Here is a 230,686-nt window from a genome sequence, read left to right as displayed (position 1 = left end):
CCGTACGTCACCGCGCGGTCGATGCTCGACGGCTATGTGCCGCCCCGAGCGCTGGCCGCGCTCTTCGAACTGCTGGCGGAGGAGCCCGGAGCGGTTGTCGTCTCGGATGACGTGGTGGACGCGGCCGGCCGGCACGGGGTGGCGATTCGGATGCCTGGTGTGATCGGCGCTCACTACGACCTCATCTTCGACCGGGACACCCACGCCTACCTCGGTACCCGGTTGTCGCACCTGCCTGACGGCAAGGAGTCGCTGCACTCCGCGTCGGCGCTGCTCCGGGTCGCGATCGTCGACCGGCCGGGCCAACTGCCCTGACCGACCTCGACCACGGCGTGGCCGGGGACCTTCCCGAGCGGGAGGGGCCCCGGCCAGGTCAGTGGCGGCGCCAGGTCAGCAAGGGGCCGGAGGCGACCGGAGTCAGCCGGTCTCGACGATCATGCCGGCGCCGACCGTACGGTTCGTCGACTCGTCGATCACGATGAAGCCGCCGGTGGTCCGGTTTCGCCGGTACTCGTCGGCGAGCAGCGGCACCGTCGTCCGCAGCCGTACCCGGCCGATCTCGTTGAGTTTCAGCTCGGCGGCGGACTCGTCCCGGTGCAGCGAGTTGACGTCGAGCCGGTACTGCAGGCCGCGCACCACCGCCCGAGCGGACCGGGTGGTGTGCTTGATGGCGTACTTGCCGCCGACCCGCAACGGCTTCGTCTCGTCCATCCAGCAGAGCATCGCCTCGATGTCCTGGGCGACCGCCGGGGCGTTGTGCGGCCGGCAGATCAGGTCGCCCCGGGAGATGTCGATCTCGTCGGTGAGGCGTACCGTCACCGACATCGGCGGGAACGCCTGCTCGACCGGTCCGTCGGCGGTCTCGATCGCGGCGATCCGGCTGGTGAACCCGGACGGCAGCACCATCACCTCGTCGCCCGGCTTCAGCACCCCCGAGGCGACCTGCCCGGCATAGCCCCGGTAGTCGGTGACCGTCGTCGACTGTGGACGGACCACGTACTGCACCGGGAACCGTACGTCGACCAGGTTGCGGTCGCTGGCGATGTGCACGTGCTCCAGGTGATGCAGCAGGGACGGGCCCTCGTACCAGGGCGAGTTGTCGGAGCGGCTGACGATGTTGTCGCCGTGCAGGGCCGAGATCGGCACCACGGTCAGGTCCGGCACGTCGAGCTTGGCCGCGAACGCGGTGAACTCGTCCGCGATCCGCTCGAAGACCTCCTGGGACCAGTCGACCAGGTCCATCTTGTTGACGCAGAACACGAGGTGCGGCACCCGGAGCAGCGAGCAGAGGAAGGCGTGCCGGCGGGACTGCTCGACCAGCCCCTTCCGGGCGTCGACCAGGATCAGCGCCAGGTCGGCGGTGGACGCCCCGGTCACCATGTTCCGGGTGTACTGGATGTGCCCGGGGGTGTCGGCGATGATGAACTTCCGCCGGGGGGTGGCGAAGTACCGGTACGCCACGTCGATGGTGATGCCCTGCTCCCGCTCGGCCCGCAGCCCGTCGGTGAGCAACGCCAGGTTGGTGTACTCGTCGCCCCGCGCCGCGCTCACCGCCTCGACCGCTTCGAGCTGGTCGGTGAAGAGCGACTTGGTGTCGTAGAGCAGCCGGCCGATCAGGGTCGACTTGCCGTCGTCGACGCTGCCGGCGGTGGCGAACCGGAGCAGGTCCATCGCGCGGGCCTCGGCCGGTGGGACCACGGTCGCGGTCATCTCAGAAGTACCCTTCCCGCTTGCGATCTTCCATCGCCGCCTCGCTGACCCGGTCGTCGCCCCGGGTGGCACCGCGTTCGGTGATCCGGGTCGCCGCCACCTCGTCGATCACCAACTCGACGGTGTCCGCCACCGAGCGGACCGCCGCCGTGCACGACGCGTCGCCGACGGTGCGGTAGCGCACCTGCTCGACGAAGGGCGTTTCGCCGGCCCGGGGCCGGATGAACTCGTTCACCGCGTAGAGCATGCCGTCCCGCTCGACGACCTCCCGCTCGTGCGCGAAGTAGATCGACGGCAGGGCGAGCCCCTCCCGGGCGATGTAGTGCCAGATGTCCAGCTCGGTCCAGTTCGACAGCGGGAAGACCCGGATCGACTCGCCGGGGTGGTGCCGACCGTTGTAGAGCGACCAGAGTTCGGGGCGCTGGTTCTTCGGGTCCCACTGGCCGAAGTCGTCGCGGAAGCTGAACACCCGCTCCTTGGCCCGGGCCTTCTCCTCGTCCCGTCGGGCGCCGCCGAAGAGCGCGTCGAAACGGTACTTCTCCACGGCGTCGAGCAGCACCGGCGTCTGGATCCGGTTGCGCATCCCGTCGGCCGGCTCCTGCACCAGCCCGGACTCCAACGCCTCCGGCACGCTGGCCACCACCAGTTGCAGCCCCAGCTCGGCCACCCGGCGGTCGCGGTATTCGAGCACCTCGGGGAAGTTGTGCCCGGTGTCGACGTGCATCACCGGGAACGGGATCCGGGCCGGCGCGAACGCCTTCTCGGCCAGCCGGAGCATGACGATCGAGTCCTTGCCGCCGGAGAAGAGCAGCACCGGCCGCTCCAGCTCGGCGACCACCTCGCGGATGACGAAGACGCTCTCGGATTCCAGCGCGTCGAGATGCGAGACCCGGTAGGCAGCGGGTGACGTCATGCCGTCACCCCGCCCGTTCCGGCGCATGCCGACCCTCGCCCGTGCTGCTCGCCCATGGGAATTCCAGATCCTCCCGGTCGGTTAAGTCGCCATCGCCCGGCCTAGGCTACCCGGAGGTGCTGCTGCAACGCTGCGAGCAACCGGGGAGCGAGATCCTTGCGGCACACCACGAGATCCGGCAATCGGGGATCGGGCTGGTTGTATTTCAGCGCGGATCCGTCGATACGGGAAGCGAAAAGCCCGGTGGCCGTCGCCACAGCGACCGGCGCCGCCGAATCCCACTCGTACTGGCCGCCCGCGTGCACGTACCCGTCGACCTCGCCGCTGATCACGGCGGCGATCTTCGCGCCGGCCGAGCCCATCGGCACCAGCTCGGCGCCGATCTCGGCGGCCAGGTCGGTGAGGAAGACCGGCGGCCGGCTCCGGCTCGCCGCCAGCCTGACCCGCCGGCCGGCGCCGTCCGACTCGGTCGACCCGGTCTGCCCGGCCGCCGTCGGCAGCGTCATCGGCGGGTACGCCGGTGGCTGGTCGGTGGCGACCACCCGGTGCTGGGCGGGCAGCCCGACCGCACCGGCGACCAGCCCGTGCGCGGTCCCGGCCCGGCGGGACCAGAGCGCCACGTGCACCGCCCAGTCCGCCCGGCCCTCCTCGGAGAACTCCCGGGTGCCGTCCAGCGGGTCGATGATCCAGACCCGGTCGGCGCCGAGTCGGGGCGCCACCTCCGGCTCGGCCCCCGCGGCCCAGGCCAGCCGGGCCCCCTCGTCCTCCTCGGAGAGCACCGCGTCGGCCGGCCGCCACCGGGCCAGCTCGGTGCGGAGAAGCTCGTGCGAGACCTTGTCGCCGGCCGCCTTCAACGCCCCGGGATCGGCGAAGCCGAGCTCGTCCCGCAGTTCCAGCAGCGCCTGGCCGGCCCGGCCGGCCAGCCAACGGGCGAACTCACCGTCGATCACGGGCGGCGCGGTCATCGGCACACCTCCGGAAAGCCGTCGTGGCCGGCCACCTGACACGGGATCATTGTTAGCCTCCTCACCCCGCGGCACAGACTACCGGTCCCGCCGCGCACCACCGGCGACCGGCGCCCGGAGGTGAACGTCAGCCGCCGTGGTAGGCGTTCTGCGCCCACTCCAGGCCCCGGCTCACGACCGTCTCCGCCGCGTCGGCCGCCCGGTCCACCAGGAACTCCAGCTCCTTGCGCTCCACGGTGGAGAAATCCGAGAGTACGAAGTCGGCCGGGTCCTGCCGCCCCGGCGGCCGCCCGATCCCGAACCGCACCCGCAGGTAGTCCTTGGTCCCCAGCGACTTCGACATCGAGCGCAGCCCGTTGTGCCCGCCCTCGCCACCGCCCTGCTTCAACCGGATCTGCCCGTACGGGATGTCCAGCTCGTCGTGCACGGCGACGATTTGATCCACCGGCACCTTGTAGAACTGTGCGAGCGCGGTCACCGGCCCGCCGGAGAGGTTCATGTAGGTCGTCGGCTTCGCCAGCACCAGCTTCGGCCCGCCGAACCCGAGCCGCCCCTCGGCCACCTCGGCGACCGCCCGCCGATGCCGGCCGAACCTGGCACCGATCCGCTCGGCGAGCAGGTCGGCCACCATGAAGCCGACGTTGTGCCGGTGCCGCGCGTACTCCTTGCCGGGGTTGCCGAGACCGACCAGCAACCACGGTCCAAGCTCCTCCGCCACGCCGCTCTCCCCCAGTTCTCACTTCCCGGCCCCTTCGGCGACGCGGATGCGGGCGGCCGGTGGGCGGTCCTCGTAAGGCGAACAGGCGCCCCCGAACGTCCGGGGGCGCCTGTCAGACGGTCGTGGCTCAGGCCTGGGCGGCGGCCTGCTCGGGCGCACCCTCGTTGTCGCCCTCGGCCTCGGCGGCCTCGGCACCGGGGCCCTCGGCACCGGCCTCCTCCTCGGCCTCCTCGGTCGGCTCCTCGCCGGCCTCGGCGGCCATCTGCTCGGCCGTCGGCGCCTGGGTGACGAGCGCGAGGATCTGCTCCGGGTCGGCGGCCAACTCCACACCCTGCGGCAGCCGCACGTCGGCCGCGGTCACCTGGGAGCCGACCTCGAGGCCCTCGATCGAGACCTCGAAGCCCTCCGGCAGCCGGGTCGCGTCGGCGGTCACCGACAGGGTGTCCCGCTCGTGCACGACCAGGGTGTCCCGGGCCGCCTCGCCGGTCAGCTGCACCGGCACGTCGACGGTGACCTTCTCGCCCCGCCGGACCAGCAGCAGGTCGATGTGCTCGAGCGTGTCCTTGATCGGGTCACGCTGGATGGCCTTCGGCAGCGCGAGCGCCTGGGTGCCGTCACTGATCTCGATCGCGAACAACTGGTTGGCGCCACCGTGCCGGATGGCGGCGGCGAACTCACGCGCGGGCAGCGCGATGTGCTTGGGCTTTTCGCCGTGGCCGTACAGCACGGCGGGCACCTTACCGGCCCGGCGGGTACGACGGGCACCACCCTTGCCGAACTCGGTACGGGGCTCGGCGCTGATCTTTACCTCGGACACGGGAAGACTCCTGATACTGTCACTGCGGCGCTACGTCGGCTGGCGGTTGGCGGTGCTAGGGCGAGGGGCTCGCTGGGGGCTTGCGCGTGTGGCCACTGCCCGGAGCACCGCGTCGATGACGGTGTCTCCGTGCGGCGCTTGCTTTCAGCGGCCCGCAGAGCACCCTCGCCGTGGCAACCGCACCAGTCTACCCGAGCCCGGATGCGGGTCTGCGGCGGTACCCGCCCAGTCAGCCCGGCAGCTTCGCGATCCGCCAATTCCCCCTACCGCCCCGCCCGCCCGCACCCGGCGCCGTGGCACCCAGCGGGCGGGTCAGCCGCGCGCACCGGGCACGGCAGCGCCGACGGTCCGGCCGCACGCACCCGGCCCGGCAGCGCCGGTGCTCAGCTCAGGCCGCCGAAGAGGGTGGTCACCGAGCCGTCGTCGAAGACCTCGCGGATCGCCCGGGCCAGCAGCGGGGCGATGGAGAGCACGGTGAGCTTGTCGAGCTGCTTCTCCGGCGGCAGCGGCAGGGTGTTGGTCACCACCACCTCGCTGATCCGGCTGTTCTTCAGCCGCTCGGTCGCCGGGTCGGAGAGCAGCGCGTGGGTGGAGGCCACCAGCACGTCGGCGGCCTTCGCCTCGTGCAGGATCTCGGCCGCCTTGCAGATGGTGCCGCCGGTGTCGATCATGTCGTCGACGATCAGGCAGACCCGGCCCTCGACGTCCCCGACGACCCGGTTCGCCACCACCTGGTTCGGCTTGGAGGGATCGCGGGTCTTGTGGATGAAGGCCAGCGGGCAGCCGCCGAGCCGGTCGGTCCAGCGCTCGGCCACACGTACCCGGCCGGAGTCGGGGGCGACCACAGTCATCGGGCGGCCGGCGTACTTGCGCTGCACGTACTCGGCCAGGATGTCCATCGCGAACAGGTGGTCCACCGGCCCGTCGAAGAAGCCCTGGATCTGCGCGGTGTGCAGGTCGACGGTGAGGATCCGGTTGGCCCCGGCCGTCTTGAGCAGGTCCGCCACCAGCCGGGCCGAGATCGGCTCCCGGCCACGGTGCTTCTTGTCCTGCCGGGAGTAGGGATAGAACGGCAGCACGACGGTGATCCGCTTGGCCGAACCGCGCTTCAGCGCGTCGACCATGATCAAAGTCTCCATCACCCACTTGTTCACGCCGTGCGTGACGGACTGCACCACGAAGGCGTCCGAACCACGCACCGACTCCTTGAACCGCACGAAGATCTCACCGTTGGCGAACTCGTACGCGTCGGCCGGTGTCGGCGCCACCCCGAGCACCTCACCGATCTCCGTTGCCAACTCCGGGAAACCCCGCCCGGAGAAGAGCATCAGACTCTTGCGATTTTCGGCGACGATGCTGCCCATCGGCTCGTCTGCTCCCGTTTGTCGGTGGGTCACCCTGTGTTGGGCGGAGAGACTATTCGGTTGCAGTATCTCCCGAGGCCGGGCGAGCTTCATCCGCTCCGGAGCCCTCGTGCGTTGGCTCACCTTCGCTTGCGCCGGGCGGCACCTGTCCGGCACGCTCCGCCGCCGCAGCCGACCTGGTGCCGGGCCGGCGACGCAGCACCCAGCCGTCGACGTTGCGCTGCTGTGCCCGGGTCACCGCGAGCGCGCCGGGCGGTACGTCGGAGGTCACCGCGCTGCCGGCCGCCACGTACGCCCCGGCGCCCACCTCGACCGGGGCGACCAGACTCGTGTCACAGCCGACGAAGGCCGCCTCCCCGACCACCGTGTGGTGCTTGTTCACCCCGTCGTAGTTCACGAAGAGCGTCCCGGCACCGATGTTGGCCCGGGGCCCGATCGTCGCGTCGCCGACGTAGCTCAGGTGGGGCACCTTGGCCCCCTCGCCGATCTCGGACTTCTTCACCTCGACGAAGGTGCCCACCTTCGCCTTCTCCCGCAGCGTCGCCTCCGGCCGCAGGTACGCGTACGGGCCGACGCTGGCCCCCGGGCCGACCGCCGCGCCGGTGGCGTGCGCCCGGACCACCGTGGCCCCGGCCCCGACGGTGGTGTCGACAAGCGTGGTGTCCGGGCCGATGGCGGCCTCCGGACCGACGGTGGTCGCGCCGCAGAGCTGGGTGTTCTGGTCGACGACGGCGTCCCGGCCGAGCGTGACGGTGACGTCGATCCAGGTCGTCGCCGGGTCGAGCAGGGTCACCCCGCTGCGCATCCAGCCCTCGTTGACCCGGTCGCGCAGCAACCGGCGCAGCGCCGCCAGCTCGACCCGGTCGTTGCAGCCGAGCGTCTCGGTGGCGTCCGCCGCCACGTGCACCGCCACCGACTCGCCGGTCGCGGCGAACTGGCCGAAGACGTCGGTGAGGTACTCCTCGCCCTGGTCGTTGTCGGTGGAGAGCTTGCCCAGCGCGTCGCGCAGCAGGGCGCCGTCGAAGGCGTAGATCCCGGCGTTGATCTCCCGGATCGCCCGCTGCGCCGGGCTGGCGTCCCGCTCCTCGACGATCCGTTCCAGCCCGCCGTCCGCGCCCCGGACGATCCGGCCCAGGCCGGTCGGGTCGGCCACCTCGGCCGCGAGCACGGTCGCCGCCGCTCCGGCCGCCTCGTGCGCGGCGACCAGTTCGGTGACGGTCTCCGGGCGCAGCAGCGGCACGTCGCCGTTGAGCACCACGACGGTGCCGCTGGTCTCGGGTGCGCTCTCCAGGGCGATCCGGACCGCGTGCCCGGTGCCGTTCTGCTCGGCCTGGAGCACCGGCTCGGCGTGCGGGGCGACGTCGCGCAGGTGCGCGCTGACCTGGTCGGCGCCGTGCCCGACCACCACAAGCGTGCGGTCCGGCGACACCGGGGCGGCCGCGGCCAGCACGTGGCCGAGCAGGGTGCGGCCGAGGATCGGATGGAGCACCTTGGGTAGCGCCGACTTCATCCGCTTGCCCTCACCGGCGGCGAGGACGACGACGGTGCGGAGGCGGGGCTGGGACACGAGAATGCTCCCGTCAGGACGGCCGGCAGTATGCGGCCCCATGCTAACCAGACAATAGCCACCATGCTCTTGGGCCCAGGGATGGAGCAGGCAAATAAGTGATGTCCGATTTATGCTGGGGTGTCTGGATTCGAACCAGAAGCTCAAGGCTCCAAAGGCCTGCGGGTTGCCGTTACCCCACACCCCATCGGGGTAACAGCCTAGCGGCTCATCGATCATCCGCCGGCACCGCACTCACCGCAGCGAACGGCGCGTTGATCGTGCCTTCGATGCGCCAGTAGAGCTCGCGGCTGCGTGGGACGTTGATTATCAAACAGCCATGGCAGTCAACGCCCGTGTTGTAGCGGACGGTCTTCGGCCGATGGCGCTTGAGCGTGGGTCGACGGAACCGCTCAGCCGGCAGGTCGAGCGTCTCCTGCCACCACTGGGCGGCAACCTCGGCATCGACCGACTCGTGGATGCTCAGGCGATAGGTCGGAACGCCTCGATCGACTCCACAGCACTCCAGGAAGCGGAGAAAGAGCGCCAACAGTCGGACATCACTGTTGATGATGACAACGCGATCGTCACGGCGCCACGGCTTCGACTTGGCCCCCCTCGCACCAGTAGATCGCCGCCCCGAGGACGAGAAGATCGCGTTCATCGATCTGCCCGAGCCGCTCGGCCGCTCGGGTGTGTTCCGCCGCCTCGGCCGCGTCACGGGCCACTCGGTGAGAGTCCCACCTCGCGTCGGTCATCCGGCGGGAGTGTGCGCGGCGGCGGTCCGCCTCGGCCTCCGGGTCGCGGTCCAGCGGGAGGTGCCGGACCCAGCGGTACGCCGTCGACTTCGCCACCCCCAGCTCGACGGCGATCTCCGGCACCGAGCGTCCGCTCCCGCGCAGCTCGACGGCCCGGGCCCGCAACCCGTCCTTGGCGTTCGGCCGTTTCGTCCACTCCGGTGGGGGAACATCTGCCAGCAACGCCGACAACCGGTCCTTGCCGATGCCCAGGCGCCGCCGGATCTCCCGCGCGGAGAGCATCTCGACGGTGCGCAACCGGCGCGCCTCGGCGGCCAACGGATCGACCATGACCAGCACGCTAGAACAGACGTACGACAGGATCCGTCGATGGCTGCCAGCGGATTTTCAGGTTCGCGTCCATGGCAGACTACGAGAGCGTAGGTTACGGTGACGTAGGCGTAAGTTAGCGCTCTCCCCCTACGCTCAGCGAGGTGCCATGTCCTCCGTCCTGCTCGACCCACCGGCCGCCGGGGCCAAGAAGGGTCCCAAGCCACTCACCGACGGCGTCCAGTCCAAGGGCATCCTCTTCGCCCTGTGGTCCTTCGTCACCGTTCCCTTCCTCGCCCTGCTCGCAGCCGTGCCGGTGGCCTGGGGCGGCTGGCTGAGCTGGACCGACATCGCCATCGCCGGCGTCTGGTACGTGGTCGCCGGGCTGGGCATCACGGTGGGCTTCCACCGGTACTTCACGCACGGGTCGTTCAAGGCCAAGCGCTGGCTGCGGGTCACGCTGGCGGTCGCCGGCTCGTTCGCCGTACAGGGCGACATCACCCAGTGGGTCGCCGACCACCGCCGGCACCACGCCTTCTCGGACGTCGAGGGCGACCCGCACTCGCCGTGGCGGTTCGGCGCCAGCGTCCGGGGACTGACCAAGGGTCTGTTCCACGCGCACGTCGGCTGGCTGTTCAAGCGGGAGCTCTCCAACCGCGAGCGGTTCGCCCCCGACCTGATCGCCGACAAGGACATCAGCCGGGTCGACCGGCTCTTCCCGCTGCTGGTGGCCCTCTCACTGCTCACCCCGGCACTGCTCGGCGGCCTGATCACCTGGTCCTGGCAGGGCGCACTGACCGCCTTCTTCTGGGCGGGTCTGGTCCGGATCTCCCTGCTGCACCACATCACCTGGTCGATCAACTCGGTCTGCCACGTCTACGGCGAGCGCCCGTTCGAGGTGCGCCAGGGCGACCGGGCGACGAACTTCTGGCCGCTGGCGATCCTCTCCTTCGGGGAGAGCTGGCACAACCTGCACCACGCTGACCCGACCTGCGCCCGGCACGGCGTACTCCGTGGTCAGGTGGACATCTCCGCCCGGGCGATCTGGCTGTTCGAGAAGGTCGGCGCCGCGTACGACGTGCGGTGGCCGAAGCCCGACCGGATTGCTGCCAAACTGCTCAAATCAGCACCGTCGCGGTGATCCGTGACGCGCCCGGGCGCCCGGCCACGAGCGTATGCCTGGCAGGATGGCCAGGTGACCGAGCGCAACGAAGGCGCCACCAGGAACGACAAGGACCAGCCCAGCATCGCGGGACGACAACAGCAGCGGGACGACGAGGTGACGGACGGTCCGGGTGACAGTCGCGGGGCCGGGCGCCGGCAGGCCCCGGCCCCGACACCGCCGCCCCCACCGCCGCCGCCCGCCAAGCCCGTCTCCCGGGTACGCATGTCCGCGGCGCAGCGCCGGGAGCAGCTCATCGCGATCGGCCGGCAGGCCTTCGCCGAGCGCGGCTTCGACGCCACCTCGATCGAGGAGGTCGCCGCCCGGGCCAAGGTCTCCAAGCCGGTGGTCTACGAGCACTTCGGCGGCAAGGAGGGTCTCTACGCGGTCGTCGTCGACCGGGAGGTACGCGCCCTGCTCTACCGGGTCACCACGGCGCTGACCGCCGGACACCCGCGGGAGCTGCTGGAGCAGGCGGCGCTGGCCCTGCTCGACTACATCGAGGAGGAGACCGACGGCTTCCGGGTGCTCGTCCGGGAGTCGCCGCTGCTCTCCGCGACCGGCAACTTCAGCAGCGTGATGAACGACGTGGCGCACCAGGTGGAGCACATCCTGGGCGCCGAGTTCAAGAGCCGGGGGTACGACCCGAAGCTCGCCGAGCTCTACTCGCAGTCCCTGGTCGGCATGGTGGCGCTCAGTGGCCGCTGGTGGCTGGAGGTACGCAAGCCGCGCAAGGAGACCGTGGCGGCGCACCTGGTGAACCTGGCCTGGAACGGCCTGTCCCACCTGGAGGCGAAGCCGGCCCTGCTCACCCGACGTACCCGCTGAGAGCCGGACGCCGCCCGCCGCTTGCCGCCCGCCGCTTGCCGGCGTCAGCGGCCGGGGTGGGCGCCGGAGTTGTCCCGCACCTCGGGTTCCGGCTCGGCGCCCTCCGGCGGCCCGACCTTGTCGTAGAGGCCGGTGGCGAGCAGCACCAGGCCGAAGAGCATCGACACGATGACTGTCGACATCGAGAAGTTGAGGAAGTTCGCGTCGGTCTGCAACACGGTCAACATCGCGATGCCGACGACCAGGAAGACCACCCCGATGGTCAGGTTCAGCAGATGCCCGAGGTTTCCCCGGTGTGCCGCGCCGAAGAGGACCACCAGGCCGAAGACCACCGAGGCCAGCGCGAACGCCAGGTTGGTGCGCAGCCCGAGCACCCAGTGGCTGCCCCGGCTGAAGAGGTCGTCCCCGGCGGTCTCGACGATCCCGAAGACGCCGAAGACCACGATGTAGAGGCCGATCAGCCCGGCGAGTACCCGGTAGACCGGCCGGGCCGGATGGTTGACCGGAATGTGCGCCACGGCCCCTCCTCGTCGCACCGGGTGACTTTCCTACCGGATTGTCACCCGGGCCGACGGGGCTCGCCCGGCGAACGCCCCGATCAGAGCACCAGGCGGGCGTCCTGCCAGGCCTTGGCTTCCTCCTCGGAGCCGACCTTGCCGTACATGCCGCACATCAGCAGGACGAGGCCGAGGACCATGGTCACGATGCTGGTGGCCAGGCTGAAGTTGAGGTAGTTGGCGTCGGTACGCAGCACGCAGAGTGCGGCCAGGCCGAGCGCCATCAGGCCGTACCCGAGGAACGTGTCGACAGCCGTGTCGACGTTGCGGCCGAACAGGGTGGCGAGCAGGATCACCAGGCCGAGTGCCGTGGCGAGCGCCGAGTAGCCGAGGTTGGTTCCCTGCCCCAGCACGAGGGTGTCGTCCTGGGCGAAGAACTCGCCGCCACCGATCTGGACGAAGCCGAGCACACCGAAGGCCACCAGGTAGAGGCCGATCAGCCCGCCGATCGCCCGGAAGACCGGCCGCGCGGGGTGGTTGATGGGGTTGTGCATGATCAGCAGTCTCCATCGCCGTTGCCAGTGAGGGTCGGGTGCAGATTCTTCCGCATGGCATCCGGGTGACGCCGGACACCCCCGTCGGGCAGGATCGGGCGCCCGCCGCCGCTGTCGGGGCGCTGGCGGCGGTCAGCCCTCGGGTACCTGCTCGGCCAGGGCGAGCCAGGCCTCCTCGACCTGTTCCCGCTCGGCCCGTACCGCCCGGAGCTGGCCGTCCAGCTCGCTGATCCGGCCGTAGTCGGTGGCGTGCTCGGCCATCTGGCCGTGCAGCGTCGCCTCCCGCTGTTCCAGCTTGCCGATTTGCCGTTCCAGCCGGTTCAGCTCCTTGCGGGCCGCCCGCAACTCGCCACCGGAGAGCCCCGCACCGTTCCGCTCGGCCGGCGCCACCGCACCGTTGTCCCGCCCGGCCGGGCCGGTCGGGGTGGCCGGGGTACCGGTCGTGCCGGCCCGGGCCAGATACTCGTCGACGCCGCCGGGCAGGTGCACCAGCCGGCCGTCGCCGAACATCCCGTACACCACGTCGGTGACCCGTTCGACCAGGTAGCGGTCGTGACTGGCCACGATCAGGGTGCCCGGCCAGGAGTCGAGCAGGTCCTCCAGCGCGGCCAGGGTGTCGGTGTCCAGGTCGTTCGTCGGCTCGTCCAGCAGCAGCACGTTCGGCTCGGTGGCGAGCAGCCGCAGCAGTTGCAGCCGGCGCCGCTCACCGCCGGAGAGGTCGGTGACCGGGGTCCAGAGCCGGCGGTCGTCGAAGCCGAAGATCTCGGCGAGCTGGGACGCGTTGACCTCCCGGTCGCCGAGTACGACCCGCCGGGCCACCTCCTCGACCGCCTCCAGCACCCGCAGTTGCCCCGGCAGCTCGGCGAGTTCCTGGGAGAGGAACGCCGGCCGGACGGTGGAGCCGGTCCGCAGCTGCCCGCCGTCCGGGCCGCGTACCCCGGCCAGCAGCCGGAGCAGGGTGGTCTTACCGGCACCGTTCGCGCCGACGATCGCGATCCGGTCCCCCGGCCCGACCTGCCAGGTCAGGTCCTCGAGGATCAGCTTCTCCCCGGCGTGCAGGGTGACGTCGGCGAGGTCGTACACCTGCTTGCCGAGCCGGGCGGTGGCCAGCCGTTGCAGCGACACGGTGTCCCGCGGCGGCGGTACGTCCGCGATCAGCGCGTTCGCCGCGTCGATCCGGAACTGCGGCTTGGAGGTCCGGGCCGGCGGGCCGCGCCGCAGCCAGGCGATCTCCTTGCGCAGCAGGTTCTGCCGGCGTGCCTCGGTGGCCGCGGCCACCCGTTCCCGTTCGGCCCTGGCCAGCGTCCAGGCGGCGTAGCCGCCCTCGTAGGCGCGTACCGTCCGGTCGGCGACCTCCCAGGTGTCGGTGCAGACCGCGTCCAGGAACCACCGGTCGTGGGTGACCACCACCAGCGCGCCGCGCTTGCCGACCAGGTGCCGGGCCAGCCAGTCCACCCCGGCCACGTCCAGGTGGTTGGTCGGCTCGTCCAGGATCAGCAGGTCGGCGGTGCGGACCAGCAGGGCGGCCAGGGCGACCCGCCGCCGCTCGCCGCCGGACATCGGCCCGACCGGCTGGTCCAACCCGAGGTACGGCATGCCGAGCCCGTCCAGGATCGCCCGTACGCCCGCGTCACCGGCCCACTCGTGCTCGGCGCCGAACCCCTCGTCGAGCCAGGCGGTGCCGAGCACCACGTCCCGGACCCGGGCCTCGGGGTCGAGGACGAGATTCTGCGGCAGCCAGGCCACCCGCAGGTCCCGGCGGTGTGTCACCCGGCCGCTGTCCGGCTCCTCGGTCTTGGTCAGCAGCCGCAGCAGGGTGGACTTGCCGGTGCCGTTCAGCCCGACGACGCCGATCCGGTCCGAGTCCTCCAGGCCCAGGGAGACGTCGGTGAGCAACTGCCCCGCCGCGCCGTACCCCTTGGAGACCCGGTCCAGATTGACGATGTTGGCCATGTGCTCAGACGGTAGTCGCCCCGGTCAGCCGACCCGTGCGCCGGGGACCGGCCCGTACGCCGTGCGGACCTCCCGGCACAGTTCGGAGGCGGCCAACTCGGCGGCGATCCGCTCGGCGTGCCCGCCGTCGGTGGCCAGGAAGACACAGGTCGGGCCGGAGCCGGAGACGATCCCGGCGAGCGCCCCGGCCGCCTCGCCGGCCTTCAGCGTCTCGGCCAGCGCCGGGCGCAGCGAGAGCGAGGCGGCCTGGAGGTCGTTGCCGAGTGCCCGGCCGAGCCGGGCCGGATCCCGGCCGCGCAGGGCGGCGAGCAGTGCGTCGGCGTTGCGCAGCGGCGGCGGGGCGGCCTGCTCGGCGCGCAGCCGGTCGAGTTCGGCGTAGGCGGCCGGGGTGGAGAGGCCGCTGTCGGCGATCGCCACCACCCAGTGCCAGGTGACCGGGCGGGCCAGGATCGGGCTGACCGTCTCGCCGTGGCCGGTCCCGAGCGCGGTGCCGCCGTACACCAGGAACGGGACGTCGGAGCCGAGCCCGGCGGCGATCCCGGCGAGGTCGTCGCGGCTCAGGTCGGTGCCCCAGAGCGCGTCGCAGGCGACAAGTGCGGCGGCGGCGTCGGCGCTGCCGCCGGCCAGGCCACCGGCGAGCGGGATCTGCTTGCGCAGGTGCAGCCGGGCGTGTGCCGGCACCCCGGCGTGCGCGGCCAGCGCCCTGGCCGCCCGGATCACCAGGTTGGACTCGTCCAGGGCCAGCTCGCCGGCGCCCTCGCCCTCCATGGTGAGGGTGAGGGTGTCACCGCGCCGGGCGGTCAGCTCGTCGTGGATCGAGATCGCCTGGTAGACGGTGTTCAGCTCGTGGTAGCCGTCCGGGCGCAGCGGCCCGACCCCGAGATGAAGGTTGATCTTCGCTGGTACCCGTACCCGGACCGGGCCGGCCATCCTCCGGCGCGGACGCTCGTCGTCCTCGTCCGGCCGCCACGCCTCGGTCATGCAGCGATGTCCCGGACCCGTAGCCGGGCCTCGAACGGCTTGGCCAGCGCCAGCTCGTCGGCCGACTCGGCCACCAGCTCGTACCGGTCGCCGACCAGGTCGTACGCGTACACGTGCACCGGGTCCTGCTCCACCCGCCAGTAGTGCGGGATGCCGGCGGCGGCGTAGTCGGCCGGCTTCTCCAGCCGGTCCCGACGCCGCGTCCCCGGCGAGACCACCTCGACCACGAGTACGACGTCCTCGGCCGGGGCGTAGTGACTGCCGTAGCGCAGCGTCTCGGCCCGGAGCAGCAGCACGTCCGGTTCGAGGGTCTGCTTCGACCCGACCAGAACGCCGGTGGCGGCGCTCGGCTCGAACTCGCGCGGTGCGTGGTCCTCGAACCAGCGCCACAACCGGTGACTGATTTTCTGGTGCCCGAAGGTGGGGGACGGAACCACGATGATCACTCCATCGCGCAGCTCGACGCGGGGGGCGTCGTCGGGGAGGGCCAGGATGTCCTCGACGGTGTGGTTCGCCAGCCGCTGCCGGACCGGGTCGGGTGACCAGGGCCGCCGGGACGCGGGATCGACGGGCTCGGCCGTCACGCCGACCACCTCCTACCAGACACGCCGTCAGCCTACTCGGCGGCCGGGGTGGTCACCGGGGCCGACGCGGCGATCGCGGCGAACTGCGCGACGGTCAGCGCCTCGCCCCGGGCGCCGGGATCGACCCCGGCCGCGACCAGCACCGCCGCCGCCCCGTCCGGGCCGCCGGCCCAGCCGGCCAGCGCGGCCCGCAGGGTCTTGCGGCGCTGCGCGAACGCCGCGTCGACCACCGCGAAGACCTGTCGGCGGGGTACGTCGGGTCGGGGCGGTTCGCGTCGGGTGAAGGCGACCAGCCCGGAGTCGACGTTCGGCACCGGCCAGAAGACGTTCGGCGGCACCCGGCCGGCGGGGCGGGCGTCGGCGTACCAGGCGAGTTTCACCGACGGCACGCCGTAGGTGCGCGACCCCGGGCCGGCGACCAGTCGGTCGGCCACCTCCTTCTGCACCATCACCAGGCCGTGCCGCAGGCCGGGCAGTTCGGCGAGCAGGTGCAGCACCACCGGCACGGCGACGTTGTAGGGCAGGTTCGCCACCAGCGCGGTCGGTGCCGGATCGAGGTCGGCGGCGGTGGTCCGCAGCGCGTCGGCGTGCTGCACGGTCAGCCGGGCCGCGCCGTCCGGGCCGGCGTGCCGGGCGACCGTCTCCGGCAGTGCCCCGGCCAGCACCTGGTCGAGTTCGACCGCGTGCACGTGCCCGGCCGCCGACAGCAGTCCCAGGGTGAGCGAGCCGAGTCCCGGCCCGACCTCCAGCGCCACGTCGTCCGGGGTCAGCCCGGCGGCGGCGACGATCCGGCGCACCGTGTTCGGGTCGTGCACGAAGTTCTGGCCGAGCCTCTTGGTCGGCGTCACCCCGAGCCGGGCGGCGAGTTCCCGGATCTCCGCCGGTCCGAGCAGGTCTGCGGCCATGCTGCGACAGCCTACGGCGCCCCCGCCCACCACCCCGCACACCCCACCCGCCGCCACTACCGAGCCCGCCGCCACCCCACCCGCCGCCACCGCGCCGGGCGGGCCGCTCGACCTGGACACCCGGCGCGCAGGCGGTCGCCGGGCTGGACGCGATCGGCGCCAACCTGGGCGGGTTGCTGAGGCTCGGCGGGACGATCGACTTCGACCGGGTCTTCTGCCTCACCGCCGGTGACCTCGCGTTGCTGAGCATCGCGTTCCGGATCACCGGGGCCAGCGGGCCGGACGGGGTGCCCACCGACCTGACGGGCACCACCTGCGAGCTGGTACGCCGTCAGCCGGACGGCGCCTGGAAGTACGTCATCGACCATCCGTTCGCCGGCCCGGCCCGCACCTGAGGCACCCGTGCGGTACGCGCGCCGGTGACCGGAGGGAACGAACTCGGACCCGCCGCCTCCGGCGGTGCTACCGGGTACCGGCGAAGTGGCAGGCGGCGACCCGTTCGCCGGCCGGGCCTGCGGTGTCGCCGGCCGGGACGAGCAGTGCCGGTGTCTGCTGGGCGCAGACGTCCTGGGCGATCGGGCAGCGGGTGTGGAAGCGGCAGCCGGACGGCGGGTCGACCGGGCTGGGCGGGTCGCCGGCCAGCGCGATCCGCTCGCGACCCCGTTCGCGCGGGTGGCGTACCGGCACCGAGCCGAGCAGGGCCCGGGTGTACGGGTGGGCCGGGTCCTGGTAGACGGTGCCGGACGGGCCGAGTTCGGCGAGCCGGCCGAGGTACATCACCGCGACCCGGTGCGAGACGTGCCGGACCACCCCGAGGTCGTGCGCGATGAAGACCAGGGCGATGCCGAGCCGCTGCTGCAACTCGGCGAGCAGGTTCACCACCTGGGCCTGCACCGAGACGTCGAGGGCGGAGACCGGCTCGTCGCAGACCACCACCCGAGGCTCGGTGGCCAGCGCCCGGGCGATGCCGATCCGCTGCCGCTGCCCGCCGGAGAACTCGTGCGGGAACCGGCGCATCATGTCCGGGGCCAGCCCGACCATCTCGAGCAGTTCGGCGACCCGGTCCCGGCGGGCCGCCGCGCCCCGGGCGAGTCTGTGCACGTCGAGCGGTTCGGCGACGACGTCCAGGATCGGCATCCTCGGGTTGAGCGAGGTGACCGGATCCTGGAAGACCATCTGCACCGCCCGGCGCAGTTCGCGGCGGCGGCTGCCCCGGGCGGAGCCGACGTCGAGTCCGGCGTAGCGGACCCGGCCGGCGTCCGGGCGTTCCAGCCCGACCAGCAGCCGGGCCAGGGTGGACTTGCCGCAGCCCGACTCGCCGACGACTCCGAGGGTCTCGCCGGCCGCCACGCTCAGGTCAACCCCGTCCACGGCGTGCACCCGGGCGCCGCCGCCGAGGCCGCGTCCGGCCCGGTAGCTCTTGCGGACCCCGGTGGCGACCAGCAGCGGCTCGCGGCCGGCAGCCGGCATGCCGGCGGTGGCCGGGCCGGCTGCGGTCAACGGGCTGGCGGTGTCCGGGCCGGCCGCGGTCAGCGGACCGGCGGTGTCCGGGCCGGCGGAGGCGGAGAGGACGGTCGGCATCCCGGCGCCGGGGCTGGACCCGGCCGGGCCGGAGGAGGCTTGGCCGGGCCCGGCCGGGTGGTCAGACGGGGGCATCGACGGCCTCCTCGGCGTGGTGGCAGGCGGCGGTCCTGCCGGGTACGGCGAGCGGCCGCCGCCGTGGGCGGGTCACCGTGCACTCGTCGGTGGCCCGGTCGCAGCGCGGGTGGAAGGCGCAGCCGCTCGGCAGTGCCAGCAGGTTCGGCGGGCTGCCCGGGATCGGCCGCAGCCGGTCGCCGGGCTGGGCCAGGTCGGGTACGGAGCGCAGCAGCGCCGCCGTGTACGGGTGGGCCGGCCCGTCGAGTACCTCGGCCACGGTGCCGGTCTCGACGATCCGGCCGGCGTACATCACGGCGACCCGGTCGGCGATCTCGGCGGCGACCCCGAGGTCGTGGGTGATCAGCAGGACGCCCATCCCGAGTTCGGTGCGCAGCCGGTCGACCAGTTGCAGGATCTGTGCCTGCACCGTCACGTCCAGCGCGGTGGTCGGCTCGTCGGCGATCAGCAGTCGGGGGCCGAGCGCGACCGCCATGGCGATCAGGATCCGTTGCCGCATCCCGCCGGAGAACTGGTGCGGATAGTCGCGTACCCGGCGGTCCGGGGCCGGGATGCCGACCAGCCGGAGCAGTTCGGCGGCCTCGGCCCGGGCGGCCCGGCGGGAGAGTCCGCGGTGGATCCGGAACACCTCGCCGAGCTGGTCGCCGATCGACAGCACCGGGTTGAGCGCGGAGAGCGCGTCCTGGAAGACCAGCGCCATTGTCGCGCCGCGCAGTTTCCGGACCTGTTCGGGGTGGGCGCCGGTCAGGTCGTGCCCGGCGACCGCGGTCTGCGCGGAGCGCACCGTCACCCCGCCGGTGTCGAACAGTCCCATCACGGCGCGGGCGGTGACGGACTTGCCGGAGCCGGACTCGCCGAGCAGCACCAGCACCTCGCCGGCGGCGATGTCGAGGTCGACCCCGCGGACCGCCGGGACGGTGCCGCGCCGGCCGGTGAAGGTGACGTCGAGGTCCCGGACCCGCAGTGCGGCCGGCAGGTCGGCATCGGCTGACCGCTCTGTGCCTGTTACCCCGCTGGTCACTACACCTCCCGAATTTCCGTGTTGTTTCCCGCCGTAACGATTTCTGTCACCCAGCCCGTGATCTGCGCCGGAGTTGGCCAACATGTTGACACGTTGCGCCTGATCCTGGCAATCTCTGCTCCCACATCGCCGACATTCCACACCCACATCAGGTCACGGCGCCGAATTTCACCACGCGCCGCCGACCGTGGGACCCGACCCGAAGGAGGGAGCGGCGTGCTCGACCCGGCCCCGCGCTACACCGGTTACACGTCCTACAGCTACCTGGAGGCAGGCACCGACTACCGGGAGTTCAAGCTGGCCCCGGAGATCGGCCGGGTGCCGGCGTACTCGGGCCGCTCGCTGACCGACGCGCAGCGAGACCGGGTCCGCCGGCTGCTCGCCGACAACGTCGTGATCTCGCTGCACGACCACCCGTCGGTCTTCCCGGCCGAGATCGGCCAGACCGTCGACTACAACCGGACCGCGCGGCACCACACCGGGTACGCCGGACTGGCCCGCTCCGGCATGACCGCCGTCTTCGACAACATGATGGACGGCACCTGCTGCGTGACCAGCCAGATGGGCTGGAAGTGGACCGACGTCGTCGCCGACCTCGGGATGCGGCTGTCCGACCTGGCCCACCAGGACTACCTGATCCGGGTGGAGAGGCTCGCCGACATCCACGACGCGCACGAGACCGGCCGGATGGGGCTGGTACTCGCCACCGAGGCGGCCACGATGATCGAGAACGAGCTGGACCGGATCGACATGCTCTACGGCTTCGGGGTCCGGCAGATGGGCATCGCCTACAGCGAGGCGAACACCCTGGGCAGCGGGCTCAAGGAGCGCAACGACGGCGGCCTGACCTACTTCGGCGAGAAGGCCGTACGCCGGATGAACAAGCTCGGCATCGCCATCGACGTGTCGCACTCCGGGGACCGTACCTCGCTCGACGTGATCGCGGCCTCCACCAAACCGATCTTCATCACGCACGCCGGATCGCGTACCGTCTGGCCGACCAACCGGATGAAGCCGGACGAGGTGATCCGGGCCTGCGCGGAGCGCGGTGGGGTGCTCGGCCTGGAGGCCGCACCGCACACCACGCTCTCGCCGGCCCACCCCGAGCACAGCATCGAGTCGGTGATGGACCACTTCGTGCACTGCGTCGACCTGGTCGGCATCGACCACGTCGCGTTCGGCCCGGACACCCTCTTCGGCGACCACGTCGGCCTGCACGACACCTTCGCCGCACACCTGAGCATCGCCGAGGCACACGGCCACGTCGAGCACCCCCGGGTGCCCTACGTGGACGGGCTGGAAAACCCGGCCGAGTGCTACTGGAACATCGTCTCCTGGCTGGTCGACCACGACTACTCGGACGACGAGATCGGCAAGGTCCTGGGGGGCAACATCATGCGCGTCCTTGAGGAGGTCTGGTGATGCGTACATTCCGGCGCGCCCTCGCCGTGGCGGCGGGCACGCTCTCGATAGGGCTGGCGGCTGCGGCCTGCTCGCCCAGCAACCCGGACAGCCAGGCCGGCGGCGGCAACGGCGGCCCGGCGGACCGGATCACGATCGGCACCACCGCCGACGTGCTCAATTACAACCCGCTGGTCGGCAACAGCCGCACCGACACCTGGGTGACCAACCTGATGTACCCCCGGATGATGAGCATGGGGATGGACGGGGTGCGCTCGCCGTACCTGGCCAGCAAGTGGGAGTACCTCGACGGCGGGCGGAAGGCGAAGTTCACCCTCCGGGACGACTTCACCTGGAGCGACGGGGAGAAGGTGACCGCCGAGGACGTGGCGTTCACCATCGACGCCGTCGCCAAGGAGAAGATCGGCGTGGTGGCCGGGCTGATCTCGTCGTACCAGAAGTCCACGGTGATCTCGCCGACGGAGATCGAGTTCCAGCTCTCCCAGCCGGACGGGACGTTCCTGGAGAACGTCGGTTTCTGGATGCCGGTCGTTCCGGAGCACGTGTTCGGCAAGGTCGGCAGCGTGCAGAAGTTCGCGAACGACTCCGACTGGGTCTCGGCCGGGCCGTACAAGCTGACCACAGTGGAGCGTGGCCAGCGGTACGTGCTGGAGCGGATGGAGAACTTCCCGCTGGTCGAGGGCGGCCCGAAGACGAAGGAAGTCGTGTTCCGGGTCTTCCCGGACGTCAACACCGAGGCGCTGGCGCTGCGCAACGGCGACGTCGACCTGATCGCCAACGCGCTGCCGCCGCCGCTGGCCAAGACCCTCGAAGGCGACAGCAAGCTGAAGCTGGTCAAGGTGCCGTCGCTGGGCTGGGCGCACATGCAGTACAACACCACCCGCAAGCCGCTGGACAGGCTGGAGGTACGCCAGGCGCTCGCCGCCGCCGTCGACTACGAGGCGATCCGCCGGGTGGCGTTGCAGGGCAAGGCGGTCTCGTCGAACTCCTCGGTGCTGACCCCGACGCTGAAGCAGTGGCAGGACCCGACCGCCAAGGAGTACGCGCACGACCCGGCGAAGGCGAAGTCGCTGCTCACCGGGGCGGGCTTCAAAGACGGCAACGGTGACGGGCTCTTCGACGGGCTCAGCCTGCGGATGATCTACGACCAGGCCGACCCGAACATCTCCAAGTGGGCCCAGCTGGTCCGGGACTCCGGCAAGGAGGCCGGGATCGAGATCAAGCTGGAGGGCCTGGAGCGGAACACGTACGTGGAGAAGTACACCGCCCGGGACTACGACATCTACGCCGGCTCCTGGGCGATCATGGAGAACCCGCCGGCCAACCTGGCGCTGGCGTTCAAGTGCAAGGGCTTCATCAACTACGCCAACGCCTGCGACCCGGAGCTGGACGCCCTGATCGACCAGGCCCGGACCCAGCTGGACCAGGCCGGCCAGAAGGGCCCGATCCAGCAGGCCGCGAAGATCATCACCGACAAGGTGTACGACAACGTGCTCTACGTCGAGGAGTTCACGATCGCGCACTCGGCACAGTGGTCCAACTTCCTGGTCCAGCCGAGCGAGCTGCTCTCCATCGTCAACCCCGTCTCGATCGCCCAAGCAACAAAGAGCTAACCAAGTGCAAGGAAGGGCCCCCGCTACAGCAGAAAGCGATAACGGGGGGCCCTTCCTTACACCTCAGCTTGAGGAGGAGACGTGGCTGCTGGTGCGCGGTTCGTCACCCGCCGCCTGCTGCGCGGCGTACTGACCATGTGGTTCGCGGTGACCGTGACGTTCTTCCTGTTGCGGCTGCTGCCCGGCGACCCGGCCCTGGCGGTGGCGGACCCGGGGATGACCGAGGAACTGCGGGCCGAACTGCTCCGCGACTACGGCCTGGACCGGCCGCTGGCGGTGCAGTACTGGGAGTACCTGACCCAGCTGCTGCACGGCAACCTCGGGGTGTCGTTCCGGCAGAACCAGCCGGTGCGGGACATCCTGCTGGAACGGCTGCCCTGGACCCTGCTGCTGGCCGGTTCCGCGCTGCTGGTGACGGTGGCCCTGGGCATCCCGCTCGGGGTGCTCGCCGCCACCCGGGCCCGGGGCACCCTGGACCGGCTGATCCAGGTCGGCGGCATCACCGGACAGTCGCTGTTCATCCCGAGCATCGGGGTCTTCCTGCTCTACGTCTTCGGGGTGGTCTTCGGGATCCTGCCGATCGGCGGGGCGATGGACGACGACGTCTACGGGCTGGCCGCGTACGGCAGCATCGCACTGCACCTGGTGCTGCCCTGCCTGTCGCTGGTGCTGGTGCAGCTCGGCTCGTACGTGCTGACCCTGCGCAGCACCCTGATCGACGCGCTCGGCGAGGACTACTGCACGCTGGCCCGGGCCAAGGGGCTGCCGAACCGGAAGGTGGTCTGGCGGCACGCGCTGCGCAACGCGCTGCTGCCGACCACCACACTTGTCGGGCTGCAACTGGGCTTCCTGGTCGGCGGGGCGGTGCTCACCGAGTCGATCTACGCGTACCCGGGGGTCGGCCGGGCCATCTTCGAGGCGGTCGGGCAGCTCGACTTCCCGGTGTTGCAGGGCGCGTTCCTGATGCTCGCCTTCGCGGTGATCGCCGCCAACCTCCTCACCGACCTGGCCTACGGGCTGCTCGACCCGAGGGTGCGTACCGCATGACCGCCGAACTCGTGATGCCGTCGCCGGGCGACACCCCGCCGCCGGCCGCCACCGCCGGCACTCCGGCCACCGGCAGTCCGTCGGCCGGCGGGCTGCCGCCGTCGGAGTCGGTGGCCCGGCAGACCTGGCAGTCGTTCCGGCGCAACCCGCTCGGCCTGGTAAGCGCCGGCATCCTGCTGCTGCTCGGCCTGGTCGCGCTGGCCGCGCCGCTGATCGCCGACTATCCCAGCGGGTACGGCGAGCAGGTGCTGGCCGGCCCCGGTGCCGGGCACTGGTTCGGCACCGACGACCTGGGGCGGGACGTCTTCGCCCAGGTGGTCTGGGGCACCCGGGTCAGCATCGTGGTCGGCCTGGCGGCCAGCCTGCTGGCGATCGTGATCGGGGTACTGGTCGGGGTGCTGGCCGCCTACTTCCGGCCGGCCGACCTGGTCCTCGGGGTGATCGTCGACGTCTCGCTGTCGCTGCCGGTGTTACCGCTGATGATCCTGGTCGCCGCGCTGGCCGGGCCGAGCGTGCCGACCCTGGTGGTGGTGATCGCGGTCTTCAGCTGGCCGGAGGTGGCCCGGGTGGTCCGCTCGCAGGGACTGGCCGTGGTGCCGATGCCGTACGTCTCGGCGGCGCACGTGATCGGCGGCTCGCACCTGTGGGTGATCCGCAAGCACGTACTGCCCGGCGTCGCGCCGGTGGTCGCGGTCTCGGTGGTGCTGACCACCTCCCGGGCGGTGCTGTCCGAGGCCGGGCTCTCCTTCCTCGGCCTCGGCGACCCGAACAGCTGGTCGTGGGGGACGATCCTGCACCAGGCGCAGCGCTCCGGATCGCTCGCCACCGCCTGGTGGACCACGCTCTTCCCGTCGCTGGCCATCCTGCTGCTGGTGGTGGCGACCACCCTGCTCGCCGTGGCGTACAACGACGCCCGCAATCCGAGGACGAGGTGACGAGCCGGTGCGACTGGCCGCTTCCTTCTACGCCACCCTGCACGAGCGGGTCCGGACCGAACTGGACCGGGCCGGGCTGGACGCGCTGCTGCTGGACGATCCGCTCGACATGGCGTACCTGACGGGTTTCGCGCACTTCCCCAACGAGCGCCCGGTCGCCGCCTACCTGGCCCGGGACGGCGCGGTGCTGCTGCTCGTCCCGGACCTGGAGCGGGAGTACGCCGCCGACCAGCGGGCCGCCGCCACCCTGGTGGTCTATCCGGAGTTCCCCGGCGAGCGGAGCCCGTGGGGGGTGCTCCGGGACGCGGTGCCGGTGCCGCCGGTCCGGGCCGGCTACGCCCCGTCCACGGCGGTCGCCCGGGTCGGCGCGCTCGGCGCCGCCTTCCCGGGGACCACCTGGACGTCGACCGACCTGGTCGGGACGCTGCGGCTGCGCAAGACGCCGGAGGAGGTCGCCCTGCACACCGAGGCGGCCCGGATCGCCGACGCGATGCTGGCCGAGGGGGTCCGGCTGGTCGCCGAGGCGGCGGCCGGCGGTGGCGAGCTGCCCACCGAGACCGAGTTGGCCGGGCACGTCACCAGGTACGGCGCCGCGAAGATGTACGCCGAGCACGACGACGTGGTGGTGGTGCCGATGCTCACCGGCGGACTCGTCTACGGCGGCCCGAACTCGGCGCAGCCGCACCGGCTGCCCGGCGCGGACCGGCTGCGACGCGGCGAGCCGTTCATGCTCTCCCTCGGCTGTGCGGTCGGCGGCCGGTTCGTGGAGAGCGAGCGGACCTTCCTGCTCGGCGCGCCGACCGTCGAGCAGCGCCGCTACTACCAGGTGGTCCGGGACGCGCAGCAGGTCGGCACCGAGGCGCTGCGGCCGGGGGTGCGGTGCGTGGACGCGAACCGGGCCTGCCTGGAGGTGGTCCGCCGGGCCGGACTCGGCGAATACCTGCGGCACCGGCAGGGGCACGGGATCGGGCTCGGCTTCCACGAGCCGCCCTGGGTGGCCGACGGCGACGACACGGTGCTGGCGCCCGGCATGGTGCTCTCCAGCGAACCGGGGGTGTACGTCCCCGGCCACGCCGGCTACCGCATCTCGGACACCGTACTGGTGACCGACGACGGGCCGTGCCGGCTCACCAGCTATCCCCGGGACCTCGACGAGATCGTGATCGGAGCGTGAAGATGAGCGGCGGACCGACGAGCGGCGGACCGACGACGGTGGAGATCAACGGCAACCGGCTGAACGTGCTGGTGCTGGGGGACGACGCGCCGGGCAAGCCGGTGATGGTCGTGCACCACGGCGCGCCGGGGCTGGGCTCGATGGCCGAGCCGAGGGTGTCGTTCGCGCCCTTCGCCGACGAGTACCGGGTGGTGGTCTTCGACGCCCGGGGTTCCGGGGCGAGCGAGGGGAACGAGCCGTTCACGCACGAGCAGTGGGCGGCCGACGTGGACGGGCTGCGACAGTGGGCCGGTGCCGAGCGGATCGTGATGGCCGGCGGCTCGTACGGCGGCTTCGTCGCGATGGAGTACGCGATCCGCTATCCGGAGCGGGTGGCCGCGCTGGTGCTCCGGGACACCGCCGCCGACAACGCCAACCAGGAGCTGGCGTTGCGCAACGCGCTCGCCTCGGCCCGGGTGACGATCGACCGGGCGAAGCTGGACCGGATCATGTCGGGGACGGTCCGGGACGAGGCCGACCTGCGGGACTGCTGGGCGGAGATCCTGCCGCTCTACGACCACGACCTGGACTGGGCGCGGGTGCGGGAGCGGGTCGAGCAGACGCCGTACCGGTACGCCACGCACAACTTCGCATTCGCTGTAAACCAGCCTAATTACGACATCAAGGCATTGCTCCCGGGGATCTCCTGCCCGACCCTGGTCACCGTGGGTCGACACGACTGGATCACGCCGGTGGAATGCAGCGAAACCATCGCCGGGCTGATCCCGGATGCGAAACTTGTGGTCTTCGAGCACTCCGGACACTCCCCGCAGTTGGAGGAGGCGGAGCGGTTCCAGCAGGTCGTCCGGGAGTTCCTGGCCGGCGTACCGGCGTACCCGGCATGATCCCGAGCGACAACTACGACCTCGATCCGACCGACCGGCGCATCGTCGCCGCGCTCCAGGTCAACGGCCGGGCGAGCTGGACCGAGATCGCCCAGCTCACCGGCACCTCGGTCACCACCGTGGCCCGCCGGGCGCAGCAGCTCTTCGCCGACGGGCTGGTGAAGGTCGCCGCCGCCCCGCAGCCCGGCGGCGGCCCGGCCGACCTGCTGATCGTGCGGATCCGCTGCGCGGCCGGCAGCCAGCTCGCCGCCGCGCAGGCGCTGGCCGCGATGCCCGAGATCCGCTTCGTCGCCCTGGTCACCGGGGTCTACGACCTGGTCGCCGAGGTACTCGTGCCGAAGGGGACCAGCCTGCACAGCGTGCTGCTCAACGGGTTGCAGAAGATCCCCGGGATCCAGGGCAGCGTCGCCGACCTGGAACTGCACACCTACAAGTCGACCCACGAGTGGTCCCGGCACCTGCTCGGCACCGGAAGCCAGCTCGTCGCCCCGCCACCGGTGCACGACTGCCCGCCGGCACACCTCGACGAGCTGGACGAACGGATCATCGCGGCGCTCCGCGAGGACGGCCGGAACAGCTTCCAGGCGGTGGCCGGCGGGCTCGGGGTCAGCGAGAGCACCGTCCGGCGGCGCTTCGAGTCGCTCTACAACACCGGCTGCGTACAGGTGATCACGCTGGTCCCGGCGGCGGCGCTCGGCTTCGAGGCGGAGATCCTGTTCTGGCTCTCGGTGGCGCCGTCCCGGCTCGACGGGGTGGCCCGGGAGCTGGCCGCGCTGCGCGGCGTCCGGTACGTCGCCGCGACGCTCGGCCAGGAGTCGCTGATGTGCGAGGTGATCCTGCCGACCCACGCCGACGTCTTCGAGTTCACCACCAAGACCCTCGGCGGGATCGACGGCATCCAGGCGTGGACCGCCGGGGTGCAGCTGCTGACCGTCAAGCGCGGCTTCGTGATCACCCCCTGGGCGGCCCGCCGACTCGCCGCCGAGGGCCGTCTGGACGGCGATGACGCGGACGGCGACGGCGCGGGCAGGGCGAGCGGCGAAGGCATCGGCGGGCTCGGTCCGGCCGGCGACGGCTCGGCCGGCGAGCTGGTGCCGGCACAGCCAGGCGCCGGCACCCCGTCGCCCGGCAACGGCCGCCCCACCCGCGCCAGCCGCCGCACACCGGCCTGACCGTGGCCTACCAGGGGCCGAAGACCCGGTCGCCGGTGGCCGAGATCGCCGCGCAGAGTTCGTCGAGGTCGGCGCCGGTCGTCTCGGCCAGCGACCGGACGGTCAGCGGGATCAGGTACGCCGAGTTCGGCCGACCCCGGTGCGGCATCGGCGTCAGGTAGGGGGCGTCGGTCTCCACCAGGATCTGCTCCACCGGAGTGACCCTGGCCGCCTCGCGCAGCGCCGTCGCGTTGCCGAAGGTGACCGTGCCGGCGAAACTGAGCAGGTAGCCGCGCCGGACACACTCGGCGGCGAACTCGGCGTCGGCGGAGAAGCAGTGCAGCACCACCGTCTCCGGTGCGCCCTCGGAGTCCAGCACCCGCAGCACGTCGGCGTGCGCGTCCCGGTCGTGGATCACCAGCGGCTTGGCGTACCGCTTGGCGATCGCGATGTGTGCCCGGAAACTCGTCTCCTGGGCGGCCCGGCCCTCGGCACCGGTACGGAAGAAGTCCATCCCGGTCTCGCCGATGCCGCGGACCCGCTCCTCGGCGGCGAGTGACTCGATCTCCCGCAGCGCCTCGTCCAGGTCGGCGAGCCGGGGCGCCTCGTTCGGGTGCAGCGCCACCGTGGCGACCACCGCCGGCTGCCGCGCCGCCACCTCGGCACCCCACCGGGACGAGACCACGTCCACGCCGACCTGCACCAACCGGTCCACCCCGACCTCGGTGGCCAGCTCGACCGCCGCCGCCACCGGATCGTCCGACCGGCCGTGCCACGGCGGCGTACCCGCCTCGGGAAGGGTGATGTCCAGGTGGGTGTGGCTGTCGAGCACCGGCACCGGCAGGGGCTCGGGCACCGGTGGGTACTCTCCCGCCCGGCGGGCGGCCCGCTGGCGGCGGCTCTCGGTCGGCTGCTGACTCATCGCCGCCAGCATCACACACCGGTCGGGGGCCGCGTACGCGGGCGTACCAGGTGGGGCCTTCCGGCAGGGCGGCGGCTGCCGGACCGGAGCGGTGAATCGATCGGCGGGCGGCGGGGGCCGGACCGGAGCGGTGGGTCGATCGGCGGGCGGCGGGTGTCGGACCGGCGCCGGGCGGCCAGCCGAACCGGCAGATCCGGCCGGCTCCGGCCCTGGCTACCCCGGTCGGTAACCCGACGTTCACTCGGCCGGTGCCGACCGGTCTTAGCGTCGGCGCGGTGAGCGTGTCCCCGCCGGCCAGTGCGGTGCCCGAGACGCCGACCGGGCTCCGGGTCCGGTACGGCGGCGGCGTGCACCCGGCTGCGGAGCTGGCCCGGGGTGCCGCATACGAGCTGTTCAGCGCGGAGCCGGCGGCCGGGTTCGACCGGGACCGCCGCCCCGACGCCCGCTACCCCTACCACCGGTACGCCCACGCCAGCGAGGTCGGCCGGCTGCCCGACCCGCACCGGGGCGGTACCGGACCCGGTGCCGAGCGGGCGAACGGCCTCGGGGTGCCGGACAGTCCGCTGACCGCACCACTCAACCGGGTCCTCGGCTGGACGGACATCCACGGCCTGAGCCAGAGCCCGGCCGCCGCCGAGGACCCGGTGCTGGTCTCGGTACGCGAGTCGGCGACCGTGCGCCGGGGCAGCCAGATGGTCAAGGCGCTCTCCGCCCAGCAGTTCGCCGGATTCCTGTTGCGCGGCTGGCTGCCGTACGGCTTCTGCTACCGCGAGTACGACGTGGCGCACCTGCGCACCCCGGCCGACCAGATGCTGCTGCGTACCGACTCGGAGGCGGGGCGGGCGGTGCCGGAGGTGGCGTACCTGCTGCGCTGGCGGGCCACCGACCCGGTCGACTACGTCGCGCCGCTGGCCGGCACCCACCGGGGCCTGACGACGATGCCGCCACACGACCGGGTCGGCCCGCCGGTACTCGGCACCGGGTTCACCCCGAGCGGGCGGCACCTGATCCCGGAGTTCGTCACCCGGGACTTCGCCGACCTGCCGTTGCCGGCGAACGCCGCCCTGCTGGCGCACACCCCGGACGGGGACGAGGTGGTGCTCTACACGTACCAGCCGGAACAGCGCGGCTGGCTGCGGATGGCCGGGCCGCGCTGGCGGCACCTGCTGGCCGCGGTGCCCGGGGTCGCACCCGACCAGGAGTACGTCTCGACCGGCGACGCGATCCGCTCCACCCTGCTGATCGGCGGCTACCGGGGGCAGGAGCACGAGGCGGTCGCCGACCCGCCCGGCGAGTTCCGGGTGCTGGCGATGACCCGGGCGGCCCGTTACCCGGTGCAGACGCTCACCCGCCGGGCCCGGTACGTCGACTGGCGGGACACCCGCTGCCTGGTGCTCCGCGAGGAGGGCGGCTGGCTGCGACTACGGCTGTGCCGACCAGACCCGGACAACGTGGCGCCGCTCGGCGCGCAGTGCTACGAACGCGGGGTCTACGAGTCCTGGGCACCGGCGGCCGAGGTCACCGACGACCAGCTCGTCGACATCCCGTACGAGCTCTGAGCGGTCCGGCGCGGTCGGCGGTGCACTCGACCAGCGCCGACAGGTCCTCGCCGGACACCCCGCCGGCTATCTGCTGGAGCTGCGACAGGAACTGGCGCCCTCCGACACCGTCGCGCGGATCAGGTCCGCCCTCCGGCGCGCGACCCCCGACCGGCGACGCCGCAGTCGGTAATCAAGACCGCCGGGGCGGCGGCGGAGTGTTCGACGGTGAAGATCTGGCGGATCGAGAGTGGACTGAGCCGGGTCCGTACCCCCGACGTCAGAGCCCTCTGCGACGCCTACCAGGCGTCGCCGGAGCTGACCGAGACGCTGGTCAGCCTCGCCCGGCAGACCGCCGACGGCTGGTGGCAGGCGTACGGCGACACCGTCCCGGACTGGTTCGAGCTCTGCGTCAGCATGGAGGAACACGCCGACCACATCCGGCACTACGACGGCAAGCTGGTGCCTGGGCTGTTGCAGACCCGCCGCTACATGGAGGAGGTGATGCGGATCGGCCGGCCGGGCTGGAGCGACGAGGACTGCGAGCGGCGGGTCGAGCTGCGGCTCGAGCGGCAGCGGTTGCTGACCCGGCGACGCCCGGCCGCGTTTCCGTCCCAGCTGATGCTTGACGTGGTGGCCTAGATAGTTAGGTCGACCCTGCGGGGGCAGTAGATGTCGATGCTAGGGGCTCGTGGGCGTGCATGGGCGCGGTGGACGGGCGAGGGATGCGGGGTCATCCGTAGGCGTACTCGTCGATGTCGAGTTCCGCGTGGGTGCGTCGCAGGAAGTCCAAGGCTCTGGCGTCGAGGTGCCAACCGAGGAGCTGGTGTTGCCCGGGTAGCTTTTCCAGTCCCTCGACCGGGCTGGTGAGGTCTTCGTCCTCGCCATCGGGGTGTTCGAGGACCCGTACGACTTGCAGAACGCTTGAGCCGGGGCTGCCTTCGATTTGGTCGAGTTCGGCGGCCAGGTCACCGATTCGGTCAGCATGGGCGTGCAAGCGATCAAGAATCTGGTTGATCTGCTCGTGTACCGTTAAGCCGGGCTTCCGGCAGACGATCCGCCAGGTGTGCGAAGCGGGTATGGGCGGCTGGATCCGGCGACTGCCGCGGATCTTTACCTCGTCGGGCTCAATACCCAGGCGGGCGGTGATGTCGGCAGCCGGAACCTGGCGGGAGGCCAGCGCGAAGTAGACGTACTGGTGCACGCGCATGGCGGGACTCTACCGAGGATGACGGCCGAGTGGCGCTGTCTTTTAGCGCCGACGAGGAGATCGACCCGACCCGGCATCACGTTTGAGGGCTCTTCGAACTTAAGCGGGGTTGAGGTGTCCGCGGTGGCGGCGGGTGGTCGCGGTGCGGGTGCGTAGCCGCTGGTTTTCGGGGTTGCGGAAGCCGTAGGCGTCACGGGCGACGGTCTTGATGACGCGGTTGGTGCCTTCGGAGCCAGCGTTGGTGATGCCGGTGTGCAGGAAGCCGAGGATCTCGGGCCACCACGTCTCGACCGTGGCCGCGAGCCGGTACAGTTCGAGCAGGGCCGGAGTCGGCGCAACGGGCGTAGATGCGGTGCAGTAGCCGGACGACGGCCTCCCGGTCCGGCCGGGTGCGGGCGGTCGCGAGTAGGTCGAGCAGGTCTTCCTTGGCGTTTCAGGCGGTCAGGATCGGCTGGCCGATCATGGCGGGCAGGTTGCTGAGCGTATCGGTGAGCCGGTCGACGTGCTCGGCGCGCATCCGGGCAGCTGAGCGGGTCAGCCGGTTGCGTTGCTGCCATTCCGGGTCGGTGGCCCGGCCGCGGCGGCCTCGGTGGGTGACGGTCATGCGGCGGCGGACCTCGGTGACGGCCCGGTTGGCCAGCTGGACGACGTGGAAGTGGTCCACGACCAGCATCGCGTGGGGGCCGAACCCATGGCCTTCCCTGGCAACCGTGGCATCTGTCCATTCTCGGTCGGCCGCGTTGGAGTCCGGTGAGCGCACCGTCCGGTCCACGTCTGACACGCCCGACCGGAGAATGCGGGACCGTGCTGTTCGGTGACCGGGTCAGCCGCGGGCAGGGGTCGGTTGGTACTCGCCGAGCAGGTCCTGGCCGATAATCCCCTCGTCCACGGCCCGCTGGCCGGCGTAGCAGGTCCAGTGCATGCCGGCCCTGTCGGTGCCGACACATCCACCGGCGATTCTCCGCTGCCCGTCGGCGAAGCTCTCCTTGCGGCCCTTGAAGTCGGCGACCCTCGGCTGGGTCGGGCGCTTCGCTTCGGGGATCTTGGAGAGATCGGTCCGCACGTCGTCCTGCGGCGCCCGGCTGAGCTCGCAGGTGAAGACGACGCTGTCCTCGGTCGTACATGTCGGGTCGGTGCCCTCGAAGATCACCGCCGAGCCCGGCATGCCCCTGGCGACGGTGTCCGGCGTCAGCAGTGCGACGGCGGCGGCAGCGGCACCGCCCCCGACGGCCAGCGCACCGACGGTGACCGCCGCGAGGAACGCCGTCCGGGACCCGAACAGTCGTCGTCGGTACTCCCGGCGGGGTGCGCTCGCGGCGATCTCCCGGCTCACGGCATGCTCCAGTTCGTTGCCGAGCCGGACCAGGTCCGGGTGCAGGTCGTTGGTCATCAGGATGCCCTCCTCGTCTGGGTCGGCCGGGTCGGCCTTAGTCGTCCGCGTAGCGCCGTGAGTCCTCGGGAGACCCGGATCCGGGCCGCGCCGGGTGAGCAGTCGAGCGCGTCGCCGATGTCCTCGTAACTGCGGTCGTGCAGCACCCGCAGCCCCACCGCGCTGCGCTGCGCCGCTGGTAGGGACGCGAGCGCGGATTCCAGGTCCGCGTCCAGCTCGTTGAGCCAGCTCTCGTCGGGAGTGACGACGGCCCGCTCGACCCGCATGCCGAGCCGGGCGGTGGCCTCGGCGAGTACCCGCCGGTTCCGTACCGCCCGCAGCAGCAGGTTGCGGGCGATACCGAAGAGCCACGGTCCCAGCGATCCGGCGTGTCGGTCGACGAAGCGGTGCCGCGCCTGCCATACCTGGGCGAAGGTCTCGGCCGTCAGGTCCAGCGCCGTCTCGTGCTCACCGGTACGTCGCCGGAAGAACCCGTGGATGACCTTTGCGTACCGGTCGTACAGCTCGCGGAAGGCATGCGCGTCGTGGTCGGAGGCCACGAGTAGTTCGATGTCAGTCCGCACCGGCGCTCCGTCCGGCCGGCCTTCGGACATGCGTCTTCGCCAAGGTGCCCCTCCCGGGTCGTAGTGCTCTCACACCTTGGCTATGCCGGACGCCCGGTCCGTTCTTTCAGGGCTTGCGGAACAGATTCAGAGCTTGCGGAACACCACACCGCACTCCATCGACCGCTGGTTCTCCAACGGCGACTCCAGGTACGGCCGCAGCGGCTCGTCGACGTGGGCCAGCGTGGGCTGGTCGGGGTCGGGACGCCACTCGACGACCTGGACCAGACCCGGCTCGATCGTCTCCGCCGGCTCCAACCCGCGCAGCAGCTCGGTCACGTCCTCCACCGTGCGGTTGCGCCAGGACAGCCCGAGCCGTTTGGTCATCTCGTTGCCCTCCTCGACCGTCGCCCGGTCGATCCCGCAGACCTGGGAGAACCCGAGGTAGCTGCCGGGTGCCAGCGCCGCCCAGACCGTCTCCAACATGCTGCGCAGCTTCTGGTCGTCGACGATCGAGTGGCCGATCGAGAGGAACAGCGCGGCCGCCGGCTCGGAGAAGTCGATCAGCTTCCGCGTCTCCGGGTCGCCGAGGATCCGCTCCGGTTCGGTCATGTCGGCCGCGATCACGGTGGTGGTCCGGTCGTCGGCGAGCAGTGCCCGGCCGTGGGACAGCACGATCGGGTCGTTGTCGACGTAGACCACCCGGGCGTCCGGCTGGAACCGCTGGGCCACCTGGTGCACGTTCGCCTGGGTCGGCAACCCGCTGCCCATGTCCAGGAACTGCCGGATGCCGGCGTCCCGGGCCAGGAAGCGGACCAGCCGGTAGAGGAAGAGCCGGTTGTTCCGGGCCTCGTGCACCCCCTCCGGGAACTGCTTGTGCACGGCCAGCACCGCTGCCCGGTCGACCGGGAAGTTGTCCTTGCCGCCGAGGCAGTAGTCGTACATCCGGGCCGGGGTGGGCACGTCATGCCGAATCTGGGGCTTGCTTCCGTCACTGGGCGCGGTCACGACCCGCATCGTACCGGGCGGCCCTAATCAGTCGCCGAGTCGGGCGAGCTCCTCGTCCACGATGGACGGGTCGAGCTTGCGGAACACCGGCTTCGGCGCGGCCAGTGCCCGCCCCGCCTCGACCGGTACCGACGCCCACTTCGCCCCGACCGTGTAGTCCCCGGTCAACACCGGGTACGACGGCCCGCCGTCGAGGTCCTCGACCTCCACGATCGACGGCATCGGCGCGTGCACCCCGGTGCCGCCGAGCAGCTCGTGCACCCGCTGCGCCGAGTGCGGCAGGAAGGGGGTGAGCAGCGTGTTGGCGTCGCTGACCACCTGGAGGGCGACGTGCAGGACGGTGCCCATCCGGGGCTTGTCGGCCTCGCCCTTGAGCTTCCACGGTGCCTGCTCCGACAGGTATCTGTTGGCCTCGGCGACCACCCGCATCGCCTCGCCGATCGCCTGCTTCTGCCGGTGCTTCGCGATCAGGTCGCCGACCGTGGCGAAGCCGGCTCGGGCGGTGGCCAGCAGTGCCTCGTCGGCCTCGGTCAGCCCGGCCGGATCGACCGGCGGGATCGCACCGAAGTTCTTCGCCGCCATCGAGATCGAACGGTTGACCAGGTTGCCCCAGCCGGCGACGAGTTCGTCGTTGTTGCGGCGCAGGAACTCGGCCCAGGTGAAGTCGGTGTCCTGGCTCTCCGGGCCGGCGACGGCGATGAAGTAGCGCAGCGCGTCGGCGTCGTACCGGGCCAGGAAGTCGCGTACGTAGATCACGACCTGCCGGGACGAGGAGAACTTCTTCCCCTCCATGGTCAGGAACTCGCTGGAGACCACCTCGGTCGGCAGGTTGAGCCGGCCCAGGCCGCCGGGCTCGCCACCCCGGTCGCCCTCGCCGTCGTAGCCGAGCAGCAGCGCCGGCCAGATCACCGAGTGGAAGACGATGTTGTCCTTGCCCATGAAGTAGTAGCCCCGGGCGTCCCCGCCCGGACCGTCCGCCGACCACCAGCGCCGCCACGCCTCCGGGTCGCCGGAGCGGCGCGCCCACTCGATCGACGCCGACAGGTAGCCGATCACCGCGTCGAACCAGACGTAGATCCGCTTGTCACTGCGGTCGCGCCAGCCGTCCAGCGGGATGGGTACGCCCCATTCCAGGTCCCGGGTGATCGCCCGGGGCTGGAGGTCGTCCAGCAGGTTCCGGGAGAAGCGGAGCACGTTGGGTCGCCAGCCCTCCCGGCTGTCCAGCCACTTCGCCAGCGCCTGCGCGAAGGCGGGCAGGTCGAGGAAGAAGTGCTCGGTCTCGACGAACTGTGGCGTCTCGCCGTTGATCTTCGAGCGGGGGTTGACCAGGTCGATCGGGTCGAGCTGGTTGCCGCAGTTGTCGCACTGGTCGCCCCGGGCGTGCGGGTAGCCGCAGATCGGGCAGGTGCCCTCGATGTAGCGGTCCGGCAGGGTGCGCCCGGTCGACGGCGAGATCGCCCCCATGGTCACCTTGGGCACGATGTACCCGTTGCGGTGCAGCGCCTCGAACAGCTCCTGCACCACGGCGTAGTGGTTGCGGGTGGTGGTCCGGGTGAAGAGGTCGTAGGAGAGGCCCAGCCCGTGCAGGTCCTCCACGATCACCCGGTTGTACCGGTCGGCCAGCTCGCGCGGGGTCACCCCCTCCTTGTCCGCCTGCACCTGGATCGGTGTCCCGTGCTCGTCCGTCCCACTGATCATGAGTACGTCGTGCCCGGCCATTCGCATGTACCGGCTGAACACGTCGGAGGGGACCCCGAAGCCGGAGACGTGGCCGATGTGGCGCGGGCCGTTGGCGTACGGCCAGGCAACCGCCGCGAGAACGTGACTCATGAAAACAAGCGTAGTGACCACCCGGACCAGCTCGGCGGCCGGCCGGCGACAGGGCGTCAGCAGGGAGCCGGCAGGGCGTTGACAGAAAGATCCCTCAACCTGCCAATATTCAGACTGATATCCGACTTTTTTCCTCTTCGACACGCGCCCGGAGCTGCCCGACCGGGCCGGGCCAGCGTTGTCCAATGGACGGGTGACGGGCCACGAGGGTGGGCAGCAAGCAGCGGAAACGTGCCCTTCCGAGGTCGAGCCGTGCCCTTCCGAGGCTGATCAGCCGTCCCGTCCCGAAGCCGTCCCGGACTCGGCTCCGGCGTACGAGCCCGCGCCCGCCGGGCCGTTCCGCGGCGCCACGCCCGCCCTCGGCTCCGCCTGGCTCGGTGCGCCCGGCACCTCCGCCGGGCCGTCCGGCATCGAACCGACCACGGGTGCGCCGCTCGCGATACTGCCCCAGCGGGCACCTCGGGCCACCGCGCCGGCCTGGAACAGGCCCACCGGGCACCTCCCCACCACCCCGCCCGGCGTCGACCCGGAGTCGGCCGAGGAGTCCGACGACGACTTCTGGCTGCCGATCGAGGAGGTGCACTGGGACGGCACCCCCGTGCAGCCGACCCCCCGGACCTGGTACGGCCGCCGGAAGGAGCCGGCGGCGACCCCGGCCCGGCAGCGGGGACCCCGGCCGCCGAAGCCGCAGCGGAACCCGGCGCTCGGCCTCGCCGGCGTGATCCTCTGCTCCCTGGTCGCCGCCTTCTTCGCCTGGGTCAGCGCCGAACCGTTCTGGCTCGCCGTCGGGCGTGGTGAGCTGGGTACGGCGACGGTGGAGAGCTGCGTCGGCAGGGGGCTGGCACAGCACTGCCGGGGCGACTTCAGCGCCGACAGTGGCCGGCTGCGGGTGCACGACGTCCGGCTGGTCGGGGTCGACGGGGCGCACCGGGAGTTCGGCAGCCGGCTGACGGCCCGGACGACCGGGGTGGAGAGCGGGAAGGCATACGTCGGGGCGGGTACCGGCCTGCTGCACCTGCGCTGGGTACTCGGCTTGGGGATGGTGCTGCTCTGCTGCGCGGGAGCCGGTTGGGCCACCGGGGCGCGCCGACTGCCCGAGCGGCGCAGCCGGCACACCGCCACCCTGGCGAGCGTCGCCGGCCCGCTGCTGCTCACCGCCGGCTTCCTGGCCGCGGCTTACTGAACTTCCGCCGCTACCGAGCTCAGTCGGCGGCCGGGGCGTGCACGGCGGCGTAGACGTCCCGGCGGCGCAGCCCGTACCCGGTGGCGACGGCGGTGATGGCGTCGCGTCGGGACGTACCCTCGGCTTCCAGGTCGGCGACCGCGGCCCGCAGGTCGGCGACGGCCGGGACGGGTGCGACGACCGCCGGGGCGCCCGCGACCACCAGGGTGATCTCGCCGCGCGGCTCGCCGTCGGCGGCCCAGGTCGCCAGCTCGCCCAGCGGCCGGCGCAGCACCTCCTCGTAGGTCTTGGTCAGCTCGCGGCAGAGCGCGGCCGGCCGTTCCGGACCGAACGCGGCGGCCAGGTCGGCGAGCGAGCCGGCCACCCGGTGCGGGGCCTCGAAGAAGACCAGGGTGCGCTCCTCGGCGGCCAGCGCCCGGAGCCGGGCCCGGCGCGGGCCGCCGGTGCGGGGGAGGAAACCCTCGAAGCAGAACCGGTCGGTGGCCAGGCCGGAGAGGGCGAGCGCGGTGGTGACGGCGCTCGGGCCGGGCGCCACGGAGACCGGCACGCCGGCCTCGACGGCGGCCCGGACCAGCCGGTAGCCGGGGTCGGAGACGCTCGGCATCCCGGCGTCGGTCACCAGCGCCACCAGCGCGCCGTCGCGGGCGGCGTCGACGAGTTCCGGGGTACGGCGTTCCTCGTTGCCCTCGAAGTAGGACACGATCCTGCCGGTGACGGTGACGCCCAGGTCCCGGGCCAGCCGGGTGAGCCGGCGGGTGTCCTCGGCGGCGACGACGTCCGCCTCGCCGAGGGTGTCCCGCAGCCGTGCCGAGGCGTCGCCGGGGTTGCCGAGCGGCGCACCAAGCAGGATCAAACGGCCGTTACCGGACGATTTTGTCACCAAATATCCCCTTCATCGATAGCTGTCATCGCACATAGCGAGCGTCGTACCCCGTTTCACACCTTGGCAGCCTACGATCACGGGGTGACTCTGGCGTCGACAGCGCAGACCGATGGCCCGGGCGCCGCAGGGCCGCCGGCAGCCCCCGTGGTCGAGGTGAGCTCGGCCACCCCGGACGGGACAGCCCCCAGCGAGCGCCGCGACCGCTTCGGCGGGGGCGTACCGGCGATCATCAGACGCCGGCTGGCCCCGTTCGACGCCCGGCTCGAACCCTGGTCCTGGCTGGCCACCGCCGTGGTGGTGCTGATCGCCGGCATCCTCCGCTTCGTCGGGCTGAGCAGCCCCAAGGGCAAGATCTTCGACGAGATCTACTACGCCACCGACGCGCACAACCTGCTGCTGCGCGGCATCGAGTGGGACGAGAAGAACAATACCGCCGCGTACGTGGTCCATCCGCCGCTCGGCAAGTGGATGATCGCGATCGGCGAGCAGATCTGGGGCTACAACGAGCTGGGCTGGCGCTTCTCGGCGGCGGCGATCGGCACCCTCTCGGTCCTGCTGCTCGTCCGGATCGCCCGCCGGATGTTCCACTCGACAGTGCTCGGCTGCACCGCCGGGCTGCTGATGGCGCTGGACGGTTTCCACCTGGTGCTCTCCCGCACCGCGCTGCTCGACATCTTCCTGATGTTCTTCGTGCTGGCCGCATTCGGCGCCCTGGTGGTGGACCGGGACGTCCGGCGGAAGCGCTGGCTGCGGGCGATCGAGGGCGGGCTCGACCCGAGCCAGCCGGGGCGACGCAGCCGGCCGCCGTTCCGGTGGTCCGACGGGGTGCCGTGGTGGCGCCTGCTCGCCGCCGTGCTGCTCGGCTGCGCGTTCGGGGTGAAGTGGAGCGCACTCTACTTCATACCGGTCTTCGCGCTGCTCGTCGTCCTCTGGGAGGTCGGCACCCGCCGCTCCGTCGGAGTACGCCGGCCGTGGCGGGACACCGTCGTCGACGAGGGGCTCTGGCTCGTCGGCGCCGGGGTGCTGATCGTCCTGGTCTACCTCGCCACCTGGTCCGGCTGGTTCGCCAGCGACAACGGCTACTTCCGGAACTGGCGGGCCGACACCGACCAGTTCAGTCCACCGGTCCTCGGCAGCCTGCTCAACCTGTGGCACTACCACGAAGAGGCGCTCAGGTTCCATTCCGGCCTCAGCGACAAGCACGTCTACCAGTCCTGGCCGTGGCAGTGGCTGCTGCTCGGCCGGCCGGTCGCGTTCCACTGGTCCGACCAGGGCACCTGCGGAGCCCCGAGCTGCGCCTCCGAGATCCTGCTGCTGGGTACCCCGATCCTGTGGTGGTCGTTCCTTCCGGCGCTGGCCGCCGTCGCCTGGCTGGGCCTGGCCCGGCGGGACTGGCGGCCACTGGCCATCCTGCTGCCGGTCGCCGCCGGCCTGCTGCCGTGGTTCTGGTTCGCCCTGGACGGCCGGACGATGTTCTTCTTCTACGTCGCGCCGGTGGTGCCGTTCATGATCCTGGCGGTGACCTACGTGCTTGGGGTGATCACCGGTCCGCCCCGGGCACCGGTGGCCGCCTCGACCGCCGCTGTCGATCCCGCCACCCTGGCCGACGCCCGACCACCGGAGGCAGCCGAGGCAGCGGACGCGGCCGGTGCCGGGGCGGCCGGTGCCGGCGACCCGGACGGCCGGACCAGCGACCGCCGCATGATCGGCGCGATCATCGCCGGCACGTACGTGCTGCTGGTGGCGATCTGCTTCGCGTACTTCTATCCGATCTTCGTCGGGCAGCTCCTGCCGTACGCCGAGTGGTCCACCCGGATGTGGCTCGGCAACCGCTGGATCTGATTGCCCCGTAACCCCGGACCCGGCGTCCGGAGCCGTCTGCCGACCGCGAGGTGCGGCGGGCGGCTCCACGGTGGACGGCCGGGGTGGGTGGGCGTCGGATGGTCTCGGGTGTGCGTCGGCCTCTGCCGGCACGCGGTGGCGGCGCGGTGATCTCGCCGGAAGGGCTGGCTCGGGAGGCGACACGGCCACGGACAAGACACGGACCACAGCCAAAAGGTGCGCGCCCCGATCGCCTGCCACGGGGGAAGCGGGCGATTGGGGCGCGCACCAAGGAGCTTAACCACCCTGGATCAGCGGCACAACGGGTGATGTTAAGTCAGATTTCCGACCGACGCACCGCCGACCACAACGGGCGTATGGTGCAGGCCGCCTAGAACGACATCAGCTACCCGTCCAGGCCGCTCCGACAACCCCGCCGACGTGGGCCAACGCGCTTCCACGCCCCGAACGGGAGTCAACGTCGGCCGGCTGCCCGCCGGGATCCTCCGTTCACCGGATGCCGGCTCCGCCGATCATGGTCCGGAGCCCACCGGAACGAGCCGACATCGATCGGACCGAATGGTGACCCTGTCGGTGCCTGCCCCCGGTAGGCACACTGTTGCGGTGACCGGACGACCGCGTTCAGGATCCGCCCCGGCCGCGACCAGGATCGTCGCGCTCGGACTGGTGGCCGTGCTCGGCCTCACCTCCTGCGAGTCGGGCGACGCCGCGCCCGAGAGTGGCCCGAGCTGGTCGGGCAGTGCCAGCCCCACTCCGGAGGGCGGCGGCAGCGGCGCCGCACCTGTCGCCTTCACCGGCTGGTCGGATCCGGCCCGCGTCGGCAAGCCGTACGGCGACACGGTCTCCGGCCTGCTCACCTTCCGGGGCAACCCCACCCGGACGTACTACGGCACCGGCCCGATGCCCCGGACCACTCCGGCCCGGCAGTGGCGGTTCCCGGCCAGCGGCGGACTGTGCGGGAAGTCCACCGACGAGAAGGGCACCCGCACCTGGTGCGGTACGGGCTGGACCGGCCAACCCGCCGTCTTCGAGCGGGACGGGCGGACCTGGGTGGTCTTCGGGGCGTACGACCACCGGATTCACTTCCTGGATGCCGAGAGCGGCGAGCGGATCCTGCCCGACTTCCCGACCGGGGACATCATCAAGGGCTCGGTGACCGTCGACCCGGACGGCTACCCGCTGGTCTACTCCGGATCGCGGGACAACTACTACCGGGTGATCGCGATCGACCGGGGCCGGCCGACCGAGCTGTGGAAGCTCTCCGCCCGGGCGGTCTCGCCGACGTTGTGGAACGACGACTTCGACGGCGCCGGCCTGATCCTCGACGACTACCTCTTCCTCGGCGGCGAGAACAGCCAGTTCCACATCGTCAAGCTCAACCGCAGGTACGGCCGCGACGGCAAGGTGACGGTCAGGCCGAAGCTGGTGTTCAACGCGCCCGGCTGGGACGCGCGGCTGCTCCGCGACGTGGACGACCGGATGGTCTCGATCGAGAACTCGGTGGCCGTCTCGGGCAACACCGTCTACTTCGCCAACTCGGGCGGGCTGGTGCAGGGCTGGGACATCAGCGGCCTGAAGCAGGGGCGCAAGCCGAAGCGGGTGTTCCGGTACTGGACCGGTGACGACACGGACGCCTCGATCGCGGTCGACGAGACCGGCGCGCTCTACGTCGGCTCCGAGTACGAGCGCGGCACGGCGAGGTCGAAGCAGGTCGGACAGATGATGAAGCTCGACCCGAAGCGTGCGGGCGACCCGAGCGTGTGGCACGTGGACGACCACGCCCGCCGGCCGGCCGGCATCTGGGGCAGCCCGGCGCTGCACCGGGACATCGCGATCTTCGACACCCAGGGCGGCGAGGTGCTCGGCGTCGACCGGGCGACCGGGGCCGTACGGTGGCGTTTCGAGCTGCCCGGCCCGACCTGGCAGTCCCCGGTGGTGGTCGACGACGTACTCGTGATCGGGGACTGTGCCGGCGTGCTGCACGGCTACGACGTCGCCGACACCACTGCCGCGCCGAAGCCGTTGTGGAAGGTGAAGCTGGGCGGCTGCATCGAGTCGACCCCGGCGGTGTGGCGGGGCCGGATCTACGTCGGCACCCGGGCCGGCGCCTTCCACGCCATCGCGGCCCGCTGACGTACGCCGTAACCGGGGGTGAACGGAAGGAAAGAAACCTGCACGGCTACTTCCGCAGGGCGTAGGAAGCCGCCAACCTGACATCTACAGATGCCTATGTCAGGAGGCCAACCTTGTCGCTGCCTCGTCGCCTGGTCCCCCTGCTAGCCGCCCTCACCGTCACCCTCGTCACCGCCCTCGCCGTCGGCCTGGCCGCCCCGCCCGGATACGCGGCGGCCACCACCTACACCGCACTCGGCGACTCGTACGCCTCCGGCACCGGCACCCGGGAGTACTACTCGGACAGCGGCTCCTGCCAGCGCTCCCGGCACTCCTACCCGGTGCTCGACGCCGCCCGGCTCGGCGCCACGCTCAGCTTCCCCGCCTGCGCCGGAGCCACCACCTCCAGCGTGCTCAACGGCCAGCTCGGCAGCCTCAACCCGGCCACCAACTACGTCACCGTGCAGGCCGGCGGCAACGACATCGGCTGGTCGTCGGTGATCGTGCAGTGCGCGCTGCCCTGGCCCACCACCTGCTGGTCCCAGATCGACGGCGCGGAGAACACCATCCGGAACACCCTGCCCGGCCGGCTCGACCAGCTCTACTCCCGGATCCGCGGCCTGGCCCCGAACGCCCGGATCGCGGTGGTCGGCTACCCCCGGCTGTTCAACGGCGAGGAGTGCAACATCATCGCCCGGATCTCCCCCGGTGAGCAGGCCGAACTCAATGCCGCGGCGGACCTGCTCGCCAGCACCGTCGCCGCCCGGGCCGCCGCACACGGGTTCGCCTTCGTCGACGCCCGGGGACCGTTCACCGGGCACGCGGTCTGCGACGACGTCGAGTGGCTGAACGGTACGTCCAACCCGATCGGCGAGTCCTACCACCCGAACCGGGCCGGACACGCCGGGTACGCCGGCATCGTGGAGAACGCTCTGCGGAGCTGAGCTATCCCCCACCGGCCCGGAGGACCTCACCGAGGCGCCAGCGACGGCGCAACGCGAACTCGATGCGCAGTACCGAGACGGCCGCCACCACCAGCGCGGCGACGAGCAGGCCGAGCTGCCACCACGGCAGCGCCAGGGCCGGGTCGGCGGCCTGCCCGGTCAGCCGACGCAGCGCGAGCGGACCGGGCAGCTGGCTCGCGAGCAGTACCCCGAGCAGCGGCCCGCCCACCGCGGCGACGGCGACCGGCGGCAGCAGCTCCCCCGCGGCGACCCAGCGGGCGTCCACCGGGCGCAGCCCGAGCGTGCGCAGCCGGGTCAGCGTCTGCCACCGTTCCGGCGCGCTCGCCGCCGCACCGAGCGCGAGCCCGAGCAGCCCCATCGCCAGCAGCATCGCCGCCGAAACCCAGCCCAGCCGCAGCAGACCCAGCGAGAGCGGTGCGTTCCGGCGCTCCGCCAGCACCTCCGCGCGGACGGCGGTGTCGCCCACGGCGGCGTTGTCGGTGACCGCCCGAGCCGCGCCGGGGCCGGCCGCCCACACCGTGTTCGGCACGACCGGGACACCGGCGGCGGCAACGGCGGCGGCGTCGACGACGACCACGTCGTCGACGTCGCCGACGGTCGGCGCGGTGCCGACCGCCGCGAGCGGTACGGCCGGGCCGTCCCGGTGGCGCAGTTCCAACCGCATGCCGGGCCGCAGTCGGCCGTCGGCGGAACTCACCAGCGCTGGCACGGGACCGGAGCCGGGCGCGGCGAGCCGGTCGAGTTCCGGCCCGTCCGGCAGCGGCGTCGTGGCCAGCAGCCGCCGGAACGCGGCGGCGTCGACGATGATCAGACGCGGCGTGACAACCGCCGAATCGGCGGTGATCCGGTCCCCGTCGGTCACCTCCGCGACAACCACCTGCCGGACCCCGGGCGCGGCGGCGATCCGCTGCGCGGCCCCTGCGGTGGCGGCGGCGTCCGCCGAGACGACGTCGAGTCGGGCGTCGGCGCCGACCGTACGCCACGCGCCGGCCGTCAGCCCCCGGACGACCGTGGCCTGGAGCGTGACCGTGAACGCCGCCAGCGCGACGGCGGTCACTAGGAGCAGCAGCGGAAGCACCCGGGCCGAGGTCGCGGCCGCCCGCGCGGCACCGAACACCACGAGCGGGCGGCCGGACCGCAGGGAGCGCCGCAGCGCGAGGCGGGTGCCGACCGGCAGCAGCCGGAGCAGGACGAGCGCACCGGCGAGCGCACCGAGTGCCGGCGCACTCGCCGGCAGCGCCAGGCCGTCGTCCTGACCGGCGTCCGGACCGATCGGCGCGCCGGCCGGCACCGCCGGCAGGATTCCGCGCTGGTGCAGTGCGACGAACGCGGCCACCGCGGCGGCCACCAGCCCGGCCTCCAGGGTGGCCCGGCGGATTTCGCCGGTGCGGCGGACCCAACGGCGGGCCGCCCGGTTGGCCAGGACGCGCCGCCCCCGGATGGCCCGGGCGGCGGCGAGCGTGCCGAGCACCGGACTGGCGGCGACGGCGGCGAGGACCACCGGGGCCGCCCAGCCCAACGAGACATCCGGGGCCACGGCAGCGGCCAGCCCGAGCCCGACCGCGGCGGCCCCCAGCGCCAGTAAGGTGGACTCGACAAGCAGTTCCGTGCCGAGATCCGGCAGGGCGACCCCGCGCTGCCGGGCGGCGGCCAGCGCCGGGGCGCGGCGCCGGACCAGCAGGTCGGCGGCGAGCAGCAGCACCAGTACCGCGACGGTCAGCACCCCGATGAGCAGTACCGACGCCTGCGCGGTGGCGGCGGCGATCCGGGTCCGGACATCACGTAGCACGTTGTCGAGCCGGGTCTCCCAGCGCAGCGTGCCGCCATAGGCGGCGTACGAACCGGAGGTGCTCTTCAGGGCGACCACGGTCGCGGCGACCCGCGCGGCGGAATCCTGGCCGAGCGCCTCGGGGTCCGGACCGAACCAGACGACCCGGTCCAGCTCGTCGTCCTCGAAGGCGAGCCGGGCGTCCGGCAGCGAGTCGGCGGAGAGCAGCCCGGCGAGCCGGGTGCTGCCCACCCCGTCCACCCCGGGCACGGGCCGCAACAGCCACGGCGCGAGCTGCCAGGCCGGATCGTCCGGATCGGTCGCCTCGAAGATGCCGCTGACCTGGACGTGTTTTTCGTTCCGCTGCTGGTCTTCGAGGGGGATGCGGTCACCGGGGCCGACGCCGAGCGCTTCGGCGTCCGTCTTCGACAGGCCGACCTGCACCGGCCAGGGCGGCCCACCGTACGGGACCTCGATCCGGTTCTGCCACTCCGGGACGACCGCCCGGGGCGCCCCGCCCGCGATCCAGGTGACGCCCGGACCGCCGCCGGTCGAGGCGGCACCGCCGCCGAGATAGCTGAGCTGGAAGGTGCGTTGCACGCTTCCGTCGGTGATCTTCAAGGTGCCGCTGGTGACGGTGGTGACGGGTGGCCGCAGCATCGCCGCCAGCTCGGGCCCGAGTTCGTCCTCGGCCATCCCGCCCAGGTCGTCGACGGTCTCGGCGAGGTACGGGTCCCGGACCCGCCCGCCGTTCGGCCCGGCGTCCGGCTCCCAACCCGCGTGTACCCGGACCACCGCATCGTCGCCGGCCTGACGTACCGCGTCCTGCACGGCACTGTCGGCGGTGGCCCGGATCAGCGGCGGCACGGCGCCGGCGAACCCTACGACGGAGGCGACGACGACCGCGGTCAGCAGCAGCGGCCCGGCGTCGAACCGGGGCCGGCCGCGCACCGTCGGCCAGTGCGGTGCGGGCAGCCAGCGCCGGATCACGAACCGACCCGGCGCGGGCAGCCACCGCCGGATCACGAGCCCACCCGGAGGTACCCGGCCCCGGCGCGGCGGGTCCGGACGGCGACCACCAGCGCCACCGCGAGCAGGCAACCGGTCAGCAGCAGGGCGAACAGGGCCGACTCGGCCGCCCACGGCCACTGCGGCGCGACGGGCGGGACAGGTGCGGCACCGGCGTCGGAGCGGATCAGCGGCGGCGCGACGGCGACGGTGCCGAGGGCACCGACGGCCGTACCCGCGATCAGCAGCGGCAGCAGCAGGCCGGCGTACTGGCCGAACAGCACCGCCCGGACCTCCCGCCGGGTCAGCCCCAACGCCCGCAGCCGGGCCACCTGGCCGGCCCGGGCCCGAAGGTCGACGAGAACGTGCAGGACGACACCGGCCAGCAGTAGCAGGGCGGCGGCTGGCACGAGCAACCGGAGCGCGGCCGGCAGTCCGGCGCGCAACGGTCCGGCACTGAGCCGGTCGGTCTCGGCCGCCCGACTGCGCACCGTGCCGACGTGCAGGGCCGCGGCGCGCTCGGCCGCGTCCGCCCGGGCTGGTTGGCCGACCCAGTAGCCGTCCACCGGATACTCCGGGTTGCCGGCGACCGTCAGGGCACGGGCGAGCAGGTCGATGTCGGCCAGGATGGCAACCGCACCGGGCGCGGCCGGCACCTCGGGCACCACCTCGGTGACGGCGACGGCCACGGGGGTGGTGCCGGCCGCGACGCTCAGCACGGCGCCGCGGCGCACCCCGAGTTCGTCGACGAGCCGGGCCGAGACGGCCACGGGCACCGGTCCGGGCGCCGGAAAGGCGGTCACCACGAGATCGCGGGCGGCGTCCTGCGGGCCGCTGAGCTGGACGGTCGTCGTCATCCTCAGCTCGGTGCCCGAGGCGGTGCCGGCTAGCGCGACCGCCGAGTGGGTGAGCATCTCGGGCGCGGGCGGGGCCGAGGTGGCGCTCCACGGCGCCGCACCGGTGGTGGCCCGCGCACCGGGCGCCGCCAGCGTCACGGCGACCTGGCTGTTGCCGCCGTCGGGTACCCCGGCGGACGGGTCGGGCGCGATCGGCAACGAGAGTCCGACCAGCTCCAGACCGTCGGCGGGCACGCACTCGGGTAACCGGTGCACCGTGCCGTCGAGCGGGACGGGTCCCCCGGTGCAGGTCGTCCGCAGGCCCGTACCGTCCTGCAACAGCAGTCGCGGGGTCACCACGAGCGGGGTGGCACCGGTCGCCGTGCCGCTCAGGGTCAGTGCGGCCCCGGGCGGCACGCCGACTCCGACGGCGCGGGTCGGCGGCGCCAGCGCGGCCCCCACCTCCGCCCAGTCACGGTCGCCGTCCAGTCGCCCCCGGAGCAGTGCGCCGGCCCGGCCGGTGTCCACCGCGACCAGCTGGGGTGCGTCGCCGGCACTGCCCAGCCACTGGCCGATGGCGACCCCACGGGTGGTGGCCGGGCTGACCGCTCCCCCGGTCGCGGCGCTGACGCCCACGCCCTGCCCGGCGACCGGCGGGGCCGCCAACGCGATCGCCAGGTCGGTGCCGACCGACAGGTCTGCCTGGTCGCGCTGCGACCGCTCCCAGGTGGCGCCGAAGCCGACCCCGAACGTGCCGGCCGCACAGGTGAGGCCGACCAGCAGGCCCGCGGCGACCGCCTGTGGCCGGCGGGCCGCCTCGAACACGGCCAGCGGAAGCGCCAGCCCCCGGGTCCGCCGGGCCACCCGCTCGACACCGCGCAGCGCGGGCGGCACCAGGCGAAGCGCCAGTACCGCGCCGGCGGCCAGCAGCAGCGCCGGTGCGACCACCCGGACGGCGTCGATCCGGGTGTCGGCGCCGGTCGACTGGGCGTGCAGCTGCCACAGGCCGACGGCACCGAACGCCACGAGCAGCACGTCGGCACCGGACCGGGCGAGCGGCCCAGCCGACTGTCGCCGGTCGCCGGCCGTGGCGACCGGCCGTGCTGCGCGGGCCACCAGCACCGCCGCGAGCACCAGTACGCCGCCGAGCACCACCAGCACCTGCGGGGCGGTCACCTGCGGCGGGCCGGCGAGGCCGGCGCCGGCAAGTGGTGGCAGCCGGGTCAGGGCGGCATGCAGCAGGGACGAGGCGGGAACGGCGATCACGGCGGCCAGCAGCGCCAACCCGGCGCCCTCGGCAGCCGCCGTACCGGCGAGCCGACCACCGCCGAAGCCCAACGTCGACAGCAGGCTGGTCTCGTCGGCGCGTACCCCGGCGGTAAGCTGACCGGCCAGGGCCAGAGCGGCGGCGGTCAGCAGCCCGCCGAGCAGGGCGATGGCGAGCACCGCACCGGCGGTGACCCGCTGCTGTGCACGCGCGGCCGACAACGTCTGGGGCAGCCGCGAGGCGACGTTCTCGATCCGCACCCGGTCGCCGAGGATTCCCGCCAACCGCCGGTCGGCACCGCGGGCCGCGGCGGCGACGGTTTCCAGGTCGTGACCGGTCGCGTCGGAGAGGTCCGGCTGGGCGGTGATCTCCATCCGGGTCACCGTGTGCGCGCCGGAGAGCAGGTCGGGCAGCGCGACGACCACCGGCCCGTAGGCGTGCACCGGTTGCAGGAAGCGCCCGTCGCCGAAGGCGGGATCGTAGCCGGCCCCGCCGAGCGGGTCGCGCTCCCAACCGGTGCCGGGCAGCGGGCGTACCACGCCGACGACGACCACCTCGACCGGCGGCGCAGGCTCCCGGTCCAGCTCCGCGCCGAGCCGGACCCGACTGCCGAGGGCGAGGCCGAGCCGCCGGGCCATCGGTTCGAGCAGGACGGCCTCCACCGGGACGGCCCCGCCGGCGGCCCGTGGCCACCGCCCGTCGACCAGCTCGGTCCGGGCCGGCAGGTCGTCCATCGCCGACAGGTACGTCTCGTGCAGGACGCCGCTCTGGTCGACCAGGCTCTCCGGCAGCAGCCGGAACTCGGACGACGCCCGGGTCGCCGTCGTCGCGGAGAACGGGGCGAGGGTCGAGGTCAGCAGTTCGCGGGTGTCGGTGGCCACCGAGCCGGTGTCGGCTCTCCGCACGTCGACGGTGTAGGCGGTGACGCCGACCTCTGCCGGGGCGGCCCGGCCGGCGGCGACCTCGAAGGCCCGATCGGCGGTCCGGGTGACCAGCAGCGCGCAGGTGCCGAGCAGCGTCGCGCCGAGTGTGACCACCGCCAGCAGGGCCGCGAGCATCGGCCACTGCGCACGGGCACGAAGCCCGAGCAACCTCAGCACCCGTTGCTCCGGCCCGCCGTGCCTCCGGTGCCGGCCGCGCCCGGCTGGTCGCCGGGTCCGCACCGGCCGGGCTGGTCGCCGGGTCCGCGCCCGCCGGGCTCGGCGTCGGGCGGGGTGTCGTCGAGTCGGCCGTCCCGGATCTGGACCACCCGATCCGCCAACGCCATCATCACCGGGTCGTGGGTGGAGACCAGCGCCGTGACACCCTCGGACTCCACCACCCCGCGCAGCAGCGACATCACCGACAGGCCCGTCTCGGCGTCCAACTGCCCGGTCGGCTCGTCGGCGATCAGCAACCGGGGTGAGGCGGCCAGCGCCCGGGCGATCGCCACCCGCTGCTGCTGGCCGCCGGAGAGTTCGCCGGGACGCTGCTCGGCGTGGTCGGCCAGGCCCACCAGCTCCAGCAACAGCTCGACCCGACGCTCCCGCTCCCGGGTCGGGGTACGGGCCAGGCGCAGCGGGGCGCCGACGTTCTCCGCCGCCGACAGCACCGGGATCAGTCCGAACGTCTGGAAGACGTAGCTGACCGTTCCGCGCCGGAGCCGGGACAGCCCGTCCTCGTCGAGGGCGGTCACCTCGGTACCGTCGACGACGACCGTGCCGGAGTCCGGCCGGTCCAGCCCGCCGACGATGTTGAGCAGGGTGGTCTTGCCGGAGCCGGAGCGGCCGACCAGGGCGACCATGGTGCCGGGTTCGACGTCGAACGACACGTCCCGCAACGCGTGCACGGCCGTCGGCCCGGAACCGAAGCTCCGGCGGACGCCCCGGACGGCGAGCAGCGCGTCGGTGGTCATGAACGGTCGTCGGGGTCGGGCGGGCCTGCGGCACGGTCGCCGCCGTCCGGGCGGATCTCGACGTGGTCCGCCTCCAGGGCGAGCCGCACCCGCCTGGTCAGCGCCAGCGCCTCGCGGTACTCGCGGGGCACCTGGACCCGGCCGGCACGGTCCATCACGGCGTACTCCTCGGCGACCATCCGCACGTCGCCGTCGGCACCGGTCGCCGAACGGCGCAGCACCTCGCTGCTGGTACGCCCGTCGCGGATCGCCACGGTCCGCTCGACCCTGCCGCTGACCTCGGGATCGTGGGTCACCACGACGACGGTGACGCCGAGTTGCCGGTTGACGTCCCGCAGCGCGTCGAAGACCTCGGCCGAGGTGACGCTGTCCAACTCACCGGTCGGCTCGTCGGCCAGCAGCACTCGGGGCTGGTTGGCGAGGGCGACCGCGACGGCGACCCGCATCTGCTGCCCGCCCGACATCTGCCCCGGACGCCGGTCGGCGCAGTCGGCGACCCCGAGGGCGTCCAGCAGGTCGGCGGCCCGGGACCGGCGGGTACGGGCCGGCGTGCGGGCCGCGGTCATCGGCAGGTCGACCATCTGCCGCGCGGTCAGGTACGGCACGAGATTGCTCGTGCTCTGCTGCCGGACGAAGCCGACGGTGTGCCGCCGGTAGCGGACCCGGTCCGCCCGGGACATCGCCAGCAGGTCCCAGCGGTCGACCCGGGCCCGCCCGGCGGTGGGTGCGTCGATTCCGGCGAGGATGGAGAGCAGTGTCGACTTGCCCGACCCGGACGCCCCGACGACGGCGATCATCTCGCCGCCCTGCACGACGAGGTCCAGCCCCTGCAACGCCTGCACCTCGATCGACCCGGTCTGGTAGATCCGGACCAGGCTCTCGCAGACGATCAGGGCGTCCCGGCCGAACTCCGGCGCCCGCCCGGCGGGCTGGGGCAGCGTCAGCGATGTGATGGTGAAACCTCTCGTCGGCCGTGTCGGGCAGACTTTAGCCAGGGTCGATCTAGACCGTCAACGGTCGCCGCCCTGCTCCGGCCGGACGGAGCAGGGCAGCGATCCGGTACCTGCCGTCGTCGGTCAGCCCGCCGGACGAGGCGCCGCTCTCGTCGTCGCGGACGGTGACGTACATCCCCGGGGCGGGTTCGCCGGTCGCCGTGCGGAGCTGTCCGGTGACGGTGCCGGTGCTGAACAGCACGTCGTCGGCCGTGGTGGTGGCACCAGCCGTGACGGTGACCGGGTCGGCGTCCCAGAACTCCGACTTCTGCCGGTAGTACTGCTGGGGACCGTTGCCGTGGTCCGGCGCGAACTGGAGCCGGTACGCACCGGCGGCGACGCCCTCGAAGGTGTACCGGCCGTCGTCCCCGGTGGTGGCACCGTCGACGAATCTGATGTCCTCGGCCTCGTAGAGGCCGATCCAGGTGTTCGCGGCACCAGCGCCGGCACTCGTGGTCAGTCGACCGCTGATGGTGCCGGTCGCGGCGCTGCCGGCCGGTGCGGCGGACGCCGGTGGTGACTGGCCACACCGGACAGTGTGATGCGGCGCAGGAACGATATGCGCATCGGGATCCCGAATCTGGAGGCGGGGCGTCGAGAAGCGGGCCCCGCCCGCACCGGTCCCGCCCCGTCCGGTGGCCGGCATCCGGAGGATAGGCGATGGCCGATCGTTCTCACCTCGTATTTTCAGCCGTGATCCCGGCGACCGTGGAAGACCTCCGCCGCACCCGTGGGCTATTCGCAGGTCCAGCGGACGGCGGCGGTGGCGGCGTCCGCCGGGGCGACCGAGACGAGCCCGCCGACCACCCGGCCGTCGTCGCTGACGCTCACCGCCGACGGTCCCTCCGTTCCGGGTACGGCCCCGGCCGGCGACGGGAGCACGAGTGGCCGCTTCCCGGCCAGTACCGCCGGGGTTTCGACACCTGCCGCGTCCCGGACGAACCCAGCCACCCAGCCGTGCCGGTTGACCGCCGCCACCCAGGCCAGCCCGGTCAGCGGGGCCGCCTTCCCAGTACGCAGGTCCCACCGGGTCGGAACGACTTTCTGCTCCCCGCCGGGCGGCGCGACCGACCAGCCGAGCACCCAGCCGCCCCGGATCGACAGATTGCTGGTGGTGGCCGCATGCCGGGGCGGGGGTGGCAGGTCCCTCGTCGTGCCGTCCGGCGCCCAGACCGTCGTCCGGGCCGGCAGGTCGGTCCCGGGTCCGCCGATGCCGCCGACCACCGTCCCGTCGTCGTCGATCCCGGTGGCGTACGGCGTTCCCGTGCCGTCCCCGGCGAGCCGGGTCGGGTTCCGCTCCGCACCCGCCGGCCAGACCACCGGGTTGCTCCCCGGCACGTCGGGGTGGCCTTCGGTACGCCCGCCGCCCGGCGACGCCGACGACCCGCCCGGGGTACCGGCTCCGCCCTCCGGGGGCTGCGGTGGGCCACCCTTGGTACCGGCCGGCTCGCCCTGGTAGCCGAAGGTGCGCACCCCGCCGAGGACGTCGCCCCGCTCGTTGAGATCCATCACGTCACCGAGATGGCTGCCGTCCGACCCGGTCAGGTCGAGGTACCGGCCGTCCCGGTAGACCCAGGAGACCGGTACCGCCTTCCCGGCCCGCACCGCGACGCCGTCGCCGGCGACCACTCCCCGCGAGTTGACGAGCAACCGGCCAGGGTCGGCGGCCGGCGGTTCGAGCACTGTCAGCACGCCCCGGTCCCAGCGCAGCACCCAGGTACGCGCCGTGCGGGAGTTCCGGGCCACCCCGACGAGATAGCGTCCGCTCGGGTCGCCGTCGAGCACCTGGCTCTCGGTGGCACCGGGCGGCAGTGGGAGCCGGTGCGGCGTACACCTGGTCGGGGCCGGTGGTGGCTTCGGGGCCGCGCCGGGCCGGTCGGCCGAGGTCGGGGAGCCCGGGGCCGGACCGGGCTGGGCGACCGACCCGGGGTCCCGGCCGGGGACGGCGGGCTCGCCGTCGCGTACCGCCGCGAAGGTGACCGGGACCGCGACCAGGACCATGGCGGTGCTGGCGGCCAGGCCGCCCCCGGCCAGCAGCCGGCGGCGCCGGACCCGGCGCCGGCCGGCGCGGAGCAGGCCCTCGATCTCCACGGTGGAGGGGCGGCGCGGCTCCCCGTCCAGCGGGCGCAGCAGGTCACGGGCTGCGGCGTCGTCGAACTCGTCCATCTCAGCTCCTGTCCGTCGGACGGGGAAAAGGGTCGGCGCCGGCCCGGGCGACACCGGTGGAGGTCGCCGGCCGGGGGCGGCTCTCCGAGCGCAGCTGGCTTCGCGCGGTCGGTGCGGACGGTCCGGCCCGGACGGTCGGCCCCGAAGGCTCGTCAACAGCTCCGGCCGCTGGGGCGGGTGACGGCGCCGTCAGGGTTGTCGAGCCGGGCTGCTCGGCGAGCAGCCGTCGGAGCGTGGCCAGCCCGTGGAAACTCTGACTCTTCACCGTTCCCGGGGCGCAGCCCAGCGTCTCGGCCACCTCGGTCACCGACATGTCGCAGAGGAAGCGCAGCACCAGTACGGCCCGCTGTTTGCGGGGCAGCCGGTCGAGCGCGGCCCGCAGCACCGTCCGCTCCTCGACGTCCGGGCCGTACCGGGGCAGCGGCTCGGGTGGCGTGTCGGTGAGGCGCACCCGTCTCGACCACGGTCGCCGTTTCTCGCCCTGGAAGAACCACACCAGGGTGGCCCGGACGTACCCGTCGAGGTGGCTGACGTTCCGCACCCGGGGCCAGTGCACGTAGAGCGTGGTGAAGGTCTGCTGGACGATGTCGTCCGCCCGGTGCGCGTCGCCACAGAGCAGGTACGCCAGCCGTCGCAACCTCGGCATCGCGGTGGTGACGAACTCGACGTACTCGTACTCCCAGTGCGGTTGCATCCGGTCGGCCCTCCCGAAAACGGTTCCGGCACTGGGATGCTCGCCGAGGCACGGGGGGTTGTGTCCGGGCGGAGATTTCCGGCCCGCGGCCCACGGGCTGCCGGCTGCCGGCTGCCGGCTGCCGGCTGCCGGCTGCCGGCGGGACGTTACTCGGTCATGCCGACCGGGTCGGAGCGGACGAAGACCATCGTCGGGCAGCCGTCGACCTCCCGCCCGGGACGCAGCTCGTAGAGGTGGTCGACGCCGGGCGGGCCGGGCGGCCCGTCCGGGCCACTGCTCAGGATCCAGCGCCGGGGTGGCCCGCCGCCGGGCGAGGCCGGCAGGTCCCGGGCGGTACCGTCGGCCGGCCCACCCGCGAAGCGTACGGTGACCCACTCCACGCCCTCATGGTATGAGCGCGACCGCCCGGGATGCCCCGAAACGACGCTGGACGCCGCAAACGACCGACCGGCCGCCGCCGGGTCGGTCAGCCCGGGGTGGGCGGACCGGCGCCGCCGGGTCGGTGTCAGCCCGGGGTGGGTGAACCGGAGCGGACCTGCTGGCCGGCGGCCCGCAGGTCGCGGAGGATGTCCAGGAAGAGCTGGTCCCGCTTGCCCTTGCTGGTGTAGTGGGTGGTCAGGGTCTGACCGTTGCGCGGCCGGACCTGGGTCTGGGCGAGCCAGTCGTGCGACTGCCAGTCGCAGGGCGACAGGATCACCGGCAGGATCTTCGTGCCCTGCCGGCTCCGGGCCGCCAGGAACGAGGCGATCTCCACCTTCTGGCAGTAGTCGGAGTTGAGGAATGCCGCGCTGACCAGTGTCAGCACGACGTCTGTCTGGCCGATCGCCCGGCGGATCCGGTCGTCCCACAGGTCGCCGGTGGCGATGTCCCGGTCGGAAGAACTCGAAGCCTTCCGACCGCAGCCCGGCCAGGGAGCCGAGCAGGGAGTCCTGGTCCAGGTAGCGGGCGTCCTGGTGGCTGTAGGTGACGAACACCCGGATCGGTCGCTGCCGGGGGTCCGCGGTCACCGGCTGGCGGAGCGGGCTCAGCGCCACCTTGGAGAACTCGGCCAGCACCTCGGACTGGTTGATCTGGGTGAATAGCCGGCCACCGGCCTCGACCGGCCAGCGGTTCTCGGTGAGGTAGGCGTCGAACGGGGAGCCTGGTGGCAGCACCGAGGCGCAGTCGAACATCAGCCGGGCACCGGCGGGCCAATCCGGTTGCGCGGCGCCGTACAGTCGGCGGGGCTCGGTGAGATCCTCGTCGGTGAGCAGGCAGGACACGATCGTCACCCCGGCCGCCTTCAGCCGGTCGGCGATCTTCCGCACCGCCGCGGCGGGTTCGTCGGTCGGCTCTCCGTCGGAGACGACGAACAGTACCGGCGGGCGGGTGTAGCTGCCGCTGGCCAGCTCGACCCGGAACCGCTGCTCGGCCTCGCGGAAGGCCAGCGCCATGGGGGTGTCCCCGAACATGCTCGGCACCAGTCCGGAGATGTGGTCACGATAGGTCGTCCAGTTCCGGGCGAGTTGGTCGATACCGACCGCCGACGGGTGACCGTTGTCGAGGTCGAGCAGGTCCCGCACCTTCGCCCCGCCGTCGCCGAGCAGGAACGCCAGCGGGTTGCCGAAGCCGAAGCCGTACGCGAACAGCCGCAACCGGGGGCTGACCCGGCCGCCGACGCCCTCCACGCAGTGTTTCGCGGCGCTGGCGATCAGGTCGTCCAGAGCCGTGCGCAGGCTGTCCAGCCGGCTGCCGCCCGCTCCGGACCGGTTCTGGATCGACGTCATCATCGACGCCGACACGTCGGCGAGCAGTCCCACCAGCATCGGTCGGTCGGCGGTCGGGCCGGAGTTCGGCGGCAGGGTCATCCGGGTCGTCCTTCCTGACGCACGGTCGTCAGCGATGTCCTTCCTGACGCCGGTGGGCAACTGTCGAGTCGGCGACAGATCACCGTCGATCGAAGCGTTCAGATATACCGGCCGGGCCGGCTGCGCGCTGTCCACTATGCGTCGGCGCGGCGATCGGGTGTTCAACCGTCGTGACAGTCCTGGATGGACGATCGGACCGGCGGTGCCCTGTGGCCCACCGTGGAGGAAGATGATGGCCGAGCAGAGCGCGCTGGTCGGGCTGGCGGTCGACGTGTCGGACTCGATGCGGTCGAGCATCCGGAACGACACCGGTGACCCGGCCAGCCGGTTCGACGCCGTACGGGCCGCCTTCGACACCCTGGCCGACCGGGCCGCGCCGCTGCTCGGACACCACCAGAGCGCGGCGGGCCGGCAGGGGTTGCGGGTCGACGTCTTCGGCTACGCGTTCGGACTGCGCGACAGTTCCGTGCCGGTGGCCGACCTGCTGTCACTGCTCCGGCTGGGCGCGGAAACCGAGGCGCCGGCCGCCGCGGACCCGGTCGCGGAGTTGGCGGCGATCGCCGCCCAGCACGGCCGGGCGGGCTGGGGCGAGTGGATCAGGACCCAGTTGGCGGCCGACGAGGCGGCCACCATCGTCGCGAACCTGCGCCGGAGCCCGGGACTGGTCGCCGCGATCGCCAACCGGCTGCCCGGACTCTCCGCCGACGAGATCCGGCACGCGACCATGCTGACCCAGACGCCGGAGGTCGGCTCCGCCGATGCGGGCGACGACAGGTCCCGGAAGGGGCTGTTCCGCCGTGCCAGCGACGGGCTCCGGTTCGGCCGGTCGATCCGTAACGACGACGTGTCGCCGTTACGGGTGTCGTTGCAGGTGGCCCGGTCCGGCGGCCTGGAGAGAATGCGTCGCAGGATCGGCGAGGCCGAGGAGCTGATCCGGAAGCTGGGGGCCCGGGAGTACAGCATGGCGGACCTGATCGCCCTCTTTCCGGACGAGGCGACCGAGCAGCTGGGCGCTGCGCTCGACCGGGCCGGCGACACCACCATGCGGGTGGAGGAGGTGGCCGCGCTGTTCGGCAGCCGAGCCGCGACGGCCGGCAGCATGGAAGCCTTCGTCTACGGCAGTACGCCGATGTGCGCGGCGATGTCGGCGGTGCAGCAACGGTTCGAGCGGGAACTGGCGAACCGGAGCGATTCCGTCGACCCGACCCTGGTGATCGTCTCCGACGGCCAGCCGACGGACGGCGATCCCCGGCCGACGGTCGAGTCGATGAGGGCGTCGGGGATCACCGTGGTCTCCTGTTACGTGACAGACCACGACGTGCAGGAACCGCGTACCCTGCCGGCGAAGCCGGGCCGGAGATGGGATCCCGGCGCCCGGTTGATGTTCGAGTGCGCCAGCCCGGTCACGGCCGGTTCCGCCCCGGCGGCCTACCTGCGGTCCCGTGGGTGGAAGATCCCACGCCGGGCGAGGCTGTTCACCCAGGCCAACCACTCGACGGTGGTCGCCGAGTTCATCCGGGCGGCAATGGCCCGATAGCCGTCTCGCCCCGACCCGGCCGACAACCCGGTCGACGGCGGCTGGAGCTAACCGCCTGTCCCGTTGTGCCGCGCGACCAGGCTGGGAAGCTCGTCCAGCGAGTCGATCCGGAACAGGCACCGCTCGGCGACGGTCGGCATGTCGAGGATGTGCCCCCACGGTCCGCGCCGGATCAGGCAGGTCCGCATGCCGGCGTCGCCGGCCGGGCGTACGTCGTTGTCGGGCCGGTCGCCGACGTACAGGATCGCGGACGCGTCGCCACCGCCTTCGCGTACGACCCGTTCGAAGAAGGCCGGTGCCGGTTTCTGCACGCCCCAGGCGTGTGACGTGCCGATCACGTCCACGGGCAGGCCGAGGGCGCGGAGGGTCGTCTCGGCGTGCGCCGGCTGGTTGCCGGCCAGGCCCACGAACAGGCCCTGGTCCTTCAGGGCGCTCAGGCAGGCTCGCGCGTCGGGATAGAGGTCCTCCTCGCCGAACGACTCCGGCTCGCCGGCTGCCCGGCGCTCGAGTTCGGCCGGCAGGTCGAAGCCGGGCCGGAAGACCTCGAACGTCTCCCGATAGTCCAGCCCTCGGGCGATCACCGCGCCGAAGACCGCCGAGAACGTGTGCCGTGGCACGCCGAGCCAGTCCGCCCAGGTCTCGAACTCGCGGGACTCGTCGAGAATCGTCCCGCCGACGTCGAAAAAGACCGCCTTGATCACGCGCGTTCCTCCGTCACCGTCAGAGGCTCGGCTCAGCCGATGCGGCCGACGCCGCCGAACAGGTAGACCTCCGGCTCGTCGGACTCCGGGTCGGGGCGCCAGCGCGAGCAGGTGACGACGCCGGGCTCCAGCAGATCCAGCCCGTCGAAGAAGCGTTCGAGTTCCGTCTTCGTCCTGGCGCGGATCGGCGTGCCGCCGCGCTCGGTGGTCTCCCGCATCACCCGCAGCATCGGCTCGCCGTGGATCTCCGCGGTGGAGTGGGTGAGCACCAGGTAGCTACCGGCGGGCATCGCCTGCACCAGCCGCGCGACGGAGCCGTACGCCGCTTCGTCGTCCATGACGTGGTTGACGACGCCGAGGAGCATGAGCCCGATCGGCTGGGCGAAGTCGAGCGTCTCCCGCGCCGAGGTGAGTATGGTGTCCGGCTGCCGCAGATCGGCTTCGACGTAGTCGCAGATGCCTTCGGGCGCGCTGTTCAGGAGTGCACGCGCATGCACCATGACGAGCGGGTCGTTGTCGACGTAGACCACCCGGCAGCGCGGGTCGAGGGACTGCGCGACCTCGTGGGTGTTGTCCGCCGAGGGGAGCCCGGTGCCGACGTCGAGGAACTGCCGGATGCCGGCATCCTCGACGAGGAACCTGATCACGCGTTTGAGGAACGCGCGCTCGGACTTCGCCCCGATGGGAATGTCCGGTATGTGCGCGATCACCTCGTCCCCGACGGCCCGGTCGACCGCGAAGTGGTCCTTGCCGCCCAGCCAGTAGTTCCAGATCCGCGCCGAGTGCGGAACCGCAGTGTCCAGTTTGGAGCCCTGGGGGGACAGCCGGTCGTCGGTCATGTGGGCATTCTTCCGCACCACCCGCGGCCGGCTCTACGGGGTCGGTGGCGGAGCCCGCAAGCGAGCTGCTGCGCCGCACTGAGCCTGCGGGGCACACTGAGCCTGCCGGGGCGCAGTGAGCCCAGCCGGGACGCACTGACCCGGCCGGGGGGCACACTTGGCCCGTGGAACGTCACGAGTTCGGCGCCGTGGTGCGCCAGTTGCGGGAGAGTACGGCGCCTGCGGCTGTCGGGCTACCGGTCGGTCGGCGGCGGGTGCAGGGGTTGCGGCGAGAGGAGCTCGGCGAGCTCGCGGGGATGTCTGCGGACTACGTACGCCGGTTGGAGCAGGGGCGTAGCCATCCGTCGGCCGGGGTGGTGAACGCCATCGCCCGTGCGCTACGGATCGGGCGGGCGGAGTACGAGCGGCTCTGCGCGCTGGCCGGATACGCCGCCGCGGACGGGCAGGTGCCGAACCAGGTCGGTCCGGGCGCGATGCGACTGCTGGAGCGGTTCACGGACACTCCGATGTTCGTCTCCGACGCGGCGATGAATCTGGTCGCCGTGAACAGTGCGTTCATGGCCCTGGGGCACTGGGATCTCACCGGGGAGCCGTGGGAGTGGAACATCGCCTGGCGTAGCTTCTGCGATCCGTTCAGTCGTTTCCAGCAGTCCGCGGCCGACGCGACCGATCATCAGGCAGTCCTCGTCGCCTGCCTCAAGAGCGCACTGTTGCGCTACCCCGCCGACGCGTCGCTTGCCTCGCTGGTGGACGAGATGCGGAGCCGAAGCCGCCTGTTCGACACCCTGTGGCGCACGCCGCGACCGGTGTCGGCCTTCGAGAGCAGTGCCACTTTCATCCATCCGGACGGCGGCGCCGTCACGCTCGTCGGCAGCCTGCTCGCCATCCCGGGCGACGATCTGGCGGCGCTGATGCTCACCGCGGCACCGCGTTCGGCCGATGCGGCGCGTCTGGCTGAGATCGTCGGCGGCGCCGGGGAGCCGACCATCATCAAGGTGGGCCAGCCCGGCCCAAGCTAACCGCGCCGGATCCTGCCAGATTGGGTGACGTCTCCCGCAGGGGATCACCTCCGGGTCGAACCTGCTCAGGTTCGAGGCACATCGACGGCGCTCACGAAAGAAGGTTCGGCAGTGAAGGCAGTGCGTTTCCACGAGTTCGGCGGTCCCGAGGTCCTGCGCTACGAGGACGTCGAGCGGCCCACCCCCGGCGCCGGGCAGGTCCGGATCCGCGTCGCCGCGACCTCGTTCAACGGCGTCGACGGCAATATCCGCGCCGGCTACATGCAGGGCCCGATCCCGGTCGAGCTACCCCACACTCCCGGCGTCGACGTCGCCGGCACGGTCGACGCCCTCGGTGACGGCGTGGACGACGTCGCGGTCGGCGACCGGGTCGTCGGCCTCCTGTCGATGACGGGTGCCGGTGCGGCCGCGGAGTTCGTGGTAGCGCCGGCGGAGAGCTTGACGGGGGCTCCCAAGAACATCCCGCTGGCTGACTCGGCGGCGTTTCCGCTGGTGGGCCTGACCGCGTGGCAGGCGCTGTTCGACCACGGCAACCTGACCGCCGGTCAGCGGGTGCTGATCAACGGCGCAGGCGGAGCGGTGGGCGGATACGCCGTGCAGCTGGCGAGGAAGGCCGGGGCCCGGGTGATCGCCACGGCCAGCCCACGCAGCGCCGACCGTGTCGAAGCCGCGGGCGCCGAAAAGGTGATCGACCACACGACCACCGACCTGGCCGCAGCGGTGACCGAGCCGGTCGATCTCGTCCTCAACCTTGCGCCCGTCACCCCGGAACAGCTCGCCGCGCTGGTCACGCTGATCCGGGACGGCGGCACCCTGATCAACACCACCGTCTGGATGCCCGCCCCCTCGGACGAGGAGCGCGGCGTACGCGGCATCGACCTGTTCGTCCGCAGCGACGCCGACCAACTCGCCGACCTGGCCGCTCGGATCAGCACCGGCGAGTTGCGCGTCGACGTCGCCCAGCGGGTGGCCCTGGCCGACCTGCCCGCACTGCACGCCCAAGCCGGCGCGGGCGAGCTGCCGGGCAAGACGGTCGTCCTCGCGCCCACGGCCTGACACGCGCGAAGGGAGAAGGCGCGGGAGAAAGGCCCGTCTTGCGCGGCGCCGCGAGCAACGCCGCCCACGCCTGCTCGGCCCGGTCGGCGGGGCTGAGAACGGCACCTGCGGGGCGTAGTCGGGCACCCACCCCACTCCGGCCGAGGTCACGATCGCCGACCACGCCGCCGGCCGTGCACGCCAACTCGGGCCGTGGGCACGCTGCCCGATGGCAAGGTGGTCATGACCGTCGCCTAAGCCTGATGACCAGATCACCGACCATAAGGAGACGAACCACAGTGATTCCCGACGACGACCCGTCTCGCTCATTGGCCGTGGCAAATCCCGACGACCCCGCACGACATACATCTCCCTGGTGGGCAACACCTACGGCATGCTGATCACCGGCGAGCAGACCAACGGCCGGTACTGCCTGATCGACATGCGCGTCCCGGACGGCGGCGGGCCGCCGCCGCACCGGCACGACTTCGAGGAGATGTTCACGATCCTCGAGGGCGAGACCGAGTTCACCTTCCGGGGCGAGAAGCACGTCGTACGGGCCGGGTCCACCATCAATATCCCGGCCAACGCGCCGCACAACTTCCGCAACACCTCGGGCGCACCGGCCCGCATGCTGTGCGTGTGTACGCCGGCCGGGCAGGACGAGTACTTCATGCGCATCGGCGACGTCGTGGCGGGCATGGACGCGCCGCCGCCGCAACTGTCGCCAGACAAGCTCGCGGAACGCCGGCGCCGCGCTGTCGAGCTGGCTCCGACCTATCGCAGCGAATTTCTGTGACCACCGCGACGAGCGACCCACTCCCTCCGACAGTTGCCCCGGGCCGTACGACGGCGGTGACCGCACCTACGCGTGCGGTCACCGGCGACTGGGTGGCCACCGAGGCGAGCCCGTGACAATCACCGATCAGGCCGATACCGCCGATCATCAACCCGAGCGCGACGAATCGTCCCGTCGTGGTCACCGGATAGTGGTCGCCGTAGCCGACTGTGGTGATGGTGACCGTCGCCCACCAGAGGGCCTCGTCGAACGACGTGATGTTCGCCTCGGGCCCCGACCGCTCGGCGTCCAGTGCCGCCAGCGCGGAGACCAGCACGAGCAGCGCGGTGGTGGTGGCGCCGTAGACAGCGAGCCGGCCCCGCGCCCAGACCTCCGTGCGCCGGCTGATCGTCAGCACCACCATGATCAGTCGTACGGCCCGCAACGGTCGAAGCACCGGAAGTACCAGGACGGCAAGGTCGAACAGGTGACCTCGCAGGAACCGGCGCCGGTCGGTGGCCAGTTTGAGACGCACCAGCATGTCGACCCAGAAGAGCAGCCAGATCACGACAGACGCCACAGCACAAACGTTGCGCCACACGGGCGCCAAGCCAGGACGCAGGATCGGCGCCGCGTACGCAGCCAGGAAGACCACCGACATCACCGTCAACGGCACCGCGGTGAAGCGCTCCCAGCGCGCCGACCGGTCCGCTCGCTGGACTGTTCCCGCCCTCATCCCTGACTCCACCCCGAAGTCTCCGACCCACTGCGCTGCGGCAGTGGTCGCCACCCGGCTTCGGCGAGGGTAGGCGGAGCAGGTCCTGGCGGCAAAACTGCTGATCGGCGGCGAACGGCCACGGCACCGAGCCATGACTGATGTGGCTTCCCACCCCGAGGTGTACGAGTTGGAGCCGGTCACCGGGCGTGGGCCGCCGTTCCTGGATCGGTGGCTACCGACTCGGTAGTGATCAGGGCAGCCTGCGGGTCCGCTGCCGCCGCTTCTCCCGCTCCGCCTCGGCCTTGTCTGGTGGTAGGCACATCTCGCGGATCATGTCGCGGGTGTAGTGGCTGACCTCGGCGATCTTTCCTTGCTGCACGCCGGCCGCGTTTGCGGCCTGGATCTCGGGCAATATCTCCTGGCGCAGCTTTTCGAGCTGGTCGAGGAGCTGCTTACGCTTGCGGCCGAGCATCATGAGTCGGGCGATGCTGTGTACCACCCGCCGGTGATTTCACGATCGTCAGGCATGACGCCAGGCAGTACAGATGGTGCAAGTTCGACGTCAACGTCGGCGAAAGCCCCAAGCGCTGGCAGCCTCACTTGCAAAGCGCCGCGCCGCGGAGGTACCGGCGGGGTCAGAGCTGAACGGTGTCTGGATCCGGTGCGCCGGTATCGTGGGTGAGATCTATCAAGGTGACGTGGAGCGTCGAGAATCACCATCACCCGGATAGCCTCACACGCTTCCTCCACTTCCAGGCAACCCCCTCACCCCGGAAAGACCCGCTCAACGACCTCGACCCGAACGCGCACTAGCGTGGACCCCCGGCCTCCGCTACCGGAGCCGGGTACTTGTCGGACTCCCTCGCTACGTCGTTGGCGCTTTTTGCTCGGCCACCAATCGCCGAGTGCGGCTGCCGCCGGCGTCGTCGTCGAGTACCCCGCACGGACGACGTCGAACGACGCCTGCCCTGGGCCGAGCCGAGGAAGGGGCAGGGCGGGGGCTACGCGCCTACGTCGCAGGCAACGGTCGCACGACCGAGTTTGACGAAGACGCGGCCAACGGCGAACCCGGCTCACCGCCGCCAGCGTCCCGGCCCAGGTCGGGTTCGCCACGAGACCGGCCCTGGCTCGACAGATGAGACTGCCACCAAGGAGAACCCACAGTTCAAAGGGGCTCACGACTAAACCAGCATAACCGACGAGCACGCATATCAGACGTCCTCTCAGGAGGTCCCCTGACATGCCTTTCCTGACCCTCGCTGCCCCCGGACCGGTTACTCACTGCAATTTGCCGGGGGCGGGGTAGTCGCCGAGGAGGCCGTCGCCGAAGGGGACGGGCAGGGTGGTGTTGTTGGCGCGGCGGATGTAGAAGGTGTTTGTGGTGGGTCGGTAGACGGCGATGTTGGTGTGGGGGCCGCCTTCGTAGTAGGCGGGTGCGGGGATGTCGCCGGGGTTTCCCCAGGGGATGCGGATGGTGGGGCCGCCGTTGGCGGGGCGGATGTAGAAGGAGGCGTCGGAGCGGCGGTAGATGGCGAGGTTGTCGTAGGCGCTGTTTTCGTAGCGGCCGATTGCGGGGACGTCGCCGTTTTGGCCGAAGGGGATGCGGGTGGGTGTGCCGCCGTCGCGCGATAAATCCCCACTCGCCGGCCGGAACTGGACTGCCGCCGCTGATAGCCCGGGCAGGGGATACGACCACAGACCGGGCTTGTAGAGAGATCTGTGTAACGGATTGAGGGGAATATCCGTTATGGCCGGTAGGAGCCGGTCGGCACAGACAGGACAAGTGTGATGACTATGTCGATGATCAACCCGCGGAGTGAGGGCCTGGCGGTGGACGCCGAGGAGCTGGGGGGGGTGCGGGAACGGATCGCCGCTGACGGGCCGAGGCTGCCCCTGGCCGGCCCGGTACTCGATGAGGAAGCCGCGAAGCGGGCCGCGCGGAAGGCGGTCGCGGATCTGGTCGACGATCAGGCGATGGACGCGGTGTTGGCGCAGGTCAAGGGTGACGGACTGCGGCTGACCGGGCCGGGTGGGTTCCTGTCGGAGTTGGTCAAGGCCGTTCTCGAACGCGGGTTGCGGGCCGAGTTGACCGAGCATCTCGGCTACGGCAAGCATGATCCGGTCGGTAAGGGCTCCGGGAACTCGCGGAACGGGCACACGCCGAAGACGGTGCAGACCGAGGTCGGGCCGGTCGAGGTGCGGGTGCCGAGGGACCGGGCGGGCACGTTCACCCCGGTGCTGTTGCCGAAGAACACCCGCCGTCTGGGTGGCCTCTCGGATGTGGTCATCAGCTTGTACGCGGGTGGGATGACGGTGCGGGACATCTCGCATCATCTGCACCGGGTGTACGGCACCGAGGTCGGTCCGGACACCATCTCCACCATCACCGACGAAGTCCTGGAAGAGGTGAAGGCGTGGCAGACCCGGCCCCTCGATGAGGTGTACCCGATCGTCTACGTCGACGCGCTGATGGTGAAGGTCCGCGACGGCGGCACGGTGCGGAACAAGGCCTGCTACCTCGTGGTCGGCGTGGGTGTGGACGGGGTCAAGCACGTCCTCGGGATCTGGGTCCAGCAGGCCGAGGGGGCCAAATTTTGGATGCAGGTCTGCACCGAACTGCGTAACCGTGGCGTACGGGACGTGCTCATCGCCTGCTGTGACGGGCTGACCGGCCTACCCGAGGCGATCGAGGCCGTGTGGCCGCACACCACCGTGCAAACCTGCGTGGTACACCTGATCAGGGCGGCGATGAAATTCGTGTCCTACAAGGACAGGCGGGCGATGGTCACCGCGCTCAAGGAGATCTACACCGCGCCGACGGTCGAAGCCGCGGAGACGGCCCTGCTCGGCTTCGCCGACAGCCCGCTCGGCAAGCGGTACCCCGCCGCCGTCGCCGTCTGGGAACGCGCCTGGGACCGCTTCACCCCGTTCCTGGCCTTCCCACCCGAGGTGAGGCGGATCATCTACACCACCAACGCGATCGAGTCGTTCAACTACCAGATCCGCAAGGTGATCAAGAACCGGGGACACTTCCCCACCGACGACGCCGTGGTCAAGCTGATCTGGCTGGCCATCGCCGACATCGAGGACAAACGAGCCCGGCAACGCGCTGCCGAGGCCGGCAAACCCCGCACCCAGGCCCGACAGGCACCGCCCCGTCTCGTCGAAGGCGCCGGCGTCCACGGCTGGAAGCAGGCCCTCAACTCGCTGGACATCTTCTTCCCAGACCGTATCCCCATCAATGTCCGATAGTTAGACAGGATAGGAAGTTACACAGACAATCGGACAGGCTCCACAGACCAGCCAGCGAAAACCACAGCCAGCACCACGAGGATTCGCCTTATCATGCGGACAACCAAGCAGACGCCGTCTTCATCCCGGCTTTAGGCACTCGCGGTGCCGGTCAACAGTCAGGCACTCAGCCTGTGGACGGGACGCCACCTGGTCTTCGCCACCGACACACCCCACGCTGGTGGCTCGATCCAGTACCGAGCTCGGGCTGGTCAGCAACCTGACGCTGCACGAGCTTGACCGAGCCGGTCCGATCCAGTTTGCCGTAGGTGAACAAATTGTCTCGGACCACGGCTCACATTCACATGCCGACCCAAACCCACAATGGACGAATGCTACCGAACCACCCTCTTACACCCTGGGATCCGGCCCACTTGGTCAGGGCGGTCACCAGCCCGCGTGCATCGTCTGCGATCGGCCACTCGGTCCCATCGGTAGCTGCTGGCGGCCAATCAACGTGGCGTACCGTCCACCCCATGCGCACAGTTCGTCGTGTGTTCCGTACTCGGAGATCCGGCCGTCTGCCATGAACGCGATGCGGTCGGCGCTTCGGATCGTGCTGAGCCGGTGCGCAATGATGATCACCGTGCAGCCGAGGGTGCGCAGGTTCGCCAAGATCGACAGCTCGGTGTCGGCGTCGACCGAACTTGTCGCCTCGTCGAGGATGAGCAGGCGTGGCTGGCCGACCAGGGCCCGGGCCAGCGCGAGACGCTGGCGCTGACCGCCGGACAGGCCCGCGCCGCGTTCGGACAGGTGGGTGTGGTAGCCCATTGGCATCGCGGCGATGTCCCGGTCCAGCTCGGCCAGGCGTGCGGCATGGCGGATCTCATGCTCGCTGGCGTCCGAGCGCGCGATGACGATGTTATCGAGGATCGTGCCGCTGAACACCGCGGGTTCCTGCGCCACCGCCCCGCAGTGCCGTGCGATCTCTTCCCTGGACATGGCGGTCGTATCGCGACCGCCGATCAGGACGGTACCCGCGTCCGGGCGGTACAACCCGAGCAGGAGCCGGGCGAGCGTGCTCTTTCCTGATCCGCTCGCGCCGGCGATCGCCACGAACGAACCGGCCGGAACCCGCAGCGACACGTCATGGAGGGCGGGCTTGCCGAAGCCACCGTACGAGAAGCTGACTCCGCGCAGTTCGACCTCGGTGTACCACAGTCGCGTCGTCCGGCCCACCGGGGCGGTCTCGGGCGGCTCCTCCAGCACGTCGCGAAGTCGGGCGAGGTGCACCGTGACGACCTGGAGCGACCGGGCCTGCTTGGTCAGGTTGGACAGCGGGGCGAGCAGGCCGGCCGCGATGTAGGCGCTGGTCAGCATGGCACCAAGCGCCGTTTCACCCGCGATCACGGCATGCGCGCCGATCAGGACAAATCCCGCAGTCACGGCCAGTTGCACGACGTCGGTGAGATCGTCGAGCCTGCTCTCGAGCAGTTGCCGACGCGTGGACGCATGAAGCTCCGCAGAGAACATCCGCCGCCACCGGGCCAGGATCGGCGCCTCGAGGGCGGACATCTTGACCGACTCGATTCCGGTCAGGGACTCGAGCACCAGGCTCTGCTGCTGGACCCCGAACTCGATCTCGCGCCGGGCCATAGCCAGCAACGGACGGGCCGTGGCCAGGAGCAACGTGACTTGGCCAAGGGCAATCAGCACGATGATCGCGGCGAGGCCGGGAGAGACCACCACCAGCAGCAGGAGGTAGATCAGCGCGGTCATCAGGTCGAGGAAGACGACCAGGGCCTGGGTGGTGAGCACCTGACGGATGACGGCGTTGCTCCGCACCCGGTTGAGCAGGTCACCGTTGGTGCGCCCGTCGTAGAACCGCATGGGCAACCGGAAGAGATGGTGGACCAGCCGGTCCGTCAGTTGCTCGTCCACGCCCACCTGGAGCCGCACGAGCACACTCGCGCGGACAAAGCCGATCAGGAGCCGACCCAGGATGACCAGCCCGAACGCAAGCCCCGCCACCAGCAGCAGGCTCGTTGAGCCGCGAGGGAGGATGTGATCGATCGTGAATCCCGTAACGAACGCCGGAAGCATGCTCGCCAACGTGATGAGCAGCGACGTCGCGGCGATCAGCGCGAGCGCACCTGGGCGGCGTGGCGCCTGGTCGAGGAGAAACCGCAGCAGCCCGGGCTGCGGCGTGCGGCGGGGCCGCGCCACGCCGCTGAAGGTCAACACGACCCCGCCGAACTCCTCATCGAACTCGCTGAGCGGCACCTTGCTGCGGCCGTACGCCGGGTCGATGATCAGAGCGCTGCGCCGGTTGACCCGCTCCACCACCACGAAATGGCTGTGGCGCAGGTAGGCGATTCCGGGCAGGGCGACGCGGGACAGGTCTGAACTGGAAAATCGCCGACCCTCCGCGGTCAGCCCGGCCTCGCGGGCAGCTCGGACGAGGTCGAGCGCGGAGGTGCCGTCCCGGCCCACGCGCAGCCGCTCGCGCATCTCGCGGACGCTCACCTGGTGTCCGAGGTACGTCAAGACCATGGCCAGGCAGGCCGCGCCACACTCGGCCATGGAGGCTTGTGGCTGGTAGCGAATTCTGGCCACCGTCCTCCTCCTAACTGATAGCTCGGCCCACGTCGAACGTAAGGACATCGGGCAGGTGGTCGGGGTGTGCCGCCGCCAGCAGGGCGAAGGCTGTACCGCAGACACCGGTGACAAAGCCGACGTGGAACGCGCCGCCCGGCGCGCTGCCTGGCCAGTCCGCGGTGAGCCCGTGCTCCAGCGCCACCGCCAAGGCCCGGCGCACCCGCCGGGCCAAGCCTTCGTCCCGGTCGTACGCGGCGATCTGCCGCAGCACCTCGAGCCTGCCCAACAGGCCGGTGTGCAGCGAGAGGTCGGAGACATCGACCGCGTCGGACTCGAACCCGGCGCGCTCCATGGTCTCCCGCACCCGGTCGAGGTCTTCCCGGCACCTGGTGGCCACCGGTGCGGGCAGCCGACAGTGGACCAGCGCCAGCCGCGCCGCGGCTACACCGACCCCGCCGGCGCCCCACCCACCCGCCTCGGCCGGGGGCAGCCGGTCGGCGTCCGGCTGGCACAGCCTCGACACTGCCTCCTCCACGGCTGCCGGGGCATCGGCCAGACCGCTGTCCAGGAGGCGGCCGAGCGCTAGGAGATGGCCGCTAGACCCACGGAAAAGCGACGCGTCGGGTGGCGCCGGCGCCACCGGCTGGGGGGTTGTCAGTGCCCGTAGCAGCGCCTGTTCCGCTGCGCCCAGATGGGCGCGGGCCAGCGAGTCCGGAACCGCCGGCCGCCCGGCCAGCGCCGCGAGCAGCGAACCGGCCGCGCCGCCGATGAGATCGGCGGGCACCGGATCGCCCAGGGCGCGCGTGGTACGGGAGCACAGGTCTTCAAGGGCTGGTAGCCACCGGTCGTCGCCGGCCAGATCGGTCAGCGCAGTGAGGAAATAACCGATGCCAGCGGTGCCCCAGCCGAGGCCTACGTCCTGTTCCGGCCCGTCGGCCATCGCCCTGGCTTGGCGCGCTAGGCGATCCGCGATGCGCTCGGCCATCCGGGTGGCTTCCGGGATCCGCTCAAGATGACCCGCGTGGGCAAGGAGGAATCCGATCCCGGACAGGCCGGCGTGGAACCCGGGTTGAGCTAGGTGCTGCACCCAGATCCGGTCGTCGACGAGGTCCAAGGTGAGCCAACTCGGCTCCTCACCGATCGGTGCGACTGCCTGTAGCACCTCGTGGACCAAGCCGTGCACCGCGTCCCGCAACTGCTGGCGGGTCGGCTCTGCCGCTGTGACGCGGCGCGGGACCGGAATCCGGGCGGTGGCTGGCCGGACTGTCGCGATCGCCTGTCGCAGCGTCTCGACCTGCCGGCGGATGTCCGGTTCAGCCAGGCCGGCCAAGCGGTGCCGGACCCGATTCAGCGGGCTGACCGGCCAGTGGTCGGCGATCGAAGAGCCGTCCGGGAGGATGAGCGATCGGTCTTCGGCCGGGACCGAGAAGTCGGGCACGCAGCCCTGGTGCAGCGCCTCTATCTCGGCCGAGACAATCGCCGGATGCCCTCCGCCGCTGCTGGGGGTGCGCCACAACCGTTCGAACAGCACGCTCCGATCACGGCCGTCGCGCAGCAGGTTGGGATGCAGGCTCGCCGCCAGCAGCTTCAGATGCACCCGGACCGGGCGTGGGATGTAGCGGGTCCGCGCTCGCGACAGCTGCCGCAGGGGCCCGGCCCGGAAGCCTTCCTTGTCCGCTGCAACGACCCGCAACGCGGTCTCGAATCCGGTGACGAAGGCGTCCTCGTGCGCCACCAGCGGGACTCGCTGCCCGTGCAGGACGGGCATATTGAGGTACGCGGGCATGACCGGGCGGACGGTGACCAGGCTTGGGCACCCGTGCTCGTCACGCGCCGGAACCATGTTGCGGACCGCCGCCGGTCGCCCGGCCGCGTCGCTGAACCCGGAATAGTCGAACGGCTGAAGGACACCGTCCTCGTCCCGGTAGAGCGCGACCGACGGCACGAGACCGGTGGCGAGGACCGACGACATGCCCGCCTCCAGCTCCTCGGCCGAGCCACCGTCGGCCGGGGGCTGTGGCGTCAGGAGCGTCTCGAGGTCGATCAGGACCGGATGCTCGCCGGCGGCCACCACATTGCCGGCATGGACGTCGAGACCGCGCAGCAGGTGCACCAGCGCGGTGAGGACACCGGCTCGCCAATAGAACGCGTCGACCTGCTCCCGATCGCGGCACGGGGCGGACGAGATGTACTCCATCCACCCGTGGTCACCAAGGTCCAGTACGCGGGGAACCCGAAGCTGATGGATGGGTCCGGCCTCGTTGAACCAGTCGAGGACGGCGGAGAAGCCGTGATCGGGGGTCACCGATCGCGGCTTGTACACCAGCCGTGATCGTTTGAAGTGGAGGATGCGAACGATGCCGACAGAGCGAGACATGTCGTCTGCGACCGTGACGTCCACGAGCTCGCCGGGGTCGGGACCGACCAGACCGCTACCCCGGATGGCGGGCCAGTCGGCAAGAAGCCGGTCGACGAAGCTCGCGCACCGGTCCGCCCAACCGGCGTACGTCTCGATGACGTACCGGACCAGAACCGGATACTCCCGCCAGAGTGCGCACCGGGCCTGCCGCCCAGCCAACCGGGTGGAGAACTCCCGCCAGCTCTCCTGGCACTCTGGTGCTGGCAGGTTGCCCCGCTGCTGCGCGACGTGGAACTCCAGCATCGCGGTCTGGATTGCTGGCCGGAGGACGCGGTGTACGGGCCACCTGCGGGCGGCCAGCTCGGGTAGCCGGGAAAGCTCACGGGGCAGGCCGGTGCCGTCGCACCGTTTCGCCAGTCGGTCCCGCAGCCGCTGTTGGGCACCGTCCAGGAACGGGTCAAGCCACCCCACGACGTCCCGCCAGCCGGCGGTGTCAACCGGCTGGCCGGTGCGCGCACAGTCATCGGTGAACCACCGGTGCCAACCGGGCACCGCGAGCGCGCCGGCGAGCTCGTCCGGGTCTGCGTCGAGCAGCGCGCGCAGTTCATCCGGGGCGAGCCCGAGCTGACCGAGCCGGGCGTGCACCACGCGACTGTCCGACGTCCACGGCAGGCTCTGCCAGAACCGCCACCGGGAACTGTCCCCGCTACCGGCTGCCGGCACGCCGACCCGCTCGGCCAGCGTCGTCGCTCGCCACCACGGCAGCGTGGCATCCGGTGAGGTCGTCACCGCGCCGCCTCCGGTGAGGTCAGCGTCAGCAGTGGGTCGCACGGACGGGGGCTAGCCATCGCGAGCAGAGCGGCGCCTATACCCGCCAGGCCGGTGAACAGTCCCGGGGTCTCCACCGCCGCCGGCGTGCCGCACTTCCAGCGCTGTTTGCCGGCGAGCTGCCCGATCGTGGCAGCGTGCGGCCGGTCCTCGCCGCCAAGCAGCGAAAGCGCCATGAGCTCGCCGCAGGCGCCGTCGGCGAACCCGTGGTGCACCGGCGGTGCCGAGCCGTGCCAGCGGTCGGTGAGCGCGCGGTGCGCCACCCGCACGACCTCCTCGGCCTGCGCCAGATCGCCGGTGGGAAGTGCGGCGTCACGGACGATCGCGCGGGCGGCAAGGCCGATGCCGGCGAGGCCGTCGTGCCAGCCCCACCCGCCCCATTCGGCGTTGCCGGGGTCGGTGGCCCGAGCCATACTGGCGAGCGCTTCTCGGGCGACGGCGAGGTAGCGCGGTTGCTGGCGATAGGTGGCCAGCCGGCTCATCGCCAATGCGACCCCGGCCGCGCCATGACCGAGCCCGCCGCCGGCCGGGCGTCCGTTGGGGCCTTGCTGGGCACCGGCGAGCCACTGCTCCACGAGCCGGTCGCCGACTGGCTCGGCCCGGGTTGCGGCCCAGTGCCACCCGAACACCGGACCGGTGCTGAGCGTTCCCAACAGCGCACCGGCGGTGCCGTCGGCGACAGCGACCGACCGCGTATCGGCACAGAGCTTGGCCGTGTGCGCGGTCAGCTCGTCGATCACCGGGTGCCAACGGCGGTCCCCGGTCCAGTCGGCGAGGGAGGTGAGGAACGCCACCGTCCCCATGAGCGAAGCGAACAGGCCGGTGTCGTTCGGCTCCGGCTCGGAGGTCGGCCGACCGGCCAGTTGGTCCGCGAGCTGACGCGGAGCGCGCAGCGCGAGGTTGTCTGCGATCTCCATGGCCACGCCCAGTGCGTCCTCTCGGGCAGTCGCCATGCCGAGCCGAGCCAGGAAGAGTCCGATGCCGGCGAGGCCGTCGTCGAGCCGCAGACCGGCCGCCTCGACGGTCCAGACGTCCGCGGCGTAGCGCCGCAGCCCGATCCAGCCGGACGTGCCATCGCCGCGTATCCGGACCTCGAGCAGCCGGTCGGCGACCAGCGAGGCGGCGTCCACCAGGCGCGCCGGGTCTGCGGCCGGCTCGGCCCGCCCCGCACCGTGCCCGACCGGGTAAGGCGCTGTCTCGGTCGGTGCCGGGTTGGCGGGGCGCTCCGCGAGGGTAGCCATCGTCAGCTCGAGGACACGCTCTTGCAGAATCCTGTCGTCGTCGCAGAGGCCGTACAGATGGTCGACGACGTCGTCGTACGGGCGGCGGGGGAAGTATCCCGGAATGAGTGACCCGTCGCCGGCGGCCAGGTCGACCGAGGACGGCCGGAACTCGAAGATCGGGATGTCACCGGCAAGGAGCTGGTCGATCTCCGACTGGATCAGGGTTTGGGTCAGCCGGTCGCCCGGGATGTTCCACAGCCGGTCGAGGAGCACCTCCCGGTCCCTACCATCGCGCAGAAAGTCCGGATGCTGGCTCTGACCCCGCAGGCGGGAGTAGAGCCGGGTGGCCCGGACGATCTTCCGCACCCGCACCCGCTGGAAGCTGGCCAGGACACCGCCCGACGCCAGCAACTCCGGCCGGGCCGCCACGATGGCTTGGTACCCGGCACGGAACCCGGCGCGGATCTCGTCGCCGTACCGGTCCGGCCCGCGTTGCTCGCCCGCCAGGACAGGCCGGTTGGGGTAACTGCCCGTGACCGGACGCTGGCCCACCAATCGGAGCTGGTCAGTGCCGGCGCCGACCATCGCCAGAGCGCGGCTGGGAACGGCTTGACCCGCGACGGCGCCGATGGCGCTGATGTCGAAGCTACGCAGGTGGCCGGTTTCGTCGCGGAAGACAAGCTGTTCGGGCACCAGGTAGGTGCGCAGGATTGAGGCGGCCAAGGCTTCTTGGGCCGGATTGTCAGTTATCGGATCGGGTGGGTCGAACAACGTCTCGAAGTCGACGATGACCGGCTGGGGTCCCGCCGCAATGACGTTCTCGACGTGCATGTCGGTACCCCGCAGAGCGTGGAACACCGCCAGTAGGCTCCCGAGCCGGCGGTAGAAGTCGGCGACTTCCTGCTCCGTAGCGCACTCCGCCGCCGCAACGAACTCACACCACCCGTACTCGCCCCGATCCAGGGTCGCCGGCATGCGGTGGTCCATCGGCAGCCCGTGCGCGGTAAGCACGCCCATCACCCGTTGGAATGCGAGATCGACCGCGAGTGACCGGGGCTTGTACACCAAGGTGGCACCAGCAAAGTGCAGTGTCGCCACCGTCTGACCCCCGCGATGGGTGTCTCCCCTCCCGAATTCGACCCGGCGCAACTCACCGGCGTCGGCCGGCAACAGGCCGCACTCCCGCAGCCGGTCGCGGTCCTCCACGAACCTGGCCGCCAGCTCGGTGGCGTTGGCGAGCCAGGCGCGGCCGGTCTCGGCGAGCACGCGCAGCAGCACCGGGTATTCGGCCCAGAGCTGGCGGCGGAAATCGCTGGTCGCGGTGAGATCGAGGAAGGCGGCGAACCGCTCGGCCGGATCGTCGCCATGCAGCAGCCCGCGGACCCTTGCCACGTTCAGCTCGAGCACCAGGACGCGCTCGGTCGCCGCCACGAACTCCTCAGTGGGCGCGGTGGCCTGGAAAGTGGCCGTCAGCTCCGCGCGCTCCTGCGCCGTTAGATGATTCAGTACCGGTTGGAGCGCGGTACGCAAGCGCTTCTGGTAATAGTCCACCAAGGGGGCGATCAGGTCCGTGAGCGTTCGCTCCCCAACGGTGGGCGGGCCAGGCCTCAACAGGACATCGAGTTCATCGGAGCGCAGCCAGGACGGGGCGGCAACGCGACCGGTGCGCGCGACAAAACCGTCGTGCTCCTCATCGAGTAGGGCACGAAAGGTGTCTACGTCAATCCCTAACGCGGCGGCCCGGTCCGCGATCCGCTCCGGATCGGTCTTCGCCCACCGATGGGTACACCAGAACGCGTAGCGTTGGTCCGGTCCGGACGCACCAGGCGGTGGCGTGCCAAACGACAACCGCTCCCGCAACGTCGCCGCGCGCCAGCCGTCCACCGGCATCTCCATGCTTGCCTCCAATCCGCCCACGCCAGCAGAGGGATGTCCGGCCCGCCACTGCGACAAGGCCGGACATCCCTCACATAGGCTGTCGATCCTGAGCTGATGCGTCGTCAGCCGGGACGACGGTCAGCAGTACCGGGGGCCGTCCCAGCTCGACTCGCCGGACCCGCCACCACCACCGGAATCCGCCTTGTGCGCGCCGCCGATCACGTCGTCCAGCTCCTCGTCGAGGAGCACCTCGCCGACCGGGTTCTCCGCCATTTCGGAGCCGGTACGCATTCGGTAGAATGGATCCTTCCAACTGCGGACTACGTCCACCATTCCAACCTCCCTATCTCGGATGTACGCGGGTCTCACGTGCGTCGGCTAGTAGAACAGTTGCCGGTTTCAGAACGACTTCTCGGCGCTTCGGGCGGCGCGGCCCCCGCTGGATGCCAACGGATCGCTTGTCGGTTATCCGGCTCAGTGACTAGCATCGCCCGGCGTGACAGACAGTCAGACCGACATCACGACCGCCGCCGCCGCGATCGTTGCCGACATCGCCGGTCGGCTTCGTGATCCGACCGCCGTCGCAGCCCGGATGGCCGCGGCCGACAGTGCCCGCACGCAGCGCGATGGTGCGTCCCGGCCGGCTTGGTACGGGCCATCTCTGGCCACGGGATATCCCGGCCTGGCGCTGCTCTTCGCGGAGCTGCGACACACCGACGATGCTTACGACCGGGCAGCCCTCGCCTGTCTGGCCCCGATCGCCGAGACGATGGCGGCCGGTCCCGCACCACCGCCCGGGCTGCATGTCGGGCCGATCGCGTTCGCGTTTGCCACGTCCAGCCTCGTGGACGTGCACGACGACTTCCGGCCAGCGCTCCAGAGCATCGATCGGCGGGTCGCAGCCCGGATCCCCGTCCGGCTACGGCCTGAGCTGGCCCGGATCCGGTCCGCGACCCCAGGCACCACCTTCGACGCGTACGACGTCGTCGCCGGCGCTACCGGCATCGGTCGTTACCTGCTGCGCCGAGGCGTCGAGCCGCTGCCCGCCCTGACCGCCATACTCAGTTATCTCACCGCCTTGGCCCAGCCGCCGACCGGTGGCGATCCGCGGTTGCCGGGTTGGTGGGTCGGCCACGGACGCTACCTGGCCATGCTCACCGACGACGAAGGCGACGAGGGGCACGCGAACCTGGGGCTCGCGCACGGCATCTGCGGGCCCCTAGCGCTGCTGTCCCTGGCCTGGCGCGCCGGCGTGCGGGTACCGGGCCAGGATGAGGCGATCGCCCGGATTGTGGATTGGCTCCTGGTATGGCGCGAGCCCGACGTCGCCGGGCGGTACTGGCCTGCCGTGCTTTCACTGGCGAATCTCCAGCGCCGACCAGCATCGCTGCCCCGGGCACGATCGGCATGGTGCTACGGCGCGCCCGGCGTGGCCAGGGCGATCCAGCTGGCCGGCCTGGCTCTCGGACGCGCGGACTGGACGGCGGTCGCCGAGGAGTCGACCCGGAGCCTGCTGGCGAACCTCGACGCCGACCACGGGGTGATCGACGCGGGTCTGTGTCACGGCTGGGCCGGCCTGCTCCACCTGACCCGACTTATCGGTATCGACGCCGGGGATCGGTCGATAGTAGAGGGTGCATCCCAGGTCGTCGCCAGGATCGTCGACAACTACGACCCGCAGGCGCCGTTCGCCTTTAGAGCGGCTCGTCCGGGCGCCGAGCCAGTCGACACACCGGGCTACCTCGACGGCGCAGCCGGAATCGCCTTGGCCCTGCACTCCTACCTCTCCGGCACCAAGCCGGTCACCGGGTGGGACGCCGCTCTGCTCGTCGCCTGACGGCACCGGTTGGTGCGGCCGGCGCCACACGTCCACCTCCGAGCGGACCATCACCTGGGTTCCAATGTTGTGGCCGCCGGTGTCTGAAGCTCATCGAGCATCCGCTCCTCGGCATTTCGGTACCTGGATTAGGTCTTGCGCTCGCCGGCGCGGCCGACCTGGGCCAGACCGTGGTCGCGGTCGGTCTGCCGATGTCGGGCCCGCTCGGCATTCGGGGCCGCCGCGGCCAGGTAGGGCAGGCTCGGTGCCGACCGGTGTCCTCGCCCTCGTGGTGCGGCGATCCCCTGATCCGAGCCCGGCCGCCCACCGCGAAGATCCAGGCAAACGGTGCACAATAGCCGGTGATCGAGAACCAGCCACAGCTCGATCGCTTGCACATACCTGTGAGGGCGGTCGGAGAGGTATGTCTGTTTCTGTGTGGGGGTGAACAAGCCCCGGTTGGGCTTCGGTCAGGATCTGGCGGTTGACCAGGCGTTTCAGCTCGGCGCGGATGTCTTCGGTGTCCGCGGCGACCCACGTACGTCGAGCGTGCTGGAGAGGGTGGGTGCATCGCGTCTTGGCCCAGGACCGTAGCGGCAAGGCGCGGGAGGCCCGCCAACGGATTCGATTGAACGAATGCGTTGGCGCTGCCACCGTCATCTCCACTGTGTACGGATTAGTTGCACCCCGAGCAAGAGACGCGTCACGTCACTCAGCGTTGCTGATCGCTGCCGCCGGGGTCGCCGGAGCTTCTTCTGGCGAGGCGTCGGCGACCGGGGCACCACCGGTTGGCGGCACATGCCGCAGGGTCGTGACGGCTAGGATCGCCAGCAGCACGGCGACGAGCGCACTGCCGAACGCGGCATAGTGCATTGCCGTGGTGAACGCTGCCTGCGCGGTCTCGATAAGCTGGCCGCGAAGCGGCTCGCCGAGCTGAGGACTGACCGACAACGCGCCGGCGACGCTCTCTCGCGCCGAGTTCGCGGCGGAGGCCGGCAGGTCGGCCGGGAGCCGATCGGCAACCTGATCCTGATAGACAGTCGTGCCCACCACGCCGATCAGTGCGACCCCCATCGCGATGCCGAAGTCGCCGGCGACCTGATTCGTGCTCGCAGCCGAGCCGGCCTTGTCCATCGGTACGGAGCCGAGCGCGAGGCCGGCGCCCAGCGCACCCATCGGCCCGATGCCGACGCCCGAGATGACGAGCCCGGTTATCAGGACGGCCAAGCCGCTGGGGCCGTCACCAGCCTGGGCCAGCACCAAATACCCGATCGTCACGACGATCAGCCCGGCGGCGATGACGTACGCCGGCCGGATCCGCTGCCCAAGCCGCGGCGCGATATTCAACCCGACGATGATGGTGATCGACGACGGCAGCAGCCACAGCGCTGCGGGCAACGGTTCCAGGCCTTGCACCGTCTGCAGGTACTGGTACACAAAGAAGTTCGTGCCGGCCATGACTCCGCCGAAGACCACCATGGTGATGGCCGACCTGAAGGTGCGGTTGCCGAACAGACTCAGTTCGAGCATCGGCACGGCCAGCACCCGCTGCCGGCGCACAAACAGCACACCGACGGATACGCCAATCGTGAGCGCGAGGAACTGCACCGGGCCGGCGCCGTGCTGCACCAACTCCTTGAGCCCGTAGATGATCGGCAGGACGGTGGCCAAAGAGAAGAGGGCGCTGACCACGTCGAGCGGCCCAGCGTCAGGGTTCCGGTACTCCGGCAGCAGCCGCGGGCCGAACAGCAGCAGCACCGCCATCACCGGGACACCGAGCAGGAACACCGAGCCCCACCAGAAATACTGCAGGAGCACGCCGCCGATGACCGGGCCAAAGGCGATGCCGCCCATGAAGCAAGCCATCCATACGCCGATCGCTTTCATATACTGGGCCGGGTCGGTGAACATGCTGCGCAGCAGTGTCATGGTCGACGGCATCAGCGTCGCACCGGCGACGCCGAGCCCCGCCCTGGCCGCGATGAGCATCTCTGGGCTGGACGACAAGGCTGCCACGATTGACATCACCGCGAACAACGCAGCGCCGATCAGCAGCAGCCGTCTGCGGCCGATCCGGTCACCCAGCGAGCCCATCATGATGAGAAAGCCGGAGACCACGAACCCGTAGATGTCCGTGATCCACAACTGCTGAAGGGCCGACGCGCCCAGGTCCTCGGTCAGATGCGGTACGGCGAGGTACAGCACGCTCATATCGAGCGCGATCAGTACCGTGGGCAGGCCTAGCACGGCCAAACCGAGGTACTCCCGTCGTCCCGCTCTACCGCCGGACCGCCCGGCGATTCCTGTTGCCACGGTTGGTTCCTTCCTGTTTCGAAGCGTGCGTCGACCTCCGCGGCGCGTCAGCGGTAGCGCCCTGACGGGTCTCTGACGGGCGTCCTCGGAACGCCGGCGGCGGTGGAACATCCCTCCAGGAGTTCGCGGGATGTACCCAGATATCACCGAGACGCCTTCCAGGTTCCGAGACGCACCCGTGCTACGGAGCCGGACGCGTGGTCAAGTCGAGGTTGTCACCGCAGCCGTGGCAGGGACATCCGTGGCCGCCACCTATGCGCTACGGGCCCTGCACGGATCCCGTGCCTAACTAAAGGATGTCTCGCAACTCGGTGATGGCGTTGCCCGCAACGGTGCTGGTGTCACCACGCCAGGATGACGTTGTGGAGGTGGGCAGTGCCGGAAGCGATGTCGGGCAATGTGCGGGCGGCGCGGCGGTAGTCGCCGAGGATCTTGAAGCACTTCATCCTGGCCAGGGCGTGTTTGACCTGCGCTCGGACGGTGCGGTGCTGCCTGTTCAGGTCCGTCTTCCAGTCGGGTAGCTCGCTGCCGTCGGCGGGCTTGCGCTACGGGATCATCACCTCAGGGTTGCCGCGGTAGGCGCCATCGGTCATGACCGGCCGTCCGGCCAACTTCTGGTCGATGCCACTGGTCCGGTAGACGATCGTGTCGTTGCGGTTGCCGGGTTGCGGGGCGCCGAGGGCCACGACGAGGCGGGTGTGGGCGTCGATGGCGACCTGCAGGTTCGTGGAGTGCCGGAGTACTGTCTGGCCACCCCGGGGGAGCCCTTGCCGTCCTTCGGGAAGCCGGTGTCATCGACCGCCCACGCCGCCGGCCCGACCATCTCGACCGCCCGGGCCGCGAGCCGCATCCGCACCGCCGGGTATCCGACGTGGAGGTCGTCACGAACTGTTGCAGCCCCTGATGATCCTGACCTGGGCGGCCATACCGGAATCGGGATCGAGCTACGCGATCGTGTTGTCGGAGACCTGCCAACCCTGCTCGCGCAGCTCGATCCCGATACGCGGGCTGCCACAGGTGCCGCCCGACTCGTCGAAGACCTTCCCGACCGCGGCCGCCAGCCGGGCACGTCGGTCGCCGCGGCGGGCCGGCGGACGGTCACGCCACTTGTAGAACCATGACTCGGACACCCCCAACGCACGGCAGGCCACCGCGCTCATCGGCCCGTCGCTTCCTTGACCCACAGGACCACGGGGATCGCTTGAGGACATCACGCTCCATCGCCAGCTCGGCCTTCTCCCGCCGCAGTCGGGCCAACTCCGCCCGCTCATCCTCGGCCAGTTGAACAGCGGCCTCACTGCCTTCTCGTCCCAGCCATGAACCTCTATCCCTCAGGTTCTGGCCTCCACGCTACGAGGGAAAGGGCAGTCGGCTCCGTTGCACAGGACGGACGCAAACCTTCCACATCGAGTGAGCCCAGCATGCGGCAACAGTCGAGGTCGAGTGGCAGCCCGACGGTGTGGAAGCGAGTCGACGGCATGCCTCGGAAACGCCTTCAGTCGATGAAGCTGGCGAAATAGCCTGCAGCCATGTCCTTACCGCCGTGCCCCTGTGCGGATGCGCGCACGAACCTGGCCCGTCCGGCGCCGACCAGGTCCATCCGTACGCCCGCGCGCTCGGCGGCGGCGAGCACCAGCCGGGCGTCCTTCTCGGCGTTGTCCACGGTGAAGGTGGGGGTGAAATCCCCAGCAAGGATGACCTTGGACTTCAGCTGGAAGTAGCCGTTGTCCATCGGGCCGCCGGTGACAACGTCGACGAAGTGGGCCGGGTCGACGTCCAGCGCCCTAGCCAGCGCGAGCGCCTCGCCTACCCCGTGCGTCAACGCGAGCACCCAGGTGTTGAGCACCAGCTTGAGCCTGCTCGCGGCGCCGGACGCGCCGTCGTCGCCGACCCAGAGGGTGCGCTTGCCGATGGCGTCGAACAGCGGTTGCACCCGCGGCCGCACGGCCTCCGGGCCCGCCGCCATCACCACGAGCTCGGCATTCTCCGCGGGTTGGCGGGTGCCCTGCACGGGTGCGTCGACGAACACCAAGCCTCGCTCCGCGGCGAACGCGGCGAGGCTGTCGACGTCCTCGCCCACGGTGCTCATCTGCACCCAGACGACGCCGTCGCCCATGCGCGGCTCGGCCACCTTGATGATGTCCGACACGACGGGGCCGTCCCTAAGGAGGGTCACCACGACGTCTGCGCCCTCAACCGCGTCGGCCGGCGTGTCGGCCACTCGGACGCCGTGCTCCGCCAACGCCTCGGCTTTGCCTCGCGTGCGATTCCAGGCTCGAACGGTGAACCCCTTGACCGCGAGATTCCGGGCCACCGGGAAACCGATCACCCCAGTACCCAGGACGGTGACCACAGGTGCGCCGAACGTGCTCATAGAGTTCTCCTAACCAGAAACGTTGATGGTTTTGTGTCGTGCTCTTGAACAGATTCCCGCGGTACCCGTCCTACGCACGTCCTCGAGGCGCTGCGCCGGAAGGCCCTTCCTCCCAGATGCCCTTCGGCCGTGTGAGTTCCAGACCAGGCAACGCCGCAGCGCCGTGTCGCGGGCGGTCTCGGCCATCCTGTCTGAGCGTCCGGGTCGACACTGTAGCGGTCAGTGAACTGAAGGAGAGGTATGACACTCTCCCGTGCGTACGAATGCGGCAGCAGGATGAATGGCCGACGGATCATCGGCACCGGTCACCACCGTCCGCCGAGCAGGTCACGGGTGCCACGGATGCCGCCGGCGGCGGTGTGCAGCAGCCAGTCCGGGAAGTACGAACCCTGGCGTAGCTTCGGGATCGCCAGCTCCATCGTCCCGGCCCGGTGTCCCACTCCCGGCTCCGGTAGCCGTTGCGGGAGTTGACGCGTTCATCGCTGCGCTGCCCGTACGGGGCGCCGCAGATCGCGTCCGCCTCGGCGGACATCAACGCCTCCGCGAACGTCTTCACCGAGCCCTTTTCATCGTGATGGGCCTGGTCACGGTGGATATGGCGGGGAGTCGGTGTCGACATAGGACGAGGCTCCCGGTAAGACAGCAGTCGACCAAGATCCGATGCCCCAACCGGGAGCCTCGCTGTGCTGTCTTACCCGTCTACGATCGCCCTGTCCAGCCGCACCCTGAGCCACCTGGCCAACCTGATCCGCGCCGAACGCACTCGACGCCGGGGCCGGTGGTGGCGCCTCGACGCCGGACGGCAGGCCCTGCTCGCCCTGGCCCATCTTCGCAACGGTGACACCATCATCCGTCTGACTTCCGGCTTCGCGGTCAGCGTCACCACGGCCTGGCGGTACGTCCGGGAAGCCATCGACCTGCTCGCGGCGCACGCCGAGGACCTGAACACGGCCGTACGCCGCATCGGCCAGCTCGCGTACGCGATTTCTGGAAAGTCCTGACCAAGCTCCGCTGCTGCCCTCGACGCGCCACCGCGATCGTCCAGGCCATCCTCGTCCTACATCACGTCCAGACCAGCCGAGACTCACGATGAGAAGGGCTCACCATGTCTCGTAGCAGGTCCGGTGACCCGGACGCGAGGTGCTCACGGAGGAAGCCGGCGGGGTCGGTAGGCTCGGGTGCGGCCATCGTGGTGCTCTCCTTTGATCTTGACTTAGCCGTCTCAAGGGATCCTCACGATGGCCGTCTTCTACTCCACGACACGCCCGCTACCAGGCATGTCGTACACCACTCCCGTGGACGCAACCTGCTCGGGCCGCTCTTGGGCCACGCCGCGCCGCTCGGACATGGGCGGAGTCGATCAAGGCGCGGGACCAGTCGAGCTTGCCATCTGCCGCCAGCTCCGCCAGCAACAGCTCGTGCAACCGCTGCCACACCCCCAGCCCGGCTCCACTCCTCCAGGTGATTCCAGCACGTCATCCCGGGTCCCCGAAGCCAAGCTGTTGGGGACAACTCCCACTGGATACCGGTACGCAACACGAAGAGGATTTCGCTCAGCACCGGCCGGTCCTGGATCCGCCGACGCCGCCCCGGGTGTCGTGGGCTCCCGCTGAGCTTCGGTCGGCGTCGATCCAGATGCGGAAGAGCTCCTCCTGGATCGGCTGGTCTATGGCGTTGCATCGCGGCATCGAGACGACTCGCAAACCCGACGTCAGTCCGGCGCAGCTCCAGCCCTGGCCTTCGATGGGTGCTCAATAGGCAATGGATAGGGGGCGACCACGGATGTCCGTCGTCGCCGCGGCCCCGAAGCTGATCGGGACGCGGTCGACGAGGGCGCCATCGCTCCAACTCGACCTTCACGTGGCACGCCGGCAGAGGGCCGGCCGTCGTCCCAACCGGAGGCAACGGCATGGGTAAGGTCATCATTCACAACTCGGTCAGCGCCAACAGCGCCTTTGAAGCGCCTACACCCGAGAATTGGCTCGAGCTCGACGCTGACAGCGGCGGCGCCGGCCTCGAGCAGCTGATCCTGGCCGACGCGCTGCTACTCGGCCGCAAGACCTACGAAGGTCTGGCTGCCGTCTGGCCGCACCTCGGCGAGGACCCCACGATGGGCTACTACGCGGAGCGGATCAACGGCATGCCGAAGTACGTCGCTTCGCGGACGGTCGAGGGACCGCTGGCATGGAATGCCACGCTGATAGAGGATGAGGTCACAAAAGCCGTCGCCAGGCTGAAGAAAGAGCACACCGGCAACCTGATCATCACTGGTTGCGGAGAGCTGGCGCACACCCTCGCGCGGCACGGCTTGGTTGACGAATTCTGGTTCTGGGTGAGTCCGAACGTCTGGCCGGACGGGCCGCGGATCCTCGAAGGTGTCGGGCCAATCCGTCTGCAACTGATCGCGACGACATCTTATCGATCCGGAGTGGTCTGGCTGCGCTATCGCTCGGCCGAGGTCTAAGGGAACGATCATGTGCAGTGGCTGCCGGTTGTCCCATCCATCACAGGCGGACTGGCGGCAACCACTGACAGGCTTTCCCGACGCTGCATCGGTGGCCGGCCCATTCCCATGGCCGGCCACCGGTCTGCGTGGCGGGTCATTTGTGGTTTAGGACCGGCCACCTCCTTGCAGCGGTGAGCCCTCCAGACAAACAGAACGGTACTTATGGCCGACCTGGTGGTCACCGATGCGGTCCGCATGTCAGGCCGTCCGACCTGAAACTCCGGAACCCTATCCACCGTGGTTGCCGATCCGCCCGGCGGCCTGGATCATGGACCGGTGGCTACGGAATCGGTTACCGAGCGGGAGGCGGAGGTCCTGGCGCTGCTCGCCGACCGGTTGTCGAACGTGCAGATCGCCCGCGAGCTCCATATCTCAGTACGAACCGTAGAGCATCATGTCTCGGCGCTCCTGCGCAAATACGGTGCCGCCGACCGGCGGGCCCTGGCCGAATTCGCGAGCCGTGGCTCGCTCGAAGTCTCGCAACGCCTACCCGGACTGCCGCGACCGCACACCAGCTTGATCGGCCGGGCGGCGGAGCGGGATCTCGTGCGCGCGAAGCTCGCGAAGGAACCGATCGTCACCCTCTTAGGCCCGGGCGGGGTGGGTAAGACGAGGCTGGCTATCGCGGTCGCCGAGACGGTGGCACCCGGGCTCGCCAACCGGGGTGGATTCATCGACCTGGTTTCGGTCCGCGACGGATTCGTCGAATCCGCCGTGGGCGCCGGATTGCGGGTATCACAAGCACCACAACAGCCACTCCTGGCCACGATCACGGAGCACCTCGGTGATCATCCGGCGCTGCTCGTCTTCGACAATTGCGAGCACCTGCTCGAACCCGTGGCCGTACTGGTCGCGAGGATCCTCGCGGCCTGCCCGGCCGTGGCGGTTCTCGTCACGAGTCGCGAGCGACTGCGGCTGCCGGGCGAGCACACCGTGCGTGTCGATCCGCTGCTTCACCGGGATGACGCTGTGGCGCTGTTTCGGGACCGTGCCACCGCGGTAGATCCGCGATTCGAAGCCGATACGGACACGGTGGCACGAATCTGTGACCGCGTCGATGGCATGCCGCTGGCGATCGAGCTCGCCGCGGCGCGGGCTCCCGCACTCGGTGCTCAAGGTCTGATGACCGCGCTCAACGACGTTATGCGCGTCCTCGCCGGCGGCCGCAACCTCGACCATCGCCACCGATCACTTCGTGCCATGATCGACTGGAGCTACCAGCTCATGGAGGAACCGGAACGGGTGCTCTTCCGCCGGCTCGCGATCTTCGCCGGAGCATTCGACCTGCGTGCCGGCGTTGCGATCGCTGACTTGGGCGACGCAACCGTCGTCGCCGACCTGTTGGGTCGCTTGGTCGACAAAAGCCTTGTGGTCAACGTCATTGGGACAAACCGGTGGCGGCTGCTGGACACGGTGCGTGCCTATGCGAGCGAGCAGTTGACCGCGTCAGGTGATCGCGAGTCGATCAAACAGTTGCATCTGCGCTGGGCGCAGCAGGCGGCCGCCGCGCTGGAGAGCCGGCTCGGCACGCGCTGGCAGGACGAGTTCGACGCCATCGTTGACGACCTCCTGGCCGGTCTCCACGACCTGCCACCCGGCCCAGAACCCACCGCGCATCGGCTCGGTCGGAGTCTCGGACGCCTCAGCTACGCCCGGCACCTCTGGCAGCAATCCGTTGACAGATACCGGGAAGCGGCACGGCATGCTCCTACGCCGGCCGACGCAGCCGCCGACTTGGCCGCTGCATCGGACTGTGCCGCCGTATACCGTGCGGACCTCGCATTCGAGTTGATACTCGAGGCAGCCGAGGAGGCAGGTCGAGCGGGCGCAAACCGCACCAAGGCCGTGGCACTAGCCCGGGCAGTCGAGCTTGGCAGCCGCTTCCGCGCCAATTTCAAGGCCGTGGTACCGCGCGATCGGCTGAGGGAACTGCACTGCGAGGCGGTCGCGCTCGGGGATCCGGACGACCCGGCGCTCACGGCCGCGAACAGCATCGGCGCCTCATGGACAACGGACCCCGCGCGGCTGGACATCGAGCTGGCCGAAAGCGCCCTTGCCGCTGCGAAGAGCACCGGCGATCCGGTGCTCACCTGGTCCGCGATCGACACCGTCGCGTCGGTGTATGACGAGCACGGGCACCTACGGCGGGCGTACGAGCTGGTCCGTACCGCATTGCCGTTCCTGGACGAGCTGGACCGCGACGATCCGCGGGCCGGCAGGACCATCCGCTCCATTCACCAGCTGAACGCCACGTTCGCGACCACAACCGGCCAGTTCCTGGAGGCGATCGAGCTGGCCCGGTCGGCCATACACGACCCAGTCGTCGGTGAACCGCTCTCGTTGGCCAGGATGGTGATTCCGCCGCTGGTACTCACCGGCGAGTTCGACGAGGCACTGTTGCACGGTGACGCTATGTGGCGCGCATGGGAGTCGGCCGGCCGTCCCACCGCGGGTTGGCTCTGGTTTCCCGCGGCCACTGCCGCCCTGGCCTCGGGGCTCACCGACGATCTCGACGGTTACCGACGCTGGCGGAATCGGATGGCCGACCTCGCCGGACCGCAGAATGCTTACCGCCTCCGCACCGCTTCGTCCGCCCACTTCGTCGATGCCCGGATGGCGATCCACACTGGGGACACCGACAACGCGGCCGACATCGTCAGGTCCACGTTCAACCGATCGGTCCCTGGTACCCGCTTTCAAATCTTCGCCGAAGCCTCAGCGGCGGAACTAGCGGTTGTGGCGCGGTTGCCCGACGCAGCCAAGTACCTCGCCGCGGCCGAGAACCTCGCCGACGAGAACGCTTGGTGCGCTGCCACCCTGACGCGGGCCCTTGGCCGGTACCACGGGGACGCCGGCGCGCTACGCGAGTCCGTGGCCGGATGGGAACGCGTCGGCGCGCGCTTCGAACGTGACTACACACGTCTGCTTCTCCATGACGCCTGACCACCGTGTCAATCCCCTGGGATCGTGGAGGGCTTCGTTATGCGGCCTGGGCCTCCAGGGCGCGGGTCTTTAATCGTTCGTACTCGATGGGCGAGCTCCAGTTGCAGACGGAGTGCTGGCGGCGCCGGTGGTAGAAATCGGTTATCCAGGTGGCGACCTTCAGTCGGGCTATCGGGCTCTGCGGGGATTCGGCGCCCGCTGGACCCGGATCCTCTGGCGCTGCTGGATCGACCCCACACCCACAACCCCGTCCGGCACCACCCCGAGGACACCCCGTCATCGTCTGAACGACAGACTCCTTCACCCGCCGGTCCCACCGCGCGGGCCCGCACCATGCCCGCCCACGGACACCGACATCCGCCGAAAACCGGGCTCCAACCGACAGAGTTGACAGCGGGAGTCTGCATCCTCCAACCGCTGGACCATGCGCTGGAAACCCGCCCTCAACGCCTTCGAGATGACCTTCGTTCGTTTGACAGAGCCCCTTGGCGGATGCCTGGCCGTTGCTGGTTCAGCCTTGTTGGGTGAGTTCGGTGTCGTGGCGGCGGAGTTTGGCGTGTACCCGTTCGGCGTCGGGTTCACGGAGTTGTTCCAGTAGGTCGAGTGCGTCCCGCCATGCGCGTCTGGCCGCTTCGGTGTCGCCGAGCGTCTGGTAGGTGTCGCCGAGGTGGTCGAGGGTGTTTGCGATGCCGTACCGGTGTCCGACCTCGCGGCGTAGCCGCAGCGCGGTCTGGTAAGCCTTGATGGCTTTCGGGTATTCGCCGAGGTGGTGGTGGGCGTAACCGATGCTGTCCCAGGTGGCTGCCTCGGCGACCCGGTCGCCGGTGTCGGCGAGCAGTTCGAGTGCCTCCTGGTTGACGTGCAGCGACTGTCGGTGGTCGCCGAGTTGGCCGTGGCACCAGCCGACGGTACCGAGCGCGCGGGCGCGGTGTGCCCGGTTGCCGTCCGGCGGGAAGAGGTCCAGGGCGCGTTGGGCGTGCCACAGCGCGGCGCGTGGATCGCCGCGCCGTTCCAGGACATACGACAGGCCGTGGTGCGTGCGTCCTTGTCCGAGCGGGTCGTCGAGTTGGGTGTACAGGGCGAGGGCGTGCCGCAGGTGCAGTTGGGCGTCGTCGTTGCGGTGCAACCGGGTGTACGCGTACCCGAGCCCACGGTGGGCGCGGGCCTGTTCCGCGCGGTGGTCCAGTCGGCGGGTGGCCTCCAGCGCGGCCTGCAGGCTGGCGGCACGGTCGTGCCAGAGGCCTCGCCATTGCTGGAAGTCGGCGAGTGTCCACACGAGCTGCCAGGTGTGGGTGTCGAACGTCGCCCGACCGGCCCGTTCGATCGCGGCGAGCAGTCCGGTGTACTCGGCGCCGAACCAGGCCAGCGCCTCCTCGCGCCCGGCCGGTGGTCGGATCCACACGGCGGGGTCGGCCGGTGCTAGGGGGACCGGCTCGCGCAGCGGCTCGATGAGCAGCGCGGCGGCGTGCCCGGTGTGCACATAGTGGTCGAGTAGGCGACGCAGCGCGGTATCGCGGTCGGTCGCGGTGTCGTTGGCGTGCGCAAGTTCGATGGCGTACGCCCGGAGCAGGTCGTGCAGCGTCCACCGGCCGTCGACATGTTCGGTCACCAGGTGTGCCGTGGTCAGCTCGGCGAGCAGGGGGCGCAGCTCGGCCGGGGGCAGGCCGGCGAGGCTGGTCAGCGCGTCCACGGCGATGTCCGGGCCGGGGTGCAGGCCGAGCAGCCGGAAGAGTCGCATGGCGGGCTCGCTCAGCGTCTGGTACGAGTAGCAGAAGATTGCGCGTACATCGGTGGCCGTGTCCGGCGAGGCGAACTCGTCCAGGCGGTCCCGGGCGGCGCGCAACTGTCCCGCGAGCGCGGCCAGCGGCAGCGCCGGGCGCTGGGTGGCGCGCGCGGCGACGAGCGCGAGGGCGAGTGGCAGCCCAGCGCACCGTTCGACGATCTCGCGTGCCGCCGTCGGGGCGGCCTGCACACGCTCGGCGCCGAGGCGGCGGGTCAGCAGCTCGTGCCCCTCCGCGCCGGTGAAGAGGCCCAGCTCGACCGGGTGCGCGCCCTCGACGGCGACCAAGCCGGTGAGCATGTTGCGGGTGGTCACGATCGCCGCGCTGCCGGGGCCGCCGGGCAGCAGCGGTCGGACCTGGTCGGCGGCGCTGGCGTTGTCTATCACGACCAGCACGCGACGCCCGTCCATCAGGGATCGGTACAGCCCGGCCTGGCTCTCCAGATCCGACGGGATCGCCTCACCGGGTACGCCGAGCGCGCGCAGGAAGAGCGTGAGCGCCTGGCCGGGCGTCATGGCCGGGCGGTGGTCGTACCCGCGCAGGTTGACCCAGAGCTGGCCGTCGGGGAACCGGTCGGCGGCGCGGCGGGCCCAGTGCAGCGCGAGGGAGGTCTTGCCGACCCCTGCGGTGCCGCTGATGACGATGATCGTCGCGGGTGGGCCAGAGCCGCACAACAGCGCGTCGAGGCGGTCGATCTCGCGGTCCCGGCCGGTGAACCCGGACACCTCGGGCGGCAATTGCCGTGGCACCGCCGGCAACAGCATCGTGCCGGTGGCCGGCGATCGGAAGCCGCCCAGGATGGCCGCGTGGACCTGCCGCATCTCCTCGCCCGGATCGATGCCGAGTTCCTCGGCCAGGTGCCGCCGCCCATCGTGGTAGGCAGTGAGGGCGTCGCCCCGCCGGCCGCTGCGGTGCAGGGCGGTCATCAACTGCACCCAGAACCGTTCGCGCAGCGGGTGCTCGACCGTCGCCTGCACCAGATCCTCCACGACCCGTTCGTGTCGGCCGAGTCGCAGGTCCACGTCGAATCGGCGTTCCAGCGCGTACAGCCGCTGCTCGCGCAGGCGGGGCAGGATCCGCTGCTGAAGGATGTCGGAGGGTACATCGATGAGCGGATTGCCGCGCCACTGGGACAGGGCCGCGTGCAGGGCGGCCGCCTCGGCTACCGGGTCGGACCGCTCGGCGGCCCGGTCGGCGTCGGCCAGGCCGCGGCGGAACCGCTCGACGTCGATCCGCTCCGGCGGGACGTCGATGAGATAGCCGTCCGCATCGGTGACGATCGCACCGGAACAGCCGGCCTCGTCCAGCAGCGCCCGCAGCCGCGTCACCGCGAGTTGGACAGCACGGCGCGGGCTCTCCGGCTGGCGGGCGTCCCACATCGCCTCGACCAGCTCGCCGACCGGTACGACCCGTCCGGTCCGCAGCACCAGGGTGGCGAGCAGGATGCGGTGCTTCGGGGAGCGGACCGGCACCGCCTGGTCCGCCACCCGCATCTCGAACGGACCGAGCAGCCCGAACGCTAGTGCCACGGGTACGGGCGGGTGACGGGGGCGAGCCGGCCTTCGACGGCATCGCCCGGCTCGGCCAACTGGTCTGGCGTCTCCGCCGAAGCGACCGGCTCGGCGGTGCCTGGGATGAGGCAGGTCGCCACGACCAGCGTCACGAGCGACACCGGGCACGCCAAGCGGATCCTTGACACCTGCCTACTCCAAATCATCGGTTGTGCCGTTCGGCACCATCCCGGATGGGCAACGCCGGGAGTGTGCCAGAGAGCTGTTTCATCTCGTATTCATCGCCGGTCGTGGGCCTGCCGGCTCGTCGCTGGGCCTTGCGGCGTAGTCGATCAGGCCGCTGGCGAGCAACGCGAACGCCTCCCGGGCAGCGCCGGACGCCCGCACCGCGACCTGTTGGTCGGAGACGCCCGCGTGCAGCGCACGGCGGATCGTGCCGATCGACTCCCGGTGCACCTCGATAATCGCCTCGGCGGCCAGGCGCGGACGGATGTCGTCCGGCGCTGCCGCCTGCTCGGTCGCGATCACGTCGGCGAGCGCGGCGGCGTACCGGGCGTGGATCTTGCGCTCACGGGCTCGCAGCGCCGACCCGTCCGGCCAGCACCGCAGCCCGACGCCGTCGATCCGTGAACAAGGCCCACGCCCGCATCCGGGTCTGCGGCGAACGCGCCGGCGCCATCCTCAAGACCTGGAAAGTCCGCGGTCGGGCGTCGGCGGACAGGGAGATCACGGAGATCATGGAGTCGTACGACGCGTACGTGACCAGGACGGACGAGGTTTTCGGCACTCGCAGTTCAGGATGGGCGCGAGCCGAGCCCTCACCCTGCACCGGTTCCGCTGTGGATCGGCCCATCAAGCAGCCTGGGTACGTAGTCAAGCAGTTGGGTGCCCTTGTCGAAAGTCTGCGCCTCGGTCAGGTCGAGGCCGACGTCGGGCCATCCATCGTAGATGCGCTCCCTGCCTGTCGCCCCGGTGACGACGGGAAACACGACCACGCGGTAGCGGTCCACGAGGCCGGCGGCGAGCAGCGATCTGCAGAGGGAGAGGCTTCCCAGGGTGGACAGCGGGCGGTCACTCTCCTCTTTCAGGGTCCGCACTGCCTCGACAGCGTCCCCGCGAATCAGGCGGGTGTTCGCCCATTCCAGCGGCTCGTCGAGGGTCGACGAGAAGACGATCTTCGGCGCCGCACCCAGCGGGTCGGGATCGTCCGGCCGCGACGCGGCGGCCCCGTGCATGAGCCGGTAGGTAGCGGACCCCATGAGCAGTGTGCGCTCGATCTTCGAGTCCTCCTCGAGCCAGCCGAGGTACTCTGGGCCCTCGAGCCCCCAGAACGCGGGCCACCCCTTGGCTGCGCCGTACCCGTCGAGCGAGGTGATGAAATCGACCATCAGTTCTTGTGACACGATGTTTCTCCTCTTGTTGAACGCTCGTGTTTGGGCCGATGCAGGATCGTCCCTGCCATGACCTCCTCCTTCATGCCCCGGCCGGCCCGTAGCGCAGCCAGACGACGCCCGATCGGAAGGACGTGGCCGCGATCAGCTGCAGACGGATTGGCCCCACGCCGTCGAGTATCCGCGGCCCGTCCGGCCACACATGCGGATTCACGAAGAACCAGAACTCGTCGACCAGACCCTGCTGAGCGAGGGTGTACGCCAGCTCCCCGCATCCGGAGACGATCAGGTTGCCTGTGTGCCGCTCCTTGAGCGCGGGAACGGCTTGGACGACGTCGCCCTCGATGAGGATGGCGTTCCAGTCCAGAGGTCCGATGAGCGTGCGCGAGGCGACGTACTTCGGCATGCGGTTGATCCGTCCGGCATATGCGCCCATCGACGGGTGCTCGCCGAGGTGCGGCCAGACGGCGGCGAGCCCTTCGTAGGTCTTACGGCCCAGCAGCATCGCGTCCGCCAGGCTCATCTGCTGAAGGCTCGTGTCGCCGCTGTCGGCGTCGAGCTCCAGCCAGTCCTCGGGCGAAGGCGCTTCGAAGGCGCCGTTGACGGTGACCTGGTTCTTGACTATGACCTTGCCCATATTAACCATTTACCCCCTACCGACTAGCTGAATAGGCCAGCACCACCGAGCCGTTGCCGATCTCGGTCACACCCATCAGGCTCATGGCGGTCGTCGCAGCCAACCGTCCCGATGATCGGCTCGTCTTGTATCAAACCGAATCTCACCGGCCGCGAGGTGCTGCTTGAGGGGGCTGAGGTAGAGACAGCGCAGTCAGACCAGCGATCAAAACGCCAGGAACGAGGTGAGGGACCTCAACTCGCCTGGGGTGTGGCCGGTCGCCCAGCGCATCGCCCGGGTGAGCTGCGGTTGATCGTAGTAACCGCCGATGCCGATCGCATCGGCGATCGATCCCCCGGCTACAAGGAGCAGTGCGGCGTGCCGTGCCTGCTCGATGCTGATGAGCTTGCGGTGCGAGATCCCGACGGCCTGGCGGAACCGGATTTGCGCCGTCCGCTCCGACATAGCTCGTGGCCGCACGCCGTGACGGATCTCCTCGACGAGTGGGTCGAAGACCAACAGACCTGCTCGCAGGAGCCTGTCGACGAAGACGTCGACGTTCTGCTCGGTGGGCATCTCCCACTCTCGGTTGTCCAGCAGGATCCGATCTACCGACGGGGTCGGCAGCGAAGCATCGTTCAGGTTAACCAGACCCGAAGGCGGGAACAAGGGCAGATAGGCACCGGGCTGCAGATCGACACCGAAGAACTCCCAACCCTCCGGACAGGCCAACTGTGTTGCCCTGGTCTCCGGTCCATGCAGGTGCACCGTCACCTCGTGCCGATAGCGCGCGAACGAGATCAGGGTGGAACGTTTGACCGCCGAGGTGAACCTGGTCGCGGCGTCGCAGCGCGCCGACCACACCCGCTGCACCAGCGGGAGTTCACCGGGAACAGCCTCGAAGATCAGCCCCATCATCGTCCTCCCGCAGGAGCTGTCGCTAATGAGATCCTGCCGCTCACCGAACGCTTGAGGGCAAGATCCGCCGACAGGAACACTCCCCAGGCCAGAAACAGCGGATCCCAGAGCAGAGCATACCCACTCATCGCGTCGCGGTCGTAGCCGTCGGCGGGCCGGATCGCACCGTCAGCACGAGTGCCGCGACCACGGTGTTCACGCCCCGGCAAACCGTCAACCCGACCGCGCCGATCCAGCTCACCCCGCTCACCCACTGACCCACTGACCCACCCGCGCGGCCTGTGGCCGTATCGGTTGGTCACCCCGGGCACCCTGCCGATCTGGCATCGCCGGCTTGTCCGTCGATGATGATTCTACCCAACCACGGTCGCAGCCCGCCGGTGCGCGGTGACATTCGGGACCTGGTGGTCCGCCTGGCCGAGGTCAGACCCACGCTGGGGCTATGCCAGGTCCAGGGCGAACTGGGCCGGCTGGGACATCGGGTCGGGGTCGGCACCGTCCGCCGGTCGGCCCGCCGCCCGGGGGTGTAGACGACCTGGCGAGCCTTCGTGAGCCTAGTATTCCGCGCCAGAAATTCGCCTACAACTCGGGCGAGTGAATCGAGGATCTCCTCGGCGGTCTGGTCCAGATGAACGGGGGGTGGGTTGCTGTTCCAGGCGGCGATCCATGCCCAGATGTCGGCTTCGAGGGGTTCGGACACTCTTGTGGGCACCGCGGCGAATCTTCTGCTCGACGGGATAGCCAAACCAGCGTTCGACCTGGTTGATGCAGGAGGAACCGGGCTCCCAGCGTCAGACTCTGTAACGGCCTCCAGGCACCAGGATTGAACCTACGTCAGCGAGCGACCACCCGGATTTCAGCCCAGCACGGGCGTCCTGCCGGACATCAGGGACTCCGGAGCATCAGATCTGTAGCCACTCCTCCGAGCGCACCTGGGATCGTAGGATGATCGTCTCCTGCGGCGCTCCGGACACGCAACGACGTCGCGCAACCATTCTCTTGGGGGACCTTGTGACAACTGCCACCGATGACGCCCACCGATGCGCGCGTGCTCTCGTCGCGAGCCTGGATGAACAGCAGTGCCGCCTGGTCCGCGGCGACCTCGCCGACTCCAGCCTGCGGCAGTGGAGCTACCTTCCCGGGGATCGGCCCGGCCTGTCGATGGAGCACCTCACTGACGCCCAGCACGCACTCGCGATCGATCTGCTCCGGTCGGCCCACTCTCCCGACGGCGGCGATCTCGCGGTCGGCGCCATCGAGATCGAGCGGATCAGGCGGGAACTGGCGACCGGCTCACCGCCCGGAGGTGACCGCTACTGGCTACGGATGCTCGGCGACCCGGACGGCGACAAGCCATGGGGTTGGCGGATCAATGGCCACCATCTGGCCGTGCACGTCGTCGTGACGCCGGCCGGCACCACGTTCACCCCGCATTTCGTCGGGTCCGAGCCAGCCGTCGTACCATCCGGGCCGCACGCCGGCCGCCGGATCCTCGGGCCCGAGGAAGACCTGGCCCGCCAGCTAGTGACTGGGCTCGATCCCGACCAACGTGCGCTCGGCATCAGCGCCGACATCGCTCCCGACGACATCCTCACCCGAGCCGACCCGGTGGCCGACCCGGAACTGCTGCCCGAAGGTATCGGCCGTGACCTGCTGCGTCCGGCGCAACAGGAAGTCCTCGACCAGTTGGTCCGTCGCTACCTTCACCGCGCACCGACACCGTACGCCCAGGCCTGTTGGCGCGACGTCCAGGCAGCGGGCCTGCACCGGATCCGGTTCGCCTGGGCGGGGCCAACCACACCCGGCGCGGGCCACTACTACTGCATACAAGCACCGCAGTTCCTCATCGAGTACGACAACACCCAGGATGACGCCAACCACGCCCACTCGGTATGGCGGCATCTACGCGACGACTGGGGCAGAGACCTGCTCCGCGATCACTACGCACGGCTCCACACCGCGACATCCCCCCCGCCTCCACCCAGGGCATTGCGTAGTTGATCCGCGCTGTCGTGAGCTGCGGATTGGTGCGGCTGGGGCTGGCCCGGTGGCTACGCGCCCGGCTGCGACCCCGACCACCGGCACAATGCCGGCAGCGGCGCATCGTGATCGCCATGGACGGCGAGACGCTGCGCGGCGCTCCGACGTAGCGACGGGACGCAGGTGCACCTGCTGTCGGCGTTTGGACGCCCCAGGACGAGTACGATCTGCTAATCGAAGATAGTTGCAAAGAGGGAGATTCGGCGTGATGCACGGCGCGGTCGTGCGTTGGGACCCGGAGAATCCACACGAGAAGGAGATGCGCGACAAGCTTGCAGGACAACACGAACGTGGCGGTGGCGAGGGCCTAGTGCGTCTTGTCTCCCAGCTACCCGACAGGATTCGTGGTGGGAAGACTCCGCTGTGGACGAATTGGCGGTCGTGGGTCCGACCCGCGGGAAGGCCGGCCTGATGGCCGACGACCCCGTCGCCGAGCGGGCGCGGCTGACGTCCGAGAGCTTCCGGCTGCTCACGCAGAAGTCACCGGACCCGAACCGAGTCAGGGAGGTCAACCGCCAGTATCGTGCGCTGTTGCCCGAGCTAACCGTCGCGCGTTGCCCGGACAACGGCGAGTTGGTGCGGTGGCCGATCGATGTGTACGGCCTCGACGGCCGCTTCTGGAACTACGTGAGCTCCATCCGCCGCCCGCCGTCGCCTCTGCCGCGCAGCTGGCTTGCCATGACCGGAGCGATGCGGCTGGCCAATCCGGTGGAGCATCCGCCGTTCGCCGTGGTCCCGGGCCCGGATGTGCCGTTCGTCGTGCCCCGGATCCTCAACAGCCGAGGTGTGCGAGCTGTTATCGCCGAAGTTACGGTGGGTGCGCACACCGGCTGGACAATCAGCTACTTCGGACCCAGGCCCGAAGGCGTCACGCTTGTGAATCTGTGGGGCCAGAACACGTATCCGGTGTACCGGGACGGCGTTAACCGCGGCTGGGACTGGGACCCTCCGCGGGTCTCACAGTACGACTTCGAGCTCACCGACTGGCTGCGGTTCGGCAAGTTGTTGTGGCTCGAACCCGGCGACGACTCGGCCACGTTGCGGGAGGGGCCGGACGGCTGCCCGTTTGTGGACCTGCCCGGTCGACGCCGGATTACGGTCATCTCGAACGGCCTGGTCCAGCAGGTGGCGGCGTTCGCCGGCCATGGGGCAGGGTAGACCTCATTGGCAAGCTGCTATGACTGTCAGGTGCTGGTGGCTGCGTAGGTGCCATTCAGGGTCCGGAGAGTTGCCGGCTGATGTAGCACTTGAGGCTGCGCATGATCTCGCGTTTGGTGCGTCCGCCTATGTGGACCGGCGCGACGGTGTAGAGCGCTCGGTCGAGGCGTCGGTCGCCGCTGCGGTTGAGCCGGTAGCGGGTGGTGTTGCCTGATGAGGCTGAGCCCGAAGCCAGCGGCGAGGAGGGTCATGTCCTCAACCTTGCGGAACCAGACGAGCACCATCGGGCCCGGTAACAGCAGGTCAAGGCTCGAGTGCCACAGCCGGTACCGCAGGCGCGGCGCGTGCGTACAACAGCCGCGAGGTGCTGCAGGAGGTCCCTTGGGACGTCGACGATGGCACGATGTGCAATCACGGGGGTCCTCACCGCGTGGGTGATCTTGTGTTGAGAATTGCCTACCCAGGGGTCCCACCCCCGTCCGGTCCCGCCACATTCATCCGTGTCGCACCAATCAACACAATCGCGTCGCTCGGGTCAATTTGGTGGCACACGGTGAAGACTGACGAAGTGCGATTCATAGCGACCCGGGGAGTGGATGGGCCGGGTGGAGAAATCCGGATGACATCGACGACGACCGTGTCGACACTGGTCGTATGCAACATATCCAGTACCTGAAGATCGCCACGACGAGCGCCGACGACGTCGCAGGGCCGTGGATCGCCACCGAGAAGATCCACGGAGCACAGCTCGTCGTTGCGGCGGATGGCCGCACCATGCGCGTCGGCAAGCGGAAAGCATGGCTATCCGACGACGAACCCTTCTTTGGGTGGCAACTGCTGCGCGACCGGCTGGCAGCGGCGGCCGAGGCCGCGTGGGCGGGGCCGGGCACCACCGTACGCCTGTACGGTGAACTGTATGGAGGCTCCTACCCGCATCCCGACGTTCCCCCGGCGCCAGGGGTCACCGCCGTGCAGACCGGAATCTGGTACACTCCCGACCTACGTTTCGCGCTCTTCGACGTACTCGTGCAGACAACCAGCGACGACGAGGGTGTGTACCTGCCGTACGCGCAGGTCCGCGACATCGCAGGCGCTGCCGGGCTCGACGTCGTGCCACTGCTGCGACGCGGCCGACTATCCGACCTCGACACGGTGCCGACAAGATTCATCACCAGCATCCCTGCGGCGCTCGGGCTACCACCCCTGCCGGACAACCTCGCCGAGGGCATCGTCATGCGCGCCGACCAGTCGCTGCCGCCCACCAAACGATCGATCGTAAAACGCAAGATCGCCGAGTTCGACGAGCAACGCTTCGACCAGAGTCGGCCCTTCAACGCGGACGCCTCGCTCACACCAACAGACCTGCTCGCAATCGCCGAGCACATGGTCAACCCAACCCGCCTCGCCTCCGCGCGTTCCAAAGTGGGCGAAGACCAAGCCGCCATCACCGACGAGACCATCCTGGACATCCTCATCGACCTCACCAACGCCTTTCCTGCCGCAATGGCGCAACTCGACCCCACGGCCGACACCGCCCTGCAGGAGCACATACGGCAAACCGTCCAACGGGAGTTAACTGCTTGGGGGCGGTCTCGCTAACGGCCCCCACCCGCCGCTGCACGTCGCCACGACGCCTGGGCCTCCGCCACACGTCGAAGACCGTCGAGCGACCAGCCAAGAGTTCGCTCAGCCGGTAACAGAGAATCAGGTTGTCGTCCTCGCTTTCGCCGCCGTGACGGAGCAGGCCGACCAGCGGGACGAGGTCAGGATCGAGGGAGATGAGCTTCCGCTCCACCCGTGCCATCCAGTCCGCCGTAGGCGGGGGACCGCCACGGTCCAGTGGCACGGCCAACCTCCACGGCTGGTTCGTAGACTCGGTCGGAGTGTCCAGCGAGTACGGATCGGCATCAGCGATCACGAACACCTCGGCCGGGAAGTCGACGCCGTAGCACTCGAGGAGGACCTCGCGGGCGCCAAGCCCGGTTTCGTACAAAGCACGGGCCAAGCGGGCCCGTAACTACCGCCACCCGCATCATCGCAACCTGGACCGGCTGGCGTGCTGCCGCTCGAGCTGAACTACGGTACCTCAGGAACGCCGCACTCGCCGCTGAATCGCGGGACCGTCGAAGGTCAGGTTGGGATCGGCGGCCATGAGCTGGACCAGCTCCACGACGTGGACGAAGATCTTCTTCTCGCGAGCCTGCTGCTCTGGATTCCTGAGCTAAGGACTTTGCCGAGGCCCTGGGGAACCACCTTCGCCAAGCCGGGGACTGCGGGCGAGGCGCCGTGTTCGCCCGCCAGGCCCGACCGGGCGTCTGTCCCTTGGTCGATTGGTGATCCGCAAGCGCGGTCGTGAGGTACACCGCGTCTTCGTCGATGGCGGACTCAGCGTTGCCCCAGCCGTCCCAAATGCACACGTAGCAGTCATCGGCGGTGGCGGTGTGGGCGGCCAGGAACTCGAAGGAAGCCGGCCGGGCCGAAGAACACGAGCTGCTGCCACGGCAGCCAACCCTGCGTGAGCCAGTCAGCTGCGCGGACATGCCGCGAAGCGCTCGTCACCTAACGTGACGTCAGAGCCGGTCGCTGACATCCAGACTTGTCGGTGTGCGGGCGATCAACGGATCGTGGCTCAACGAAGTTGATGGGGGCCGGCTGATGTCCGGGGGCTGTTCAGGGTGGACCCTGGTGTGAGGGCGCCCGTGGCCTCTGGTTGATCATCTTGTTGTCGAAGCAAGGTTGTTCACGACAGAAAAGCCACGGGCATGGTTGAGGATACGACCCGGCTGCTGGGCCTTGCCGGGCTGGCCGTCGTCGGGGTCGCGGACGGGCCGGAGGGTCTTGTGGTGGACCTGGTCACCGCGGATGAGCGGGCACGGCGGTGTCCGAAGTGCGGAACACCGGCGCGCAGGTCGAAGGGCCGGCGGGTGACTCGGCCACGTGACCTGCCGATCGGTGGGCGGCGGCCGGCGCTGCGGTGGCGCAAGCGGCGCTGGCGTTGTGATGAGCCAGCCTGCGTGCGAGGCTCGTTCACCGAGGCGGTGGAGGTCGTGCCGGCGCGTAAGCGGTTGACCGCACGGTTGCGGGCGGCGGCTGGTGCGGCGGTCGCCGATGGTGGACGCACGGTGGTGCAGTCAGCGCGGGATCACGACGTGTCCTGGCCGGTGGTCGGCGCCGCGTTCGCCGCGCATGCGGCAGCGGTGCTGCCCGAACAGCCGCAACCCGTCGAGGTATTGGGCATCGATGAGGTTCGCCGGGGCCGACCGATATTTGTGTTCGATGAGGCCGCCGGGACGTGGGAGAGCACCGTCGACCGCTGGCACGTCGGATTCTGTGATCTGTCGGACGGGCAGGGGCTGCTCGGTCAGGTCGAGGGCCGCTCCGCCCAGGTCGTGGCCGACTGGCTCCTGGCCCGCCCACCGGCCTGGCGTGACCGGGTGCGCTATGTCGCGATCGACATGTGCACGGTCTTCAAGTCCGCCGTGCGGCGGGTGCTGCCGCACGTCCAGCTCGTCGTTGATCACTTCCACCTCGTGCAGTTGGCCAACGCCACCGTCACCGAGGTCCGCCGCCGGGTCACCGTGCAGCAACGGGGCCGACGCGGACGCAAAGGCAACCGCGAGTGGGAACTACGTAACCGGCTGACCCGCAACGCCGCCCGGATGCGCGCCGAGTACGTCGATGACCTGCAAGACGAACTGGCCGCGCTGCCCGCCAGGATCGGCGTGCCGATCCTGGCGGCGTGGAACGCCAAGGAGGACCTGCTCGATCTGCTCGCGCTGGCCCGTACCGACCCGGACCGAGAACGCGTCGCCGTGCTGTTGGACCGCTTCTACCGCCGTTGCGCCACCACCGACCTGCCCGAACTTCACCGCCTCGCCACCACGATCGAGACCTGGTGGCCACAGATCCTCGCGTTCATCCGCACCGGAATCACCAATGCCGCTCCGAAGGCACCAACCGAGTGATCAAGACCGCCGCCCGCGACGCCTACGGCTTCCGCAATCCCGTCAACCAGCGACTACGCACCCGCTGCGCCACCACCCGACGAACCCGAGGCCACCTCGACCCTCGCTAACGTCGTTGAGCCCGGATCGTGCCAGGCGAAGCGCGGCGACCGATTTCCGCCAGCGCATCCGGGCAATTTGGGGCAGGCTAAGGGTCATGACTACGCCTTCGACAACGAGCGCCCTGTCCGTGCTACAGGGGATGTACGCCGCCGAAGCCGATTACCTCGCCGCAGGCGGACCAGGAACCGCGGACTTCACGCCGCTCGCACCGTTCTTCTCTCCAGACGTCGTGCTGCACCAGGCAGAGACCCTGCCGTATGGGGGCACCTGGCGGGGCCATGAGGGCCTGGAACGCTTCTTCCTTGCCATGAGCCGGACGTGGGAGACCCTCGAAATGCTGGAGCAGCATTTCCTGGCCACCACCAGTCCGCTCGTCGTGCTGACCCAGGTACACGCGCGAGCCCGAACGACCGGACGTGAACTCGATTTCCCGATCTTGCAGACGGTCACGGTGGAGAACGGACGGATCAGCGAAATCCGCCCCTTCTATTGGGATACCGCCGCGATCGCGACCGCCTGTGGATCACAGTAATCGCCCGGGTCGACAGGCCGTGACCGCGACTGGGCACGGAGTGCGCCCGTTGGCGTCTCCGCCGGACCGGCCACGCAAGCGCCGCCTGGCCAACAGCGGTGAAGCCAACATGAAGGCGGCGACGGCTACCGTCACATGACTTCCCCGAGGGAGGAACTGTGCGGCAAAGCGTGCGGCGTGTCTGGTGCATGCGTACCGTCGCGGCCGGTCTGGTCGTCGCGTTGGGAGTAGGGCTGGCACCACCAGCAGGCGCCACGGCGGTCGAGGCCCCGCGGCCCGGGCAGGTTACCTGGGACGATGCCGGCGTGCCCGGGACGCAGACCGGCGCTCCGTTGGGCCTGGACCGGCTCGACCAGCGTGATTTCGGGCGGTCCGGCACGTTCTCCTGGCTGACGACAGGGCGCAACGTGCACGCGTACGTGCTGGGCGACACCGTCGCGACGACCCATGCCACCTTCGGCGGCCGGGCCAGCATGGGCACTGACTTCACTGGCGGAACCCAGTGTCCGGACGGGCCGTGGGACAACTTCGGGACCGGGTTGGCCAGTGCGGTCGGCGGCACGAGGCACGGGGTGGCGAAGGAGGTGCGGATCGTGGGGGTACGGATCGCGTCCTGTTCCGCACGTACCACCTCCGAACGCCTGGTCCAGGGCCTAGACTGGGTGACGGCCAACGCGGTCAAGCCCGCCGTGGCGGTACTCAACATCACGCACCCGGCTGATTCCAGAGTGGACGCCGCTGCGCTACATCTCGTCCGGAGTGGTGTCACGCTCGTCACGACCTCCGGGCAGGTCGATTCGGCCACCCAGGACCGCGACTCACGGAACGTCTCGCCGGCCCGGGTCCGCGAGGTCATCACGGTCGCCCAGACCTGGGCCAACATCGTCCAGTTCGCTATCACCCGCCTGGGGCCGAACGTCGACCTGTTCGCGCCCTTCTCCCACATGGCGATCGGGACCGGCGTCGGCGAGTACGACACGACGATGAACGAACCTGGCCTCGTGGCCGGCGCCGCAGCACTCGTGCTGGCTGTCCACCCAGACTGGACCCCAGCGCAGGTTAGCCAGGCCCTCACCGACCACGCGACACCGAACCTGATCAACCAGGATCTGCAGGACACACCAAACCTGATGCTCTACACCGGCCCGTGACCGGCCTCCGGGCCAGGCTCCGCTGTCCAGGTCCGCGCCCGTACGCCCTCGGGCCATGGCTGGTCTGGCCAGCGACCGTGGTGTGCCGGGGCTGGGTACGCTCCTGCCCCGGCACACCCACGATGAGGCGGCCGGAGCCGTGGACCACACCCGACTTCGTCCAGGCAGGTGCAGGGCTCGGACGGGTCGGTCCCTCCTCCCCCGGGGCGACCGACCCCTTCGTGACCAGTCGAAGATCATTCCGACGCCGGCCGACGCTCTAGCCCGAGCAGCCGGCAATTGCGCCCCGTCAACCACATCTGCGAGTGGTCCGATGGGGTGCCTGTGGTGTGCCGCCGCTGGATCCCCCCAATCCCCTATCCCGCGGCGGCACACCACCCCTACCGAGCAGCTACAGCCGACCACTCACGATGGGCGACACCGTGACCCGACCCACCCACCACACACACCGTCAGCCCGTCCGGGGCTCGATCCCGGGCCCCGACCGCGCAGGTACCGCTGACCGTGCTGACACCGCCGCTCAGTTCGCCCGCCTTGCCGCTGCCTGCCTCACTGCGGCCCCCTGCGTGGGCCGAGGCGCGTCGGCCGTTGACGCGCTGCTTGACGGAGCCGCTTATCTCGACGGGGCGCACCATCTTCTGACGGACTGGATAGACGAGGGCGAGCGGGTGGGCGCCGAAGCCTCCCCCGAGCGGGGGACCGATCTCGTCGGCACCGCCCGACGCTTTGCCTGGGGCGCGCTGCTCCTCACCGAGCACCTGTTCATCGATTCACCTGACCGGGACAGTGCCGGATGGGAGGCCACGAGCCGGAGCCGTACGGCGACGGCTCGCGTCCTTTGCACGCTGGCCGCTGAACGGCTCCACCACGCGCTCACCCAGCTTGCCACGGATCGGCCCGCTGGGGAGCATGGTCGCGGGCGTGACCACCCTTGGCAGGTCAGGACGGGTCGGCACACCTGAGGTATCCTCCTCGGCCACATGGTGCACGAGTGCTCGCGTCGTGACGCGCGCGGCCGGGCCAGGGGGTCAGTTCTGGTGGTATCGCAACGACTAGGAGATGGCGGGACGATGTCTGAGCCGTGGGCCACACAGGCCCGGCAGCACCAGTACAACGAGTTGCTGCAGCAGATCGGTGCGGCGTTGGTCGGTGCGGTACCACAGGGATGGCGCCGGCTCGACCTGACCGCGAGGATCGCGGAAGGAGTGCAGGACTTCGGTCTCACCGTGATCATGTCCGACTTCTCCTCTGCGACGGTCGACCCGCCGGCGCAGGCGGCCTGGGCGTTGGCGGAGTTACGCAAGCTGATGTACCACCCGGAGCGCGGCGCGTGGTTGTCGGCGAGGTACCTGATGAACCCGCCGGGCGAGTTCCGCATTTTCTACAACTACGATCACGACCCGCTCTGGGATCCGCCGATCCCGCCCGCCGCGTTCCACCGCGACCTTGCGGCGTATCCCCGGCCGGCGGAACGGGTTCCCGGCTGGCTCCTGCGCGTCATCGAGCCGGCGGGTGCGAGTCCGGGAGGCCCCACGCCAACCGGAGCCACGCTCACCGCGCCTGATGGGCGGGACCCTCGCCCGAGGCACCCAACCCCGCTCGGTTTGGAGGACCAGCGCAACCTACAGCGGCAGATCGCCGACCTGCTGGTGATTCGCGCTCCGGCCGATCGTGACCAGATCCGGGTGATGTACCGCGCCGCGGGCAACCACGAGGAGATGGTCGGACACATCCTCGGCATCGACGGCCAGCTCCGTGAGTGGGAGCCACCGCGTGAACTGCCGGAGTATTACCGGCAACTGCGTGCCGGGATGCACAAGCACGGCGTCGGCGCCTGGTCGGGGGCGAGCACCGTGGTCGAGTACCCGATCAAGACCTCGATCAATTATCTGTTCGACGAAGATCCGCGCTGGCGGCAGCCACCGCCCCGGACGGCCGTGCTCGACGAGTTGGAGATGTTCCCCCGGAAGCCTGAGCACGTCCCGAGCTGGATGAAGACCGTGCTGCCGAACGCCGAGCGGGTGGCCGAGGTGGCCGACCGTTTCCGGCGCGGGCGCATTTTCGACCACCGGGACGCCGGCGGCCGACCGGTGGTCGACCGGCCGCCCGTACCGGAAGCCGACGTGCAACGGGTACTGGAATATCTGAACACCGCCCACGTGATCATGGGCGGTCGCGGCTTCGATCCCGACGTGTACGACCCGAACAGCGCCCGGGACGTGCCGTCCGCCTTCCACACCGACGGTACGTGGATCTGGCCGGCATCCGTGCCGCACTACCTGGCCAAGCACGGCGTTCCCCCGGAACCGGACCTGGTCGCGCATATTCGGGCCAACGGGTTCGCCCCGCCCCAGCTCGACCAGGCGACAAAGAACGCCGCCTACATTGCGCTCACCGGCGAGGTTCCGGCGGCACCGCCGCGGCAGGCCCCCGTCGCGACGCCGGCAGAGGTGGCTGGTGCCCAGCGGCAGGCTCCCGCCACGGCGCCGACACAGGTGGCTGCCCAGCCAGGGCAGGCTTCCAGCGCGGCATCGACGGATCTGTCCGACCGAGAACGCCGAACTCTCGCCGTCATCGATCAGCGGGTCAGTGAGATGGGCGCGGTTCCCGCGGCCTACCGGCTGCTCGACTCGGCGGAAGGCGCGACGTGCCTGGAGCGCGTCGGCGACGAATGGCAGGTTGCCGACTACGAGCGCGGCAGGCCACGCAACCCGCGCCGGTTCACGCAGTTGTGGGAGGCGGGGGCGTACCTGCTCGGCACCTTGACCATCCATCCGTCGAGGCTGCGGGCCGGTGGCAGGGAGCGGAACACCCCACAGACACTCAACGACTGGCCCATCCAGCCGCTGCCAGGAGAACCACCACTCACCCTGCTCGCCCAGAAGCGCATCGCCGTACTGATGCCAGGACGGGAGATCGTCCGATACGGCCCGCCGACGGGCAACCTCACCTTCGCGGCCGGAACCCCGTTCAGCGCCATGTCGTTACGGTCGGAAAGAGAGCAGCAGGGGCCAAGCCGCTACCGCGTGCTCCGGGAACTGCGCACACTCTCCGGCGAGGCCGTGCCGTGGCACGGCCAGCCCGGCGGTGGGACGGCGTACCTGCTGACCGGGTCCGTCGAACAACACCTGGCGAATGGCAGCCTCGCCGAACTTACCGGCGAGGCCCCACAAGCCGTTGAGGAATGAATCGCTGGTACTACTGGAACTGCTGGGTGGAGGTGCCCGACGAAGTCGGGTGGTGGTCAGGTGTCAGGTCGTCTTGCTAGGGCAGCGTGAGTTCCGGGCGCAGGGGTTGTCACTACGAGACCCGGGTGCCAGGAAATCCGTGCTGGGACGATGCGACTTCGTATCCCGCACGTAGGTCGCGGGTGGGGCGAGTGTGGCGAGCAGGGACACGCCCATCCCGGCGACCTACAGGACTCCGCGGAATGGCTCACTGAGCTGGCAAAATCCCTTCCGCGCCCGTCGTCGCCTCGATCGTCAGCTACATGTTTTTGACATCGGTCAGGTAGCGAACGTCGCCGCGGTCTGAGCGGGTGACATGGCGCGGACAGCCCCGGCCGGTTCCACATAGGTTTCGCTGGCCGCGCCGCGGCGACGGCGCGGGGGTTACTGTGCGTATGGCGGACAACTCCACTGGAGGTCTTCGTGTCCTGGCCCATGACCGTGCTGTGTGGCGCTTCCGGTACCGGCCGGAGCCGGTTAGCCCATGCGTTCGCCGACAGCTTGAACGGGCACGTCATCGACACCAGCGACGTGCTGGAGGCGGTGCGGACCATGACAGGTCCCGAGCAGTATCCCGAGCTGTTCTACCAGGATGCCGAGGACTGGCGGAAGTTCGTCCCAGGAGACTGCCCTGGACGCTGGTCGAAGGAGCCGTTGATGGGGACGGCTGAGGAGTTGGCCGCCGCGCGACTGCGGGCCGCCGACGTCCTGGCTCCCGCTGTGCAGGCCGTAATGAGGAAACAGCCCCGGCTGCTGGACGAGAACTACAGGGGCCGGCACACGGTCGTCACCGGGCGCCATGCTCTGCCCACCCTCGCCTGGGACTTCGTCGTGATCCTCACGGAGGACGAGGACCAGATTCGCGCCAACCTCGCGACCCGCTATAGCGCTGACTCCGTCGACCTGCGGGCACGGGCCTCCATGGTGGTCCAGAAGGAGCTCCTTCGCAGAGGCAGTGAGCATCGCACGTCCTCCCACTGTGAGGTCATCTCCGCTACCGCGCGGCCCTGGACGGACGCCGTCGACCGGGTTTACACGATGTATGGCGACCTTTGGGACCTTCGGAACGCTCTAGGCTAGTACTGAGCTGATTTCAGCCTGAGTAGCGCTGCTCCTCGACGAGTTGCAGCACGAGGATCGCGGCGAGTAGGGCGGTGGCCCGTCGTGGGCAGCGGTGCAGCTTGGTCAGTAGTTTCCAGCTCTTGATGGTGGCGATGACGCATTCGCCGATGGCACGGACACGGGCGTGATCGCGGTTGACCGCCTTCTGCCGGTGCGATGGTCGGGGCCGCAGCCGGTGGCGCTTGAACGGGGTACGCACCGACCCGCTCGCGCCCTGGTAGCCGCAGTCGGCGAAGGTCATCACGTGCGCGGCGCTCAGCGCGGTGATGATGCCGTGCTCGCGGGCGGCGCTCAGGTCGTGTGTCGAGCCGGGCAGGGCGGGTGAGACCCACTTGAGGCGGCCCGCCGGGTCTCTGATGGCCCGGGCGTTGACGCCGTGGCGGCGGTGTTTGCCGGCGTCGTGCCGCCGGGCCCGAGGACCGGAGAGTCGATTGGTACGGATCAGGGTGCCGTCCAGGATGGCGTAGGCCAGCCGGGCGATACCGACCATAGCCTGCTCCAGCGTGGGGGCAATCGCGGCGAGCAGGTCGACGGCCTCGCGGATGTAGCGCCACGCGGCGGTAGTGCTGACGGCGAAGGCACTCGGCCCGCTCGGCGGCGACGTCACGATGGGCGGTGCTCGATGCTCCAGTGCCCGCGGATGAGGGTGGCAACGTACGCGGGGCGGGCCTGATGTACGCGGAGGTCGGTGATGGCGTAGATGGTTTCGGTGGTAAAGCGTTTCGGCTGGTCGAGCCTGCGTCGGCGGCGTCGGACCTGGATGGCCTGTGCCGCGTGTGGGAAGTCGGTGCCGGTCGAGATGGTCAGGGCTTTCAAGCTGCGGATCTCCCGGCGGCTGTGGCCCCGGCTGGCGTCGCAGTGTACCTCGGGTACGGCCTTCCAGGGCAGGCCGGTCAGTGGGTATGCAGGGCGGGCTGGTTGCCCTTGACGGTAAGGATCCACTGCGCCACGTTCGGCCAGGTAAGCGACATGCTCACGTTGGCAGTGCAGACGTCGGCGGTGATCACCACATCGCGGAGGTCGCCGATCTGGTCGAGCAGCGAGGCGAAGCGGGTGATCTCGTTCGTCTTGCCGTGCACGTCCGTGCTGGCCAGCATGATCCCGGTGGCCTGGTCGGAGGCTGCGAGGACATGCCGGGCGGTCGTGTCGGCCGTGCGGGATCCGCGCAGTGTCTCGCCATCCACCGCGATCACGTGTGGCGGTGCCCCCGGGCGGCCAGCCAGGCGCCCGTGACCGCGGCCAGGCGGTCAGCGTCGATGGCCTGCAACAGCCGGCGGATCATCGACTCTGACGGCCGGCGGCCGGCGGCCGGCGTCGATACCCAGCCCGACGACGGTGGTCTCGGGTACCTCGGCCACCCACTCACCGATCGCCGCGTACGAGCGGCATCCCGTCAGCACCGCGCACATCGCTACTGCGACCACTGCCGTCAGACGGTGACGCACACCTCGCCGTGCTCGCGGGTCCGGCAGCATCGCCAAGGCGCCGAGCAGCCCCGATGGTGGACTCTCGGCCGAGAGCGCCCTCCGACTGCTCCGGGCCGGCGCCAGAAACGCCTTGCTCTTTGCCGGGGTTCCGTGGGCCAGCGGTCATGAGCCCAACGATGGCGGGCTGCAAGGTGCCCGTCGGCCGAACCACCACCGCCTGCCCGGGAGCGTGCCTCCGGGCACCGGCCTTCGATTTGCCTCTGCCGTCGCGGTACGTCGCGTAGGCTCTGGATAGATTCACGGAAAGGACCGGTCCTGTGACTTACGGCGTTATCATGTTCGAGTTGCCTGCGGAAGATATGAGCCGGGCGCAGACATTCTACCGTGCGGTGTTCGGGTGGGAGTCACAGGCCGTGGTTGGGCTTGACACCGTTCCAGAACCGCAGGAACAGGGTGGGCAGGTTCAGCGGCCCATCATCGAGCTCATCACCGCCCCCCTTGATGACGATGGGCTGCCGATGGAGCGGGGCGTAGTCACCGGTGCAGTGATTCAGCGTCGGCCTGAGATAACCGGGCCAGTGATATTTATTCAGGTAGATGATGTGAACGAGGCGCTGCAGCGCGTTGAGGAAAATGGTGGCTCGACCGTCGTCGGCTGTCTACGGGTGGGGGAGGTGGGGCGGGCAGCCTACGCGACCGATACCGAGGGCAACGTCATCGGCCTGTGGCAGGAGGCGGTGCCTGGGATCCGGATCGGACTGGCAAGGAGGCGGTGAGGCGACTCATCGAGCGACCCGAGCCGCACCCCGGGTCACCGGGCAGCCGGGCGCCAGGTGCGCCGAGTCACGAAACGGCCGAAGGCATCTGTCCGCCCCCACCGACCGGGAATGTCAAGCAAGCTGATCCGCTCGATCCCGCTCGGCAGTTCCGGATCCACGACTAGGTGGTCCTTGATTGGTTCAAGGCCAAGCATTGTCCGCAGGAGCAACAGTACGGTTCCCGTGGACCAGGCTTGTGGACTACACGCGGTAGGATACTGCACCGGGTGGTGTGTCACCTTGCGTTCATAGCCCGCGAACGCCTCCGGCAGGCGCCCTCCGAAGTACTGCGCGGCATCGAGGATTCCCTTGGCGAGCTGTGCCGCCTCCTTTTTGAAGCCGTACCGCCGCAGCCCCCATGCGATGAACGAGTTGTCGAAGGGCCACACCGTGCCCACGTGGTAGCCGACGGGGTTGAACCGTCGCTCGCTATCGGCCAGGGTCCGCACGCCCCAACCCGAGTGCAGCCGCGGTCCGAGCAGGTGCTCGACCACCATCCGGGCCTTGTCGTCGTCGACAATCCCGCTCCACAACAGGTGGCCGATGTTCGATGAGAGTGCGTCCACCTTGGCGCCGTCCGCGTCGAGCGCGAGGGCGTAGAAGTTCTCGCCATCGATCCAGAAATCGCGGTTGAAGCGCATCTTCAGGTCGGCCGCCTCGCGCTCCAATCGATCGGCGTAACCCGGATCGTTCCAGCACAGTCGGGCGAGGCGAGCAGCACGCACCTTCGCGTCGTACGCGTAGCCTTGCAGCTCGCAGGTGGCCCGCGGAAATCCCGGGAGCCGGCCATTGCGATAGCATATGGCGTCCCAGGAGTCCTTCCAGCACTGATTCTCCAACCCGTTCCTGTGGTTGCGGCGGCGATAGGAGACATAGCCGTTGCCGATCAGATCAGCGAAGTCGTCGATCCAGCCGATTGCCGCGCGCGCCTCGGCCTCGAGTTCGTGGACGAGTTCGGAGTCGCCCGTCCAGCGCTCGTACTCGTCTAGGAGCACGACCCATAGCGGAGTGGCGTCCGCCGAGCCGAAGTACGGGGAGTGCGGCTGTTCGAGGAAGGCGGCGGTCTCGCCGAACCGCAACTCATGCAGAATTCGGCCCGGGTCTTCCTCACGAAGGTCGTTGATCTGGGTCCCCTGCAGCATGCCAAGCAGCCGCAGGGTCGTTCTGGCGAGTTGCGGCACAAACGGCAGCGCCTGGAGGCACGTGAAAATGCTGTCGCGTCCGAACAAAGTCATGAACCATGGGAGGCCGGCTGCGGGCACGGTCTCCCCGACTGGGCCGAACAATGAAAATCGCAGAGCTGCGAGGTCTAAGAGGCTGCGCTGGTAGGTCATGTTCAAAGATTCCCAGTCGCACTCGACCCGTGGCGCCTGGGCGAGCCACAGCTCAAGATCGTTGCGCAAGGAGCGTCTGTTGCCGGCGTACTTCCATCCCGATCGGATGTCTTTACCCGTCCCGTCGAGCGTCAGCATTTCGATCATCAATTCGGCCGTCCACTCGCTGAGTGGCTCAATGCGGACAGCATAGGTCAGACCTTGTGCGTCGCACTCCGCCGGCACGTCGGTTGTAATCGACGTTTCCCGACGAAACGTCTCCCGTTGGTAGCCGAGACGGATCCGGCGGGGCTCGACGTGTTCGTAGTAGTGCCCCTTCTTGGCGAGTTCGTCCTTCACCTCAAAAAGGTCCGCAAAGTCGGATCCTACATCCACCCGAACGGTCAACTCCGCTGCGGCTTCGCCATAATTGAAGATCGTAATTCTCTCGCGGAATCCCTCGCCCAGCCGACGATGCCGGAAAACCGAGAGCTTCGCGTCGATGTACTGTGTTGCCGGCCCTGGGACGAGGAAGAAGCGGGCCTCGTAGTATTGCACGTCATCGACGGTAAGTGGGATCAGGCGCTGCTGGTCGACGGTCAACACCCAGCGTGAGAGAAAACGTGTGTCCAATGCGAAGAGGCCGGTGGGAGATGCCCCCGGCGCCTCGTCGACGTCGCCGCGCTCGTCGCTGACCATGAACGTGCTGCCGTCCAGGATGCGGACGGTCGTCTCGCTCACCGGGAAGGACTTTCATCGTCTGGCGCGACTCCTGACGGCGCACCGCGGCCAGAGAACAGACGGCCCGCCAGGAAGAAGACCTCCAGGTCTCCCTCCGCCGTCAGGACCCCCCGCAGCAGCGGAGCGATCAGAGTCTCATCGCCGGCGACGACTCGACCGAGGATCGACCGGTCGGTCCTGACTATGCAATCGGCCGCACCACGATCCCAGGTGACAACGACGCTCCCGTCCCGCATCTTCACGGTCCGGTGATCTGTCCGCTCCGCGGACACCAGATCAAAGCGCACCATCGCGTCGACCTTGCGCAAGAGCGGATGTCGTTGCCGGCCCAGGGTCTCGAAAAACTCGTCCACCCGATCCACCAAGTACATGCCTCTCACGCGATGACTCTCCATTGCCCGATGGTCTGCTGCCAGCCCCGGTCCGCCGCAAGTTCCTGCCGAAAACTTCCACCACCAGAATAATTGAACTGGGTGGACGGGGTGGGGACTGTCAAGAAGGTCGGGCAACTCGTTAGGAACCTACGAGGGGCATTTCGCGGCCAGGACGGAAGTCACGACCACCCGCACCCGGCACGACGGCCGCGTACACGCCGATCATGCCCGCGAGACCAACCAACTGGCGGGCCTGTCCAAGACCGGAAAGCGTACCGGCCAGCAGCGTCCGGTGATGGCCACGGCACCGACCGCCGCGCTGGTCCCTACCGCGTAGAGGTTACACCGCCACCGGCCCTGAGGAGTCTGGATGACAACAGTGCAACCCCCCAGCATTCAATCCCGTGGCCAGATTCCCGTCGTACCACGTGTGGACAGCCGATCAGCCTCACCTGGGAAGTCCTGTGCGGTTGCCCTTCCCCTCGTAGCGCGGACGCCAGAATTTGAAAGATAGAGGTTCATGGCTGGGACGAGAAGGCAGTCCGTCCCGGAGTTCCGGGCGGGCGCGGTGCGGATCGTGCGGGAGACGGGTGAGTCGATCGCTCAGGTCGCCCATGGCCTGGGGATGAACAGCGGGACTCTGGCCAACTGGTTGAAAGAAGGACCGCGAGAGTCGCGGTGAGGCCGCTGCCGGGCAACTGGCCGAGGATGAGCGGGCGGAGTTGGCCCGACTGCGGCGGGAGAAGGCCGAGCTGGCGATGGAGCGTGATGTCCTCAAGCGATCCCCGTGGTCCTGTGGGTCAAGGAAGCGACGGGCCGATGAGCGCGGTGGCCTGCCGTGCGTTGGGGGTGTCCGGGTCATGGTTCTACAAGTGGCGTGACCGTCCGCCGGCCCGCCGCGGCGACCGACGTGCCCGGCTGGCGGCCGCGGTCGGGAAGGTCTTCGACGAGTCGGGCGGCACCTGTGGCAGCCCGCGTATCGGGATCGAGCTGCGCGAGCAGGGTTGGCAGGTCTCCGACAACACGATCGCGTAGCTCGATCCCGATTCCGGTATGGCCGCCCAGGTCAGGCGTCGCCGCCGGGGCCTGACTCGCCAGGGCACGCGTCCGGCCGCGCCGGATCTGGTCAAGCGGGCGTTCACCGCGCCGGCGCCGGACATCGCCTGGTGCGGGGACATGACCGAGATCCGCACCGACGAGGGCAAGCTCTACCTCGCGACGGTCATCGACCTGTACTCACGTCGGATTCTCGGCTACGCGATGGACCACCGGCACGACGCCGGGCTGGTCGTCGCCGAGGCCACCTTCTCCACCACCAAGGTCGAGTACGTCCACCGCCGTCACTTCCGCACCCGCGCCGAAGCAAGACTGAAGATCGCCACCTGGATCACGGCGCCGCCGGCACTCCGTCTGCGACCGGCGCTCCTCCATCGACTACGAACGACCAGAGACCGCGCCGTGGAGGCCCAGGCCGGTTGACGGAGCCCTCCACGATTCCAGGGGATTGACACTGCGGCGACCCGCGGGGTGTGTTGATCCTCGACGACACCGGCTTCCTGAACAAGGGCATCCGCTCCGCCAGGGTCGCCCGGCCGTACTCCGGCATCGCCGGACGGATCGAGAACTGCCAGGCAGGGGTCTTCCTGGCCTACCCCGATCCACCAAGGGGACACGCCTGATCGACCGGCAGCTGTACCTGCCGGCGTCGTAACGACAACCGCGATCGGTGCCGATCGGCCGGTAGCCCGACTCGGCGGGGTTCACGAACGCGGCGCCTGCGGTGGCACGGAGCCGCGAGGGGTGGTTCTGGAACGGCCGGCGGAGTCAGCGGAATGTGCCCTGCGACACTGATCCCTCCAGTCTCCGTTGGAAGATCATGTAGACGACGAGTACGGGAATCACGGTCATCACGACCGCGGCAAACAAGGCGCCGAAGTCGACCGCGTAACCTGCCTTCGACGCGAACACCGCCATGCCCTGTGTCAGCAGGTAGTTGTCCCGGTCGCTGTTGAGGACGACCGGTAGCAGGAACTGGTTCCATAGGCCGAGGAAGTTGAAGATGGCCACCGAGGCCAGGCCGGGCTGTGCCATGGGAAGCATCACCCGGATAAACGTGCGCCACTCCCCCGCGCCGTCGATCTGCGCCGCCTCGTAAATCTCGTCTGGCAACGCCTTGAAGAACGAGTACAGGAAGAACACTGTGAACGGCAGGGCGAGCGCGGCGTACGTCAGGATCAGGCCCGGCAGCGTGTGGAGCAGGCCGATGTTCTGCAGGATGAAGAAGAGCGGCACGATCGCCAGGAACAGCGGGAAGGCCATCGAGGCGAGGATTACGTTGTAGATGAGCCGGTTGCCCGGAAAGCGGAACCGGGCCAGCACGTAGGAGCACATCGCGCCGAGCGTCATGACGACCACGAGCGCGGCACCCACCACGACGACGGTGTTCAGGAAATAGCGCCCGATGCCGGCGTCGGTCCAGGCCGCCACGTAGTTGTCGAAGCGCCACTCGCTCGGCAGTGAGAAGGGCGATTCGAGAATCTCGCGCGAGGACTTGAAGGACGACATGACCGTCCACAAAAATGGGACGATGACCAGTACGGACCAGATGCCCAGAAGCGCGTGCGAGGTCGCGGCGACGCCGCCTATCCGCCGCCGGCGTGGGGCTGGCGCAGCGACCCGGAGCGGCTCGTGGTGGATAAGCGTGGTCATGCCGGCTCGCCGTCGTCGCGCGTCCTGGTCAGGCGATCGACCAGAAACACGATACCGGCGAAGACCAGGGTGACCGCCGCGAGCACGACGCCCATCGCGGTCGCGTATCCGAACTGGCCCTTCCGGAAGGCGGTGATGTAGATCTCCTGGCTCATCGTCAACGTGGAGTAGTCGGGCCCACCGGTCGGATTCAGCGCCTGCATGTAGACGAACGCGTCGAGGGCGATGATGCCGATGTAGATGTACGCGGTCCGCACGTTGTCCCGGATTTGCGGAACGGTGATCGACAGCACGGTCCGGAACCGGCCGGCGCCGTCCAGGCGGGCGGCCTCGTACGTCTCCGCCGGGACACCCTTGATAGCCGCCACAAAAAGCACGGTGTAGAAGCCGACAAAGCTCCAGATGATGACGAACATCGAGGCGGGCATGGCGGCGGCGGCATTGCCAAGCCATGGAAAGTCCTCGAAGCTGTCGAGGCCGATCCTGGCGAGGAAGCCGTTAAGCAGGCCCCGGGACGGATCGTAGACCTGAGCCCAGATCAGTCCGACAGCGATGGCTGGCACCGTGTATGGGAAGAACGAGACGACCCGGTAGAACCCGGACCCACGAAGGCCGCGGACACTGCCCGTGCTCGACCCGCCGACCGTCACCACGCTCGCGATTGCCAGCGCGAGCGTGATCGTCACGGCCGGCACCACGATGGCGAGCAGCACGTTGTTCAGCACTGAGCGCAGGAAGGCATCGTCGTCGAGGAGCTTAGTGAAGTTCGCCAAGCCGATGAACCGCATGTCCGGCGAGAAGCCGGCCCAGTCCGTCATAGCGAAGTACAGCGCCTGGGCGAAGGGTGACAGGACGAAGATCACGAAAAGGGTCAGCGGAAACACCAGGAACACCACCATGAAACTCAACCTGTCGAAGGTGAGTGTGCGGCGGCGCCTGGCGTTCGGGCGGCCGCTGAGTATCGTCGTACTCATGGCAATCAGCTGATCTTGATCTTCTCGACGGAAGAGTTGTTCGCGATCTTGTCGCTGATGGCCTGGAGGCCCTTGACCATTTCCGCGACGTTCAGCCCGCCGGAGAGGAACGAATTCCACAGGACTATCTGGTCCGGTCCCAACCCGTAGTAACTTTCCGAGACGAAGCTGAACATGTTCTCGCCGGCCTGCTCGAGCATCGTGGCCTGGGAAACCAGAGCGCTCGACCCGTAGCCGTCGGCCGGGACAGTCCCCTTGACGACCGTCGGCGCCAGCCGGGTCTTGGCGAAGTTGGCGGCGGCCTCCTTCGAGAGCATCGCGCGCAAGATCTCCTTGCCGCCGGCCACGCTCTTGCCCCTGTTCGGCACGATGAACGGTTCGCCCGCGGCGGCGCGGATCGTCTCGAACGGAAGTGCGGGGCTGGTCGTCAGCGTCGGCACCGGCACCCCCGTCATACGGAAGCCCTGTTTGGTGGCCTTCTTCATTTCGTTCTCGATCCAGCCTCCCGAGCTGTACATCAGCGCCTGCTGGTCGTTGCTCCACCTCGCCTGCGCGGCGGTGAACTGGGTACCGGCGCCGCCGGGAACAATGTAACCGGCCCGCACGATGTCGTAGATTTCCGTGAGGACGCCCCGGAGCGCCGGATGCGACCAGGCGTTCGGCTCCAGGTTCTCCAAGGCCAGGCGTACCTCGTGCCCGCTCTCCTTGATCGCAGAGTCGATCGCCGTCCACTGGTAGTAGTTCGACGCCTCCTTACCGAAGACGAACAGGTACTTCCCCTTCGCCTTGGCCTTCGCGCCGAGTTCCTTCGCCTCGGCCCAGGTCTTCGGCGGGGTCCAGCCGTTCTCCTCGAAGAGCGAGGCCGAGTACCACAGCGAGAAGACCGTCATCACGTAGTTCAGGGCGAGGAACTTGCCGTTGAAGGTGCCCGGCAGCTTGACACCCGGGTAGAGGCTGTCCGCTATTTTCGCGCCGTCGTAGCCAGTCGCCTCCAGGACGTCGTCGAGGGTCGCAAGCTGGTCGATGACCGTGGTCATGGCGATGTTGCCCGCCCCGCCGTTGTTGATCAGATCAGGCGGGTTACCGCCCACGAACCTGGGCTGAAGCTCCTGGGCGATCTCCGTCGACGGGAGCACCTTGACCTTGAGACCCTCGTGTTTCGCCTGGGCCAGGCCGCCCGCGAACGTCACGTAGTCATAACCGTAGCCGCCGTTGAAGACGACCGCCTCGATCTGCGCGTTCGCGGCGAGCCCGAAGGGGTTCTCGGCACTCTTGGCGCCGGTGTTCGACGTGTCCGTGGAGTCCCCGCCCGGCGAGGCGCACGAGGCCGCCGCACCGGCGATGGGAATCAGCGACGTGGCCAGCGCACCCCGCAGGAACAGGCGGCGGTTGATTGGGTTCCGTGCGGAAGACATGGATAGCTACCTCTCTATTCGGCTTGTCTGCCGGCCTGGGTCTGAGTTGTTTGCGGTCGTGTGGCCGTGACGGCCCAGCCCGCGGACGGACCTCGCGGCCGCTGGCTGAGGAGCCCCTGTCGGCTTGATACGGGCTCCGTAGCGCCGCTCCAAGGCGTCGTTGTGCTCGTCACCGCCCGGGATGTTGGCCGAGATGTACAACGGCGGCAGGTGACCGGCGGCCCGGATGCGCTCGGCCGCACCGATCGTCAGCAACTGCGCGATGTAGGCCGCGGTGATCGACGACACCGGCCCGGCCCCGAGCCCGTCACCGAGGTCGAGGGTGGCGTCTCCGTACGGGGCACGATTGTCGAGGACGACGTCCGCGACCTCGGAAAGTCGTTTACCGCTAGGGTGCTTGGGCTGGACCGCGTTGCTGTGTTCGAGGCTGGTCACGGCGATCACCGGATGCCCCTCGGTCTTGGCCCGTAAGGCAAGCCCGACGACCGAGCCGTTCACACCCGAGTTCGAGGCGATGAGAAACGCGTCGGCCGGATGTATCTCGTACAGGTCGTAGAGCTCGTCCACGATGCTCTCGTCGCGCTCCAGCTGGGCACCGACGAGGATGGAGGCATCCCCGCGCCCGCCGAGCAGGACCAGGTCCCGCAGCGCGATGGCATGGCTCGGAATGAATCCACCGGCCCGGCCCGCGATCTCCATCGCAAATGCCTCGGAGTGACCGGTGCCGAAGGCGTGCAGCACGCCGTCGCCTTCGATCGCATCGGCTATCACCTCGATCGCCCTGGCCAGTCCGCCCGAGCGGGCATCCTCGTCGATCGCGCGGAGCCGGCTGGAGACCTGCATGCCGAAGTCGGAAAAAAGCGTTGTCATCAGAGAGGGGTTCCGTCCGTCGGGGAAGCGGTCGTGCCGCGTGTGACGCGCGGTGGCCTGGGTTGCGTGTCGCAATGGTTGGCGACGGCTGCGGTGGTCTGCGCGAGAGTGCTCGTGGTGCGCTCGTAGTTCTGCTGCGCGACCATCAGGTAGAGAAGGTCGAACACGAACAGCTGGGCGTGCTGCGCCGCGAAGGCCCCCGGTTGGAGGTACTCGCCGGGCGCGTAGCTCTGGATGTGCACATCGGCGGCCACGGCAAGGGGCGAACTGGGGTTGCTCGTCATGGCCACGGTGAACGCGCCCCGCGCGCCCGCGAGCGCCAGCATCTCCACCGTCTCGCTGGTGCGACCGGTGTTGGAGACGCCGATCGCCACGGCGCCCTCCCCGAGCAACGCCGCACTGGTGAGGCCGACGTGCACCTCGGTCCACGCATGCGCGTTGATTCCGATCTGGTACAGGCGTGCGTGCATACCGGCGGCGACGAGCCCGCTGCCGCCGATGCCGTAGATGTCCACGTGCCGGCTGGACGCGAGGGTGGCAGCGACCCGATGGAGGAGGGCGAGGTCGACCAGATCGGCGGTGGCCTGCAACGCGCCGACGTGCACGTTGAGCAGCGTCCGCAATACCTCGGCGGGGCTCTGTGCCGGTCCGAAGGTGTACCCGATCACCTGATCCCAGGCATCGAGCGCGCTCGACCGCCCGAGGTCGGCAGCCGCGCCAACCCGCAGTGGAGGATAGCCGCCGTAGCCGATCAGCCGGCAGAAGCGGGTCACCGTCGCGGCCGAGGTGCCCGCTCGCTCCGCGAGCTCGGTGATCGACAGCTGGAGCGGCAGTTCAGGGTTGTCCAAGAGGAGTTGACCGATCTTGGCCATGGACTGTGACATGTGTGCCAACTGCGCCCGGATGCGGCTGCCGAGGCCGAACCCGGCGGCCGTGTGGGTTGGGGTTGCATCCACCGAAGGCATGATTATGAAAAGACCTACCAGGTTTGGAGTAAGTGCATGAAAACTAGTTGCATGACCGTGCCCGGGCAATGTCGCTCAGCATCACGAGTCGGTAACAATGCCTGAGCTGCTCGCCGTCGACGCCGGAGGCACCTCGACCCGTAGCGTCGTCGTCACGACGGAGGGACACTGCATCGGTTACGCCCGTGCCGGCAGCGGGAACCCGACCGCCGCCGGACCTGACCACGCGGCCGCGTCGGTGGCGGCGAGCGCCACCGCCGCAATCGCGGCCGCCGGGGTGCCAGCCGAGAAAATCGCTGGGGCCGTGCTCGCCGTGGCCGGCGTGAGCCCGCAGATCGGCGTCAGGGCGTTCAGCGCTGCACTGAAGGCACGGGGCATCATCGCGACTCCCGTCTTCGAATCGGACCTGCTGGCCACCTTCTTTTCCGGCACGTACCGGGATGCCGGCTACGCGCTCGTCGCCGGCACAGGCGCGGCAGCCGTCCGGGTCGAGCGCGGCAGCATAGTCGCTACCGCCGACGGGCTCGGCTGGCTGCTCGGTGACAGCGGCTCTGGCTTCTACATCGGACATCGCGTGGCCCGGGCGGCAATGGCGGACCTGGACAACCGCGGTCCGGCCACCGATCTCACCCGGATGCTGCTGGCAGAGTTCGGCCAGGAGGGCGGCCGCGACCGGGGCCCGGACGGCCGGCCGACGGCCGTCTCGCACGCGCTCGATGCCCTGTACGCGATCCGTCCGGTACAACTCGCGAGGTTCGCACGCCTGGCCTTCGAGGCACCGGGTGACGAAGTCGCCGAATCGATCATCCGCGATGCGGCCAACGCACTGGTGCACACCCTCAACACGGTCGTCACCTCGGGCATGAGGGGCCCGATCGTGCTCGGCGGCGGCACGCTCATCCGGCATCGCACGCTGGTCGACCGGATCGCCGCCGGGTACGCGCAGGACGGCGTCTCGTCGGCGGTCCGCACCGTCGCCGACGGAGTTGTCGGCGCGGCCGTGCTCGCTCTCCGGGAGGCAGGAGTGACCGCCGACAAGGTGGTCTTCGACCGACTCACCGCGTCACTCGCGACCGTGCGCTGACCCGACGCAACCTCCTCGCGATTCGCAAACCTGCGGAGAAACGGCTATTCGCCTGACCACGTACCCCGGGCCGGGACGGCCGACGTGCGGTCGTGAAGCCGGCGCGAAGGCGCATCGTGAAATGCTGGGCGAGCGCGATCTTGGTGGATGTCCAATGAACCTTTCTCAACCTGAACCGCACGGGGCCCACGCAGCCTCGCGGTCTGCCGCACCGCAAGGAGGTTGAAGAGGTCCGATGATGGGAGGTAGCAATGAGATCGAAGATCGGGAGATTCTTAGCCGTTGTGGCGATGGCGCTGCCCGCCGCGATTGCCGTGCCCGGGGTAGCCGGCGCGGCCGCGGACCGGAGCGGGTTCACCGCGCAGGCACGGGCGGCGGGGCTGTCAGTCAGCCAGGCAGCGGGGCTGCAGGCCGAGGTTGACGCCTATCTGGCCAATCTGGCTGGGCGCGGGAGGCAGGTGTCACCCAACCAGATCGACATGAACGGGGCGATGCTGACCGTCACCGTACCGGGGGAAATGCATCCACGGCAGTTCGAATCGTCCGTGCCGGTGCCGTGCGATACACGGTCGGGCGTGGACTACGGATACTTCTGCGCGTACCAGAAAGAGTGGGGGGCCGGCGCGCAGATCGCCATGTACAACTGCGCGAACTACCCCATCCCCTGGCAGACCGTCGGCTCGTGGATAAACAACCAGACCACAGGCACCAGGCCCGTCCTTTACTTCTCGACCACACCGCCCCGCCCCCCGTGGACAATGCCCCCGGCCTACGCGGTTCAGCTCACCGGTGTGGACTGGACGCCCGTGGGCTCCATCACCAACTGCTGACAGCGCCGTGGCGGCAGAATGACAGCCCGGGCAACAGCACTCGCCCGGGCTGTCATTGCTTCCACCCGCGCTCCACACCGTTCGGCCCGTGGTGCCCACGTCTGGAAGAAGCAACGTCGTGCGACCGCCAACGCCGTGCGGCGGTCCACACGCCACCTCACGACGGCTCGGCCATCGACCGTGGCCACGGCCCACGCCGACGTCCAAGCCGGCATCGCCAGCGTGCACGCCACCGGCGATGTCGTCCAACGGTAGCGACCCGTGCGCTCGCCGCGGGTCGCTACTGGAGATTGACGAAGAGGCCACCGTCGACAAGCAGGCTGGCGCCGGTCACGTAGCGGGCGGCGTCGGATGCGAGAAAGACCGCCGGCCCGGCGATGTCGTCGGGCTCGCCGAAGCGGCCCAGCGGGATCCGCTGATCCAGGTATGCGCGCTTGTCGGGGTCGCTCCAATCGTCGCGGTTGATGTCGGTTGCGATGGCCCCGGGCATGATTGAGTTGCACGTGATGCCGTGGGGGCCCAGCGCGATCGCCATCGATTGCATGAGCGAGTGCATGCCGGCCTTGGTGGGCGTGTAGTGCGCCTGTTGGCCACCGCCCACCAACGCGCTGATTGAGCTGATACCGATGATCCGGCCTCCGCGTCCGGCCGCGGCCATTGCTCGCGCAGCCGCCTGGGAGCAGAGGAAAGCGCCCTTGAGGTTGACCTCGTGCACCCGGTCCCACAGAGCTTCCGGCATCGTCAGAAAGTCGTGGAACGGACAGATCCCGGCACTGTTGACCAGGATGTCCAGCCGGCCGAACTCAGTCACCACCTGGTCGACCATGCGCTGCACGGCGACGCCGTCGGAAACGTCGGCCTCGATAGCCAGAGCTCGCCGGCCGAGCGCGGCGATCTCATCGGTGACTGCCGTGGCGTCGCCGGCGTTGTCGCGCCCGAACTCCGGCCTGGCCGGAACATGATAGTTGACGGCGACATCCGCCCCTGCTGCGGCCAGGCCGAGCGCGATGCCTCGTCCGATGCCGCGCGACGCCCCGGTCACCAATGCCGACCTGCCGTGGAGAACACCAGTCATCTCATACCTTCTCGAGCGTGTGGCACCCGTGTCAACTGCAGCTTTGTCCTCTTCGTCATGAGGGGTGTTCGTAAGGCCGTATCAGTGGCAGCTGCCGATTGAGGCGCACGCCGAATCCCGGTCGGTCTGGCACCTTCAACCGGCCCTGGTGCGGCACCGGCTCGTCTTCGAGCAAGGGGTGGAGCATGGGAACGACCTCGGTACCCGCCGGATGCATCATGAGGAACTCCGTGAACGGGCTGTTGGTGCGGCTGATCACGAAATGATACGAGTAGACGCTCGATCCGTGCGGCACCACGGCCTTGCCGTGGCTGTCGGCCAGCGCGGCGATCCGCAGCAGCTCGGTGATGCCACCGCACCAGCCGACGTCAGGCTGAACGATGTCGACCCGGCCAATCTCCAGAAGCAGCCGGAACCCCCACCTGGTCGCCTCGTGCTCCCCCGCGGTGAGCAGTACCCGGTCGGGCATCCGTCGGCGCAGCTCGCCATGGCCCCAGTAGTCGTCCGGTAGCAGGGGCTCCTCGATCCAGCGCAGTCCGATCTCGTCCGCGCGGTGAGCCAACCGAACCGCGTAGTCCAGGTCGAGCGACATCCAGCAGTCCCACATCAGCCAGAAGTCGTCGCTCACCCGCTGCCGCATGCATGCCAAGAGGTCCAGGTTGGACCGAATGCCTTCCTCGCCTTCCGCCGGCCCGTGCCGCAGCGGCAGCTTGCCACCGATAAAGCCCATCTGTTGCGCCAGATCGGGCCGGGGGCCCGTGGCATAGCAGATCAGCTCGTCGCGGACCGCGCCGCCGAGCAGGTGGTACACCGGCTCCTGCCGGAGTTGACCGAGCAGGTCCCACAGAGCGAGGTCGACCCCGCTGATCGTGTTGAGCACCACGCCCTTGCGCCCGTAGTGGACGGTCGAGAGGTACATCTGGTCCCAGATCTTTTCGATGTCCGTGACCCGCTGTCCTTCGACCAGCCGGGCGAGGTGTCGCTCCACGATCCAGGCGCCGACATCGCCGCCTGTGGTGACCCCGAATCCGATGGTGCCGTCGTCCGCTTCCACCTCCACGACCAGCGTGCCGAGCACGTTGATGCCGTACGACTGCCGGCTGCCCCGGTATTCCGGATACCGGGCCATCGGTGTTGCGATGTGGTCGTCGATCCAGTGACCCCTGTCCTGGTCGTGGTAGTCCGCACCCCGGCCGCGCAGGGTGTACGCCCGCACCTGCCGGATCCGCCTGACGTGCGTGGTCATGCCGGCTTACCACCGGTGGCGCAGAGCACGAGCACCTTGCTGGCATCCAGATCGCCGGTGGCAAGCTCGGCGAAGGCCCGCGGCGCCTCGGCCAGACTGACCCGCCGCTCAATCAGATGTACCAGGCCAGCCGGCCCGGCGGCGACCCACTCCGCAGTCTCGCGGAACTCCGCGGCGGTGTAGCAGAAGCTGCCAATCACGGTACGCTCGTAGGTGCTGAGCGCATACCCACTCACCGACAACTGCGGGGCGTTCATCCCGACCAGGACGATCCGGGCACCGAGCGAGGACGCGGCGAACGCCGCCTCAATGCTGGCGGTGGTACCGACGGCGTCGAGCACCACGGTGGCAGGACCACCGAGCAGCACTATGGCCCGTTCCGACGGGTCACCGACGGTCGTATCGACCGCGGCGAAGCCCAGCCGGCCAACCAGCCGACGCCGGCTCGGGTTGAAGTCGGTCACGACGACGCAGTGCGCGCCGAGTCTGCGGGCGGCAAGCGCGCACGCCTGTCCAATCGGGCCACCGCCGATCACCAGAACGCGGTCGGCCGGGGTCACCTCCCCGCGTACGGCGGCGTGGTATCCGACCGCGAGCGGCTCGACCAAGGCACCGAACTCCTCTGGGAGGCTGTCGGGCAGCGACACGACGTTGCCGGCCGGCGCGACCATCAGCTCGGCGAACGCCGACGGCAGCACCGGGTCGACGCCGATGACCTGCCGACGCGCACACCGCTGATGGGTGCCGGCGACGCACTCTGCACAGCTGCCGCATCCGATGACCGGATTCACCGTGGCGACCACACCGGGCACCAATCCCAGGTCCGCCGGCACGCTGGAACCCAGCGCGACGACTCGGCCTACCGTTTCGTGTCCCATGACCTGCCCCGGGTGGCGACGTCCGTTCTCACCGGTGTAGCCGTGCAGATCCGAGCCGCAGATGCCGGTCGCGGTGATCCGCAGCAACACATCGTGTGGGCCGGGCACGGGATCGGACCGCTCCTGCACCCGGATGTCGCCTGGACCGTGGAAAACGAGGGCGTGCATGTGTCTCCTCGTCAGCTCGAACGCGGCCCACCGGTTCTCCTTCGCGGGGGCACGCGTGACCAGGACACGGCGGGTGAAGGTACCGTCGCCGAGGTTTGCGCCGAGGAATCGGACAGGGCCGGGGCGATGACACCGCCGGGGTACCGATCGAAGACCTTGGGGTCGTAGAGCGGAACGACGTGGTCGGCAACCCTCTGGGTCCGTTCGTAGCACTCGATTGCTTCGTACATGTTCTCGTTGATGCCGAGAACGATGTTGTCCTCGACGTTCTCGTAGTAGAAGAACGCGTCCGAGGCGACGACTGTACCGACGGTGGAGTCGATCTCGACAGCGATGGAGGCGCGGTGGTGGGTGCCGGCCCACCAGGTACGCAGCCCGGGCAGGACCTCGTCCTCGTCGTCCAGCAGCCGTACGCGATCCCAGGCGTCGGTCACCAGGTGGACGAGCACCTCGCGGGAGATCGACGTCCACCGGTTGTCGTGTGGGTGCTGATGGGTGGTGTGGAAGTGGATCCAGCCCTTTTTCGACAGGCACAGCTGCGCGTTGGTGAACAGCGGGATTCCCGCGGTGGTGTAGAGCTGGAAGGGCGTGGCGATCACGTGGGTGACCTCGTCAGGACGCACGCCGACCGCGGCCAGCTGCCTTTCGAGCGTCTCGGACTCGTCGCGCATGTACCGGGAACGCTCGCCCAGGATCGACGTCCAGATTTCGTTGAGCGGTGCCAGGTCGTCCGGCGCGCCCGTGTTGACGAGTGCGATGACCCCCTCGGCCTGCACCAGTAGGACGTTGAACGACAGCGGGAACCACCGATCCCAGGCGCTCATCCAGAACAGCTCGGGACCCGGGATCTCCGTACGGCCGCACGACAGTGCCCGCACCGCGAACTCCACGCAGATCTCCCTCTTCGCTCGCCCTAACACAGTTCCGACAGATGAACAGCTTTGGTCAACTGCTGGACAGTGTCAAGGTCGTGAACTAGAGTTCACATATGTGACTAGACGGTGTGTCGCGGCATCGAGACACCATCCCCCGAACCTGGAGGTGACGGTGACGGCTGCGAACCCCTCGCGTTCAGAGGCCGACATGGTGAAGTCGGCCCACCGTGGGCTGGAGATCCTCGACCTGTTGACCCAGCGCGAAATACCGCTGACCTTCACCGAGATCGCTGACGCGCTCGCCTATCCCCGGTCGAGCCTGCACGGCCTGCTACGCACCCTGGTCCAGTCTGGTTGGGCTGAGCTCGATCCGGTCACCCGCCGGTACAGCCTGGGCATCCGTGCCTGGCAGGCCGGCAACGCGTATCTTCGGGCCGTCGACCTCGCCGACCGCGCCCGGCCGTACATGGAACGAGTACGCGACGCGCTCGACGAGACCGTCCAACTTGCCGTGCTCGACGGCCGGCACAACGTCTACCTCTGCAAGGTGGACGGCACCCAGATGCTGGTGCTGGCGTCCGCGATCGGACGGCGCTTGGCTTCACACGCCACCGGGGTGGGCAAGGTGCTGCTGGCCGGCCTGTCCCCGGCGGAGCGCCTCATGTTACTCAAGGCGCAACCGTTGGAGCGGTTCACCACGCGAACCATTACCGATCTCGACGCGCTGGAGGCCGAGCTCGCCGAGGTACGGCGCCGCGGATACGCCATCGACAGCGAGGAATACACCATCGGCGTACGATGTGTCGCGGTTCCCGTGCGCGATCACACCGGAGGGGTCACGGCCGGCATGAGCGTTCCGGTCCCCACCATTCGCTTCGATGGAGACCGCGCGGAGCGTGCCCGCGCGGTGCTTACCACCGCGGCAGCCGATCTGTCTGCCGCGCTCGGCTTCGCCACGCACAGCTCAGCGCCTGCGGCCGGCTAGTGCCTCGTCTTTGAATGTTGATCGTGTAATCCGTCGGTTCTGAGGACGTGTCGGGCAGGCTGTCTCCCAACGGTTCGTGTGGAGGTGGTGCCGGTGGGCAGGCGTCCGGAGGTGTTCGTCCGGCAGGTGTCGATGGCCGAGGGTCAGCGGTTGCAACGGATCACGCGGACCGCGAAGGACCCGGTGAAGCTTCGGCGGGCGATCGTGGTGCTGATGTCCGCCCAGGGGCGGCCCCGGACATCGCCCACCTGCCGAGGGTGACCGAGGACTACATACGGGACGTGATCCACGCGTTCAACGAGCGGGGGTTCGACGTGCTGAACTCAAATGGAGCGGGGGCGCACCGAGACGGATCGATGAGCAGACCCGTGACGGGATCTGCATCATCGCCCGGAGCGACCCCCGCTTCCTCGGCAAACCCTTCTCCAGCTGGTCACTGGCCAAGCTGCGCGACCAGGCCAAACGTCTCACACAGCGTGGAGTCGATGTCCACCGTCACCGACTCGGTCAACCCCGGTGACGCCCCGGCGGCGACAGCCCGGGCCAGCAACCGGCGGGCGACCACATCGAGCTGCCGGGCGTTAAACCCGAACGCCCCGCAGAAACGACCCGACCGTCGAGGGCGCCGCCACCCGGTGACCCAGAACCATCTGGGTCGACCCGCCCCGCAACGCGGCAACATCATCGATACAGTCCCCACCCGCCAGCAGCGAATGGATCATCGTCAGATACTTGTCGTCTGGATGCGCACCCAGACACCACTCCGAGTACCGGTAGATTCAGGCTGAGCGGCCTGACCCGCTTTCGTTACCGCCGACCACTGGCGGGGCAGACCCGTCCGCGGCCTGGCGGTCGATCTGCTGACCCGGACGTTGGACGCGCACCCGCGCAGTAATCTTCGGCGGATTATCATGAACGACCGACCGCAGATCGTGACAGCGGGGGACGAAAACGTTCGGAGTTGAACGCCTTCGCTTCCGCCATCGATCTCCAGCAACACTGGTGCGATCCGGCGCGGCCGTCGGATTCGAGGCGGCAGAACAGGAGGGCCGAGATGGCCGATCCACCCGCAGGCGAGCAGCCCACCGGATCCGCCCCCGTCGCCGTGCGAGCGCAGATCCTGTCCACCGAGCACTGGAGCCTACTGGCCACCCGGAACCTGGCATGGAGCGAGAGCTTCAGCCGCGCCAGCTGGTTCGTGACCGTGGTGTCGGCGACCGTCGTCGCGCTCGCGCTGGTGGCGGACAGCACCGACTTCGGCGCCGGCTTCCGCCTCTTCGCGTTACTGCTCATCCCGTTGCTGGTCGTCATCGGGGTGGCCACCGTCGTCCGCCTGGTGCAGCTCAACAGCGAGGACGTCGAGCTGGTGATCGGAATGAACCGGTTGCGTCGGGGCTACCTCGATCTGGCGCCCGAGCTGGAGCGCTACTTCGTCACCGGGCACGGCGAGGATGTCGCCGGGATCATGCGGACCTACGGTGCCAGCCGCACCCGCATCCCCGCCACCCAGTACCTGTCGAGCATCCCGCTGCTGGTCAGCGTCATCGTCGCCGTCCTCATCGGCGCATTGGCCGGCCTGATCGGCGATTCGTTCGCCGTCAGGATCGAGGCGGCCGTCGTCATCGGCATCACGGCCGGCCTCGCCGCCCTGGCGACCCTGGTCCTCGTCGTCGTGCGGCACGTCAACCGCACCTGGGACCGACGCGTGCCACGATCCTCAGCGACGATGCCGGATGATCATGCGGTGGCCGAGTGAGCAGCCCGAGCAGCGTCCCTGGCGACCGCACCTGACCGGGTCTGCGGCCCGGCCGTCACGGCATACGACCTGCACGCCCGGATGCTCGCGCAGCCACGCTTCCAGCGTGTCGGCGGTGCGGTCGGGAAGCACGTCGATCCGCTCATGCGTCTCGGCATCGATTACCAGGGTGGCGTAGCGGTGCCGCCGGCGCAGAACGATATTGTCAACGCCGATCGCAGGAGGCGCCCGCCCGGTAGGCAACGGGATGCGCAGCAGGGCGCGCAGGGCCGTATGGCGAGACAGACCTACCGCGAGCACCGCCTCAATGAGCTTGAACGCCATGGCCAAGCCGGCAATCTTCGAGCCCGGCCCCTTGGCGACCTCAGAACCGGCGTGACAATGCGAACCTCAGCCTCTCAACCTTTTCAGCCGACTTGTTCAGGGGACGCGTCGTACCGGAAGTCGTCCCGCCGTTCTTCGATGAGATCGCGTAGCGTGCACGCCGGGCGTCCGAGGAGCCGCGGCAAGATCGGCAGGACGCCATCGGGATCGCGCAGGGTGCCGTTCCTGGTTCGCTCGAAGACGTTGCGGACACAGGCCGCGTAAACGGGATCCCCGCCGGCCGCGACCATGTTCCGGTAGAACTCGTCCGGCTCACCCGACCGGTACCGCCACGGCTGACCGGTGATCTCGGCGAGCAAACCGGCCAGTTCGGGGTACGAGGCAGCCTCCGCTGCGAGGTGGTACCCGACCCCGCCATGCGCCTTCGGGTCCCGAAGTACCACCGCCGCGGCGGCCGCGATGTCACGGGCGTCGACCCAGTTGGTGCGCGCGTCACCGACGTAGCTGGTGAGGACGCCCGGCGCTGCGGGATTGATGTTGAGCGGCAGGTTCTGCATGAAGGCCGCGGGCCAGAGGTGCGTGTAGCCCATTCCGGACCGTTCGATGTAGGCCTCGATCAACTGATGCCAGGCGAAGTGCACGACGGTGGTGTCAGGCTCGGCACTGACACCGACATGGACGATATGCGCCACGCCGGCTGCCTTGGCCGCGTCGATCACGGCCTTGGACTGTGCCAGCATCTGGACGTGATAGCCGGTGATCAGGACCACGAGAGTAACTCCTCGTACGACATCAAGCACCGGCGCCAACCCGTGCAGCTCGGCGTCGTTCAGGTCGAGGTGGCGCGCCTCGACGCCGCTGCTGGACAATGACCGCAGTACGTCCGCGCGCCGCGCAGAGCCGACCACCCGCAGCCGGCCGTCATGGTGGTCAGGCAGCAACTCCCGGACCAGCGCCGAGCCGATGCTGCCGCCGGCGCCCAGTACGAGCACAGTTGGCGCGGACATGAAACCTCCAAGGTGTTCCGGCCGTGAGTCGGACGTTGCGGCGTTGATCGCCGGCCGCCGAAGCACGCTACGTGCCTGCGGCTTCAGAGCGACTTCACCGACCGCGGTTGACGGCGAGATCGACGTTGGCGTCGGCCCCTGGACGCTCGAAGCCGATGTCGCCTAGACCCGGCCGGCAGCGGCCAAGAACGCGAAGGTCGCCCTCGGGCAGATGATGCTCCCCGGGTTTGGTGGAGTCGGTTTGGTTGACTTTCGTGCGTTTCGCTCGTTGAGGAGTGACGTGCCGAGGAGTTACCCACCCGAGTTCCGCCGCAAGGTCCTTGATCTACTGAAGGCCGGCCGCGCCCAGGCGTTCTCGGGGGTGAATTCAAATCGCATAGACAAACTTAAGGCCCTGACCAACGTTATCCCTGGTCAGGGCCTCATGAAGTGGAGCTGAGGGGATTTGAACCCCTGACCCCCTCGATGCGAACGAGGTGCGCTACCGGTCTGCGCCACAGCCCCAGAACCGACCCACCTGACCGGCGGGCCGGCGGGCCGGCGACAAGGCTAACAGGTCGGCCACCCGGCGCGCGAACCAACCCCCTGCCGAACCGGCAGCGGCCGGTCACCGCCCGCCGGCCTCGTAGGGCCGCCCCCGCAGGCCACCGGCCCGCCGGTAGGAGACCGAACCCGCCGCCCGGCCACCGCCCCCGCTGGCCGCCGGCGGCAGGTCGGCCGTCCGGTTCATCCCCAGCGCCGCCCGGCGTACCGCTTCACGCTGGGCCGCCAGCCGGCGCTGCGCCTCCCGGCGGGCCTGCGCCCGGCGGGCCTGCGCACGCCGCACCTCCGCCTGCCGGGCAGCCAGCCACGCCGCCTCCCGGGCCTGGGCGCGCCGCCGCCGACGGTCGGCGACCGCCCGGCTCCGCAGGTGTACGAGGTACGCGCCCAGCAGCGTCCCGGTGGCCGCGAACCCGATCCAGAAGCCGGGGCTGACCAGGATCACCCCGACCAGCTCGACGAGGTTGAGCAGCAGCAGGGCGGCGAAGACCCGGCGTCGCCGGTAGACGGCCGGGGTGTGCCGGGCGGGCGGTGGCCGGCGCCGGGCCGGTCCCGGGCTCCGGGGCACCGAACGCAGTCGGCGGCTCCGCCGACCGTTCCCCGGTGGGCCGGAGACGGGCGGTCCGGAAACCGGCGTGCCGGGGCCGCCGGCCGGCGAGACGGGCTCGGCGGCCAGGGCGTCGGCAGACGGAATCCCGGAACGCAACGTGACGATCCGGGTGCGGGGCGGGTTGACGGGCTGCTGTCCGGGGACACTCCTACGCCGCCGACGGCGCTGGAGCACCCGCGCCGTCGACTGCGCCCGCTCCGCCGCCAGTCGCTCCGTGGCGTCGTACCGGCGGACCAGTGCCGGCGCCAGGGCGAGCAGACCGGCTGCGGCGAGGACGGCGAGGAGCACCGAGGCCGGCACCCTCATCCCTCCCGTCACCCACCTGGGGGCAACCGACCGGACGAGCATCTCCCGCGCCGGGCGGAGGCGTCCACGGCTGGCGCGGGCCGGCTCCCGGAACCGGTGCGGGTCCGTCCGACGTTGCCGCACGTCCCGATTACTTCAGGTTATGGGGAGCACACCAGGAAAATCGTACGCCGCGCCGGGCGACCAGCCATTTAGAAGATCAACAGACGGTCGGGGGCTCAGGAGGCGGCGGCGCGCAGCCGGTGCCAGCGGGCCAGCAGGCCGCCCTCCCGGGCCACCTCCTCGCTGGTCATGGCATATCCGATGTGGTCGCGCCAGGCGCCGTCGATGTGCATGTAACGGGGGTGGTACGCCTCCTCGCGGAAGCCCAGTTTCTCCACCACCCGCCGGGACGGGCCGTTCTCCGGCCGGATGTTGACCTCGACGCGGTGCAGTCCGCCCGGCCCGAACGCGTGGTCGACGGCGAGCGCCAGCGCGGTCGGGATCACGCCGCGCCCGGCCACCCGACCGTCCACCCAGTAGCCGACGTACCCGGAGCAGAACGCCCGGCGCACGATGTTGCCCAGGTTGAGATGCCCGACCAGCCGTTCCCGGCCCTGCTCGAGCAGACAGACCGCGAACGGCATGCTCTCGCCGCGACGCGCCTGCTTGCGCTGGTCACGATGGACCCAGCGGAACGCGGCCGGCGCGTTCAACTCGTCCCACCGGCCCGGCGGCGACGACTCCCAGGGTGCCAGCCAGGCCTGGTTGGCGCGCCGCACCTCCGACCAGGTCACCGCGTCCGACCGCCGGTACGGCCGCAACAGCACCGCCCCGTCCTGGAGGACGGCCGGCCAGCCCGGAGTCGCGGCGAAGTTCACGCCCGCTGCCCCGCCGTCACCGTCGCCGATCCAGCAGCAGCCCGCGGTCCCACCGTCACCGTCGCCGATCCAGCAGCAGCCCGCGGTCCCACCGTCATCGTCGCCGGTCCAGCAGCAGCACGTCCACCGTGGAGCCGGCCGCCGCGCTGGTCACCCGCTCGCCGAGCACCATCAGGCCGTTCGCCTCGGCCAGCCCGGAGAGGGTGTACGGCCCACCGCGCAGCGGCTGCACCGTGTAGCCGCCGCCGCGCCGCTCGGCGACGTGCGCCGGCCGGAACTCGCGCAGCCCGGACGGCGACGAGACCGTCTCCAGCAGGTGTGCCCGGACGCTGGGCCGGAACACCGGCTCGGCACCCGCGAGAAGCTGGATCGCCGGCCGGGCGAGCACCTCGAAGCCGATAAGTGCCGCGCCGGGCTCACCGGGAAGACAGACCACCGGTACCTCCTCGGCTCCGACCGTACCGAATCCGAGGGCGCTTCCGGGATAGAGGGCGACCTCGGAGAAGGTCACCGGGCTGGCCCGGCCACCGTCCCGGCGGGACAGTACCCGGCGGATCATGTCGCCCGGCCCGGCACCGGTGCCGCCCGTCGTGATGATCAGGTCGGCCCGCAGCGTCTGGTCCTCCAGCAGCCCGCGCAGCCCCTCCGGGTCGTCGTCGCAGATCCCGACCCGGTACGCCAACGCGCCCACCTCGGCCGCCGCCGCCGTCAGCGCGTGCGAGTTGATGTCCACCACCTGCCCCGGCTGACTGGCCCGGCCGACGTCGACGAGTTCGTCGCCGGTCGCCACGACCACCACCCGGGGACTCGGCCGGACCACGACGTGCCCGATGCCGGTGGCCGCGAAGACCGCGACCAGCGCCGGTGAGATGTATGAGCCGGACCGGGCCAGCAGGGTACCGGCGGGCAACTCCTCGCCGGCCCGGCGCAGCCCGTAGCCGCGCTTCGGGACCCGGAAGATCTCCACCGCCGCCATGCCCTGGTCGGTCCAGTCGACCGGTACCACCACGTCGGCGGCGATCGGCAGCGGCGAGCCGGCCGCCACCGAGAAGCAGGCACCCGGGGTCAGCCGGACCGGCCGCCAGCTGGCCGCGCCGAGGTCGCCGACGACGTTCAGGCGTACCGGGCGGGGGTCGCCGTAGCCGGCGCGCCCCCCGCCCGAGATGTCCTCCCAGCGGGCCGCGTACCCGTCGACGGCCGCCTGGTCGAACGCCGGATAGGCGTGCGGTGCCACGACGTCCTCGGCGAGCACGTTGCCGTACGCCTGGGTGAGGTCGAGGTCGAGCGGGGGAAGCGCCCGCAACCTGCGCAGCACGCTGCCCAGGTAGTCTGCGAGCGGCGTCAGCTCGTTGGCGGCCGCCTCGGCATCGGCCGTCGCTGTCACACCGTCACCTCACGGGGGGCCGTCATGTGCGGCGGCCGGCGTCGGAGGCGACGAACTCGCCAAGCCACTGCCGGAACTCCGCACCCAGATCCTCGCGCTCGCAGGCCAGTTGCACCACCGTCTGGAGATAGCCCAGCGGCATGCCGGTGTCGTAGCGGGTGCCGCGGTAGACGATCGCGTGCACCGGCATGCCCTCCTTCAACAGCAGACCCATCGCGTCGGTGAGCTGGATCTCCCCGCCACTGCCCTTACCGGTACGCCCGATCGCCTCGAAGATCGCGCTGGGCAGCACGTACCGGCCGAGCACCGCCAGGTTGCTCGGCGCGTCCTCCGGCTTCGGCTTCTCCACCAGCCCGGTCACCTCGACCACCTCGCCGAGGTCGGTCAGGCTCGGGTCGGCCGGCGCCACCGAGGCGATGCCGTACCGCTTGGTCTCCTCCGGCGGCACCTCGAAGAAGGCGAGCACGATGCCCCCGGTCCGGGCCTGGAGGTCCAGCATGGCCGGCAGCAGCGGCTCGGAGAGATTCACGAACTCGTCGCCGAGGAGTACGGCGAAGGGCTGGTCACCGACGTGCGTCTCCGCGTACCCGACGGCGTGGCCCAGGCCGAGCTGCTCCGGCTGCCGGCAGGTGTAGATCTGCGCCAACTCGCCCGGCCGGCGGACCGCCTCCAGCAGCTTCGGGTCGCCCTTGTCCTCCAGCCGCGCCTCCAGGTCGGGCCGGCGGTCGAAGTGGTCGACCATCGCCGTCTTGCCCCGACCGGTGATCAGCAGCACGTCGCCGATTCCGGCCTGGGCCGCCTCCTCGACGATGTACTGCAACACCGGACGGTCGACAACCGGCAGTAGTTCCTTCGGCACCACCTTGGTGGCGGGCAGGAACCGGGTCGCCAGGCCGGCGGCGGGGATTACCGCCTTCACCGCCCGCCGTCCGGCCGTCGACGTCGAGGAGTTGGCTGGGGTAGCTGCGTTCTCCGGCATGTCGCGAGACTATCGGCCACGACCCTGGCGCGGCGGTTGTGGCCCGGATAACGCGCCGTCCGGGCCGCTGTCCGCGATGACCGGTCCCCCCGCACCCGGCCGCCCCGACCGGTCGCGGGTCGGCCGGCCGCCGGCCCAGGGCAGCCCGTCGTCCGGCGGTGCCGCGCCGGTCCGTACCGGAATCTCCACCACCGTCGGGCGGCCGGCGTTGGCCATCTGGTACGTGTCCCGCCCGGCCGCCTTCGCCGCGTAGAGTGCCTCGTCGGCCGCCACCAGCAACTGCGGCCCGGTGACGGCGTGGTCCGGATAGACGGCTACCCCGATGGACACGGTGACCGAGACCAGGGCCCGGACCGGGGCGGCCGCGCCGGACCGGGTACGGATCGCCATCGGTGTCTCCCGGACGGCGGCACCCAGCCGCTCCGCCACCGTCGCCGCGCCCCGGGCGTCCGTCTCCGGCAGCAGCACCACGAACTCCTCGCCGCCCTGCCGGAAGGCGAGGTCCACCTCCCGCGTCGCGCCCCGGATCCGCTGCGCGAACTCGGCCAGCACCGCGTCCCCGGCCGCGTGCCCGTAGGTGTCGTTGACCTCCTTGAACCGGTCGAGGTCGAGGGCGAGCACCCCGAGCATCCGGCCGAACCGGCTGGCTCGTTCGATCTCCCGCCGGATCGAGTCCTTGAGATAGCGGTAGTTCCAGAGCCCGGTGAGCGGATCGGTGAGCGACAGCCGCTGCGCCTCCTCGTGCATCCGGACGTTCTCCATCGCCACGGCCGCGTGGTCGGCGAAGGTGCCCAGGGTGGAGAGGTCGACGTCGTCGAACTCGTCCGCCCCGAGCCGGTCGTAGAGCGCCAGTACGCCGACCGCGCCGCGCCGGCCGACGGGCAGCGGTCCCGTCCCGGACCCCGCCCCGATACGCCCGACGACCGCACGGCCGGACGAACCGGTACCGGCAGACGTGCCCGTACCGGCAGACGCGCCCGGCCAGCCGGTGTCCGCCGCCCGGCGCAGTGGCAGTGCACTCGTCACCGGCTCCGACCCGGGGTACGACGGCGTTCCCGATCCCGGGTACGACGCCGAGCCGGCGGGTCCGGGATACGACGCCGAGCCGGCCGGCACGGACGACGGCAGCGGCACGGCCACGTAGGTCCGGCAGCGCGGCTCGCGGCCGTAGAGGCGCGGCCCGTCCCGGTCCAGCCGACCCCGGCGCGGCTCGCCGGTGGCCACCACCGTGCCGAGCAGTCCCTTGCCGAGTGGTACCCGCAGCGCCGAGGTATGCCGGACAGCACCGTCGCCCGCCGGAGCGCCCAGGTCACCGGCCTCTGCGACGAGGTCGATCCGCGACCCGGCCGGGTACCGGTCCCGAGTGGAGCCGGCGCTCGGCGCGGTGCCCGCCGGCCGGCCGGCCCCGGCGCTCCCCGGATCGCCGTTTCCGCCAACTCCCGGATCGCCGGTCCCGGCGGCCTGCGGAGTACCCGTCCCGGCAGTCCCCCAGTTCTCGGCGGTGCCGCCGTTCCTGGCGACGCCGCCGGGGCCGCCGGGGCCGCCGGTCGATATCGGCCGTCCCGGGCCGACGCCGGCCCGGTCGAGGCCCTCGGCACACTGGCCGACCAGCACTCCGGTCCTCGGATCGAGCAGCAGTACCACCCCGGCCCGGGCGCCGGTGGCGGCCATCGCGGCCCGGAGCAGCAGCTGGAGGATCCGGTGCAGGTCGTGCGAGCTGGCCAGGGTGTCGCCGAGCACGCTTAGCTGCTCCCGCAACTGGTGCCGACTGAGCACCAGTGCCCGGAAGTAGGACTCGGCCTCCCGGGTCATCCGGTTGAAGCTGTCGGCGAGCCGGCCGACCTCGTCCGGGGACCGGACCGGGACCCGGGTCGCCAGGTCACCCTCGGCCACCCGGTCGGCGGCCCGGGCCAGTTCGGCCAGCGGCCGGGTGGTGGACCGGGCGAGCCGGCCGGCGGCCAGTACCGCGAACACCCCGGCGAGCAGTACGACGACCGCGAGCGGGCCGTACCGGGTCACCGGCGGGTCGCGGGGTACCGACAGCACCAGCGGCAGCGGTTGCCCGTGCACCGGACCGACCCGGCGGACGTACCGGCCGCCGTTCGCCTGTACGACCTTGTCCCCGGAGATCCGGCGGGCTGCCGCGAGCACGGCCGCCCTCGACCCGGTCGACTCGGTACTCGGCGACTCCCCGCCCTGGGGTCCGGCATCCGAAGCCCCACCGTCAACCGGCCCGGACCCGACCGACGAACCGGCACCCGGCGTGCCTGCCCCGCCCGACGAACCCGTACCCGGCGAGACCGCACCGCCACCCGACGAGACCGTACCCGTACCCGGCGGGACCGTGCCGGTGTCCGGGGAGAGGGCACCGGGCGGACCGCTGCCGGCGGACCCGGGGGCGGCGGCTGCGGAGCTGGGGACCGGGGCGGGGTCCGCCGGCAGCGGCGGGCTGGCGGAGGTCGCGGCCGGCCCGGGTACTTCACGCAGCAGGGTCACCGCGGTTCCGCTGGCGGCGGCGAGCCGGCGGACGAACGCCGCGTCGAGAGCCTGCGCGCACCAGACCTCGCCGATCACCGCCCCGGCACGGTCCCGCAGTTCGACCCGGGCAGCCAGGGCACGCGACGCCGGCCCGACGCCGACCGGGCCAGGGCCGACCGGGCCAGGGCCGACCGGGCCAGGGCCGACCGGGCCAGGGCCGACCGGGCCAGGGCCGACCGGGCCAGGGCAGGACGTCCAGGGCCGGGGCGGTGCCGTCGGAGTGACGAAGTCGACCGCGCCCGCCGGGCCGGTGATCAGCACCGCGTCAGCCAGCGCCCGGTTCACCACCTCGGTGGCGGCGCCGGTCCGGCTGGCCTGGTCGGCGAGTACGGCCAGCGCACCGGCCGTGGCGTGCAACTGTTGACAGAGCGCACCGATCGACGTACGCACGGCGTCGGCGGCGAGGTTGAGCCGGTGCTCGGCCTGGTGGCGGCTCGACGTGGCGACCGTACCGGCGATCGAGAGCGCGCCGAGCAGCACCGGCCCGAGCACGACGACGAGGAAAGCCATGGTCAACCGTCCGCGCAGCGTCACTCATCCCCCCGGAAGCTCGGCATCCGATGCTGCGATGCTGACCCGACCGCATTGGTTAACCGGCCTACCCCCAGGAGTGTTACGTGCCGGATTTTTCGGATGAAGGGGTTGCCCGGGGCAAGAGCGCACTCCGGATCACGATGCTGGCCCGCCGCCGGGCGCTGCCGGCCCCGGCCCGGCTGGCCGCCGCCGAGCGCCTCCGCGCCGAGCTACGCGCCCTCGTCCTGCGGGTACGACCACAGGTGATCACCGGCTACGTGCCGGTCGGCAGCGAGCCGGGTGGGGTCGAACTGCCGGAGACGCTGGCCGCTGCGCTCGGACGGGACGGGCAGCTCCTGCTTCCGGTACTCCGCCCGGACCTCGATCTTGACTGGGCCCCGTACGCCGGGTCGGGTTGCCTGGTCGCGGCCGGTCGAGGGCTGCGGGAGCCCGGCACCGGACGGCTCGGTCCCGAGGCGATCGGCGTTGCCGAGCTGGTCGTCGTACCGGCGGTGGCGGTGGACCGGCACGGCGTCCGGCTCGGCCGGGGCGGCGGCTCGTACGACCGCGCCCTGGCCCGGGTGGCTCCCGACGCCCTCACGCTGGCGCTGTTGCACGACGGCGAGTTGATCGACTCGATCCCGGCGACGGATCACGACCGTCCGGTACGTGCCGTGCTCACCCCTACCGGCGGCCTCCAGTACCTCGGCTCCGATCGAGGGCCGGATCGAGACCGGGATCAAGGTTCGGGTCGAGGCCCGGATTGAGACTGGGATCGGGGCTCGGGGTGTGGCCCAGGCGTCGGCCCGGACACTTCGGCTGGACGAAAACACCTCCGATGCCGCACCATTGGCACTCGGATATGTCGAGTGCCAACAGGCTTGCAAGATCCGGAGGGGAACGTGCCCACCTACCAGTACGCCTGCACCGAGTGCGGCCACCAGCTCGAGGCGGTGCAGTCCTTCACCGACGAGCCGCTGACCGAGTGCCCGGCGTGCGAGGGTCGCCTGCGCAAGCTCTTCAACTCCGTCGGCATCGTGTTCAAGGGCTCCGGCTTCTACCGGACCGACTCCCGCAACGGCTCGGAGGGGGGCGCCGCGGCGGCCAAGTCCGACTCGTCGAAGAGCGACTCCGCGAAGACCGGCTCCGGCGGCGACTCCGGCTCGACCAACGGCAGCACCTCCGGCTCGTCCAGCGCGTCCGGCAGCGGCTCGTCCGCCGGCTCGACCAACGGCACGTCGAGCAGCTCCGGCAGCAAGCCGAAGGCGAGCTCCTCCTCGTCATCCTCCTCGACCAGCACGACCTGACCGGAAAGTTATCCACAGCCCGGTTACTTATCCACAGGGCGTGGATTGTCCGCCACATCCTCGGCGCGAGCTGACCTAACCTGCTGCGCACCGGACGACGCCGACCCGCCGCGTCGCCGGGCCGAGGGAGGTTCGTTCGCCGTGGCACCCGACCGTAAGTCCACCCGTCGCGATGCCACGCTGAGCCCGGCCCGCTGGTCACCTCCCGGCATCGGCTCGGTCCTCCGTTGGCTGCTGGTCGGCACCCTGTCGGCGCTCGCGTTCGGGTTTCTCCTGTTGCGCGCTCCGGCGTCGTCCTGCCCCGCCCCGCAGTCCGGTGCCGCCGCCGACCGGGCGACAGCCACCCCGGACCCGGCCGGGGCGGCCGATGACCAGCCTGCTGCGACCGGGGAGGCCGCCGGGCCGACGCCGTCCGGCGGACCGGCCGGGGGCACGACCTCGGCAAGCCCGCCCGGGGCGGGTCCGTCGCCGGGAGGCGGGCCGGCCGGACGTCCCGGCGCAGCACCGGGCGGCCCGGGACTACCGACCGGCTCGGCGGTGCCGGTGCCGGCGGGGACGGTCGGGGTGCCTATCCGGCTCGCCGAACCGGCCGCGTTGACCGTGGCCCGGCCGGGAGCCCGGGTGGATCTCCTCGCCGCACCCGGCGGGGATCCGGCGGGCCGGGTGCCCAAGCCCACCGTCCTGGCGACCCGGGTGCTCGTGCTCGACGTGTTGGGTCCGGGCCAGACCGACGGCGCCGCCAGTGCGATCTACCTGGCACTACGTCCCGAACAGGCGCACCGGGCGGTCGGGATGCCGGAGTCCACCCGCTTCGCCATCGTCGTTCGCTCGTAGCCGCCGCGCCCGGTCCCCGGTCAACCCACCGACCCGGCACGGCGGGTCGGTCACAGTTTCGGGCGGGACAGCCCTAGTGCGGCCGGGCAGCCCCACTGCGGGCCGAGCACCCCCACTGCCGGCCGAGCCTTCCGCAGGTGGTGTCAGCGGCGTCGGAGCCCCACTGCCGGCCGAGCAGCCCCAGTGCGGGCCGAGCGGCCAACCACCCGGCATGGCGGCTCGGGGCAGTTCGGGCGGGGCTGCCAAGTCCCGCTGCGGCGGTCAGTCCTGCTGAGGCGGTCAGTCCCAGTGCGGCGGGCGCTCGGCCAGCAGCCGCTCGTCGTTGGAGTCCGGGCGCTCGCCCCAGCCCCGGTCGGTGTCGTCCACCGACTGCTCCGGCAGCACCCGCCGGTCGTCGGTCAGCTCCACCGGCTGGCCGCTGTTCCGGCCCGCACCCGGGCTGCGCTGCTCCTCGGTCCCCGACATCGGGCAAGCGTACCCGGCCAGCGCAGGACAGCGTCTGTAGGTGACCGCCGGAGACGGGTCGCGATCGGCTCGGGTTGATAGCGTCGGACAGCGTGACGCAGCAGAGCGGGAACCCCACCGATGACGCCTTCTGGCGTCGGCCCACCGGACCACCCGCCGACACCCCGGGGTCCACCACAGGGTCCACAGCGCCACCACCGGCACGACCGGAGATCCACTACCCCGGCCCGCCGCCCAGCACCACTCCGCCCCCGGGTTGGCGTCCGCCACTGCACGTCCAGCCGGCGCCGCCCCGGCCGCTGCCCGCCCAGGACCACGTCGCGCTGGACGCCGAAGAGGGCAGTGCCCGGACGCTCACCTACGGCATCGGCATGCTCGGCGGCGCGGTGGTGCTGATACTTCTGTGCCTACTCTGCTCCCGAGCGCTCTTCTGAGCCGTCGCGGGCGGCGATGCGGGCGCGGCCGGCCCTCGTGAACCCGGCGAGCGCGTCGGCGACGATCCGGCAGCCGTCCAGCATCGCGTCGCCGCCGGGCGGGCAGGACCACAGGCGCCGGGCGGGCAGGACTACAGGACCCCCTGCCAGACCGCCTGGGCGCCGGTGTCGCCGGTGAGGTAGACGTACCAGACGTTGATCGCGGCGAGCACCACCACGACGACGGCGAGCAGCGGTCCGAGCCAGCCCGGCAGGGTGCGGGCGCGGGGTCGGGTCAGGGCAACCAGCACGAGCGTGACCACGCCGAGGGCGAGGCTCCACCACAGGGTCAGCTCGCCGTAGCCCTGGTGCTCCACCACCTTCTCCAGGATCTCCGGGCCGTAACCTTTGGCGATCAACACCTCCTGGAACTCCTCGCCGGACTGCACCGCGAGGAAGGCCGCGACCGGGGCCGCCACGGCCAGCAGCGCCGCCGCCCAGTCGAGCCGGCTGCGGAACCTGGCCAGTACGGCGTACCCGGTGGAGACCAGTGCGAGCAGCGGCACGAAGACGACGGCCGCGTGCACCAGCAACGCGTGTGCGGGGAGACCCATGACTTCCCTGAACACCGACGCCTCCTTGCTGCCGCTCCCGACGGGAGAACCTGGCGGTACGTAGATTCGATCACGTGACCCGCGACCTATACCGGTACACGAGGATCGAGCCGCCCCGGTTCATTCCGGTTCCCACTCCGGCCCGACAGGTGCCGGTGACCGGTGGGCACGAGGGCGTATCCGGGGCGCCGGAGAGCTGTGGCCGGCACCACGCTGGGCCCGCATCCGCCTTGTTGGTGTTCCATCGACGTGCTGTGATAGTGAAATGACTGGCGAGGAGTTGCTCCGGTCGAGGGGCCTTCGGGTCACCCGGCCGCGCCTCGCCGTCCTCGAGGTGCTGGCCGGCGGCGGGCACCTGGAGGTCGAGGAGATCACCCAGCGGGTCCGGGAACGCCTCGACTCGGTCTCCACCCAGGCGATCTACGACGTGCTCGGTGCACTGTCCCGGGCCGGGCTCTCCCGCCGGATCGAGCCGGCCGGATCGCCCGCCCGCTACGAGGCGCGGGTCGGCGACAACCACCACCACGTCGTCTGCCGAGGCTGCGGCGAGATCGCGGATGTGGACTGCGCGGTCGGCTCGGCGCCCTGCCTCGACCCGGTGGCCGCGTACGGCTTCGAGGTCGACGAGGCCGAGGTCACCTACTGGGGACTCTGCCCGAACTGCCAGCGGCGCCGGGCCTCGGACCACTGACCCGGCACGACGTCGGACCCTTCCCCCGGGCACAGCCGGACCGTTCCCCCGGGCACGGCCTCAGGCGACCGGCGGTCCGCCGTTGTCCGGGGTGGCCGGGGCGAGTGCTCGTTCCACCGCCGACCAGGGCTCCCGCTCCGGGACGTCCGCGCCGGCCGGGCAGCTGCGCCGGTAGTCGCACCAGCCGCACCTCGGTCCGGGCAGGACCGGGAACGCCTCGTCCGGGTCGGTTCCGTCGGCGACCGCCCGCTCGGCGGCGATGATGTCCCGCGCCGTGTCCTCGGCCCGGGAAAGTTGCCGGGCGAGCGACTCCGCCGTGTGATCGTGCCCGGCGACCGTCCGGGTCGGCAGGTGGTGCAGCTCCACCCGCCGGCAGGGCTTCCGGAAGACCCGCTCGGCGGCGTACGCGTAGAGCGCGAGTGCCTGCGAGCCCCGAGCGTCGTCGGAGTCCAGTCCGGTACGTCCGGTCTTGTAGTCGACGATCACCAGCTCGGGACCGTCCGGCCCGGTACGCGAGTCGATCCGGTCGGTGCGCCCGTTGAACGCGAGCACGGCGGTCTTGACCGCCACCACCCGCTCCACCCCCACCGGCTCGTCGGCGGGGTCGAGCGACTCCACGTAGGACTCCAGCCACTCCAGCGCCCGGCGGAACACCGCCCGTTCCTGCTCCTCGTCGCGGTAGCCCTCCCGGACCCAGGTGCCCTTGAGCAGGGTCGGCAGCGCTTCCGGGCGGCGGCGGTCGGGGGCCAACGCGTACCAGTTTCGCAGGGCGGTGTGCACGCTCGCGCCGAGCGAGTTGTGCGCCCAGGGCGGCCCCTTGGGCGGCGCCGGCCGGTCGACATAGGAGTAGCGGTATCGGCGCGGACAGTCCACGTATGCGCCCAGTTTGCTCGGCGTGCAGACGAAGAGACGCTCGGGCATCCCCTCGAATCCCAACTGCTCCGGCTGGGCGCCGCCACGCGGTCGAGGGGTCCGATTGCCGCCGGACGATGGCCTTCGCACGGACCGATCCTGCCATGCCGGTCCGACACCTCCGCCGGCACGGACCGTGCTCAGGAACCGGAGATGTGGCTGGAGACGAAGGCGCTGACGGAGTCGGCGATCAACTGCACCGCGATGGCCGCGAGCAGCAGGCCGGCGATCCGGGTCAGCACCTCGATCCCGGCCGGCCGGAGCACCCGGACGACCAGCCCGGAGAAGCGCAGGATCAGCCAGACCGCGACCATCACCGCGACGATGCCGACCGCGATCGCCAGGTAGTCCGCCGTGCCCTCGGCCCGCTGTACGAAGAGCATGGTGGCGACGATCGCACCGGGACCGGCCAGCAGGGGCGTACCGAGGGGCACCAGCGCGATGTTCGAGGTGTTCTGCTGGCCGGGGTCGTCCGCCTTGCCGGTGAGCAGTTCCAGCGCGACGAGCAACAGCAGCAGCCCACCGGCGCCCTGCAACGCCGGCAGTTCGATGTGCAGGTAGTCCAGCAGGGTCTGCCCGGCGACGGCGAAGACGACGATCACTCCGAGGCCGAGCGCCACCGCCTGCCCGGCGGCGCGTACCCGCTCCCGGGCCGGCATCTGGCCGGTCAGGGCGAGGAAGATCGGCACCATGCCCGGCGGGTCGGTGATCACGAACAGGGTCACCAGGACCTCGCCGAGCAGCTTCATGTTCACGCGATCACGTTAGCCGTACGCCGGGCGGTGTCCGCCGAGGTCAGGCCGGGTCCGTGAGGACACCCACCCCACTGCTCGCCGCGACGATCCGCTGGTACGCCTCGACCCCGGTGGTGTACGCGCCGAGCCGGACGGTCTTGTGCGCACCGTGGAAGTCGGACGAGCCGGTGACCAGCAGTCCCAGCTCGCCGGCGAGGGTCCGGACGTGCTCCCGTTCGGCCGGTGAGTGGTCCTCGTGGTCCGCCTCCAGCCCGGCCAGTCCGGCGGCGGCCAGCTCGACGATCAACGAGTCGGGCACGATCCGCCCCCGCCGGCTCGCCCGGGGATGGGCCATCACCGGCACCCCGCCGGCCTGCCGGACCAGCCGGACCGCCCGGAAGACGTCGATGTCGTCCTTGGACAGCCGGTAGCGCTCGCCGAGCCATCGTGGCGTGAACGCCTCGGCGGTGGTCGCCACCAGGCCGGCCCGGATCAGCGCCTGGGCGATGTGCGGCCGGCCCACCGTCCCGCCCGCGGCGGCGGTTCGGATCTCGGCCCAGTCGACGTCGACGCCGTCGGCCCGGAGCAGCTCGACGATGCGTTCGCCGCGTACCTCCCGGGCGGCACGTACCCGGGTCAGCTCGGCGACCAGCTCCGGCGAGGACGGGTCGAAGAGGTAGCCGAGCAGGTGCAGCGGGATCGACGGCTCGGTGCCGTACCAGCGGCAGGAGAGTTCGGCGCCCCGGACCAGGGTGAGTCCCGGCGGCCGGGCGGCGGCGGCCCGCTCCCAGCCCCCGGTGGTGTCGTGGTCGGTGATGGCCAGGACGTCGAGCCCGGTCTCCCGGGCCGACCGGACCAGCTGTTCGGGCGAGTAGGTGCCGTCGCTGGCGGTCGAGTGGGTGTGCAGGTCGATCCGGATTCCGCCACCGCGCGCAGCCGGCCCGCTCTGTCGGGACGTCACCGGCCGAGGTTACCGCCGGGCAACGCGGTCACCGGCCCGCGGGCGCCGCGGTCAGCCTCGGCACGAGTTCCCAGTCCTCCGTGACGCCGTCGGGCAGCGGCACGGTCTCCCTGGTGCCGTCGGTGCGGCAGCGTACGACCTGCCCGCCGTCACCGGTCGCCACCGTCCGGTCGTCGACCCAGACCGGCGGCACGGCACCGGCGGCCGGGCAGGAGAGCACGGCGTTCCGGCCGTCGAGTACGCCGTCGACGTCGATCAGCACGACCTCGGCACCGCGTCGTTCGGCGAGCCAGCGGCCGTCCGGGGTGAGCCCGCCGCCGGAGTTCTCGGCCCGCAGTCCCAGCCCGCAGCCGCCGCTGCGCACCGGTCGCGGCTTGCCGCCGGTGGTGGCGAGGCTCGCCAGGCAGAGCCGGGTGCCACGTTCCTGGCGGACCAGCCCGGCCAGGCCGTCGTCGCGTACCCCGTAGACCGCCAGCACGTCCGGGTTGGGGGTCGGCCGCCGGTCCGGGGCGGCCAGGTCGAGGTAGCCGTAGCCACGGTCGGAGTCGGAGAGCACCACCCGCTCGCCGGCGAAGGCCACCGGCCAGGTGCCGGTGGGTACCTCGACGTGGTCCGTCAGGGCGAGTCCGGTCGGGCCGACCCGGGCGACGTACAGGGTCGTGTCGAGCTGGAAGGCGAGCCGGTTGCCGTCGGTGCTCAGCGCCCACCGGTCGTCCTCGCCGCTGAGCGCCACCGAGGTGCCGTCGGGCCGGAGGAACCTGACCTGCCTGGCCCCGGCGTACACCCAGCCGCCCGGCACCCGGTAGGTCCGGGTGACCTCGCCGACGCCGTCCAGCCGGAGCCGCCGCCCGTCGCTGGTCCAGAGCTGGTCGCCGCTGCGGAGGTCGAGGCCGATCCCGGTGTCCCGGCCGGGGGTCGGCGGCTGCGCCGGGCCGACCGTGACCTCGGCCAGCGAGTCCACGTCGAAGCCGGCGGCCGGGCCGGCGGAGGGCCGTCCGGGCAGCCAGCCGGCGCCGAGCGAGGCGGCTCCGGCGGTGACCAGGACCAGCGCGGCGGCGACCGCCGCCAGTGAGCTGACGGCGCGACGCCGACGACTCACCCGGCCGCGCATGATCACCCGGCCGGCCGGGTCGTCGGCCACCGGTGATGTGTCGACCCGGGCGGCGAACATGTCGCGCAGTTCGTCTTCCAACATGGCCGTCACGCTTCCGCTCCGACCGCCGGGACGGCCTGGGCCGGCACCGTCAGCGCGGCCGGCCGCCGGGCCACGGCCGGGCGCGGCCGGGGCAGCTCGGGCGGGGTGACCGGGAGCTGGCCGTCGGCCGGGCGGGCGGACCGACGGTGGTCGGCCTCCCGCACGGGTACCCGGGTCAGCGCCTCCTCGCCCTGCGGCATCCGGCTGTCGGCCTCGGCACCGAGCCGGCGGCGCAGCGTGGCGAGGGCCCGGGAGGTCTGGCTCTTCACCGTGCCCGGTGAGATGTCGAGCAGTGCGGCGGTCTGCGCCTCGGAGAGATCCTCGTAGAACCGGAGTACGAGTACGGCCCGCTGCCGGACCGGCAGGGTGCGGACGTGCCGCCACAGCCGGTCGCGTTCGAGCTGTTCCTCGATCTGGTCCGGGGCGGGACGCTCGGGCAGCACCTCGGTGGGGCGCTCACCGTGCCAGCGTCGCCGCCACCAGCTGGTCGCCGTGTTGATCAGGACCCGCCGGGCGTACGGCTCGACCGCCTCGATCTCGCCGAGCCGCTTCCAGGCGAGGTACGTCTTGGTCAACGCCGTCTGCAACAGGTCCTCGGCGGTGGCCCAGTCCCCGGCGAGCAGGTACGCCGTACGCAGCAGGGCTGCCGAGCGGGCCGCGACGAACTCGCGGAACTCCTCGTCGACCGAGTGCTTCGGCGCCACTCCGCCTCCCCCCGCCGCCGCTGCCAATTCGACAGGCTGCCACACGGGCACCCGCAGGTCTACGGCCCAAAGGCGCGATTGACCTCGATGTTCGGACAGGTGCCCGTGGCTTTTGCGGCGTTTGGTGCGGGGCGTCGGCTCGTCAGGCGCCGTCGTCGGCCTTGGCCTCCTCGGCCTCCTTGCCCAGCCGCGCCTCCACTGCCTGCGGCTCGTACATCTCCTCGACCACGCGCAGGTAGAGCTCGTTGGGGTTGGGCAGGTACTTGACCTCGCGGAGGGCCTGCTCCTGGCCGGCGGACTCCAGCACGAAGGTGCCGTAGTTGAGCGCCCGGCCGAGCGGCGACTGCTCGTATTTCATGTCGGTGACCCGCAGCAGCGGCATCATCGCCACCTGCCGGGTGATGATCCCGTTGACCACCATCACCCGCTTGTTGGTGAGGATGAAGCGGTCGAAATACCAGTCGGCCACCTTCCAGGCGACCCAGCCCATGATGCCGAGCCAGATCAGCACGGCGACCGTGGTCAGCGCGCCGACCTCCTGGCCGGCGAGGAAACCGGAGAGGTAGCCGAGCACGAAGGTGGCGAGCAGGCCGATCAGCAGCGGGGTGGCGAGGGAGATCTTGTGCCGCTTCCACTCGCCCCGGTAGCGCTCGGTCGGGAAGAGGTAGCGGGCCACCAGCGAGGTCGGCTCGTCCTCCAGCGGCAGCACCCGGCGCGGGCCGAGCGGCATCCCGGAGGCGTCGACCCGGAGCCCGGCCAGCTCCTCCTCGGAGATCTCCGGGCCCTGGTCCGGATCCCGGACCCAGCCTCGGGTGCCGGCCCGGCGCTCGCCGTAGCCGATGTCGTCGGAGTAGGCAGGACCGTCGGAGTAGGCGGGCCCGTCCGAATAGGAGGGGCCGGTGCCGAAGTGTGGCCCCTCGTCGGGCTGGACCCGTGGGATCGGCTCGGTGTCCCGTTCGCGCCGTCGACGTTCGTCGTCGTCCTCGGGCTCAGGGGGTTCACCCGACGGATTACCCATCGACGGTTAGGCCACGAGGTCGGTGAAGAAGTCGCCGAAGCCCTGCGCGACGTCCAGGAGGCTGCCACCCAACGACTTGAAGACGTCGGCGGCCGAGGACGGCTGGTAGGCGATGAAGAAGACCAGGAAGGCGATACCGCCCCAGGTGAGGACCTTTTTAACCATGGCGGGCCATCCCTCCGTGCGGCACCGGGTTGCTAACCGCGGCAAAACCCAGGGTAGCAGTCTGCTGTCCTGCGGGAAACAATCCGCAATCGCGCTCCGACCCAGCCTGACCGGCCATATCAGACCCTCCCGTGCAGGTAGGGGGACGGAGCACCGTACACGAGCTCGGGGGGTGTCCACTCGGTCAGGTCGTGGAGTTCCACGTCGTCCGCGAGGAGGTAACCCGCGCTCGCCGGCCAGGCTATCGCATAGAGCCAGATCCCCCGAGCTTCACCGACGTAGGCACTCCGGTCTGTCGGAGATTTGACTGACCACAGTGGAGTCGGATGGCCGGCGACCCGGACCTTGGCGTGCGCGATCCGCTCCGCGGACCCCGGGCCGGGATCGGTGAGTGCCTCGGTGAGCTGCGGCCCCGGGTCGAGCCCGGTGGTGCCGGCCAGCCGGGTGCCCAGGCCGACGCCGGGCTCCTCGGCGACCAGCACGAGGTCGGCCGGGCCGCCGCCGAGCGGGTCCGGCCCGGTGCAGGCCACGGCGGTCGCGCGTACGCCGCCACGGTCGTCACCGGCCCAGCCGACCCCGGTCATCGTCCAGCCCTGCGGCAGCGGCCAGAAGCACCAGAGCGGGATCGGGAAGTCCGGTCCGTTGCCGGCGGCCCCGGTCTCCCGGTCGGCGGGGTCGCGCTGCCCGACGATCCGCTCGACGGCGCTGGCCAGGATCTCCGGCCCGATGTGTTCCGCCACGTGCAGCGGCGGAACGGGACCGCAGCCGGGACACCGCCAGGCGGTGTGCATCAGGTCCGGCGCCCGGACCGGACCGGCGCAGCGCGGACAGCTCAGCACGACACCCACGACATCTACAGTCCCCGCACCACTACCCCCGAGTCAAGGCGAACCGGCCTTTTCAGGTTGTTTCACGTACGTCCTGGACGTCGGCGGGACGGTACGGGTCAGCCCTCGTCGGGCGGTCGACCCCCGTAGCCGCGGATCCAGGCGTGCATGGCGATGCCGCTGGCCACCCCGGCGTTGATCGACCGGGTCGAGCCGTACTGGGCGATGGAGAAGACCGCCGAGCAGGCGAGCCGGGCCGGCTCGGAGAGCCCCGGACCCTCCTGCCCGAACAGCAGTACGCAGCGGCGCGGCAGTACGGCGCTCTCCAGCGGACGCGAACCGGGGAGGTTGTCGATGCCGATCAACGGCAGGTCGGCGGCGCCGCACCAGGCCAGGAACGCCTCGATCGACAGGTGGTGCCGGACGTGCTGGTACCGGTCGGTCACCATGGCACCCCGCCGGTTCCACCGCCGCCGCCCCACCACGTGCACCTCGGCGGCGAGGAAGGCGTTCGCGTTGCGGACCACGGTGCCGATGTTGAAGTCGTGCTGCCAGTTCTCGATCGCCACGTGGAAGTCGTGCCGGCGCAGGTCCAGGTCCGCGACGATCGCCTCCCGCCGCCAGTACCGGTACCGGTCGACGACGTTGCGCCGGTCGCCGAGGCGCAGCAGCTCGGGGTCGTAGCGGGGATCGGTCGGCGGCTCGCCCACCCACGGCCCGACCCCGACCTCGACCTCGACCTCCGCACCGTCCACGGTTGCCGAGGGTACGCACCCGGCGGGTACTGGCACGGCCCCGGCCACCGCCTGCCGTGGCCCGGCACGGCCGGACAGGATCCGCCATAGCTTGACGCGGCCGGACAGGATCCGCCATGGTTTGGCGCGGCCGGACGGGGTCCGGGCGGTTCAGCCGGCCGGGCGTAGTCCCAGCGCCTCGCCGAGCTGATCGAGCACCCGGCGCTGTTCCGGATCGACCGGGTCGCCGAACGGGCGGGGCCGGCCGTCGGAACCGGCCGCCCGGCAGACCCGGGCCGCGACGGACTGCACCCACTGCCGGTAGGCGGCCGAGTCGGCCGGGTCGGCGTGCCGGGCCAACGTCTCGACCGCCGCCCGGCAGGACCGGAGCAGTTCGGCGAGTCCGTCCTCGCGCCCGCCGTCGGGGTGTGTGCCGGCGGGGTGTGTGCCTGCCTCGTGCCCGCCGCCGGCGAGCCCGCCGTCGGCCGTTCCGGCACGGACCGGTCCCGAGCGCCCGTCGTCGGACTCGGCGTAGATGGCGGCGACCACCGCCCGGACCAGTTCGCTGTCGAACGACCGGCCGGCGGCGATGCCGTCCAGGCCGGCCAGCCCCTCGGTGACCGTCCGGACCGGATTGTCCGGCCGGGCCGACGAGGCCGCGACGATCACCCGACCGGGCAGCCGGACGAGCAGTCGCCAGTCGTCGGGCGGGTAGCCGGTGATGGTGGCCCGCCAGGCACCATGCGTGGCACCTGGCGAGTCCGGAGATCCGGTCTGACTCATGGCGCCTCCCGGATCAGCATAAGCCGGCGATAGGAGGAAGGCCCGATTCAGCCCGAAAAGTGGTAGGCCGGCGCGTCTCTCGGCACTACGGCGCGAGGCGGGGGTGCGGCGCGTCGGACCGGCCGGACTTGCGGGGTCTCCAACGCTGAATTAGAGAGGCGCCGGGTGATGCAAACCGACCCCGGACGCAATGAGCGGCGGGGCCCTCCCCGGCACCCGCCGCCCACGCTCTGATGGGAAAGATTCTGCCCGATCCGACCCGGCCGACAGAAGACTTCGCCACGAGATCGGAGTCACAGTTACCTTTTTGTAATGTTACTGAACGTGAGTGGCCGTACTCGCCCAGGCATCCGTTATGTCACCTGTTTCCGCTTGCCAACCGGCAAGTATTCGGATCACACCCCGACTGGCCAGCGAAAGCTCTGGAAACGCTCCCATGACCGACAGTAACCGAACTGTGTCGCCAATGGTTCACTTCCAGTACGCCTGAATCACCGACCCACATCGATGCCGTTGCCGACGTGAGCCCGCACACGGTGACCGTTTCAACCCGCCGCGCCGGGGAATTCTCAGCAGGCCGGGTGGGTTTCAGCAGTCGTAAGGCCAATTGGGTGATCGGAGTGATCAATGGCGACCGTTGAGCTGACCGCAGCCAACTTCGACGAGGTGACCGAGCAGCCGGGCATCGTGCTGGTGGACTTCTGGGCGGACTGGTGTGGCCCGTGTAAGCGGTTCGCGCCGGTCTACGAGCGGTCCTCGGTCAAGCACGAGGACATCGTGTTCGGCAAGGTCGACACCGAGGCGCAGCAGGAGATCGCCGCGAAGTTCGACATCCGCTCCATCCCCACGATCATGGCGATCCGGGACGGGGTGATCGTCTTCGCCCAGCCGGGCGCCCTGCCCGAGTCCGCCCTGGAGTCGCTGATCGAGCAGGTGCAGGCGCTGGACATGGACGACGTACGCAAGCAGCTCGCCGAGCACAGTCACTGAGTTCCGGACCAGAGGGTTCACCGGGACCACGAAGCTCCGCGCCGCGGCCGGACACCCGCACGGGTGTCCGGCCGCTGGCGTCCGGGGCCGGTCGAGGAGTACCGGCGGATCTTGCGCGTACCGCGTAAGGTCTCGAACCGATGGACGCGTTGCCGAGGCGGGGCCGGAGGATCCGGGTGGGCCTCACCCTGCTGGCCGGTGCCGTACTGCTCGCCGGCACCCTCTGGGGGCAGGACGACCACTTCCCGTTCGGCCCGTTCCGGATGTACGCCGGCTCCAACCCGCCGGACGACCCCGCCCCGGACACCCGGGTCGAGGGGGTCGACACCACCGGCGCGGTGGTCGGGCTCGGCGAGGACACCACCGGCATCCGCCGGGCCGAGATCGAGGGCCAGCAGGGCCGGTACGAGGAAGACCCGACCCTGCTGCGCCAGGTCGCCGACGCGTACGCCGAACGGCACCCGGACGCGCCGCCAATCGTCGAGGTACGCATCGTGATCCGCTGGTACGGCATCACGGACGGCCGGCCGACCGGCAACTCGGTCGACGAGACGGTGGTCCGGTGGCAGGCGTCGTGAGCGCGTCCCGACGGGTCGGCGCCGCCGTGTCCGGCTGGCTGACCGAGCCGGTGCCCCGGGGCCGGGTGGCCGCCTTCCGTACCCTGGTCTACCTCTTCGTCGTCGCGGACCTGCTGTTCTTCACCCCCTGGGTACGCGACAAGGCCAACATCCCCGGCGAGCTGTACCAGCCGCTCTTCGTCGGCCGTCTGCTCCCGCTGCCCACCCCCACCCCGCTGCTGGTCACCGTCCTGTTCTGGGCGCTGCTGCTGCTCTCGCTCGCCGCCGCGACCGGGCGGGCACCCCGGTTGCTCGGCTGGGCCGTCTTCGCGCTCTATTTCGAGTGGATGGTCGTGGCGATGAGCTACGGGAAGGTGGACCACGACCGGTTCGGCTTCCTGGTGGCCCTGGCGGTGCTGCCCACGGTGGGCCGGGCCCGGCACGGCGACCCCACCCGCTCCGAGGCGGCCGGCTGGGCGCTGCGGGTCACCCAGATCGCCGTGGTCTGCACCTACTTCCTGGCCGCCTGGGCCAAGCTCCGGTTCGGCGGGCCGGAGTGGATGACCGGGTCGGTACTGGCCCGCGCGATCATCCGGCGCGGTACCGAACTGGCCGACCTGATCGCCCAGGTGCCGTACCTGCTGATCGCGGCGCAGATCGGCATCGTCGCGTTCGAGCTGCTCAGTCCGCTGGTCTTCGTGGTGCCAGCGCGTTGGCGGAGCGCCGTGGTGGCGTTCTTCTACTCGTTCCACCTGGTCACCATCGCCACCATCACGATCTCGTTCGCCCCGCACCTGGTGGCGATGACCAGCTTCCTGCCGCTGGAGCGGCTACGTCCGCTGGCCCGGCTCCGCCGGCTGACCCGGCAAGCCGGCGGCACCGGCGGCGGTGTTCAGGAGGCCGCCGGGCCGGTTCCGACAGAGCCGTCCGGCGCGCCGTCGCCGGCCGTGCCGTAGAGCCGGTCCCGGGTCGCCTGCGGCAGCGAGCAGGCGGCCGTACCGCCCGGCAGCCGGTGCCGGTTGCGGGCCACCCAGCGGTACGCCGGCCAGGCCAGGGCGCGCACCGGGGGCAGCCGCAGGGCGGCGCCGAGCAGCCGCCAGCCGGGGCGGCTCGCGCCGAGCAGCCGGGCGATCGCGTCCGGGCCGGCGGCACGTACGCCGTCGGTGCCGATCCACCAGACCGCCTCCTCGCACTCCGCGACGGTCAGCCCGAGCGCGTCGAGGTCGGCGAACTGCCAGGGCAGCACCTTCGCCCCGGTCGGGACGCGCCGGTCGACGAACCCGGCGCAGGTGGTGCAGAAGGCACAGTCGCCGTCGTACACGAAGGTGGGCTGGTCCATGTCACCAGTTTCCCCGGCGCCCGGCGGCGTCGACTAATCCACGTGGCCGAGATAACCGGCGAGGGTGCGCTCCAGGACCTCTGGGCCCGGCCGGGCCCAGAGTTCGGCGTTGAAGACCTCGACCTCGACCGGTCCCCGGTAGCCGGCGGCGTCCACCGCCTCCCGGAACCGGCGCAGCTGCACGCAGCCGTCCCCGGGCAGCGCCCGGCCCAGCAGCACCCCCTCGGGCAGCGGGGTGGCCCAGTCGGCGACCTGGAAGCAGGCGATCCGCTCCTCCCGGCCGGCCCGGTCGAGCTGCGCCCAGACCTGGTCGTCCCACCAGAGGTGGTAGGTGTCCACCACCACGCCGACCGTCTCGACGGGATGCGGCGCGGCCAGGTCCAGCGCCTGGCCGAGGGTGGCGACCACACAGCGGTCGGAGCAGTACATCGGGTGCAGCGGCTCGATCGCCAGCCGTACCCCGGCGTCCCGGGCGTGCGGCACCAGCTCGCCGATCGCCTCGCCGACGTGCGCGCGGGCCGCGTCCACGTCCCGGCTGCCGTCCGGCAGTCCGCCGGAGACCAGCACGAGTACCGGCGCCCCGAGGGTGGCGGCCTCGTCGATCGCCCGGCGGTTCTCGTCGTACCAGTCGGGGGTCTGGAAGAAACCGCCCCGGCACAGCGAGGTGACCGCGAGCCCGGAGTCGCGGACCAGCGTGGCGGTCCTGTCCAGGCCGTGCGCGAGGGTCTCCTCCCGCCAGAGCCCGACCTGGGTCACGCCGGCCGCCAGGCAGCCGGCGACCAGGTCGGGGATCGGCCAGTACTTCGCGGTGGCCTGGTTGAACGAGAACCGGGCCGGGACGGTGCTCACCGGTGACCCGGCTCGTCGTCGAGGGCCGGGATCTCGATCCGCCGGCCGTCCCGGGCCGAGGCGAGCCCGAGTTCGGCGAGCTGCACGCCCCGGGCACCCGCCCACAGGTCCCAGTTGTACGGCTCGTCTACGACGACGTGCCGCAGGAACAGCTCCCACTGCGCCTTGAAGCCGTTGTCGAACTCCTCGTTGTCCGGCACGACCTGCCACTGTGACCGGAAGTCCTCGGTCGCCGGCAGGTCCGGGTTCCACACCGGCTTGGGCGTGGCCGCCCGGTGCTGGATCCGGCAGTTGCGCAACCCGGCCACCGCGCTGCCCTCGGTGCCGTCGACCTGGAACTCGACCAGCTCGTCCCGGTAGACCCGGACCGACCAGGAGGAGTTGATCTGGGCCACGATCCGGCCCGACTGGCCCGGCCGCTCGACCTCGAAGATGCCGTACGCGGCGTCGTCGGCGGTGGCGTCGTAGCGCTCGCCGGCCTCGTCCCAGCGCTGCGGGATGTGCGTGGTGACGTGCGCGGTCACCGCCGCGACCCGGCCGAAGAGCTGCTCCAGCACGTAGTGCCAGTGCGGGAACATGTCGACGGTGATGCCGCCGCCGTCGGCCGCCCGGTAGTTCCAGGACGGGCGCTGGGCGGCCTGCCAGTCGCCCTCGAAGACCCAGTAACCGAACTCGCCGCGTACCGAGAGGATGCGGCCGAAGAAGCCGCCCCTGACCAGCCGGTCGAGCTTGCGCAGGCCGGGTAGGAAGAGTTTGTCCTGCACCACGCCGTGCTTGATGCCGGCGGCGTCGGCGAGCCGGGCCAGCTCGATCGCGCCGGAGAGGTCCTCGGCGGTCGGCTTCTCGGTGTAGATGTGCTTGCCGGCCTCGATCGCCAGCTTCAGTGCCTTCTCCCGCTGCGCGGTCACCTGCGCGTCGAAGTAGATCCGCACGTCCGGGCGGGCCAGTACGGCGGGCAGGTCGGTGCTCCACTCGGTCAGCCCGTGCCGCTCGGCGATCTCCCGGAGTTTCGCCTCGCTGCGGCCGACCAGGATCGGTTCGGGCCAGAGCCGGCGGCCGTCCGGCAGCGCCAGCCCGCCCTGTTCCCGGATGGCCAGCAGGGACCGGACCAGGTGCTGCCGGTAGCCCATCCGGCCGGTCACGCCGTTGAGCACGATGCCGATCGTGGTGCGGCTCATGTACGTCGCCTCCTCAGGCTGGCTGATCCGCGGGTGCCACTCGTCGAGCGCGCGGGGTACGTGATCGTGGTGGGGTCGTCCTGGCGCCCGAAGGGTCGCGGTAGAGCACGCCCTACGTCGGTAAGCGCTTTCCCGAGTACGCTACCGACTCGATTCCGATTCGGGCAAGAGCCTCCCGCCGTCATGGTGATCTTGGAACGGCGGTGCCGACCAGCGCGCGACGGCCGTGAATGGGCCCGGGCGGCCCACGATATCCTCGGCTGCAACCGGCCACCGGGCGGTCGGGGAAGGACGCAGTCGATGGCCACTCTGGCGGATGTCGCGCGGCGGGCCGGCGTGTCACCCGCCACCGCTTCGCGGATCATCAACGGCAGCCCCAAGCCGGTCACCGACGCGCTCCGCGAGCGGGTGCTGGCGGCGGTCGAGGAGTTGCAGTACGTCCCGAACGCGCACGCCCAGCAGCTGGCCCGCAACCACCGCAGCGCGGTCGGGGTGATCGTGCACGACGTCTCCGACCCGTACTTCTCGGAGATCACCCGGGGACTGCAACGGGTGGCCACCGAGCACGGCCGGCTGGTCATCATCTGCAACACCTACCGCGACCCGGACAAGGAACTGGAGTACGTCGAGCTGCTCCGGGCCAACCAGGCCGCCGCGATCATCCTGGCCGGTTCCGGCTACCACGACGAGCAGTTCACCAACACCCTGGACGCGAAGCTGCGGGTCTACCAGGCCACCGGCGGGCACGTGGCGGTGATCGGCCGGCACGAGCACAGCGGACACGCGGTCATCCCGGCCAACGAGGCCGGCGGGCACCTGATCGGCGCCGAGCTCTACGGTCTCGGCCACACCCGGATCGGGGTCGTCGCCGGACCACGACACCTGACCACCACCACCGACCGGCTCGCCGGGCTGCGCCGGGCCGCCCGGGAGCACGGCCAGAAGCTCGGCACCCGGCAGATCGTCTACGCCGACTTCGACCGCTCCGGCGGGGTCGCCGCCACCGCCACACTGCTGGAGAGCTGCCCCGGGGTCACCGCCATCGTCGCGCTGAACGACTCGATGGCGATCGGCGCCCTCTCCCTGCTGCGGTCCCGGGGCATCGAGGTGCCCGGCCGGATCAGCGTGGTCGGCTTCGACGACATGCCGATCGCCCGTGACGTGACGCCCGCCCTCACCACCATCCGGCTGCCGCTGGCCGACATGGGAGCCCGGGCGATGACCCTGGCGCTGCAACCGCCCGAGCCGCTGAACACCCCGCAGGTCGAACACGTCGCCGCCGAACTGGTCCGCCGGGCGAGCAGCGGGCCGCCGGCCGACGCCGGATAACCCCTTCCGGGTACGCCGACCGGCCGGTCGCGGTCCGCCGCGTGGCGAGTTGCGCGGGCTCTCGTACGTGTGTTCGAATGTTGGGCATGCGCTGGGAAAACCTGACGTCGGCTCCCCCCGACCGCGGGACCCCTCCGGGGGCGGCGCCAGCGGCTCCACCCCTGCCGCTGGCGCTGCCCGGCGCGACCGTCCGCACCTTCGACACCCCCGGATTCGCCGGCATGACGTTCTACGAGGTGCGGGCCAAGTCGATTGTCAACCGGGTGCCCGGGGAGTCCCGGGTGCCGTTCCGGTGGACGATCAACCCCTACCGGGGGTGCAGCCACGCCTGCGCCTACTGTCTGGCCGGGGACACCGCGATCCTGCTCGCCGACGGGCGCACCCGAGCACTGGCCGAGCTGCGGATCGGCGACCAGATCTACGGCACCGTCGCACAGGGCAACCACCGGCGCTACGTCCGGACCGAGGTTCTGGCGCACTGGTCGACGGTGAAGCCGGCCTACCGGATCGTGCTGGCCGACGGCACCGAGCTGACCGCCAGCGGCGACCACCGGTTCCTCACCCCGCGCGGCTGGAAGCACGTCGTCGCCGCGCCGCCCGGCGAGCCGCCCCGGCCCTACCTGGCGATCACCGACAGCCTGGTCGGCACCGGCCGGGCCACCCCCGGCCCCGCCGACCTGCCGGCCGGCGGGCTCGACGGGACGATCCTCGGCGGCCGGGCGGTGCTGCGGATCCGCGGGATCGAGCCGGTCGAGCGGGAACTCCAGCTCTACGACATCACCACCGGCACCGGCGACTTCGTCGCCAACGGGGTGGTCAGCCACAACTGCTTCGCCCGGGGCACGCACACCTACCTCGACCTCGACCCCGGCCGCGATTTCGACAGCAAAGTGGTGGTCAAGGTCAACGCGGGCGAGCTGGTCCGCCGCGAGCTGGCCGCGCCGAGGTGGTCGGGCGAGCACATCGCGATGGGCACGAACGTCGACTGCTACCAGCGGGCCGAGGGGCGCTACCAGCTGATGCCGCCGATCCTGACGGCACTGCGCGACTTCGCCAACCCGTTCTCCGTCCTGACCAAGGGCACCCTGATCCTGCGCGACCTGCCGCTGCTCCAGCAGGCGGCCACGGTCACCTCGGTCGGCATCTCGATGTCGATCGGCTTCGTCGACGAGCGGATGTGGCGCTCGGTCGAGTCGGGCACGCCCAGCCCGCGCCGCCGGCTCGACGCCGTCCGCCGGCTGACCGACGCCGGTTTCGCGGTCGGCGTACTGATGGCCCCGATCCTGCCCGGCCTGACCGACAGCGACGACTCGATCGAGGAGACGGTGGCCGCGATCGCAGCGGCCGGCGCGGTGAGCGTCACCCCGTTGCCGCTGCACCTGCGTCCCGGCGCCCGCGAGTGGTACGCGGGCTGGCTCGCCAGGGAGTTCCCACACCTTGTGCCCCGCTACCGGACCCTCTTCGGCCGGGGCTCCTACCTGCCGCAGGCATACCAGCGGGAGCTGACCGCCCGGGTCCGGCTGGCGGCCCGCCGGCACGGCCTGCACCGCCCCGAGCCGGGCGACGCCCGCCAGGTGCCGGCACCAGCGCCGGCACCCGCCGTCGAGCAGCTCACCCTGCTCTGACCGACTGCGGCCAGCCGGGTCGGCGGCTCCGACCGGGTGCGGTTCGACCGGGCCGGCGGCTCTGACCGGGTGCGGCCGGCCGGGTCGGCGGCCGAGCTACAGTCGCGAGGTGCGTAGCGCTCAGCAGATCCTGGCCGAGGCCGGCGTGATCGCCGTCGTCGGCGCCTCCCGGAACCCCGCCAAGCCGGCGCACAGCGTGCCGGCGCAGATGCAGCGGTACGGCTGGCGGATCATTCCGGTCAACCCGGAGGCGGACGAACTCTTCGGGGAGCGGGTCTACCGCTCGCTCGCCGAGATCCCGCACCCGGTGGACCTGGTCGACGTGTTCCGGCCGGCCGAGCATGCGGTGGAGGTGGTCCGCGAGGCGGTCGCGATCGGCGCCCCGGCGGTCTGGCTGCAACTCGGCATCGTCTCGGCCGAGGCCCGGCGGATCGCCGAGGAGGCCGGCATCGACTACGTCGAGGACCGCTGCCTGGTGGTGGAACGCGCCGCCGGCCTGTCCCGGCGAGCCTGACCAGTCCCGACCGAAGCCGACCGGCTCTGCGCCGCCTCTCCTCCCCCCGGCGGGAGCACCTCTCCCCACCTCTCCGCCACCTGGCGGGTGCACCTCTCCGCCATCTGGCGGGTGCATCATCGCCGACCTCGGCCCGCGAACCGGTGCCGGCCGGTAGCGTCCCGGGTGAGGAGGGCAACGCCATGAGCAACCCCTGGCCGGGTGAGCCGCAGGACCCGCAGGGGTCCCCGGGGCAGCCCCCGCCCGCCCCCGGCGACCGTCCCGGCCAGTACGACCAGCCCGGCTCCCACGGCCAGTACGGCCAACCGGGTCAGTACGGCCAACCGGGTCAGTACGGCCAACCGGGCGAGTACGGGCAGCCGGGGCAGCCGGGCGGGTCGTCCGGGTACAACCTGCTGGCGATCCTCTCCCTGGTCTTCGCCTTCGTCTTCGCGCCGGCCGGCATCGTGCTCGGGCACCTCGCCCGGCGGCAGATCAGCCGCACCGGCGAACAGGGCGGCCAGCTGGCCACCTGGGGGCTGATCCTCAGCTACGTCTTCACCGCGCTCTATCTGATCGCCTGCTGCGGCTGGCTCGCCCTGCTCGGCTGGGCCGGCTCGGAGGGTGACGGCGGCGCCTACTGAGGCGACTGTCGTTACCGGTACTCCGCCTCCCGCACACTGTTGCCGCCGTCCACCACCAGCATCTGCCCGGTGATGTACGAGGCGGCCGGCGAGCAGAGGAAGGCGATCGCGGCGGCGACCTCGTCCGGGGTGCCGGGACGGCCGACCGGGGTGCCGAGCCCCTGCTTCAGCTCGGCCATCGTGGACGCCGCCGTGTAGATGGTGCCCGGCGCGACCGCGTTGACGGTCACCCCGTCGGCGATCATCTCCATCGCGAGTGCCCTGGTCAGCCCGACCACGCCCGCCTTCGCCGCCGCGTACGCCGCCTCGGTGGGCAGGGCGTTCACCGGGCCGGCGGTGGCGGCGAGGTTGACGATCCGCCCCCAACCCCGTTCGGCCATCCCGCCGATGAACGCCCGACTGCACAGGAAGGCGGTGTTCAGGTTGCGTTCGATCTCGCGGTGCCACTCGTCGTAGCTGAGCTGGGCCACCGGCCGGAGCACCTCGGGGCTTGCCCGGCTCGCCAGTCCGGCGTTGTTGACCAGCACCTCAACGTCGCCGAGCTGCTCGACGATGGCGTCGGCCAGCGCGCCGACCTCGGCCTCGTCGGTCAGGTCGGCGACGAACCCCGTCACGCCCAGCTCACTGGCCCGGTCGTGGATCCGCCGGGTGGTCGAGACGATCGCCACCCGGGCACCGAGGGCGGTGAGTCGGCGGGCGGTCGCGTACCCGATCCCGTCCGCGCTGCCGGCACCGGTGACCAGAGCCACCCGGCCGTCCAGCCGCATCGTCACCGGTTCGGTGTCGGCCTCCGGCGCTTCCGACCGGTCGTTGCTCTGTGTAACGGTGCCCTGCGAGCCGTTACGGGGCCGGCGGGCCAGCGCGGGGCGCGTGGCGTCCCGACGAGGCCGATTTCCGGATCTGTCCCCGGCACGCGCGTCGAATACCATGCCGCGATCCTGCCCGGTCAAGTCGCTACGGGCAACGCCGCACCGCCGTGGCACGGCCAGCGCACCACCGGGGGCACGGGCCGGGCGGGCGTGGCCTCGATATGGGGGCGCCGATCTGGCGGGCGCCGACTACCCTGACGACGCATCCGTCCGGACGAACTGAGAGACCTCGAATGACCGACCCCCAGCAGAGCGGCTACTCCGGCGATCCGTCCTGGCAGGCGCAGCCACCGGCGCAACCCACGGGCCCGCAGGATCAGGGCTACCAGCCCATGTACCAGGACCCGACGGTGCAGGCCGCCACCTCCGCCCAGCCGTACCAGCCCGGATACCCGGCGGCCGACCCCGGCTACCCGAACCAGGCCTACCCCGCGGCCACCGATCCGATCAGCGGCCAGCCGGTGATGGCTCCCGGCTATCCGCCGCCCGGGTACCCGGTCGCCACCCCGGGGCCGTCGACGAACGGCCTGTCGATCGCCGCGATGGTGGTCGCCATCGTGGGCGCGCTCGGGCTCTGCGGTTACGGGCTGGGCGGCTACCTCGGTGCCGTCGGCGCGATCATGGGGCACGTCGCCAGCAAGCAGATCCGCGAGCGCGGCGAGAGCGGCGAGGGCTTCGCCAAGGCCGGCATCATCGTCGGCTGGATCTCCACCGCCATCGCGGTACTCGCCACCATCGCCATCGTGATCTTCTTCGTCTGGCTGGCCAACCAACCGTCGTCGTCGTACGACAGCGGCTACTGAGCATCGGACCGATGAGGAGACGCCGTGACTTCAGGCAGTACCGGCAACCCGTCCGAACACACCGCCGCCCCGGTTGAGCAGGCGGGTGAGCCGGCCGCACTCACCGGCGACCCGACCGTCCACACGCCCACCCCGGGTGCCGCCGGGCAGCCCGGTTGGGCCCCGGGACACGCCGGGTGGGCGCCGGGCCACCCCGGCTACCCGTACGTGGTGCGCCGGCCGACGAACGGGATGGCGATCGCCGCCCTGGTCACCGGGATCGTCGCCCTGTTCAGCTGCCAGCTCGTCGGCGGGGTCGCGATCTACCTGGCGAAGAAGGCACGCACCGAGATCCAGGCGACCGGCGAGGAGGGCAGCGGCTTCGCCACCGCCGGTCTGGTGCTCGGCTGGGTCTCCCTCGGACTGGTCGCCCTGGGCCTGCTCTTCTTCCTCGCCTACCTGGGTTTCATGGGCGTGCTCTTCGCCACCACCGCGAGCACCTCGGGCTGAGCTACGGCCGGCCAGGCCCCCGCCCCGCCGGCGGGGTGCCCGCCTCCGGCGGGGCGGGCAGCGGTGTTCTTCCTGCCCCGGGGCGCCGGGCGGCGGTCCGGGCCTCGCCGTGCAGCACGACGGCGACCCCGGCGAGCAGCAGGAGCAGTCCCGGCAGGGCGGCCGCCCGGGGCACCTGGCCCAGCCACGCCCAGGCCAGCAGTGCGGCACCGGGCGCCTCGAGCAGGAAGAGCACGCTGATCGTGGTCGCCGAGATCCGGCGCAGCGCGTAGTTGAACATGGTGTGCCCGAGCAGTTGGGCCCCGACCACCAGCCCGAGTACGGCGAGCCAGGTGCCGGGGTCGTAGCCGCCGAGGCGTACTCCGCCGGCCAGGCAGACCACCAGCAGCGCCGCCGCGCAGACCCCGTAGCAGACGGTGGTGTAGCCGACCGTGCTGATGGTGCTCCGGACCCGTTCTCCGAGGGCGGTGTAGACCGCCGCCGCCATGCCACCGGCGATCGCGAGCAGGTCACCGGCGACGGCCCGACCGGAGACCCCGAAGTCGGCGCCGACCGCCCAGATCGCCCCGGCCACCGCCAGGCCGATGCCGAGCCAGGCGAGCATGGAGAGCCGCCGGCCCTGGCCGAGCGCGATCAGGCCCTGCCAGACCGGCTGGGTGACCACCAGGGCCGTGGCGGCGGCCACCGACGTCAACTGGACGCTCGGCATCCAGGCGGCGAAGTGCACCGCCAGGGCGAGACCGGCGAGTACGCAGTAGCCGGCGGTCCGGCGCCCCGCACCGGTGGTCAGCGCCCGCAGCTCGGCCCGACGGCGGTAGAGCGCGATCGGCCCCAGTACCACGAGCGCGAGGAAGTTGCGCCAGAAGGCGATGGCCAGCGCGGGAGCGGCGGCGAACGCGATGAGTGGCGCCGACGACGCGACCGCCGCGATGGCGACCGCGACCGCGCCGATGCTCAGCGGATCGATCGGGGCACGCGGCGGCGCTACGGCGGAAGGCACGGAAAAATCCTCACATGTCACGGCGGGCCACCATCTGATCGACAAGTCGTTACGATCGTCCGATCGCGCCCCGCTCCACCCGGTTCCGGAGGCCTGCTCCCCCATGCCCGCATACCGGTTCTCCTCCCCGACAGACCCCCGCTCCGCCCTCGAAGTCCAACCCCGACCGGCCACCCCGACCGACCGGGGCGACGGGGTGGTGGACCGGGACGACGGGCGACGCGCGCCCGCGTACCGGGCGGTGCTCTTCGATTTTTTCGGCACCCTCACCTGCGCCAGCCGGCGGGGCCGGCAACACGCGCTGGTCGCCGCGCTGCTCGGCTGTGCCGTGGAGGCGCTGGTCGAGGTGCTCGACCGGTCGTTCTACCTGCGGGCCAGCGGGGCGCTCGGCGACGCCACCGAGACCATGCGCTGGGTCTGCGCCCAGGCCGGCGCCCGACCCTCCGCCGCCGACCTGCGCGCCGCCGTCGAGGCCCGGGTGCGGGCGGTACGCGCCGACACCCGGCTCCGCCCGGAGGCGGTGACGGTGCTGCGCGCGGTACGCCGCCGTGGTGCCCGGACCGCCCTGGTCAGCGACTGTACCCACGAGCTTCCCGCGTTCCTGCCGCAGCTGCCGGTCGCGCCGCTGCTCGACGCCTGGGTCCTCTCGGTGCAGGTCGGCCGCTGCAAACCCGATCCGGCGATCTACCTCGCCGCCTGTCACCGGCTCGGCGTCGCCCCGGGCGACTGCCTCTACGTCGGTGACGGGGGCAGCCAGGAGCTCACCGGCGCCACCCTGGCCGGGATGACCGCCGTCCGGCTGGCCGCCGCCGACCTCGACAACCACCTCGTCTTCGACCGGGACCGTGGCTGGACCGGTCCGGCGCTCGCCTCGCTGACCGAGGTACCCGGGCTGCTCGACGTACCCGTGCCCGGGTCCGGGTCCGACCGGCCCGGTTCGGAGCCGGCGGGTTCCGTGCCGGTCCCGGGTGGGGCAGGATGCGGGATGTGACGCAGGAGCAGGAGGCGACGGTCCCGCCGCTGGTGGCGGAGGCGGTGAAGAAGGCCGCGGTGGCCTGGGTGGCGGTCGGCGACCGGTCGCCGGTCGCGCTCTGGTGCGTCCCCCTCGACGGCGTCCTCTACCTGGTGAGCGGTCCGGGCGAGCAGTCCGCACCGGGACTGGCCGAGGCGGCGACCGCGCTCGTGACCCTGCGCGGCGACCACGGCGGGCGGATCGTCACCTGGCCGGCCGAGGTGACCCGGATCGCACCGGACGGCGAGCAGTGGGCGAGCGTGGCCCTCCAGGTGGCGGCCAAGCGGCTCAACGCCTCCGGCAGCCCGGCCGAGCTGGCCCAGCGGTGGACCGCCGACTGTGTGCTCAGCCGGCTCGCCCCGGCCGGGCCGCCGCTGGCCGCCGGGCAGACCCTGCCGGACGACTCGCTCGCCGCCCCGCCTCGGGGGGCCGCCCCGGTCCGGCAGACCCGCCGGCCGTTCCGGCTGCACCGGGTCCGCCGCCGCTGACCCGGCGCCTACTGAAGGCCGCCGCCGCTGACCCGGCGCCCGGTGGGGCTCGATCACCGACGGGACCGCCTGCCCTCTTGGCACCTCGACCGCCGGAGCGCGGGGCCGCGGCATCGCGGGGCCCCCAGATTGCGCGGTACCGCGGGTTCGTAACCGGCGCGGCGTGAACCCGGCACGAAAACGCCGCGCGCCTCAAGGGGCTAGGCGCGCGGCGTACTTCAACGATCGTCGCACCACGACGGGTACGGCGTCTACCGCCAAATCGCCAATTTCCCCACTCGTGACGCAACGACCGGCTTTGGCCACCCCGTCCTGCCCGGTCGACCTGCGGCTTCGCTCCCGTCTGTCCCGGTGCGGCCGATCGGCCGGACCGGCCGGCGACGTAGCATTGCGAACATGTCTGCTCCAGCCGTACCCGGCCAGGAGGCTGCCGCCTCCGGCACCGACTCCGCCGCCCGGCCCACCAGCCCCATCGAGGAGGCGGTGCACGCCGCGCTCGCCAGCGTCGACGACCCGGAGATCCGCCGCCCGATCACCGACCTCGGCATGGTGCGCTCCGCGGTGGTCGCCGCCGACGGCACGGTACGGGTGGAGCTGCTGCTCACGGTCGCCGGCTGCCCGTTGCGGGACAAGCTGCGTACCGACATCACCGCCGCGGTCGGCGCGGTGCCCGGGGTGACCGGGGTGAGCATCGACTTCGGCGTGATGAGCCCGGAGCAGCGGCAGCAGCTCCAGTCCCGGCTGCGCGGCGGCGGGCAGAGCCAGGAGCCGGTGATCCCGTTCGCCCAGCCCGGCTCGCGTACCCGGGTCTACGCGGTGGCCAGCGGAAAGGGCGGGGTCGGCAAGTCGAGTGTCACTGTCAACCTGGCCGCCTCGCTCGCCGCCAAGGGCCTCTCGGTGGGTGTCGTCGACGCCGACATCTACGGCCACTCGGTGCCCCGGATGCTCGGTGTCGAGGGCCGGCCGACCCGGGTCGAGGACATGATCATGCCGCCCCAGGCGCACGGGGTGAAGGTGATCTCGATCGGCATGTTCACCGACGGCAACGCGGCGGTGGTCTGGCGCGGCCCGATGCTGCACCGCGCGTTGCAGCAGTTCCTCGCCGACGTCTACTGGGGCGACCTCGACGTACTCCTGCTGGACCTGCCGCCGGGCACCGGGGACGTGGCGATCTCGCTCGCCCAGCTGCTGCCGAACGCGGAGATCCTGGTGGTCACCACGCCGCAGACGGCGGCGGCCGAGGTGGCCGAGCGGGCCGGCGGGATCGCCCTGCAGACCCACCAGCGGCTGGTCGGTGTGGTAGAGAACATGTCGTGGCTGGACCTGCCGGACGGCTCCCGGATGGAGGTCTTCGGCTCCGGCGGCGGCGCAACGGTCGCCGCGTCGCTGACCAGGGTCATCGGCGCACAGGTGCCGCTGCTGGGCCAGATCCCGCTGGACACCCGGGTACGCGAGGCCGGCGACGCCGGTGACCCGGTCGTCCTCGCCGAGCCGGAGGCGCCGGCCGCCAGGGCGCTGAGCGCGGTGGCGGACCGGCTCGCGGTCCGCCGGGAGTCGCTGCTCGGCAAGCCCCTCGGGCTGCGCCCCGCCGGCCGCTGACCGGCCGCTGCCCCCCGGCCCCGGCGCGACCTCCGGGCTCAGGTGGCGTCCCCGACCTCCGGGCTCAGGTGGCGTCCGCGACCTCCGGGGTCAGGTGGCGTCGATGTCGTAGCCGCGGCGCTGGGCCGGGGTCACCTCGCTGCCGGTGCCCGGGGTCGAGGCGGTGGCGCCGCCCGCCGTACCGGCCGGGCGGCGGATGTCCGCCGCGGAGGCGACGTCGTCGACCTCCCGGCGTACGTCGGTCAGGTCGGAGCGGAGCTTCTCGAACGTCCCCTCCAGCGGCTTCCGGATCGCCTGCTCGTCTTCCTCACTCAGCAGGTGCTTGCGGATGAACGCCTTCGGGTGCAGGTCCTCGAGCTGGATGTCGGTGCCCAGCTCCCGGCTCAGGTCACCGGTGGCGTTGCGGGCCATGTTGCGCAGGTTTCGCAGCATCCGGAGACCGTCGCTGATCACGTTCGGCAGCCGGTCGCCGAAGATCAGCAGCGCCACCAGCAGGAGCGCACCGATCTCCCACCAGTTCAGGTTCTCGAACACGGCTGCCTCCTCATCCCCCGCCCCCGGCAAGAGTACGCACGTCGTGGCGGGCGGGGGGAGGGGGAGCGGGCGGCTACTTCGCGTCCGCGGCCAGGGTCACCGAGGCGGCCTGCCGATCCGATCCGCGCCGGTACTCGATGTTCACCACCGAGCCGGGCGCGTACTTGCGGACCAGCGCGATCAGGTCGCTCGGATCCTCCAGCGGCTTGCCGTCGAGTTTGAGCACCACGTCACCGGCGCGCAGCCCGGCCTCGGCGGCCGGCCCGGACGACTCGACGGCGGAGATCCGTACCCCGCCCGACCCGCCGGAGCGGGTGCCGCCGACCGTCGCGCCGATCACCGTCCGCCGGGCCCGGCCGGTGTCGATGATCTCCTGGGCCAGCCGCTTCGCCTGGTTGATCGGGATCGCGAAGGCCAGCCCGACGTTGCCGGCGGTCTCCTCGTCGGCGGCCGGCGTCTGGATCACCGAGTTCACCCCGATCACCCGCCCGCCGCCGTCGACAAGCGGCCCGCCGGAGTTGCCCCGGTTCACCGCGGCGTCGGTCTGGATGGCGGCGTAGTAGCGCACCTGTCCACCCGCCTCGCCCTGCCGGAACGTCCGGTCCAGCGCGCTGACGATGCCGGCGGTGACCGTGTTGGCCAGCGACAGCGGCGTACCGAAGGCGAGTACCGGGTCGCCGACCGCCACCGCCTCGGAGTCGCCGAACTCCACCGGCTTCAGGCCGGTCCGGGAGACCTTGATCACGGCGATGTCCGCCTCGGGGTCCTTCCCGACCACCTCGGCCGGTGCGGTGGAACCGTCGTTGAAGACCACGGTGGCGGTGTCGGCGCCGACTCCGACGACGTGGTCGTTCGTGATCACGTAGCCGTCCTGGCTGACCACGAAGCCGGAGCCGAGGCCGATCCCGCCGTTGCCGCTGACCCGTACGGTGACGACGCTCGGCAGCAGCCGCTCGGCCACCCCGGCCAGCGTGTCGGGTGGGCGGCGGGCCGTGGCGGGCGGCTCCGCCGCGGTCGAGCCGAGCGTGGTCGTACCGGTGGCGCCGCCGTGCACCGCGAAGGCGTACCCGAGTGCCCCGCCGAGCGCGCCGGCCAGCAGGGCGGTGACCAGCGAGATCAGGAAGAACGGGGCCAGTCCGCGCCGGCCGGCGGTCGCCGGGTCGGTGACCGGCTCGGGCTCGCCGCCCGTCCCCGGGACCGGAGCCGCCCGCACCACCACGGCCGCCGGGGTGGCCGGGTTGCGCCACGGGTCGTGCAGCGCGTCGGACCACCACGGGGACGATCCCGGGTCGGCGGCCGACCCGGGCGCCGTCGGCGTGCCGACCGCCGGGGGTGCCGGCGCCGAGGGATTCCCCGGCGTCGCCGTCCCGGCGGGCTGGCGCCAGTTCCAGCCGTCCGTCACGTTCGCTGCCTCCCAGTCCGTCCCTGAAGCCGGGCGCCGCGCGGGCCGGGGCGACCGGTTCCGGCCGCGGCGTCCGGGTTCCGCATCCAGGATCGCACGGATGGCCGAATACCGGTCATCGGTTGGGACGAGGGCTGGCCCGAGGGCTGGCCCGAGGCGACGACGCCGGGCCAGGTGCGCGCCTGCCGATCACGTACCGCCACCCTTAGGCTCATACCCGCACCCCGCCCCGGTCCACGTCCGCACCCCGCTCGCCGTTCCACCCGCTCCACTGCCGCACCCGCTCGCCGTTCCGCCCGCGTTCGTTCCGCCCGCCGTTCCACCGTCGCCCCGCGAAGCCGCCGTCCGCAAGCTCCGCCCGAGGAAATCCCGCACACCCGCCCGAGACGTACGACCGCCCGAGTTCCAGCCCAGTCGAGTCCCTTGCCGCCCGGAGGTGCCCCATCGCCACGGTCGCCCGGTCCGTCAGCGCGACGACCGCCCAAGCACTCCAGTTCGCCGAAGCGTACGTCGCCGAGGACCTGGTCCTGCGTACCGCCCGCAGCCTCGCCACCGAGGTCGGTCTCGACGCCGTGACGCCGGGTACCGGTGCCACGCTGCGGCTGCTGGCCGCCGCCGGCAGCGCCCGGGCGGTCGTCGAGATCGGCACCGGTACCGGGGTCAGCGGACTCTGGCTGCTGCGCGGCATGCGCCCCGACGGCATCCTGACCACGATCGACGTGGAGACCGAGCACCAGCGGATCGCCCGACGGATCTTCCAGGAGGCCGGCTTCGCCTCCGGGCGTACCCGGATCATCACCGGCCGGGCGCTGGACGTGCTGCCCCGGCTCGCCGACGGGGTCTACGACCTGATCTTCGTCGACTCGGACGTCGCGGAGTACAGCGCCTGTGTCGAGGCGGCGCTGCGGCTGCTCCGCCCCGGCGGGGTACTCGCGCTGCACGGCATGCTGGCCGCCGGCCGGATCGGCGACCCGGCCGCCCGGGACGTGCAGACGGTGACGGTCCGGGATGTCGTCAAGGCCGTCCGCGAGTCCGAGGACTGGACGCCGGCGCTGCTGCCCACCGGCGAGGGGCTGCTGGTCGCGGTCAAGCGCTGACCGCACCGGCCGCCGGCCGAGCCGACCCGGCCACTCCCGACCCCGCCCGACCCGCCCGCCTCCCAACCGCGGCAGCGGGCTATCGCGGCTCGGCGAGCCAGCGCAGCAGGGTGCGTACGCCCCAACCGGTCGCGCCCTTGACCAGTTCGCCGTCGTTGCCGTCGGCCCAGGACGGCGCCGACATGTCCACGTGCACCCAGCGGTCGCGCAGCTCACCGGCGAACTCGCGGAGGTAGAGCGCGGCGGTGACCGACCCGGCACCCTGGTCCGGGGCGCTGTACAGGTCGGCGATCTCGCTGCCGAGGTAGTCGGCGTAGTCGGCCACCAGCGGCATCCGCCAGGCCCGCTCGCCGGCCGCCTCGGCGGCTGCCAGCACCTCCTCGGCCAGCTCGTCGGCGTCGCTGTATAGGGCGGCGGTCCGCTTGCCGAGCGCGACCGCGTTGGCCCCGGTCAGCGTGGCGAGGTCGACCAGCAGGTCCGGTGCGAGCCGGCGTACGGCGTAGCCGAGGGCGTCGGCGAGTACCAGCCGGCCCTCGGCGTCGGTGTTGGTGCTCTCGCTGGTCAGACCGTTGTAGTGCCGTACCACGTCACCCGGCCGGTACGCCGAGCCGCTGACCATGTTCTCGGCGAGCGGGGCGAGCGCGGTGACCCGGACCGGCAGCCCGAGCGCGGCGGCGCCGAGGACGGCGGCGACCACGGCCGCGGCCCCGCCCATGTCCTTGCGCATCAGCTTCATGCCCTCGCGCACCTTGATCGAGATGCCGCCGGTGTCGAAGGTGATCCCCTTGCCGACGAGTACCACGTGCCGCTGCGCGCCCTCGGGTCGCCAGCTCAGCTCGACCAGCCGGGGTCCCTGCGCCGATCCCCCGCCGACGGCGAGGATCCCGCCGAACCCCTCGGCGGCGAGCCGGTCCGGCTCGCGTACCTCGACGGTCAGCCCGGCCCGCCCGGCGGCCGCCTCGACCACCCGGTCGGCGAACCAGGCCGGGCTCTTCACCGAGGACGGCATGTTGGTCAGGTCCCGGGCGAACCGGGTCGCCTCGGCGACCACCCGGGCGGTCTCCAGGGCCGCCCGGTAGGGCTCGGGGTCGGCGACCGCGAGCAGCACCTCGGTCAGCGCGGGTGGGTCGGCGGCGGCCGGATCGGCGCCGGGCATCCGGAACCGGTACGACGCCAGCCAGATCCCCTCGGCGAGCCCGCGCACCACCCCCGGATCGACATCGACCGGGATCGCTATCGTGATCGAACTCTCACGTGTGGCCGCCCGGACCACGGCCGCCCCGGCGGACCGCCAGCCCGCCTCGTCGCCGGCACCCACACCGGCCAGCAGCAGCCGGCTCGGCTCGCCGGCCGGCCGGATCGACCGGTGCAGCGCGCCCGCCCGCCCGGGTTGGTCGAGGTAGCTCAGCAGCGCGCCCGCCTCGGCGGCCAGCCCGTCTGGCAGCGCGAGCGAGATCGGCACCAGCCGGCCGACCGGCTCGGCACCCTCGGCGGACCGCTCCGGTGCCGCCACCTCGGACGTCGCACCGGCGGGCCGCTCCGGCGCCGCCGGCTCCGACGCCTCACCGGCGGAGTGCTCCGGTGCCGCCACGGGTGCGACCGGCAGGGCCAGGGTGTCGAGCCCGGTGGGGTCGACTACCAGACGGATCGACAGCACGCCGACGTAACCTCCGAGCGATCTTGGTTGGACGGGAGCAACCTACCCCGCCCCGGCAGCACGACCCCGGGCCACCGGCAGTGCCGGTGGCCCGGGGTGAGAAACCCCGCCGGACGGGACGTACCGTCCGGCGGCGTCGGCGTTCACTTAGCCGGCGGCGGCCTTCAGCGCGTCACCGAGCGCGTTGGCCTCGTCGGGAGTCATCTCGACGACGAGCCGGCCACCACCCTCCAGCGGAACCCGCATGACGATGCCCCGGCCCTCCTTGGTGACTTCCAGCGGACCGTCGCCCGTCCGCGGCTTCATCGCCGCCATCTTGTCTCCCCTCAGACCTTCATCAGGGTCGGTGGGTTGCCCCACATCCATTTGGTCAGCATCACCGCTTGGTCAGCATCACCGCCCAAGGCCGCGGTGCCGACCAACGATTTTCCCTGATGAACACCGCCGGACCCAAACCGAACCAGCGTTGATGTAACAGCATCTAGCTTATCTTGAGAAGGGGTGTCACAATGTGCGGTCATGCAGGCACGGTCGGCTCTCTTCGACCTGTACGGCGACTACCTCCGCTCCCGGGGTGGGCGCGCACCGGTGTCCGCGCTGGTCAGACTATTATCCCCGCTCGGCATCGCCGCACCCGCGGTCCGCACCGCAGTCTCCCGGATGGTCCGGCAGGGCTGGCTGCACCCGCTCCGGCTGGCCGCCGGACCCGGCTATCTGCTCACCCCGAGAGCGGCCCGGCGGCTGGACGAGGCGGCTGCCCGGATCTACCGCACCGGCAAGATCGGGTGGGACGGTCGATTCGATCTGATCGTGCTCGAAACCGGCACGAACCGGCGGGACCGGCAACGTCTCGCCGCCAACCTGAGCTATCTGGGCTACGGCATGCTCGACGAGGCGACCTGGGTCGCCACCCGGCCCGGCGAGGACGTGGACGCCCTGCTGACCGAGGCCGGGGTGCGCTACGAGCGGTTTACCGCCGCGCACACCGCGGGCACGCCGGGCGCGATGGGGGTGGTCCGGCGGGCCTGGGACCTCGACGAGATCGCCAACGCGTACCAGGAGTTCGTCGCCGCGCAGCGGCCGCTGCTCGCCTCGGTGACCGTACGCAGTTGCGACGAGGACGCGTACGCCGCCCGGTTCGGGCTCGTGCACGCATGGCGTAACTTCCTCTTCCGGGACCCGCAACTACCTCCCGCGCTGCTGCCCGAACGGTGGCCGGGGACCAGTGCGGCGGCCTTCTTCGACCGGCATGCCGCGCGGCTGCGCCCGGCCGCCGACCGCTTCGTCGAGCACTGCCTCGACGGTTCCGCCCGGGTCGCCGGTTCCACCCGGACCGCCGTTCCCGCCCGCACCGCCGGTTCCGCCCCGACCGCCGGCACCGCGCCGACCGCGGGTTTCGTCCCGACCGCCCGACAGAAGGGTCAACCGTGAGCCGTTCTCAACCTGAACCGGGTGGCGCCGAGGCACCCCGTCCGGCCCTGCGGCAGTCCGCCGGACCGCAGGGGGAGGTTGAGCGGAATCCGGCGCCCGAGCCGTTGCTGATCGACCGCTCCGACGCCGTGGTCACGCTGACCCTCAACCGGCCGGCCGCGATGAACTCGCTGGACGTGGCGCTGAAGGAGGCACTGCGGGACACCCTGGCCGAGCTGGAGCACGACCGCTCCTGCCGCGCGGTGGTGCTCGCGGGCGCCGGCTCGGCCTTCTGCGCCGGCCAGGACCTGCGGGAACACGCCGCCACGCTGACCGCGGGCAGCGCCGACCCGCTCGGCACGGTCCGGGTGCACTACAACCCGATCGCCGCCCGGCTGGCCAGCCTGCCCAAGCCGGTGATCGCGGCGGTACGCGGCATGGCGGCCGGCGCCGGAGCCTCGCTCGCCTTCCTCGCCGACTTCCGGATCGGCGGCCCCGGCACGAGTTTCCTGCTCGCCTTCGCCAAGGTCGGGCTGGCCGCCGACACCGGCGCGTCCTGGTCGCTGCCCCGGCTCGTCGGGCACGCCAAGGCGGTGGAGCTGCTGATGCTCGCCGAACCGGTACCCGCCGACGAGGCGTACCGGCTCGGGCTGCTGAACCGGCTGGTCGACGACGAGCGGGTGTTGGACACCGCGCAGGAGCTGGCCGCCCGACTGGCCGCCGGACCGACGGTGGCGTACGGGGCGATCAAGCGACAGCTCTCGGTCGGCGACGCCGGCACCCTCTCCGAGGCGCTGGCCGCCGAGGCACAGGCACAGGCGATCTGCGGCGCCACCAACGACCACCGGGCCGCCACCGCCGCGTTCGTGGCGAAGCAACGGCCGACCTTCGACGGCCGCTGATGCAGATCTGGTTCGTGACGCAGATCTGGTTCGATCCCCGGGCTTACCGGATCCGTACATTGCCGGCCTAGGGTCGGCCGCATGGTCGATCGGGACGACGTCGTACATCTGCTGCGCCGCGCCACCTTCGGGCCGACCGCCGCCGAGGTGGAGGCGGCCGGACGTACCGGGGCGGCGGCCACACTGGACCGGCTGCTCAGCCCGGTCGGGTCGGACCCCGGCGCGGCGGCCACCCCGGTGCCGGACCTCGGCACCGACCCCTACGCCGCGATCACCAAGGAGTCCAGCCGGGAGCAGCGGCAGCAGGCCCGCAAGGAACGGGCCGAGCAGGTGCGCGTGCTGGTCGAGTGGTGGCTGGACCGGATGGTCGCCGCCGAGCACCAGCTCACCGAGAAGCTGGTCTTCTTCTGGCACGGGCACTGGGCGACGAGCGTCCGCAAGGTGCGCTCCGCCCAGCTCATGCTCGGACAGCTTGACACCTTCCGGCGGTACGGCCGGGGGCCGTTCGAGGCCCTGGTCCTGGCGATGGTCCGGGATCCGGCGCTGATCCTCTGGCTGGACGGGCAGAAGAACACCCGCACCGCCCCGAACGAGAACCTGGCCCGGGAGCTGATGGAGCTGTTCACTCTCGGCATCGGGCAGTACACCGAGGCGGACGTGAAGGCGGGGGCGCGGGCGCTGACCGGATGGCAGGTGGACCGGCGTACCGGCGCGGCGCGGTTCGTCCGGCGCCGGCACGATCCGGCCGAGAAGACGATCCTGGGCCGGACGGCGGCGTTCGACGCCGAGGAGTACGCCCGGCTGCTGGCCGGCCGGCCCGAGGCCGGCGCTTTCGTCGCGGCCCGGCTCTGGGCCCGGTTCGCCGGCACCGACGTGCCGACGCTGGACGCTGCTGCCGGCAGCACCGGCGAGCTGCTCCGGGCGCTGTTGCGCCGGCCGGAGTTCGGGCAGACCCGGGGTGGCCTGGTGAAGCAGCCGGTGGAGTGGGCGGTCGGTGCGATGCGCCAGCTCGGCATCCGGCCAGGCCGGCTCGCCGAGCAGCAGCGCCGGGAGCTGACCAACCGGCTGGCCGGGATGGACCAGGTGCCGCTGCGACCGCCGAGCGTCGGCGGCTGGCCGGCCGGACCGGCCTGGTTGACGACCTCGTCGTTGCAGTCCCGGATGCGGCTGGCCGCGCTGCTGGCCGGGGCGGCGGCTCCGGAGGTGACCCGGCGGCTCGCCGGCACCGCCCGCACGGAGCGGCCGGAGGCGCTGGCCCGGCTGCTGGTGGTGGACCGGTGGACGCCCCGGACCCTGGCCGCCCTGACCCCGATGGCCGACGACCCACGCCGGCTGCTGGTCGCCGGGCTGGTCAGCCCCGAGTACACCGTCAGCTGACCAGCAGCGGTTCTCGGCCGCTGGCCGAGGGCCGAGAACCGCTGGCCGAGGGCCACTGGCCGGGCGACCGACGACCGACGGCCACACCGACATCGATGAGAACCGAGGACCGAGGACACGGAGGAGACGAGCGGATGGACATCCTCACCCGACGCAGGTTCCTGGTCGCCAGTGGCGTCGCCGGAGCGGGCGCGCTGGCGGCCGGAGCCACGGCGTACGGCCTGTCCGACCTGTTCGACACGGCCGGTGACCGGGACCCGGAGGCCCGTACCCTGGTCCTGGTCGCCCTGTACGGCGGCAACGACGGCCTGAACACCGTCGTCCCGTACGCCGATCCGGCCTACCAGGACGCCCGCCCAGAGCTGGCGTACTCGGCGGACGAGGTGAAGCGGCTGGACGACCGGGTGGGCCTGAACCCGGCACTGGCCGGGCTGCACCGCCTCTACGGCGAAGACCGGCTCGCCGTCGTACGCGGTGTCGGGTATCCGACACCCGACCGCAGCCACTTCCGCTCGATGGACATCTGGCAGACCGCCCGTCCAGACCGGCCGGAGCACACCGGCTGGCTGGGCCGCTGGCTGGACGGGGCCGGTGGGGACCCTCGGCTCGCGGTCTCCTTCGAGCCGACCCTGCCGCCGCTACTCGCCGGTGCCCGCAGCGCGGGTGCCGCCGTACCGGTCACCGAACGGAAGGCCCGGCGCCCGGTCGGCGACCCGACGCTGGCCAAGCTCGCGGTGGCCGAGCCAGGTGAACCGGCCGGCCAGGCTCGGGCCGCCGCCTGCTTCGCCGACCTGCGCGCCGTCGACGCGATGATCACCGAGGTACGCGACGCGGCAGCGGCCGAGGAGGCGCACGACGGCGGGAGCGACGACCAGCCGGCGGCGACCGCCACCGGCGGGGCGCGCAGTTCGCTCGCCGCCCAGCTCGACCTGGTGGCGCAGTGCGTCGAGGCCGGGGTGTCGAGTCGGGTCTTCTCGGTCTCGCTGGGCGGCTTCGACACGCACGCCGACGAGAAGCAGCTCCAGGCGGTGCTGCTCGGCCAGGTCGACAAGGCGCTGACCGGCTTCGTCGACCGGATGGCCGGCACCGATGCCGGGCGCAGGGTGGTGGTGGCGGTCTACTCGGAGTTCGGCCGGCGGGTGCGGGCGAACGCCTCGGACGGCACCGACCACGGCACCGCCTCGGACGTCTTCCTGCTCGGCGCCGGAGTACGTGGCGGCCTGCACGGCGAGCCGCCGAGCCTGACCGACCTGGACGACGGCGACCTGAAGTTCACCACCGACTTCCGGGACGTCTACGCCACGCTGCTGGAACGGGTCCTCGACACCGACCCGGAACAGGTGCTCGCCGGCTGGCAGGGGCGACTTTCCGGCGTGCTGAGCTGACCGGCGGACACCCCCCGGCCGAGCGAGGGCCGTCGCAGCCGGGCCGACGAGGGCGGGCCGTCGCAGCCGGGCCGAGGGCGGGCCGTCGCAGCCGGGCCGAGGGCGGGCGGCTCAGTCCTCGTCTTCCTCCGGATCCTGGTTGGCCTCGGCGCCGAGCACGAACGCCTGCATCGCCAGCTCGTCGTCCGACGGCGCGACGAACGCCGGCAGCTCGCGCGGGCCCAGCTCCTGCACGTACGCCCAGAACAGCCGGACCGCCTCGGCCGGTGACCCGGCCTCGATCGGCAGGTCCAGGCTGACCAGGTAGTTCCGGCGATCCGGCGCCGGGCCGACCCGCCCGGCCAGCTCCTGGTAGACGGCCGGGTCGACCGGGGTGACCGGGCCGGCGAGGGCGAGGATGTCCGCCGGCACCGGCGCCTCGAAGACCTGCCGGGTGTACGTCACCGCGAGCGCACCCGCCTCACCCGGCTCGGACTGCGGGTCGTCCGGGTCCCGCTCCCGCACCCCCTCGGCGGCGACGACCCGGCCGAGGGCCACCACCAGGGGCGGCTGCTCGTCGCGGACCACCAGCACCGGGTCACCGGGACCGGGCCGGGGTCCACCGTTGCCGCCGGTGAGCTCCAGGGTCTCGTGGTGGAAGAGCCGCTCGGCCTCGTAGCGCTCGCCGGGAATGACGACTGCCCACGTCCGGGCCGGACCCGCTGCACTCATGCCGCTATCCCATCACGGCGGCGGTGGCCTGCTGCACGTGGCAACCGGCGAGGTGGTCGTCGACCATGCCGGTGGCCTGCATCAGCGCGTACGCCGTGGTGGGGCCGACGAACCGGAAGCCGTGCCGGCGGAGCGCCTTGGCCATCGCCGTCGACTCGGGGGTGGTCGCCGGCACCTCGGCGAAGGACCGGGGCCGGCTCTCCCGGGCGGCCGGGGCGAACGACCAGAGCAGCGCGGCCAGCCCGGCCGGCAGGTCGAGGGCGGCCCGCGCGTTCGCGATGGCAGCGTCGATCTTGGCCCGGTTACGCACGATCCCGGCGTCGGCCATCAGCCGCGCGACGTCCGCGTCGTCGTAACCGGCGACGGTCTCCAGATGGAACCCGTCGAAGGCGAGCCGGAACGCCGGCCGCTTCCGCAGGATGGTCAGCCAGGAGAGCCCGGACTGGAACGCCTCCAGGGTCAGCCGCTCGTAGAGCGCGTCGTCGCCGTGTAGGGGCCGGCCCCACTCCTCGTCGTGGTAGACGGCATAGTCGGGGGTGCTCGCCCCCCAGCGGCAGCGGGCCAGCCCGTCGACACCGGTCACCAGATCAGTCACGGCAACAACGGTAGGCCAACCGCCCGACAACCTGCCGGTGACCGGGACCACCACCCGCTCGTCCGGCCGACAGTGCCCAGGCCCAGGCCCAGGCCCAGGCCCAGGCCGACAGTGCTCAGGGCAGTTGACCGCGCTCGACCAGTCGGGCGAACCGTTTCAGCGCCTGGGTGAGGCTGAACTTGGAGCCGGGCCAGAGCAGCGGCCAGGCCACCCGGCCGGCCGGGCCACCGGGCAGATGGAACCACTCGTGCCAGACCACCTGGGTCCGATCCTCGGCCATCTGGGTGCAGCGGAGCACCCCGGGACCGCGCAGCAGGCTTCCGCAGTGCACCACGCGGACCTCGTACGGCGCGTCCACCCGGACCACCCGCATCTCGTCGCGGAGCACGGCCGGCCCGACCGCGGTGACCGCCTCCACGAGGCTGCCCTCCCCGCCGTCGCCCTCGACCAGGCGGACCCGGGTGAACGGGATCCACTCCCCCTGGCGTTCCCAGGCGGTCAGCGCGGCGAAGACCCGGGGTGCCGGTGCCGCGACGATCACCGTCGCGGTGACCTCCCCGGCGCCCGGCTGGGCCGCCGCCCGCAGTCCCTCGGTGCCGTCCGGATCCGCACCGCCGCCGGGGTCAGCGGCGCTCATGCCCGCTCCGGCTGCTCCGCCGGTCCGCTCGACCCGGCCGTTCCGCCCGACCGCGTCGGCCGCTGGCCCGGCGTGCTCGGCGGGCTCGACGCCTCGGCCGCCGGCTCGGCGGACCTTTCGGCGGCTGGGGCGCCGTCGCCCGGCTCGGCTGGCTCGTCGGTCGTGGTCGCTCCGCTCGGCCGGGCGTCGCCGGCTCCGCCTGCCGGTCCCCCCGGGCCGGTCCCGGCAACCGGCCGGACCGGTGTGGTGGCCTCGCTCAGGCCGCCGTCCTCGGCTTCGATCACCGACCCGCGGGTCCGGGCGGTGGCTCCACCCCCGGCGTTGACCTCGCCCCGTTCGGCGGACGCGGGCCGGTCGGTGCCTTCGCCCCTGGCGCCGCCCCCGGGCCGGTCGGTGGACTCGCGCCGGTCGGTGGACTCGGGCCGGTCGGTGGACTCGGGCCGGTCGGGGGACTCCGGCCGGTCGGTGGACTCGCGCCGGTCGGTGGACTCGCGCTGGTCGGTGGGCGCTGTACCGGAAGCGGTCGGCGGGACCTCGACCCGGGGGGCGGGTTGGGCCGGGCCGGAGCCACCGGCGGAGCCGTTCGTACCGCCGTCGGCGGCCTTGGCCGGGCTGCCGACCGACGGTACGGGCGACGAGTGCACACCCATCCCACCGCTCGCCGCCTCGGCGGTCAGGGTACGGGCCGAAAGGCCGTCGACCGGCCCGGCCGCACCCACCCCGACCGGCGCCAGAGCCGCCTCGCGGGCCCGGCGCAGCACCTCGGCGTCGTCCAGCCGCCCCTCCCGCAGCGCGGTGACCTCCGCCTGGAGCACCCCGATCAGCTCGTCCTTGTAACCGATGTCGTAGGCGGTACGGCGCAGCGCCTGGTCGACCTGGGCCATCCGGTAGCCCCGCAGCGCCAGGTCGAACCGGACCTGCCCGACGTCGGTCTCCAGCAGCGGCCGGTTTCCGGGCAGCGGCAGCGACCGACCGTCCGGCTCGGCGGTGCCCAGCCCCGAGTCGGAGCCGGTCACCAACACCGTCACCCCGAAGACCACCGCGGCGACGGTCAGCGCCACGACCAAGAGGAGCAGAACCTGACCCATCCGCCGATGGTGGCATGGCGAGCCGGGCCGAGCGACCCCGCCACCCCGGTCATTCTTCGACAGACGTGAAACCCTGCCCGGCGGGCACCCGCCGTCGGAGCCTCCTGGCCCGCGCTCCGGCGGCCCGCCGGCCCGCCCCGGGCGGGCGACCGGCGCCGGCTCCCGCACGGGTACGCCGGTCCGGCGCCGACTAGCGTGATCAGCGCGGAGAGCTGGGCGAGGAGGAGTTGATGGCGGACGCGCTTCGACTGGGGCGGCGTACGTTCGCGCCCGGCGACCTCGCCGTGATGGCGATCGTGAACCGTACCCCTGACTCGTTCTTCGACCGGGGCGCGACCTTCGCCGCCGGGAACGCGCTGCGGGCTGTCGAGCGGGCGGTGACCGAGGGTGCGGAGATCGTCGACATCGGTGGGGTGAAGGCGGGCCCCGGGGTCGAGGTGGACGTGGCCGAGGAGATCCGCCGTACCGTCGGCACCATCGCCGCCGTCCGGGCCGCCTTCCCGGAGGTGGTGATCTCGATCGACACCTGGCGGGCCGAGGTCGCGGTCGAGGCGGTGGCGGCCGGGGCGGACCTGCTCAACGACACCTGGTCCGGTGCCGACCCGCAGCTCGCCGAGGTGGCCGCCGCGACCGGGGTGGGTCTGGTCTGCTCGCACGCCGGCGGGCTGGCGCCGCGCACCCGGCCGCACCGGGCCGCCTTCGCCGACCTGGTGGGCGACGTGCGGGACACGGTGGTCGGGCTGGCCGACCGGGCGGTCCGGCTCGGGGTTCGCCGGGACGGCATCCTGATCGACCCGGCGCACGACTTCGGCAAGAACACCCGGCACTCGCTGGAGATAACCCGGCGGCTGACCGAGCTGACCGGGACCGGCTGGCCGGTGCTGGTGGCCGTCTCCAACAAGGACTTCGTCGGGGAGACCCTCGACCTGCCGGTGCAGGAGCGGCTGGAGGGCACGCTGGCGGCGACCGCCGTCTGCGCCTGGCTGGGTGCCCGGGTGTTCCGGGCCCACCAGGTACGTCCGACCCGGCGGGTGCTGGACATGGTCGCGTCGATCCGGGGCGACCGCCCCCCGGCACTGTCCCGGCGCGGGCTGGCCTGAGCCTCGCTACCGGGTCCAGCGGAGGATGTTCTTCCGCCAGGCGTAGAGGATGCCCAGCGCGAGCACGGCGACGAAGATCGCCATCTCGACCACCGTGACCAGGCCGAATCCGGGCCGGTCGAAGACCACCGCCCAGGGGAAGAGGAAGACCGCCTCGACCGCGAAGAGGACGTAGAGGTAGGCGTAGACGTAGTAGCGGATCTGCATCTGCGCCCAGTCGCTGCCGACCGGGTCCAGCCCGCACTCGTAACTGGTCCGCTTGCCGGGCGGGTCGGCGGGGCGGGCCGGCCGGAGCACCCGATTGGCGCCGAACGCCCCGACGAAGACCAGTACGCTGGCGAGCAGCAGCAACCCCAGCGTCGCGTACGACCCCAGGTATCCGGTCATGTGTCGCAGCCTACCGTCCGGTGCCGGGTCAGCACCGGCGTGGAATTCGCAGTCCGGGCTCTGGTGATCTGGATAACGACACCGCTGCCGGGCTCGGACGAAAGCGGCGCAATGCCGCCATTCCCGCGTCCCATGTGACGGACCTTGGGGAAGGATCACCTAACCACCGACGTAGGCTCTGCGGTGAAGGACTGGAGCGGGCCGGCCCACACCACCGCCATCCCGCCACCGCCGCTCAAGGAGGACACGTGACCGAGCACGGCGAGGTCACCCCTGAGCTCAGCCCGTCGCACCGGGCCGAGCGAAGCGAGGTGCAGCAGTGAGCAAGCAGGTCCAGCAACTGGATCGGGTGGTCATCCGGTTCGCCGGCGACTCCGGCGACGGGATGCAGCTCACCGGCGACCGATTCACCTCGGAGACCGCTCAACTGGGCAACGACATCTCGACGCTGCCGAACTTCCCCGCGGAGATCCGCGCCCCCGCCGGCACCCTGCCCGGAGTGTCGAGCTTCCAGGTGCACTTCGCGGACTACGACATCCTCACCCCGGGCGACGCGCCGAACGTCCTCGTCGCGATGAACCCGGCGGCGCTCAAGGCCAACCTCGCCGACCTGCCGCGGGGCGCCGACATCATCGTCAACACCGACGAGTTCACCCGGCGCAACCTGGCCAAGGTGGGCTACCAGGTGAGCCCGCTCGACGACGGCTCGCTGGACGGCTACGTGCTGCACCCGGTCGCGCTCACCTCGATGACCGTCGGGGCGCTGGCCGAGCACGACGTCTCGAAGAAGGACGCCGAGCGGGCCAAGAACATGTTCGCGCTCGGCCTGCTCTCCTGGATGTACTCCCGGCCGTACGAGTCGACGATCCGGTTCCTGGAGCGCAAGTTCGCGGCCCGGCCGGAGTTGGTCGCGGCGAACACCGCCGCCTTCCGGGCCGGCTGGAACTTCGGCGAGACGACCGAGGACTTCGCGGTCCGCTACGAGGTCAAGCCGGCGAAGATGAACCCGGGGACCTACCGCAACATCACCGGCAACGCGGCGCTGTCGCTCGGGCTGGTCGCCGCCGGTGTCCGCTCCGGGCTGCCGGTCTTCCTCGGGGCGTACCCGATCACCCCGGCCTCGGACATCCTGCACGAGCTGAGCAAGCACAAGCGGTTCGGCGTGACCACGATGCAGGCCGAGGACGAGATCGCGGCGATCGGGGCGGCACTCGGCGCGTCGTACGGCGGTGCGCTCGGCGTCACCACCACCTCCGGTCCGGGCGTGGCACTGAAGGGCGAGACGATTTCCCTGGCGGTGGCCCTGGAGCTGCCGCTGGTGATCGTCGACGTGCAGCGGGCCGGCCCGTCCACCGGGATGCCGACCAAGACCGAGCAGGCCGACCTGAACATGGCGCTGTACGGCCGGCACGGCGAGGCGCCGGTCGCCGTCGTCGCGCCCCGCTCGCCGTCGGACTGCTTCTTCGCCGCCCTGGAGGCGGCCCGGATCGCGCTGACCTACCGCACCCCGGTGATCCTGCTCTCGGACAACTACGTGGCGAACGGCTCCGAGCCGTGGCTGCTGCCGGACGTCGAGTCGCTGCCGGACCTGCGGGTCGACTTCGCCACCGAGCCGAACGGCGAGGACGGCAAGACGTTCCTGCCCTACCTGCGCGACCCGGCGACGCTGGCCCGGCCGTGGGCGATCCCCGGCACGCCGGGGCTGGAGCACCGGATCGGCGGGCTGGAGAAGGCCGACAAGACCGGTGACATCTCGTACGACCCGGCGAACCACGACTTCATGGTGCGGACCAGGGCGGCCCGGATCGAGGCGATCGAGGTGCCGGACGTCGAGGTGGAGACCGGGTCACCTAACGGCGTGGACTCGGACGCCCGGGTGCTGGTGCTCGGCTGGGGCTCGACGTACGGCCCGATCGGCGCCGCCTGCCGTGGGCTGCGCCAGCGCGGCCTGCCGGTGGCCCAGGCGCACCTGCGGCACCTGGCGCCGCTGCCGGGCAACCTCGGCGAGGTGCTGGGCCGCTACGACAAGGTGGTTATCCCGGAGATGAACCTGGGCCAGCTCGCCCACGTGGTCCGGGCCCGTTACCTGGTCGACGCGATCGGATACAACCAGGTCCGGGGGCTGCCGTTCACCGCCACCGAGCTGGAGACCATGCTGGAAGAGGTCGTGAAGAATGCCTGAGCCCGTCGCCCTGAAGCTCACCACCAAGGACTTCAAGTCCGACCAGGAGGTGCGCTGGTGCCCCGGCTGCGGCGACTACGCGATCCTCGCCGCGGTCCAGTCGTTCATGCCGGAGCTGCGGATTCCCCGGGAGCGGACCGTCTTCGTCTCCGGGATCGGCTGCTCGTCGCGCTTCCCGTACTACATGAACACGTACGGGATGCACTCGATCCACGGCCGCGCCCCGGCGATCGCCACCGGGCTGTCGGTGTCCCGGCCGGACCTGTCGGTCTGGGTGGTCACCGGTGACGGCGACGCGCTGTCGATCGGCGGCAACCACCTGATCCACGCGCTGCGCCGGAACGTCAACCTGAAGATCCTGCTCTTCAACAACCGGATCTACGGGCTGACCAAGGGTCAGTATTCACCGACCTCCGAGGTCGGCAAGATCACCAAGTCGACTCCGGTCGGTTCGGCGGACGCGCCGTTCAACCCGCTCTCGCTGGCGCTCGGTGCCGAGGCGACCTTCGTGGCCCGGACCATCGACTCGGACCGCAAGCACCTCCAGTCGGTGCTGCGGGCCGCCGCCGAGCACCAGGGTTCGGCGTTCGTGGAGATCTACCAGAACTGCAACATCTTCAACGACGGCGCCTTCGAGGAGCTGAAGGAGCCGGCCACCCGGGACGACTACCTGATCCGGCTGGAGCACGGTCAGCCGATCACCTTCGGCTCGCAGGGGCAGTTCTGCGTGGTCCACCCGCCGGGCGGATTCGGTCTGGAGGTACGCGAGACCGCCTCGGTGCCGGCCGACGAGATCGTGGTGCACGACGCCACGGTCAGCGAGCCGGCGTACGCTTTCGCGCTCTCCCGGCTGCCCGGCTTCGCCCTGCGCAACACCCCGATCGGGATCTTCCGCAATGTCGACCGGCCCAGCTACGACGGTGTGGTCCAGGGGCAGCTCGACGCGGCCCGGGCGAAGAGCACCGGCACTCCGGAGGAGCAGCTCGCCGGCCTGCTGAACAGCGGCGACACCTGGACGATCCTCTAACCCGCGTCTCACTCGGGGAAGACGGCGGAGACGCGAAGCCGACACCTCGGGACGTCGCCGTCCAGGGCTGCTCAGCGGGCCTGGTCGGCGGCGGGGGCGTTGCCGCTGCCGCTGCGGTCGTCGCGGACGTACACCAGCATGTCGCCGGTCTCGATGGCGGTGGCGGCCTGGTCGGAGAGCGAGACCACCTTGCCGCGCCGGACCAGCGCAATGACGAGTGCCTCCAGGCTGCGCGGCGAGACCCCTACCTCGTCCCGGGTGGCCGAGCGCATCGCCAGCGCCATGCCCTGGCCGGGGGTGAGCAGGTCCTCGACGACGTCGATCAGCGGCGGTGCCGAGGTGGAGACCCCGAGCAGCCGGCCGGCGGTCGCCGACGAGACGATGACGTGGTGCGCCCCGCTCTGTCGCAGCAGCGGGGCGTTCTCCGCCTCCCGGGCGGCGGCGATGATCCGGACCTGGCCGGCGGTGAGCTGCCGTACGGTAAGCGTGACCAGTACGGAGACCTCGTCGCTGTCGGTTGCGATGATCACCGACTTGGCGTGCCGGACGTGTGCCTCGTTCAGCGTCGACGACCGGGTGGCGCTCCCCTCGACCACCACGAGTCCGGCAGAGGTGGCCTGCCGGACCGCCGCCGGATTTCGTTCGACGACGAGGATCCGCTGCTTGTCGAAGCCGGTTTCGAGCAGTGCGGAGATCGCGCTCCGGCCCTTGGTGCCGTAGCCGCAGATGATGACGTGGTTCTTCACTTGTCTCCTCCACCGCGTCAAGCGGAGGTTGGTGCGGTACTGCTCGGTCAGGACTTCCAGGGTGGTGCCGACCAGGATGATCAGGAAGAGCACCCGGGCCGGGGTGATCACGAGGACGTTGATCAGTCGGGCGCCCTGCGTCACCGGTGTGATGTCGCCGTATCCGGTGGTGGAGAGCGAGACCACCGCGTAGTAGAAGGAGTCGAGGAGGGTGATGCCGTCCTCGTTGAGGTCCCGGTAGCCGTCGCGGTCGAAATAGACCACCGCGACGATCAGCAGCACGAGGCCGATCGCGGCGGCCAGCCGCTGACCCAGTGCCCGCAGCGGCCCCCTGCGGATGGCCGGAAAGTGGATCACCGACCAGCCCGCCTCATCGCCGCCCCCGCCCGCACGCCCACAACATAGCCGGGATCATCCCACTGGGCTGGCCGGCCAAGCGGATCGGGGCCGAGTGGCTGGTTGTGGTCGGGCGTCCGGCCATGCATCGAGCTGAAATTTTGGTTAGATACGTTGCGCTGGGTACCGCCGAATTAGCACGCTGTGACGTCAGATGCGGTCATTCGCCCACCGTGACCCCCGCGCTCCACAGATCCGCCGTGCCTGGAGGTGCCGTGACCACGCCGCCCGCAGCCCCCGACCTGCCCGCGGTCTCCGACCTGCCCACGCCCCCCGACCTGTCCACGACCCGCGACCTGCCCACGCCCCCCGACCCGTCCACGGTCCCCGACCTGGCGTCCGGGACCGTGCTCCAGCTCCGCCAGGAGGACTGGCGGTACGGCGGCCACCCGCTCCGGCTCCGGGTCGAGCAGGTTCGGCACGACATCTCACACTATTACCGGGACGAGTGGATCTGGATCGTCGGCCAGCGGCTCGACGGGGACGGTCTGGCGCAGGGCCGGATGGAGGCACTGGTCCGGGTGGCGGCGCTGGTCGGCGTCGCCGGGCCGGCGACCCGGTGAGCCGCTCCGGCCCAACCGTGCGGGGGGTTGCGCCGGCCCCGATGGTGTGAAAATTTCCTTCCAGCGATACGAGTGGGTCGACAGTAATCGCCGACAACTCGCCGCCGGGCCTACTTCCACCCCCGGAGAGCCTGACGAAGGGACACACCGTATGAGGCCACATCGGATAATCGCCGCCGGGTTGGCGGTGGCACTGCTCGGTTCCCTCGCCGCCGCCACACCCGGATACGCCGCCCCCGCCGCCCCCGCGACCAGCACGGCCAACGGCGCCACCGCCGCCCTCGGCAGCGCCGGCTGCCCGACCGATCCCGCTACCCCGAAACGGCAGTTCCGGGCAATGTGGATCGCCAGCGTCGTCAACATCGACTGACCGACCAAGGCGTCGTACACCGCGCCGGACCGGATCGCCGCGCAGCAGGCCGAGTACACCGGCTGGCTCGACCTGGCCCAGCGGCTCAACCACAACGCCGTGGTCGTGCAGGTCCGGCCGACCGCCGACGCGTTCTGGCCGTCGCCGTACGAGCCGTGGTCGGAGTACCTGACCGGGGTGCGGGGGCAGGACCCCGGCTGGGACCCGCTGGCCTACCTGGTCACCGAGGCGCACCGGCGGAACCTGGAGTTCCACGCCTGGTTCAACCCGTACCGGATCTCGATGCCGGACGGCGCGGGCGCCGACGTCGGCAAGCTGGCCCCGGGACATCCGGTCCGGGAACATCCGGACTGGGCGGTCGCCTACCCGCTCAACGCCGCCGGCTCCCGGCTCTACTACAACCCCGGCATCCCCGAGGTACGCCAGTTCGTCCAGACCGCCATGCTGGACGCCGTCAAGCGGTACGACATCGACGGCGTGCACTTCGACGACTACTTCTACCCCTACCCGGCGGCCGGGCAGGACTTCGCCGACCAGGCGACCTTCGAGGAGTACGGCGCTGGCTTCGCCAGCAAGGCGGACTGGCGGCGGCACAACATCGACCTGCTGGTCAAGGAGATGGGGCAGCGGATCAAGGCGGTCAAGTCGTGGGTGAAGTTCGGGGTCAGCCCGTTCGGCATCTGGCGCAACGCCTCGGCCGACCCGCTCGGCTCGCAGACCAACGGCACCCAGTCGTACGACGCCAACTTCGCCGACACCCGCAAGTGGGTCAAGGAGGAGTGGATCGACTACATCGTGCCGCAGGTCTACTGGAACATCGGCTTCGCGGTCGCCGACTACGCCAAGCTGGTGCCCTGGTGGTCGGAGGTGGTCGCCGGCACCCGGGTGCAGCTCTACGTCGGCCAGGCCGACTACAAGATCGGTGACCCGGCGCAGCCGGCGCCCTGGCAGGACCCGGCCGAGATGTCGAGGCACCTGACCTTCAACCGGGACCATCCGCAGGTCGCCGGCAACATCCACTTCAGCGCGGTGCAGGTCCGGGCCAACCGGCTCGGCGCCACCGACGTCTACGCGGCCGAGCACTACTCCCGGCCGGCGCTGATCCCGACCATGCCGCACCTGCCGGCCAAGCCGCTGATGTTCCCGGTGCTGACCGGCGCCATCCGGAAGTCGGGCGGTGTCGAACTGCGCTGGCGGCAGCCGGTGGACGGGCTCGGGCCGTTCGGCCAGGCCACCTCGTACGCGGTCTACCGGTTCGACGGGATCGACCTGCCCGGCAACTGCGGCTTCGCCGACGCCGGCAACCTGGTCGGCACCGTCCGGGCCAGCGGTGCGGGGGGGCAGTCCTGGCTGGACGACACCGCCGAGCCGGGCCGGCGGTACAGCTACTACGTCACCGCCCTCGACCGGCTCGGCAACGAGAGCCAGCCCAGCCCGCCCTGGTTCGTACTCCGCTGAGCCGGACCGGCCGGCACTGACAGGCGAATGCTCCGGGGCAGGCACGCCACCCCGGAGCATTCGCCTGTTATGGCGCCTGTCAACGAAAATAAAGGTCGGATAGAGATCAGCGGGCGACGATTCCCCGAGACTGTCACCAGGGCGTTCACCTACCGGTGACAGCTCCGCCCCGCCCCAGGGCTCCCCACGAGGGAGGCCGCTCCTATCCGGAGGTAGGTACCTTGTCCCGTCGCCTGCTCACCGTCCTGACCGCCGGCACGTCCGCGCTGCTGGCGATCCTCGCCTTCGCCGCGCCCGCGGCCGCCGCCGTCACCCCCGAACAGAAGCTCGCGGTCCTGTCGAGCTGGACCCAGACCAGCGCCAGCAGCTACAACTCCTGGAACTCGGCCCGCACCAACCAGGCCGCCTGGGCCGGGTACGCCTTCAACTGGAGCACCGACTACTGCTCGTCCAGCCCGGACAACCCGCTCGGGTTCAACTTCGAGCTTTCCTGCTACCGGCACGACTTCGGCTACCGCAACTACAAGGCTGTCGGCCAGTTCGACCCGAACAAGGCCCGGCTGGACAGCGCCTTCTACGAGGACCTGCGGCGGGTCTGCGCGACGTACAACGCGTTCGTCCGCCCGGCCTGCTACAGCCTGGCCTGGACCTACTACCAGGCCGTACGCGTCTTCGGTTCGGTGATCGTCGCACAGGCCGACCTGGACAAGGCGGCGAAGCTGAAGGCCGACGGCGAGCGCCGGGCGGCAGCGGCCGGGGTGAGCCTGCGCTGATCCCCGCCTCGCGGTCCTGATCCAGCCGGGACCGGCGCCGATTGCCGTCGGCGCCGGTCCCGAGCTGGTTTCCGGGCAATGTCTATGTCTAGCTGGTTTCGGCATTGCCGAGTCGGTTTCGGGCGATGTCGAGGCGCGGCTTCGCCCAGCCGAGGAAGCGGGCGTACATCCTGGCCGGGTCCGGCCCCGGATCGGGGCTGAGCCGTCGGTGGTCCTCAAGCGCCGCTTGGAGCATGGTGGCGAGGTAGACCGACAGTCCGACCGGATCCACGACGTACTCGACGACCAGCAGGCTGCGGGCGGTCAGGCACGGCCACTCCGCCGCACATGCCCGGCAGAGCCAGAGCGGCCGGCGCGGCAGGTGGGATGGTCGTGCCGGCGGGCCGGCTGCCCGGGGGTGGTCCCGGTGGAGACTGTCGAGCTGCCCCGCTGGTGCGCCCACCCCGACTGGCGACACATCCGACCGCACGAGCCGGCACTGCGGAGCGCCCGCACAGCTTCCCGAAGGGGGCCCTGGGTCCGGAGCGGCCATCGCCGGCCAGGGTTCCGGCGGAACCGCGATCATCGCGCGCTCGGCAGCCGCGTGCGCTCCTCGGCGAGGGGACGCCGCTGACCGAACCGGCCAGCGCTGCCCGCCCGGACTGATCGGTCCTGGACGAGTTGGCCGTCGCGCCCCGTACGGTGCTCGGGGGCGCGCTCCCAGTCCTGGCGCTGGTTCGTGGCGCGGAGGTGGAGCCGCCGGCCAGCCTGCGGCCGGCGAACCCGGACCGGCGGAACCGGCGCGACCGGCATCGACGGCGGCGCGACCGGCGCGAGCGGGGTCGGCGGCGGCGCGACCGGCACGAGCGGCGTCGACGGCGGCGTGAGCGGCGTCGACACCAGCCGGTCCGGGCACCGCCAGCGCAGCCCGCACCGGCAGTAGCGCCAGAGCCGGCGCCAGTCCCGACGGTGTCGGTTGGCCGTCGCACGTCCCGCCAGCCGCAGCAGTCTCAGCAACCGAAGCATCCCGCAACCTCCTCCGCTCGCCTCTGGAAGCGGGGGCCGCCGGGAAGGGGAAGGGCCCGGGCGGCCCCCGCCGCGGTTCCGCCCGTCCCAGTACGACCCCGAGCGGTTCCGCTGGTGACAGTCTGCTGTGGAGACGACTACGGTCGATAGTTTCAGGGCGCGTTCGCGCAGCTCAGCGCCGTGGGGTGCGTAGTCGCGAGTAGCGCAAGTAGTCGACCGCCGAAACTGAGTGGAGGGTGCGTGGTGGGTAGCGCGATCGACCTGTTGGTCGAGGAGTTGATCGAGGCACGGATGTCCCGGGGTGCGACGCAGGAGGAATGGGGGCGGGCGATCAAGTTCTCGCCGACCCACGTCAGTTCGGTGGAGACCAGGCACCGGCCACCGACCGCCGACTACGTCACCGCGATCGACAGGGCGTTCGGCACCGGCGGCACGTACAGCCGGCTGCTGGTCAAGCTGGCCGGGCTCGACGCCGCCCCGATCTGGTTGCAGGACTGGATCGAGATCGAGCGGAAGGCGGTCCTGCTCCGCTGGTTCGAGCCGGCCTACGTCCCCGGGCTGTTGCAGACCGAGGCGTACGCGCGGGCGACGCTGGCCGGTGGCCGGTTCACCGCCGAGCAGATCGACCAGCATGTCGCGTCCCGGCTGGCCCGGCAGTCGATCCTGACCCGGGAGAAGCCGCCCCTGTTCATCGCGGTGATCGACGAGGCGGTGTTGCGCCGGCAGGTGCCGGAGCGGCCGGAGGTGCTGCGGGAGCAGGTCGAGCGGATCATCGAGCTGGCCGAGCTGGACAACGTCCAGGTGCAGGTGGTGCCGGCGTCGACCGGTATCTATCTGGGCATGGCCGGCCAGTTCATCCTGGCCGACCTCCCGGACAACCGCCGGTTCGGGCACGCCGACAACCAGCTCAAAGCGCAGCTCGTCGACAACCCCGACGACATTGCTAGTCTGAGCAGGATGTGGGAGGTCGTGCGGAACGACGCCCTTCCGCTCCGGCCGTCGCTCGATCTGATCAAGGAAGTGGCGAAATCATGGAGCTAACCGGCGCCCGGTGGCGCAAGTCGACCCGCTCCGGCGGCAACGGCGGTTCCTGCGTCGAGGTGGCGGACAACCTGCCCGGCGTGGTCGGCGTACGGGACAGCAAGGACCCGACCGGCCCCGCCCTGACCTTCGGCGCCACCGCCTGGCGCGCCTTCGTCAACCTCGCCAAGCACCGCTGACGTACCCCGTACCGATGCTCCCGTCGCCACCGGCACGGGAGCATCGCCGTCTTCCGCTCCGACCCGCCCAGACCGATCGACCCCCGCCGGGTTGCTGTCGGACCGCCGTATGCCTGCCGTCGGCGAGAGTGTGGTCAGGCGCCCCAGAACACGTGATCCGCCGGGGTGCGATTGTCAGATCATGGTCGATGCGGACCGCCGGATTTCTGTAGGCCGTATCGTGCCGGCCATTGTGGATGATGACTCGACTCACAGAAGGTCGACCGCCACGTTCGCTCAGTGGGTGGAGGTGCATCGATTGGCTGTGGCGGGCCGGGAGCCGGCAATCGCCCGGCATGCCGGTCACGGGGTGGCGAGGCTTTGGCTGGGCAGGTCTCGGTTCGCTGATGTCGAGGCCCTCGCGCACGCGACCCTGACCCTCGGCCCGGATGCCGGCGCCTTCTACGACCTGGGCTGGGCCCAGTCCTACACCGGGCAGCGCCGGTGCGCCCTGGAAAGTTACGAGCAGGCCCTACACCTCTACCGCGAGGCCGACGACCACGGCAACGAAGCCGCGACCCTCAGCAACATCGGCCACGTCCACCACAGGCTCGGAGACCTACAACAAGGCCTCACCTACTACCGACAAGCCCTACCCATCCAGCAAGAATTCGGCAACCACGCAGGCGAAGCCATCACCCTCAACAACATCGGTCGCGACTACGACGAGTTCGGAGACAGGCAACAAGCCCTCACCTACTACCAACAAGCCCTACCCATCCAGCAGGACATCGGCGACCGAGCAGCCGAAGCCACCACCCTCAACAACATCGGCGGCGTTTACGACGACGGGCTCGGAGACTCACAACAAGGCCTCGCCTACTACCAACAAGCCCTGCCCATCCAGCAAGAGATCGGCCACCGCGCAGGCCAAGCCACCACCCTGAACAACATCGGCCACGCCCATCACACCCTCGGCGACCCACAACAAGCCCTCACCTACTACCGACAAGCCCTAACGATCCGACGAGAAGTCGGCGACCGCGCGGGTGAAGCCATCACCCGATACAACGTCGCGATGGTCAATCGTGATCAGGGCAACCTCGACGAGGCGATCGATGAGATGGAGCTCGTCATCGACATCGACCGCCAAGTGGGCCACACCGCCCTCGGAGCCGATACTGCCGTGCTCGAACAATTACGGCGAGAACTAGCCGAAGAGCAGCAAACTACCTGATACCGCATTCACCTGCCCGTCAGGTGGATCCCGGACAACCCCCGATCCGCAGCCGGGCCAGCCGGGGCCACGATGTTTCGATCATCGCGTCATGCCCGTCGACTGGGGTTTTCCCTATGCCTCGGATACGGATGTCCCTTGTCGATGAGATACCGTGCGTGCGCGAGCCCTGAAAGGACGGTATCCACGGCTACCAGTACATTTCCGTTTCGGGACCATAATGGACGATGTCGCGGTGATGGCGCAGTTCGACTACATTGATGCGCGGCTGGCTTATTCGTTGCGGCAGTGTGTCATCCCGAAATTAGAGATGTCGGATAGACGATTGCCGCTCGGCGACGGGCACCTTGATACTACTCCGGCTGCATATCCAGCAGTGTAAATGTTCTTAACCGAGCATTTTGGGAGGCTCTGCATGCCCCACAGTCCCGAACGTTCCAGCCGGCGCGCGGCATCGACACTGCTGCGCCTGCTCGCGGTCACGGTGCTCGCCGTGCCCGCGAGCGCGATCGTCATGTCGACTCCCGCCCAGGCCGCCACCGAGACCAACTTCTTCAGCGGCACCATATCGGCCGGCGCCTCGGCGAGCTGGGTCTGGAACAACGCCAACCCGCACAGCGCCGTGTACAAGGTCGGTTTGTCCCCGGTCGGAGCCAGCACCTCGGCCGTGTGCGCGTTCGAGGTCACCAACGAGTGGTACGAGCGGCTGAACACGGGCGAGCGCAAGTTCCACTTCACGATCAAGAACGTCGGATCGATCGCCTGCGGGACCAACGTCATCCTCTCCTCGCTCGGCGGAAGCACCATCGGATCCACCGGCGGCATGGACCCCTCCGAGATCATGACTTTTTCCACTCAGCTCACCCAGGTCGGACAAGTCTTTGACATGGGGTTGATCGGCCTGCTTCCCAGCGGGGCCACAAGCTCCAACAACTGCCGGTTCAAGGTGCTGCGTACCTGGTATCAGCGGGTCGCCCAGGGCGACGTGGCGCAGCCCGTCTACCTGCGTGCCGAGGTGCAGAACATCGGGAACATCGCCTGCTCGGCCGACGTCCTGAAGGGCGTCACCCCGACGGAGAGCCGACTGACCCAGCGGACTCTGAACGCCGGTTCATCGATAACCACCACCTGGAACAACGCCAACCCGACGACCGCCACGCACGTCATCAACGTCGAGCCGGTAGAGCTTGGCTGCACGATGCAGATCACGCGCCACTACTACCGGCAGGTCATCAACTCCAACGGCTCAGCAGAGCGGGAGCTGATACTGACGTTGAAGAACATCGGCTCGGCCCAGTGCTCTGCCAGGCCGTTGCTTTCCCGGATCTGACTATTGCCGCATCCGGCCGGGCTGGTCCCGGCCGGATGTCGGTGCGCTGACGACGAAGTAGCGGCCGTTCCCTCACCCACGGTTATATTGTCCGCTCGGCTCCAGCAGTACTACGGCCGCCTGCGACTCCCTCCCGACACGAGATCCACTTCCCGGCGTGGGCCGTTACAGGACCCGACGCTCCAGCACGCATCCGCAGCACACGGGGTCGGGGAGGGTCTCCCTAGTTCCCGCCGCCACCATCTGAGCGTTCCGCGCCCCATACGCCGGGGAGTTCTTCGCGGCTGCAATCCAGGAGCTACACCGCTTCCATGACCTTCACCCTGAATTCGGGGGCTCGGCTCTCCCTCTGCCCTACCAAGGCAGGACCTCTAACGACATGGTCCACCTGCGGCGCCCGGCGCCGGTTGGGTCGATGCTCATCAGGGCCATGTACACGCACTTGAGTGCCGCTCGCTCGTTGGGAAAGTGCCCTCGGGCGCGGACGGCCTTGCGGATGCGGGCGTTAAGGATCCCCCGTGGGGCGATGGACGGAGGCCGCTGATCGCGCATCACGGGTTTACAGGGTCAAAGCAGGGACTGGTAACGGTGGCCGGCGTGGCGGCTTTCCAGACGCTCCCCTCGGCCTTGGCCTCCATCAGGGACACGGTTACAACGGCCTCAATCAAGGTGCTCGGATAGCCGTAGGCCAGCACCTGTAAAAATCGCTCCGTCTCCTCGCGGGGCCCCAGTGGCACCGTCTCCAGTGCTGAGCCGCCGCCGCATGGTCGGATTACCAGACGGAAGGTTGCCCGCAAAGTGATGCCATCGCAGATGGCAGCGCTGGCTTTGCACGCCACTTCCCCGGTGCTCCCGTTGCTGTTCCTTGCCGCACATGCGGTGGCGACCAACGGAGGCCATGCTGTGGACGTTCCGGATGTCCGCGTCACCCGCATTCCAGCTTCGGCGCACGCATAAGGAGGATTCGGGTATCGCCATGTCCTGTGCTGCAAGGGATCGGGGCCTACCACTGGGTTATCACTCGCCGGGTCGTCGTCGGTGGGGTTGTCGTTCGCGGGGCCTTTCGATGGCTGGGTGGGTGGTGTGGACGGATTCCGCGTCACGGATGGCCCGCCTGTGCCGCCGGGCGCGGCCGTGTGTCCATCCTGCGACAACGCGCTGGGTCCCGGCGACGTCCGAGAGTCCCCTTCCTGGGCAACCGTTCCACGACCATCTGGGTCGCCTATGCCGTCGCCGATACCGACCCCGAGAGACAGGCCTGCGGGCAGGCCGCCCTTGCCGTTCAGTGTCAAACCGATCCCGGTGGCGAGCGCGACGGCGACGACAACTGCGGCAAGCGCGATCCACATGGGCCGGCGACGCCGGATCACATCTCGAAGCGTGCTGATGGACGGCCCTGCCCGGCGGTCGCCGGCCGGCACACCGGACGTTCCCGGAGATTGTTCCTGGCCCACCTGCAGCACCGGGAGCACCTGTGTCGGCCCGGCGATCACGTGTGTCGGCCCGGCAATTGCGTGGCTGATGAACCGGGCAGGACCGGTTGCCGGGGCGGGTGTGTCGTGGAGGGCGGTCAGCGCCCCCTCGGCGACGACGAGTTCGGGTTGTTCGATAACGGTCGGTGCGGTGCCGAACGATCGGGTGATCAGGGTCGCGACCAGCGGCATCCGGCTGGCCCCACCGACCAGGAGGACCGCGACCTGCTCGTCGGCGGGGATGCCGGCGTCGAGCCGGACCGCGCGGGCGGTACTGATCGTACGGTCGAGGACCGGGCGGGCCAGCGCGTCGAGTTGTTCGCGTCCGAGTGGGACATCGTCGTCGATGGCCGACAGGTGCATCAAGGTGTGTCCGGTCCGGGACAGTGTCTCCTTCGCCGCGCGAATTGCGTCCCACGCCTGCTGGCGGTGTCGACGGTCGGCCGGCGTGACCGGCGCCGACAGCCGCTCCCACGTGCGGGGATTACGACCAACCAGACTGGCGGCGAGATGCGACATGACCCCCGCGTCGATCTCCAGCCCGCCAGCGTCCGGGAGCCCCTGGGACGCGACGACCTCGAACCCGTCGGCGAGCCGTCGCAACACCGACACGTCGAAGGTACCCGCGCCGAGATCGTAGACCAGCAGGTTACTCCCGATCGGGATGCGCTGGCCCAGCACGTCGACCAGGTATTGCCCGGCGGCGACCGGTTCGGCGACCAGCCGGGCCCCACCGATACCGGCAGCGGCCGCGGCACCCGCCAGTACCTCGCGACGGCGGGCGCCCCAGGACACCGGATGAGTCAGCACCACCCGCTCCGGCAGCCCACCCAGCACCCGCCGCGCCTCGTCGACCACCCGACGCAGCACCGCGGCGATGGCGTCGACGACCGGCACCTCGCGGTCACCGAGCAACAGCACACCCTCGTCGATACGCCTTTTGGGGTGCGGATCGAACCGGTCCGGGAACGTCGGCGCGGCATTGACCGCATCACGACCGACAAGCAATTCACCGTCCGGCCGGCCACACACCGCCGACGGCAGGATCGGCGACCCGTCGAACAGCAACGGCCGAGAACGGCCATCCGATGACGCGACCATCGCCACCGTGCTCGACGTGCCGAAATCCACACCCAGCCGAGTCGCGCCGGGACCGTTGCCCGATCGTGATGTCATACCCAACCCTCACGTCAAGTTTCTAACTCCGCCGCAGAGCTGCTGGGCGGCAGACGCTGTCAACCAGACTGCGAAGAAACAGCTGACAGGGCCCTCGCTGGCCGTCGCCGGCACGTCCGACCCCCTCCAGCGCGACATTACGCGATCTTCACGGCCGACATTATGACAGACCTACGGCTTTCAGGAGACCCTGCCACGTCACCGGCTTGTTGGGCAGGTTGAACTCGTCTCCGGCGTAAAGGCAGCCCACCCGGCAAGTCCGGTGCTGAGACACGGCTGGTGCTGTCGGCGGACCTCCTCGCCGGGGACGAGGACCCCCGGCCCGGCACGGTCGAACTGCTGACCCGGGCGGTCGGGGTGCTGCGCGCCGCCGGTGTCACCGGCCGGCCGCAAGCCGGTGGCGACACCGGCTACTTCTCGGCCGCGATCGCCCAGTGCCTGCTCGACCTGGACTGCGACTTCACCATCGGCGTACCCGCAACAAGGCAGTGTGGCGGCTGATCGACCCCATCGCCGAGACCGGCTGGACCCCCGCGATCGGCACGGCCGGCGCCGATGTCGCCGTCACCCGCTACCAGCCCGCCGGCTGGCCACCCGGCCTGGCCTGCATCGTGCGCCGGGTCAGTGGCACCGCCACCGTACCGACATCGAAGACCGCATTCGCGACGCCAAACACGGCGCCGCCCTACGCCACCTGCCCTCCGGCAACCGCGGGGCGAACACGATCTGGATGTGGGCCGCACTACTCGCCGCCAACAGCCACCTCGGCGGCGAACAAACAGTACTCATGGATTCGGGTCAGAGGCGGCCAGATATCCGGGTGCGGTCGTCGAAGAGGGGCTCGATCTCCTCGGGACTGGTTGCCAGCAGGTGTGCCAGTTCCTGCGGGGTGATGTCGACGTGGCCGGCCTCCGGGGTGGCGCTGTGGGTTAGGCCGGGGCGGGACAGGCGGTGTCCGTCGGCGTGCTGGTAGAAGGCGAACGGCAGGCCCGACTCGTGGAGCGCGCGGGTGAGGGACCAGTCCAGTTCGTCCGAGGCGTGCACGTCCACGCCCTTGGCGCGCAGCTCAGGAAGGACCTCCCGGTATGACACGTCGGACAGCGGATTCCCGGTGACGTCGAGCAAGCTCAGCTCCGTACACTCCAGGGTGACGGAGATGTCCGTAACGAGGCTGCGTTCCACGTTCAGCACGAGCAGCGATGGTGCGGTGCGGACCGGCCCGATGTCGCGGAGTTCGCTGTCGGCAACCTTCAGACTGGAGAGTTCCGAAAAACCGCTGAGATCTGGGAGGTCAGCGCAGCCGTAGCCGGACAGAACCAGGACTTCGAGGGACCGGCAGCGCTCAAGTCCGGAGATGCTGCGGGCATGCCGGACCCCAAAGGTCACAATCTTGTCGAGTTCCTCGTCCCAGAACGGTTCCGGGTGCCCTACCTCTAGCCGAAGCCATTCAGCAATTGCAGCGTCCATCAGTCGTCCTTTCCGGGTCATCCTCCGAGCCTGGCCTGCGCTCGCCGGGATCATCTCGTACGCCGTCGAAGGCAGGGCCCCGGAGTGTTCCGGGATTGTCCACTGGCGTAGCTTGGCCATGACCGTCCCGGTCTTCAGGGTGGCGATGGGGCAGACCGTCTAGGCTTGCTTCGATTGGAACCGACACAAGGTACCCGCCCATGGGCCCGCCGATTTGGCGGTGGCAACCTCGTAAAGTCCGGGCGTGAGGTTTACCGTGAAGCACTCACCGTCGCTGGTATCGGGATCGGCTCCATGTCGGCACGAGTTCATCAGCAGCAGGTCAGGGCCCGGATTGCGCCAGGTGAACTGGTACTGCCAGACGAGTCTGTCGCGGGACTCGGGCATCACCCCTGCCACGATCTCTTGGTGTTCGTCGCACCAGCCGAGAAGGTCGTGTCCCGGCCCGAAGGCCACTCCGTGGCCGTTGCCAATCGAGACAAGGCACGGGTCTTCATGCAGCATCGCGCAGAGCCGGTCATAGTCGGTGCAGGGGCGGTCGAAGTCGACCGTGTCGTCGATCTGCCAGGAGGTCCCTTCGGCAAGCTCTAGATCGGGCAGGCCGTCATCAGGCTCTGCGGCAACGTAGAAGCCACGCCAGGATGCGGCCAGCGTCCGGGGCACAAGAAGCACGGGTGAGCCGGACAGATTCATCGTCTGTAAGGGCACGGGCGACTCTAACAACAAGCAACCTGCTGCGTTGAACCCCGTGGCCAGGGCGAACACGACACCCATAGATCATGGAGTTCTCGACGCTTCAAAATCTTAAAGGGTGCCGTGTCCGCTATGCCATCATCGCCCATCTCCTCGAACGCCTCTGGCCTGGTGCCCGCCGTGGTCCGGATCCGAGTGCGTCACCTGCTGACGCCCCGGTCGAGCCGGAAGGGCTGCTGGATCGGCTGGGGCAGGTACCCGATCCCCGCGACAATGCGCGGCGTGCGGTACCGGCTGGCGACCCTGTCCGCGATCGGCGTGTGCGCGATCAACGCACCCTGCGCGAGGCCTACAGTCGGGTCGATCCGGTTGCACTGGCCGCCGCCGGATACGGGTACCTGTCCACCCTGACCCGGTCCGAGCCCGCCGCGCAGACGCCGGAGGCCCCAGCGAGCGGGAACAGCGGCGCGCCCACCACGCCGCCCAACTACGACGCCTGTCCTGGAAACAGGTACCGGTCCTGGACCGGCAGACCACCCGTGGACACGGCCGCCACGAGATCCGCGAAGTCCAGGTCGTCACCGTCGACGACCTGCTGTTCCCCCACGCCCGCCAGGTCGTGCGGATCCGCCGCAAACACCGATGCCTGGGCACGAAGAAATGGACCAGCGAGATCGTCTACGCGATCACCGACCTACCCACCCACCAGGCCCGCCCCGCCGAGATCGCCGCCTGGGCCTGCGGACACTGGACCATCGAGAACAGCGTGCACTGGATCCGAGACGTCACCTTCGACGAACACGCCAGGTCCAAGCGCATCGATGACGAGAAACAGTACGATCGAACAGGCTCCATGCCCGCTTCAGGCCTGCGGCGTGAGGCGTAAGGCCTGGTGGGGCGGTGGTAGATGCGATGCGCCGCGAGGGCGGCACGGTCGCCACCACCGGTCGCCTGGGACGCGCGTAGGCCAGCGGAGCCGGTGATTCCGCTGGCCTACGCGATGGGTCACCCTGCCGGGTCAGACGCCCTTGTCGCGGGGCCCGGACAGGATCCGGTCTCGCAGAGTGAACGCGTCTTGAGTGACCTGCTCGATCCGGTTCCCGGCCTTGTCCCAGGCGACGACCTTGAGGCTCACCTGGTCGGAAGGGCGGAACCGGTCGGCTGGGTGGAGGATAACAATCTTGTACTTACCGTTGCCGACCGGCAGGGCAACGGTCGGAACCCAGCGCTTCCCGCCGTCGTACGAGTACGACAGGTTCAGCCCGGCGATGCTCGGCATCGGCGCCGTGGAAGGCGCGTGGTAGGCGTGTACGGTAAACGTCTGCACGCCCGGCGCCAACACCGTGTTGTCCGAGGTCAGGCTGCCGGACAGATCGTAGTTGGCAAACAGCACCTGCTCCTGGGCGCACGGTCCGGTACGGCCCATGACAACCTCGGGGAAACAGGGGAATCCGGGCTGCCTGGTGTCACGGACCGGTTCAGCGGAACTGAACGTCCACGTCACGTCGGTCTTCTTGCCCTGCGCGGTCATCCGGTACTTCGCCGGCTCCGCCGGAACGGGGAACAGGTCCCAGGGCAACCCGGGGACCGGCTGGATTTCGGTGCCGTCCCGGAAGAGTCGGACGTCGAAGTCGCGGAAGTTCTCCTCGCGATCCGCCGACGTGCCGTTTCCCTCCCCCTGTCCGCCGGCCGCACCCGCCGTGAACAGTCTGAAGTAAGTGAACAGGTAGCCGGCCTGCCGGCAGAACGTGCATTGGCCGAGTTCCTGGAGCGCTCCAGGTCCGAACAGCCGCAGCACCTCCGGCGATGGGTTCGACGCACCGGGAGCGAGCGGCACCGCCCTCCACACCTCACGAGACTGCGCGGGCTGCACGAAGAGAGTTGGCGGGCTGATGCGGGTGAATCGGTTGTCTTGGCCTTCGGGGGCTATACCGCCGATGCGGCCGCCGACGTTGCGGTAGTGCAGCACGGTCCGGGAGACCGGCCCGAAGTACTCGGTCCGGCTGCGCGGGCCGACGAAGGCCACCGACCCGCCGGCGGACAGGGCCAAGGGCGTGGTCACCATGTCATCCAGCTTGAAGACGCTGTGGTAGTCCTCGAACGTCGTGGTGGGGCTGGAAGGGGCGTGGAAGTCCAGACTGACCTGCCCGAGCTGGGCCTGCTGCGAGCCGGTGAACCGGAAGTGAAGCGAGTCCGGCACCCTGCCGTCAGAGTACGGCTTGAGCGCGTACGTGTAGCCGGTCTCCGGCCTGCCCTGCACGCGCAGGGTGAGTTGCCCGGCGGCCAGTCGGTCCCGCAGTTGCAGACCCTCCCGCCTCGGCAGGTGCACGTTGGCGACGCCGAGACTCTGCAAAGCGGTGAACGGCTCCTTCACGACCGGGACGGGGATGTACGGACGCCCGCACCCAGCCGCGTCGCCTGCCGGGAACACCACGACCCCAGCGGCACCGGCGTCCCGGAGGGCCCGGAGTCGCAGAATGTCCACCCCGCATGTCAATCCGCCGAAGGGGCTGGCGTAGACGGCGGCTGCCTCGAGCAGGGCCAGATTCCCCTTGACCGCGAGGCCAACCAGTTCCTCGGGCGCACCGGTCCCGGCATCGACGAGCTTAAGGTCGTGTATTCCGGTGAACGGCGTCCAGCCAGGAAAGCCGTCCTGCACCGGTATCAATCCGCCCTGGTGGACCTGGTCCCTCTCCATCGTGTGCCGGGGAGTCACCGGGTGCAGGGTGGGACCCGCACCGAGTACCGCCAGCGTGGTCGGCGCCTGCCCGAGCAGTGCCTGAGTCGCGAATCGGAACTTGCCCACACTCACGTTGTCGGTCGGCAAGGCCCACAGCCCGGTGTTGGCTCCGGCACCCAGTGTCGCTGAGAAGGTCTGACCGGTCGGCGCGGAGCGCTGGTTGCTGATGGCGATGTCGCTGTTGAGCGGTTCGGCCGGACGAGGTGTACTGAACGTGACCTTTTGGGCCTTTCGCAGGTCCAAGGTGATTTCGGTATTCCCCGTGACGACCAGCTCCGGTTGGCCCAGCAACGCCGTGTTCATCCGAGAGTCGGCGTCGACCCAGTTGACCGTCTGGTTGATGTGGTAGGTGCCGGGCGGCACCTGCGTGACGGTGACGCCGGGTTCGGAAAGCTGGACACCGGGCACGGGACCGGGCTTCGGGCCGTCGAGCCGGATGGTGTCCTGTGCCCATGGCGACGCCGGCTGACCGTCACGGCCCAGCGTACGGATCGTCAAGGTGTAGCGGGGAGGCTCGCGCGTCACGCCGACCGGCGTGGTCACCCGCGTGGCACCGGCGGTGGCGACCACCGCGCCGGTAAACCTGCCTTCCCCCAGCTTCGCCACGTCCAATGTGACCGTGGTGCTGGCCGTGCCGCCCGCCGGCACGGTGACCGTCTCCGCCACCGTCAGGACACCGGCCGGCGGGGCGGTGCCGCCGGCAGCCGCGAGGTTCGGTGCGAGTGACAGGGTCACGGGCTGGTCGGACAGGTTCCGGTAGGTCACCTCCCGGGTGACCGGTGCCGGCTGCGGCTGCCCGGCGCCGGGCAGGGGCATGTTCCGGAAGTCGACGTTCGGGGTGGTGGCGTAGACCTGCTGGGTGACCACGCGGGCCACGTCGAGCCGGCCAGCACCCTGCTGGTAGACGGTGTGTGCGGTGTCCTTCGCGGCGGACATGAGCGCTGCCTTCAGGTCGCCCGCCTGCCACTCCGGGTGCCGCTGGGCCAGCACCGCCGCCGCGCCCGACACGTGCGGGGTGGCCATCGACGTGCCGTCCGCGACCGTGTACCAGTCGTCGACCGGCTCGCCCATGGTGGTGCCAGCTGCCCGGGCGGCCGCGATGTCGACGCCGGGGGCGGCGATGTCCGGCTTCAACGCCAGGTCGCCGATCCGCGGCCCGCGACTGGAGAAAGTTGCCAATCCGTCGCTCTTGTCGGTCGCGGCCACGGCCAGGGAAGCGTCGGCCGCGGCCGGGGAACCCACGGTCAGGTCTGCGCCCTTGTTGCCGGCCGCGATCACGAACAGCGCACCGGTGCTTGCGGTCAGTTCGTTGACGGCCAGGCTCAGCGGGTCGGTGCCGTCGGTCGCGGGGCCGGAGAGGCTCATAGAGACCACGTCGGCCTTCATCTGCCGGGCGGCCCACTCCATTCCGGCGATCATGTCGGAGTACTCGCACGATCCGCCGTTGTTGCACACCCGGCCGGTGACCAGTTTGGCGCCCGGCGCCACACCCTTGTACCGGCCCTCCGAGGCGGCGCCTGTGCCGGCGATCGTGGAAGCGACATGGGTTCCGTGGCCGTGCTGGTCCTGCGGCGGCAGCCCGTCCACGAACGACTCGGCGGCGGCGATTCTGCCGGTCAGGTCCGGGTGGTTCAGGTCGGCTCCGCTGTCCAGCACCGCTACGGTCACGCCGCTGCCGTCGTAACCAGCGGCCCACGCCTGCGGGGCACCGATCAGCGGCACGGTCTCGTCGAGCACGAGGTCGGCTCGCCCGTCCAGCCAGACCTTCGACACCTCGGCAGTCAGACCGGGCGCATCCGCGCCGGACCGGGCCTTGGCCGTCCCTCCGGACCGCAGGCTCTGCCAGAACGCGCCGGCTTCCGCCTTCGGCACCTTCACCCCGGCACCGGAGATGCTGGTGAGCCCAACCGGGCGGACAGTACCCGGGAGCTTGGCGGCCCGCGCAGCCAGACTCGCGGCCGTCGGCGCGGCGCCTCGTGCGCCGGCGGCGGCCGGCTTCGGATAGGTCACGATCACCGGCAACGCGTCCGAGTCCGCATCGGCGTAACCGTGCTCGACCAGGTACGACACGTGGAACAGCCCGCGGTCCAACTGCCCCGCCCAGATAGCCGGCAGGGCGTCGCTGGGCAGGACGAAGACTCCGTCCGGCCCGGCGTCGGTAAGGAACGTGACCGGCGTGCCGTCGCGCCGGGGAGCCGGCTCGACATCGACCGTGTAGCCGCCGTTGGCGGCGCGGGTCAGGTCCACCCGGTCGCCGGTGACCAAGGTGACCTGTTGCGGCTGCTCACCCGGACCACCCGATTGGGCCGCGTCCTGACCCTTCGGCGCGGCCTGTGCCGGTGTCGAAGTGACCGCCGGGAAGCCGAGCGACACGACCACGGCGGTTACACCTGCGGCCACAGCGCCCGGCCAGCGGCACAACCTGGCCGGATGGCCCGGTCTACTCCTGTGCGTACGCATTGTGCTGTCGTCTCCCATCGCTCGGGGCTTCCGGCCATCTCTCACGCCTCGACCCACCCGGCCGGTATTGGATGGGCGGGCCCAGCCGACCCGGCCACGGGGTCAGGGCGGCGCTCCGGCACCGCGACGGGTTCCGACCTCGACACCTCAGGTTCGGCGGACACGGAGTCAGCGGGCTCGGGGGCGGGTTCGTCACTGGACACGTCGACAGACTGGGGTCGGCGCCCCACCGGTAGCTATGGGAAGGATTCCCCATCTAACCCGGACGCCGCGGCGACGTGCCTGGCCAGCGCGGCACGCGTGGGCAGATTCAGCTTGCGCAGGACGGCGCTGACATGCTTGTCGACGGTCTTCGTGGATAGGTAGAGCCGGCTGGCGATCTCACGGTTGGTCCGCCCGGTCGCGGCCAACTCGGCCACCTCCCGCTCGCGGGGTGACAGTTCCGGACCGTAGCCGCGGCGCCCACCACGGTGGCGGGCCGGCAGCGACACGCCGTACCGCCGTGCCAGGCCAGCCGCGCGGTCGAGATCCCAGGACGCCTCCAGTTCGCGGAAGCCCGCGAGCGCCGCTCGTAACGCCAGCTCGGCCCGCGGGTCACCGACCTCCGACCAGTACTCTGCGGCCTGCTCGTGTGCCTGCGCCGCCTCGTACCGGCACAGCAACTTCTCGTACGCGGCAGCCGCCTCGGCAGCGTACGCTCCGGCCATCTCCCACCGGCCCGCGGCAGCCGCGAGCAGGCCCCGAGCCTGGCCCAGGGCCGCCGGCGCCAGCGGCGAGTCCCGGCCCTCGGCGTGCGCCGCCCACCGCTCGACCATTGCCACGGCGGCGTCGTGTCGTCCGGCTGACAGCATCACCTGCACCGCAGCCGGCAGCGCCCGCATGGCCCCAGGTATGACCCAGTGGTGTTCGAAACCGGAGAAGGCGGATTCCATGGTGGTCACGGCGGCGTCGATGTCATTACGAGCCAGGCTCGTCCGCAGGTACCCGGTCAACATCAGCGGCAGCACGTCGAGGTCGACCGCTGGCCCCCGGCCCCGCAGGAGCTCGTCGTATCCGGCGGCCGCGCGATCGAGGTCGCCGCGGGCCACAGCCAAGCCAGCACGGACGACATCCGCGTCTCGCCGCAAACGCGGATGCTCGATCAGTTCGGCGCGCAGGGTGTCGGCCCGATCGTCCAGACCGTCCCATGCACCGGTGCAATAGTCGAGCATGATCTGCGTAATCCGACACCGCATCTGCACCCGCTCGCTGCCGACCCGGGCCGCGCCGGCCGAAGCGGTGCCGAGGTGCTCCCCGGCGAGCAGGTGGTGGCCGGCATAGCATGCTTCCTGCGCCACGAGCCAGTACGCGGTCGCCTGTGGGCTGTTGCCAGGGTCGCCACCGGTCTCGGTCCGGATCTGGTCGGCCAGGGCTCGCCACCGCCAGTCGCCGCCGGCGGTGAGGAGCATGGCGACCTTGCTCAGCATGGCGACCCGTGAGGTCAGGTCCTCGATGCGCGGCACCACCTGCTCTGCCCGCTCCAGCCAGGCCAGGTATTCCTTCCGCGGCCTGCCAGCAGCCCTGGGTACCGCCAACCCGATCATCGCCCAAGCCTGGAGTTCCGGCCGATCGTCCAGGCCGGCCACTGCCGAGGCGTACGCGTGCAGCTGCGCGGCATCGCTGTCGCCGGCACTCTCCAGCAGCAGCGCTAGCCGAAGCCACAGCTCACCCCGGAGCGGCGGTGGCAGGTCCGCTTCCCGGGTCAGCACATCGCCGATGAGCTCCTGGATGTGGGCCCGGGCCGGGATGGACAGCGTCTCGGCGGCCGACTCGAGCAGTTTCACGGCGAGGCGCCCTCGTTGGACGCCCCGCACCGGTGCGAGCCGGAGCACCTCGTCCAGCAGGCGCGCCGCCTGCTCGTCATCACCCAACGCCGCAGCCTGGTCGGCCGCCTGCTCGGCGGCCACGACCCATTCGGTGAGCCGGCCTGCGTGGTGCCAGTGGTGCGCGACCTGTCCCAACGGCACCGGATCGCATCGGGCCAGCGCGGTAGCCGCCCGGCCGTGCAACTCCTGCCGCCGGCTGAGCGCGAGGTCCTCGTACACGGCGTGCAGGGCGAGCACATGCCGGAACCGCACCCCGTCGTCCCGCTCGTCCAACAGGCCCGAACTGAGCGCCTCGGTCAGTCCGCGTGAGGCGTGTGCGCCACCCAGCTCGCAAGCCTCGCCCAGCACGCGCGCCGGCGCCGGAAGCTGCAACACGGCGGCGGCCTCCACGATAGTCCGAGCCGGCTCGGACAGGCGACTCACCCGTTCCAGCACCGAGTCCCGTACCCCGGTCGGAACGTCCAGCTCGCCTAACTGCGGGCGGGCCCACCCACCATCGGTGGGCACCAGGGTGCCGCGCGTCCGCAGGAGGGCGAGAAGTTCCTCGACCGCGAACGGCAGACCCGACGAGCGGACACACAGGTACTCCGCAAACTCCGACGACACGCGCTCGGTCGCGAGGATCGCGGCCGCCAGCTCTCCGGTCTGCTCGGCGTGGAGTGTTGAGAGGGATAATCGTTCGCGGGTGACGGTGGACGGCAGCCGAGCGGTCAGCGCCCGCACCTTCGGTGTCACTTCCTCGGCCCGGTACGTCAGCACCATCGACAGTCCGGCCAGGGGGGCGCCGAGCAGATATCCGACGAAGTCCAGCGTGTGCTCGTCAGCCCAGTGCATATCCTCCAAGACCAGAACCAGGGGACATGACGAATTCAGCAACGCCGCCATCCCGCGGAACGCCCGATGGCGCTCGGCGGCCCGATCGTCCAGCTGCGGTAACGGAGGCGGCAACCGGTCGGCGAGCTCGGGCAGCAGCGGTCGCAGCGCGCCGGCCACCGGCGAAAGACCTCCCGGCGCCAGGTGATCGCTCAGCCCCCGCACCGCCTCCAGCACGGGACCGAGCGGGAAAGGCTCACGGATGGGCCGGCAGCCACCGACAACCAGCAAACGGCCGGCGAGAACAGTATCGTCCTGCAGTTCGGCGACGAGCCGCGTCTTGCCGACTCCTGCCTCGCCCTCCACGACCACGACGGCCGGCGGTGACGACACGGCCGCAATCAGCCGGGCCCGCTCGTCAGCACGGCCGACGAGCCGCGGTGATACGAGCCGACCATTGGCTGCCTGATCTGTTGTCACCATCGTCGCACGTCAGCCGCCCTCCCATCCCTCACGCCGGCAACCATGCTCTGACCCGCCGCAACGAGGGGACGCACCACGATCATGAGGTAACGGGCGGCTGCGAGGCAACTGTGCGTCGTGCGCAATGACACCGGATGGCTGACCTTCACTCGAACTCGGTACTGAACCTCGTCGAAGCCGGTCCGAACCCGTTGCCGCGCCCGCCGGCAGCCCGCCGCGACAGACAACGAGCCGGGCCCTCTGCCGCCTTCGCCGCGACCGCCGTGCACGCTGACCTGCTGACCGCGCCTCACCGAGAGTCACCACCCGACCCTTGGAAGCCGGGCTGAAGCTCAGCGTGTCTAGCCTCCGAAGACTCCGACCACGTCCCTGCACAAGCAGAGGGGGCAGGATGCGGAACACGCGGGGTCTCCTTCGCAGAGCCCACCCCCTCGGGGGCGCGTCCCGGGCTAGCGCCAAGAAGGCTCCCGCACTCTCTCGGTCCACCACTTGGACAGCCCTTGATGAAAGTCTGGAGCCAAAAGAAATCCACGAGAGTGAAATCGCCGTAGACTCCTCCGATCAATTACCGAACCCCGGTGGTTGCGCGGATGCCCGCATCACTGGATGACCCCACGGAAGGAGCAAGGTGAAGTCGTCGAACGCCTGGCGGTACTCGTTTCACTTGCAGCCGCCATCATGTCAATAGGTGTACCCGCGACCGCTGCACCAAGTAGCGATACGCGGTTGCCAGCATCGGAAGCGGGCGCGGCGTCAGGCCAACATGCGGATTGCATAATACTCAGACCTTATTCCTACGTCTCTAATGAAACCCATCTCGGAATTGGAGTGCAAAAGTACACAGCTCCCGGATACTACGACCGAGTATTGCCGCCACATCAGCGCACGGACCTCGCCCTGGTGCTGGCCAAACGTCTGGTCCATCTACATCGGCCCAGGGTACTGCGCTGAGGCATACGCCTGGAATGGTTCCTTGTGGGTCTACAAGAAGACCGTCAAGAACCAGGAATGGGCGATGCCGGATATCGCGGGTCAAGACATCGATAGGTGGGCGGTTCGGAACCTTCGCGCCTGCTGATCGGTGCGGACGCCGGTCGCGTCGATGTTTCCCTATGCCTGTGAACATCGACGCGACCGGTGATCCGGAATGCCCTCGCCCCGGCCAGGGGTTCGCCATCGGCGTCGAGGTCGGCCATCCCATCGGACACTAAGGTTGGGGCCGGTCCGGTCAGGCAGGTGCTCTCAGACCTCGTCGTCGACCGGTTGCCGGGGGCGCGATCGCTGGGCCGGGGGTTCGACGTGCGAAAACCGGATCGAGTCGGCGGCCAGGTCGGGGTGGTCGACGTCGAGGGCGACCGCAGCCGCCTCCTCCAGCGTCAGCTCGGCCCCCGCCGCGTACGCGGTGTCGAACGCTTCGTCCCCCATCAGTGCCCGCAGCGAGGCCTGCTCCTGGATCCAATATGCGCCGAACGTACCCGGAGTACAGCGCATCGCCGAGCGGGTGAGCTGGGCCGCGCCGAAAAGTCGCGCCGCCGCTCTCGGGTCCCTGCCGCCGGCGCAGCGCACCGCTATCGCGTTCACCGTGTCACAGGCCCGGGCCAGATAGCCGTAGCTCATCCGGGAGCGCAGCGCGACGACCAGGTGGTCGTGCGCGGCGACCAGGTCACCCCGGGCCAGCGCCACCATGCCGAGCAGCATGTCCACCGAGCGCTTGCCGCGCTCGGTCGGCCGGCTCGCCTCCACCGGCCGGGCCGCACCGAGCAGCTCGGCCGCCTCGTCCAGGGCACCCCGGCGCCAGAGCAGCTCGGCCAGGCTGTAGACGGCGAGCAGCGCGTCCCCGTTCACCCCCTCCGTCTCGGCCTCGGCGATCACCTTCCGGCACACCCGCTCCGCCTCGGCGAACTGTCCCATGTCGATGAGCGGCGCGGCACGGCCGGCGAGTACCCGGATCAGCAGGCCCGCGTCGCCGGCCTGCCGGGCCGCCGACTCGGCCCGCTGCGAGAAGCGCAACTCCTCGGCGAACTCACCGTCCGCGCCGGCATGCTGCGAGTGCATGTGGTACGCCGCCGCCAGCTCCGCCTCGGGGATCTGCTCGCCGGTCTCGGCGATCCGGCCGTAGAGCCGGAACAGCCACAGCCGCCCCTCCCGGGCCAGCCCGCGCTCCCGCCACCACTCGTCGAGACCACTCGCCAGTTGCAGCCCCTGCCGGGCGCTGCCACCGGTGACCGTCCAGCGCAGCGCGGCCCGCAGCTCGTCGGCGAGCGGGTCGAGCCCGTAGAGGGAGAGGGTGACCGGCCGCTCGTCCGGCCCCAGGTAGGTCCGCTGCAACGCGTGCAGCGACCAGGCCACGTGCCGGTCCCGGGCGGTCTGCTCCTCGCCCGCGTCGACCAGCCGGCGGGCCGCGTACGCCCGGATCGGGTCGAGCATCCGGTAGGTGCTGCCGGAGACGTTCGGCTCCGCCTGGATCATCGACTTGTCGACGAGCACGGAGAGCGGGTCGAGCGGGTCGTCGTTGAGCAGCCACTCGACGGTGGCCAGGTCCACCGGGCCGGAGAAGACCGCCAGCCAGCGCAGCAGCCGGGCGGCCCGGGGACCGAGCGTGCGGTACGACCAGGTGACGGTGGCCTGCATGGTGACGTGCCGCTGGGTGGCCGACCGCTGCACCGCGCGGGCGCCGACCGGTGGCGCCATCCCCCGGGCCGCCGCCGCCAGGTCCACGGTGTCCTGCTGGTTGGCGACCCAGCCCCGGGCCGGCACCGGAGCAGGCTCCACGTCGTCCCGCCCCGCGTCCAGCGCGCCGAGTACGTCGTCCAGCCGTTCGGCGAGCTGGCTGGCGGAGAGCACCCGCAGCCGGGCGGCGGCCAGCTCGATCGCCAGCGGCAGCCCGTCCAGCCGGGTCACCACCCGTTGCAGGTCGGCCGACTCGGCCGGGCCGGACCGGCGCCCACCCCGGGCCGCGGCGGTCCGGTCGAGCAGCAGGGTCACCGCCTCGCTCGGCCCGCCGCCGGGCGCCGGGTCGACGGAGAGCGGCGGGATCCGCCAGATCACCTCGCCGGGCAGCCCGAGCGACTCCCGGCTGGTGGCGAGGACGCGTACGCCGCTGCCGCCGGCCAGCAGTCGCGAGATGACCTCGGCGCAGGCGGCCGGCTGGGCGTCACAGGTGTCGAGCACCACGATCATCCGCCGGGAGGCGGCGAACTCGACGAGCGTCTCCAGCATCGGCCGGCCCGGCTCCGGCCGCAGCCCGAGGACCGCGGCGATCGCGAAGGCGACCAGCCCGGGGTCGGTCACGGTGGCGATGTCGACGAACCAGACCCCGTCCGGGTACGACTCGACCACGCCGCCGGCCAACTCGACCGCCAGCCTGGTCTTGCCGGCCCCGCCCGCACCGACCACCGTCACCAGCCGGTGCGTGTCGATGAGCTGGTCCAGCTCCTCCCGCTCGGCCCGCCGGCCGACGAACGAGGTGACCTGGGTCGGCAGGTTGTGCGGGATCGCGTCGGCCGTCCGGGGCCGGGGGAACTGCCGCTCCAGCCCCGGTGCGACGAGCTGGAAGAGCCTCTCCCGGTCGTCGAAGCCGCGCAGCCGGTGCAGCCCGAGGTCGAGCAGGGAGGCGCCCGGCGGCAGCGGTGCGGCGTGCTTGGCGGTCGCGCCGGAGCAGAGCACCTGGCCGCCGTGCGCGGCAGCGGCGATCCGGGCGGCCCGGTGCACCTCGGCGCTGGCGTACTCGCCGTCGCGGGGTTCCGCGTGCCCGGTGTGCAGCCCCATCCTGACCTTTGGGGTGGCCTCCGGGGTCGGCCACTCGTGGTTGTTGAGTGCCCGCTGGGCGGCAAGTGACGCGTCCAGTGCGGACGAGGCGTCGCCGAACGCGACGAAGAACGAGTCGCCCTCGGTAAAGAGCTCCGTCCCGTCACTCGCGGCCAGCGTCGCCCGCAGCAGGCGCCGGTGCTCGCTCAGCACCGGCCGATAGCCCGAACCGAGCATCTGGGCCAGCCGGGTGGACCCCTCGATGTCGGTGAACATGAATGTCACCAACCCGCTCGGCAGGTGGATCCGTGCTGACATGCCTGGAACCTCCCGCCCCCTGGAAGTCGCGTTCATGCTTCCGCATATTTACGGGCTGGCCCATCGTAGGAACGGACGGCGCGACACCGTACCAAGGTGCTAACCGGGGACTGTGCCACGAAACCGACATCACGGTCGCGAACCGTCCTCACCGAACCGACGCTGTCCGGGACGGAGGGGGCCGGGTCCGGACAGTTGGGTTACGGCCTCAGCAGCCGCAACTCCCGCCGCAGCAGCCGCCGCCGCTCGGCGCGACCGGCGGCGGGGCGGAACCCCCCGCGCCACGACCGGTGAACGCCACCGTGGACAGTAGCTTGACCGTGTCGTCGTGCCCCTGCGGGCAGGACGCCGGAGCCGAGGCCTCGGCCATCGGCCGGTCGATTTCGAAGGTGTCGCCGCAGGCGCGGCAGCGGAACTCGTACCGGGGCATACCAACAGCGTACGACCAGACCTGACGTTCGACGGTCCATGGGTAATACTCGACGGGTGGCGGAGCGCGAGGAGACTTCTACGACTCGACCACTGCGGCCTGCGGCGCCGGTCTTCGACGGGCCACTGGCCAGCTCGGGTGCCGCTCCGGATCCCGACTCCGGTTCACCATCGGCCGCCGTGCCCCGCCCACGCCGCGAGCCCGACGCGCCGGCCCACCCCGCTCCCGAGCCGGTCGAGACCCGAGCCGAGAAGTTGGACCCGGCCGACGCCGGCTCCACCGCCGCCGGCACCTCGGACCTGCCCCCGGCCGACGCCACCCCGGATGCCCCGGGCACGGCAGGACCGGCCCCGGCCGAGGCCCGCCCGGCGGCAGCCGACGCGCCGGAGCCGAAGACGGCAGACAGCAGGCCGGAGACAGCCGGCACCACAGAACCGGAGACGGCAGACACCGAGCCGACGGCGGCCGGCGCGGCACGACCGGACGCCGCGAGCACGGCGAGCGGGCCGGTCGTGGAGAAGCCAGCGGAAAGGCCGGCGGGCAAACCGGACGAGACGGTCATCGACCTCGACACACCGGCGACCGCGCCGGCCCGACGGAACCGGCGGATCCGGGTCCGGTTCGCGCACGCGGTCGCCCGCTGGCCGTCGCCCGGGGCGGTCCGCGCCTGGTCGAAGCGGCCGAGCGGTCGGCTGACCCTGCCGGCGCTGCTGCTCTTCGCCCTGGTCGCGACGACCGGCGCGGCGGGAGCCTTCCTGCTCCCGGCCACCGCGCGCCAGGCCGGGTCGGCGCAGCCGGGTGCCGAGACGACTCCACCACCGGCTTCGCCCAGCCTGGAGGGGTTCCCGGTCGCGCCCGGCGGGCTGCCGTCGGGGCTGCCGAGCCCGCCGTCGTTCGGCACGCCGAGCGTGCCGGCGCCGCCGTGGAACGCGACCGGTGGCCGTCCGTCGGACGTACTCGCCGGCTGGGCGGCGCAGGTCGGGCCCCGGGTCGGGATCTCACCCACCGCCCTCCAGGCGTACGGCTACGCGGAGATGCGGGTCGGGCAGACCACGCCCAGCTGCCAGCTTCGCTGGACCACGCTGGCCGCGATCGGGCACGTCGAGTCGTCGCACGGGCGGGCGAACGGGGCGGTCCTCGGCCCGAACGGGGTCGCCGCACCCGAGATCATCGGCCTGCCGCTGGACGGCAACGGCGGTCGGATGCGGATCATGGACACCGAGGACGGCCGGCTCGACCGGGACGCCACCTACGACCGCGCGGTCGGGCCGATGCAGTTCATCCCGACCACCTGGGCGGAGATCGGGGCCGACGCCGACGGTGACGGCGTGGAGAACCCGCACAGCATCGACGACGCGGCTCTGGCGGCCGGTAACTATCTGTGCAAGGGAGGCCGCAACCTGTCGGTCGCCGCCGACTGGTGGAGCGCCATCCTTTCCTACAATGACGTGCGGCCATATGCGCAATCGGTGTTCGAGACCGCCAACAGGTACGGCACGGACAGTAGGACTTAGCGTAATGTGCTCGACACATTGGAGAACTGGGCACTTTCGCCAGACTGCGGTTGACGGCAAGCTAGACGCGTGATGGTGCGCGAGTGGGATCCCAGGACCGCCCCGGCCGCGGAGATCGAGTCCTTCCTGGACGCGATCAACGCGGTTTTCGCGGCCGACCTGCCGGAGGACCCTCTGTGGGAGAACGGCATGCTCCGGGAGTACCTCTGCGAGGTGATGCCCGGCGAACGCCGCATCTCCTGGATCATCCAGGACGAGCCCTCGGCCGACGGGCAGCCGGGGCGCATCCTCGGGCACACCCACGTACTCCTGCTCGGTGACATCGGGGTGCTGGAGGTGATGGTGCACCCGGCGGCCCGGCGCCGCGGGGTCGGCCGGAAGTTGATCGCCACGGCGGCCCGCCGCACCTATCAGGAGGGCTTCCGGTCGATGGGTGTCGAGGTCATCGGCGACACGCCCGCGGTCGGGTTCTACGAGGCGCTCGGCTTCGCCCGGGAGTACGAGGAGGACCGCAGCGTACTGCGACTCGGCACGGTGGACTGGACCGCGCTCGGCGAGATGGCCCAGGGAATCGGCCCCGGATACCGGCTGGAGTTCTGCCCCGGCGGCCCGCCGGAGGACCTTATCGAGCCGTACGCGATGGCGAAGGCCGAAACCCGCGACGTCGACGACGGCGACCTGGACCTGCGGCCGAGTTCGCACGACCCGCAGCGCCTGCGGGACAGCCTCAACTGTCTGCACCGGCGTGGGATGAAGCCCTACATCGTGCTCGCGGTCGAGGAGAAGACCGGTGTGGTGGCCGGGCTGACCGAGGTCGTCGTGCCGGCCCACCACCCGACCCGGGCCGACCAGTGGGACACCATCGTCGGCCGGGAGCACCAGGGCTTCGGCATCGACCGGGCGATGAAGGCGCGGATGCTCTTCGAGCTGCGTTCGGCCGAGCCCAAGGTTTCCGAGGTGCAGACCTGGAACGCCCGGACCAACGACGCGATGCGGGCGGTCAACGCCGACCTCGGCTTCCAGGCCGACCGGGAGTGGTACGAGTACGGCGTCGACGTGGCCGAGCTGGCGCACCGGCTGGACGGCGCCAACTAGTGCCCTGTCTTGCGGGCTGATCGGCTAACCCGGCGCTGCCAGAGATTTTCGAGCCGGCGATCTGACGTCGGGTCGGGTGCGGGTCGGGATAGTCGCCAGTGAGACTGTCGAGCTGCCCCGCCTGTGCGCCCACCCTCCCGGCCTGCCCGAACCCCGGTCCCGCCCACCCGCCGGTCGACCCGAACCGCATCACCACGCCGGCGACCCCGGCCGCCGTGCCCCGCCTGTGCACCCAGCTCGACAGTCTCCGCGCCGACCACCCCCGCTCCGCAACCCCGGCCGCCGTGCCCCGCCTGTGCACCCAGCTCGACAGTCTCCGCGCCGACTACCCCCGCTCCGCCGCCGGGCCGCTCGTCTGGTCAGCCGGGCCGCCAGCGCAACCCAGCGGGGTCGGAGGGAACGTCCGGTCCGGGCAGCGCGTGTACCGGACATGGAAGCAGTGGCCAGCGATCCGGTAGGCGTAGGCGTTCCGGCCGGTCAGGTCGCGGCCGAGCCGTTCGACGCGTTCTACCGGGCGTACAGCGACCGGGTCTACCGGGCGCTGGCGCTGAGCCTCCGCGACGACGCGCTGGCCCGGGAGGCGACCGACGAGGCGACGACCCGCGCCTACGCCCGCTGGGACCGGGTCCGCGGGCTGGACAACCCGGCGGGCGGGGCGTACCGGGTCGGGCTGAACTGGGCGACCTCCTGGTGGCGGCGCTCGCGGAGCATCCGGGCCGCCTCGACGGCCCAGTAGGTGAGGATGACCTGGGCACCGGCCCGGCGGATCGAGGTCAACGTCTCCAGCATCGCCCGCTCCCGGTCGATCCAGCCGTTCGCGGCGGCCAGCTCGACCATCGAGTACTCCCCGGAGATCTGGTACGCGGCGACCGGTACGTCCACCTCGGCCCGGACCGCGGCCAGCACGTCGAGGTACGGCAGGGCGGGCTTCACCATCACCATGTCGGCGCCCTCGGCGACGTCGAGGCGTACCTCCCGGAGGGACTCCCGCAGGTTGGCCGGGTCCTGCTGGTAGGTGCGGCGGTCCCCCCGCAACGACGACTCCACCGCCTCCCGGAACGGGCCGTAGAACGCGGAGGCGTACTTCACCGCGTACGCCAGGATGCCGGTGTCGGTGTGCCCGGCGGCGTCCAGCGCCCTGCGGACCACCCCGACCTGGCCGTCCATCATTCCGGACGTCCCGACCAGGTGCGCCCCGGCCTCGGCCTGCGCCACCCCCAGCTCGGCGTACGCGGCGAGCGTGGCGTCGTTGTCGACGGTGCCGTCCGGGGCGAGCAGTCCGCAGTGCCCGTGCGAGGTGAACTCGTCGAGGCAGAGGTCGCTCATCACCACGGTGGCGTCGCCGACCTCGGCGACCACGTCCCGGATCGCCACGTTGAGGATGCCGTCCGGGTCGGTGCCACCGGAACCCGCCTCGTCCTTGTGCAGCGGCACCCCGAAGAGCATGATCCCGCCGATGCCGGCGTGCACGGCCTCGGCCGCCGCCTTGCGCAGCGACTCCCGGGAGTGCTGGAGCACGCCCGGCATCGAGGCGATCGGCCGGGGCTCGGCCAGCCCCTCCTTGACGAACATCGGCAGCACCAGGTCCGCCGGGGCGAGCCGGGTCTCCTCGACCAGCCGGCGGACCGCCGGGGACCGGCGCAGCCGGCGCGGACGGATCTCGGGGTACGACATCGTCACTCCTTCCGGCCGACCGGCCGGCACGCGACCCGGGTGTCCCCCCGGGTCGTTCGGGTCCGTGCCGGCCCAGTGTCGCCGACGGACCCTGCCGCGACGGCCCCGTGCCGCCGACGGCCCCAGCACCGATGGTGCCTCAGAACCGAGCGTGCCTCACAGTGGTTCGCGTTTCGCGAATCCGACAGCGGTCAGTCTCGCGAATCCGACATCGGCTCGGTTCGCGTATCCGACCGAGGCTACCGGAACCGCAGCGCGGTCGGGCCCTGCACCTTCGAGCCCCGGCGCTGCTTCGCCGGCATCGCGGCCAGCTTCTCCCGCAGCTCCACCGCGTACGACGCCAGCGCCTCGACCAGGTCCGGCACCGAGGCGTGCGCCGGCTGGGCGTCCACCCGCAGGCCGAACTCGCCTGCGGTCTCCGCCGTCTTCGGGCCGATCACCGCGACCACCGTCCGGGCGTGTGGCTTGCCGGCGATGCCGACCAGGTTGCGCACGGTCGAGGAGGAGGTGAAGAGCACCGCGTCGAAGCCACCGGACTTGATCGCGTCCCGGATCTCGGCCGGCGGCGGGGCCGCCCGCACCGTCCGGTAGGCGGTCACGTCGTCGACCTCCCAGCCGCGCTCGGTCAGCCCGGCGGCCAGCGTCTCGGTGGCGATGTCGGCGCGGGGCAGCAGCACCCGGCCGACCGGGTCGAGGATCTCGTCGTGCGGGGAGAACTCGGCGAGCAGCCCCTCCGAGGACTGCTCCCCGGACGGGATCAGCTCCGGCTGGATGCCGAAGGCGCGGACCGCCTCGGCGGTGGCCTCGCCGATACAGGCGATCTTGACGCCGCCGAAGTGCCGGGCGTCCAGGCCGTGCTCGGCGAACTTCTCCCAGACCGCGCGTACGGCGTTCACCGAAGTGAAGATCACCCAGGCGTACCTGCCGTCGACCAGGCCCTTGACCGCCCGCTCCATCTGGGCCGGGGTACGCGGCGGCTCGACCGCGATCGTCGGCACCTCGCACGGGATGGCGCCGTACTCGCGCAGCCGGGCGCTCATCACCCCGGCCTGCTCCTTGGTGCGCGGCACCAGCACCTTCCAGCCGTACAGCGGACGGTTCTCCCACCAGCTGAGCTTGTCCCGGTGCGGGACGCCGACACCGAGGGTGAGCACCACCCGGCCGGTGAAGCCGAGCGCGGCGGCGACGAAGCTGTCCACCGTCGAGGTGGTGGTGTATTGCGTCTCGCCGGTGCCGTCGCCGGTCACCGCGACCGCGGTGGTGCCGTCCACCCCGGCGGCCAGCAGCCCGTCCCGGATCGCGGCCAGGTCACCGGCGTCCACCGCCAGGGCGAGCGAGCCACGGGCGACCGCCGCCGCCAGCGCCTCGAAGTCCATCGCGGTGACGTCGTCCACGTCGGCGGCGGTGCGTACCCCGGACAGCGGCACCCCGGCGTAGGTGGCCACCCCTTCGGCCTGGCCGACCCCCGGCACCACCTCGAAGTGCACGGCGGTACGCGCCACCGCCTGCACCTCCTTGACCACCGCGTCGTGCCCGAACGGGTCACCCGCGACGAGGTGTACGGCGGCCAGGCCGGACCGGGCCGCCGAGAGCAGCACCTTGGCCACGTCACCCGGCGCCCCCTCGGCCGGGGTGAACTGCGCGTCCTGCTTGGCCTCGGCCCTGACCACGGTCAGCAGGGCCTCGGGAACGCTGCGGTCGTACACCACCTGGTCGGCGTCGACGAGTGCGTCGTGCGCCCGGCGGGTCAGCAGGCCGGGGTCGCCGGGTCCCGCCCCGACGAACGCGATGCGACCTGCGGGCTTACGGGTGCCGATCATTCTGTAGCTCCAAGATGCTGGGTCCTCGCGCCGGATTCCTTAGGCGCCCCGAGGATCGAGTCGGCGCCGAGGTCGAGGAGTTCGGCGGCGAGTGCCTTGCCGATCTCCGTCGCCTCGGCGGGCGTACCGGTGCGGGACAGCCGGATGTCACGGGTGCCGTCCGGGCTGATCACCGCACCGCGCAGGTAGATCTCCTCGCCGTCGTCGCCCTCGGCGACTTCGGCGTACCCGGCGACCGGCGCGCTGCACCCGGCCTCCAGGGTGGCCAGAAACGCCCGTTCCGCGGTGACCGCGGCCCGGGTCGGTGCATGGTCGAGCACGCCGAGCAGTTCGACCAGCTCGGCGTCGTCGACCCGGCACTCCAGGGCCAGCGCGCCCTGGGCGGGTGCCGGCAGCATCAGCATCGGGTCGAGGGTTTCGCTGATCTCGTCGGCCCGGCCCAGCCGGAGCAGCCCGGCCCGGGCCAGCACCACCGCGTCGAGATCGGCCTCCGGGCCGTGCACCCGGCCCATCCGGGTGTCCACGTTGCCGCGGATCGGCACCACCGTGAGCTGGAGCCCGAGCGCGTGCAACTGGGCGATCCGGCGCAGCGCACCGGTGCCGACGGTGGCGCCGGGGGGCAGTTCGGCCAGGGTACGGCCGTGGCTGGCGACCAGCGCGTCGCGCGGGTCCTCCCGGGGCGGTGTCGCCGCGATGTGCAGCCCGGCCGGAACGGCCGTCGGCAGGTCCTTGTAGCAGTGCACCGCGAAGTCGATCTCTCCGGCGACCAGCGCGTCGCGCAGCGCCGAGACGAAGACCCCGACACCCAGCCGGTGCACCGGGGCGCTGGACCGGTCGCCGGCCGTGACGATCTCGACCAGTTCGACCGGGCGGCCGGTGGTCGCCGTCACCGCCTCGGCGATCGTCCGGGACTGGGCGAGCGCGAGTGCGCTGCCCCGGGTGCCGAGCCGCAGCACGCTCGTGCCGCTCCGCTCGCTCATCGTTCTCCTCCGGACTGCTGTCGGGGCACCTGGGCGCGCAGGGCCGCTCCGGCGCCGAGGTCGGCCTGGCCGTCGATCGCCGGCAGGTCACCGAGGCCGGGCAACCCGGCCAGCCCGGTCAACCGGTTGCCGGCCGGTACTCCGGCCAGCTCGGCGGCGGCGAGCTCCGGCACGGTGTCCGCCTGCGAGGTGACCGGCACCTCCAGGTCGAAGAGTTCCCGGAGCAGGGCGGCGTACTGGTCGCCGCCGGGCTCGGCGGCGAGTTGCCGGACCCGCACCGTCGGCGAGTGCAGCAGCCGCTGCACCACCCGGTGCACCGCGTGGCTCACCTCGGCACGCTGGTCGTCGGTGAGGTCCGGCCGGCGCTGGGCGAGCCGGCGCAGCTCGGCGGCGACCACCTCGTCGGCCCGGGCCCGCAGGGCGGCCACGGTCGGCGCGACGTCGGCGCCGCGCAGCCAGGTGAGGAAGGACTCGACCTCGGAGCTGACGATCTGGGTCACCGCAGCGGTGTCGGTGGCGGCCGGGCCGATCGGCTGGGCCGCGGCCAGCCCGTCGATGTCGATCACCACCGCTCCGGGCAGCTCGGCGACGGCCGGCTCGATGTCCCGGGGCACGGCGAGGTCGAGCAGGACCAGCGGGTCGGTCCGGTCGGCGGCGCGCTCCCGCAACGCCCGGGAGACCGTCGCCCGGGTGAGGACCGGCTCGATCGACGCGGTGGCGGCCACTACGATGTCCACTGTGGAGAGGGCGGTGGCGAGTTCGGCGATCGGCACCGCCGTGGCGCCGTACGCCTCGGCGAGCCGGAGTGCCCGGTCGTGACCCCGGTTGCTGATCCCCACCGGGCCGGCGCCCAGCCGGGAGAGCGTGGCCACGGCCAGCGCGCCCATCGAGCCGGCCCCGACCACCAGCACCGGGCGGCCCGCGATGTCGCCGCCGAAGTGCCGGGCGGCCAGGTCGAGCGCGGCACTGACCACGTTCTGTCCGGCCCGGTCGATGTCGGTCTCGGCGTGCGCCCGCTTGCCCACCCGGAGGGCCTGCTGCATCAGCTCGTGCAGCAGCCGGCCGGGCGCCTCGGCCTCGCTCGCCGCGTGGTAGGCGTCGCGCAGCTGGCCGAGGATCTGCGCCTCGCCGACCACCATCGAGTCCAGCCCGGCGGCGACCCGGAAGGCGTGCTCCACCGCCGCGCCGTCGTAGTGCACGTAGAGGTGGTTGGCCAGCTCGGCCGGTACGGCTCCGGCGTGCCCGGCCAGCACCGCGCAGATGTCGCCGAGCCCGCCGTGGAAGCCGGTGGCGGCGGCGTAGACCTCGACCCGGTTGCAGGTCGAGACGACCACCGCCTCGCCGACGTAGGGCTGGGCGAGCAGCCGGGCCAGGATCTCCGGCAGCTCGGTGCCGGCGACGGCCAGCCGCTCCAGGATGGCGACCGGAGCGGTGCGGTGCGACGCACCTACGACGAGCAGGTTCATGAGCCGACCGCCTCCGCACTCGTCGGCCGGAGTTTCCCGGTGGGTGTCGCCTCGGTGGTGCCGGTGGCGGCCAGACCGCCGGGCAGCGCGGTCAGCCCGTTGGTGGCGCCGCCGAGGGTGCCGCCGTGCGGGGTGCCCAGTCCGCCGGCCGAGCCGGTGAGCCCGGGGCCGCCCGAGCCGGCGAGCCCCGGCCCGGTGGTCGCGGGCAGGCCGGTCAGGGCCGCCTTGCGGTGCTCGTGGAAGGAGAGGATCTGCAACTCGATGGCGAGGTCGACCTTGCGCACGTCGACCCCGTCCGGGACGGCCAGCACGCAGGGCGCGAAGTTGAGGATGCTTGTCACCCCGGCCGCGACCAGCTGGTCGGCGACGCTCTGCGCGGCGGTGGCCGGGGTGGCGATCACGCCGATCGCGATGCTCTCCTCGGCGGCCACCCGGGGCAGCTCGTCGATGTGCCGGACGGTCAGCCCGCTGATCTCCTCGCCGAGCCGGGCCGGGTCGGCGTCGAAGAGCGCCGCGATCCGGAAACCACGACCGGTGAAGCCGGCGTACCCGGCGAGGGCGTGACCGAGATTACCCACACCGACCAGCGCGACCGACCGGCACTGGGTGAGCCCGAGCACGAACTCGATCTGGTCGATCAACAGGGCCACGTCGTAGCCCACCCCCCGGGTGCCGTACGACCCGAGTTGGGAGAGGTCCTTGCGCAGCTTGGCCGAGTTGACTCCGGCCGCTGCCGCGAGCTCCTCGCTGGAGACCGTGTCGTTGCCGGTTTCGGCGAGATTGTGCAGGGCACGGAGGTATTCCGGGAGCCGGGCGACCGTCGCCTCGGGGAGGTCCGGAAGCGCCGGCACGGCACCGGCGCGGCCGGGCGTGCCTATCGGGCGGTGCTGACTCATACGACTCCGTGCCGTGCGATCTTCGACCAGCCGGACCGGCAGGTCTTTTCGGTGCACCCGCTGCCGACCGCTACGACCGGCTGTGCTAGCAGGGCTCGTCGGACTAACAGAGTAGGCGCTTGTGAAGACACGCACAAATCGCGATCTTGATAGACCGCGATAACGCCTCACCTGCGCCTCCACATACAAGATCGGTTTCCGGGCCGCCCGGAGCCGGCACGGCGATTATTACCTAAGTCCGACTTATCTCACCAACTCGCCGCAGCCACGCCGGCCGATCGACCCGCCCATTCGCCAAGATCGACAATCCTGAAGCCCCGTCGATTTCCCGAGTCCACCATTACATTCGGGGCCAAGCCCGCCGGCCGGTCGTGGGGTGCGCGGGTCGCCTCCGCCAGGATCGGCGTGCGCGTGTCGGCCAGCACCGCCGGGTGCGGGTGGGCCAGCACCGCCGGGTGCGGCGCGCGGATTTCCCCGCCGGGTGGGGACAGCCCTACCGTGAAGAGACCAGCCGATGGGATGGGGACCGACCGCGCCGATGCCTAGCGTCGAGAACATGACCACGACCACCGCCAACGGCCTGACCGCCGGCGCCGAACCGGGCGCCGGCAGGGGCATGCTGCGCCAGCTCGCCATCGACTCCGGCTACGTCGTACTCAGCCTCCCCCTCGCCGTGGCGAGCTTCGTCGTACTGGTCGTCGGAGTCGCGCTCAGCGCCGGGCTGGCGGTGACGGTGACCGGGCTGCCGATCCTGACCGGCACCCTCTACGCCGCCCGTGGCTTCGCCGACATCGAACGGCTGCGGATGCCGGCGGTGCTCCGGCAGCCCCGGATACGCCCCCGCTACCGCACCGCCGAGCCCGGAGCCAGCGCCTGGCGGCGGATCTTCGTGCCGATCGCCGACGCCCAGTCCTGGCTCGACCTCGCACACGGCTGGATCAGGCTGGTGGCGGCGGTCGGCACCTTCGTCACCACCGTCGTCTGGTGGGCCTGCGCGATCGGCGGCAGCTTCTACTGGGCGTACGACTGGGCGATCCCGCAGGTCCCCGGCGACCAGGGCCTGCACGAGCTGCTCGGGCTGGGCGACAGCGCCGCCGCCCGGATCGGGCTGAACACCGCGCTCGGAGTCTTCTTCCTGATCACCCTGCCGCTGGTGGTCCGGGGCTGTGCCCTGCTGCAAGCCTCGCTCGGCCGCGCGCTGCTCACCGGGGTGGCGGAGATGCGCAACCGGATCACCGTGCTGGAGGAGCAGAAGCGGGCCGCCGTCTCCGCCGAGGCCACCGCGCTGCGCCGGCTCGAACGGGACATCCACGACGGGCCGCAGCAGCGGCTGGTCCGGCTGGCCATGGACCTGAGCCGGGCTCAGCAGCAGCTCGACTCGGACCCGGAAGCCGCCCGGCAGACCCTCGGCGAGGCGCTGGCCCAGACCCGCGACACCCTGGCCGAACTGCGCGCGCTGTCCCGGGGCATCGCCCCGCCGATCCTGGTCGACCGGGGCCTGCCCAGCGCCCTGGCCGCACTCGCCGGGCGCGGGCTGATCCCGGTCGAGCTAGCCGTCGACCCGCGGCTCGGCACCCGGGAGGGCCGCCCGGACCCGGCTGTCGAGTCGACGGCCTACTTCGTGGTGGCCGAGGCGCTCACGAACGTCGCCAAGCACAGCCGGGCCACCGAGTGCTGGTTGACGGTGACCCGCGAGGATCGGGCACTGCGGATCGTGGTGATCGACGACGGCGAGGGCGGGGCGCACCTGTCCAAGGGACACGGCCTGGCCGGCCTCGCCGACCGGGTACGCGCCAACGACGGCACCCTCAGCGTGCTCAGCCCGCCCGGCGGACCGACCGAGATCCGGGCCGAACTGCCGTGCTGAGCCGCCCCGGCACCCGTCCGAGAGGCCGGCAGTGGTAGACAACGACGTCATGCGGGTAGTTATCGCCGACGACGCCGTCCTGCTCCGCGAGGGGCTGGTCCGGTTGCTGACCGAGCACGGACACGATGTGCTGGCCGCGGTCGGCGACGGCACGGCACTCGTCGACGCCATCGTCGCGCACCGGCCGGACGTCTCGATCGTGGACGTCCGGATGCCGCCCTCGCACACCGACGAGGGGCTGCGGGCGGCGGTGGAGGCCCGGCAGCGGGTGCCGCGTACCCCGATCCTGGTCCTTTCCCAGTACGTCGAGGTGTCGTACGCCGACGACCTGCTCGCCACCGTCAAGCCCAGCGGTGGTGCCGGGGGCGGTGGCATCGGCTACCTGCTCAAGGACCGGGTGGCGGCGATCGACGAGTTCCTCGACGCGCTGCGCCGGGTCGCCTCCGGCGGCACCGTGCTCGACCCGGAGGTGGTCGGCCAGCTGCTCGTCCGGCGCCGCCGGGACGACCCGCTGCGGGAGCTGACCCCACGGGAGCGGGAGGTGCTCGGGCTGATGGCCGAGGGTCGCTCGAACACCGCCATCGCCCGGGCGCTGGTGGTCAGCGACGGCGCGGTGGAGAAACACGTCCGGAACATCTTCACCAAGCTGCGACTGCCGCCGGACGAGGAGCAGCATCGCCGGGTCCTCGCGGTCCTCGCCTACCTGCGCGGCTAGCGAATCCGGGGCCCTCGCCGGGCCCCGGACACGGGTGCACACACCGCGGGGCCCGGTCGCCCCGGAAATTTCATGACCGGATGCACTGCGCACCGGTCGACCCGGGCTGTCGCCAGAAGTCGCAGCGCGCCGGGCGGTCGCGACTGCCGACCGAGACCGTGACCGCGCACGCCCGCACCGTAGTCGGGATCGGGGTCAGACCCAACCGCGCCGGCAGGACTCGACACCGGCCTGGAAGCGACTCGACGCTTCCAGCCGGTCCGTGATGGATGCCATCATCCGCTGCACGCTCCGCACCGAGAGGGCCAGGGTCCGCGCCACGGCCTCGTCGGTCTGGCCCGCGCCCAACAGCCGCAGCAACTCGCGTTCCTGCCCGGTGATGCCGTCGAGGTCGGGGACCGGAGCATCGCCGAACGGTGTGGCGGTATGCCACATCTGCTCGAACAGCGAGTACAGCGCGAGGACGAGCGCGGGTGTCTCGATCTCCAGGGCCCCGGCCGAGGGGTCGTCCGGATCGGACGGCACGAGAGCGAGCCGCCGATCGACGATCACCATCCGCATGGGTAGCGCGGGAACGGTCCGGCTCTGGCTGCCGATCGCGGCCATCGCCCGGGCGTGGGCGAGCGTGGCCGAGTCGTTGCGGAAACTCTCCAGGTACAGGTTGCGAATGGTCACCCCGCGTTCGAGCGCCTGCTGGTTCAGCGGCGCCTCGGCCGAGATCGTCGCGTCCGACTGTGCGCCGCCCGGGCTGAAGGACACGCATTCGAACCGCACGGATCCGGCGAGCTCGGCCAACCGCTCCCGTACGGCTTCGATGCCGTCGAGGCGGTTGACGGCCTCCTGCGCGTCAGCCGCCTGGTAGGTCGTCGCGATCGACGTGATGGCGTCCCTGGTCGCCGCGATCTGGTGCTGCCGCGCGACGATCTCCGCCTCCGCCCTCATCAGCAGCGGGAGGAGTCCGGCCTGCGGCCGGGCCGCCCGGAGCCCACCTGCCGGGTCGGTACGGACCAGAGCCAGATCGGCCAGATTCTCCAGCGCGGCCCGGACATCGTCGTCGGTGGTCGACAGGTGTTCGGCGAGTCTGGCGATGCCCAGCTGCGGATGCGCCAGCATCGCGGTGTACACCGCTTCGTCCCTTGTAGATAGTCCAAGTGCGTCCAGCATGCCGCATCGCCCCCGTAGCGAGATCAGGCGATCGATAATCGCACCGCCGAGGGCGGCCGGCAATACGTCGAACAGGTCGAACGACCAGTTGAGGTGTCCGATCAGGCGCGGGAACGCGCAGGTACGGATGCTCCTGGCCGAGCCCCTGGTCCGAGCCACTCACACCGGGCGCGCCGCCCTGCCCGGACAAGCTCCCAGCCCGCCACCGACCGCCGGACGTGGTGGCGGTTCGATCCACGCTCCGGTCGCCGCCGCTAGCCTCGTACCTTGGCCCAGGTGGTGGCCCGCCAGGCGGCGATCGCGTCCTCATCACGCTGCACGGCCCGGTGTTTGGGTACCTGAGGGGTGTAGCCCATGCGGTGTAGCAGGTAGGACATGCCGCGCAGGGTGTAGGAGACGTGGAACAGTCGGCCGATCAGGGTGGCGACCCGGGCCAGGGTCCACCGTTGGTCCTCGGTCCAGCCGTGTGCGGCCGGTCCGAGGTCCAACTCGGCCCGTAGCCGCAGTAGCTGGTCAGGTGAGAGTCGGGAGACGTTCCCACCCGGGCCGGTCGAGGCCAGGGCGGTCATCCCACCCGCACGCCAGCGGCGCCGCCACTGGTAGACCGACTTCGTCGACACCCGCAACCTGGCCGCGACCTGGGTCGCTGGCACATCGACGGCGAACATCCTCGCGGCCTGCATCCGTACCTGTTCCCGCTTGGCCCGTCCGGCTGCGGACAGACCACCACTATCGGCGTACCTCACACCCCAGGTATAGATCGACGCCGGCCATACGTCCATAGTGGTTGATCACACCCCGGCCATCCAAAGCAGACCCCAACCATTCAACCGCTGTATCTGGCCGAGCCGCCGGTTAGCTTTCACCGGCGGTGGGTCGATGACCGGATCGTGTTCGACAAGCTGATTCAAGGGCTGCGGTTCGGCTGTTCCTACGAGGCGATCGCCGACAACTCTTGTTCGACCTGCTACGATCCGCAGCCGTCGGGACGAGTGAATCAGGGGTGGTAGGTGCCTGTCATGAGGTCGAGGCGTTCCGCGAATTCGGGCCGGCCGAGATCTTGGTACGCTCGCGCCCAGAGTGGCTTGAGGTCACCAAAGTAGCAACTCGGCGCGTTGACGAACGTATCCTTGAGCCCGAGTAACGCAGTCGCAGGATGTCCGGCATCAAGCGCGCGTGCGGCGGCGGACAGCACTGGCTGCAGCGGCTCATTCCGCAAACGGACGTCCGCGACCACCGGCGACCAGTCGGCGTATGCGGCGGCTGGGGCGAGCACCCCGATGCCGTCCTCGCCGATATCGTGCCGCCACCCCTCAGGCACGTCGAACTCGAGTTGAAACTTTCTGTCCCGTTCGACTACCCATCCGTATTTCCACGATGATCCCGCATACTTTCGATCCGGGTCCGGGTGTACACCGAGTTCGGCGGCCAGCCGGTCGATGAGTTGCCGATCCTGGGCACGCGAGTCGGCCAACGCCGGCTCCGGGTCCTCGCGGAACCACCGCAACGCGCGTGACAGCATGAATTCCAGACCGGCACGGGTGTCCGCACCGATGAAGGTGACGCCGAAGTCATGACCGCTGGCCAGGGCAACCGGATGGTCTCGCCGCCCGAGTTCCGGCGCGGGCACCAGCCACCCGATATGCCCGCCGTCGCCCAGCGCGCCGAAGGACACGAACTCCGGCGTGGCGAACAACGGTAATGACGGCTTTCGGGTCTCAACGTCAAATTCCGGGTCACACTCCCAGCCATTGGGCGGGCGAGGAATCATGGCCAGGTCGAACATGAAGTCGTAGTGGGTCTCCAGCAGGCCGTAGGCATAGGTTCCCGACTCTTTAAAGGAAGTACAGGCGGCCTGCCAGGCGATGTCCACCAGCGTGCAGAACGCGCGCGGGGTAGGAAACGGGAAGAGGTCATCAACCCATGCCGGCGGGGGCGAGTCGGCCACAACACCAGAGAGTACCGCCCTGGCATCGACCGTCCGATGCGACTCCATGCCAGCGATCTCGCCGCTGCCTGGCCGCCTGCTGCAGACGTTGATCGCGGCAAGATCGCGCGCACTGTATTCGGCTACTTGTTTCATTGACCTGTGACCGTGGCCCGGCCAGGCTTCGGTCTAGGCGCCCGGGCCGTCGCTCTCAATTCGGCTGTCCACGCTGGTCGTGTGGCTCTCATCTGGCCTGCGCGGCCCGGGTGTCGCCCCAGGGCGGGGAGAGGCTCAAGAGGGGTTTGCTCGGCTCGAAGTAGCGTTGCCCTCCCGGCTCGACAACCAGGTGGATCGAGCATCGGAGGACGCGTTGAAGGTCACGTCGGATCGTGTGGTCATCGGGATGGACCCGCACAAGCGCTCTGCCACGATCGAGGTCATGGCCTGCGACGAGACCGTCGTCGGCGGCGGCCGGTTCGACACCGACCGAGCTGGCTACGCGGCGATGAGGAAGTACGCCAGCCAGTGGGCGAGCCGGGTCTGGGCGATCGAGGGCTGTCAGGGCATCGGACGGCACATCGCCAACCGGTTGTTGGCCGACGGTGAGCAGGTCGTCGACGTGCCGCCGAAGTTGTCGGCCAGGGCGCGGGTGTTCGCCACCGGCCAGGGTCGCAAGACCGACGCCACCGACGCGCACTCCATCGCGCTTGTCGGCACCCGCATGGCCGGCCTGCGGCCGGTGGTCAACGACGAGCAGCTTGCCCTGCTGCGGATCCTGGTCGACCGGCGCCGCTCTTTGGGCGAGGACCACACCCGGATGGTGTCCCAGCTGCACCAACTGTTACTGGAACTGATTCCGGGTGGGGCGAAGAAGAGCCTGTCCGCCGCCCAAGCCAAAGCGTTGCTGGCCACGGTCCGGCCCCGAGACACGGTCGGCAAGGCCCGACGGCGGGTCGCCGCGGAGCTTATCGGTGACCTCGAACGGGTCTACCGGCGCTCCAAGGAAGCCGACAAGGAACTGAAAGAGCTTGTGGCCTCCACCGGGACCACGTTGATGGACCTGCACGGCATCGGACCGTCCGGGGCGGCCCGGCTACTGGTCGAGGTCAGTGACATCACCCGATTCCCGGACCGGGCCCACTTCGCCTCCTGGAACGGCACCGCCCCCATCGACGCGTCCTCCGGAGAGCAGGTCCGCCACCGACTTTCCCGAGCCGGGAACCGGCAGATCAACCGGGTGCTACAGCGGTTGAATGGTTGGGGTCTGCTTTGGATGGCCGGGGTGTGATCAACCACTATGGACGTATGGCCGGCGTCGATCTATACCTGGGGTGTGAGGTACGCCGATAGTGGTGGTCTGTCCGCAGCCGGACGGGCCAAGCGGGAACAGGTACGGATGCAGGCCGCGAGGATGTTCGCCGTCGATGTGCCAGCGACCCAGGTCGCGGCCAGGTTGCGAGTGTCGACGAAGTCGGTCTACCAGTGGCGGCGCCGCTGGCGTGCGGGTGGGATGACCGCCCTGGCCTCGACCGGCCCGGGTGGGAACGTCTCCCGACTCTCACCTGACCAGCTACTGCGGCTACGGGCCGAGTTGGACCTCGGACCGGCCGCACACGGCTGGACCGAGGACCAACGGTGGACCCTGGCCCGGGTCGCCACCCTGATCGGCCGACTGTTCCACGTCTCCTACACCCTGCGCGGCATGTCCTACCTGCTACACCGCATGGGCTACACCCCTCAGGTACCCAAACACCGGGCCGTGCAGCGTGATGAGGACGCGATCGCCGCCTGGCGGGCCACCACCTGGGCCAAGGTACGAGGCTAGCGGCGGCGACCGGAGCGTGGATCGTCTTCGAAGACGAGGCCGGACAGACCCTCCGCCCGCCCAAGTCCCGGACCTGGGCCCGCAAGGGCCACACTCCCGTCGTGCGGGTGTCGGGCAAGGGCTCGGGCCGGGTCTCGATCGCCGGGCTGATCGCCTACAAGCCCGGCCAACGCGGCCACGTCTTCTACCGCCTGCGCGTTCACCGCAACCGTAGGGGCGAGCGCCGCAGCCTGTCCGAGGACGACTACGCCACCCTGGTCACCGCCGCGCACCACCGGCTCCACGCCCCGATCATCCTGATCTGGGACGGAGTCAACACCCACACCAGCACCGCGACGCGTCAACTCATCGCCGCCCGCCACCGGTGGCTGACCGTGGTCCAGCTACCCGCGTACGCACCTGACCTCAACCCCGTCGAGGGCCTGTGGTCAACGATGAAGCCCAGCCTCGGCAACCTCGCCGTCGACGACGTAAACCACCTCGCCGCGATCATCCGCAACCGACTCAAACGCATCCAGTACCGACCCGACCTGATCCCCGGCTTCCTCGCCCAGACCGGACTCAGCCTCGAACCAGAACCGCCATGACCGAAACAGACCCCAGACTTTCAACCGCTGTACACCATCTGGAACGCAGCACCGCACCGGGAGAACTGGTCGTCCGTACCTTCACCGGCGCGGCCGAGCACTACCTGGCGGTGGGCTTCTACGAGGCAGCGCTGCACACCGCGCGCGTCGCGGACCGGCATGCCGAGCCGGAGGACGTCGGCACGTCCCGCACCCTCAGGGTCATTGCGTTCTGGGGTAGCTGCTGGTCATTGCAGTGATGAGGTCGTGCGGGCGACGGTCGGCGCGTCTGGTGGCGCGGGCGATGTTGGTATCGCCGTTGGTGCGGTGGTAACTGGCCGCGGTGTTACGTAGCGTCGCCATGATTGCGGGGCCGGTGCCGGTTCTGGCTTGGTGGAGGTCTTCACGGAACGTGACGTCGCGGACATGATGGACCTGATTCTCGATCAGCCACTCGTTTCGGGCCCAGGACTGCAGGTCCGCGGGTTGGGCGTGCTCGGCGGGGAGGGAGATGGTGTAGTAGGCGGTTTCCCTGGTGGTCTTGCCCTTGAGGGTGCGGGTGCGGGTGATCCGGACGGCCTGCTCGGCGTGAGGGAACAGCAGACCGCCGGGGGTGGCTACGGTGAGCGCCTTGACCGTGCGGGTCTCCCGCCGGCCGTGACCGGTTTCGCGGCGTCGGTCACCCACCGGGACCTGGGCCCAGGGCAAGGCCTTGAGCTGGGCAAACACGGTCGGCTGGTTACCTTTGACCGGGATGAGCAGGTCGGCGCCGCGAGCGGCGACCTCGGTCGCGTGGCTGGTCTGTGTATGGAGGGCGTCGGCCACGAAGATGAGGCCGTCCAGGCTACCCAGAACCTGTTCGACCGCGTCCAGCAGTGGGGTGAACGCGGGGATTTCGTTGCTTTTCGCGGCCACGGTGACCTGAGCGAGCACGATGCCGGTGCTGGTGTCCAGCGCGGACAGCAGGTGGACCCGGCTGCCATCGGCGCGGCGGGCGCCGCGCATGGTCTTGCCGTCGATGGCGATGACGATCCGGTACCGCCGAGGTCGGGGCGTGACCGGAGGCGGGACGCGGGTACGCAGCCAGTCGGCGAGCACGGTGGCCAGCAGGTCAGCGTCCAACCTGGTCAGCAGCCGCCAGATCGTGGTCGCGGCCGGGACGGCGCGGATGAACCCGAGCCGGGCCCTGGCGAGGTCATCGAGGTCGTGCAGCCAGTCCGCGATGGCCGCGAACGATGATGCGCCGGCGGTCACGGCGCACACCGCGACGGTCAGTAGCCCGACGAGCGGGTAACGCGCCCCACGCGGGGACCGGGGGTCCGCGATGGTGGCCAACGAGTGCTGGAGCCCAGCTTCTTCACCCTCGGTGACAAGGCGCGGTGGCGAGTCGGTGGGGGTGCGAACTGCGGACAGTACCTGAATCGGGCATGCTGACATCGCGGGTGAGGTCCTCAAGGTGTCCGGGAGCGTCGAGAACTCCATGATCACCTACAGGCCTCACCCGCCTTCCTCAACCCCGCAAGGGTCCGCCCACCCCGGGAATCCCCAGTTCAACGGCCACTCGACCAAACACGCAATAGCCCTGCCCGCACCCTGACGGCGATCACCGTCAACGCTCTTCTGCTGCTCGGCCGCCTCGACGACGCCGAGGAGTTCTGCGCCACCCGGTCGTCCGCCGGTGATGACCCCGTCGTGCAGACGACCTGCAACTATGCTCGGGCGATCATGCGGGCCCGATTCCGCGCCGCGCCGCACCGGGACTTCTCCGCGGCGGCGGAGTACGCGGATCTGGCCATCAAGCACATCGACCGCCTCCCGCAGAGTCCCCGCGAGATCGGCAACCGCATCTTCCTGGAGAAGAACTTCCGGGCGTTGTTGGCCGTCCGCGACAAGCGGCCGGACGACGCGCTGCGCCTGCTGGAGGAAGGGCTTGCGGACATCCGCCGGCTGTGCCCCGCCCGGCACCAGACGGAGAGCCCGATATTCCTCCAGAACCGGGCCCGGGTGTACGCGGCGCTGAAGAGGTTCGACTCCGCGGTCACCTCCTACAGCGAGGCGATCGCACTGGAGCCGTTCTGCGCCGAACTGCACTTCAAGCGGGGCACCAGCCATCATGCTCTCGGTGACCACCAGGCCGCGCTGACCGACTACCGGCTGGCTCTCCAGGCCGGCCCGCCGCGCCCGGAAATGCATCTCAACGCCGCACTGGCCCACGCGGCGCTCGATGACGACGACCATGCGCTGGACGAGTACGGTCACACCCTGGAGCTGAATCCGGGACACCTCTCCGCCAGGTTGAAACGGGCGACGTTGCACTATCGGGCCGGGCGGCTGGCCGAGGCGGGCGAGGACGCCGAGGTGGGGCTGCGCATCGACCCCCGGCACGCGGACCTGCTCTGTGTACGCGGACTCGTGCGGCTCTCGACGGGTGATCTGGACGCCGCCCTGGCAGATTTCACGGCGGCGGTGGAGACGAACCCGGGACACACGGCCGCGCTGAAGAACCGCAGCAGTGCGTGGTTCGCCAAGGGAGACCTGAACAGCGCCCTCCGCGACGCCGACCGGTGCGTGGCGACCCGTCCGGACGGCGCCGCCTACCTCAACCGCGGCTATCTGCACCAGTCACTCGGATCCTGGCAACAGGCGATGGCCGACTACAACCGCGCAGCCGGGTACCAGGACGCCGACCATGCCGAACTGCACCGCCGGCAAGCCAGCTGCGTCCGCGCCCTCATGGAGCAGACGGTCCTCGCACGAGCCTGAGGAATCGCCCCACTCCCGATCACAGACGACGAAGGACGACATCATGAATGGTGAGCCAACTCCGGAACGGGTACGCGGTGCGTTCGCCCACCTGGTCTCCGCCGTGTCGGTGGTGACCGCCCACGGGCCGGACGGTCCGGTGGGGATGACGGTCAGCGCGCTGTGCACTCTCACCCTCGACCCACCCCGGCTGTTGCTCTCGTTCCAGCACACCTCCCGTACTCTCGCAGTGCTGCGCTCACGCGGGGTGTTCGCGGTGAACGTACTGCCCGAAACGGGCGCCTCGGTGGCGGACCAGTTCGCCACCGCCGTCGGGCCGCGGAGGTTCCACGGCCAGGAGACCGTCACCATCGACCAGTGCCCGGTCCTGGTCGACAGCCTCGCCTGGTTCATCTGCGCCCCGGAGACCGAACAACCGATCGGCGACCATGTCGTGATGGCGGCACGGGTGCGCCGGGCCGAGGTACACGGCGGTCGGCCAGCGCAACCGCTGATCAGGTTTCGCCACGGGTACCAGGCGCTGCGGAGCCCGGACCGTCCGGCAGCGGCCGAGCCGACCCCCGCGATGGTCACGATCAATCCAGTTTGGCGGCAAGGGTGACGGCCTCGGTGAGCGAGTCGGCGACCGGCCAGCCGGCGGCGCGCAGCCGGGCCGCGTCGGTGAACCCGCCGGTGTAGAGGACACACCGGGCACCCACCGAGTCGGCCGCCTCGGCGTCGTCGACGGAGTCGCCGATCAGCACCGTCGAGCTGCCGTCGATGCCGGCCTCGGCCAGGTGCCGGGCCAGGTGGGCGGCCTTGCGGTCGCCGCCAACGGTGCCGCGCAGCCCGTCGACCCGACCGAAGACGGCGGTCAGCCCGTACCGGTCGACCGCCGGCACCAGCTCGTCGTGGAACCACATCGACAGCAGCGACTGGGTGCCCGGCCAGGACCGGATCGCGACCTCGGCGTCGGCGGCCAGCGCGCAGCTCGCCAGCCCGACCCGGTACGCCTCGTGGAAGAGCTGGTCCAGCCGGGTGAACTCGTCGACGTCCACGGCCCGGCCCAGTACCTCCGCGTAGTAGTCCGCGATCGGCCGGCGGAACTGCGTACGGTGCTCCTCGGCGGTCACCGCCGGCCCGCCGGCACCGGCCAGGGCCACGTTGGTGGCGGCGACGACCAGGGTCAGGTCGTCCAGCAGGGTGCCGTTCCAGTCCCAGACGAGGTGCTCACGCATCCGAGCACGATACGCGCTACCCGGGCCTCAGGTCCGGGGGGCGGTCAGGTCGCGGAGCAGCCGTTCCTCCTCGACCCGCCAGTAGCCGTGTTCGCGGCCGTCGAGCAGCACCACCGGCAGCCGGTCGCCGTACTCCCGTTCCAGCTCCAGGTCGCCGGTGACGTCGAGTTCGGTCCACCGGTCGCCGGTCACCGCCACCACCCGCTCGACCGCCTCCCGGGCGACCTCGCAGAGGTGGCAGCCGGGCCGGGTGACCAGGGTCAGCCGGGCGTCACTCGTCGTCACTCGACCCCCTTGAGCGGATCACCGATCTGCGTACCCGGCCGATCGCGGAGAGCGGCAGGGAACCGACGAACTCTATCCTGCTCGGGCACTTGAACCGGGCCAGGTTGCGGGCGCAGTGTGCGGCCAGCTCGGCGGCGGAGACCGTACCCTCCGGGGACCGCACGACGTAGGCGGTCACCGCCTCGCCGGCCGTCGGGTGCGGGACCCCGACGACCACCGACTCGACCACCTCCGGGTGCCCGCCGAGCACCCGTTCGACCTCCTGCGGATAGACGTTGAAGCCGTTGACCAGGATCAGCTCGCCGAGCCGGTCCACCAGGAAGAGGTCGCCGGCCGCGTCGGCGTACGCCACGTCGCCGGTGTGCCACCAGCCGTCCGGGTCGGGGCCGCCGTGCCCGTCCGGCCAGTACCCGGAGAAGAGGTTGGCGCCCCGGACCACGATCTCGCCGGGGTCGGTGCCGGGCGAGGAGAACTCCAGGTCCGGCTCGTCGGCGTCGTCCGCACCGCCGGCCGGGTCGACGACCGAGCCGTCCCGCCACAGCTCCTCGCCGTCGGCGGCGACGAGTCGCAGTTCGACACCGGGGATCGGCCGGCCGATCGAGTTCGACTCGGCCGGCGTGCCCGCCAGTGTGGTGGTGAGCACCGGAGCGGTCTCGGTCAGCCCGTAGCCGACCTGGATCTGCCGGCCGGTCGCCTCGGCGAACCGGGTCGCGCCGCCGACGGCCAGCGGAGCGGCGCCGCAGATCGCCACCCGCACCGAGTCCATCGCGGTGCGCAGCGCCGGGCCGGCGGGCACCCCGGCCGCCGTCGGCGCCTCCGGCAGCATCGTCCAGCCGAGGAACATCGACGGTACGCCGACAAGCACGCTCACCCGGTGCCGGGCGACGAGTTCCAGTACGCCGGCCGGCTCGAACCGCTCGACGAGCACCCCGCACGCCCCGTGGTACGCCACCGCGCCCAGCCCGGCGTTCAGCCCGTACGCGTGGAAGAGCGGCAGCGCCAGCAGCACCCGGTCGTCCGGCCCGACCACCGGCGGGGTGATCCGGCCGATCTGCTCGTGGTTGGCGAGCAGCGCCCGGTGCGACAGCATCGCCCCCTTCGGTTCGCCGGTGGTGCCGGAGGTGTAGAGCAGCACCGCGACCGCCTCCGGATCCGCCGGTCCGGCCGGGTCGCGCGCCGGCTGTCCGGGCGGGTTCGGCAGTGTGGTGTGCGGTTCGGTCAGTGCCGGCAGGTCGGCTCGGATTCCCTCGACGGCGGACCGGACCTGCTCGGTGCAGATCAGGACACTCGCCGCCGAGTCGGCCAGGATGTGCCGCAGTTCCGGGGCGGTCAGCGCCGGGTTGACCGGCACCGCGACCAGCCCGGCCCGCTGGGTGCCGAAGAACGCCACCGCGAAGTCGGGCGAGTTGTGCAGGGCGATCGCGACCCGGGCCGGATGGTCGTCGGCAGGCCCGGCGAGGGCGCTCAGCGCGGCTGCGGCCCGGTCCACCGCACCGTCCAGTTCGGCCCAGCTCAGCGTCGCGCCGTCCGCCGAGATCAGCGCCGGCTGGTCGGCGCGGGCGGTGGCGGCGAGGCGTACCCGGTCGGCCAGGGTGACCGCGGCCGGCTCGGCGGGGGTGTCCGGTCCATCCTGCACGGTCGCTGAGTGTGGCACAGAAGCCGGTCCGCCCGCGCCCTGAGGACCGCCGCCACCGAGCCGGCGGTGCCGTCCCGGGTGGAACTTCCCTCGACGTGGAACTTCCCTCGACTTCCGTGGCTGCTCAGGGTACGGTCCAGCAGACCGTAACGGGTTTCGGATATCAGCCTCCCAACCCGACCGATCCGCCTCTAACATGCTCGCGGCGGCGCGCCCAAGGCCCGTCGCGCATTGGCGTGTCCGCACGTTTTCCCTGCTCAGGGCCCTCCATAGCGCATTGTCAGG

Annotated in this window: 201 protein-coding genes, 2 tRNA genes and 19 pseudogenes (1 of these 222 only partly in view); 91 read left to right on the top strand and 131 right to left on the bottom strand. The window is 70.8% G+C overall.

All coding sequences use genetic code 11. The annotated features are described in order from the left end of the window. A pseudogene (locus O7626_RS39135) lies at positions 1-315 on the top strand (CU044_5270 family protein) (its annotated part extends 528 nt beyond the left edge of the window); the annotation flags it as partial. Between the two features lie 102 nt (positions 316-417). On the opposite strand, the gene O7626_RS39130 reads toward O7626_RS39135, so the two are convergent. The 10 genes from O7626_RS39130 to O7626_RS39085 form a co-directional block, all read right to left on the bottom strand. After that, on the bottom strand, positions 418-1,710 hold the full coding sequence (locus O7626_RS39130) for a GTP-binding protein (protein WP_278065943.1): 1,293 nt from the start codon (positions 1,708-1,710) through the stop codon (positions 418-420). Between the two features lies 1 nt (position 1,711). Continuing rightward, positions 1,712-2,623: a sulfate adenylyltransferase subunit CysD gene (gene cysD / locus O7626_RS39125; RefSeq protein WP_278065942.1), complete on the bottom strand. Its 912-nt coding sequence runs from the start codon at positions 2,621-2,623 to the stop codon at positions 1,712-1,714. A gap of 101 nt (positions 2,624-2,724) precedes the next feature. Further along, positions 2,725-3,588: an inositol monophosphatase family protein gene (locus tag O7626_RS39120; RefSeq protein ID WP_278065941.1), complete on the bottom strand. Its 864-nt coding sequence runs from the start codon at positions 3,586-3,588 to the stop codon at positions 2,725-2,727. Between the two features lie 127 nt (positions 3,589-3,715). Continuing rightward, complete coding sequence (gene pth / locus O7626_RS39115) at positions 3,716-4,306, bottom strand: aminoacyl-tRNA hydrolase (RefSeq protein ID WP_278065940.1); 591 nt, start codon at positions 4,304-4,306, stop codon at positions 3,716-3,718. Between the two features lie 127 nt (positions 4,307-4,433). Next, complete coding sequence (locus O7626_RS39110; protein WP_278065939.1) at positions 4,434-5,123, bottom strand: 50S ribosomal protein L25/general stress protein Ctc; 690 nt, start codon at positions 5,121-5,123, stop codon at positions 4,434-4,436. Positions 5,124-5,506: 383 nt separating this feature from the next. Further along, positions 5,507-6,487: a ribose-phosphate diphosphokinase gene (locus tag O7626_RS39105; RefSeq protein WP_278065938.1), complete on the bottom strand. Its 981-nt coding sequence runs from the start codon at positions 6,485-6,487 to the stop codon at positions 5,507-5,509. A 52-nt stretch (positions 6,488-6,539) separates the two neighbouring features. Then, entirely contained in the window at positions 6,540-8,096 is a 1,557-nt protein-coding gene (gene glmU, locus O7626_RS39100) for a bifunctional UDP-N-acetylglucosamine diphosphorylase/glucosamine-1-phosphate N-acetyltransferase GlmU (RefSeq protein ID WP_278065937.1), read from the bottom strand. A gap of 73 nt (positions 8,097-8,169) precedes the next feature. Further along, positions 8,170-8,241, bottom strand: a tRNA-Gln gene (locus O7626_RS39095). A 21-nt stretch (positions 8,242-8,262) separates the two neighbouring features. Further along, entirely contained in the window at positions 8,263-8,583 is a 321-nt protein-coding gene (locus O7626_RS39090) for a hypothetical protein (RefSeq protein ID WP_278065936.1), read from the bottom strand. Between the two features lie 37 nt (positions 8,584-8,620). Next, the gene (locus O7626_RS39085) at positions 8,621-9,121 is read right to left on the bottom strand and encodes a helix-turn-helix domain-containing protein (protein WP_278065935.1); all 501 of its coding nucleotides are present in this window, start codon (positions 9,119-9,121) and stop codon (positions 8,621-8,623) included. Positions 9,122-9,269: 148 nt separating this feature from the next. Here O7626_RS39085 and O7626_RS39080 point away from each other — a divergent pair, with 148 nt between their 5' ends. Both O7626_RS39080 and O7626_RS39075 read left to right on the top strand, forming a co-directional pair. Continuing rightward, complete coding sequence (locus tag O7626_RS39080) at positions 9,270-10,241, top strand: acyl-CoA desaturase (protein ID WP_278065934.1); 972 nt, start codon at positions 9,270-9,272, stop codon at positions 10,239-10,241. A 138-nt stretch (positions 10,242-10,379) separates the two neighbouring features. Continuing rightward, positions 10,380-11,090, top strand: coding sequence for a TetR/AcrR family transcriptional regulator (locus O7626_RS39075; protein WP_278066522.1), 711 nt, complete (start codon positions 10,380-10,382; stop codon positions 11,088-11,090). Positions 11,091-11,134: 44 nt separating this feature from the next. Here the strand turns inward: O7626_RS39075 and O7626_RS39070 are convergent, their stop codons facing one another. The 6 genes from O7626_RS39070 to rsmA all read right to left on the bottom strand — a co-directional run bounded on the left by O7626_RS39070 (position 11,135) and on the right by rsmA (position 16,564). Then, positions 11,135-11,608 (bottom strand): DUF4383 domain-containing protein, encoded by a 474-nt coding sequence (locus O7626_RS39070; protein ID WP_278065933.1) that lies wholly within the window; start codon positions 11,606-11,608, stop codon positions 11,135-11,137. 80 nt (positions 11,609-11,688) lie between these two features. Beyond that, positions 11,689-12,144, bottom strand: a complete 456-nt coding sequence (locus O7626_RS39065; protein ID WP_278066521.1) for a DUF4383 domain-containing protein — start codon at positions 12,142-12,144, stop codon at positions 11,689-11,691. Positions 12,145-12,273: 129 nt separating this feature from the next. Next, positions 12,274-14,094 (bottom strand): ABC-F family ATP-binding cassette domain-containing protein, encoded by a 1,821-nt coding sequence (locus O7626_RS39060; protein WP_278065932.1) that lies wholly within the window; start codon positions 14,092-14,094, stop codon positions 12,274-12,276. 24 nt (positions 14,095-14,118) lie between these two features. Then, positions 14,119-15,075: a 4-(cytidine 5'-diphospho)-2-C-methyl-D-erythritol kinase gene (locus O7626_RS39055; protein ID WP_278065931.1), complete on the bottom strand. Its 957-nt coding sequence runs from the start codon at positions 15,073-15,075 to the stop codon at positions 14,119-14,121. After that, positions 15,072-15,659 (bottom strand): Uma2 family endonuclease, encoded by a 588-nt coding sequence (locus O7626_RS39050; RefSeq protein ID WP_278065930.1) that lies wholly within the window; start codon positions 15,657-15,659, stop codon positions 15,072-15,074. The genes O7626_RS39055 and O7626_RS39050 overlap by 4 nt, the downstream gene beginning before the upstream one ends. Before the next feature lie 32 nt (positions 15,660-15,691). Then, entirely contained in the window at positions 15,692-16,564 is an 873-nt protein-coding gene (gene rsmA, locus O7626_RS39045; RefSeq protein WP_278065929.1) for a 16S rRNA (adenine(1518)-N(6)/adenine(1519)-N(6))-dimethyltransferase RsmA, read from the bottom strand. Between the two features lie 173 nt (positions 16,565-16,737). Here rsmA and O7626_RS39040 point away from each other — a divergent pair, with 173 nt between their 5' ends. Continuing rightward, positions 16,738-16,959, top strand: coding sequence for a hypothetical protein (locus O7626_RS39040; RefSeq protein WP_278065928.1), 222 nt, complete (start codon positions 16,738-16,740; stop codon positions 16,957-16,959). A 67-nt stretch (positions 16,960-17,026) separates the two neighbouring features. Here the strand turns inward: O7626_RS39040 and O7626_RS39035 are convergent, their stop codons facing one another. Beyond that, positions 17,027-18,220, bottom strand: coding sequence for an ABC transporter ATP-binding protein (locus O7626_RS39035; RefSeq protein WP_278065927.1), 1,194 nt, complete (start codon positions 18,218-18,220; stop codon positions 17,027-17,029). Beyond that, positions 18,207-19,241 carry an ABC transporter ATP-binding protein gene (locus O7626_RS39030; RefSeq protein WP_278065926.1) on the bottom strand — a complete coding sequence of 345 codons (1,035 nt, stop codon included), beginning with the start codon at positions 19,239-19,241 and terminating at the stop codon, positions 18,207-18,209. Before O7626_RS39030 ends, O7626_RS39035 begins: the two co-directional genes overlap by 14 nt. A gap of 216 nt (positions 19,242-19,457) precedes the next feature. Between O7626_RS39030 and O7626_RS39025 the strand changes: the two genes are divergently transcribed. The 7 genes from O7626_RS39025 to O7626_RS38995 all read left to right on the top strand — a co-directional run bounded on the left by O7626_RS39025 (position 19,458) and on the right by O7626_RS38995 (position 27,488). Then, on the top strand, positions 19,458-20,663 hold the full coding sequence (locus O7626_RS39025; protein ID WP_278065925.1) for a membrane dipeptidase: 1,206 nt from the start codon (positions 19,458-19,460) through the stop codon (positions 20,661-20,663). Next, a complete protein-coding gene (locus O7626_RS39020) occupies positions 20,663-22,276 on the top strand; it encodes an ABC transporter substrate-binding protein (RefSeq protein WP_278065924.1) in 1,614 nt (537 codons plus the stop codon). The genes O7626_RS39025 and O7626_RS39020 overlap by 1 nt, the downstream gene beginning before the upstream one ends. Before the next feature lie 81 nt (positions 22,277-22,357). Beyond that, a complete protein-coding gene (locus O7626_RS39015; protein WP_278065923.1) occupies positions 22,358-23,323 on the top strand; it encodes an ABC transporter permease in 966 nt (321 codons plus the stop codon). Beyond that, the gene (locus O7626_RS39010) at positions 23,320-24,258 is read left to right on the top strand and encodes an ABC transporter permease (protein ID WP_278065922.1); all 939 of its coding nucleotides are present in this window, start codon (positions 23,320-23,322) and stop codon (positions 24,256-24,258) included. The genes O7626_RS39015 and O7626_RS39010 overlap by 4 nt, the downstream gene beginning before the upstream one ends. Before the next feature lie 7 nt (positions 24,259-24,265). Beyond that, positions 24,266-25,432 carry a Xaa-Pro peptidase family protein gene (locus O7626_RS39005; protein ID WP_278065921.1) on the top strand — a complete coding sequence of 389 codons (1,167 nt, stop codon included), beginning with the start codon at positions 24,266-24,268 and terminating at the stop codon, positions 25,430-25,432. 2 nt (positions 25,433-25,434) lie between these two features. After that, the gene (locus O7626_RS39000; protein WP_278065920.1) at positions 25,435-26,316 is read left to right on the top strand and encodes an alpha/beta hydrolase; all 882 of its coding nucleotides are present in this window, start codon (positions 25,435-25,437) and stop codon (positions 26,314-26,316) included. Next, positions 26,313-27,488, top strand: coding sequence for an Lrp/AsnC family transcriptional regulator (locus O7626_RS38995; protein ID WP_278065919.1), 1,176 nt, complete (start codon positions 26,313-26,315; stop codon positions 27,486-27,488). Before O7626_RS39000 ends, O7626_RS38995 begins: the two co-directional genes overlap by 4 nt. 7 nt (positions 27,489-27,495) lie before the next feature. Here the strand turns inward: O7626_RS38995 and O7626_RS38990 are convergent, their stop codons facing one another. Continuing rightward, positions 27,496-28,401: a TatD family hydrolase gene (locus O7626_RS38990; protein WP_278065918.1), complete on the bottom strand. Its 906-nt coding sequence runs from the start codon at positions 28,399-28,401 to the stop codon at positions 27,496-27,498. Positions 28,402-28,664: 263 nt separating this feature from the next. Between O7626_RS38990 and O7626_RS38985 the strand changes: the two genes are divergently transcribed. Together O7626_RS38985 and O7626_RS38980 are read left to right on the top strand one after the other, a co-directional pair. Beyond that, positions 28,665-29,948, top strand: a complete 1,284-nt coding sequence (locus O7626_RS38985; RefSeq protein ID WP_278065917.1) for a hypothetical protein — start codon at positions 28,665-28,667, stop codon at positions 29,946-29,948. 171 nt (positions 29,949-30,119) lie between these two features. Then, positions 30,120-30,569: a Scr1 family TA system antitoxin-like transcriptional regulator gene (locus tag O7626_RS38980; protein ID WP_278066520.1), complete on the top strand. Its 450-nt coding sequence runs from the start codon at positions 30,120-30,122 to the stop codon at positions 30,567-30,569. Between the two features lie 91 nt (positions 30,570-30,660). Here O7626_RS38980 and O7626_RS38975 read toward each other — a convergent pair whose 3' ends face one another. From O7626_RS38975 to metG, 7 genes are all read right to left on the bottom strand, one after another. Beyond that, positions 30,661-31,137 (bottom strand): DUF4279 domain-containing protein, encoded by a 477-nt coding sequence (locus O7626_RS38975; protein WP_278065916.1) that lies wholly within the window; start codon positions 31,135-31,137, stop codon positions 30,661-30,663. A gap of 99 nt (positions 31,138-31,236) precedes the next feature. Next, the gene (locus tag O7626_RS38970; protein WP_278066519.1) at positions 31,237-31,395 is read right to left on the bottom strand and encodes a transposase; all 159 of its coding nucleotides are present in this window, start codon (positions 31,393-31,395) and stop codon (positions 31,237-31,239) included. Positions 31,396-31,570: 175 nt separating this feature from the next. After that, positions 31,571-31,909 (bottom strand): transposase, encoded by a 339-nt coding sequence (locus O7626_RS38965; RefSeq protein WP_278065915.1) that lies wholly within the window; start codon positions 31,907-31,909, stop codon positions 31,571-31,573. Between the two features lie 51 nt (positions 31,910-31,960). Further along, complete coding sequence (locus tag O7626_RS38960; protein ID WP_278065914.1) at positions 31,961-32,527, bottom strand: hypothetical protein; 567 nt, start codon at positions 32,525-32,527, stop codon at positions 31,961-31,963. Continuing rightward, positions 32,527-33,090, bottom strand: coding sequence for a sigma-70 family RNA polymerase sigma factor (locus O7626_RS38955; protein ID WP_278065913.1), 564 nt, complete (start codon positions 33,088-33,090; stop codon positions 32,527-32,529). The genes O7626_RS38960 and O7626_RS38955 overlap by 1 nt, the downstream gene beginning before the upstream one ends. Positions 33,091-33,216: 126 nt before the next feature. Then, the gene (locus O7626_RS38950; protein WP_278065912.1) at positions 33,217-34,077 is read right to left on the bottom strand and encodes an SAM-dependent methyltransferase; all 861 of its coding nucleotides are present in this window, start codon (positions 34,075-34,077) and stop codon (positions 33,217-33,219) included. A gap of 27 nt (positions 34,078-34,104) precedes the next feature. Beyond that, positions 34,105-35,907, bottom strand: coding sequence for a methionine--tRNA ligase (gene metG, locus O7626_RS38945; protein ID WP_278065911.1), 1,803 nt, complete (start codon positions 35,905-35,907; stop codon positions 34,105-34,107). Positions 35,908-36,100: 193 nt separating this feature from the next. Here metG and O7626_RS38940 point away from each other — a divergent pair, with 193 nt between their 5' ends. Continuing rightward, positions 36,101-37,090, top strand: a complete 990-nt coding sequence (locus O7626_RS38940) for a hypothetical protein (RefSeq protein WP_278065910.1) — start codon at positions 36,101-36,103, stop codon at positions 37,088-37,090. A gap of 19 nt (positions 37,091-37,109) precedes the next feature. Here the strand turns inward: O7626_RS38940 and rsmI are convergent, their stop codons facing one another. Next, on the bottom strand, positions 37,110-37,970 hold the full coding sequence (rsmI, locus tag O7626_RS38935; protein ID WP_278065909.1) for a 16S rRNA (cytidine(1402)-2'-O)-methyltransferase: 861 nt from the start codon (positions 37,968-37,970) through the stop codon (positions 37,110-37,112). Positions 37,971-38,126: 156 nt separating this feature from the next. Between rsmI and O7626_RS38930 the strand changes: the two genes are divergently transcribed. The 3 genes from O7626_RS38930 to O7626_RS38920 all read left to right on the top strand — a co-directional run bounded on the left by O7626_RS38930 (position 38,127) and on the right by O7626_RS38920 (position 42,871). Continuing rightward, positions 38,127-39,815: a phospholipid carrier-dependent glycosyltransferase gene (locus O7626_RS38930; RefSeq protein ID WP_278066518.1), complete on the top strand. Its 1,689-nt coding sequence runs from the start codon at positions 38,127-38,129 to the stop codon at positions 39,813-39,815. Between the two features lie 603 nt (positions 39,816-40,418). Continuing rightward, positions 40,419-41,948 (top strand): PQQ-binding-like beta-propeller repeat protein, encoded by a 1,530-nt coding sequence (locus tag O7626_RS38925; RefSeq protein ID WP_278065908.1) that lies wholly within the window; start codon positions 40,419-40,421, stop codon positions 41,946-41,948. A 113-nt stretch (positions 41,949-42,061) separates the two neighbouring features. Further along, complete coding sequence (locus tag O7626_RS38920; RefSeq protein ID WP_278065907.1) at positions 42,062-42,871, top strand: SGNH/GDSL hydrolase family protein; 810 nt, start codon at positions 42,062-42,064, stop codon at positions 42,869-42,871. Between the two features lies 1 nt (position 42,872). Here the strand turns inward: O7626_RS38920 and O7626_RS38915 are convergent, their stop codons facing one another. The 8 genes and pseudogenes from O7626_RS38915 to O7626_RS38880 form a co-directional block, all read right to left on the bottom strand. Next, positions 42,873-45,686, bottom strand: coding sequence for an ABC transporter permease (locus tag O7626_RS38915; protein ID WP_278065906.1), 2,814 nt, complete (start codon positions 45,684-45,686; stop codon positions 42,873-42,875). Beyond that, positions 45,683-48,871 carry an FtsX-like permease family protein gene (locus tag O7626_RS38910; protein ID WP_278065905.1) on the bottom strand — a complete coding sequence of 1,063 codons (3,189 nt, stop codon included), beginning with the start codon at positions 48,869-48,871 and terminating at the stop codon, positions 45,683-45,685. Before O7626_RS38910 ends, O7626_RS38915 begins: the two co-directional genes overlap by 4 nt. A gap of 122 nt (positions 48,872-48,993) precedes the next feature. Beyond that, a pseudogene (locus O7626_RS38905) lies at positions 48,994-49,665 on the bottom strand (ABC transporter ATP-binding protein); the annotation flags it as partial. Continuing rightward, a complete protein-coding gene (locus O7626_RS38900) occupies positions 49,662-50,609 on the bottom strand; it encodes an ABC transporter ATP-binding protein (protein WP_278066517.1) in 948 nt (315 codons plus the stop codon). The gene O7626_RS38900 and the pseudogene O7626_RS38905, both read right to left, overlap by 4 nt. A 58-nt stretch (positions 50,610-50,667) precedes the next feature. After that, positions 50,668-51,303 carry a carboxypeptidase regulatory-like domain-containing protein gene (locus O7626_RS38895; protein ID WP_278065904.1) on the bottom strand — a complete coding sequence of 212 codons (636 nt, stop codon included), beginning with the start codon at positions 51,301-51,303 and terminating at the stop codon, positions 50,668-50,670. An 89-nt stretch (positions 51,304-51,392) separates the two neighbouring features. After that, positions 51,393-52,823 (bottom strand): hypothetical protein, encoded by a 1,431-nt coding sequence (locus O7626_RS38890; RefSeq protein ID WP_278065903.1) that lies wholly within the window; start codon positions 52,821-52,823, stop codon positions 51,393-51,395. A 1-nt stretch (position 52,824) separates the two neighbouring features. Beyond that, positions 52,825-53,517 carry a SigE family RNA polymerase sigma factor gene (locus O7626_RS38885; RefSeq protein WP_347404841.1) on the bottom strand — a complete coding sequence of 231 codons (693 nt, stop codon included), beginning with the start codon at positions 53,515-53,517 and terminating at the stop codon, positions 52,825-52,827. 146 nt (positions 53,518-53,663) lie between these two features. Further along, a complete protein-coding gene (locus O7626_RS38880; protein WP_278065902.1) occupies positions 53,664-55,364 on the bottom strand; it encodes a hypothetical protein in 1,701 nt (566 codons plus the stop codon). A 229-nt stretch (positions 55,365-55,593) separates the two neighbouring features. Here O7626_RS38880 and O7626_RS38875 point away from each other — a divergent pair, with 229 nt between their 5' ends. Next, positions 55,594-56,901 carry a VWA domain-containing protein gene (locus O7626_RS38875; protein ID WP_278065901.1) on the top strand — a complete coding sequence of 436 codons (1,308 nt, stop codon included), beginning with the start codon at positions 55,594-55,596 and terminating at the stop codon, positions 56,899-56,901. A gap of 47 nt (positions 56,902-56,948) precedes the next feature. Here O7626_RS38875 and O7626_RS38870 read toward each other — a convergent pair whose 3' ends face one another. Further along, positions 56,949-57,602, bottom strand: a complete 654-nt coding sequence (locus O7626_RS38870) for an HAD family hydrolase (protein WP_278065900.1) — start codon at positions 57,600-57,602, stop codon at positions 56,949-56,951. A gap of 32 nt (positions 57,603-57,634) precedes the next feature. Further along, entirely contained in the window at positions 57,635-58,441 is an 807-nt protein-coding gene (locus tag O7626_RS38865) for an SAM-dependent methyltransferase (RefSeq protein WP_278065899.1), read from the bottom strand. Between the two features lie 164 nt (positions 58,442-58,605). On the opposite strand from O7626_RS38865, the gene O7626_RS38860 reads away from it, so the two are divergent. From O7626_RS38860 to O7626_RS38850, 3 genes are all read left to right on the top strand, one after another. Then, a complete protein-coding gene (locus O7626_RS38860; RefSeq protein WP_278065898.1) occupies positions 58,606-59,460 on the top strand; it encodes a helix-turn-helix transcriptional regulator in 855 nt (284 codons plus the stop codon). A gap of 111 nt (positions 59,461-59,571) precedes the next feature. Beyond that, positions 59,572-60,516 carry an NADP-dependent oxidoreductase gene (locus tag O7626_RS38855; protein WP_278065897.1) on the top strand — a complete coding sequence of 315 codons (945 nt, stop codon included), beginning with the start codon at positions 59,572-59,574 and terminating at the stop codon, positions 60,514-60,516. A 355-nt stretch (positions 60,517-60,871) separates the two neighbouring features. Next, positions 60,872-61,294, top strand: coding sequence for a cupin domain-containing protein (locus O7626_RS38850; protein ID WP_278065896.1), 423 nt, complete (start codon positions 60,872-60,874; stop codon positions 61,292-61,294). Between the two features lie 121 nt (positions 61,295-61,415). Here O7626_RS38850 and O7626_RS38845 read toward each other — a convergent pair. The 3 genes and pseudogenes from O7626_RS38845 to O7626_RS38835 form a co-directional block, all read right to left on the bottom strand. After that, positions 61,416-62,009: pseudogene (locus O7626_RS38845) on the bottom strand (ion channel); the annotation flags it as partial. 232 nt (positions 62,010-62,241) lie between these two features. Continuing rightward, positions 62,242-62,466, bottom strand: coding sequence for a hypothetical protein (locus tag O7626_RS38840; protein WP_278065895.1), 225 nt, complete (start codon positions 62,464-62,466; stop codon positions 62,242-62,244). Between the two features lie 803 nt (positions 62,467-63,269). Beyond that, complete coding sequence (locus O7626_RS38835; protein WP_278066542.1) at positions 63,270-64,106, bottom strand: hypothetical protein; 837 nt, start codon at positions 64,104-64,106, stop codon at positions 63,270-63,272. Here O7626_RS38835 and O7626_RS38830 point away from each other — a divergent pair. Beyond that, positions 64,002-65,243, top strand: coding sequence for an IS256 family transposase (locus O7626_RS38830; protein ID WP_278066516.1), 1,242 nt, complete (start codon positions 64,002-64,004; stop codon positions 65,241-65,243). The two genes, O7626_RS38835 and O7626_RS38830, sit on opposite strands and share 105 nt — an antisense overlap. 426 nt (positions 65,244-65,669) lie before the next feature. Here the strand turns inward: O7626_RS38830 and O7626_RS38825 are convergent, their stop codons facing one another. The 4 genes from O7626_RS38825 to O7626_RS38810 all read right to left on the bottom strand — a co-directional run bounded on the left by O7626_RS38825 (position 65,670) and on the right by O7626_RS38810 (position 74,441). Beyond that, positions 65,670-67,838: a peptidase domain-containing ABC transporter gene (locus O7626_RS38825; RefSeq protein WP_278065894.1), complete on the bottom strand. Its 2,169-nt coding sequence runs from the start codon at positions 67,836-67,838 to the stop codon at positions 65,670-65,672. A 10-nt stretch (positions 67,839-67,848) separates the two neighbouring features. Further along, a complete protein-coding gene (locus O7626_RS38820; protein ID WP_278066515.1) occupies positions 67,849-70,650 on the bottom strand; it encodes a type 2 lanthipeptide synthetase LanM family protein in 2,802 nt (933 codons plus the stop codon). A 314-nt stretch (positions 70,651-70,964) separates the two neighbouring features. Further along, on the bottom strand, positions 70,965-74,126 hold the full coding sequence (gene lanM, locus O7626_RS38815) for a type 2 lanthipeptide synthetase LanM (protein ID WP_278065893.1): 3,162 nt from the start codon (positions 74,124-74,126) through the stop codon (positions 70,965-70,967). Positions 74,127-74,246: 120 nt separating this feature from the next. Further along, entirely contained in the window at positions 74,247-74,441 is a 195-nt protein-coding gene (locus O7626_RS38810; RefSeq protein WP_278065892.1) for a mersacidin/lichenicidin family type 2 lantibiotic, read from the bottom strand. 163 nt (positions 74,442-74,604) lie between these two features. Between O7626_RS38810 and O7626_RS38805 the strand changes: the two genes are divergently transcribed. Further along, entirely contained in the window at positions 74,605-75,945 is a 1,341-nt protein-coding gene (locus O7626_RS38805; RefSeq protein ID WP_278065891.1) for a lanthionine synthetase C family protein, read from the top strand. Positions 75,946-76,632: 687 nt separating this feature from the next. Here O7626_RS38805 and O7626_RS38800 read toward each other — a convergent pair. From O7626_RS38800 to O7626_RS38775, 6 genes and pseudogenes are all read right to left on the bottom strand, one after another. Beyond that, positions 76,633-78,237, bottom strand: a complete 1,605-nt coding sequence (locus O7626_RS38800; RefSeq protein ID WP_278065890.1) for an MFS transporter — start codon at positions 78,235-78,237, stop codon at positions 76,633-76,635. Between the two features lie 341 nt (positions 78,238-78,578). Next, a pseudogene (locus O7626_RS38795) lies at positions 78,579-78,974 on the bottom strand (transposase family protein); the annotation flags it as partial. Next, positions 78,962-79,158: pseudogene (locus O7626_RS38790) on the bottom strand (transposase); the annotation flags it as partial. The pseudogenes O7626_RS38795 and O7626_RS38790, both read right to left, overlap by 13 nt. 23 nt (positions 79,159-79,181) lie before the next feature. Continuing rightward, positions 79,182-79,397: an IS3 family transposase gene (locus O7626_RS38785; protein ID WP_278065889.1), complete on the bottom strand. Its 216-nt coding sequence runs from the start codon at positions 79,395-79,397 to the stop codon at positions 79,182-79,184. 335 nt (positions 79,398-79,732) lie between these two features. Further along, on the bottom strand, positions 79,733-80,611 hold the full coding sequence (locus O7626_RS38780; protein ID WP_278065888.1) for an NAD(P)-dependent oxidoreductase: 879 nt from the start codon (positions 80,609-80,611) through the stop codon (positions 79,733-79,735). Positions 80,612-80,973: 362 nt separating this feature from the next. After that, positions 80,974-81,149 (bottom strand): annotated as a pseudogene (locus O7626_RS38775) (transposase); the annotation flags it as partial. A gap of 145 nt (positions 81,150-81,294) precedes the next feature. Here O7626_RS38775 and O7626_RS38770 point away from each other — a divergent pair. The 3 genes and pseudogenes from O7626_RS38770 to O7626_RS38760 all read left to right on the top strand — a co-directional run bounded on the left by O7626_RS38770 (position 81,295) and on the right by O7626_RS38760 (position 86,060). Further along, positions 81,295-81,704: pseudogene (locus tag O7626_RS38770) on the top strand (transposase family protein). An 816-nt stretch (positions 81,705-82,520) separates the two neighbouring features. Beyond that, the gene (locus tag O7626_RS38765) at positions 82,521-83,075 is read left to right on the top strand and encodes a dihydrofolate reductase family protein (protein WP_278065887.1); all 555 of its coding nucleotides are present in this window, start codon (positions 82,521-82,523) and stop codon (positions 83,073-83,075) included. A gap of 279 nt (positions 83,076-83,354) precedes the next feature. Further along, positions 83,355-86,060, top strand: a complete 2,706-nt coding sequence (locus tag O7626_RS38760; RefSeq protein WP_278065886.1) for a LuxR C-terminal-related transcriptional regulator — start codon at positions 83,355-83,357, stop codon at positions 86,058-86,060. Between the two features lie 511 nt (positions 86,061-86,571). Here the strand turns inward: O7626_RS38760 and O7626_RS38755 are convergent. From O7626_RS38755 to O7626_RS38745, 3 genes are all read right to left on the bottom strand, one after another. Beyond that, on the bottom strand, positions 86,572-89,370 hold the full coding sequence (locus tag O7626_RS38755; RefSeq protein ID WP_278065885.1) for a BTAD domain-containing putative transcriptional regulator: 2,799 nt from the start codon (positions 89,368-89,370) through the stop codon (positions 86,572-86,574). Beyond that, positions 89,361-89,513 carry a hypothetical protein gene (locus O7626_RS38750; RefSeq protein WP_278065884.1) on the bottom strand — a complete coding sequence of 51 codons (153 nt, stop codon included), beginning with the start codon at positions 89,511-89,513 and terminating at the stop codon, positions 89,361-89,363. The genes O7626_RS38755 and O7626_RS38750 overlap by 10 nt, the downstream gene beginning before the upstream one ends. A 106-nt stretch (positions 89,514-89,619) precedes the next feature. Then, positions 89,620-89,880 carry a hypothetical protein gene (locus tag O7626_RS38745; protein WP_278065883.1) on the bottom strand — a complete coding sequence of 87 codons (261 nt, stop codon included), beginning with the start codon at positions 89,878-89,880 and terminating at the stop codon, positions 89,620-89,622. An 80-nt stretch (positions 89,881-89,960) separates the two neighbouring features. Here O7626_RS38745 and O7626_RS38740 point away from each other — a divergent pair. After that, positions 89,961-90,050 (top strand): annotated as a pseudogene (locus O7626_RS38740) (IS5/IS1182 family transposase); the annotation flags it as partial. 120 nt (positions 90,051-90,170) lie between these two features. Here O7626_RS38740 and O7626_RS38735 read toward each other — a convergent pair. From O7626_RS38735 to O7626_RS38725, 3 genes are all read right to left on the bottom strand, one after another. After that, entirely contained in the window at positions 90,171-90,755 is a 585-nt protein-coding gene (locus tag O7626_RS38735; RefSeq protein ID WP_278065882.1) for a dihydrofolate reductase family protein, read from the bottom strand. A gap of 70 nt (positions 90,756-90,825) precedes the next feature. Next, a complete protein-coding gene (locus tag O7626_RS38730) occupies positions 90,826-91,380 on the bottom strand; it encodes a dihydrofolate reductase family protein (protein WP_278065881.1) in 555 nt (184 codons plus the stop codon). A 204-nt stretch (positions 91,381-91,584) separates the two neighbouring features. Then, on the bottom strand, positions 91,585-92,277 hold the full coding sequence (locus O7626_RS38725; RefSeq protein WP_278065880.1) for an AraC family transcriptional regulator: 693 nt from the start codon (positions 92,275-92,277) through the stop codon (positions 91,585-91,587). Positions 92,278-93,222: 945 nt separating this feature from the next. Between O7626_RS38725 and O7626_RS38720 the strand changes: the two genes are divergently transcribed. The 9 genes from O7626_RS38720 to O7626_RS38675 all read left to right on the top strand — a co-directional run bounded on the left by O7626_RS38720 (position 93,223) and on the right by O7626_RS38675 (position 105,532). Further along, positions 93,223-94,278 carry a DUF3500 domain-containing protein gene (locus tag O7626_RS38720; RefSeq protein WP_278065879.1) on the top strand — a complete coding sequence of 352 codons (1,056 nt, stop codon included), beginning with the start codon at positions 93,223-93,225 and terminating at the stop codon, positions 94,276-94,278. 11 nt (positions 94,279-94,289) lie between these two features. Beyond that, positions 94,290-94,427 (top strand): hypothetical protein, encoded by a 138-nt coding sequence (locus O7626_RS38715; protein WP_278065878.1) that lies wholly within the window; start codon positions 94,290-94,292, stop codon positions 94,425-94,427. Between the two features lie 301 nt (positions 94,428-94,728). Beyond that, positions 94,729-95,475, top strand: a complete 747-nt coding sequence (locus tag O7626_RS38710; protein WP_278065877.1) for a hypothetical protein — start codon at positions 94,729-94,731, stop codon at positions 95,473-95,475. A 654-nt stretch (positions 95,476-96,129) separates the two neighbouring features. Beyond that, on the top strand, positions 96,130-97,074 hold the full coding sequence (locus O7626_RS38705) for an RNA ligase family protein (protein ID WP_278065876.1): 945 nt from the start codon (positions 96,130-96,132) through the stop codon (positions 97,072-97,074). A 1,163-nt stretch (positions 97,075-98,237) separates the two neighbouring features. After that, entirely contained in the window at positions 98,238-99,440 is a 1,203-nt protein-coding gene (locus O7626_RS38700) for an ISL3 family transposase (protein WP_278065875.1), read from the top strand. Between the two features lie 196 nt (positions 99,441-99,636). Then, entirely contained in the window at positions 99,637-100,074 is a 438-nt protein-coding gene (locus O7626_RS38690; RefSeq protein WP_278065873.1) for a nuclear transport factor 2 family protein, read from the top strand. 158 nt (positions 100,075-100,232) lie between these two features. After that, positions 100,233-101,225: a S8 family serine peptidase gene (locus O7626_RS38685; protein ID WP_278065872.1), complete on the top strand. Its 993-nt coding sequence runs from the start codon at positions 100,233-100,235 to the stop codon at positions 101,223-101,225. A 1,070-nt stretch (positions 101,226-102,295) separates the two neighbouring features. Continuing rightward, a complete protein-coding gene (locus tag O7626_RS38680; protein WP_278065871.1) occupies positions 102,296-104,413 on the top strand; it encodes a glycohydrolase toxin TNT-related protein in 2,118 nt (705 codons plus the stop codon). Between the two features lie 462 nt (positions 104,414-104,875). Next, on the top strand, positions 104,876-105,532 hold the full coding sequence (locus O7626_RS38675) for an AAA family ATPase (protein ID WP_278065870.1): 657 nt from the start codon (positions 104,876-104,878) through the stop codon (positions 105,530-105,532). Between the two features lie 13 nt (positions 105,533-105,545). On the opposite strand, the pseudogene O7626_RS38670 reads toward O7626_RS38675, so the two are convergent. The 4 genes and pseudogenes from O7626_RS38670 to O7626_RS38655 form a co-directional block, all read right to left on the bottom strand. Continuing rightward, positions 105,546-106,130, bottom strand: a pseudogene (locus O7626_RS38670) (transposase family protein); the annotation flags it as partial. 47 nt (positions 106,131-106,177) lie between these two features. After that, complete coding sequence (locus tag O7626_RS38665) at positions 106,178-106,390, bottom strand: hypothetical protein (RefSeq protein ID WP_278065869.1); 213 nt, start codon at positions 106,388-106,390, stop codon at positions 106,178-106,180. A gap of 77 nt (positions 106,391-106,467) precedes the next feature. Next, a complete protein-coding gene (locus tag O7626_RS38660) occupies positions 106,468-106,758 on the bottom strand; it encodes a hypothetical protein (protein WP_278065868.1) in 291 nt (96 codons plus the stop codon). Positions 106,759-106,821: 63 nt separating this feature from the next. Further along, positions 106,822-107,049: a transposase family protein gene (locus O7626_RS38655; RefSeq protein ID WP_278066514.1), complete on the bottom strand. Its 228-nt coding sequence runs from the start codon at positions 107,047-107,049 to the stop codon at positions 106,822-106,824. A 269-nt stretch (positions 107,050-107,318) separates the two neighbouring features. On the opposite strand from O7626_RS38655, the gene O7626_RS38650 reads away from it, so the two are divergent. Beyond that, positions 107,319-107,777, top strand: a complete 459-nt coding sequence (locus O7626_RS38650) for a VOC family protein (protein WP_278065867.1) — start codon at positions 107,319-107,321, stop codon at positions 107,775-107,777. 35 nt (positions 107,778-107,812) lie between these two features. Here O7626_RS38650 and O7626_RS38645 read toward each other — a convergent pair whose 3' ends face one another. Further along, the gene (locus O7626_RS38645; protein ID WP_278065866.1) at positions 107,813-109,873 is read right to left on the bottom strand and encodes a glycogen debranching N-terminal domain-containing protein; all 2,061 of its coding nucleotides are present in this window, start codon (positions 109,871-109,873) and stop codon (positions 107,813-107,815) included. Next, on the bottom strand, positions 109,870-110,226 hold the full coding sequence (locus O7626_RS38640; RefSeq protein ID WP_278065865.1) for an SCP2 sterol-binding domain-containing protein: 357 nt from the start codon (positions 110,224-110,226) through the stop codon (positions 109,870-109,872). Before O7626_RS38640 ends, O7626_RS38645 begins: the two co-directional genes overlap by 4 nt. An 840-nt stretch (positions 110,227-111,066) precedes the next feature. On the opposite strand from O7626_RS38640, the gene O7626_RS38635 reads away from it, so the two are divergent. The 3 genes and pseudogenes from O7626_RS38635 to O7626_RS38625 form a co-directional block, all read left to right on the top strand. After that, positions 111,067-111,282: an IS3 family transposase gene (locus O7626_RS38635; protein ID WP_278065864.1), complete on the top strand. Its 216-nt coding sequence runs from the start codon at positions 111,067-111,069 to the stop codon at positions 111,280-111,282. 18 nt (positions 111,283-111,300) lie between these two features. Further along, positions 111,301-111,726 (top strand): DDE-type integrase/transposase/recombinase, encoded by a 426-nt coding sequence (locus tag O7626_RS38630; RefSeq protein ID WP_278065863.1) that lies wholly within the window; start codon positions 111,301-111,303, stop codon positions 111,724-111,726. 44 nt (positions 111,727-111,770) lie between these two features. After that, positions 111,771-111,989: pseudogene (locus O7626_RS38625) on the top strand (transposase); the annotation flags it as partial. Between the two features lie 82 nt (positions 111,990-112,071). Here O7626_RS38625 and O7626_RS38620 read toward each other — a convergent pair. Genes O7626_RS38620 through O7626_RS38600 form a run of 5 tightly spaced genes read right to left on the bottom strand, consistent with a single transcriptional unit; the run spans position 112,072 to position 117,171 of the window. Further along, complete coding sequence (locus O7626_RS38620) at positions 112,072-112,956, bottom strand: carbohydrate ABC transporter permease (RefSeq protein ID WP_278065862.1); 885 nt, start codon at positions 112,954-112,956, stop codon at positions 112,072-112,074. Continuing rightward, the gene (locus tag O7626_RS38615) at positions 112,953-113,930 is read right to left on the bottom strand and encodes a sugar ABC transporter permease (RefSeq protein WP_278065861.1); all 978 of its coding nucleotides are present in this window, start codon (positions 113,928-113,930) and stop codon (positions 112,953-112,955) included. Before O7626_RS38615 ends, O7626_RS38620 begins: the two co-directional genes overlap by 4 nt. A gap of 5 nt (positions 113,931-113,935) precedes the next feature. Continuing rightward, positions 113,936-115,345 (bottom strand): N-acetylglucosamine/diacetylchitobiose ABC transporter substrate-binding protein, encoded by a 1,410-nt coding sequence (ngcE, locus tag O7626_RS38610; protein ID WP_278065860.1) that lies wholly within the window; start codon positions 115,343-115,345, stop codon positions 113,936-113,938. A 6-nt stretch (positions 115,346-115,351) separates the two neighbouring features. Then, positions 115,352-116,215 carry an SIS domain-containing protein gene (locus O7626_RS38605; RefSeq protein ID WP_278065859.1) on the bottom strand — a complete coding sequence of 288 codons (864 nt, stop codon included), beginning with the start codon at positions 116,213-116,215 and terminating at the stop codon, positions 115,352-115,354. Further along, a complete protein-coding gene (locus O7626_RS38600; protein ID WP_278065858.1) occupies positions 116,215-117,171 on the bottom strand; it encodes a MurR/RpiR family transcriptional regulator in 957 nt (318 codons plus the stop codon). The genes O7626_RS38605 and O7626_RS38600 overlap by 1 nt, the downstream gene beginning before the upstream one ends. A 106-nt stretch (positions 117,172-117,277) precedes the next feature. Here O7626_RS38600 and O7626_RS38595 point away from each other — a divergent pair, with 106 nt between their 5' ends. Continuing rightward, a complete protein-coding gene (locus O7626_RS38595) occupies positions 117,278-118,264 on the top strand; it encodes a BadF/BadG/BcrA/BcrD ATPase family protein (RefSeq protein WP_278065857.1) in 987 nt (328 codons plus the stop codon). 251 nt (positions 118,265-118,515) lie between these two features. After that, a complete protein-coding gene (locus O7626_RS38590) occupies positions 118,516-119,094 on the top strand; it encodes a hypothetical protein (RefSeq protein ID WP_278065856.1) in 579 nt (192 codons plus the stop codon). A 280-nt stretch (positions 119,095-119,374) separates the two neighbouring features. Here O7626_RS38590 and O7626_RS38585 read toward each other — a convergent pair whose 3' ends face one another. Genes O7626_RS38585 through O7626_RS38570 form a run of 4 tightly spaced genes read right to left on the bottom strand, consistent with a single transcriptional unit; the run spans position 119,375 to position 123,237 of the window. Next, the gene (locus tag O7626_RS38585; RefSeq protein WP_278065855.1) at positions 119,375-120,169 is read right to left on the bottom strand and encodes a glucose 1-dehydrogenase; all 795 of its coding nucleotides are present in this window, start codon (positions 120,167-120,169) and stop codon (positions 119,375-119,377) included. A 55-nt stretch (positions 120,170-120,224) separates the two neighbouring features. Further along, positions 120,225-121,415, bottom strand: a complete 1,191-nt coding sequence (rhmD, locus tag O7626_RS38580; protein WP_278065854.1) for an L-rhamnonate dehydratase — start codon at positions 121,413-121,415, stop codon at positions 120,225-120,227. Next, a complete protein-coding gene (locus O7626_RS38575; RefSeq protein WP_278065853.1) occupies positions 121,412-122,422 on the bottom strand; it encodes an alcohol dehydrogenase catalytic domain-containing protein in 1,011 nt (336 codons plus the stop codon). The genes rhmD and O7626_RS38575 overlap by 4 nt, the downstream gene beginning before the upstream one ends. A gap of 50 nt (positions 122,423-122,472) precedes the next feature. Then, a complete protein-coding gene (locus tag O7626_RS38570) occupies positions 122,473-123,237 on the bottom strand; it encodes a hypothetical protein (protein ID WP_278065852.1) in 765 nt (254 codons plus the stop codon). 271 nt (positions 123,238-123,508) lie between these two features. Here O7626_RS38570 and O7626_RS38565 point away from each other — a divergent pair, with 271 nt between their 5' ends. Beyond that, the gene (locus O7626_RS38565; protein ID WP_278065851.1) at positions 123,509-124,321 is read left to right on the top strand and encodes an IclR family transcriptional regulator; all 813 of its coding nucleotides are present in this window, start codon (positions 123,509-123,511) and stop codon (positions 124,319-124,321) included. 93 nt (positions 124,322-124,414) lie between these two features. Then, positions 124,415-124,582: a hypothetical protein gene (locus O7626_RS38560; RefSeq protein WP_278065850.1), complete on the top strand. Its 168-nt coding sequence runs from the start codon at positions 124,415-124,417 to the stop codon at positions 124,580-124,582. Between the two features lie 193 nt (positions 124,583-124,775). On the opposite strand, the pseudogene O7626_RS38555 reads toward O7626_RS38560, so the two are convergent. Further along, a pseudogene (locus O7626_RS38555) lies at positions 124,776-125,076 on the bottom strand (IS1380 family transposase); the annotation flags it as partial. A gap of 206 nt (positions 125,077-125,282) precedes the next feature. Here O7626_RS38555 and O7626_RS38550 point away from each other — a divergent pair. Continuing rightward, on the top strand, positions 125,283-126,077 hold the full coding sequence (locus O7626_RS38550; protein WP_278065849.1) for a hypothetical protein: 795 nt from the start codon (positions 125,283-125,285) through the stop codon (positions 126,075-126,077). 30 nt (positions 126,078-126,107) lie between these two features. Here the strand turns inward: O7626_RS38550 and O7626_RS38545 are convergent. The 8 genes and pseudogenes from O7626_RS38545 to O7626_RS38510 all read right to left on the bottom strand — a co-directional run. After that, a pseudogene (locus O7626_RS38545) lies at positions 126,108-126,419 on the bottom strand (transposase); the annotation flags it as partial. A 65-nt stretch (positions 126,420-126,484) separates the two neighbouring features. Beyond that, positions 126,485-127,408 (bottom strand): NmrA family NAD(P)-binding protein, encoded by a 924-nt coding sequence (locus O7626_RS38540; RefSeq protein WP_278065848.1) that lies wholly within the window; start codon positions 127,406-127,408, stop codon positions 126,485-126,487. Between the two features lie 430 nt (positions 127,409-127,838). Next, positions 127,839-127,912 (bottom strand) — tRNA-Ala (locus tag O7626_RS38535). Positions 127,913-128,015: 103 nt separating this feature from the next. After that, positions 128,016-128,864 carry a hypothetical protein gene (locus O7626_RS38530; RefSeq protein WP_278065847.1) on the bottom strand — a complete coding sequence of 283 codons (849 nt, stop codon included), beginning with the start codon at positions 128,862-128,864 and terminating at the stop codon, positions 128,016-128,018. A gap of 218 nt (positions 128,865-129,082) precedes the next feature. Beyond that, positions 129,083-129,724, bottom strand: a complete 642-nt coding sequence (locus O7626_RS38525) for a GNAT family protein (protein WP_278065846.1) — start codon at positions 129,722-129,724, stop codon at positions 129,083-129,085. A 94-nt stretch (positions 129,725-129,818) separates the two neighbouring features. After that, on the bottom strand, positions 129,819-131,108 hold the full coding sequence (gene glp, locus O7626_RS38520; protein ID WP_278065845.1) for a gephyrin-like molybdotransferase Glp: 1,290 nt from the start codon (positions 131,106-131,108) through the stop codon (positions 129,819-129,821). Positions 131,109-131,130: 22 nt separating this feature from the next. Beyond that, entirely contained in the window at positions 131,131-132,087 is a 957-nt protein-coding gene (locus tag O7626_RS38515) for a UTP--glucose-1-phosphate uridylyltransferase (RefSeq protein ID WP_278065844.1), read from the bottom strand. A 9-nt stretch (positions 132,088-132,096) separates the two neighbouring features. Continuing rightward, the gene (locus O7626_RS38510) at positions 132,097-134,661 is read right to left on the bottom strand and encodes a diguanylate cyclase (RefSeq protein WP_347404886.1); all 2,565 of its coding nucleotides are present in this window, start codon (positions 134,659-134,661) and stop codon (positions 132,097-132,099) included. Between the two features lie 581 nt (positions 134,662-135,242). Here O7626_RS38510 and O7626_RS38505 point away from each other — a divergent pair. The 3 genes from O7626_RS38505 to O7626_RS38495 all read left to right on the top strand — a co-directional run bounded on the left by O7626_RS38505 (position 135,243) and on the right by O7626_RS38495 (position 137,279). Beyond that, complete coding sequence (locus tag O7626_RS38505; RefSeq protein WP_278065842.1) at positions 135,243-135,905, top strand: 5-formyltetrahydrofolate cyclo-ligase; 663 nt, start codon at positions 135,243-135,245, stop codon at positions 135,903-135,905. Positions 135,906-136,040: 135 nt separating this feature from the next. After that, a complete protein-coding gene (locus O7626_RS38500) occupies positions 136,041-136,445 on the top strand; it encodes an FmdB family zinc ribbon protein (protein ID WP_278065841.1) in 405 nt (134 codons plus the stop codon). Positions 136,446-136,586: 141 nt separating this feature from the next. Beyond that, entirely contained in the window at positions 136,587-137,279 is a 693-nt protein-coding gene (locus O7626_RS38495) for a hypothetical protein (RefSeq protein ID WP_278065840.1), read from the top strand. Between the two features lie 279 nt (positions 137,280-137,558). Here O7626_RS38495 and O7626_RS38490 read toward each other — a convergent pair whose 3' ends face one another. Continuing rightward, a complete protein-coding gene (locus tag O7626_RS38490) occupies positions 137,559-137,744 on the bottom strand; it encodes a hypothetical protein (RefSeq protein WP_278065839.1) in 186 nt (61 codons plus the stop codon). A gap of 92 nt (positions 137,745-137,836) precedes the next feature. Between O7626_RS38490 and O7626_RS38485 the strand changes: the two genes are divergently transcribed. Then, positions 137,837-138,178 carry a translation initiation factor 2 gene (locus tag O7626_RS38485; protein WP_278065838.1) on the top strand — a complete coding sequence of 114 codons (342 nt, stop codon included), beginning with the start codon at positions 137,837-137,839 and terminating at the stop codon, positions 138,176-138,178. A 131-nt stretch (positions 138,179-138,309) separates the two neighbouring features. On the opposite strand, the gene O7626_RS38480 is transcribed toward O7626_RS38485, so the two are convergent. Next, positions 138,310-138,786, bottom strand: coding sequence for a DUF2231 domain-containing protein (locus O7626_RS38480; RefSeq protein ID WP_278065837.1), 477 nt, complete (start codon positions 138,784-138,786; stop codon positions 138,310-138,312). Between the two features lie 250 nt (positions 138,787-139,036). Between O7626_RS38480 and O7626_RS38475 the strand changes: the two genes are divergently transcribed. Continuing rightward, positions 139,037-139,462, top strand: coding sequence for a Fur family transcriptional regulator (locus tag O7626_RS38475; protein WP_278065836.1), 426 nt, complete (start codon positions 139,037-139,039; stop codon positions 139,460-139,462). Positions 139,463-139,522: 60 nt separating this feature from the next. Here the strand turns inward: O7626_RS38475 and O7626_RS38470 are convergent, their stop codons facing one another. From O7626_RS38470 to O7626_RS38425, 10 genes are all read right to left on the bottom strand, one after another. Next, on the bottom strand, positions 139,523-140,383 hold the full coding sequence (locus O7626_RS38470; protein WP_278065835.1) for a PD-(D/E)XK nuclease family protein: 861 nt from the start codon (positions 140,381-140,383) through the stop codon (positions 139,523-139,525). A 131-nt stretch (positions 140,384-140,514) separates the two neighbouring features. Continuing rightward, positions 140,515-141,129 (bottom strand): MarC family protein, encoded by a 615-nt coding sequence (locus O7626_RS38465; RefSeq protein WP_278065834.1) that lies wholly within the window; start codon positions 141,127-141,129, stop codon positions 140,515-140,517. Between the two features lie 40 nt (positions 141,130-141,169). Further along, positions 141,170-142,069, bottom strand: a complete 900-nt coding sequence (locus O7626_RS38460) for a PHP domain-containing protein (protein WP_278065833.1) — start codon at positions 142,067-142,069, stop codon at positions 141,170-141,172. Between the two features lie 28 nt (positions 142,070-142,097). Then, positions 142,098-143,264 carry a hypothetical protein gene (locus O7626_RS38455; protein ID WP_278065832.1) on the bottom strand — a complete coding sequence of 389 codons (1,167 nt, stop codon included), beginning with the start codon at positions 143,262-143,264 and terminating at the stop codon, positions 142,098-142,100. Between the two features lie 5 nt (positions 143,265-143,269). Further along, positions 143,270-143,968, bottom strand: a complete 699-nt coding sequence (locus O7626_RS38450) for a SigE family RNA polymerase sigma factor (protein ID WP_278065831.1) — start codon at positions 143,966-143,968, stop codon at positions 143,270-143,272. A 142-nt stretch (positions 143,969-144,110) separates the two neighbouring features. Next, on the bottom strand, positions 144,111-144,986 hold the full coding sequence (locus O7626_RS38445; protein ID WP_278065830.1) for a PH domain-containing protein: 876 nt from the start codon (positions 144,984-144,986) through the stop codon (positions 144,111-144,113). A gap of 6 nt (positions 144,987-144,992) precedes the next feature. Continuing rightward, on the bottom strand, positions 144,993-145,151 hold the full coding sequence (locus O7626_RS38440; protein WP_165436875.1) for a hypothetical protein: 159 nt from the start codon (positions 145,149-145,151) through the stop codon (positions 144,993-144,995). A gap of 119 nt (positions 145,152-145,270) precedes the next feature. After that, positions 145,271-145,999 carry a DUF6758 family protein gene (locus tag O7626_RS38435; protein ID WP_347404840.1) on the bottom strand — a complete coding sequence of 243 codons (729 nt, stop codon included), beginning with the start codon at positions 145,997-145,999 and terminating at the stop codon, positions 145,271-145,273. Between the two features lie 98 nt (positions 146,000-146,097). After that, a complete protein-coding gene (locus O7626_RS38430) occupies positions 146,098-146,733 on the bottom strand; it encodes an RNA methyltransferase (protein WP_278065829.1) in 636 nt (211 codons plus the stop codon). A 150-nt stretch (positions 146,734-146,883) separates the two neighbouring features. Continuing rightward, positions 146,884-147,495, bottom strand: a complete 612-nt coding sequence (locus tag O7626_RS38425; RefSeq protein WP_278065828.1) for a hypothetical protein — start codon at positions 147,493-147,495, stop codon at positions 146,884-146,886. 627 nt (positions 147,496-148,122) lie between these two features. Between O7626_RS38425 and trxA the strand changes: the two genes are divergently transcribed. The 3 genes from trxA to O7626_RS38410 all read left to right on the top strand — a co-directional run bounded on the left by trxA (position 148,123) and on the right by O7626_RS38410 (position 149,998). Further along, entirely contained in the window at positions 148,123-148,485 is a 363-nt protein-coding gene (gene trxA / locus O7626_RS38420) for a thioredoxin (RefSeq protein WP_278065827.1), read from the top strand. A gap of 176 nt (positions 148,486-148,661) precedes the next feature. Next, a complete protein-coding gene (locus tag O7626_RS38415; protein ID WP_347404839.1) occupies positions 148,662-149,063 on the top strand; it encodes a hypothetical protein in 402 nt (133 codons plus the stop codon). Positions 149,064-149,089: 26 nt separating this feature from the next. Further along, a complete protein-coding gene (locus tag O7626_RS38410) occupies positions 149,090-149,998 on the top strand; it encodes an MFS transporter permease (RefSeq protein WP_278066512.1) in 909 nt (302 codons plus the stop codon). On the opposite strand, the gene O7626_RS38405 is transcribed toward O7626_RS38410, so the two are convergent. Genes O7626_RS38405 through O7626_RS38395 form a run of 3 tightly spaced genes read right to left on the bottom strand, consistent with a single transcriptional unit; the run spans position 149,935 to position 152,408 of the window. Then, positions 149,935-150,381 carry a DUF393 domain-containing protein gene (locus tag O7626_RS38405; RefSeq protein ID WP_278065825.1) on the bottom strand — a complete coding sequence of 149 codons (447 nt, stop codon included), beginning with the start codon at positions 150,379-150,381 and terminating at the stop codon, positions 149,935-149,937. The two genes, O7626_RS38410 and O7626_RS38405, sit on opposite strands and share 64 nt — an antisense overlap. Before the next feature lie 33 nt (positions 150,382-150,414). Next, positions 150,415-151,230, bottom strand: coding sequence for a sugar phosphate isomerase/epimerase family protein (locus tag O7626_RS38400; protein ID WP_278065824.1), 816 nt, complete (start codon positions 151,228-151,230; stop codon positions 150,415-150,417). Then, on the bottom strand, positions 151,227-152,408 hold the full coding sequence (locus tag O7626_RS38395) for a Gfo/Idh/MocA family oxidoreductase (protein ID WP_278065823.1): 1,182 nt from the start codon (positions 152,406-152,408) through the stop codon (positions 151,227-151,229). The genes O7626_RS38400 and O7626_RS38395 overlap by 4 nt, the downstream gene beginning before the upstream one ends. 300 nt (positions 152,409-152,708) lie before the next feature. Here O7626_RS38395 and O7626_RS38390 point away from each other — a divergent pair, with 300 nt between their 5' ends. The 4 genes from O7626_RS38390 (at position 152,709) to O7626_RS38375 (ending at position 156,499) form a co-directional block, all read left to right on the top strand. After that, positions 152,709-153,737, top strand: a complete 1,029-nt coding sequence (locus O7626_RS38390) for a LacI family DNA-binding transcriptional regulator (RefSeq protein WP_278065822.1) — start codon at positions 152,709-152,711, stop codon at positions 153,735-153,737. A gap of 77 nt (positions 153,738-153,814) precedes the next feature. Continuing rightward, on the top strand, positions 153,815-155,362 hold the full coding sequence (locus tag O7626_RS38385) for an Rv2578c family radical SAM protein (protein ID WP_347404838.1): 1,548 nt from the start codon (positions 153,815-153,817) through the stop codon (positions 155,360-155,362). 109 nt (positions 155,363-155,471) lie between these two features. Beyond that, on the top strand, positions 155,472-155,876 hold the full coding sequence (locus tag O7626_RS38380) for a CoA-binding protein (protein ID WP_278065820.1): 405 nt from the start codon (positions 155,472-155,474) through the stop codon (positions 155,874-155,876). 182 nt (positions 155,877-156,058) lie between these two features. Then, positions 156,059-156,499 carry a DUF4190 domain-containing protein gene (locus tag O7626_RS38375; protein ID WP_278065819.1) on the top strand — a complete coding sequence of 147 codons (441 nt, stop codon included), beginning with the start codon at positions 156,059-156,061 and terminating at the stop codon, positions 156,497-156,499. 11 nt (positions 156,500-156,510) lie between these two features. Here O7626_RS38375 and O7626_RS38370 read toward each other — a convergent pair whose 3' ends face one another. Beyond that, positions 156,511-157,428, bottom strand: coding sequence for an SDR family NAD(P)-dependent oxidoreductase (locus O7626_RS38370; RefSeq protein WP_278065818.1), 918 nt, complete (start codon positions 157,426-157,428; stop codon positions 156,511-156,513). 173 nt (positions 157,429-157,601) lie between these two features. On the opposite strand from O7626_RS38370, the gene O7626_RS38365 reads away from it, so the two are divergent. After that, positions 157,602-158,171: a DUF4190 domain-containing protein gene (locus tag O7626_RS38365; protein WP_278065817.1), complete on the top strand. Its 570-nt coding sequence runs from the start codon at positions 157,602-157,604 to the stop codon at positions 158,169-158,171. A gap of 24 nt (positions 158,172-158,195) precedes the next feature. Beyond that, positions 158,196-158,660, top strand: a complete 465-nt coding sequence (locus tag O7626_RS38360; RefSeq protein WP_278065816.1) for a DUF4190 domain-containing protein — start codon at positions 158,196-158,198, stop codon at positions 158,658-158,660. A 1-nt stretch (position 158,661) separates the two neighbouring features. Here O7626_RS38360 and O7626_RS38355 read toward each other — a convergent pair whose 3' ends face one another. After that, the gene (locus O7626_RS38355) at positions 158,662-159,660 is read right to left on the bottom strand and encodes a DMT family transporter (protein ID WP_278065815.1); all 999 of its coding nucleotides are present in this window, start codon (positions 159,658-159,660) and stop codon (positions 158,662-158,664) included. Positions 159,661-159,763: 103 nt separating this feature from the next. On the opposite strand from O7626_RS38355, the gene O7626_RS38350 reads away from it, so the two are divergent. The 3 genes from O7626_RS38350 to O7626_RS38340 all read left to right on the top strand — a co-directional run bounded on the left by O7626_RS38350 (position 159,764) and on the right by O7626_RS38340 (position 162,759). Continuing rightward, a complete protein-coding gene (locus O7626_RS38350; RefSeq protein ID WP_278065814.1) occupies positions 159,764-160,651 on the top strand; it encodes an HAD-IA family hydrolase in 888 nt (295 codons plus the stop codon). Next, complete coding sequence (locus tag O7626_RS38345; protein WP_278065813.1) at positions 160,639-161,160, top strand: hypothetical protein; 522 nt, start codon at positions 160,639-160,641, stop codon at positions 161,158-161,160. The genes O7626_RS38350 and O7626_RS38345 overlap by 13 nt, the downstream gene beginning before the upstream one ends. Before the next feature lie 396 nt (positions 161,161-161,556). Beyond that, a complete protein-coding gene (locus O7626_RS38340; RefSeq protein ID WP_278065812.1) occupies positions 161,557-162,759 on the top strand; it encodes an Mrp/NBP35 family ATP-binding protein in 1,203 nt (400 codons plus the stop codon). Positions 162,760-162,849: 90 nt separating this feature from the next. Here the strand turns inward: O7626_RS38340 and O7626_RS38335 are convergent, their stop codons facing one another. From O7626_RS38335 to O7626_RS38325, 3 genes are all read right to left on the bottom strand, one after another. Then, on the bottom strand, positions 162,850-163,293 hold the full coding sequence (locus tag O7626_RS38335; RefSeq protein ID WP_278065811.1) for a preprotein translocase subunit TatB: 444 nt from the start codon (positions 163,291-163,293) through the stop codon (positions 162,850-162,852). Positions 163,294-163,366: 73 nt separating this feature from the next. Then, positions 163,367-164,695: a trypsin-like peptidase domain-containing protein gene (locus O7626_RS38330; RefSeq protein ID WP_278065810.1), complete on the bottom strand. Its 1,329-nt coding sequence runs from the start codon at positions 164,693-164,695 to the stop codon at positions 163,367-163,369. Between the two features lie 211 nt (positions 164,696-164,906). Next, positions 164,907-165,248, bottom strand: a complete 342-nt coding sequence (locus O7626_RS38325) for a hypothetical protein (RefSeq protein ID WP_278065809.1) — start codon at positions 165,246-165,248, stop codon at positions 164,907-164,909. Between O7626_RS38325 and O7626_RS38320 the strand changes: the two genes are divergently transcribed. Further along, complete coding sequence (locus tag O7626_RS38320; RefSeq protein ID WP_278066511.1) at positions 165,217-165,792, top strand: O-methyltransferase; 576 nt, start codon at positions 165,217-165,219, stop codon at positions 165,790-165,792. The two genes, O7626_RS38325 and O7626_RS38320, sit on opposite strands and share 32 nt — an antisense overlap. A gap of 79 nt (positions 165,793-165,871) precedes the next feature. Here O7626_RS38320 and O7626_RS38315 read toward each other — a convergent pair whose 3' ends face one another. From O7626_RS38315 to O7626_RS38305, 3 genes are all read right to left on the bottom strand, one after another. After that, the gene (locus O7626_RS38315; protein WP_278066510.1) at positions 165,872-167,305 is read right to left on the bottom strand and encodes a leucyl aminopeptidase family protein; all 1,434 of its coding nucleotides are present in this window, start codon (positions 167,303-167,305) and stop codon (positions 165,872-165,874) included. A 291-nt stretch (positions 167,306-167,596) separates the two neighbouring features. Then, positions 167,597-167,764 (bottom strand): DUF3117 domain-containing protein, encoded by a 168-nt coding sequence (locus O7626_RS38310; protein WP_007455245.1) that lies wholly within the window; start codon positions 167,762-167,764, stop codon positions 167,597-167,599. An 11-nt stretch (positions 167,765-167,775) separates the two neighbouring features. After that, positions 167,776-167,970 carry a hypothetical protein gene (locus tag O7626_RS38305; RefSeq protein ID WP_278065808.1) on the bottom strand — a complete coding sequence of 65 codons (195 nt, stop codon included), beginning with the start codon at positions 167,968-167,970 and terminating at the stop codon, positions 167,776-167,778. On the opposite strand from O7626_RS38305, the pseudogene O7626_RS38300 reads away from it, so the two are divergent. The 4 genes and pseudogenes from O7626_RS38300 to O7626_RS38285 form a co-directional block, all read left to right on the top strand. After that, a pseudogene (locus O7626_RS38300) lies at positions 167,969-168,751 on the top strand (PaaX family transcriptional regulator C-terminal domain-containing protein); the annotation flags it as partial. The gene O7626_RS38305 and the pseudogene O7626_RS38300 sit on opposite strands and share 2 nt — an antisense overlap. A 176-nt stretch (positions 168,752-168,927) precedes the next feature. Next, positions 168,928-169,761 (top strand): enoyl-CoA hydratase-related protein, encoded by an 834-nt coding sequence (locus O7626_RS38295; RefSeq protein WP_278066509.1) that lies wholly within the window; start codon positions 168,928-168,930, stop codon positions 169,759-169,761. 81 nt (positions 169,762-169,842) lie between these two features. Then, entirely contained in the window at positions 169,843-171,138 is a 1,296-nt protein-coding gene (locus tag O7626_RS38290) for a DUF1800 domain-containing protein (RefSeq protein ID WP_278065807.1), read from the top strand. Between the two features lie 134 nt (positions 171,139-171,272). Next, positions 171,273-172,523 (top strand): DUF1501 domain-containing protein, encoded by a 1,251-nt coding sequence (locus O7626_RS38285; protein WP_278065806.1) that lies wholly within the window; start codon positions 171,273-171,275, stop codon positions 172,521-172,523. A gap of 111 nt (positions 172,524-172,634) precedes the next feature. On the opposite strand, the gene O7626_RS38280 is transcribed toward O7626_RS38285, so the two are convergent. The 4 genes and pseudogenes from O7626_RS38280 to O7626_RS38265 all read right to left on the bottom strand — a co-directional run. After that, entirely contained in the window at positions 172,635-173,234 is a 600-nt protein-coding gene (locus O7626_RS38280; RefSeq protein ID WP_278065805.1) for a hypothetical protein, read from the bottom strand. 4 nt (positions 173,235-173,238) lie between these two features. Further along, positions 173,239-173,829: a DNA-3-methyladenine glycosylase I gene (locus O7626_RS38275; protein ID WP_278065804.1), complete on the bottom strand. Its 591-nt coding sequence runs from the start codon at positions 173,827-173,829 to the stop codon at positions 173,239-173,241. Between the two features lie 115 nt (positions 173,830-173,944). Continuing rightward, entirely contained in the window at positions 173,945-174,466 is a 522-nt protein-coding gene (locus tag O7626_RS38270) for an SRPBCC family protein (RefSeq protein WP_278065803.1), read from the bottom strand. A gap of 734 nt (positions 174,467-175,200) precedes the next feature. Continuing rightward, positions 175,201-175,554: pseudogene (locus O7626_RS38265) on the bottom strand (DivIVA domain-containing protein); the annotation flags it as partial. 230 nt (positions 175,555-175,784) lie between these two features. Between O7626_RS38265 and folP the strand changes: the two are divergent. Continuing rightward, the gene (gene folP / locus O7626_RS38260; protein WP_278065802.1) at positions 175,785-176,654 is read left to right on the top strand and encodes a dihydropteroate synthase; all 870 of its coding nucleotides are present in this window, start codon (positions 175,785-175,787) and stop codon (positions 176,652-176,654) included. Positions 176,655-176,660: 6 nt separating this feature from the next. On the opposite strand, the gene ndhC is transcribed toward folP, so the two are convergent. Beyond that, positions 176,661-177,041: an NADH-quinone oxidoreductase subunit A gene (gene ndhC, locus O7626_RS38255; RefSeq protein ID WP_278065801.1), complete on the bottom strand. Its 381-nt coding sequence runs from the start codon at positions 177,039-177,041 to the stop codon at positions 176,661-176,663. 319 nt (positions 177,042-177,360) lie between these two features. Between ndhC and O7626_RS38250 the strand changes: the two genes are divergently transcribed. Next, on the top strand, positions 177,361-179,223 hold the full coding sequence (locus O7626_RS38250; RefSeq protein ID WP_278065800.1) for a 2-oxoacid:acceptor oxidoreductase subunit alpha: 1,863 nt from the start codon (positions 177,361-177,363) through the stop codon (positions 179,221-179,223). Then, on the top strand, positions 179,216-180,250 hold the full coding sequence (locus tag O7626_RS38245; protein WP_278065799.1) for a 2-oxoacid:ferredoxin oxidoreductase subunit beta: 1,035 nt from the start codon (positions 179,216-179,218) through the stop codon (positions 180,248-180,250). Before O7626_RS38250 ends, O7626_RS38245 begins: the two co-directional genes overlap by 8 nt. A gap of 71 nt (positions 180,251-180,321) precedes the next feature. Here O7626_RS38245 and O7626_RS38240 read toward each other — a convergent pair whose 3' ends face one another. Beyond that, positions 180,322-181,353, bottom strand: a complete 1,032-nt coding sequence (locus tag O7626_RS38240; RefSeq protein WP_278065798.1) for a potassium channel family protein — start codon at positions 181,351-181,353, stop codon at positions 180,322-180,324. 254 nt (positions 181,354-181,607) lie between these two features. Here O7626_RS38240 and O7626_RS38235 point away from each other — a divergent pair, with 254 nt between their 5' ends. From O7626_RS38235 to O7626_RS38220, 4 genes are all read left to right on the top strand, one after another. Next, positions 181,608-181,955: a hypothetical protein gene (locus tag O7626_RS38235; protein ID WP_278065797.1), complete on the top strand. Its 348-nt coding sequence runs from the start codon at positions 181,608-181,610 to the stop codon at positions 181,953-181,955. Between the two features lie 151 nt (positions 181,956-182,106). Beyond that, a complete protein-coding gene (locus O7626_RS38230; RefSeq protein WP_278065796.1) occupies positions 182,107-182,325 on the top strand; it encodes a hypothetical protein in 219 nt (72 codons plus the stop codon). Positions 182,326-182,358: 33 nt separating this feature from the next. Continuing rightward, positions 182,359-183,783: a family 10 glycosylhydrolase gene (locus O7626_RS38225; RefSeq protein ID WP_347404885.1), complete on the top strand. Its 1,425-nt coding sequence runs from the start codon at positions 182,359-182,361 to the stop codon at positions 183,781-183,783. Positions 183,784-184,004: 221 nt separating this feature from the next. Further along, the gene (locus tag O7626_RS38220) at positions 184,005-184,556 is read left to right on the top strand and encodes a phospholipase (RefSeq protein WP_278065795.1); all 552 of its coding nucleotides are present in this window, start codon (positions 184,005-184,007) and stop codon (positions 184,554-184,556) included. Between the two features lie 88 nt (positions 184,557-184,644). Here O7626_RS38220 and O7626_RS38215 read toward each other — a convergent pair whose 3' ends face one another. Together O7626_RS38215 and O7626_RS38210 are read right to left on the bottom strand one after the other, a co-directional pair. After that, positions 184,645-184,998, bottom strand: a complete 354-nt coding sequence (locus O7626_RS38215; RefSeq protein ID WP_347404837.1) for a hypothetical protein — start codon at positions 184,996-184,998, stop codon at positions 184,645-184,647. 119 nt (positions 184,999-185,117) lie between these two features. Further along, entirely contained in the window at positions 185,118-185,561 is a 444-nt protein-coding gene (locus O7626_RS38210) for a hypothetical protein (protein ID WP_278065794.1), read from the bottom strand. Between the two features lie 243 nt (positions 185,562-185,804). Here O7626_RS38210 and O7626_RS38205 point away from each other — a divergent pair, with 243 nt between their 5' ends. The 4 genes from O7626_RS38205 to O7626_RS38190 all read left to right on the top strand — a co-directional run bounded on the left by O7626_RS38205 (position 185,805) and on the right by O7626_RS38190 (position 189,327). Further along, on the top strand, positions 185,805-186,602 hold the full coding sequence (locus O7626_RS38205; RefSeq protein WP_278065793.1) for a helix-turn-helix transcriptional regulator: 798 nt from the start codon (positions 185,805-185,807) through the stop codon (positions 186,600-186,602). Continuing rightward, entirely contained in the window at positions 186,593-186,781 is a 189-nt protein-coding gene (locus tag O7626_RS38200; RefSeq protein ID WP_278065792.1) for a DUF397 domain-containing protein, read from the top strand. The genes O7626_RS38205 and O7626_RS38200 overlap by 10 nt, the downstream gene beginning before the upstream one ends. 181 nt (positions 186,782-186,962) lie before the next feature. Continuing rightward, positions 186,963-187,997, top strand: coding sequence for a tetratricopeptide repeat protein (locus O7626_RS38195; protein ID WP_278065791.1), 1,035 nt, complete (start codon positions 186,963-186,965; stop codon positions 187,995-187,997). A 415-nt stretch (positions 187,998-188,412) separates the two neighbouring features. Beyond that, positions 188,413-189,327 carry a hypothetical protein gene (locus O7626_RS38190; protein WP_278065790.1) on the top strand — a complete coding sequence of 305 codons (915 nt, stop codon included), beginning with the start codon at positions 188,413-188,415 and terminating at the stop codon, positions 189,325-189,327. 378 nt (positions 189,328-189,705) lie between these two features. Here O7626_RS38190 and O7626_RS38185 read toward each other — a convergent pair. After that, positions 189,706-189,837, bottom strand: a pseudogene (locus O7626_RS38185) (transposase); the annotation flags it as partial. A 41-nt stretch (positions 189,838-189,878) separates the two neighbouring features. Further along, a complete protein-coding gene (locus tag O7626_RS38180; RefSeq protein WP_278065789.1) occupies positions 189,879-191,975 on the bottom strand; it encodes an Hsp70 family protein in 2,097 nt (698 codons plus the stop codon). Positions 191,976-192,254: 279 nt separating this feature from the next. Here O7626_RS38180 and O7626_RS38175 point away from each other — a divergent pair, with 279 nt between their 5' ends. Beyond that, the gene (locus O7626_RS38175; RefSeq protein WP_278065788.1) at positions 192,255-192,476 is read left to right on the top strand and encodes a hypothetical protein; all 222 of its coding nucleotides are present in this window, start codon (positions 192,255-192,257) and stop codon (positions 192,474-192,476) included. A gap of 297 nt (positions 192,477-192,773) precedes the next feature. Here O7626_RS38175 and O7626_RS38170 read toward each other — a convergent pair whose 3' ends face one another. Further along, a complete protein-coding gene (locus O7626_RS38170; protein ID WP_278065787.1) occupies positions 192,774-193,442 on the bottom strand; it encodes a hypothetical protein in 669 nt (222 codons plus the stop codon). Between the two features lie 159 nt (positions 193,443-193,601). After that, entirely contained in the window at positions 193,602-194,135 is a 534-nt protein-coding gene (locus O7626_RS38165; RefSeq protein ID WP_278065786.1) for an Imm21 family immunity protein, read from the bottom strand. 478 nt (positions 194,136-194,613) lie between these two features. On the opposite strand from O7626_RS38165, the pseudogene O7626_RS38160 reads away from it, so the two are divergent. Further along, positions 194,614-194,934, top strand: a pseudogene (locus O7626_RS38160) (ISAs1 family transposase); the annotation flags it as partial. A gap of 219 nt (positions 194,935-195,153) precedes the next feature. Here the strand turns inward: O7626_RS38160 and O7626_RS38155 are convergent. The 4 genes and pseudogenes from O7626_RS38155 to O7626_RS38140 all read right to left on the bottom strand — a co-directional run bounded on the left by O7626_RS38155 (position 195,154) and on the right by O7626_RS38140 (position 206,991). After that, the gene (locus tag O7626_RS38155; protein WP_278065785.1) at positions 195,154-199,254 is read right to left on the bottom strand and encodes a S8 family serine peptidase; all 4,101 of its coding nucleotides are present in this window, start codon (positions 199,252-199,254) and stop codon (positions 195,154-195,156) included. Between the two features lie 317 nt (positions 199,255-199,571). Beyond that, positions 199,572-202,496 carry a LuxR family transcriptional regulator gene (locus O7626_RS38150; protein WP_278065784.1) on the bottom strand — a complete coding sequence of 975 codons (2,925 nt, stop codon included), beginning with the start codon at positions 202,494-202,496 and terminating at the stop codon, positions 199,572-199,574. 1,302 nt (positions 202,497-203,798) lie between these two features. Continuing rightward, positions 203,799-206,561, bottom strand: a pseudogene (locus tag O7626_RS38145) (adenylate/guanylate cyclase domain-containing protein); the annotation flags it as partial. A gap of 208 nt (positions 206,562-206,769) precedes the next feature. Continuing rightward, positions 206,770-206,991 carry a zinc ribbon domain-containing protein gene (locus tag O7626_RS38140; protein WP_278065782.1) on the bottom strand — a complete coding sequence of 74 codons (222 nt, stop codon included), beginning with the start codon at positions 206,989-206,991 and terminating at the stop codon, positions 206,770-206,772. A 38-nt stretch (positions 206,992-207,029) separates the two neighbouring features. Between O7626_RS38140 and O7626_RS38135 the strand changes: the two genes are divergently transcribed. The 3 genes from O7626_RS38135 (at position 207,030) to O7626_RS38125 (ending at position 210,336) form a co-directional block, all read left to right on the top strand. After that, complete coding sequence (locus O7626_RS38135; RefSeq protein ID WP_278065781.1) at positions 207,030-208,505, top strand: lytic murein transglycosylase; 1,476 nt, start codon at positions 207,030-207,032, stop codon at positions 208,503-208,505. 72 nt (positions 208,506-208,577) lie between these two features. Beyond that, positions 208,578-209,600 carry a GNAT family N-acetyltransferase gene (locus O7626_RS38130; protein ID WP_278066506.1) on the top strand — a complete coding sequence of 341 codons (1,023 nt, stop codon included), beginning with the start codon at positions 208,578-208,580 and terminating at the stop codon, positions 209,598-209,600. 430 nt (positions 209,601-210,030) lie between these two features. Next, entirely contained in the window at positions 210,031-210,336 is a 306-nt protein-coding gene (locus tag O7626_RS38125; RefSeq protein WP_278065780.1) for a hypothetical protein, read from the top strand. Here the strand turns inward: O7626_RS38125 and hemB are convergent. The 5 genes and pseudogenes from hemB to O7626_RS38100 all read right to left on the bottom strand — a co-directional run. Further along, positions 210,297-211,274: pseudogene (gene hemB / locus O7626_RS38120) on the bottom strand (porphobilinogen synthase); the annotation flags it as partial. The gene O7626_RS38125 and the pseudogene hemB sit on opposite strands and share 40 nt — an antisense overlap. 239 nt (positions 211,275-211,513) lie before the next feature. Next, entirely contained in the window at positions 211,514-213,094 is a 1,581-nt protein-coding gene (locus tag O7626_RS38115) for a uroporphyrinogen-III synthase (RefSeq protein ID WP_278065779.1), read from the bottom strand. Then, positions 213,091-214,074, bottom strand: coding sequence for a hydroxymethylbilane synthase (hemC, locus tag O7626_RS38110; RefSeq protein ID WP_278065778.1), 984 nt, complete (start codon positions 214,072-214,074; stop codon positions 213,091-213,093). Before hemC ends, O7626_RS38115 begins: the two co-directional genes overlap by 4 nt. Positions 214,075-214,235: 161 nt before the next feature. Then, a pseudogene (locus O7626_RS38105) lies at positions 214,236-215,540 on the bottom strand (glutamyl-tRNA reductase); the annotation flags it as partial. Then, positions 215,537-216,436 (bottom strand): redox-sensing transcriptional repressor Rex, encoded by a 900-nt coding sequence (locus O7626_RS38100; RefSeq protein WP_278065777.1) that lies wholly within the window; start codon positions 216,434-216,436, stop codon positions 215,537-215,539. The pseudogene O7626_RS38105 and the gene O7626_RS38100, both read right to left, overlap by 4 nt. A 556-nt stretch (positions 216,437-216,992) precedes the next feature. Between O7626_RS38100 and O7626_RS38095 the strand changes: the two genes are divergently transcribed. Beyond that, positions 216,993-218,303, top strand: coding sequence for a sensor histidine kinase (locus O7626_RS38095; protein WP_278065776.1), 1,311 nt, complete (start codon positions 216,993-216,995; stop codon positions 218,301-218,303). Between the two features lie 49 nt (positions 218,304-218,352). Then, positions 218,353-219,018, top strand: coding sequence for a response regulator transcription factor (locus tag O7626_RS38090; protein ID WP_278065775.1), 666 nt, complete (start codon positions 218,353-218,355; stop codon positions 219,016-219,018). 195 nt (positions 219,019-219,213) lie between these two features. Here O7626_RS38090 and O7626_RS38085 read toward each other — a convergent pair whose 3' ends face one another. The 3 genes from O7626_RS38085 to O7626_RS38075 all read right to left on the bottom strand — a co-directional run bounded on the left by O7626_RS38085 (position 219,214) and on the right by O7626_RS38075 (position 222,265). Then, on the bottom strand, positions 219,214-220,182 hold the full coding sequence (locus tag O7626_RS38085; protein ID WP_347404884.1) for a helix-turn-helix transcriptional regulator: 969 nt from the start codon (positions 220,180-220,182) through the stop codon (positions 219,214-219,216). Between the two features lie 254 nt (positions 220,183-220,436). Then, complete coding sequence (locus O7626_RS38080) at positions 220,437-220,928, bottom strand: winged helix-turn-helix domain-containing protein (protein WP_278065771.1); 492 nt, start codon at positions 220,926-220,928, stop codon at positions 220,437-220,439. Positions 220,929-221,179: 251 nt separating this feature from the next. Next, on the bottom strand, positions 221,180-222,265 hold the full coding sequence (locus tag O7626_RS38075) for a hypothetical protein (RefSeq protein ID WP_278065773.1): 1,086 nt from the start codon (positions 222,263-222,265) through the stop codon (positions 221,180-221,182). A gap of 247 nt (positions 222,266-222,512) precedes the next feature. On the opposite strand from O7626_RS38075, the gene O7626_RS38070 reads away from it, so the two are divergent. From O7626_RS38070 to O7626_RS38055, 4 genes are read left to right on the top strand one after another with little or no spacing between them, the layout of a single operon-like run. Further along, the gene (locus O7626_RS38070; RefSeq protein WP_278065772.1) at positions 222,513-223,397 is read left to right on the top strand and encodes an IS110 family transposase; all 885 of its coding nucleotides are present in this window, start codon (positions 222,513-222,515) and stop codon (positions 223,395-223,397) included. Positions 223,398-223,442: 45 nt separating this feature from the next. Beyond that, positions 223,443-223,934 carry a winged helix-turn-helix domain-containing protein gene (locus tag O7626_RS38065; protein WP_278065771.1) on the top strand — a complete coding sequence of 164 codons (492 nt, stop codon included), beginning with the start codon at positions 223,443-223,445 and terminating at the stop codon, positions 223,932-223,934. Next, on the top strand, positions 223,898-224,521 hold the full coding sequence (locus O7626_RS38060) for a transposase (RefSeq protein ID WP_347404883.1): 624 nt from the start codon (positions 223,898-223,900) through the stop codon (positions 224,519-224,521). The genes O7626_RS38065 and O7626_RS38060 overlap by 37 nt, the downstream gene beginning before the upstream one ends. Next, positions 224,518-224,760 carry a hypothetical protein gene (locus O7626_RS38055; RefSeq protein WP_278065770.1) on the top strand — a complete coding sequence of 81 codons (243 nt, stop codon included), beginning with the start codon at positions 224,518-224,520 and terminating at the stop codon, positions 224,758-224,760. Before O7626_RS38060 ends, O7626_RS38055 begins: the two co-directional genes overlap by 4 nt. On the opposite strand, the gene O7626_RS38050 is transcribed toward O7626_RS38055, so the two are convergent. Beyond that, the gene (locus O7626_RS38050) at positions 224,723-225,835 is read right to left on the bottom strand and encodes an ISAs1 family transposase (RefSeq protein ID WP_278060713.1); all 1,113 of its coding nucleotides are present in this window, start codon (positions 225,833-225,835) and stop codon (positions 224,723-224,725) included. The two genes, O7626_RS38055 and O7626_RS38050, sit on opposite strands and share 38 nt — an antisense overlap. Before the next feature lie 390 nt (positions 225,836-226,225). Between O7626_RS38050 and O7626_RS38045 the strand changes: the two genes are divergently transcribed. Together O7626_RS38045 and O7626_RS38040 are read left to right on the top strand one after the other, a co-directional pair. Then, positions 226,226-227,263 carry a tetratricopeptide repeat protein gene (locus tag O7626_RS38045; protein ID WP_278065769.1) on the top strand — a complete coding sequence of 346 codons (1,038 nt, stop codon included), beginning with the start codon at positions 226,226-226,228 and terminating at the stop codon, positions 227,261-227,263. 43 nt (positions 227,264-227,306) lie between these two features. After that, positions 227,307-227,864: a flavin reductase family protein gene (locus O7626_RS38040; protein WP_278065768.1), complete on the top strand. Its 558-nt coding sequence runs from the start codon at positions 227,307-227,309 to the stop codon at positions 227,862-227,864. On the opposite strand, the gene O7626_RS38035 is transcribed toward O7626_RS38040, so the two are convergent. From O7626_RS38035 to O7626_RS38025, 3 genes are read right to left on the bottom strand one after another with little or no spacing between them, the layout of a single operon-like run. Then, entirely contained in the window at positions 227,839-228,480 is a 642-nt protein-coding gene (locus O7626_RS38035) for an HAD hydrolase-like protein (RefSeq protein ID WP_278065767.1), read from the bottom strand. The two genes, O7626_RS38040 and O7626_RS38035, sit on opposite strands and share 26 nt — an antisense overlap. 27 nt (positions 228,481-228,507) lie before the next feature. Continuing rightward, positions 228,508-228,765 (bottom strand): glutaredoxin family protein, encoded by a 258-nt coding sequence (locus tag O7626_RS38030; RefSeq protein ID WP_278065766.1) that lies wholly within the window; start codon positions 228,763-228,765, stop codon positions 228,508-228,510. Beyond that, positions 228,752-230,401 (bottom strand): AMP-binding protein, encoded by a 1,650-nt coding sequence (locus tag O7626_RS38025; protein WP_278065765.1) that lies wholly within the window; start codon positions 230,399-230,401, stop codon positions 228,752-228,754. Before O7626_RS38025 ends, O7626_RS38030 begins: the two co-directional genes overlap by 14 nt. Positions 230,402-230,686: the final 285 nt, after the last annotated feature.

The sequence above is a fragment of the Micromonospora sp. WMMD1102 genome, from assembly GCF_029626265.1.
Taxonomy (GTDB): domain Bacteria; phylum Actinomycetota; class Actinomycetes; order Mycobacteriales; family Micromonosporaceae; genus Plantactinospora.
This window is presented reverse-complemented; position numbering and strand designations above follow the sequence as displayed.

What these genes read in the sequence shown, in the direction of transcription:
- O7626_RS39130 (WP_278065943.1), bottom strand. Translation starts at nt 1,710, where the DNA reads ATGACCGCGACCGTGGTCCCACCGGCCGAGGCCCGCGCGATGGACCTG.
- cysD (WP_278065942.1), bottom strand. Translation starts at nt 2,623, where the DNA reads ATGACGTCACCCGCTGCCTACCGGGTCTCGCATCTCGACGCGCTGGAA.
- O7626_RS39120 (WP_278065941.1), bottom strand. Translation starts at nt 3,588, where the DNA reads ATGACCGCGCCGCCCGTGATCGACGGTGAGTTCGCCCGTTGGCTGGCC.
- O7626_RS39105 (WP_278065938.1), bottom strand. Translation starts at nt 6,487, where the DNA reads ATGGGCAGCATCGTCGCCGAAAATCGCAAGAGTCTGATGCTCTTCTCC.
- glmU (WP_278065937.1), bottom strand. Translation starts at nt 8,096, where the DNA reads ATGGGGCCGCATACTGCCGGCCGTCCTGACGGGAGCATTCTCGTGTCC.
- O7626_RS39085 (WP_278065935.1), bottom strand. Translation starts at nt 9,121, where the DNA reads ATGGTCGATCCGTTGGCCGCCGAGGCGCGCCGGTTGCGCACCGTCGAG.
- O7626_RS39080 (WP_278065934.1), top strand. Translation starts at nt 9,270, where the DNA reads ATGTCCTCCGTCCTGCTCGACCCACCGGCCGCCGGGGCCAAGAAGGGT.
- O7626_RS39060 (WP_278065932.1), bottom strand. Translation starts at nt 14,094, where the DNA reads ATGGCCAACATCGTCAATCTGGACCGGGTCTCCAAGGGGTACGGCGCG.
- O7626_RS39055 (WP_278065931.1), bottom strand. Translation starts at nt 15,075, where the DNA reads ATGACCGAGGCGTGGCGGCCGGACGAGGACGACGAGCGTCCGCGCCGG.
- rsmA (WP_278065929.1), bottom strand. Translation starts at nt 16,564, where the DNA reads ATGGCCGCAGACCTGCTCGGACCGGCGGAGATCCGGGAACTCGCCGCC.
- O7626_RS39035 (WP_278065927.1), bottom strand. Translation starts at nt 18,220, where the DNA reads ATGCCCCCGTCTGACCACCCGGCCGGGCCCGGCCAAGCCTCCTCCGGC.
- O7626_RS39020 (WP_278065924.1), top strand. Translation starts at nt 20,663, where the DNA reads ATGCGTACATTCCGGCGCGCCCTCGCCGTGGCGGCGGGCACGCTCTCG.
- O7626_RS39010 (WP_278065922.1), top strand. Translation starts at nt 23,320, where the DNA reads ATGACCGCCGAACTCGTGATGCCGTCGCCGGGCGACACCCCGCCGCCG.
- O7626_RS39000 (WP_278065920.1), top strand. Translation starts at nt 25,435, where the DNA reads ATGAGCGGCGGACCGACGAGCGGCGGACCGACGACGGTGGAGATCAAC.
- O7626_RS38995 (WP_278065919.1), top strand. Translation starts at nt 26,313, where the DNA reads ATGATCCCGAGCGACAACTACGACCTCGATCCGACCGACCGGCGCATC.
- O7626_RS38990 (WP_278065918.1), bottom strand. Translation starts at nt 28,401, where the DNA reads ATGCTGGCGGCGATGAGTCAGCAGCCGACCGAGAGCCGCCGCCAGCGG.
- O7626_RS38975 (WP_278065916.1), bottom strand. Translation starts at nt 31,137, where the DNA reads ATGCGCGTGCACCAGTACGTCTACTTCGCGCTGGCCTCCCGCCAGGTT.
- O7626_RS38960 (WP_278065914.1), bottom strand. Translation starts at nt 32,527, where the DNA reads ATGACCAACGACCTGCACCCGGACCTGGTCCGGCTCGGCAACGAACTG.
- metG (WP_278065911.1), bottom strand. Translation starts at nt 35,907, where the DNA reads ATGAGTCACGTTCTCGCGGCGGTTGCCTGGCCGTACGCCAACGGCCCG.
- O7626_RS38895 (WP_278065904.1), bottom strand. Translation starts at nt 51,303, where the DNA reads ATGCCGGCCACCGGACGGGGCGGGACCGGTGCGGGCGGGGCCCGCTTC.
- O7626_RS38890 (WP_278065903.1), bottom strand. Translation starts at nt 52,823, where the DNA reads ATGGACGAGTTCGACGACGCCGCAGCCCGTGACCTGCTGCGCCCGCTG.
- O7626_RS38885 (WP_347404841.1), bottom strand. Translation starts at nt 53,517, where the DNA reads ATGCAACCGCACTGGGAGTACGAGTACGTCGAGTTCGTCACCACCGCG.
- O7626_RS38880 (WP_278065902.1), bottom strand. Translation starts at nt 55,364, where the DNA reads ATGACCCTGCCGCCGAACTCCGGCCCGACCGCCGACCGACCGATGCTG.
- O7626_RS38875 (WP_278065901.1), top strand. Translation starts at nt 55,594, where the DNA reads ATGATGGCCGAGCAGAGCGCGCTGGTCGGGCTGGCGGTCGACGTGTCG.
- O7626_RS38865 (WP_278065899.1), bottom strand. Translation starts at nt 58,441, where the DNA reads ATGACCGACGACCGGCTGTCCCCCCAGGGCTCCAAACTGGACACTGCG.
- O7626_RS38840 (WP_278065895.1), bottom strand. Translation starts at nt 62,466, where the DNA reads ATGATGCTCGGCCGCAAGCGTAAGCAGCTCCTCGACCAGCTCGAAAAG.
- O7626_RS38835 (WP_278066542.1), bottom strand. Translation starts at nt 64,106, where the DNA reads ATGCTTGCCGTAGCCGAGATGCTCGGTCAACTCGGCCCGCAACCCGCG.
- lanM (WP_278065893.1), bottom strand. Translation starts at nt 74,126, where the DNA reads ATGGAGATGCCGGTGGACGGCTGGCGCGCGGCGACGTTGCGGGAGCGG.
- O7626_RS38810 (WP_278065892.1), bottom strand. Translation starts at nt 74,441, where the DNA reads ATGGTGGACGTAGTCCGCAGTTGGAAGGATCCATTCTACCGAATGCGT.
- O7626_RS38785 (WP_278065889.1), bottom strand. Translation starts at nt 79,397, where the DNA reads ATGAGCGCGGTGGCCTGCCGTGCGTTGGGGGTGTCCGAGTCATGGTTC.
- O7626_RS38780 (WP_278065888.1), bottom strand. Translation starts at nt 80,611, where the DNA reads ATGAGCACGTTCGGCGCACCTGTGGTCACCGTCCTGGGTACTGGGGTG.
- O7626_RS38765 (WP_278065887.1), top strand. Translation starts at nt 82,521, where the DNA reads ATGGGTAAGGTCATCATTCACAACTCGGTCAGCGCCAACAGCGCCTTT.
- O7626_RS38730 (WP_278065881.1), bottom strand. Translation starts at nt 91,380, where the DNA reads ATGGGCAAGGTCATAGTCAAGAACCAGGTCACCGTCAACGGCGCCTTC.
- O7626_RS38725 (WP_278065880.1), bottom strand. Translation starts at nt 92,277, where the DNA reads ATGATGGGGCTGATCTTCGAGGCTGTTCCCGGTGAACTCCCGCTGGTG.
- O7626_RS38720 (WP_278065879.1), top strand. Translation starts at nt 93,223, where the DNA reads ATGATCGTCTCCTGCGGCGCTCCGGACACGCAACGACGTCGCGCAACC.
- O7626_RS38710 (WP_278065877.1), top strand. Translation starts at nt 94,729, where the DNA reads ATGGCCGACGACCCCGTCGCCGAGCGGGCGCGGCTGACGTCCGAGAGC.
- O7626_RS38705 (WP_278065876.1), top strand. Translation starts at nt 96,130, where the DNA reads ATGCAACATATCCAGTACCTGAAGATCGCCACGACGAGCGCCGACGAC.
- O7626_RS38700 (WP_278065875.1), top strand. Translation starts at nt 98,238, where the DNA reads ATGGTTGAGGATACGACCCGGCTGCTGGGCCTTGCCGGGCTGGCCGTC.
- O7626_RS38690 (WP_278065873.1), top strand. Translation starts at nt 99,637, where the DNA reads ATGACTACGCCTTCGACAACGAGCGCCCTGTCCGTGCTACAGGGGATG.
- O7626_RS38680 (WP_278065871.1), top strand. Translation starts at nt 102,296, where the DNA reads ATGTCTGAGCCGTGGGCCACACAGGCCCGGCAGCACCAGTACAACGAG.
- O7626_RS38655 (WP_278066514.1), bottom strand. Translation starts at nt 107,049, where the DNA reads ATGCTGCCGGACCCGCGAGCACGGCGAGGTGTGCGTCACCGTCTGACG.
- O7626_RS38635 (WP_278065864.1), top strand. Translation starts at nt 111,067, where the DNA reads ATGAGCGCGGTGGCCTGCCGTGCGTTGGGGGTGTCCGGGTCATGGTTC.
- O7626_RS38630 (WP_278065863.1), top strand. Translation starts at nt 111,301, where the DNA reads ATGGCCGCCCAGGTCAGGCGTCGCCGCCGGGGCCTGACTCGCCAGGGC.
- O7626_RS38620 (WP_278065862.1), bottom strand. Translation starts at nt 112,956, where the DNA reads ATGACCACGCTTATCCACCACGAGCCGCTCCGGGTCGCTGCGCCAGCC.
- O7626_RS38615 (WP_278065861.1), bottom strand. Translation starts at nt 113,930, where the DNA reads ATGAGTACGACGATACTCAGCGGCCGCCCGAACGCCAGGCGCCGCCGC.
- ngcE (WP_278065860.1), bottom strand. Translation starts at nt 115,345, where the DNA reads ATGTCTTCCGCACGGAACCCAATCAACCGCCGCCTGTTCCTGCGGGGT.
- O7626_RS38605 (WP_278065859.1), bottom strand. Translation starts at nt 116,215, where the DNA reads ATGACAACGCTTTTTTCCGACTTCGGCATGCAGGTCTCCAGCCGGCTC.
- O7626_RS38595 (WP_278065857.1), top strand. Translation starts at nt 117,278, where the DNA reads ATGCCTGAGCTGCTCGCCGTCGACGCCGGAGGCACCTCGACCCGTAGC.
- O7626_RS38590 (WP_278065856.1), top strand. Translation starts at nt 118,516, where the DNA reads ATGAGATCGAAGATCGGGAGATTCTTAGCCGTTGTGGCGATGGCGCTG.
- O7626_RS38585 (WP_278065855.1), bottom strand. Translation starts at nt 120,169, where the DNA reads ATGACTGGTGTTCTCCACGGCAGGTCGGCATTGGTGACCGGGGCGTCG.
- rhmD (WP_278065854.1), bottom strand. Translation starts at nt 121,415, where the DNA reads ATGACCACGCACGTCAGGCGGATCCGGCAGGTGCGGGCGTACACCCTG.
- O7626_RS38540 (WP_278065848.1), bottom strand. Translation starts at nt 127,408, where the DNA reads ATGTCCGCGCCAACTGTGCTCGTACTGGGCGCCGGCGGCAGCATCGGC.
- O7626_RS38530 (WP_278065847.1), bottom strand. Translation starts at nt 128,864, where the DNA reads ATGAGGGTGCCGGCCTCGGTGCTCCTCGCCGTCCTCGCCGCAGCCGGT.
- O7626_RS38515 (WP_278065844.1), bottom strand. Translation starts at nt 132,087, where the DNA reads ATGCCGGAGAACGCAGCTACCCCAGCCAACTCCTCGACGTCGACGGCC.
- O7626_RS38490 (WP_278065839.1), bottom strand. Translation starts at nt 137,744, where the DNA reads ATGTCGGGGACCGAGGAGCAGCGCAGCCCGGGTGCGGGCCGGAACAGC.
- O7626_RS38475 (WP_278065836.1), top strand. Translation starts at nt 139,037, where the DNA reads ATGACTGGCGAGGAGTTGCTCCGGTCGAGGGGCCTTCGGGTCACCCGG.
- O7626_RS38470 (WP_278065835.1), bottom strand. Translation starts at nt 140,383, where the DNA reads ATGCCCGAGCGTCTCTTCGTCTGCACGCCGAGCAAACTGGGCGCATAC.
- O7626_RS38455 (WP_278065832.1), bottom strand. Translation starts at nt 143,264, where the DNA reads ATGTTGGAAGACGAACTGCGCGACATGTTCGCCGCCCGGGTCGACACA.
- O7626_RS38445 (WP_278065830.1), bottom strand. Translation starts at nt 144,986, where the DNA reads ATGGGTAATCCGTCGGGTGAACCCCCTGAGCCCGAGGACGACGACGAA.
- O7626_RS38440 (WP_165436875.1), bottom strand. Translation starts at nt 145,151, where the DNA reads ATGGTTAAAAAGGTCCTCACCTGGGGCGGTATCGCCTTCCTGGTCTTC.
- O7626_RS38425 (WP_278065828.1), bottom strand. Translation starts at nt 147,495, where the DNA reads ATGAGTCAGACCGGATCTCCGGACTCGCCAGGTGCCACGCATGGTGCC.
- trxA (WP_278065827.1), top strand. Translation starts at nt 148,123, where the DNA reads ATGGCGACCGTTGAGCTGACCGCAGCCAACTTCGACGAGGTGACCGAG.
- O7626_RS38405 (WP_278065825.1), bottom strand. Translation starts at nt 150,381, where the DNA reads ATGGACCAGCCCACCTTCGTGTACGACGGCGACTGTGCCTTCTGCACC.
- O7626_RS38395 (WP_278065823.1), bottom strand. Translation starts at nt 152,408, where the DNA reads ATGAGCCGCACCACGATCGGCATCGTGCTCAACGGCGTGACCGGCCGG.
- O7626_RS38390 (WP_278065822.1), top strand. Translation starts at nt 152,709, where the DNA reads ATGGCCACTCTGGCGGATGTCGCGCGGCGGGCCGGCGTGTCACCCGCC.
- O7626_RS38385 (WP_347404838.1), top strand. Translation starts at nt 153,815, where the DNA reads ATGTTGGGCATGCGCTGGGAAAACCTGACGTCGGCTCCCCCCGACCGC.
- O7626_RS38375 (WP_278065819.1), top strand. Translation starts at nt 156,059, where the DNA reads ATGAGCAACCCCTGGCCGGGTGAGCCGCAGGACCCGCAGGGGTCCCCG.
- O7626_RS38370 (WP_278065818.1), bottom strand. Translation starts at nt 157,428, where the DNA reads ATGGTATTCGACGCGCGTGCCGGGGACAGATCCGGAAATCGGCCTCGT.
- O7626_RS38365 (WP_278065817.1), top strand. Translation starts at nt 157,602, where the DNA reads ATGACCGACCCCCAGCAGAGCGGCTACTCCGGCGATCCGTCCTGGCAG.
- O7626_RS38350 (WP_278065814.1), top strand. Translation starts at nt 159,764, where the DNA reads ATGCCCGCATACCGGTTCTCCTCCCCGACAGACCCCCGCTCCGCCCTC.
- O7626_RS38345 (WP_278065813.1), top strand. Translation starts at nt 160,639, where the DNA reads ATGCGGGATGTGACGCAGGAGCAGGAGGCGACGGTCCCGCCGCTGGTG.
- O7626_RS38340 (WP_278065812.1), top strand. Translation starts at nt 161,557, where the DNA reads ATGTCTGCTCCAGCCGTACCCGGCCAGGAGGCTGCCGCCTCCGGCACC.
- O7626_RS38310 (WP_007455245.1), bottom strand. Translation starts at nt 167,764, where the DNA reads ATGGCGGCGATGAAGCCGCGGACGGGCGACGGTCCGCTGGAAGTCACC.
- O7626_RS38305 (WP_278065808.1), bottom strand. Translation starts at nt 167,970, where the DNA reads ATGACCGCACATTGTGACACCCCTTCTCAAGATAAGCTAGATGCTGTT.
- O7626_RS38290 (WP_278065807.1), top strand. Translation starts at nt 169,843, where the DNA reads ATGGTCGATCGGGACGACGTCGTACATCTGCTGCGCCGCGCCACCTTC.
- O7626_RS38285 (WP_278065806.1), top strand. Translation starts at nt 171,273, where the DNA reads ATGGACATCCTCACCCGACGCAGGTTCCTGGTCGCCAGTGGCGTCGCC.
- O7626_RS38280 (WP_278065805.1), bottom strand. Translation starts at nt 173,234, where the DNA reads ATGAGTGCAGCGGGTCCGGCCCGGACGTGGGCAGTCGTCATTCCCGGC.
- O7626_RS38270 (WP_278065803.1), bottom strand. Translation starts at nt 174,466, where the DNA reads ATGAGCGCCGCTGACCCCGGCGGCGGTGCGGATCCGGACGGCACCGAG.
- folP (WP_278065802.1), top strand. Translation starts at nt 175,785, where the DNA reads ATGGCGGACGCGCTTCGACTGGGGCGGCGTACGTTCGCGCCCGGCGAC.
- ndhC (WP_278065801.1), bottom strand. Translation starts at nt 177,041, where the DNA reads ATGACCGGATACCTGGGGTCGTACGCGACGCTGGGGTTGCTGCTGCTC.
- O7626_RS38245 (WP_278065799.1), top strand. Translation starts at nt 179,216, where the DNA reads ATGCCTGAGCCCGTCGCCCTGAAGCTCACCACCAAGGACTTCAAGTCC.
- O7626_RS38230 (WP_278065796.1), top strand. Translation starts at nt 182,107, where the DNA reads ATGAGGCCACATCGGATAATCGCCGCCGGGTTGGCGGTGGCACTGCTC.
- O7626_RS38210 (WP_278065794.1), bottom strand. Translation starts at nt 185,561, where the DNA reads ATGCTTCGGTTGCTGAGACTGCTGCGGCTGGCGGGACGTGCGACGGCC.
- O7626_RS38200 (WP_278065792.1), top strand. Translation starts at nt 186,593, where the DNA reads ATGGAGCTAACCGGCGCCCGGTGGCGCAAGTCGACCCGCTCCGGCGGC.
- O7626_RS38195 (WP_278065791.1), top strand. Translation starts at nt 186,963, where the DNA reads ATGGTCGATGCGGACCGCCGGATTTCTGTAGGCCGTATCGTGCCGGCC.
- O7626_RS38190 (WP_278065790.1), top strand. Translation starts at nt 188,413, where the DNA reads ATGCCCCACAGTCCCGAACGTTCCAGCCGGCGCGCGGCATCGACACTG.
- O7626_RS38180 (WP_278065789.1), bottom strand. Translation starts at nt 191,975, where the DNA reads ATGACATCACGATCGGGCAACGGTCCCGGCGCGACTCGGCTGGGTGTG.
- O7626_RS38170 (WP_278065787.1), bottom strand. Translation starts at nt 193,442, where the DNA reads ATGGACGCTGCAATTGCTGAATGGCTTCGGCTAGAGGTAGGGCACCCG.
- O7626_RS38165 (WP_278065786.1), bottom strand. Translation starts at nt 194,135, where the DNA reads ATGAATCTGTCCGGCTCACCCGTGCTTCTTGTGCCCCGGACGCTGGCC.
- O7626_RS38150 (WP_278065784.1), bottom strand. Translation starts at nt 202,496, where the DNA reads ATGGTGACAACAGATCAGGCAGCCAATGGTCGGCTCGTATCACCGCGG.
- O7626_RS38140 (WP_278065782.1), bottom strand. Translation starts at nt 206,991, where the DNA reads ATGCCCCGGTACGAGTTCCGCTGCCGCGCCTGCGGCGACACCTTCGAA.
- O7626_RS38135 (WP_278065781.1), top strand. Translation starts at nt 207,030, where the DNA reads ATGGGTAATACTCGACGGGTGGCGGAGCGCGAGGAGACTTCTACGACT.
- O7626_RS38130 (WP_278066506.1), top strand. Translation starts at nt 208,578, where the DNA reads ATGGTGCGCGAGTGGGATCCCAGGACCGCCCCGGCCGCGGAGATCGAG.
- O7626_RS38125 (WP_278065780.1), top strand. Translation starts at nt 210,031, where the DNA reads ATGGAAGCAGTGGCCAGCGATCCGGTAGGCGTAGGCGTTCCGGCCGGT.
- O7626_RS38115 (WP_278065779.1), bottom strand. Translation starts at nt 213,094, where the DNA reads ATGATCGGCACCCGTAAGCCCGCAGGTCGCATCGCGTTCGTCGGGGCG.
- hemC (WP_278065778.1), bottom strand. Translation starts at nt 214,074, where the DNA reads ATGAGCGAGCGGAGCGGCACGAGCGTGCTGCGGCTCGGCACCCGGGGC.
- O7626_RS38100 (WP_278065777.1), bottom strand. Translation starts at nt 216,436, where the DNA reads ATGAGTCAGCACCGCCCGATAGGCACGCCCGGCCGCGCCGGTGCCGTG.
- O7626_RS38095 (WP_278065776.1), top strand. Translation starts at nt 216,993, where the DNA reads ATGACCACGACCACCGCCAACGGCCTGACCGCCGGCGCCGAACCGGGC.
- O7626_RS38090 (WP_278065775.1), top strand. Translation starts at nt 218,353, where the DNA reads ATGCGGGTAGTTATCGCCGACGACGCCGTCCTGCTCCGCGAGGGGCTG.
- O7626_RS38085 (WP_347404884.1), bottom strand. Translation starts at nt 220,182, where the DNA reads ATGCTGGACGCACTTGGACTATCTACAAGGGACGAAGCGGTGTACACC.
- O7626_RS38075 (WP_278065773.1), bottom strand. Translation starts at nt 222,265, where the DNA reads ATGAAACAAGTAGCCGAATACAGTGCGCGCGATCTTGCCGCGATCAAC.
- O7626_RS38070 (WP_278065772.1), top strand. Translation starts at nt 222,513, where the DNA reads ATGGACCCGCACAAGCGCTCTGCCACGATCGAGGTCATGGCCTGCGAC.
- O7626_RS38055 (WP_278065770.1), top strand. Translation starts at nt 224,518, where the DNA reads ATGACCGAAACAGACCCCAGACTTTCAACCGCTGTACACCATCTGGAA.
- O7626_RS38045 (WP_278065769.1), top strand. Translation starts at nt 226,226, where the DNA reads ATGCGGGCCCGATTCCGCGCCGCGCCGCACCGGGACTTCTCCGCGGCG.
- O7626_RS38040 (WP_278065768.1), top strand. Translation starts at nt 227,307, where the DNA reads ATGAATGGTGAGCCAACTCCGGAACGGGTACGCGGTGCGTTCGCCCAC.
- O7626_RS38035 (WP_278065767.1), bottom strand. Translation starts at nt 228,480, where the DNA reads ATGCGTGAGCACCTCGTCTGGGACTGGAACGGCACCCTGCTGGACGAC.